Source organism: Eubacteriales bacterium (assembly GCA_041390245.1).
Classification (GTDB): Bacteria; Bacillota; Clostridia; order Christensenellales; family JAWKQI01; genus JAWKQI01.
In genome coordinates this window covers 1-230,686 of sequence record JAWKQI010000001.1, presented here as the reverse complement: position 1 = coordinate 230,686, position 230,686 = coordinate 1, and the positions used below count along the sequence as shown (strand labels likewise).

223 protein-coding genes, 9 tRNA genes, 4 pseudogenes and 1 riboswitch (1 of these 237 cut by a window edge) are annotated in these 230,686 nt (G+C 38.7%); of the genes and pseudogenes, 210 read left to right on the top strand and 26 right to left on the bottom strand.

The window, feature by feature from the left end:
- The 7 genes from R2876_01180 to R2876_01150 form a co-directional block, all read right to left on the bottom strand.
- Window positions 1-221 carry the 5' end (the start) of a helix-hairpin-helix domain-containing protein gene (locus R2876_01180; GenBank protein MEZ4357235.1) on the bottom strand. Its footprint begins 403 nt before the window's first position, so the window shows 221 of its 624 coding nt (coding positions 1-221); the start codon lies at window positions 219-221; the stop codon falls past the left edge of the window.
- Window positions 222-548: 327 nt separating this feature from the next.
- Window positions 549-1,184, bottom strand: coding sequence for an N-acetyltransferase (locus R2876_01175; protein MEZ4357234.1), 636 nt, complete (start codon window positions 1,182-1,184; stop codon window positions 549-551).
- A 269-nt stretch (window positions 1,185-1,453) separates the two neighbouring features.
- Window positions 1,454-1,906 (bottom strand): GNAT family N-acetyltransferase, encoded by a 453-nt coding sequence (locus R2876_01170; protein ID MEZ4357233.1) that lies wholly within the window; start codon window positions 1,904-1,906, stop codon window positions 1,454-1,456.
- Between the two features lie 326 nt (window positions 1,907-2,232).
- A complete protein-coding gene (locus R2876_01165) occupies window positions 2,233-2,610 on the bottom strand; it encodes a hypothetical protein (protein MEZ4357232.1) in 378 nt (125 codons plus the stop codon).
- 67 nt (window positions 2,611-2,677) lie between these two features.
- Window positions 2,678-2,890, bottom strand: a complete 213-nt coding sequence (locus tag R2876_01160) for a helix-turn-helix transcriptional regulator (protein MEZ4357231.1) — start codon at window positions 2,888-2,890, stop codon at window positions 2,678-2,680.
- Window positions 2,891-3,128: 238 nt separating this feature from the next.
- Window positions 3,129-3,215, bottom strand: a tRNA-Leu gene (locus R2876_01155).
- Between the two features lie 31 nt (window positions 3,216-3,246).
- Window positions 3,247-3,331: transfer RNA gene (locus R2876_01150), tRNA-Tyr, on the bottom strand.
- A 257-nt stretch (window positions 3,332-3,588) separates the two neighbouring features.
- Here R2876_01150 and spoIVA point away from each other — a divergent pair.
- The 34 genes from spoIVA (at window position 3,589) to R2876_00980 (ending at window position 33,666) form a co-directional block, all read left to right on the top strand.
- The gene (gene spoIVA / locus R2876_01145) at window positions 3,589-5,067 is read left to right on the top strand and encodes a stage IV sporulation protein A (protein MEZ4357230.1); all 1,479 of its coding nucleotides are present in this window, start codon (window positions 3,589-3,591) and stop codon (window positions 5,065-5,067) included.
- A 140-nt stretch (window positions 5,068-5,207) separates the two neighbouring features.
- Window positions 5,208-5,666 carry a ribosome maturation factor RimP gene (rimP, locus tag R2876_01140; protein ID MEZ4357229.1) on the top strand — a complete coding sequence of 153 codons (459 nt, stop codon included), beginning with the start codon at window positions 5,208-5,210 and terminating at the stop codon, window positions 5,664-5,666.
- Window positions 5,667-5,687: 21 nt separating this feature from the next.
- Entirely contained in the window at window positions 5,688-6,875 is a 1,188-nt protein-coding gene (nusA, locus tag R2876_01135; protein MEZ4357228.1) for a transcription termination factor NusA, read from the top strand.
- Between the two features lie 11 nt (window positions 6,876-6,886).
- Window positions 6,887-7,168, top strand: coding sequence for a YlxR family protein (locus R2876_01130; protein MEZ4357227.1), 282 nt, complete (start codon window positions 6,887-6,889; stop codon window positions 7,166-7,168).
- Window positions 7,161-7,448, top strand: a complete 288-nt coding sequence (locus R2876_01125; protein ID MEZ4357226.1) for a ribosomal L7Ae/L30e/S12e/Gadd45 family protein — start codon at window positions 7,161-7,163, stop codon at window positions 7,446-7,448. Before R2876_01130 ends, R2876_01125 begins: the two co-directional genes overlap by 8 nt.
- Window positions 7,449-7,483: 35 nt before the next feature.
- Window positions 7,484-10,180, top strand: a complete 2,697-nt coding sequence (gene infB, locus R2876_01120; protein MEZ4357225.1) for a translation initiation factor IF-2 — start codon at window positions 7,484-7,486, stop codon at window positions 10,178-10,180.
- 12 nt (window positions 10,181-10,192) lie between these two features.
- Window positions 10,193-10,549, top strand: a complete 357-nt coding sequence (gene rbfA, locus R2876_01115; protein MEZ4357224.1) for a 30S ribosome-binding factor RbfA — start codon at window positions 10,193-10,195, stop codon at window positions 10,547-10,549.
- Window positions 10,546-11,508 (top strand): bifunctional oligoribonuclease/PAP phosphatase NrnA, encoded by a 963-nt coding sequence (locus tag R2876_01110; GenBank protein ID MEZ4357223.1) that lies wholly within the window; start codon window positions 10,546-10,548, stop codon window positions 11,506-11,508. Before rbfA ends, R2876_01110 begins: the two co-directional genes overlap by 4 nt.
- On the top strand, window positions 11,508-12,392 hold the full coding sequence (truB, locus tag R2876_01105) for a tRNA pseudouridine(55) synthase TruB (GenBank protein ID MEZ4357222.1): 885 nt from the start codon (window positions 11,508-11,510) through the stop codon (window positions 12,390-12,392). Before R2876_01110 ends, truB begins: the two co-directional genes overlap by 1 nt.
- The gene (locus R2876_01100) at window positions 12,373-13,302 is read left to right on the top strand and encodes a bifunctional riboflavin kinase/FAD synthetase (protein MEZ4357221.1); all 930 of its coding nucleotides are present in this window, start codon (window positions 12,373-12,375) and stop codon (window positions 13,300-13,302) included. Before truB ends, R2876_01100 begins: the two co-directional genes overlap by 20 nt.
- A gap of 126 nt (window positions 13,303-13,428) precedes the next feature.
- Window positions 13,429-13,692: a 30S ribosomal protein S15 gene (gene rpsO, locus R2876_01095; protein MEZ4357220.1), complete on the top strand. Its 264-nt coding sequence runs from the start codon at window positions 13,429-13,431 to the stop codon at window positions 13,690-13,692.
- An 82-nt stretch (window positions 13,693-13,774) separates the two neighbouring features.
- Window positions 13,775-15,922, top strand: a complete 2,148-nt coding sequence (locus R2876_01090; protein ID MEZ4357219.1) for a polyribonucleotide nucleotidyltransferase — start codon at window positions 13,775-13,777, stop codon at window positions 15,920-15,922.
- 97 nt (window positions 15,923-16,019) lie between these two features.
- The gene (locus R2876_01085; protein MEZ4357218.1) at window positions 16,020-16,643 is read left to right on the top strand and encodes a hypothetical protein; all 624 of its coding nucleotides are present in this window, start codon (window positions 16,020-16,022) and stop codon (window positions 16,641-16,643) included.
- Window positions 16,644-16,664: 21 nt separating this feature from the next.
- Window positions 16,665-17,927, top strand: a complete 1,263-nt coding sequence (locus R2876_01080; protein ID MEZ4357217.1) for a pitrilysin family protein — start codon at window positions 16,665-16,667, stop codon at window positions 17,925-17,927.
- 128 nt (window positions 17,928-18,055) lie between these two features.
- Window positions 18,056-18,916 (top strand): dipicolinate synthase subunit DpsA, encoded by an 861-nt coding sequence (locus R2876_01075; GenBank protein MEZ4357216.1) that lies wholly within the window; start codon window positions 18,056-18,058, stop codon window positions 18,914-18,916.
- Window positions 18,913-19,491, top strand: coding sequence for a dipicolinate synthase subunit B (locus tag R2876_01070; GenBank protein ID MEZ4357215.1), 579 nt, complete (start codon window positions 18,913-18,915; stop codon window positions 19,489-19,491). Before R2876_01075 ends, R2876_01070 begins: the two co-directional genes overlap by 4 nt.
- A gap of 66 nt (window positions 19,492-19,557) precedes the next feature.
- Window positions 19,558-20,283, top strand: coding sequence for an ATP-dependent Clp protease proteolytic subunit (locus tag R2876_01065; protein MEZ4357214.1), 726 nt, complete (start codon window positions 19,558-19,560; stop codon window positions 20,281-20,283).
- On the top strand, window positions 20,280-20,483 hold the full coding sequence (locus tag R2876_01060) for a YlzJ-like family protein (protein ID MEZ4357213.1): 204 nt from the start codon (window positions 20,280-20,282) through the stop codon (window positions 20,481-20,483). The genes R2876_01065 and R2876_01060 overlap by 4 nt, the downstream gene beginning before the upstream one ends.
- A 139-nt stretch (window positions 20,484-20,622) precedes the next feature.
- Window positions 20,623-23,001: a DNA translocase FtsK 4TM domain-containing protein gene (locus R2876_01055; protein MEZ4357212.1), complete on the top strand. Its 2,379-nt coding sequence runs from the start codon at window positions 20,623-20,625 to the stop codon at window positions 22,999-23,001.
- The gene (gene rimO / locus R2876_01050; protein MEZ4357211.1) at window positions 22,998-24,320 is read left to right on the top strand and encodes a 30S ribosomal protein S12 methylthiotransferase RimO; all 1,323 of its coding nucleotides are present in this window, start codon (window positions 22,998-23,000) and stop codon (window positions 24,318-24,320) included. The genes R2876_01055 and rimO overlap by 4 nt, the downstream gene beginning before the upstream one ends.
- Complete coding sequence (gene pgsA / locus R2876_01045; GenBank protein MEZ4357210.1) at window positions 24,317-24,853, top strand: CDP-diacylglycerol--glycerol-3-phosphate 3-phosphatidyltransferase; 537 nt, start codon at window positions 24,317-24,319, stop codon at window positions 24,851-24,853. Before rimO ends, pgsA begins: the two co-directional genes overlap by 4 nt.
- Before the next feature lie 34 nt (window positions 24,854-24,887).
- A complete protein-coding gene (gene recA / locus R2876_01040; GenBank protein ID MEZ4357209.1) occupies window positions 24,888-25,901 on the top strand; it encodes a recombinase RecA in 1,014 nt (337 codons plus the stop codon).
- Window positions 25,902-26,644: 743 nt separating this feature from the next.
- A complete protein-coding gene (locus tag R2876_01035) occupies window positions 26,645-27,199 on the top strand; it encodes a hypothetical protein (GenBank protein MEZ4357208.1) in 555 nt (184 codons plus the stop codon).
- Window positions 27,200-27,991: a TlyA family RNA methyltransferase gene (locus R2876_01030; protein ID MEZ4357207.1), complete on the top strand. Its 792-nt coding sequence runs from the start codon at window positions 27,200-27,202 to the stop codon at window positions 27,989-27,991. It abuts the gene before it with no gap.
- A gap of 107 nt (window positions 27,992-28,098) precedes the next feature.
- Window positions 28,099-28,941, top strand: coding sequence for an NAD(+)/NADH kinase (locus R2876_01025; GenBank protein ID MEZ4357206.1), 843 nt, complete (start codon window positions 28,099-28,101; stop codon window positions 28,939-28,941).
- A gap of 33 nt (window positions 28,942-28,974) precedes the next feature.
- Window positions 28,975-29,418 carry an arginine repressor gene (gene argR, locus R2876_01020; GenBank protein MEZ4357205.1) on the top strand — a complete coding sequence of 148 codons (444 nt, stop codon included), beginning with the start codon at window positions 28,975-28,977 and terminating at the stop codon, window positions 29,416-29,418.
- A 13-nt stretch (window positions 29,419-29,431) separates the two neighbouring features.
- The gene (recN, locus tag R2876_01015) at window positions 29,432-31,117 is read left to right on the top strand and encodes a DNA repair protein RecN (GenBank protein MEZ4357204.1); all 1,686 of its coding nucleotides are present in this window, start codon (window positions 29,432-29,434) and stop codon (window positions 31,115-31,117) included.
- Between the two features lie 88 nt (window positions 31,118-31,205).
- Window positions 31,206-32,150, top strand: coding sequence for a GerMN domain-containing protein (locus tag R2876_01010; protein MEZ4357203.1), 945 nt, complete (start codon window positions 31,206-31,208; stop codon window positions 32,148-32,150).
- 49 nt (window positions 32,151-32,199) lie between these two features.
- Window positions 32,200-32,790, top strand: coding sequence for an XTP/dITP diphosphatase (locus tag R2876_01005; GenBank protein MEZ4357202.1), 591 nt, complete (start codon window positions 32,200-32,202; stop codon window positions 32,788-32,790).
- Window positions 32,790-33,257: a metallophosphoesterase gene (locus R2876_01000; protein ID MEZ4357201.1), complete on the top strand. Its 468-nt coding sequence runs from the start codon at window positions 32,790-32,792 to the stop codon at window positions 33,255-33,257. Before R2876_01005 ends, R2876_01000 begins: the two co-directional genes overlap by 1 nt.
- An 81-nt stretch (window positions 33,258-33,338) precedes the next feature.
- Window positions 33,339-33,415: transfer RNA gene (locus R2876_00995), tRNA-Arg, on the top strand.
- A gap of 5 nt (window positions 33,416-33,420) precedes the next feature.
- A tRNA-His gene (locus R2876_00990) sits at window positions 33,421-33,497 on the top strand.
- Window positions 33,498-33,506: 9 nt separating this feature from the next.
- Window positions 33,507-33,581 (top strand) — tRNA-Gln (locus R2876_00985).
- A 9-nt stretch (window positions 33,582-33,590) separates the two neighbouring features.
- Window positions 33,591-33,666, top strand: a tRNA-Lys gene (locus tag R2876_00980).
- Between the two features lie 119 nt (window positions 33,667-33,785).
- On the opposite strand, the gene R2876_00975 is transcribed toward R2876_00980, so the two are convergent.
- On the bottom strand, window positions 33,786-34,160 hold the full coding sequence (locus R2876_00975) for a hypothetical protein (protein MEZ4357200.1): 375 nt from the start codon (window positions 34,158-34,160) through the stop codon (window positions 33,786-33,788).
- A 154-nt stretch (window positions 34,161-34,314) separates the two neighbouring features.
- On the opposite strand from R2876_00975, the gene R2876_00970 reads away from it, so the two are divergent.
- Window positions 34,315-34,593 carry a DUF5661 family protein gene (locus R2876_00970; protein ID MEZ4357199.1) on the top strand — a complete coding sequence of 93 codons (279 nt, stop codon included), beginning with the start codon at window positions 34,315-34,317 and terminating at the stop codon, window positions 34,591-34,593.
- A gap of 69 nt (window positions 34,594-34,662) precedes the next feature.
- On the opposite strand, the gene R2876_00965 is transcribed toward R2876_00970, so the two are convergent.
- Entirely contained in the window at window positions 34,663-34,860 is a 198-nt protein-coding gene (locus R2876_00965; GenBank protein MEZ4357198.1) for a 4Fe-4S binding protein, read from the bottom strand.
- 156 nt (window positions 34,861-35,016) lie between these two features.
- Between R2876_00965 and R2876_00960 the strand changes: the two genes are divergently transcribed.
- The gene (locus R2876_00960) at window positions 35,017-35,955 is read left to right on the top strand and encodes a cytidylate kinase family protein (protein MEZ4357197.1); all 939 of its coding nucleotides are present in this window, start codon (window positions 35,017-35,019) and stop codon (window positions 35,953-35,955) included.
- Between the two features lie 3 nt (window positions 35,956-35,958).
- On the top strand, window positions 35,959-36,492 hold the full coding sequence (hpt, locus tag R2876_00955; protein ID MEZ4357196.1) for a hypoxanthine phosphoribosyltransferase: 534 nt from the start codon (window positions 35,959-35,961) through the stop codon (window positions 36,490-36,492).
- A gap of 773 nt (window positions 36,493-37,265) precedes the next feature.
- Here hpt and R2876_00950 read toward each other — a convergent pair.
- Genes R2876_00950 through R2876_00940 form a run of 3 tightly spaced genes read right to left on the bottom strand, consistent with a single transcriptional unit; the run spans window position 37,266 to window position 38,095 of the window.
- Window positions 37,266-37,460: a hypothetical protein gene (locus tag R2876_00950; GenBank protein ID MEZ4357195.1), complete on the bottom strand. Its 195-nt coding sequence runs from the start codon at window positions 37,458-37,460 to the stop codon at window positions 37,266-37,268.
- Window positions 37,461-37,498: 38 nt separating this feature from the next.
- On the bottom strand, window positions 37,499-37,885 hold the full coding sequence (locus R2876_00945; GenBank protein ID MEZ4357194.1) for a hypothetical protein: 387 nt from the start codon (window positions 37,883-37,885) through the stop codon (window positions 37,499-37,501).
- 42 nt (window positions 37,886-37,927) lie between these two features.
- A complete protein-coding gene (locus tag R2876_00940) occupies window positions 37,928-38,095 on the bottom strand; it encodes a DUF1540 domain-containing protein (GenBank protein MEZ4357193.1) in 168 nt (55 codons plus the stop codon).
- Between the two features lie 155 nt (window positions 38,096-38,250).
- Between R2876_00940 and R2876_00935 the strand changes: the two genes are divergently transcribed.
- Window positions 38,251-38,325, top strand: a tRNA-Glu gene (locus R2876_00935).
- A gap of 100 nt (window positions 38,326-38,425) precedes the next feature.
- Here R2876_00935 and R2876_00930 read toward each other — a convergent pair.
- Window positions 38,426-38,713, bottom strand: coding sequence for a hypothetical protein (locus R2876_00930; protein MEZ4357192.1), 288 nt, complete (start codon window positions 38,711-38,713; stop codon window positions 38,426-38,428).
- A 312-nt stretch (window positions 38,714-39,025) separates the two neighbouring features.
- Here R2876_00930 and R2876_00925 point away from each other — a divergent pair, with 312 nt between their 5' ends.
- The 17 genes from R2876_00925 to thiI all read left to right on the top strand — a co-directional run bounded on the left by R2876_00925 (window position 39,026) and on the right by thiI (window position 56,506).
- Window positions 39,026-40,624 carry a nucleoside kinase gene (locus R2876_00925; GenBank protein MEZ4357191.1) on the top strand — a complete coding sequence of 533 codons (1,599 nt, stop codon included), beginning with the start codon at window positions 39,026-39,028 and terminating at the stop codon, window positions 40,622-40,624.
- A 96-nt stretch (window positions 40,625-40,720) separates the two neighbouring features.
- Entirely contained in the window at window positions 40,721-40,939 is a 219-nt protein-coding gene (locus R2876_00920) for a hypothetical protein (GenBank protein ID MEZ4357190.1), read from the top strand.
- Between the two features lie 308 nt (window positions 40,940-41,247).
- Window positions 41,248-41,757, top strand: coding sequence for a translation initiation factor IF-3 (gene infC / locus R2876_00915; protein ID MEZ4357189.1), 510 nt, complete (start codon window positions 41,248-41,250; stop codon window positions 41,755-41,757).
- An 18-nt stretch (window positions 41,758-41,775) separates the two neighbouring features.
- Window positions 41,776-41,973 carry a 50S ribosomal protein L35 gene (gene rpmI, locus R2876_00910; GenBank protein MEZ4357188.1) on the top strand — a complete coding sequence of 66 codons (198 nt, stop codon included), beginning with the start codon at window positions 41,776-41,778 and terminating at the stop codon, window positions 41,971-41,973.
- A 24-nt stretch (window positions 41,974-41,997) separates the two neighbouring features.
- The gene (rplT, locus tag R2876_00905) at window positions 41,998-42,354 is read left to right on the top strand and encodes a 50S ribosomal protein L20 (protein ID MEZ4357187.1); all 357 of its coding nucleotides are present in this window, start codon (window positions 41,998-42,000) and stop codon (window positions 42,352-42,354) included.
- A gap of 59 nt (window positions 42,355-42,413) precedes the next feature.
- Window positions 42,414-43,187, top strand: a complete 774-nt coding sequence (locus R2876_00900) for an RNA methyltransferase (protein MEZ4357186.1) — start codon at window positions 42,414-42,416, stop codon at window positions 43,185-43,187.
- A 327-nt stretch (window positions 43,188-43,514) separates the two neighbouring features.
- On the top strand, window positions 43,515-44,534 hold the full coding sequence (gene pheS, locus R2876_00895) for a phenylalanine--tRNA ligase subunit alpha (protein ID MEZ4357185.1): 1,020 nt from the start codon (window positions 43,515-43,517) through the stop codon (window positions 44,532-44,534).
- 22 nt (window positions 44,535-44,556) lie between these two features.
- Window positions 44,557-46,938: a phenylalanine--tRNA ligase subunit beta gene (gene pheT / locus R2876_00890; protein ID MEZ4357184.1), complete on the top strand. Its 2,382-nt coding sequence runs from the start codon at window positions 44,557-44,559 to the stop codon at window positions 46,936-46,938.
- A gap of 73 nt (window positions 46,939-47,011) precedes the next feature.
- Window positions 47,012-47,359 (top strand): cell division protein ZapA, encoded by a 348-nt coding sequence (locus R2876_00885; protein ID MEZ4357183.1) that lies wholly within the window; start codon window positions 47,012-47,014, stop codon window positions 47,357-47,359.
- A 90-nt stretch (window positions 47,360-47,449) separates the two neighbouring features.
- On the top strand, window positions 47,450-49,777 hold the full coding sequence (locus R2876_00880; protein ID MEZ4357182.1) for an endonuclease MutS2: 2,328 nt from the start codon (window positions 47,450-47,452) through the stop codon (window positions 49,775-49,777).
- 13 nt (window positions 49,778-49,790) lie between these two features.
- On the top strand, window positions 49,791-50,252 hold the full coding sequence (locus R2876_00875; protein MEZ4357181.1) for a DUF523 domain-containing protein: 462 nt from the start codon (window positions 49,791-49,793) through the stop codon (window positions 50,250-50,252).
- An 84-nt stretch (window positions 50,253-50,336) separates the two neighbouring features.
- Window positions 50,337-51,023, top strand: coding sequence for a response regulator transcription factor (locus R2876_00870; protein ID MEZ4357180.1), 687 nt, complete (start codon window positions 50,337-50,339; stop codon window positions 51,021-51,023).
- A 59-nt stretch (window positions 51,024-51,082) separates the two neighbouring features.
- A complete protein-coding gene (locus R2876_00865; protein ID MEZ4357179.1) occupies window positions 51,083-52,471 on the top strand; it encodes an ATP-binding protein in 1,389 nt (462 codons plus the stop codon).
- 112 nt (window positions 52,472-52,583) lie between these two features.
- Complete coding sequence (locus tag R2876_00860; GenBank protein MEZ4357178.1) at window positions 52,584-53,945, top strand: trypsin-like peptidase domain-containing protein; 1,362 nt, start codon at window positions 52,584-52,586, stop codon at window positions 53,943-53,945.
- Window positions 53,946-54,189: 244 nt separating this feature from the next.
- Window positions 54,190-54,627: an aminotransferase class V-fold PLP-dependent enzyme gene (locus tag R2876_00855; GenBank protein ID MEZ4357177.1), complete on the top strand. Its 438-nt coding sequence runs from the start codon at window positions 54,190-54,192 to the stop codon at window positions 54,625-54,627.
- The gene (locus tag R2876_00850) at window positions 54,521-55,333 is read left to right on the top strand and encodes an aminotransferase class V-fold PLP-dependent enzyme (GenBank protein ID MEZ4357176.1); all 813 of its coding nucleotides are present in this window, start codon (window positions 54,521-54,523) and stop codon (window positions 55,331-55,333) included. Before R2876_00855 ends, R2876_00850 begins: the two co-directional genes overlap by 107 nt.
- Window positions 55,334-56,506, top strand: coding sequence for a tRNA uracil 4-sulfurtransferase ThiI (gene thiI, locus R2876_00845; GenBank protein MEZ4357175.1), 1,173 nt, complete (start codon window positions 55,334-55,336; stop codon window positions 56,504-56,506). It begins immediately after the preceding gene.
- Here the strand turns inward: thiI and R2876_00840 are convergent.
- The gene (locus R2876_00840; protein ID MEZ4357174.1) at window positions 56,503-58,884 is read right to left on the bottom strand and encodes a PBP1A family penicillin-binding protein; all 2,382 of its coding nucleotides are present in this window, start codon (window positions 58,882-58,884) and stop codon (window positions 56,503-56,505) included. The genes thiI and R2876_00840 overlap by 4 nt on opposite strands.
- Window positions 58,885-59,093: 209 nt before the next feature.
- Between R2876_00840 and R2876_00835 the strand changes: the two genes are divergently transcribed.
- From R2876_00835 to R2876_00735, 21 genes are all read left to right on the top strand, one after another.
- Complete coding sequence (locus R2876_00835; protein MEZ4357173.1) at window positions 59,094-59,396, top strand: anti-sigma factor antagonist; 303 nt, start codon at window positions 59,094-59,096, stop codon at window positions 59,394-59,396.
- Between the two features lie 23 nt (window positions 59,397-59,419).
- Window positions 59,420-59,854 (top strand): anti-sigma F factor, encoded by a 435-nt coding sequence (gene spoIIAB, locus R2876_00830; protein ID MEZ4357172.1) that lies wholly within the window; start codon window positions 59,420-59,422, stop codon window positions 59,852-59,854.
- A complete protein-coding gene (locus R2876_00825; GenBank protein MEZ4357171.1) occupies window positions 59,844-60,575 on the top strand; it encodes a SigB/SigF/SigG family RNA polymerase sigma factor in 732 nt (243 codons plus the stop codon). Before spoIIAB ends, R2876_00825 begins: the two co-directional genes overlap by 11 nt.
- Before the next feature lie 188 nt (window positions 60,576-60,763).
- Entirely contained in the window at window positions 60,764-61,783 is a 1,020-nt protein-coding gene (locus tag R2876_00820; protein MEZ4357170.1) for a rod shape-determining protein, read from the top strand.
- Window positions 61,784-61,914: 131 nt separating this feature from the next.
- Window positions 61,915-62,760, top strand: coding sequence for a rod shape-determining protein MreC (gene mreC / locus R2876_00815; protein MEZ4357169.1), 846 nt, complete (start codon window positions 61,915-61,917; stop codon window positions 62,758-62,760).
- Window positions 62,757-63,302 (top strand): rod shape-determining protein MreD, encoded by a 546-nt coding sequence (gene mreD, locus R2876_00810; protein ID MEZ4357168.1) that lies wholly within the window; start codon window positions 62,757-62,759, stop codon window positions 63,300-63,302. Before mreC ends, mreD begins: the two co-directional genes overlap by 4 nt.
- A gap of 31 nt (window positions 63,303-63,333) precedes the next feature.
- Entirely contained in the window at window positions 63,334-65,862 is a 2,529-nt protein-coding gene (locus R2876_00805; protein MEZ4357167.1) for a penicillin-binding transpeptidase domain-containing protein, read from the top strand.
- 109 nt (window positions 65,863-65,971) lie between these two features.
- Window positions 65,972-66,700 carry a septum site-determining protein MinC gene (gene minC, locus R2876_00800; GenBank protein ID MEZ4357166.1) on the top strand — a complete coding sequence of 243 codons (729 nt, stop codon included), beginning with the start codon at window positions 65,972-65,974 and terminating at the stop codon, window positions 66,698-66,700.
- A gap of 30 nt (window positions 66,701-66,730) precedes the next feature.
- Window positions 66,731-67,525: a septum site-determining protein MinD gene (minD, locus tag R2876_00795; GenBank protein MEZ4357165.1), complete on the top strand. Its 795-nt coding sequence runs from the start codon at window positions 66,731-66,733 to the stop codon at window positions 67,523-67,525.
- Between the two features lie 12 nt (window positions 67,526-67,537).
- Entirely contained in the window at window positions 67,538-67,813 is a 276-nt protein-coding gene (gene minE, locus R2876_00790; GenBank protein MEZ4357164.1) for a cell division topological specificity factor MinE, read from the top strand.
- Window positions 67,814-67,947: 134 nt separating this feature from the next.
- Window positions 67,948-69,108, top strand: a complete 1,161-nt coding sequence (gene rodA / locus R2876_00785) for a rod shape-determining protein RodA (GenBank protein ID MEZ4357163.1) — start codon at window positions 67,948-67,950, stop codon at window positions 69,106-69,108.
- 138 nt (window positions 69,109-69,246) lie between these two features.
- Window positions 69,247-69,939: a M23 family metallopeptidase gene (locus R2876_00780; GenBank protein MEZ4357162.1), complete on the top strand. Its 693-nt coding sequence runs from the start codon at window positions 69,247-69,249 to the stop codon at window positions 69,937-69,939.
- 12 nt (window positions 69,940-69,951) lie between these two features.
- Window positions 69,952-70,827 carry a M50 family metallopeptidase gene (locus tag R2876_00775; GenBank protein ID MEZ4357161.1) on the top strand — a complete coding sequence of 292 codons (876 nt, stop codon included), beginning with the start codon at window positions 69,952-69,954 and terminating at the stop codon, window positions 70,825-70,827.
- Between the two features lie 82 nt (window positions 70,828-70,909).
- Window positions 70,910-72,730 carry a TIGR03960 family B12-binding radical SAM protein gene (locus tag R2876_00770; GenBank protein MEZ4357160.1) on the top strand — a complete coding sequence of 607 codons (1,821 nt, stop codon included), beginning with the start codon at window positions 70,910-70,912 and terminating at the stop codon, window positions 72,728-72,730.
- Complete coding sequence (locus tag R2876_00765; GenBank protein MEZ4357159.1) at window positions 72,727-73,380, top strand: TIGR03936 family radical SAM-associated protein; 654 nt, start codon at window positions 72,727-72,729, stop codon at window positions 73,378-73,380. Before R2876_00770 ends, R2876_00765 begins: the two co-directional genes overlap by 4 nt.
- Before the next feature lie 49 nt (window positions 73,381-73,429).
- On the top strand, window positions 73,430-74,965 hold the full coding sequence (locus R2876_00760; GenBank protein ID MEZ4357158.1) for an Rne/Rng family ribonuclease: 1,536 nt from the start codon (window positions 73,430-73,432) through the stop codon (window positions 74,963-74,965).
- Between the two features lie 124 nt (window positions 74,966-75,089).
- Window positions 75,090-75,425, top strand: coding sequence for a 50S ribosomal protein L21 (rplU, locus tag R2876_00755; protein MEZ4357157.1), 336 nt, complete (start codon window positions 75,090-75,092; stop codon window positions 75,423-75,425).
- Window positions 75,426-75,462: 37 nt separating this feature from the next.
- Window positions 75,463-75,711, top strand: a complete 249-nt coding sequence (gene rpmA, locus R2876_00750; protein ID MEZ4357156.1) for a 50S ribosomal protein L27 — start codon at window positions 75,463-75,465, stop codon at window positions 75,709-75,711.
- 80 nt (window positions 75,712-75,791) lie between these two features.
- Window positions 75,792-76,643 carry a DNA glycosylase gene (locus R2876_00745; GenBank protein ID MEZ4357155.1) on the top strand — a complete coding sequence of 284 codons (852 nt, stop codon included), beginning with the start codon at window positions 75,792-75,794 and terminating at the stop codon, window positions 76,641-76,643.
- A gap of 164 nt (window positions 76,644-76,807) precedes the next feature.
- Window positions 76,808-80,047, top strand: a complete 3,240-nt coding sequence (locus R2876_00740; GenBank protein MEZ4357154.1) for an aminotransferase class I/II-fold pyridoxal phosphate-dependent enzyme — start codon at window positions 76,808-76,810, stop codon at window positions 80,045-80,047.
- A gap of 70 nt (window positions 80,048-80,117) precedes the next feature.
- Window positions 80,118-80,981 (top strand): DegV family protein, encoded by an 864-nt coding sequence (locus tag R2876_00735; GenBank protein ID MEZ4357153.1) that lies wholly within the window; start codon window positions 80,118-80,120, stop codon window positions 80,979-80,981.
- Between the two features lie 29 nt (window positions 80,982-81,010).
- Here R2876_00735 and R2876_00730 read toward each other — a convergent pair whose 3' ends face one another.
- Complete coding sequence (locus R2876_00730) at window positions 81,011-81,931, bottom strand: M14 family zinc carboxypeptidase (protein ID MEZ4357152.1); 921 nt, start codon at window positions 81,929-81,931, stop codon at window positions 81,011-81,013.
- 250 nt (window positions 81,932-82,181) lie between these two features.
- Between R2876_00730 and R2876_00725 the strand changes: the two genes are divergently transcribed.
- From R2876_00725 to R2876_00675, 11 genes are read left to right on the top strand one after another with little or no spacing between them, the layout of a single operon-like run.
- Window positions 82,182-83,474 carry a phenylacetate--CoA ligase gene (locus R2876_00725; protein ID MEZ4357151.1) on the top strand — a complete coding sequence of 431 codons (1,293 nt, stop codon included), beginning with the start codon at window positions 82,182-82,184 and terminating at the stop codon, window positions 83,472-83,474.
- Between the two features lie 15 nt (window positions 83,475-83,489).
- Window positions 83,490-85,193: an indolepyruvate ferredoxin oxidoreductase subunit alpha gene (iorA, locus tag R2876_00720; protein MEZ4357150.1), complete on the top strand. Its 1,704-nt coding sequence runs from the start codon at window positions 83,490-83,492 to the stop codon at window positions 85,191-85,193.
- A gap of 26 nt (window positions 85,194-85,219) precedes the next feature.
- Window positions 85,220-85,807 carry an indolepyruvate oxidoreductase subunit beta gene (locus tag R2876_00715; protein ID MEZ4357149.1) on the top strand — a complete coding sequence of 196 codons (588 nt, stop codon included), beginning with the start codon at window positions 85,220-85,222 and terminating at the stop codon, window positions 85,805-85,807.
- A 1-nt stretch (window position 85,808) separates the two neighbouring features.
- Window positions 85,809-87,107, top strand: coding sequence for a phenylacetate--CoA ligase (locus tag R2876_00710; protein MEZ4357148.1), 1,299 nt, complete (start codon window positions 85,809-85,811; stop codon window positions 87,105-87,107).
- 22 nt (window positions 87,108-87,129) lie between these two features.
- Window positions 87,130-87,564, top strand: a complete 435-nt coding sequence (locus R2876_00705; protein ID MEZ4357147.1) for an ACT domain-containing protein — start codon at window positions 87,130-87,132, stop codon at window positions 87,562-87,564.
- A gap of 17 nt (window positions 87,565-87,581) precedes the next feature.
- Entirely contained in the window at window positions 87,582-88,700 is a 1,119-nt protein-coding gene (gene alr / locus R2876_00700; GenBank protein MEZ4357146.1) for an alanine racemase, read from the top strand.
- Window positions 88,697-89,245, top strand: a complete 549-nt coding sequence (locus R2876_00695; GenBank protein MEZ4357145.1) for a 5-formyltetrahydrofolate cyclo-ligase — start codon at window positions 88,697-88,699, stop codon at window positions 89,243-89,245. Before alr ends, R2876_00695 begins: the two co-directional genes overlap by 4 nt.
- Window positions 89,246-89,257: 12 nt before the next feature.
- A complete protein-coding gene (locus tag R2876_00690) occupies window positions 89,258-89,464 on the top strand; it encodes an RsmD family RNA methyltransferase (protein ID MEZ4357144.1) in 207 nt (68 codons plus the stop codon).
- Window positions 89,434-89,793: an RsmD family RNA methyltransferase gene (locus R2876_00685; protein ID MEZ4357143.1), complete on the top strand. Its 360-nt coding sequence runs from the start codon at window positions 89,434-89,436 to the stop codon at window positions 89,791-89,793. The genes R2876_00690 and R2876_00685 overlap by 31 nt, the downstream gene beginning before the upstream one ends.
- 2 nt (window positions 89,794-89,795) lie before the next feature.
- A complete protein-coding gene (gene coaD / locus R2876_00680) occupies window positions 89,796-90,296 on the top strand; it encodes a pantetheine-phosphate adenylyltransferase (protein MEZ4357142.1) in 501 nt (166 codons plus the stop codon).
- Window positions 90,293-90,772, top strand: coding sequence for an ATPase (locus tag R2876_00675; protein MEZ4357141.1), 480 nt, complete (start codon window positions 90,293-90,295; stop codon window positions 90,770-90,772). Before coaD ends, R2876_00675 begins: the two co-directional genes overlap by 4 nt.
- Here R2876_00675 and R2876_00670 read toward each other — a convergent pair.
- A complete protein-coding gene (locus R2876_00670; GenBank protein MEZ4357140.1) occupies window positions 90,769-91,911 on the bottom strand; it encodes a hypothetical protein in 1,143 nt (380 codons plus the stop codon). The genes R2876_00675 and R2876_00670 overlap by 4 nt on opposite strands.
- A 53-nt stretch (window positions 91,912-91,964) precedes the next feature.
- On the opposite strand from R2876_00670, the gene R2876_00665 reads away from it, so the two are divergent.
- Window positions 91,965-92,759 (top strand): patatin-like phospholipase family protein, encoded by a 795-nt coding sequence (locus R2876_00665; GenBank protein MEZ4357139.1) that lies wholly within the window; start codon window positions 91,965-91,967, stop codon window positions 92,757-92,759.
- Here R2876_00665 and R2876_00660 read toward each other — a convergent pair.
- Window positions 92,756-93,943 (bottom strand): nucleotidyltransferase, encoded by a 1,188-nt coding sequence (locus tag R2876_00660; protein MEZ4357138.1) that lies wholly within the window; start codon window positions 93,941-93,943, stop codon window positions 92,756-92,758. The two genes, R2876_00665 and R2876_00660, sit on opposite strands and share 4 nt — an antisense overlap.
- A gap of 106 nt (window positions 93,944-94,049) precedes the next feature.
- Between R2876_00660 and pta the strand changes: the two genes are divergently transcribed.
- The 17 genes from pta (at window position 94,050) to R2876_00575 (ending at window position 108,837) form a co-directional block, all read left to right on the top strand.
- Entirely contained in the window at window positions 94,050-95,039 is a 990-nt protein-coding gene (gene pta, locus R2876_00655) for a phosphate acetyltransferase (protein ID MEZ4357137.1), read from the top strand.
- Between the two features lie 30 nt (window positions 95,040-95,069).
- Window positions 95,070-96,263: an acetate kinase gene (locus R2876_00650; protein ID MEZ4357136.1), complete on the top strand. Its 1,194-nt coding sequence runs from the start codon at window positions 95,070-95,072 to the stop codon at window positions 96,261-96,263.
- 63 nt (window positions 96,264-96,326) lie between these two features.
- On the top strand, window positions 96,327-96,815 hold the full coding sequence (locus R2876_00645) for a DUF177 domain-containing protein (GenBank protein ID MEZ4357135.1): 489 nt from the start codon (window positions 96,327-96,329) through the stop codon (window positions 96,813-96,815).
- Window positions 96,816-96,835: 20 nt separating this feature from the next.
- Window positions 96,836-97,021 carry a 50S ribosomal protein L32 gene (rpmF, locus tag R2876_00640; protein MEZ4357134.1) on the top strand — a complete coding sequence of 62 codons (186 nt, stop codon included), beginning with the start codon at window positions 96,836-96,838 and terminating at the stop codon, window positions 97,019-97,021.
- 159 nt (window positions 97,022-97,180) lie between these two features.
- Complete coding sequence (gene plsX / locus R2876_00635) at window positions 97,181-98,182, top strand: phosphate acyltransferase PlsX (GenBank protein MEZ4357133.1); 1,002 nt, start codon at window positions 97,181-97,183, stop codon at window positions 98,180-98,182.
- Window positions 98,183-98,213: 31 nt separating this feature from the next.
- On the top strand, window positions 98,214-98,444 hold the full coding sequence (gene acpP / locus R2876_00630) for an acyl carrier protein (GenBank protein MEZ4357132.1): 231 nt from the start codon (window positions 98,214-98,216) through the stop codon (window positions 98,442-98,444).
- A gap of 38 nt (window positions 98,445-98,482) precedes the next feature.
- Window positions 98,483-99,217 carry a ribonuclease III gene (gene rnc / locus R2876_00625; GenBank protein MEZ4357131.1) on the top strand — a complete coding sequence of 245 codons (735 nt, stop codon included), beginning with the start codon at window positions 98,483-98,485 and terminating at the stop codon, window positions 99,215-99,217.
- An 11-nt stretch (window positions 99,218-99,228) separates the two neighbouring features.
- Window positions 99,229-100,470, top strand: a complete 1,242-nt coding sequence (gene glyA, locus R2876_00620) for a serine hydroxymethyltransferase (GenBank protein MEZ4357130.1) — start codon at window positions 99,229-99,231, stop codon at window positions 100,468-100,470.
- 76 nt (window positions 100,471-100,546) lie between these two features.
- Window positions 100,547-101,164: a hypothetical protein gene (locus R2876_00615; GenBank protein MEZ4357129.1), complete on the top strand. Its 618-nt coding sequence runs from the start codon at window positions 100,547-100,549 to the stop codon at window positions 101,162-101,164.
- 29 nt (window positions 101,165-101,193) lie between these two features.
- Window positions 101,194-102,492, top strand: coding sequence for a DUF512 domain-containing protein (locus R2876_00610; GenBank protein ID MEZ4357128.1), 1,299 nt, complete (start codon window positions 101,194-101,196; stop codon window positions 102,490-102,492).
- Window positions 102,493-102,495: 3 nt separating this feature from the next.
- The gene (der, locus tag R2876_00605) at window positions 102,496-103,812 is read left to right on the top strand and encodes a ribosome biogenesis GTPase Der (protein ID MEZ4357127.1); all 1,317 of its coding nucleotides are present in this window, start codon (window positions 102,496-102,498) and stop codon (window positions 103,810-103,812) included.
- A gap of 15 nt (window positions 103,813-103,827) precedes the next feature.
- A complete protein-coding gene (gene plsY / locus R2876_00600) occupies window positions 103,828-104,496 on the top strand; it encodes a glycerol-3-phosphate 1-O-acyltransferase PlsY (GenBank protein ID MEZ4357126.1) in 669 nt (222 codons plus the stop codon).
- Between the two features lie 61 nt (window positions 104,497-104,557).
- Window positions 104,558-104,634: transfer RNA gene (locus tag R2876_00595), tRNA-Arg, on the top strand.
- Between the two features lie 282 nt (window positions 104,635-104,916).
- Window positions 104,917-105,573: a response regulator transcription factor gene (locus tag R2876_00590; GenBank protein MEZ4357125.1), complete on the top strand. Its 657-nt coding sequence runs from the start codon at window positions 104,917-104,919 to the stop codon at window positions 105,571-105,573.
- A complete protein-coding gene (locus tag R2876_00585) occupies window positions 105,573-107,012 on the top strand; it encodes a HAMP domain-containing sensor histidine kinase (GenBank protein MEZ4357124.1) in 1,440 nt (479 codons plus the stop codon). The genes R2876_00590 and R2876_00585 overlap by 1 nt, the downstream gene beginning before the upstream one ends.
- On the top strand, window positions 107,009-107,863 hold the full coding sequence (locus tag R2876_00580) for a hypothetical protein (GenBank protein ID MEZ4357123.1): 855 nt from the start codon (window positions 107,009-107,011) through the stop codon (window positions 107,861-107,863). Before R2876_00585 ends, R2876_00580 begins: the two co-directional genes overlap by 4 nt.
- A 125-nt stretch (window positions 107,864-107,988) precedes the next feature.
- Entirely contained in the window at window positions 107,989-108,837 is an 849-nt protein-coding gene (locus tag R2876_00575) for a M15 family metallopeptidase (GenBank protein MEZ4357122.1), read from the top strand.
- Between the two features lie 23 nt (window positions 108,838-108,860).
- Here the strand turns inward: R2876_00575 and R2876_00570 are convergent, their stop codons facing one another.
- Window positions 108,861-110,543, bottom strand: coding sequence for a hypothetical protein (locus R2876_00570; protein MEZ4357121.1), 1,683 nt, complete (start codon window positions 110,541-110,543; stop codon window positions 108,861-108,863).
- A gap of 235 nt (window positions 110,544-110,778) precedes the next feature.
- Here R2876_00570 and R2876_00565 point away from each other — a divergent pair, with 235 nt between their 5' ends.
- Window positions 110,779-111,528, top strand: a complete 750-nt coding sequence (locus R2876_00565; protein ID MEZ4357120.1) for a hypothetical protein — start codon at window positions 110,779-110,781, stop codon at window positions 111,526-111,528.
- A 15-nt stretch (window positions 111,529-111,543) separates the two neighbouring features.
- On the opposite strand, the gene R2876_00560 is transcribed toward R2876_00565, so the two are convergent.
- Together R2876_00560 and R2876_00555 are read right to left on the bottom strand one after the other, a co-directional pair.
- Window positions 111,544-112,176 carry a LysE family transporter gene (locus R2876_00560; GenBank protein ID MEZ4357119.1) on the bottom strand — a complete coding sequence of 211 codons (633 nt, stop codon included), beginning with the start codon at window positions 112,174-112,176 and terminating at the stop codon, window positions 111,544-111,546.
- Window positions 112,177-112,343: 167 nt separating this feature from the next.
- Window positions 112,344-112,781: an amidase domain-containing protein gene (locus R2876_00555; GenBank protein ID MEZ4357118.1), complete on the bottom strand. Its 438-nt coding sequence runs from the start codon at window positions 112,779-112,781 to the stop codon at window positions 112,344-112,346.
- Between the two features lie 213 nt (window positions 112,782-112,994).
- Window positions 112,995-113,088, top strand: a riboswitch (NiCo riboswitch).
- A gap of 137 nt (window positions 113,089-113,225) precedes the next feature.
- On the opposite strand from R2876_00555, the pseudogene R2876_00550 reads away from it, so the two are divergent.
- From R2876_00550 to rlmD, 19 genes and pseudogenes are all read left to right on the top strand, one after another.
- A pseudogene (locus R2876_00550) lies at window positions 113,226-115,731 on the top strand (cation-translocating P-type ATPase).
- Between the two features lie 55 nt (window positions 115,732-115,786).
- On the top strand, window positions 115,787-116,530 hold the full coding sequence (locus R2876_00545; protein MEZ4357117.1) for an SDR family NAD(P)-dependent oxidoreductase: 744 nt from the start codon (window positions 115,787-115,789) through the stop codon (window positions 116,528-116,530).
- A gap of 304 nt (window positions 116,531-116,834) precedes the next feature.
- Window positions 116,835-118,163, top strand: a complete 1,329-nt coding sequence (locus R2876_00540) for an ammonium transporter (GenBank protein MEZ4357116.1) — start codon at window positions 116,835-116,837, stop codon at window positions 118,161-118,163.
- On the top strand, window positions 118,163-118,504 hold the full coding sequence (locus tag R2876_00535) for a P-II family nitrogen regulator (GenBank protein MEZ4357115.1): 342 nt from the start codon (window positions 118,163-118,165) through the stop codon (window positions 118,502-118,504). The genes R2876_00540 and R2876_00535 overlap by 1 nt, the downstream gene beginning before the upstream one ends.
- Before the next feature lie 469 nt (window positions 118,505-118,973).
- On the top strand, window positions 118,974-119,675 hold the full coding sequence (locus tag R2876_00530; GenBank protein ID MEZ4357114.1) for a response regulator transcription factor: 702 nt from the start codon (window positions 118,974-118,976) through the stop codon (window positions 119,673-119,675).
- Between the two features lie 87 nt (window positions 119,676-119,762).
- Window positions 119,763-120,611 (top strand): alpha/beta hydrolase, encoded by an 849-nt coding sequence (locus R2876_00525; GenBank protein ID MEZ4357113.1) that lies wholly within the window; start codon window positions 119,763-119,765, stop codon window positions 120,609-120,611.
- 164 nt (window positions 120,612-120,775) lie between these two features.
- Window positions 120,776-121,696, top strand: coding sequence for a DMT family transporter (locus R2876_00520; GenBank protein MEZ4357112.1), 921 nt, complete (start codon window positions 120,776-120,778; stop codon window positions 121,694-121,696).
- 225 nt (window positions 121,697-121,921) lie between these two features.
- Window positions 121,922-122,935: a 3-deoxy-7-phosphoheptulonate synthase gene (gene aroF, locus R2876_00515; GenBank protein MEZ4357111.1), complete on the top strand. Its 1,014-nt coding sequence runs from the start codon at window positions 121,922-121,924 to the stop codon at window positions 122,933-122,935.
- Entirely contained in the window at window positions 122,932-123,963 is a 1,032-nt protein-coding gene (gene aroB / locus R2876_00510) for a 3-dehydroquinate synthase (protein ID MEZ4357110.1), read from the top strand. Before aroF ends, aroB begins: the two co-directional genes overlap by 4 nt.
- On the top strand, window positions 123,960-125,204 hold the full coding sequence (aroA, locus tag R2876_00505; GenBank protein ID MEZ4357109.1) for a 3-phosphoshikimate 1-carboxyvinyltransferase: 1,245 nt from the start codon (window positions 123,960-123,962) through the stop codon (window positions 125,202-125,204). Before aroB ends, aroA begins: the two co-directional genes overlap by 4 nt.
- Before the next feature lie 5 nt (window positions 125,205-125,209).
- A complete protein-coding gene (gene aroC, locus R2876_00500) occupies window positions 125,210-126,289 on the top strand; it encodes a chorismate synthase (GenBank protein MEZ4357108.1) in 1,080 nt (359 codons plus the stop codon).
- A 15-nt stretch (window positions 126,290-126,304) separates the two neighbouring features.
- Window positions 126,305-127,402, top strand: a complete 1,098-nt coding sequence (locus R2876_00495; protein ID MEZ4357107.1) for a bifunctional chorismate mutase/prephenate dehydratase — start codon at window positions 126,305-126,307, stop codon at window positions 127,400-127,402.
- 341 nt (window positions 127,403-127,743) lie between these two features.
- The gene (gene rsxC, locus R2876_00490) at window positions 127,744-129,096 is read left to right on the top strand and encodes an electron transport complex subunit RsxC (protein MEZ4357106.1); all 1,353 of its coding nucleotides are present in this window, start codon (window positions 127,744-127,746) and stop codon (window positions 129,094-129,096) included.
- 2 nt (window positions 129,097-129,098) lie between these two features.
- Window positions 129,099-130,022 carry an RnfABCDGE type electron transport complex subunit D gene (locus tag R2876_00485; GenBank protein MEZ4357105.1) on the top strand — a complete coding sequence of 308 codons (924 nt, stop codon included), beginning with the start codon at window positions 129,099-129,101 and terminating at the stop codon, window positions 130,020-130,022.
- Entirely contained in the window at window positions 130,015-130,581 is a 567-nt protein-coding gene (locus R2876_00480; protein ID MEZ4357104.1) for an RnfABCDGE type electron transport complex subunit G, read from the top strand. Before R2876_00485 ends, R2876_00480 begins: the two co-directional genes overlap by 8 nt.
- Window positions 130,581-131,255, top strand: a complete 675-nt coding sequence (locus R2876_00475; protein ID MEZ4357103.1) for an electron transport complex subunit E — start codon at window positions 130,581-130,583, stop codon at window positions 131,253-131,255. The genes R2876_00480 and R2876_00475 overlap by 1 nt, the downstream gene beginning before the upstream one ends.
- Window positions 131,252-131,841, top strand: a pseudogene (locus R2876_00470) (RnfABCDGE type electron transport complex subunit A). The gene R2876_00475 and the pseudogene R2876_00470 overlap by 4 nt, the downstream one beginning before the upstream one ends.
- Before the next feature lie 53 nt (window positions 131,842-131,894).
- Window positions 131,895-132,689, top strand: coding sequence for an RnfABCDGE type electron transport complex subunit B (locus R2876_00465; protein MEZ4357102.1), 795 nt, complete (start codon window positions 131,895-131,897; stop codon window positions 132,687-132,689).
- A gap of 121 nt (window positions 132,690-132,810) precedes the next feature.
- Entirely contained in the window at window positions 132,811-134,178 is a 1,368-nt protein-coding gene (rlmD, locus tag R2876_00460) for a 23S rRNA (uracil(1939)-C(5))-methyltransferase RlmD (GenBank protein MEZ4357101.1), read from the top strand.
- A gap of 292 nt (window positions 134,179-134,470) precedes the next feature.
- On the opposite strand, the gene R2876_00455 is transcribed toward rlmD, so the two are convergent.
- On the bottom strand, window positions 134,471-135,616 hold the full coding sequence (locus R2876_00455) for a hypothetical protein (GenBank protein MEZ4357100.1): 1,146 nt from the start codon (window positions 135,614-135,616) through the stop codon (window positions 134,471-134,473).
- Window positions 135,617-136,114: 498 nt separating this feature from the next.
- Here R2876_00455 and R2876_00450 point away from each other — a divergent pair, with 498 nt between their 5' ends.
- The 14 genes from R2876_00450 (at window position 136,115) to R2876_00385 (ending at window position 151,192) form a co-directional block, all read left to right on the top strand.
- Entirely contained in the window at window positions 136,115-138,718 is a 2,604-nt protein-coding gene (locus tag R2876_00450; protein ID MEZ4357099.1) for a S8 family serine peptidase, read from the top strand.
- A gap of 173 nt (window positions 138,719-138,891) precedes the next feature.
- Window positions 138,892-140,268, top strand: coding sequence for a pyruvate carboxylase subunit B (locus R2876_00445; protein ID MEZ4357098.1), 1,377 nt, complete (start codon window positions 138,892-138,894; stop codon window positions 140,266-140,268).
- 11 nt (window positions 140,269-140,279) lie between these two features.
- The gene (locus tag R2876_00440; protein ID MEZ4357097.1) at window positions 140,280-140,603 is read left to right on the top strand and encodes an OadG family protein; all 324 of its coding nucleotides are present in this window, start codon (window positions 140,280-140,282) and stop codon (window positions 140,601-140,603) included.
- Between the two features lie 11 nt (window positions 140,604-140,614).
- The gene (locus R2876_00435) at window positions 140,615-141,001 is read left to right on the top strand and encodes a biotin/lipoyl-containing protein (protein ID MEZ4357096.1); all 387 of its coding nucleotides are present in this window, start codon (window positions 140,615-140,617) and stop codon (window positions 140,999-141,001) included.
- A gap of 15 nt (window positions 141,002-141,016) precedes the next feature.
- Complete coding sequence (locus tag R2876_00430) at window positions 141,017-142,165, top strand: sodium ion-translocating decarboxylase subunit beta (GenBank protein MEZ4357095.1); 1,149 nt, start codon at window positions 141,017-141,019, stop codon at window positions 142,163-142,165.
- Window positions 142,166-142,333: 168 nt separating this feature from the next.
- Window positions 142,334-142,942 carry a cyclodeaminase/cyclohydrolase family protein gene (locus R2876_00425; GenBank protein ID MEZ4357094.1) on the top strand — a complete coding sequence of 203 codons (609 nt, stop codon included), beginning with the start codon at window positions 142,334-142,336 and terminating at the stop codon, window positions 142,940-142,942.
- Window positions 142,943-142,947: 5 nt separating this feature from the next.
- Window positions 142,948-143,799, top strand: a complete 852-nt coding sequence (locus tag R2876_00420; protein MEZ4357093.1) for a bifunctional 5,10-methylenetetrahydrofolate dehydrogenase/5,10-methenyltetrahydrofolate cyclohydrolase — start codon at window positions 142,948-142,950, stop codon at window positions 143,797-143,799.
- Between the two features lie 288 nt (window positions 143,800-144,087).
- Window positions 144,088-144,765 (top strand): DUF6385 domain-containing protein, encoded by a 678-nt coding sequence (locus R2876_00415; protein ID MEZ4357092.1) that lies wholly within the window; start codon window positions 144,088-144,090, stop codon window positions 144,763-144,765.
- A 92-nt stretch (window positions 144,766-144,857) separates the two neighbouring features.
- Window positions 144,858-145,625: a DUF6385 domain-containing protein gene (locus tag R2876_00410; protein MEZ4357091.1), complete on the top strand. Its 768-nt coding sequence runs from the start codon at window positions 144,858-144,860 to the stop codon at window positions 145,623-145,625.
- Window positions 145,626-145,823: 198 nt separating this feature from the next.
- Window positions 145,824-147,305: a spore germination protein gene (locus R2876_00405; protein MEZ4357090.1), complete on the top strand. Its 1,482-nt coding sequence runs from the start codon at window positions 145,824-145,826 to the stop codon at window positions 147,303-147,305.
- Window positions 147,306-147,324: 19 nt separating this feature from the next.
- Entirely contained in the window at window positions 147,325-148,530 is a 1,206-nt protein-coding gene (locus tag R2876_00400) for a Ger(x)C family spore germination protein (GenBank protein ID MEZ4357089.1), read from the top strand.
- A 3-nt stretch (window positions 148,531-148,533) separates the two neighbouring features.
- Entirely contained in the window at window positions 148,534-149,685 is a 1,152-nt protein-coding gene (locus tag R2876_00395; GenBank protein ID MEZ4357088.1) for an endospore germination permease, read from the top strand.
- Window positions 149,686-149,813: 128 nt separating this feature from the next.
- A complete protein-coding gene (locus tag R2876_00390) occupies window positions 149,814-150,131 on the top strand; it encodes a phage holin family protein (protein ID MEZ4357087.1) in 318 nt (105 codons plus the stop codon).
- Entirely contained in the window at window positions 150,131-151,192 is a 1,062-nt protein-coding gene (locus R2876_00385) for a peptidoglycan-binding protein (protein ID MEZ4357086.1), read from the top strand. Before R2876_00390 ends, R2876_00385 begins: the two co-directional genes overlap by 1 nt.
- A 145-nt stretch (window positions 151,193-151,337) precedes the next feature.
- On the opposite strand, the gene R2876_00380 is transcribed toward R2876_00385, so the two are convergent.
- Window positions 151,338-151,742 (bottom strand): recombinase zinc beta ribbon domain-containing protein, encoded by a 405-nt coding sequence (locus R2876_00380; GenBank protein ID MEZ4357085.1) that lies wholly within the window; start codon window positions 151,740-151,742, stop codon window positions 151,338-151,340.
- Window positions 151,743-151,877: 135 nt separating this feature from the next.
- Here R2876_00380 and R2876_00375 point away from each other — a divergent pair, with 135 nt between their 5' ends.
- From R2876_00375 to R2876_00270, 22 genes are all read left to right on the top strand, one after another.
- A complete protein-coding gene (locus tag R2876_00375; protein ID MEZ4357084.1) occupies window positions 151,878-152,798 on the top strand; it encodes a sugar nucleotide-binding protein in 921 nt (306 codons plus the stop codon).
- Complete coding sequence (locus R2876_00370; protein ID MEZ4357083.1) at window positions 152,795-153,571, top strand: sugar phosphate isomerase/epimerase family protein; 777 nt, start codon at window positions 152,795-152,797, stop codon at window positions 153,569-153,571. The genes R2876_00375 and R2876_00370 overlap by 4 nt, the downstream gene beginning before the upstream one ends.
- Window positions 153,568-154,359, top strand: coding sequence for a glycosyltransferase family 2 protein (locus tag R2876_00365; protein MEZ4357082.1), 792 nt, complete (start codon window positions 153,568-153,570; stop codon window positions 154,357-154,359). Before R2876_00370 ends, R2876_00365 begins: the two co-directional genes overlap by 4 nt.
- A 1,187-nt stretch (window positions 154,360-155,546) precedes the next feature.
- Window positions 155,547-155,867 (top strand): hypothetical protein, encoded by a 321-nt coding sequence (locus tag R2876_00360; protein ID MEZ4357081.1) that lies wholly within the window; start codon window positions 155,547-155,549, stop codon window positions 155,865-155,867.
- A 3-nt stretch (window positions 155,868-155,870) separates the two neighbouring features.
- Window positions 155,871-156,992, top strand: coding sequence for an FAD-dependent oxidoreductase (locus R2876_00355; protein ID MEZ4357080.1), 1,122 nt, complete (start codon window positions 155,871-155,873; stop codon window positions 156,990-156,992).
- Window positions 156,982-157,911 (top strand): glycosyltransferase, encoded by a 930-nt coding sequence (locus R2876_00350; protein ID MEZ4357079.1) that lies wholly within the window; start codon window positions 156,982-156,984, stop codon window positions 157,909-157,911. Before R2876_00355 ends, R2876_00350 begins: the two co-directional genes overlap by 11 nt.
- A 4-nt stretch (window positions 157,912-157,915) precedes the next feature.
- Window positions 157,916-158,254, top strand: a complete 339-nt coding sequence (locus R2876_00345) for an EamA family transporter (protein MEZ4357078.1) — start codon at window positions 157,916-157,918, stop codon at window positions 158,252-158,254.
- Window positions 158,247-158,579 carry an EamA family transporter gene (locus R2876_00340; protein ID MEZ4357077.1) on the top strand — a complete coding sequence of 111 codons (333 nt, stop codon included), beginning with the start codon at window positions 158,247-158,249 and terminating at the stop codon, window positions 158,577-158,579. The genes R2876_00345 and R2876_00340 overlap by 8 nt, the downstream gene beginning before the upstream one ends.
- Before the next feature lie 245 nt (window positions 158,580-158,824).
- Window positions 158,825-159,199 (top strand): IS66 family transposase zinc-finger binding domain-containing protein, encoded by a 375-nt coding sequence (locus tag R2876_00335; protein MEZ4357076.1) that lies wholly within the window; start codon window positions 158,825-158,827, stop codon window positions 159,197-159,199.
- The gene (locus tag R2876_00330; GenBank protein MEZ4357075.1) at window positions 159,180-159,473 is read left to right on the top strand and encodes a hypothetical protein; all 294 of its coding nucleotides are present in this window, start codon (window positions 159,180-159,182) and stop codon (window positions 159,471-159,473) included. Before R2876_00335 ends, R2876_00330 begins: the two co-directional genes overlap by 20 nt.
- A 233-nt stretch (window positions 159,474-159,706) precedes the next feature.
- Window positions 159,707-159,782, top strand: a tRNA-Val gene (locus R2876_00325).
- A 94-nt stretch (window positions 159,783-159,876) separates the two neighbouring features.
- Entirely contained in the window at window positions 159,877-160,824 is a 948-nt protein-coding gene (locus tag R2876_00320) for a glycosyltransferase family 2 protein (GenBank protein ID MEZ4357074.1), read from the top strand.
- Between the two features lie 92 nt (window positions 160,825-160,916).
- Window positions 160,917-161,951: an FAD:protein FMN transferase gene (locus R2876_00315; GenBank protein MEZ4357073.1), complete on the top strand. Its 1,035-nt coding sequence runs from the start codon at window positions 160,917-160,919 to the stop codon at window positions 161,949-161,951.
- Window positions 161,952-161,981: 30 nt separating this feature from the next.
- A complete protein-coding gene (locus R2876_00310; GenBank protein MEZ4357072.1) occupies window positions 161,982-163,097 on the top strand; it encodes a glycosyltransferase in 1,116 nt (371 codons plus the stop codon).
- 253 nt (window positions 163,098-163,350) lie between these two features.
- Window positions 163,351-164,247: a LicD family protein gene (locus tag R2876_00305; GenBank protein MEZ4357071.1), complete on the top strand. Its 897-nt coding sequence runs from the start codon at window positions 163,351-163,353 to the stop codon at window positions 164,245-164,247.
- A gap of 3 nt (window positions 164,248-164,250) precedes the next feature.
- Window positions 164,251-165,141: a LicD family protein gene (locus tag R2876_00300; GenBank protein MEZ4357070.1), complete on the top strand. Its 891-nt coding sequence runs from the start codon at window positions 164,251-164,253 to the stop codon at window positions 165,139-165,141.
- A gap of 30 nt (window positions 165,142-165,171) precedes the next feature.
- Window positions 165,172-165,885 carry a 2-C-methyl-D-erythritol 4-phosphate cytidylyltransferase gene (locus tag R2876_00295; protein MEZ4357069.1) on the top strand — a complete coding sequence of 238 codons (714 nt, stop codon included), beginning with the start codon at window positions 165,172-165,174 and terminating at the stop codon, window positions 165,883-165,885.
- The gene (locus tag R2876_00290) at window positions 165,878-166,891 is read left to right on the top strand and encodes an alcohol dehydrogenase catalytic domain-containing protein (GenBank protein MEZ4357068.1); all 1,014 of its coding nucleotides are present in this window, start codon (window positions 165,878-165,880) and stop codon (window positions 166,889-166,891) included. Before R2876_00295 ends, R2876_00290 begins: the two co-directional genes overlap by 8 nt.
- Before the next feature lie 27 nt (window positions 166,892-166,918).
- Window positions 166,919-167,998 carry a glycosyltransferase gene (locus R2876_00285; GenBank protein ID MEZ4357067.1) on the top strand — a complete coding sequence of 360 codons (1,080 nt, stop codon included), beginning with the start codon at window positions 166,919-166,921 and terminating at the stop codon, window positions 167,996-167,998.
- A gap of 254 nt (window positions 167,999-168,252) precedes the next feature.
- Window positions 168,253-170,919 (top strand): oligosaccharide flippase family protein, encoded by a 2,667-nt coding sequence (locus R2876_00280; GenBank protein MEZ4357066.1) that lies wholly within the window; start codon window positions 168,253-168,255, stop codon window positions 170,917-170,919.
- 1 nt (window position 170,920) lies between these two features.
- Complete coding sequence (locus tag R2876_00275; GenBank protein MEZ4357065.1) at window positions 170,921-172,222, top strand: UDP-glucose/GDP-mannose dehydrogenase family protein; 1,302 nt, start codon at window positions 170,921-170,923, stop codon at window positions 172,220-172,222.
- A 104-nt stretch (window positions 172,223-172,326) separates the two neighbouring features.
- On the top strand, window positions 172,327-173,337 hold the full coding sequence (locus tag R2876_00270) for an NAD(P)H-dependent glycerol-3-phosphate dehydrogenase (protein MEZ4357064.1): 1,011 nt from the start codon (window positions 172,327-172,329) through the stop codon (window positions 173,335-173,337).
- Window positions 173,338-173,341: 4 nt separating this feature from the next.
- Here the strand turns inward: R2876_00270 and R2876_00265 are convergent, their stop codons facing one another.
- From R2876_00265 to R2876_00255, 3 genes are all read right to left on the bottom strand, one after another.
- Window positions 173,342-174,457: a GNAT family N-acetyltransferase gene (locus tag R2876_00265; protein ID MEZ4357063.1), complete on the bottom strand. Its 1,116-nt coding sequence runs from the start codon at window positions 174,455-174,457 to the stop codon at window positions 173,342-173,344.
- A 16-nt stretch (window positions 174,458-174,473) separates the two neighbouring features.
- Entirely contained in the window at window positions 174,474-175,334 is an 861-nt protein-coding gene (locus R2876_00260; protein ID MEZ4357062.1) for a prephenate dehydrogenase, read from the bottom strand.
- Between the two features lie 90 nt (window positions 175,335-175,424).
- Window positions 175,425-177,701, bottom strand: a complete 2,277-nt coding sequence (locus R2876_00255; GenBank protein ID MEZ4357061.1) for a heavy metal translocating P-type ATPase — start codon at window positions 177,699-177,701, stop codon at window positions 175,425-175,427.
- A 374-nt stretch (window positions 177,702-178,075) separates the two neighbouring features.
- Between R2876_00255 and R2876_00250 the strand changes: the two genes are divergently transcribed.
- From R2876_00250 to R2876_00195, 12 genes and pseudogenes are all read left to right on the top strand, one after another.
- Complete coding sequence (locus R2876_00250) at window positions 178,076-179,233, top strand: AI-2E family transporter (protein ID MEZ4357060.1); 1,158 nt, start codon at window positions 178,076-178,078, stop codon at window positions 179,231-179,233.
- Between the two features lie 83 nt (window positions 179,234-179,316).
- Window positions 179,317-180,528 carry a cofactor-independent phosphoglycerate mutase gene (locus R2876_00245; protein MEZ4357059.1) on the top strand — a complete coding sequence of 404 codons (1,212 nt, stop codon included), beginning with the start codon at window positions 179,317-179,319 and terminating at the stop codon, window positions 180,526-180,528.
- A 70-nt stretch (window positions 180,529-180,598) separates the two neighbouring features.
- Complete coding sequence (locus R2876_00240; protein MEZ4357058.1) at window positions 180,599-182,365, top strand: serine hydrolase; 1,767 nt, start codon at window positions 180,599-180,601, stop codon at window positions 182,363-182,365.
- Window positions 182,366-182,491: 126 nt separating this feature from the next.
- A pseudogene (gene typA, locus R2876_00235) lies at window positions 182,492-184,308 on the top strand (translational GTPase TypA).
- Between the two features lie 254 nt (window positions 184,309-184,562).
- Complete coding sequence (locus R2876_00230) at window positions 184,563-184,844, top strand: stage V sporulation protein AA (GenBank protein MEZ4357057.1); 282 nt, start codon at window positions 184,563-184,565, stop codon at window positions 184,842-184,844.
- A gap of 23 nt (window positions 184,845-184,867) precedes the next feature.
- Window positions 184,868-185,140, top strand: a complete 273-nt coding sequence (locus R2876_00225; protein MEZ4357056.1) for a hypothetical protein — start codon at window positions 184,868-184,870, stop codon at window positions 185,138-185,140.
- A gap of 5 nt (window positions 185,141-185,145) precedes the next feature.
- The gene (locus tag R2876_00220; protein MEZ4357055.1) at window positions 185,146-185,556 is read left to right on the top strand and encodes a stage V sporulation protein AB; all 411 of its coding nucleotides are present in this window, start codon (window positions 185,146-185,148) and stop codon (window positions 185,554-185,556) included.
- Window positions 185,557-185,685: 129 nt separating this feature from the next.
- Window positions 185,686-186,144, top strand: a complete 459-nt coding sequence (gene spoVAC, locus R2876_00215) for a stage V sporulation protein AC (GenBank protein ID MEZ4357054.1) — start codon at window positions 185,686-185,688, stop codon at window positions 186,142-186,144.
- Complete coding sequence (spoVAD, locus tag R2876_00210) at window positions 186,145-187,173, top strand: stage V sporulation protein AD (protein ID MEZ4357053.1); 1,029 nt, start codon at window positions 186,145-186,147, stop codon at window positions 187,171-187,173.
- On the top strand, window positions 187,161-187,517 hold the full coding sequence (gene spoVAE, locus R2876_00205) for a stage V sporulation protein AE (GenBank protein MEZ4357052.1): 357 nt from the start codon (window positions 187,161-187,163) through the stop codon (window positions 187,515-187,517). Before spoVAD ends, spoVAE begins: the two co-directional genes overlap by 13 nt.
- A 110-nt stretch (window positions 187,518-187,627) precedes the next feature.
- Window positions 187,628-188,320, top strand: a complete 693-nt coding sequence (locus R2876_00200) for an MgtC/SapB family protein (protein MEZ4357051.1) — start codon at window positions 187,628-187,630, stop codon at window positions 188,318-188,320.
- A gap of 218 nt (window positions 188,321-188,538) precedes the next feature.
- Complete coding sequence (locus tag R2876_00195; GenBank protein ID MEZ4357050.1) at window positions 188,539-189,486, top strand: calcium/sodium antiporter; 948 nt, start codon at window positions 188,539-188,541, stop codon at window positions 189,484-189,486.
- 5 nt (window positions 189,487-189,491) lie between these two features.
- On the opposite strand, the gene R2876_00190 is transcribed toward R2876_00195, so the two are convergent.
- Window positions 189,492-192,362, bottom strand: a complete 2,871-nt coding sequence (locus R2876_00190; GenBank protein ID MEZ4357049.1) for a PBP1A family penicillin-binding protein — start codon at window positions 192,360-192,362, stop codon at window positions 189,492-189,494.
- Window positions 192,363-192,445: 83 nt separating this feature from the next.
- On the opposite strand from R2876_00190, the gene yunB reads away from it, so the two are divergent.
- The 37 genes and pseudogenes from yunB to smc all read left to right on the top strand — a co-directional run.
- The gene (gene yunB, locus R2876_00185) at window positions 192,446-193,099 is read left to right on the top strand and encodes a sporulation protein YunB (protein ID MEZ4357048.1); all 654 of its coding nucleotides are present in this window, start codon (window positions 192,446-192,448) and stop codon (window positions 193,097-193,099) included.
- A gap of 74 nt (window positions 193,100-193,173) precedes the next feature.
- Entirely contained in the window at window positions 193,174-193,902 is a 729-nt protein-coding gene (locus tag R2876_00180) for a YebC/PmpR family DNA-binding transcriptional regulator (GenBank protein ID MEZ4357047.1), read from the top strand.
- Between the two features lie 58 nt (window positions 193,903-193,960).
- Complete coding sequence (locus R2876_00175) at window positions 193,961-194,557, top strand: hypothetical protein (protein ID MEZ4357046.1); 597 nt, start codon at window positions 193,961-193,963, stop codon at window positions 194,555-194,557.
- Between the two features lie 75 nt (window positions 194,558-194,632).
- Window positions 194,633-195,858: pseudogene (locus tag R2876_00170) on the top strand (glutamate-5-semialdehyde dehydrogenase).
- Between the two features lie 55 nt (window positions 195,859-195,913).
- Window positions 195,914-197,152, top strand: coding sequence for a SurA N-terminal domain-containing protein (locus R2876_00165; protein MEZ4357045.1), 1,239 nt, complete (start codon window positions 195,914-195,916; stop codon window positions 197,150-197,152).
- A gap of 102 nt (window positions 197,153-197,254) precedes the next feature.
- The gene (locus tag R2876_00160; GenBank protein MEZ4357044.1) at window positions 197,255-197,515 is read left to right on the top strand and encodes a YlmC/YmxH family sporulation protein; all 261 of its coding nucleotides are present in this window, start codon (window positions 197,255-197,257) and stop codon (window positions 197,513-197,515) included.
- A gap of 32 nt (window positions 197,516-197,547) precedes the next feature.
- On the top strand, window positions 197,548-198,003 hold the full coding sequence (gene nrdR / locus R2876_00155) for a transcriptional regulator NrdR (protein ID MEZ4357043.1): 456 nt from the start codon (window positions 197,548-197,550) through the stop codon (window positions 198,001-198,003).
- Complete coding sequence (pgeF, locus tag R2876_00150; GenBank protein ID MEZ4357042.1) at window positions 198,004-198,828, top strand: peptidoglycan editing factor PgeF; 825 nt, start codon at window positions 198,004-198,006, stop codon at window positions 198,826-198,828. It abuts the gene before it with no gap.
- 99 nt (window positions 198,829-198,927) lie between these two features.
- The gene (locus tag R2876_00145) at window positions 198,928-199,362 is read left to right on the top strand and encodes an Rrf2 family transcriptional regulator (GenBank protein MEZ4357041.1); all 435 of its coding nucleotides are present in this window, start codon (window positions 198,928-198,930) and stop codon (window positions 199,360-199,362) included.
- Window positions 199,363-199,372: 10 nt separating this feature from the next.
- The gene (gene nifS / locus R2876_00140; protein ID MEZ4357040.1) at window positions 199,373-200,533 is read left to right on the top strand and encodes a cysteine desulfurase NifS; all 1,161 of its coding nucleotides are present in this window, start codon (window positions 199,373-199,375) and stop codon (window positions 200,531-200,533) included.
- Window positions 200,534-200,553: 20 nt separating this feature from the next.
- Complete coding sequence (nifU, locus tag R2876_00135) at window positions 200,554-200,928, top strand: Fe-S cluster assembly scaffold protein NifU (protein MEZ4357039.1); 375 nt, start codon at window positions 200,554-200,556, stop codon at window positions 200,926-200,928.
- 80 nt (window positions 200,929-201,008) lie between these two features.
- A complete protein-coding gene (locus R2876_00130; protein ID MEZ4357038.1) occupies window positions 201,009-201,167 on the top strand; it encodes a hypothetical protein in 159 nt (52 codons plus the stop codon).
- A 140-nt stretch (window positions 201,168-201,307) separates the two neighbouring features.
- Complete coding sequence (locus tag R2876_00125; protein MEZ4357037.1) at window positions 201,308-201,574, top strand: IreB family regulatory phosphoprotein; 267 nt, start codon at window positions 201,308-201,310, stop codon at window positions 201,572-201,574.
- Between the two features lie 14 nt (window positions 201,575-201,588).
- Window positions 201,589-202,530, top strand: a complete 942-nt coding sequence (locus R2876_00120) for an aldo/keto reductase (protein ID MEZ4357036.1) — start codon at window positions 201,589-201,591, stop codon at window positions 202,528-202,530.
- A 6-nt stretch (window positions 202,531-202,536) separates the two neighbouring features.
- The gene (ruvX, locus tag R2876_00115) at window positions 202,537-202,953 is read left to right on the top strand and encodes a Holliday junction resolvase RuvX (GenBank protein ID MEZ4357035.1); all 417 of its coding nucleotides are present in this window, start codon (window positions 202,537-202,539) and stop codon (window positions 202,951-202,953) included.
- Between the two features lie 16 nt (window positions 202,954-202,969).
- Window positions 202,970-203,305 carry a DUF1292 domain-containing protein gene (locus R2876_00110; GenBank protein MEZ4357034.1) on the top strand — a complete coding sequence of 112 codons (336 nt, stop codon included), beginning with the start codon at window positions 202,970-202,972 and terminating at the stop codon, window positions 203,303-203,305.
- A 151-nt stretch (window positions 203,306-203,456) separates the two neighbouring features.
- On the top strand, window positions 203,457-204,293 hold the full coding sequence (gene rpsB, locus R2876_00105; GenBank protein MEZ4357033.1) for a 30S ribosomal protein S2: 837 nt from the start codon (window positions 203,457-203,459) through the stop codon (window positions 204,291-204,293).
- 25 nt (window positions 204,294-204,318) lie between these two features.
- The gene (gene tsf, locus R2876_00100; GenBank protein MEZ4357032.1) at window positions 204,319-204,966 is read left to right on the top strand and encodes a translation elongation factor Ts; all 648 of its coding nucleotides are present in this window, start codon (window positions 204,319-204,321) and stop codon (window positions 204,964-204,966) included.
- Between the two features lie 72 nt (window positions 204,967-205,038).
- Complete coding sequence (gene pyrH, locus R2876_00095) at window positions 205,039-205,746, top strand: UMP kinase (protein ID MEZ4357031.1); 708 nt, start codon at window positions 205,039-205,041, stop codon at window positions 205,744-205,746.
- Window positions 205,747-205,801: 55 nt separating this feature from the next.
- Window positions 205,802-206,359 carry a ribosome recycling factor gene (gene frr / locus R2876_00090; GenBank protein ID MEZ4357030.1) on the top strand — a complete coding sequence of 186 codons (558 nt, stop codon included), beginning with the start codon at window positions 205,802-205,804 and terminating at the stop codon, window positions 206,357-206,359.
- Window positions 206,360-206,554 carry a hypothetical protein gene (locus R2876_00085; protein MEZ4357029.1) on the top strand — a complete coding sequence of 65 codons (195 nt, stop codon included), beginning with the start codon at window positions 206,360-206,362 and terminating at the stop codon, window positions 206,552-206,554.
- 51 nt (window positions 206,555-206,605) lie between these two features.
- Window positions 206,606-207,364 carry an isoprenyl transferase gene (locus R2876_00080; protein MEZ4357028.1) on the top strand — a complete coding sequence of 253 codons (759 nt, stop codon included), beginning with the start codon at window positions 206,606-206,608 and terminating at the stop codon, window positions 207,362-207,364.
- 19 nt (window positions 207,365-207,383) lie between these two features.
- Window positions 207,384-208,190, top strand: coding sequence for a phosphatidate cytidylyltransferase (locus R2876_00075; protein ID MEZ4357027.1), 807 nt, complete (start codon window positions 207,384-207,386; stop codon window positions 208,188-208,190).
- 7 nt (window positions 208,191-208,197) lie between these two features.
- Window positions 208,198-209,376 (top strand): 1-deoxy-D-xylulose-5-phosphate reductoisomerase, encoded by a 1,179-nt coding sequence (gene dxr / locus R2876_00070; protein ID MEZ4357026.1) that lies wholly within the window; start codon window positions 208,198-208,200, stop codon window positions 209,374-209,376.
- Window positions 209,377-209,424: 48 nt separating this feature from the next.
- Window positions 209,425-210,441 carry a M50 family metallopeptidase gene (locus R2876_00065; protein ID MEZ4357025.1) on the top strand — a complete coding sequence of 339 codons (1,017 nt, stop codon included), beginning with the start codon at window positions 209,425-209,427 and terminating at the stop codon, window positions 210,439-210,441.
- Between the two features lie 5 nt (window positions 210,442-210,446).
- Window positions 210,447-211,499 (top strand): flavodoxin-dependent (E)-4-hydroxy-3-methylbut-2-enyl-diphosphate synthase, encoded by a 1,053-nt coding sequence (ispG, locus tag R2876_00060; GenBank protein MEZ4357024.1) that lies wholly within the window; start codon window positions 210,447-210,449, stop codon window positions 211,497-211,499.
- A 24-nt stretch (window positions 211,500-211,523) separates the two neighbouring features.
- Window positions 211,524-215,816, top strand: a complete 4,293-nt coding sequence (locus R2876_00055) for a PolC-type DNA polymerase III (GenBank protein ID MEZ4357023.1) — start codon at window positions 211,524-211,526, stop codon at window positions 215,814-215,816.
- A gap of 12 nt (window positions 215,817-215,828) precedes the next feature.
- Window positions 215,829-218,213, top strand: coding sequence for a single-stranded-DNA-specific exonuclease RecJ (recJ, locus tag R2876_00050; protein MEZ4357022.1), 2,385 nt, complete (start codon window positions 215,829-215,831; stop codon window positions 218,211-218,213).
- A gap of 7 nt (window positions 218,214-218,220) precedes the next feature.
- Window positions 218,221-220,374 (top strand): bifunctional (p)ppGpp synthetase/guanosine-3',5'-bis(diphosphate) 3'-pyrophosphohydrolase, encoded by a 2,154-nt coding sequence (locus R2876_00045; protein ID MEZ4357021.1) that lies wholly within the window; start codon window positions 218,221-218,223, stop codon window positions 220,372-220,374.
- A 15-nt stretch (window positions 220,375-220,389) separates the two neighbouring features.
- Window positions 220,390-220,833, top strand: a complete 444-nt coding sequence (dtd, locus tag R2876_00040; GenBank protein MEZ4357020.1) for a D-aminoacyl-tRNA deacylase — start codon at window positions 220,390-220,392, stop codon at window positions 220,831-220,833.
- A 7-nt stretch (window positions 220,834-220,840) separates the two neighbouring features.
- The gene (locus R2876_00035) at window positions 220,841-221,464 is read left to right on the top strand and encodes an MBL fold metallo-hydrolase (GenBank protein MEZ4357019.1); all 624 of its coding nucleotides are present in this window, start codon (window positions 220,841-220,843) and stop codon (window positions 221,462-221,464) included.
- The gene (gene hemZ, locus R2876_00030) at window positions 221,461-222,918 is read left to right on the top strand and encodes a coproporphyrinogen dehydrogenase HemZ (protein ID MEZ4357018.1); all 1,458 of its coding nucleotides are present in this window, start codon (window positions 221,461-221,463) and stop codon (window positions 222,916-222,918) included. Before R2876_00035 ends, hemZ begins: the two co-directional genes overlap by 4 nt.
- A gap of 324 nt (window positions 222,919-223,242) precedes the next feature.
- Window positions 223,243-224,511 (top strand): histidine--tRNA ligase, encoded by a 1,269-nt coding sequence (gene hisS, locus R2876_00025; GenBank protein MEZ4357017.1) that lies wholly within the window; start codon window positions 223,243-223,245, stop codon window positions 224,509-224,511.
- Window positions 224,512-224,526: 15 nt separating this feature from the next.
- Window positions 224,527-226,311, top strand: coding sequence for an aspartate--tRNA ligase (gene aspS / locus R2876_00020; GenBank protein MEZ4357016.1), 1,785 nt, complete (start codon window positions 224,527-224,529; stop codon window positions 226,309-226,311).
- 1 nt (window position 226,312) lies between these two features.
- Window positions 226,313-227,011, top strand: a complete 699-nt coding sequence (locus R2876_00015) for a tRNA threonylcarbamoyladenosine dehydratase (protein MEZ4357015.1) — start codon at window positions 226,313-226,315, stop codon at window positions 227,009-227,011.
- Window positions 227,012-227,058: 47 nt separating this feature from the next.
- Entirely contained in the window at window positions 227,059-227,385 is a 327-nt protein-coding gene (gene trxA / locus R2876_00010) for a thioredoxin (protein MEZ4357014.1), read from the top strand.
- A gap of 86 nt (window positions 227,386-227,471) precedes the next feature.
- Window positions 227,472-230,686 (top strand): chromosome segregation protein SMC (smc, locus tag R2876_00005; GenBank protein MEZ4357013.1); only part of this gene is annotated, 3,215 nt, incomplete at its 3' end.

Here is a 230,686-nt window from a genome sequence, read left to right as displayed (position 1 = left end):
TCCGGTATGCCAGTGTTATCAGCAAAAGCCTTGATTTTTACAGGAGTAGAGAGAAATTTTTTAAGCTGTGCAACCGTCTTAATGCCTTGGCATTCAAATAAAGCAAAATTATTATCAATATCCTGCCATAGTATCCTGCGTCCGGGCAATAGATTTTGCTTTTTCAGCAGCGCTTTATATTCCTGAACGGATAAGCACTCTAAGTCTATATTATATTTCACACTTTTTCTCCTTTTATATTATATGCAAAAAATTTTGGAGTTCAAATTCCTATGTGACTATATGACTAGATAATCAAATTATAGCAGACAAGGGAACGGAATAAAATATATGGAACTAAAAACAGGCCGACATAGATTGTCGGCCTGTTTTGTCATTATGAATACCCGAGGTGTTTTTTAGAGTGGGACGAGTGTTCATAAAGACAAAATTGGAACCCGCATAAAAAAGGTTTTCGGCATCAGGCAAATGAATATTATACCACTATATGCGCTGAACGAACCGACAAATTGGAAGTTGTAGTTTATCCTTATACCGTTAAAGGAAACTCACTGTACAATAGAATGGATGTGAATATAAAATTCTTCCTGACTTGGCTGGTGTCTTTTCTCCAGCCTTTCCAAACCCTCGTCATAGCGCTCAGCTTCTTGTTCGTCTATCTCAAATACAGGACTTTGATAGTAAACCCATTTTCTCCCGTCCAAGACATCCGGCTTGAGTTCTTTTACCATCATTGCCGCAGGATATGTCCCATTTTCAAGACAAACATTGTACTTTTTGCAACTTTTAAAGCCTCGGCTTACGTAATTATTCGGGTTTCCAAATATTACAATCACATCATAACCAAGTGCAGCCGCCCGTTCAAAGGAAAACTCCATTAATTGTTTCCCGTACCCTTTTCTCTGATATTCCGGCAAAATGCAAACCGGACCGAAAGTAAGAATGTCTTTTTCTTCCCCAGACTCATCAATTAGTTTTGTTTTCGTATACATGATATTCCCGATGATCTCATTATCAACCTCGATCACCAGATCCAACTCCGGTAGAAAATCTTTGTGGGATCGCATAACATGAACTAAATAGTGTTCGTTGCACCCCGGAATATATAAATTCCAAAAAGCCTTCCTTGTGATTTCTTCTACTCTCTCGTAATCTGTTTCTTCTTCATTCCTAATCTTAATCATTTTGTTTATTTATAAGCCTCCGATAATTTTGTGCCTTCTATTATGGCTATCTGCTCAATAAATTCCTGTTTATCTATGTTTGCTTCAATTATAACAGAGCGAAAAGCAGAATAATATACGTGTAAACAAAAACAGGCCGACATAGATTGTCGGCCTGTTTTTGTCCTTACGAACACCCGAGGTGTTTTTTAGAGTGGTACGAGTGTTCATAAGGACAAGCTCGGGAAGCCTTATGAAATAAAGGGTTTTTGGCATCAAGCAAATGAATATTACAGTATTTTTCCCATACAGATAGAATCCGACATACATCTGTATGGTCCGTAATTAGGGATTATGCAATAGCCGATAGTTTTGTATAATCTCATTGCCGCAACTAATGGCTCGCCACATTCCAACACAAATTTTTTATAGCCCTGCGCCTTCGCGCTTTGTTCCAGCAATTCCATCATCTTTTTTGAAATACCCTTTCCGCGGTATTCTTGTTTAATGAATACGCGTTTAACCTCCGCTGTTTCGTTATCATAATGCTTAAAACTTGCACAAGCGACAGGCGTATCTTCATAGTATGCCACAATAGCATTATGAATTTCCTCTAAGCGATTATGTGGAATATACTGTAATCGTTTTTCCTCCCCGCCAACCAAATCATTCAGGAATGCATCCAATTCATGGCATAATTGAATAAAGACCGGGTCGAACCCGTTTGTATATTCGTATCTCATATGATTACCTCGTTGAGTACAGTTTATTTACAGTCGATATCAAAGAGATTATAACATATTTATTACTGAATAAGAAAGAGACCCAAACAAAAACAGGCCGACACATCGTCAGCCTGTTTTTGTCCTTACGAACATTCGTTGGTAAACTGCTCGCACATAAATCCGAACCCTCAATATCCGCTTTTCGTCCTCTTTCATTTTGAGAAAGCAGGCTTACTGCTTTCTTAAAATTGGGGTTTCCAAAGGGGGATAAATCCCCTTTTGGCACACGACTTTACGTAACAAAGTGTAGTGTGTTATACCTTCGCTGTCAGCATGGATGTATTTCAATCTTCTTTATCATCTTTCTTATTCACTTTCTTTATTACCGCTACAACTAACGTAGCAAGCAACCCGACAGCGGATACTACAAAAAGTATCATCGCAGAATTGTCGTTGGGGTTTTCCGCAACTTGTGAAGGAGATTGTCCAAATAAGTTAATTGCGGCCATTGCAAGTACTATTGCAAAAATAATCGAAAGAATTAAGGTTATTACGGTTTTACGGTTTTGAGCTTTTGGAGGAAGATATGCGTTAAAAGCAATTAATCTAACAAGATAAATGCTCATACCAGCCATAATGATGACCATGACATTAGCAGGGTAGTTAAGCCACCTGATTCCTGCTCCGTAAAGGCCGCAATCAAATAATAAGGCATAGAACATTAACATAAACATTTGGTTCCCTATACTATTACGTCGTTCCCTTTGCATTTCGTCCAGACCGTTTTTATTATTTTTCATTATCAGCATCCTCCCAAAAAAGTTGGTCAAGCGTTTTCCCAAGTGCTTTGCAGATAGCAATACAAAGTTTTATTGAGGGATTGTAATCGCCTTTTTCAATGGCATTCATTGTTTGACGTGCCACTCCGACGGCTTCCGCAAGGTCTTTTTGTGATATGTCTTTGGCGGCTCGTGCGGATTTTATCCGCAGGTTTTTGCCCATTCCTACCACCCCCTGGAAGCATAGTAACATAATAAAGACGTAATGTCAATTATATAAGACAATAATATTTATATATATGACATATAGGGATGAATAAAAGACTACATTTTGCTTATATGTAGTCTTGAAGTTACGTTATATAGAATCTGCGATTATTCGCATTTTACGGTTATATAACACAAATCCGAACCCTTCGTCAATCGAAAAGACTGGTGAGCGGTTCGGATTATGTTGCGTTTGGTGCGGATAACAGGACTTGAACCTGCACGGGTTTGACCCCACTAGAACCTGAATCTAGCGCGTCTGCCAGTTCCGCCATATCCGCGTTTTAAAAAAGCCGCAAAGCGACTTTTATGTGGTGGAAGGGGGTGGATTCGAACCACCGAAGTCGTCGACGGCAGATTTACAGTCTGCTCCCTTTGGCCACTCGGGAACCCTTCCATGAAAACATTAAGTTGTTACCTTATCAAAATAATAGAACAAAATCTTACTATAATAAGCTTTGTTCACAACGGTATTGTAAACGATGGGGACAGCTATTGTCAAGTGGAAAATAGAAGTTGCCAAAACATTTGCCAACAGAAATTTTATTACTTTATTATTTAAATTTTGGATAAGCGAGGTATTAACTAATAAGGTTATTCATATATTTTAACTGACAAGTGGTTTTATATTAAAAAATGTCTGGAGGTTAGTATATGGAGGCGTACAATATCTACAAGGATATAGCCAAGAGAACTCATGGAGATATTCTTATTGGAATAGTAGGGCCGGTCAGGACGGGAAAATCTACATTTATAAAAAAGTTTATGGACTATTTCGTACTGCCGAATGTAAGCGATATAAATGAAAAAGAGCGTGTAATAGACGAGATGCCGCAGAGTGGCGCCGGCACTATGATAATGACTACCCAGCCAAAATTTGTGCCGAATGAGGCGGTAAACATAGATGTAGGCGAAGACGCTAAGATGAGAGTCAGAATGATAGACTGTGTCGGATATATGGTAGACGGTGCAAGAGGCCACATGGAAGAGGAAGGGCCGAGGATGGTAAGGACGCCATGGTATGACTATGATATACCGTTCGAGGATGCAGCGGAAAAAGGCACGAGAAAAGTAATAAGCGACCATTCGACTATAGGCATAGTCATGACGACAGACGGGACTATAACAGAAATACCGCGTTCAAGCTACGTCAATGCAGAGGAAAGAGTGGTAAACGAGTTAAAAGCGTTAAATAAGCCTTTTATGATAGTTTTAAATTCTGCAAATCCCGAAAGCAACGATGCGCAGAAACTAAGAGATGCATTAAGCGAAAAATACGGTGTCACGGTAATGCTTTTAAGCGTTCTTGATATAGACGAACAGAGCATAAAGGATATATTAAGGGGAATTCTGTTTGAGTTCCCAATAAAACAAGTAAACATAAACTTTCCGGGATGGGCGCAGGCGCTATCCGATGAACATTGGCTTATAAAAGATATGATTTCCAACATTAAAAAGGTATTTGGAGATTTGAAACGGGTACGCGATTACAAAAAGGTCATGTCTGCATTCGATAATGCCGAATATGTAACAGATAATACCATGGGAGAGGTATTCTTAGGCGAAGGCAGGATAAATATCGATCTTGATTTTGATAATGCTCTATTCTACAAGGTTCTAGGGGATGAGTGTGGATATGAAATAAAAGATGATTATCACCTGGTTTCCATGATAAAAGGGCTCACTGCTGCCAAAAAAGAATATGATAAGATGGAGCAGGCGCTTTCAGATGTCCGCCAGTGTGGTTATGGAATCGTTACCCCTTCTCTAGATGAGCTGACACTTGATGAACCGGAAATCATAAAGCAGGGCGGGCGGTATGGAGTCCGTCTTAAGGCGTCTGCGCCAGCATTCCATTTCATACGTGTGGATGTGAAGACAGAGATATCACCGATTATTGGTTCAGAAGAACAAAGCGAGGACATGATCCAGTACTTAGAAAGCGAATTTAAAGACGATCCGGATAAACTCTGGAGCACTAATATATTTGGTAAAACCCTAAACGAGCTGTTTACAGATGGGCTTTCCAGCAAACTAAACAATATGCCTGAAGATGCACAGATAAAGATACAGGATACCTTGCAGAAGATAACAAATGAGGGAAGCGGCGGGCTTATATGCATATTGCTTTAAAAACGCTGAAAAATGGCTTAAAATCAAAAAAAGCTTGAAATAATAATAACTGTATGGTAATATTTATTTGCATATCTACAAGTAGCAAGGAGTGGGGAAACCCACTCCTTATAATTTGACTATTAAATGGAGAAATTTGATTGAGCAAAAAAATTGAAAAAATAGTAGAGGGTATAGCAAAGCCTATAGTTGAGTTAAGTAATTTAGAATATGTGGATTGTGAATACCTTCTTGAAGGCAAGGAAAGGCAGTTAATTATCTATATAGATAGTGAAAACGGAGTAACTTTAGATGATTGCGAGAAGATTTCTCTTAAGGTCGAAGCTGTTTTAGACGAATTAGATCCTATTGAAGAATCATATTGTCTGTGTGTCTCTTCGCCGGGATTGGACAGGCCGCTTAAAACGGAAAGAGACTTTAATAAAAATATCGGCAATGAAGTTGATATACATCTTTATAGGTCAATAGATAAAGTTAAGGATTTTAAAGGAATTCTTACGGGATTTGGCGAAGGGAAAGTGAAAATTAAAACAAAAGGCAAAGAAATCTCATTTGATATTAAAGACGTAGCAGCCATTAAGCTGCATATAGATTTTTAATTTGGAAGGGAAACAGAAAAAATGAATGATAATCTTATAAGCGCGTTTGAGTTGCTTGAAAAGGAAAAAGGTATAAAAAGGGAAGTACTGGTAGATACGATACAGACTGCTTTAATTTCTGCATATAAGAAAAATTACAATACAGAAGGACAAATAAGCGTAGACCTGGATGAAGAGACAGGAGATATCCACGTATATGCAGAAAAAGATGTAGTTGAAGAAGTTGAAAACGAAAACAGCCAAATAAGCCTTGAAGAAGCAAAAAAAGAAAATGAAGCTTATGAAGTTGGAGATTCGTTTAAAATAGAAGTTACACCGAAATCTTTTGGAAGGATAGCTGCGCAGACCGCAAAACAGGTCATAGTACAACGTTTAAGGGAAGCCGAAAGAGACGTGGTATACGAAGAATATGCCGAACGCGTAAATGAGATAGTTACAGGTGTTGTGCAAAAGACAGACAGGTCCGGAGCAATAGTTGAGATAGGCCGTGCTGAGGCACTGCTTCCGGCGCAGGAAATGCTTCCAAACGAGAGGCTCAATATAAACGACAAGGTAAAAGTATTTATATTTGAAGTAAAGCGTGCCGTAAAAGGCCCGCAGATAACAGTATCAAGGACGCATCCGGGGCTGGTCAAGCGCTTGTTTGAAATAGAAGTCCCTGAAATTGCTAAAAATGTCGTCTTAATAAAAAGCATAGCAAGAGAAGCAGGCCAGAGGACAAAGATAGCAGTATATTCCGCAGATGAGCACGTTGATGCAGTTGGTGCATGCGTAGGCCAGAAAAAGACGAGGATTGAGCATATAGTAGAGGAACTTAATGACGAGAAGATAGATATTATACTGTGGAGCGCAGACCCGATGGAGTTTATAGCTAATGCGCTTAGGCCGGCAAAGGTTATAATGGTACAAATTAATGAAACCGAACATGCTGCAAAGGTTATAGTTCCAGACAGCCAATTGTCTCTTGCAATAGGAAGAGACGGGCAAAATGTACGTCTTGCTGCTAAACTTACAGGGTGGAAAATAGATATAAAGAACCAGCAGGCGTTAGAGGAACTTTATAAGAATAAACAGGAAGATGAAGAAGAAACGGAAGAAGAATTAGAAGAGGAATTAGAAGAAATAGAAGAAGAAATAGAAGAAGACGTGGATTTATCTGAAGACGATGTGGAAACAGAGGAAGAAGACGATACAAGCAAAACAGAATAGGTTATATGGTTATGAAGAATAAAAAGATACCAATTCGTATGTGCGTAGCCTGCCGCTCTCCGCTACCAAAAAAGGAAATGCTTAGGATAGTGAAGACAACTGAGGGGTTAAAGCTAGATTTAACAGGCAAAATGCCAGGGCGCGGTGCATACATTTGTTCTGAAATAGAGTGCCTTGAGCGGGCAAAAAAAATAAATGCATTTGAGCATGCGCTTGAAGGTAAATTGACAGAAGAGCTTTTTGCCGAAATAAGAAGAGCAATACTTAGGCGGAGAATTAATTTAGATGTATAATATGCTGGGGCTGGCTTCCCGGGCGGGGAAGTGTGTATTTGGCCAGGAGGCGTTTTTAAATGCGATTCGCGCGAAAAAAATAGCCTTAGCGGTATTATCCGAAGATGCTTCGGATAATACCAAAAAGAAAATAAGGAATGCATGCGAATACTATAATATTAAATTATTGGAGCTTAAAACAGACATGCTTGGGCAAAGCGTTGGAAAACCCGGAGTAAAAGTTGTCGGGATAATAGATAAAATGATGAGTAATGCAATTTTAAATAAAATAAAAGATTAAGGGGAGGATATCGGCGAAGCCGCCGGAAATGGTTGATGAATAACGTAAAGGTTGTTGATTTGAACAAACAAATATCAGTGAAATCTGAGGAACTGCTTGAAAAACTTATATCTTATCAGGCCGAGGTACAAAAAAATCACGCTGTATTAAAGAAATTAGAAGTGGACATGTTAAAGGCGATGCGTGAAGAAAAACAAAATGAGCTTGAAAAGAAAGCTGTAAATATCGATGAAAAATCTGCAGATGCTAAGGCAGAGCAGCCGCATGTAAAAAAAGAGGCGGCTAAGGCAAAAGAAGAGGCAGATCTAGAAGCCAAAGCTCCTAAAAAAGAAGAAAAAATAGCTGCCGGGGTTAAGGCAGGCGATATTAAAGTTGCCAAAAATACGGAAAAACCAACAGCTGCGGAAACAAGCAAGCAAAAAAGCGAACCTCCAAAAAGAACTATTTCAAGCGAAAAAAGCAACCGAAACGAAACAAGAAACAGCACCTTTAACGATAAGAACCTAAATTATAGAAACAATTCCAACGTTAAAAGAAATGAAAACATTAGAACAGAACGTTTTTCTCAAAAGCAGGATAATAGGCAAAGTAGTGACCGCTCTCCACGTCAATTTAATAATAATAGATACGAAAAGAGAGACGGGTTTACCCCGCGTCCGCAAGGGCCAAACAATTATAACAATGCGCGTGGCACTTTCAATAAGGACATGAACAAGGACGATGATTTTAAGGCTCAAGAAAGACGACCGGTTAAAAAAACGCGGCCGACATCCAACGATATTCCGGTTATGGAGGTAAAGAAAAATACCAGCCATTTGTCTAAAAAGCAAACAAATAAAAAGCCAGAAGATGATAATAGGAACAAGAGCAGGAAATCAATTATAAAAGAACGTATATTTGAATACGACGATGAGCGTATGGGTTCAAAGAAATTTAAGCCCAGAAAAGAAAAACAGGTAATAATGCCAGAACCTATAAAGATAGACCATGCTATTATATCAACAGAGATGGTGTCGGTTAAGACTTTGGCGGAGAAAACAGGCAAACCTGCAGCAGAAATAATAAAAAAACTTTTTCTCCTTGGCATAATGTGCACTATAAATTCAGAAATAGAATTTGAGACTGCACAGCTCGTATGTTCGGATTTTGGTATAGATTTAGAGTTGAAACTTGAAAAGACAGCGGAAGACTCGCTGATAGATGAAGACAGGGAAGACAGGCCGGAAGAATTAAAGCGCCGTCCTCCAGTTGTAACTATTATGGGCCATGTAGACCATGGCAAGACTTCGCTTCTGGATGCGATAAGAAGTTCGCGTATAACGGAACAGGAAGCGGGCGGAATAACACAGCACATAGGAGCATACAGGATAAAGGTTAAAGACAACTACATTACGTTTTTAGATACTCCGGGGCACGAAGCCTTTACAGCCATGCGTGCGCGTGGTGCACAGGTAACGGATATTGCGATTTTGGTTGTAGCAGCAGACGATGGTATAATGCCGCAGACTGTTGAAGCGATAAACCATGCCAAGGCTGCCGAAGTACCTATCATAGTTGCTGTAAACAAGATAGATAAGGAAAATGCAAATATAGATCGTGTAAAACAGGAACTGACAGAACATGGCCTGGTTTCTGAGGAGTGGGGAGGAGATACGATAGTCGTACCGGTATCCGCACTGACACACGAAGGGCTAGACAATCTGCTCGATATGATACTTTTGGTAGCAGATGTTCAGGAGCTGACTGCAAATCCGGAGCGTATGGCAAAAGGAACTATAATCGAGGCACGGCTTGACAAAGGAAGAGGCCCTGTTGCTACAGTATTAATACAAAACGGAACGCTTAATATAACTGATACAGTAGTCGCCGGTACTGCATATGGCAGAGTGCGTGCTATGGTCGATGAAAATGGTAAAAATGTAAAATTAGCTTTGCCCTCTCAGCCGGTTGAGGTTATAGGTTTTTCAGAGGTGCCGCAGGCAGGGGATATATTCTATGCTGTTAAACAGTCTCTCTCCCGCCAGGTAGCAGAGGAAAGGCGAGACAGGCAAAAAGCGGATATGCTTAAAAATATTGCAAAGGTATCGCTTGAAGACCTCTTTTCACGCATATCAGAAGGCAGTATAAAGGATCTTAATATAATTGTAAAAGCAGATGTTCAGGGTTCTGCCGAGGCTGTATCGCAGTCTCTTAAAAAGATTTCAAACGACGAAGTCCAGGTGAAGATAATCCACCAGGGCGTTGGTGCGATACAAAAGACGGACGTAATGCTTGCTTCTGCCGCAAATGCGATAATAATAGGTTTTAATGTGCGCCCTGATAACACGGCAAGGGAAACGGCGGAAAAAGAAAACGTAGATATAAGGCTTTATAGAATAATCTATAACGCTATTGAAGACATAGAAAACGCTATGAAGGGAATGCTAAAACCAGTATTTGAAGAAGTTATTACCGGCCATGCGCAAGTAAGGACTTTATTTAAAGTCTCCAATGTAGGTACCATTGCAGGATGTTACGTTACAGATGGTAAAATACAGCGTAACTCAAAGGTAAGGCTGCTTAGGGACAATGTAGTAGTCTACGAAGGGGAAATATCTTCACTTAAGCGTTTTAAAGATGATGTCAAAGAAGCAGTATCCGGCTATGAATGCGGAATAACGCTTAACAATTTTAACGATATAAAAGAAGAAGATGTAATAGAAGCATTTGAAATGCGGGAAATGGCACGTTAGAAAGGGAAATACATGCCAGCAGACAGGATTATAAGAATAGCACAGGAGATGAAAAAGACACTTTCAGTCATAATATCTTCTGAAATAAAGGATCCGCGTATCTCACCGATGACAAGCGTCATGAAGGTGGAACTTACGCGTGACCTTAAGTATGCAAAAGCCTATGTCAGCGTTTATGACAACGATGAAGTAAAGAAGTCTACGATTGAAGCACTAACACATGCGCAAGGATATATAAAGAAGCTTTTAGGCGAGCGCATAGACATGCGCCGTATGCCAAGCATAAAGTTTATATTAGATGATTCAATAGATGCAAGTATTAATATCGCTAAAATCTTAAAGGATATTGGGGTAAGTGAGGAAAAGTGAGCGATCTAAAATATCTGATTAAAATGATAAAAGATGCCGATACAGTATTTTTGGTAACCCATATAAACCCTGATGGCGACGCACTTGGTTCGACTTTTGCACTTTGCTATGCACTTAAATCTATCGGGAAAACAGTTATTTGCGCTTGCGACGGAAATATTACGCAACGTTATCAGACGATTTACAAAGAAGAGCAGGGATTTTTGTTAGAAAAAGTAGGCGAGGGATTTGACTTGGCTATTGCGCTTGATTGCGCTGATAAAGGAAGAATTGGGAGCTTTGCAAGCGCTTTTTACTCAGCCAAAAAGACGGCTAATATAGACCATCATATGACTAACGACAACTTCGCAGATATAAACATTGTAAAGAACGCTTCATCAACGGGAGAAATAATATACGAGCTTTTGACAGAGGCGGATATTAGCATAACAGAAAAGATTGCACAGAATCTATATATTGCAATGGTATCAGACACCGGAAACTTTTCATATTCTAACACTACAAAAAAATGTTTCTTATATACAGCAGAATTGATAGGCAAGTTCGACCATGAAGGCACTGCGAGGTTGTTATTTCATACGAGGACTTACGGCAATACCAAAATAATTGAGCTTGCAATAAGGAATTTAGAACTTTTTTACGATGGTAAAGTTGCGATAATACACTTAAGCAAAAAAGAAATTGCCTCTTGCGGCGCAAATACAGACTATGACGCCATAGTAAGCTATGGCATAGAGATAGATACGGTTATAGCATGTGCGTTTTTACGCGAGCAGGAACCAGGGCTTTACAAGGTAAGTTTAAGGTCTAAAGGCGATGTTGACGTTGCTAAGTTATCTTTGAAGTTTTCCGGAGGCGGGCATAAAAACGCAGCAGGATTTAGTTTGGCTGGTTCGCTTAGCGATGTAAAACAACAGGTGGCATATGAGCTTTCTCTTATTGTAAATAAGGACAGTTGATGAACGGTATCATAAACGTATTAAAGCCTCCGGGCATGTCTTCGTCTGGAGTGGTTGTATTTCTAAAAAGGCTTTTAAACATAAAAAAGATAGGGCACACGGGCACTTTAGATCCTGGAGCTGCAGGGGTTTTGGTTATATGTTTAAATCGTGCTACGCGCCTTTTTGATATTTTCATGGATGAGGAAAAGGAGTATATAGCTGAAATCAAGTTCGGCATATCGACAGACACTCAAGACCTATATGGATATATCACCGGCAGTAGTGAAGCCATAGCAGGCGAAAATCAGCTGCTGGATATCTTGCCTAAATTCACGGGCGAAATAGAACAGATAACGCCGATATATTCGGCGGCAAAGCAGCAAGGGAAACCCCTTTACAGCCTGGCAAGGCAAGGGCTTGATATCAGGGAGAAAAAAAGGCTGGTTACAATAAGCGGTATTGAATATCTAGGCAAGACAGGGCACAATAGATTTTTACTAAGCGTTAAATGCAGCAAAGGTACATATATAAGGACGCTTATCTCAGATATTGGTGAGAAAATCGGTATTCCGTCTGTTATGTCGTTTTTGCTAAGGACAAAGTCCGGTGAGTTTTATTTAGACAAAGCATATACGATTGATGAACTGAAGGGATTAGCATCTGAAAAAAGGATACAGGATGCAGTGATTAAGCCGGAAGATGCTCTTTTAAAGTTTAGGGCGGTAAATGTTACGAAGTCAGAAGCTGCAAAGTTAAAAAACGGCTGTACCATAGTATTTTCGGGATATACCGAAAGCGAACGAGTTAGAGTATTCTGTGATGGCTCGTTTTTGGGGCTTGCTGATGCAGTTGATGGCAATTTGAAGATTATAATCCATTTGGGTGAGGTGGAAGACAATTAAAGTTACAAATGACGTAAAGGATATTGAATGTAGTAAGGTAGCGGTGGCATTAGGGACCTTTGACGGGATGCACATAGGCCACATGGAGCTTATAAAAACACTTAAGGAAAAGGCATGTGAGATAGGGGTAAATACCCTTGTATATACTTTTTCTTCCGTTCCTGCGGAGTATTTTTCAAAAGGTAATATCAGGCTGTTTACCGTAGAACAAAAGTTAAAAGCATTTGAAAACCTTGGGGTAGACTGTGTGCTGCTAAATGAGTTTAATAAAGAATACGCGCAAAAAACGGCAGAACAGTTTTTTAATGAACTGACACATAATTTAAAAATAGGCCTTTTGGTAGCAGGTGAAAATTTTACGTTTGGGCATAAAAAACAAGGCAACTTTGAAATGCTGAAAAAAATGAGCGAAAAAGCGGGTATCCCTATCATCTGTTCAAAGAGCGTTTATTCAGACGGTGAGTTGGTCAGCAGCACGCGTATAAGGAGCCTTATATCTAAAGGAGACGTATTTACTGCGAATAAGCTGCTGATGAATCCTTATTCAATGTCAGGCATCGTCGAAAACGGGCAGAAGCTGGCGACTAGCCTGGGATTTGCAACGGCTAATATTGAACCAACGTTCAAAAAGGTAATGCCGAAATTAGGCGTCTATATAACAACTGTGAACGTCGATTCAAAAGAGTTGCTATCCATTACCAATGTAGGCATAAGGCCAACAGTTGCTAAAAAAGATGAAGTTATTATAGAAACCCATATTTTAAATGCATCTCCGAACCTTTATAAAAAGGAAATAACAGTTTCGTTTATAAAGAATTTAAGGGGAGAAAAAAAGTTTAGTTCTGTAGAAAAATTAAAAAAACAAGTTGAAAGTGATATAATAATAGCAAAACAGTATTTTAAAATTTAATTATTTACAAATACTATTGGTATATGATATTATGTCAGATAGTGTATAAAAAACCGTTTACTGAGTTTTTCGAATCTCCAACGATCTACTCTGTTTACGGGGTTAACGAAAAATGGAGGAAAAATAATGAAAAAGGAAACAAAGAACGAAGTCATCTTAAAGTATGCTACACATGAAGGTGATACTGGTTCACCAGAAGTGCAGATTGCACTTTTAACAGCTAGGATAGAAGAATTAAATGAACACTTTAAAGTGCATAAAAAGGATTTTCACTCAAGAAGAGGATTGTTAAAAATGGTTGGACATAGGAGAAATCTACTCAATTATTTAAAGAAAAAGGATATTGAGAGATACAGAAATATAATTTCCAGCCTGAACTTGAGAAAATAAATTTTTAAATAGAGCGGGGGGGAAAATCCGCTCTATTTATATTGTTAAGATGGATGTTGGTGTTAATGGAGGAAGTAAAGTAATGCAACCTAGAGTATTTGAAATGGACTTGGCGGGGAAAAAGCTGATAGTGGAGACAGGCAGATATGCAGAACAAGCAGGCGGCAGTTGTATTGTACGCTGCGGCGACACTGCGGTAATGGCTAATGCTACTGCATCTGATAAGCCAAGGGAAGGAATAGATTTTTTCCCATTAAGCGTAGATTTTGAAGAGAAAATGTATGCCGTCGGTAAAATACCGGGCGGATTTATAAAAAAAGAGGGAAGGCCTTCTGAAAAGGCGATACTTACATCAAGGCTTATAGACAGGCCGATAAGGCCGCTTTTCCCTAAAGGCTATTATAACGATGTGCAGGTGGTCATAACCACTATGTCTGTAGACAAGGATATCCCGCCGGCGATATTTGGAATGATCGGGTCATCTATTGCTCTTAGCATATCTAATATCCCGTTCTTAGGGCCTACAGGCTCTGTGGCTGTCGGCTATGTAGATGGGGGATACGTAATAAATCCAGATAGCGAACAACGTGCAAAAAGCCTGATAGATTTAACTGTATCGGGTACAAAGGATGCCGTTATGATGGTAGAAGCAGGTGCAAAAGTCGTTTCCGAACAGGTAATGCTGGATGCTATATTGTTTGCACATGAAGAGATCAAGAAGATAGTTGAATTTATTGAAAATATAGCAAATGAAATCGGAAAACAAAAGATAGAGCCTGAACTCTGTCTACCGGACGAAGCTGTTGAGGCGCAGGTACGCGAATACGCAAAAGACAAAGTAATATGGAGCGTAGATACATTTGACAGGCAGGAAAGAGAAGAACGCAGAGAACAGGTCAAAGAAGATGTTGCGGCGCACTTTGAGGAACAATACCCTGATAATCTAAAAGATATTGATTCCGCCATATATTCTATGACTAAAGAAGTTGTAAGGGACAAGATAATCAATAAAGGTATCCGCCCTGACGGAAGAAAGTTTGAGGAAATACGCCCTATTTGGTGTGATACATCACTTTTTGCAAGGACGCATGGAAGTGCGGTCTTTACCCGTGGGCAGACACAGGTAATAAATATTACTACACTTGGGGCTATAGGAGACGGGCAAACGCTTGACGGAATTTCAGAAGAGGACTTTAAACGCTATATGCACCAGTACAATATGCCGCCGTATTCAACAGGCGAGGCAAAGCCTATAAGGAGTGCATCGAGGCGTGAGATCGGGCACGGGGCATTGGCAGAAAGAGCCATAGAACCTATGCTTCCAGACGAGGCAGATTTTCCTTATGCTATAAGGACTGTATCAGAAGTCGTAAGTTCTAACGGGTCTACATCACAGGCAAGCGTATGTGCATCATCATTGTCACTTATGGATGCGGGCGTTCCGATGAAAGCAGCTGTAGCCGGCGTAGCGATGGGGCTTATTAAAGACCAGGAAAATGGTAATATAGCAATCTTGACGGATATACAGGGCCTTGAAGATTTCTTCGGAGATATGGACTTTAAAGTTGCAGGCACGAACGAAGGTATAACTGCTATCCAGATGGATATTAAAATAAAAGGCATAGACAAAGAAATCTTGACACGTGCTCTTGAACAGGCTAGAAAGGGAAGGCTTTTTATACTTGACAAGATGAACGAAGTTTTAGCAAATCCAAGAGAAGAGCTTTCACCTTATGCACCTAAGATAGTACAATTTACCATAAATCCGGATAAGATCCGCGAGGTAATAGGCTCAGGCGGAAAGGTTATAAATAAGATAATCCAGGATACTGGTGTAAAAATAGATATAGAAGACGACGGGCGTGTATCGTTAACGACACCGGACAGCGAAGCTTCTAAGAAGGCAAAAGATATAATTATGGCAATAGCATCTGATATCGAGGTAGGTAACGTTTACGACGGAGTAGTAACTAGAATAATGAACTTTGGTGCATTTGTCGAAGTTGCACCGGGCAAAGAAGGCATGGTACATATTTCAAAACTTGCCAATTACCATGTCAACAACGTAGAGGACTTTGTTAAAGAAGGAGATAAACTTAAGGTTGTCGTAAATGAGATAGACAGGCAGGGTAGGGTAAACTTTTCGGCAAAAGGCTTAAATCCAGAACGCGAAAAAGAAAAAAAGCCAAAGCATAAGGAAAGAGAAGAGCAGCCCGAAAAAGAAAATTAAAATAATCAAGGGAAAAAAGGGGTTTAACCCCCTTTTTTTTAAACTCTAATTGAATAAAAATATACTTGGTGAATAAACTGTAATGAGGTGTTCACATATGAAAGAGTATCAGATAAGTTTTAAAAGATCACTCATTACAAACATAGCCATAGCAGTGATAATAGTATTTGTATGTATAGCTACATTTAGTACAGAGGTGCAGAGCTTTGTCGCAGGGACTCTTAATGCTCCAGTATTTAAGGGGAATTCAAACGGGAGCAACGTCGCGTTGGCGATCTCCGTTTGCAATAAGGACAACATAGATAAAACGCTAGAAGTACTGGATGAAAGCGGAGCAGATGCTAGCATATTTTTATGCCCGGATATATACGAAACGAACATGGACTTGATAAATGAGCTTTTAGCTAAAGGAATACATACCGGGATATACGTATGTGCCGAGCATTCGCTTGGCAATTTAGAACTAAAGGAAGGGGACTATGTGCTTTGCACGCCGTCTTTTAAAAAAGATAATTTAAAAAACGCGTCAAAAGCTATATTTTTAAACGGTACGGTTGATGCAAACAAGATATATTCATACGAAAAAGAGCTTACGCTTAATGAAAATATGATTATAGTGTATAATATAGACGACGGCATATATAGGCTGAAGGCTTTGTTAAATGAAATTACGGATAAAGGTTATAATATTGTAAACGTTAGGGATATTTTAAATGAATAATAATTTATAGGAGATTAACATATGATATTTGAGCACAAGTTAAGTAATGGCATAAGAGTTGTTGCGAAGCAGATGACTTCTTATAAATCGCTTTCAATGGGAGTATGGGTAAAGACCGGCTCTGCATGTGAAACTCAAGAGGAGAACGGCATCTCGCATTTTATAGAGCACATGCTTTTTAAAGGGACAAGCAAGCGAACAGCTAACCAGATCTCGTACGATATAGACAGCATGGGAGGTAGCATAAACGCCTTTACTTCAAAGGAATGCAGTTGTTTTCATATAAAGGTTATGAGTGAAAAATTTGAAGACGCTGTAGATGTTTTGTCCGACATAGTTTTTAATTCGAATATAGGTGAAAATGAGATACAAAGGGAAAGGGCAGTAATTTTAGAAGAGATAAAGATGACTAACGATAATCCGGAAGACTGCGCACATGAAAAACTTTCCGAAACATTTTTTGCGGATAATCCGGTGGCTAAGCCTATTTTGGGGCCGCCTGAAAACGTAAGCAGTTTTAAAAGAGATAACTTTATTTCATACATGGATAAATTTTATTACCCGGCAAATATGGTTATATCTATTGCAGGCAACTTTGAAAAAGAATCAGCCTTTGAAATACTGGAAAGATATTTTGGAGGATATAAAAAAGTTTCGCCGTCTGAGCAAACACAAGACTGTGTATTGTCTAATGAAGCTATAAGATGCTTTGCAACTGTAAAGAAAGACACACAGCAGCTTCATATGTGCCTTTCTTTCCCGGGGTTTACCATGGAAGAAGAAAAGAGATATGCACTTTCTATACTAAATAACGTAATCGGCGGCAGCATGTCTTCTGTTCTATTTCAAAAGGTACGTGAAGAAAAAGGGCTTGTTTACTCTGTATATTCATATATGACAGCTTATACAAAGGCAGGTATGTTTTCCATATATGCAGGTACGTCTCAAGATTATATCCGCGAGGTTACGCAGATAATATCAAGAGAGTTAAACTTGATAAAAGAAAAAGGTATATCTGAGGATCAGTTTAAAAAAAGCAGAGAACAGCTCTGTGGGAATTTTATACTGTCTACAGAAAGTACATCGACCATTATGAACACACTTGGGAGGAACATGCTTTTAAGAGGTATAGTTTTAACAGAAGAAGAAGTACTCGATGCTTTTAAAAAAGTTACTATAGACCAAGTAAATGAGATAATACCATACATAATTGACTTTGATAGGTTAACAAGAGTATACGTTGGGAATGTTTTGCCAGATGAGGAACTTAAAAAGCTTATCTAAGCCTATGAAAAGTATATAAAAGAGTTTAAAAAAGCCGTATTGGTGCGGCTTTTTTATATTTGCTTTTATGTAACCATGCGATTTTTTACTTCATATTATGTGGTATCAGTAATGTATGGAGGAATAAAATGAGGGAGATATTTGTCATAGGCGGGGATAAAAGGCAACTTCTGGCCGCGCAGATCTTAAAGGAGCATGGTTATACGGTAATGATCTACGGCTTTGAAAAACTGCCGGAGGCCATAGGCGATATGAAACCGGCAAGCCTTAGTTTGGAGAATAAAATAGTATTATTGCCGCTCCCATATAAAAATGAGTATGGATACATAAACATGCCGTATTCCGAAAAAATAGTGCACTTAACAGATTTGGCAGAGGAATTAAGTAAATGCAGCTACGTCGTACTTGGAAAAGCGGATAAAGAGGCTATTGAAATATTAAAAGGCTGTGATGTCCCATATTCAGACCTTATGAACGACGAAGCTTTTGTCGTCAAAAATGCCAGGATAACCGCCGAAGCCGCTGTCAACTGCATCCAGGCCCGTTCAGAAAAAGCAATACTTGACCTTGATATTTTAATCAGTGGATACGGTAGGGTGACACGCTGCCTGCTTCCAATTTTAACGAGCATGAGCAGCAAAATAACCGTATGCACAAGAAGCCGTAAAAACGCGGAGTGGGTCTTTACCCACGGCGCAAGGCCAGGCGACAGCAATAATATTAAAGAAGAAGTCAAAAATGCAGACATAATAATAAATACTGCTCCGGCCGTGATTTTCGGTAAAGAAGAGATATTGGCAACCAAGCCGGATGTAATGTACTTTGAACTTGCATCTCCTCCGTACGGAATAGACTTTAATGCAGCTATGATGCTTAAAAGAAAGGTTTATATAGAATCGTCTCTGCCGGGCAGGTATTATCCTGAAAGCGCAGCGCAGGCGGTTTGCGAAGCTTTTTTACGAGCGGTTGAAAGTGGGGATATGGTATGAGTTTAAAAGATAAAAAAATAGGTTTTGCAATGACAGGGTCTTTTTGCACATTCAAGATCTGCCTTGAGGAACTAAAGCGGCTGTGCGAAACAGGGGCACAGGTTATGCCCATACTTTCGTATAACGCTGCGAATACAGACACCAGGTTTATGACAAGTGAGAATTTAAAACAAAAAATTGAGGAAATAACGGGAAAGGCTCCGATATATTCTATAGTTGAAGTAGAGCCAATAGGGCCTAAGAAGCTCCTGGATTTGCTTATAATTGCACCTTGCACAGGAAATACGCTTGCAAAAATAGCTAATTCAATAAGCGACACACCTGTTACTCTTGCTGTAAAATCACATTTAAGGAATGGAGGGCCTATTTTAATAGCAGTATCTACAAATGACGGGCTTGCCGCAAACGCAAAAAATTTGGGGTTGATTTTAAATATGAAAAATATCTATTTTGTTCCATTCATGCAAGACGATTATCAAAAAAAATGCAACTCGCTTATTGCAGATATGGGTCTTATAATCCCGGCGGCATGGAGCGCGCTTAACGGCGAACAGTTACAGCCTTTACTTGTTTGATCGTTTTAGAATAATAAAATAAAATTTACAAAAACTACGTTTAAATAATTTTTAAGGAAACGTTATATGGATGAACAAAAGCAAAACGACAACAGGATAGAGGCTATTAAAGAATTAGGTATGAATTCGCTTACTAAAAGTGAGGAAAGCGACATACATATGATTAATATAATAGGTCAGGTAGAGGGACACACAGAGCTTCCGCCACAGAATAAAACGACAAAGTACGAGCATATTATCCCTCAGCTTATAGCTATAGAGCAAAGCAAAAGCATACGTGGATTTTTAATTATATTAAATACTGCAGGAGGAGACGTAGAAGCCGGGCTTGCAATAGCCGAAATGATAAGCTCTATGACAAAACCGTCTGTATCATTAGTACTTGGGGGAGGGCACAGCATCGGAGTGCCGCTGGCAGTCAGCGCTGATTATTCATTTATAGTGCAAACAGCAAGCATGACCATTCACCCAGTCAAGATGAATGGCATGGTAGTGACTCTGCCACAGACGCTTGAATATTTTAATAAAGTACAGGACAGGATTTTGCATTTTATATGTAAACACTCACATATTGAGTTAAAGCGTTTAAGAGCACTAATGATAAATGCAGGCGACATAGCTAACGAAGCTGGTACGCTCCTGATAGGCAAAGAGGCGGTTAAAGCCGGCATTATAGACAAGGTAGGGGGCCTTAGCGATGCTATTTCAAAGTTAAGGCAGCTGATCGGCGAAAACGATAAAAGAGCCGATGTTTCAAAAGAGAAAAAGTCGGTTTCGGAGGGAAAAAGGTGATACTTTATACGATCTTCGATGTAAAAAAGATAATGGAGAAAAGAGAGGCAAAGGAAAAAACCAGGTATTACTTAAGCAGAGGCGGAGTTTGCCTTGTAGTTGATAAGAGAAACGATAAGTATTATTTAAACCGTATAATAAGTACGAATCCAAACGATTATTTAAACCCCGAGATGCAACCTGGAAAAGTAATTTTTTAAAGGCCAGCTTTATAAAAGGCTGGTCTTTTTTTAGTTTTAACCTTCCATTAATATAGTATAAATTAAAATCTTCTTTTAATATACAAAATTATTATGTATAATATATATGTATATCTATGTGTTTGTTGAGGTGGGACTTTTGGCAGTCAAGAAAACGAACCGTAAAAATATCGGAACTTACAATTTGTCACAAAATGATAAGTCACTTAAAAATGAGTTCATAGGGATTATATTGATAGCGCTGGCTATATTCCTTGCGTTTGCAGTATTTACTTCTGCAGCAGGAAGCGTTGGGGTGCTGTTTAAAAATATAACTATGGGCATATTTGGCATGTTAGGATATCTGTTGCCGCCGGCACTTTTAGTCATCGGGATTTTAAGCATAGCAAAGATAAGAACTTCAAGTGTTGGGCAGGCAATTTCCATTTGCGTACTAATTTTGTCTATTTCTTCGTTTATTCATCTTTTTTACACAGGTGCTATTTCGGTTTCAGACGGGTTTTTGCAATTCGTTTTAAATAGCTATAAAGTTGGAGCAGAAAATATCGTTGGAGGCGGAGTATTCGGCTCGGTGCTTTCATACTTGTCCTATGTATTTTTAGGAAGTGTAGGAAGCTATATTCTCTTCGTTGCGCTTATAATATGTATGATAATGGTCATAACCAGGCTTTCTATCAAAGAAGTCAGCAAAGATATTGCGGATATAAGCACAAATACCGTAAACAAAATAAAAAGCAGCATAGACGATATGAAAAATAAAAAGAAACTTTATATAAATGATGTTGGTTATACAGCTAGATATACTAAAAAAAGCGCGTTATCATCACACGACGATATCTTCTTTGAAGAGGATGAGTTAGATGATGATATGGAGTTTTTCAAGGATACGCCTAAAGACGATGATTTATTAAAAACGTCGGACAGGCTGTTTGAACCGCCTTATGCATCCGGAGCGTACGGAAGGCATGGCAAGCCATATGCCGCAAAAAAAATGGGAACGGGTGCTGCGCATGAAACTGCTCAGGAAGAAGATTATGAGCACTTAGAGGAAGAAAGCAAGAGTTATTCTAGTGCAAAACAGGAATATAAGCGGCCGCCGCTTACATTGCTTGATCCGATAGCAGATAAAAAACATTACGGCGGTTCTTCAAACGAGCAGAAAAAGGGAGCAGCGATACTTGAAAGCACGCTTAATGATTTTGGTATCTCCGCAAAGGTAATTAACATATCACGCGGGCCTGTGATAACAAGATATGAATTGTTGCCGGCGCCGGGAATAAAGGTATCCAGGATCGTAAATCTAGCAGATGATATTGCGCTTAACCTGGCTGCACCACGCGTTAGGATAGAAGCGCCGATACCGGGTAAATCTGCCGTTGGAATAGAAGTGCCAAATAGCAAGACCGACATGGTATATATAAAAGAACTGCTGATGACGAATGAGTTTAAGTATGCACAGTCACCGCTGTTTACAGCGCTAGGAAAGGATTTGGCGGGTAAAGCGATATATGCAGACATTGCAAAGATGCCGCATCTGCTTATTGCCGGCGCCACAGGGTCGGGTAAAAGCGTATGTATTAATACTCTTATAACCAGCCTGCTTTATAAGGCTACACCGGATCAACTAAGATTTATACTTATAGATCCAAAACGTGTAGAGCTAACTCCGTTTAATCAGATACCGCACCTTTTTATCCCTGTTGTGACAGATGCAAAAAAGGCGGCGAGTGCACTTAACTGGGCAGTACAGGAGATGACAGAACGCTACAAGATGCTGGCGGCAGCCGGTGCTAAAGATATAATACGTTATAATACCGTGATGAAAGGCGAAGATGTACCTTCGCTGCCATATGTACTTGTAGTAATAGATGAACTTGCCGATTTAATGATAGCCGCCCAACGTGAAGTTGAAGATGCGATTTGCCGTATAGCACAGCTTGGCCGTGCATGCGGAATTCATTTGGTCATAGCTACACAGCGGCCTTCTGTTGATGTAATTACAGGTGTAATTAAGGCAAATATCCCGTCTAGGATAGCTTTTTCAGTTTCTTCACAGGTAGATTCCAGAACTATTTTAGACATGGCCGGCGCTGAAAAGCTTATGGGTAAAGGTGATATGCTTTACCACCCATTGGGAACGGCTAAGCCGTTAAGGCTACAAGGTGCTTTTATACACGATGGTGAAGTCGACCGCCTGACTGCATTTTTGAGGCAGGGAGGCGAACCTGAATATGATAAACAGGTGCTAAAAGAAGTTGAGTCGGATGATAAACTTAACGGAGGCAGCGGAGAGGTAGACGAACTTTTCAAGCGCGCAGTTGAAATAGGTTTAGAATACGGGCAGGTCTCTACGTCTATGATACAAAGAAGGCTTCGTGTTGGGTATGCACGTGCAGGAAGACTTATAGATGAAATGGAGCAAAGAAACCTAGTAAGCGCTTTTGAAGGCTCCAAGCCCAGAAAGATGCTCATAAGCCGCGAGGAATTTAACGATATATTTGGTGAGGATGTAGGATGAACGATTTAAGCATAGGAGTAATATCGCTGGGATGCTCTAAAAACAGGGTAGACACTGAAAACATGCTATTTCTTATAAAAGAAACAGGTGCAAATATCGTTGAAGATGTAAATGAGGCGGATATAGTAATAATTAATACATGCGGTTTTATCGAAGAAGCCAAACAAGAGTCTATTAATACCATACTTACAGTTTCAAGGCTTAAAAAGAAAAAGTTAAAGGCGCTTATTGTAACGGGCTGCCTTTCGGGCAGGTATAAGGAAGAACTAGCAAAGGAGCTGCCCGAGGTAGACGCTTTTTTAGGTGTTTCAAACTATATGCAGATAGGAGAAGCCATAAAACAGGTTTTAGACAAGAAACGCTTTGTCAGTTTTGAAGATACGGATGATAAACTTGATCATAGTAAAAGAGTCATTACTACTCCTGCTAATTATGCTTATATAAAGATAGCCGAGGGGTGTAATAATTGCTGCAGCTATTGTGCCATACCGATAATAAGAGGTCCGCTTAAGAGCCGTACTATAGAGGATATTGTCAACGAAGCAAAGCAACTTATCAACGATGGCATTAAAGAACTGATTTTAATAGCACAAGATACAACGCGCTACGGGGAAGATATTTATGATAAACCGTGCTTATCTAAGCTTATTCGTGAAATCGCAAAGATAAAGGGCGATTTTTGGATAAGGATTTTATACAGTTATCCTGATAAAATAGACAGAGAGCTTATAGATACAATTATAAGCGAAGAAAAGGTATGCAAGTATTTAGACATACCAGTTCAGCACCTGTGTGATGAAATACTGTTCAAAATGAACCGTAAAGGCAACTTTGATACTATAAAAAACGCTGTAGATTTAATACGTAGGGCATCTGATGATTTCGTAATCAGGACGACACTAATTTCAGGTTTCCCGGGAGAGAGCGAAAGCCAGCATGAAAAAATGCTTCAACGCGTAGAGGAACTTAAGTTCGACAGGCTAGGAGTTTTTGCTTATTCTCAGGAGGAGGGAACTAGGGCGGCAAAGCTTGAAGGGCAATTAGCTAACAGCATAAAGCAGCGGAGAGTAGATGAGATAATGCAATTACAGATAGACATCTCGTATCAAAAGAACCTAAAAAGGGTCGGGAAGACTTATAAAGTCTTAGTTGAGGGAATAAAAGACAACGAAATCTTTTATGGACGTTCGTATGCGGAAGCTCCAGAAGTTGACGGCAAGATTTTCTTCGCCGCTGGAAAAGACGTAAAAATAGGCGAGTTTATAGAAGTTTTAATAACAGCAGCAGAAATTTATGATCTAGTGGGGGCAAAAATATGAACGTACCGAACAAGTTGACATTACTTAGAGTTATTTTAGTGTTTATATTAGTTATAGTTTATTATATAGATACACCGTATTCCGGGCTTTTTTCTGCAATAGTGTTTGTCATTGCATCGCTTACGGATTTATTTGACGGGTATCTGGCAAGAAAACAAGGAATAGTGACTAAGTTCGGGAAACTACTGGACCCTATTGCAGACAAGCTTTTAGTGGGTACGGCAGTGATACTCCTCTGCGGAGATTCAATGATACATCCGATTATAGTGGCTATTCTTATCGGTCGTGAGTTTATTATAGGCGGATACCGGCTTTTAGCCGCGTCTGAAGGCGTTATAATCGCTGCAGATGTGTGGGGCAAGGTTAAGACTATTGTACAAATCGTTGCCGTAAGTTTCTTGTTGGTAAGTATGAGTTTTACGAGTATTTCACTTTTTAAATGGGTTGGAGATGCTTTGATATATGTAAGCGTACTGCTATCAATAATATCCTGTATCAATTATATAGTTAAAAACAGAAGTATCATGATATAGATAAAAATTTAAATTCTGGGGGTATAAATAGGTTATGCAAAAAGAAAAGGCATTAGAAGAAGCTTTACATCAAATAGAAAAGCAGTTTGGCGCAGGTGCAGTCATGAAGCTCGGCGAAGCTGATAAAAATATGTGCGTATCTGTAATATCGACCGGCTGTTTGGAACTCGACATCGCACTTGGGGTAGGCGGCGTACCAAGAGGCCGTATAATTGAGATATACGGCCCAGAATCTTCAGGAAAAACTACGGTGGCGCTTCATGTGGTTGCTGAAGTGCAAAAAGCCGGAGGCGCAGCGGCATTTATAGATGCGGAGCATGCGCTTGACCCTGCATATGCCAAGAGTTTAGGAGTTGACGTAGATAACTTGTACGTTTCTCAGCCGGACACTGGAGAGCAGGGGCTTGAAATAGCAGAGGCACTAATAAGGAGCGGAGCTATCGATGTTTTAGTTGTAGACTCTGTTGCGGCACTAGCACCGAAAGCAGAAATAGACGGTGAAATGGGCGCTTCATATGTTGGGCTTCAGGCAAGGCTTATGTCCCAGGCATTAAGGAAGCTTGCAGGTGTAATAGGAAAGGCAAATACAATTGCTATTTTTATCAATCAGCTAAGGGAAAAGGTCGGCGTTATATATGGAAATCCGGAGACGACTTCCGGAGGACGTGCTCTTAAATTTTACTCTTCGATACGTTTAGACGTAAGAAAAGCAGACGTAATTAAAGATGGGGATGAAATAGTAGGAACTAAGACCAGGATAAAAGTCGTTAAAAATAAAGTTGCGCCTCCGTTTAAAATTGCTGAATTCGATATTTTATACGGCAAAGGGATTTCAAAAGAAAGCAGCGTTATAAATTTTGGTGTTTCTCTTGGCATTTTGGAGAAATCCGGGGCATGGTTTTCATATGAAGGGCAGCGCCTTGGGCAGGGAAGAGATAACGTCCGTAAGTTTTTAGTTGAGAACCCTGAAATCTATGAGGAAATAAAATCCAAAATACTTGCAAATTACGATTTTAATTATAAGCAGATAAATGAAGAAAATGCTTGATTTTCGGCAATAATAGGACATAGTTGCAAAAAAATTATATTTGGTATATAATAATAATACAAATTAATATTGAGGTGGTGCAGTATTCTAGTCGGTACTGCCGGTTTGGAGGGCGGGCCTAAAAATCCGTCAAAGGGCACATCGATGAAGTTTCTGGTGGTGGCTTTTTACGCCCCGTAGAGAGCTGGTGCTGGAAGTTAAGGATGATGGGCAATCTGTAAGGGCATACACGAATTTGACCCAGCCTCCGTGGAGACCTAATATGGTGGCTTAACCGCTACTGTTTAGGATTAAACCTGTGATGCGGCCATAAGCTGTGTACAGTGTAGCCTGCCTTGAGTTTGTACGGTGGATTTTGATTTATGGCTTTTAATATCCCGGCCAGGATATTAAAGCTTATGTAGATGAAACCGTGCTGGCAAAAGAGGCTATAAACCGGAATTGTGCTGTCGAGGAAAGCTCCTAGACTGTGCTATATTTAATGCGATATGTTGGGGATTATAGTGTAAGCTAAACGGCAATCCAGCCGCGTCACTGGTGACAGGACGTTTAAAAATTTAAAGGGAAACCGCTTTCTTGGCGACAGAGAGTATTTTTAAGGGAAAACCTACTGGACCTAAGCTGCAAAGTTTATCCGATATATTACCACCTAAATAATATTTTAACCGCCTTTAGCTCTTTATATGAGTTTAAAAGGCGTTTGTTTATATTATATGGTTTTTTAAAAAAGAGGAGTTGATTTTTTGCCAGGCAACGGAAATGGCGGAAGGCTTAAAACCGTAAAGTTTTGGACATTAAAGATATTTTTCATAACATTGATATTAGCGGCTGCTTTTAGTTTTTTAACTGAGTATTTCATGAACGATCTAAACATAATAGTAGCTGTTTTGCTTGTGCTTTTAGTGCTTTTGATAGGCGTAGCTTTCGATATAATAGGGATTGCTTTTGCAACATGCGATAAAACGCCGTTTGTAGCGATGGCATCCAAAAAAGTGAAGGGCGCAAAAAATGCGCTTATGCTTTTAAAAAACGCTACATCTGTTTCTAACTTCTGTAACGATGTTATAGGGGACATATGCGGTATAGTATCCGGGGCGGCCGGCGCCGCTATCGCAGTTAAGATAATACTGATAAGCCCTACGATACCAAAGTTGCTTTTAGGTATAGCCATAAGTTCGTTTATAGCGGCTATGACAGTTTCTTTAAAATCGGCGGGGAAAAAGTATGCCGTTAATAAAAACAAACAAATAGTTCAAGATATAAGTAAGGTAATAGGAATCTTTAGCAGGGAAAAATAAATGGAGAAAAAGCGTCTGGACGCATATCTTACAGAAAAAAATTATTTTGATTCGCGCGAGAAGGCAAAGGCAAACATAATAGCCGGGAATGTTTTGGTAAACGGAGTTAAAGTATTTAAACCGGGCAGCAGTATTTCAGACGGAGCGGATATTACATTACTTAACACCGAGGAAAGGTTCGCAAGCCGCGGAGGCTTTAAACTTCAAAAAGCCCTGGACGTTTTTAATATAGACGCAAACGGAAAGATAGCCGTTGACGTCGGTGCATCGACAGGAGGTTTCACGGATTGCCTTTTAAAAGCTGGAGCTAAAAAAGTCTATGCTATTGACGTTGGGTACGGGCAGCTAGCATGGCAGCTCAGGAACGATAAAAGAGTCGTTGTTATGGAAAGGCAAAATGCCAGATTTTTAGAAAAGGGCATGTTTTCTGATAGAATAGATATGGCAGTTATGGATACTTCATTTATATCTCTAACTCTTATTTTGCCGGCTGTAAAACGGATAATTGAGGAAAACGCGATTTTGGTGTGCCTTATAAAACCGCAGTTCGAAGCGGGCAGGGCAGACGTTTTAAAAAACGGCGTTGTAAAAGATGCTTCAGTGCACGTCCGGGTCATAAAAAAAATTATAGATTTTGCTGACAGTATAGGGCTTGGAGCAGCGGGGATAGACTACTCGCCGATAAAGGGCCCAAACGGCAACATAGAATATCTGCTATACTTAAAAAACGGAATTTCCGGTACGGAAGTGGATATTGACAGTATCGTAAAGAAAGCACATAGAAATCTTTAATAGATTTTTTATACAAATAAACCTTGCATATTTATTCATTTAATATTATTATATTCTTAAACATATCATTTTTCTGGCATTGAAATCAGATTTGGAGTTAAGCAGTTATGGAGATAGGATTGCATGTTAATACAATTAAAGATGAAAATCTTGTCTTCACTAAGAAAATAGTTAGCATGCTTTTAAACCAAAATGAGAAGGTAAAGCTAAGTAAAGAGCTTTTGCCTCACTTCCCTGGGTTTGAGAAATTAGATTTTGATAATATAGACGTATTACTTATAGGCGGTGGAGACGGGACAATACTTAGAAACGCTAAAAAATGTGCTAAACATAATGTAAAGATTTTAGGCGTTAATTTAGGTACTCTTGGTTTTTTGTCTGAAATAAGCGCAACTGGCGTCAGTGAGGCCGTAAAACACTTGAAAGAGGGCAGTTATTTTGTAGAAGAGCGTATGATGCTTGAAGTCAAGGCCTTTAGCAAAGATGGTAACTTATTAGGAACAGACACAGCCTTAAACGATGTGGTTATATCCAAAAAGAATATTTCAAGAACTATAAATATTACTTATCATGTAAATAATACTTTAGCAGATCACTTCCGCGGCGACGGGCTTATAGTATCAACGCCTACCGGATCTACCGGGTATTCGCTGTCTGCGGGGGGGACGGTTATAAGTCCTAGTATAAAATGTATCATGGCAACACCGATTTGTGCGCACTCGCTTTCTTCAAAAAGGCTGATTGCAGAAGTTAATGATAAAATCAAAGTAAATTTTCGCGCATCAGACGGGGAAACCGTTATTGCCGTTGACGGCCGTGAAAGCTATATTTTAGGCAACGACGATTATGTTGAAATAGGCAAGTCTGAACTTACAGCGGAATTTATACGTTTTAATAAAGGATATTTTTACTCGGTCCTACGTGAAAAATTTGCTTCTTGGAAAGATTAAAGGTTAAAATATATTTTATTTAGGTAACTTACTATGAAATCTGTTAGACAAAGCGCAATTTTAGAAATCATTCAGCAGAATGAAATTGAAACTCAGGATGACTTGGTTAAGTATTTAAACAGCCATGGTTTTAATGTGACCCAGGCTACTGTGTCAAGAGACATAAAAGAACTTAAGCTTATTAAAGTCCTGGCCGATAATGGCGTGTATAAGTACGCAAAAAGTATTGTAAAAAACCATGATAATTTGGATTTTTATATAAACATATTTAAGGATTGTGTGAAAAGCATCGTGAAAGCCGGCAACATGATAGTTGTAAAAACTTTGTCCGGTTCTGCTAACAGCGCAGCCGAACTTATAGACTGCCTGGAAATACCCGAAGTTGCGGGAACTATAGCTGGAGACAATACTATCTTTATTGCCGTAAAGGATGAAAGCTCTATTTCAGATATCATTAAGATGCTTAACAATCTATGAGGTAAAGTAAATTATGTTACTGACGCTCAACATCAAGGATATTGCGTTGATAGACGAACTGATGATCGAATTTTCTCCGGGGATGAACGTTTTGACCGGCGAGACCGGTGCAGGGAAATCGATAATCGTTGATTCGCTTAATCTGGCCTTAGGCGAGAGGGCGGATAAAGACTTGATACGCGCCGGAAGTGAGACGGCTTATGTCGATGCGGTTTTTGATATAAGCGGGAAAATGAAGGAAGAACTTAAAGGCTATGGCATTTCGTCGGATGAGGATATGCTTATTTTTTCGCGCGAAATTTCCAAGAGCGGCAAAAACCTGTGCCGTATAAACGGCAGGCCGGTAACTCTTTCCTTATTGAAGGAAATAAGCGATAAATTGGTAGATATCCACGGACAGCACGAACACCAGTCTCTTTTAAATGAGAAAAACCATCTCGTGTTTTTAGATGATTACGGCGGCAAAGAGCTTTTAGAAGATAAAGAACTGGTGAAAAACGCATATACAGAGTATAGCAAAACGCTTGCCTCCCTTAATAAACTTAAACTAGACGGGGACAGGGAGAGAAAATTAGACGTATTAAAGTACCAGATAGATGAAATAGAAAACGCTAAGCTAAAACCGGAAGAGGAGACAGCACTCTTAGAAGAAAGGGCGCTTCAGAGGAACAGTGAGAATATTTTAAGCGCACTCGAGAAAAGTTATGACGGCCTTTACGGCGGTGTAAATGGTGCAGCATTGACAAACATAAAAGAAGCTGTTTCGGCTATGAAATCAATAGCTTCGTTTTCAGCGGATTACGACCGCCTGGCGCAGAGGTTAAGCGACAGTTATTATAATCTTGAAGAATGCGTATATGACCTTCGGGATCTGAAAAATAGGATTTCTTTTGATGAAAGTAGTATGGAAAGTATAGAAGACCGCCTGGCGCTTATAAATACTCTTAAAAGAAAATACGGCGGCAGTGTTGAAGAGACCCTTAAATTCAAGGAAAAAGCACAGGAAGAATACGATATACTGCTAAACAGCGAGCAGATGATAGAAAATCTTACAAATGAATTGGCGCAAAGAAAGGAAAAGCTTGTTTTACTTCAAAATGAACTTACAAAAAGGAGAAAGAAAGCGGCCGGTGATTTTGAGAAGGACATTATAAACCAATTAAGTGATTTAGGCTTTAACTCCTGTGAATTCAGCGTTACATTTTTAAATGAGGGGAACCTTAAATTAAGTGAAAACGGGCAGGACGAAGTGGAATTTTTTATATCCCTAAATAAGGGACAGCCTTTAAGGCCGCTTAGAAAGATAGCGTCCGGCGGCGAGGTATCTAGAATAATGCTGGCGCTTAAAAATGTACAGGCAGGGGCAGACCAGATAGACAGCTGTGTCTTCGATGAAATAGATACCGGTATCAGCGGGAAAACGGCTAATACGGTCGCTAAAAAGATGGCGAAGATATCTATCGGCCGCCAGGTCATTTGTGTAACGCATCTGCCGCAAATAGCAGTCATGGCGGACAAGCATTTTATAATAACAAAGGAAAATGCAGGAAAAACTGTCAGGACTAATGTCATAAAACTCGATAATGAAAGCCGCATAGAGGAGATAGCAAGGCTGTCCGGCGGGCAAGTATCAAGCGCCTCATTGCTTCACGCACGGGAGATGATTAAAACTGCAGGCGAAATAAAAGGGCAATTATAATATATAAGTTAAGTTATTCATCATATTATCATCTTTTTAATTATATACATTTATCTAGATAGGTATATTTTTAAAAAAGGTGATAGCTATGGATTGTATTATTGAAATAATAAAAAAATGGTGGCTTTTGATAATTGCCGGTATAATTGTGCTTTTGTTGATCTTGACTATGTGCCAGAATCAAACTGATTCTCAAAGTAAGGACAGTGAATCCGGCAATCAAGTAAAAGCGGTTTTATATCTGGAAAACGATTACGGCTATCTGGTGCCGATCGTTAAAAGTGTCGACATTGAAGACGGCGTCTGTGCCGCAGCGTTAAAGAGCTTATCGGATAAAGATACGATAGAGGGGTTAAGCCCTACCTTGTCTGAAAATTCGTTTTTAGGTATAGAACTGGTAGGCGATACTGCTATTGTAAATTTGGATAAGAATGCCTTTGAGGCCGATAACCAGATATCCGAACAAAACAAGGTAAAAGCAGTAGTAAACACATTAACTGAGTTTGGGACTATAAGTAAGGTCAAAATAACATTAAACGGAGAAGAAACAAAAGAGCTTCCATACGGAACGGATATATCTGCTACATTTGAGAGGTTCGATTTAAATGCCGAGAGTGTGGATAGTGAAGTCAACGTGGCTGAAGCAAATAAAATGATACTTTACTTTGAAGACATAGACTTAACGCACATAGTTGAAATAACCAGGTATACCAACGAAGAAATAAACGTTGAAAATGCGATAAACGAGTTGATAGCCGGCCCGGAAAATACTACATCGCTTAAAAACCTGTTCCCGGAGGGAACACGGCTTTTAACGGCGTTTATAGACCAATCTGATACCGTTAATCTCAACTTTTCCTCGGAGTTTTCAGAGATTTCAGAAAGCGAAATGCTTGAACAATGCCTGCTTAAGACTATCGGCTTAACCTGCAGGGAAATAGATGAAATAAAGGATATACGTATATTTGTAGCCGGCACGCCCTATGAAGCGAGCACGAACATAATGTCTATTTATCCAAATGAAATAAAATGATATTTAATGCTTAAAATAATACATATGAAAAAATAACAGGGGAAAATGTATGACGAGGGAAAAACTGATAATAGCTACTAATAACCAGGGAAAAGTAAGGGAAATAAAAGAGATATTTAAAGGGGAGTTTTTAAATATAGTTTCGTTGAAAGACGAAAATCTGGATATAGATGTTGTTGAAGACGGGCAAACTTTCATGGAAAACGCCCTTAAAAAAGCAAACGCCGTATATGAGGCCACGAAGGTGCCGTCTTTAGCAGATGATTCCGGAATATGCGTGGACGCGTTAAATGGTGCGCCGGGTATATTTTCTGCACGGTTTGCAGGAGAGTACGCTACAGACGAAGAAAACAACCAAAAACTTATAGCTTTGATGAAAGACGTGCCGGAAGATAAAAGAGGCGCAAAGTATGTTTGCGCAGTAGTGTTAAAGATAGATGAGGAAACTATAATTACAGCTTATGGTGAACTTAAGGGCAAAATAATATGTGACGCAAGAGGCACGAATGGCTTTGGTTACGATCCGTATTTTTATTTGGAAGAATATGGACAAACTACGGCGCAGATACCACCGGAATTAAAAAACAAGATAAGCCACAGGGGCCGTGCGCTTAAAAACTTAAGGGAAAAACTTTTATAATGAAAAGGCTTCTTATTATGTCCGACACTCACGGACGAAAAGACACGGTAAAAAGGATAATTTTATCTAATAAAGACGTAGACGTCATAATCCATTTAGGAGACGGCGTATCGGATATAAATGATGAAGGGCTTGATAAAAAGCTTATTTTAGTTAAGGGTAATTGCGATATAAGAAGCGATGTGCCAACGGAAAGGACAGTGACGATAGGCAATACTCGCATACTTTTAACGCATGGGCATAGGTACCACGTCAAGTTTTCTATGGACAGGCTTATATACCGTGCGATGGAGGAAGAAGTGAGCGCAGCCTTCTATGGGCACACCCATGTGCCTTGTGAAACTTTTGAATCTGGAATAATATTATTTAACCCCGGAAGCCTATGCAGGCCGCTAAATGGACAGGCAAGCTATTCTATTGCGACGGTAGACAATGGAAGGATATTTATTAAAACTATTTTGATTTAATATAGCAAATCTTTCTTGACAAACACTGCATTTTTAAGATATACTTGTCTTTGCGCGAGAGCTTAAGAGGGACTTGTAAATGCGCCTGTAGCTCAGTAGGATAGAGCAACGGCCTTCTAAGCCGTGTGCCAGGGGTTCGAATCCCTTCAGGCGCGCCAGTATGGTGGGTATAGCTCAGTTGGTTAGAGCGCCAGGTTGTGGCCCTGGAGGTCGTGGGTTCGAATCCCACTATTCACCCCACTAAAATGATGGGGTGTAGCCAAGTGGTAAGGCACGGCACTTTGACTGCCGCATCCGTAGGTTCGAGTCCTGCCACCCCAGCCAATATTGTATGACTCGCTAGCTCAGTCGGTAGAGCACTTGACTTTTAATCAAGGTGTCCGGAGTTCGAATCTCCGGCGGGTCACCAAAAAAACCGCTTAAATAGGCGGTTTTTTATTTTGATTGATTTTCTTTTTATTGTATATTTTTTGGATTTGACTTAATTTTGACTGACTAAATGTTTTTGCTTCTCAGCCCTTATAGCAATTAATCTTCCTGAGTTATTTTGGGCCTGTTTAATTTTTCTGCTAATTCGTTTCTCGAATCTATTAATTTATCCTTTTCAAAAGGAGTCCATCTTAATGCAATTTGGAATCCCAAAACAGCGGCTTGTATTGAGAAGGTTGACTTGCTTTTATCAGAATCGTATAAGACATCTAATTCATCGTTAATATTTTGAATTGTTTCTCTTGCCTTATCTAAGGACATTTTGTTATCTAAATAGTTATCTTCCGCTTCAAGTGCAGCGTTCCCTAACTGATAAGCTTCGGTGCTAATATCGAGGGGTTTACATTGTGTGATTAATATTATTATAAATATAAGTACTACAATGGCTATAATTATTTTTTTTACATTTTTCATTGCTTTTCTCCTATATATTTCCTATTTTACCATTATATCACAAACACTTTAAACTTCCTATTGCTTAACATGGCATAGTAATTGCTGCTTGATGTTTTCTGTATAAAATAGTAAAATTTAAAAAGAATAAATGAGTATAAGGAGTTGATTGTAAATGTCTGAGAAAAAGTATTTTACAGCTGAGCAGGCCCGCGAATTCGGGGAAAAACTGGGTATAGACTGGAAGAAATTTGACGTAGAGCAGTTCCGTATGGGTATGGACGTAGAGCTTGAACATGGAATAAGGGACCCGCATACGAACGTAACTGATAATGAACCGTTGACTACCGCTAAAATAGCGCTAGCCCACTTAAATGAATTCCCGGATTACTATACTCGCCTTGAAAAGATGGAAGATGAGGCGGAGGCTTACTGGGAGAACAAACAAGGTTGAAAAACAGGACTTAAATATATTTACATGCAAAAAAACCGCCATAAAAAGCGGTTTTTTTGCTTATCTATGTTATTTAAGGACGAGGGCACTTTTAGGGCAAAAACGGACACATTTCCCGCATGCTATACATTTTTCGTAGTTAACAGTAGGGGCGCTAAAACCATCTTGCTTTAATGCCCTGGTAGGGCAAACCCTCATAGAGGGGCAAGGATGGTTCTGAGGACATCTTTCTTCTATAACTATCAATTTTTTATTGTTATTTTCCATGTAATAAGTTCTCCTTATTTAGAATTATGAGTGAATTATAACTTAAGCGTTAAATAAAATTCTGTGCGCAAGTTACAGAAGAAGAACTTTTTGATTTAAATTAGATATTAATTTTTAATATTATGATATAATAAATATAAAGTAGGAGAAGTTAATTTGAGTATCATTACAATATCACGGCAGGCCTGCAGTTTTGGAGACGAGGTTGCTGAGGTGCTGTCGCAAAAACTTGGGTTGGAACTGATAGACAGGGAAAAGCTTTTGTCTAAGTTTTTCGACGGTATCTTAACCCCATATGAGCTTAAGATGCTTAGGGAAAGTGCTAAGTTTTATTTAAATGTAAGCAGCAACGGGGAAACGTTTATAGAGCGTTTAAGCCGTTCGCTTCATGAATATGCCAAAACTAATTCGGCAATATTGATAGGGTTTGCTTCTCAGGTTATTTTTAAATGCAATAAGGATGCAATCAATATACGAATTATGGCGCCTCACGATATCCGTATTACGAGGATAAAAAAACAGTATCATGTCTCAGCATCGGAGGCAGAACAAATACTTTTACAAACGGATAAAAAACATAAAAAGTTTGTGTATACCCTTTTTCAAGCGGATTGGACAGACCCGTCTTATTATGACATGATTTTAAACACAGGCGGAGTTTCAGTAGATGAATGTGTTTCATCTATAATCGCTTTATTTAAAGAAAGGGAATTAAGAATAAAGATAGAAAAGGAGCAAGAAGAGAGCAATATTATAAATAACATTTCTGAAGTGCCGATTTTTAAAAACACTTCTGAAAAGGAATTTGCGCAGATTCTTGACATGTATCAAATAGAGTGGAAATATGAACCAAAGACGTTTCCGGTAGAATGGGATGCAGAGGGGAATGTGACTTCGGCATTCAGCCCGGATTTTTATCTGACGAAATTCGATACTTATATAGAGCTTACTACCATGAACCAAAAGTATGTTACAGAAAAGAATAAAAAGATAAAAAGGCTAAACCAGCTATATCCCGGAATAAATATTAAAATAGTTTACAAGAAAGATTTTTATTCGCTTTTAGAACGTTTCAAAATCTGTAAAGGAGAATAATGGATGGATGTTTCAGGATATGAAAAGGTCGTATTCAGCGAGGAAGTTTTAAAAGAGCGCGTTAAATCAATCGGAGAGCAGATAAACAGGGACTATGCAGGCAAAGACCTAATAATGGTAAGCGTTCTAAAAGGTACGTTATATTTTTTTGCCGATCTTACGCGTTTTATAGATATACCAATACAGCTCGATTTTATGGCAATAGGCGTTTATCCGAATTCAACTAATGATACAGGTGTCGTTCGCATAACAAAAGATTTAGATGCAGATATATCCGGAAAAGATGTTTTGATAATAGAGGATATAATAAGGACAGGGTTGACAACTGGTTATCTTGTGCAAAACCTTGAGGCCAGAACACCGGCAAGCGTAAAAGTATGTACTTTATTAGTAAACCCAAAACAGCAGTTGATTAAAGTACCGATAGAATATTACGGGTTTGAGATATCAGACGAGTGGCTGGTAGGCTACGGTATGGACGTTCATGAAAAGTGGCGTAATTTACCATATATAGCTGAGGCAGGGGGCAAGGAATAAAGATTTGGTAAAATAAAAAAAGGCAAATAGAAAGCTCCAACGAACCCTATAAAAGTTTTTAATCTTCCTGGCAACCCTTTTACTGACGAAAGTTTAATCTTATTTTCGAATCATTAGCCTTTTAAATCATCTTGGAAAAGCTTTCACCTTACCTTAACTATTAATTAACCTTTAACCCGCTAATCCGATTCACAATCTGTAAATACTTTCGTACTTATTCGACTGTTCCTTCGCTTTCCACACTTTCGTATGGCGGTCTTCCGTTCCGAGTTACTTCTTCAGTATTCCTTGGAGCTTGTCTAAACTATAACCCATATTTTAACAAGTATCAAACATTATATTTATTTAAAATAATACAAAATATGTCAAAAAAGGGTAAATAAATAAAATATACGACGATAATTATAAATATCAAAATTTTTCACCGTATTTTAGGCAGTTTTAATTTGCTTATAATACGGCAAATGAGCGATACATTAGCTTTGCTGATGAATTCAAAAGTAGAAAAAATATTATAGCATAAAGCAAAATGTACCAGTTTCATATTATAATAACTGTAAATACTAATAACCGAGGTGAGTTTAAATGGCTAAGAGAAAAAATAAGAATGCCTTAAATGACATTCTTAATATGTATCGACCAACTAATACAGATCCTCAGGGTAGCTGGACTGGAGTGCCAAAAGATAAGTATGATATTCCGGTTCAGGACGCGGACGATTTATAAGATCCGTTAATAAAGACGCCACTTATTAAGTGGCGTCTTTAAATACTTTATATCTTGTTTATAAATTCTCTTATACTTTCAAGTTCTTTTTTAAGAGGCATGCCTATTACCTTCTTAAGAGCCTGGTTAAGTTCGCTAAATTGATCTCCGCTTACTTCTATCTGGTCATACTGATGTTCTCTTATATTATTTATACGCCGGTCTAATTCCGCTATTATTTTTTCTTTGATATTGTCACTCATTAATTTTCACCTCTTTTAAACTTAAAAAACTAATCTTTTTATTTTGTAGCAGCTTTAAGTGCCGGCAGTACTGGTATACAAAGAAAAAACCAAAGCGTGCTGTAAAATGGGCATATCTGCCCCAATAAATTAAAACGGCGAGTGGAATAATCCCAAACGTTTTTCTTCATACGGCAGTTAACTACAAAACCGGTCAGAAACTCTGCAAGAGTTATATAATAGCTTCCAAGCAGGCATTTAACGCCAAGCGGTAGAGTTTCATGTGATATGGGGTAAAGAAGGTTTAAGCATATTCCGCCGGCTACACTCATGCTTATGTGTGTTCTTTTCCGCCAAAAGATTTCGATCATGTTATAAACGACAGCCCCTGTTATAAAGAGCGTTAGTGTTTTTAGTATTTTTCTTTTAATCATGTTTTCTTCCATTCAAAAATGCACCGTTGAAGGTACACTTTTTTGCTTTTGATATTACTTGCGTTTAAAAGATTCGCAATTGGTACACTGTACATCTGTTGGGTCGGCTTCGTTGGTGCCTACGTTGATTTTACTAAGTGAGCAAAAGTCTTTCTCATCGCAATGGTATCTGCAATCCAATACAGTGCAGTGGATACTTTTATTGGCTTTATCGTTTGACATAAATTTCACCTCCATTATTTTCAATGTTAGTATTTTCGGCGGGATTTAAAATTATACTAAAAGATACGGATTTAAATTTACTTAAAAATTGCCGCTTAAAAATATGTTGACATAAAAGTTTATTGTTAATATAATAAAAAATGCTTCTATTAAATGCCTCCTTGGTCAAGTGGTTAAGACACCGCCCTCTCACGGCGGTAACAGGGGTTCGAGTCCCCTAGGAGGTGCCAAATTAAACAAAGTAAAAAAAGCTAGCCATTAGGCTAGCTTTTTTTATTGCATGATTTGATAAAAATAAACCCGATGCGTTAATACGCATCGGGTAATACTTTAGCAGCGGCTCCTATAACAACATCTGCAAAACTGTGCTATCAAGATAGCGATGACCAAGATAAATAAAACGACTGCAAGGATTATCAATGCGTCTAATACTGTCGCAAAAATTGCAATAGAAGCTCCCAACACTATACCAAGAGTGAGAGCAAATAATACCGCTATGAAGCACAATACTCTGTTAGAGCATAAGCAAAAACTATAATTTGATGGTGACTGTGACATAGGGCTCTGCGCACTAGACTGCTCATTATTGCTGCAACATGGTTGATTACAATACATCATACATACCTCCTTTCAGATATATGTAGTGTATACATGATATTATATGCATAATTTAGCAATAAGTGTAATGTGCCAGATTAAATTTATCAGGTAAAATTATTACAAAATATTATAAGTGGATACATAATAAGGGCTTATAATCCAGTTTTTTAATTATAATGAAAGAATTTGCCATAGTTTAAAATTTGTAGTTAAAATAACTTATATAAAGATTTTGGTGCCCACAGTTTGTTGACAAGTATTTTAATAAAAAATATAATGTATTGTAAAATCTACTATAATATATTTAAGAGGGTTAATAAGGGGTAAATTATGGGATCTATTGAAACGCGCACATTAATAAAATCTAAAAAAACGATTTTAAGCGGTCTTATCGATAAAAAACCCTATGTGACTTGTGCCTTGGTAAATGGATATTTAACTGAACTGACACAGTCTGTTAGTTTAAAAGATAATATTGAATTTTTGTATGCAGATGAAAATGAGGAAGCTGCACGCGTCTTTTTGCGTGGGCTTTTGCTTTTGGCCGGCCGTGCTGCAAGTGAGATAGGCTCGAGTTTACTGGTTGAATATGTTCTCCCAACAGGTGTTTATTGCCGCCTTTTAAATATGGAAAATTCAAAAGAAAATATAGATAAGGCAAAGAGCCTTATAAGAAAATATATTTCAGATGATACTAAAATCGAAAAGATGTCTTTTACAACTGACGAGGCGATTGAGTTTTTTGAAAAACTAAAAAAAGAAGACAAAGTTCGTCTTTTAAAATATAGGACCGCACGAAATATAACTATATATAAAAGCGGTGATTATGTAGGATACTATTACGGAATAATGGTAGATAAGACTAGCCGCCTAAAAGATTTTGAAATGGAGAACTACGGTAATGGATTTATATTAAGCGGCCCCACGCCATATAAAAATGCCGGGCTTCCATTAATACAACCAAAGCTGGCTGAAGCTTTTAGGATATCGCAGCAATGTGCAGACGTCCTTTCAGCTTCTACGGTTGCCGATTTAAATTATAAAATTGAATCTGGTGATTTTAAAGAGTTCGTTCAAATAAACGAAGCGCTGTTTGAGAGGAGCTTGGTAAAAGTTTCTGAGGAGATAATGAAGAGGGAAAAAGTAAAGATGGTTTTGATATCCGGCCCTTCATCGTCTGGCAAAACTACATCTGCGTACAGGCTAAAAATAGAGTTGAATGCCTGCGGCAAAAAATGCGTTATGCTTTCACTGGATGATTTTTATATAGAACGGGCGAGTAGGGTACCGGATGAAAATGGCAAAATAGATTTTGAATGTTTAGAGGCACTGGATTTAGAGCTTATAAATACACAGTTAAAATTATTGCTGGCAGGGGAAGAGATAGTTTTGCCAAATTACGATTTTACATCCGGTTGCAGGACTTTTAAAAATAAAGTTTGCCTTAAAAAAGGCGATATTTTAATAATAGAAGGAATACACGGTTTAAATAAGAAATTGACAGAAGATATTTCAGACGATTTAAAATATAAGATATTTTTAAGCCCTCTGTTTCCAGTAAATCTGGATAAAGAAAACCCGATTTTTCCAGAAGATATAAGGCTGCTTCGCCGTATGGTGAGAGATAAGCTGTTTCGCGGGCGTGATTTTCTTACAACTCTTGAGAAATGGGACGAAGTACGTGAAGGGGAATATAAACATATTCTCCCTTATATAGAAAATGCCGATAGGATAATTAATACAACGCTTTTATATGAAGCTGCAATTTTAAAGGAATACGTGTATGATGAATTGTCTATGTTAAAGCATCTTGATATAAGGGCGGGTTATTTAAGAAAATTTTTAAATTATTTTAAAACTGAAGATATGGAAGATATAATACCCAGAAATAGCATTATACGTGAATTTATAGGCAGAGGAGTTATATAACAAAAAAATAAAAAAATTTAAATATCCTTTATAAGTTATAAAATAAGTTATAAAAAATTTACTTTTGGCAAAAATAGATCAAGGAGGATATTTAAAATGAAGAAATTCTTAATTTTTGTGGTTTTAATTTTAGTCGTAAGTACTATGTTATTTGCAGCATGCGGCAATGGCACTCCAAACGCTAACGTAACGCCATCACCTACAATCTCTGCGTCACCAATGATGTCGCCATCGACAATGGTATCGCCATCTATGAATCCTTCGGTTTCTCCTGATGTTTCAGTATCACCGGAGATTTCGGCTATAGGACAATAATGGTTTAAGGGATTTATTGATACTAAAATACGCTAAATTAAAATTTAAAAAGAAAAAGGCCTTTATGGGCTTTTTTTCTTGACATATAAAAGAAATAGTGCTATCATATTTTTGCTAATACAAGCAGAGACGCCCATGTTTCTCACCTGCCGGCAAGATAGGCCAGGCATGGTAAATAAGCAAAAACCAACTATTGGTCTACTTGTTTTTAAGAAATAACGGGCATTTAGCCCGCTTTTTTGTTTTTAGCGGGTATTCTTTCAGGAAAGCTATAATTATAAAGCTATAATTATATGGAGGTGTTTTAAATAGCTAACGAATTACTTATCAATGAACAGATAAGAGATAAGGAAGTACGTCTTATCGGAACCCAAGGAGAACAATTAGGCATAATGTCTGCTGCGGAGGCGCAGAAAGCAGCTGATGAAAAAGAGATGGACTTGGTCAAAATCTCACCTAAGGCTAATCCGCCTGTATGCAAGATTATGGACTATGGCAAATATCGTTTTGATCAGGCAAAAAAAGACAGAGAGCTTAAGAAAAAACAAAAGGTAGTAAACATAAAAGAGATGCGTTTATCAGCAACGATAGACACGCATGATCTTGAAGTAAAAGCGAAAAACGTTAAGAAATTTCTTGAATCTGGAGATAAGGTTAAAGTTTTCATTAGATTTAGAGGCAGGCAGTTAAATTATACACAGCAGGGCCAGCTGGTTATGAACACCTTTTTTGATATGGTTTCAGATGCCGGTAATATTGAGAAAAATGCTAAACTTGAAGGAAGAAGTATGTATATGATATTGGCACCAAAGAACTAATTTAAGGAGGCTAGAAAAATGCCAAAGATTAAGACACATAGCGGCGCGAAAAAAAGATTTTCTTTAACTAAAAACGGAAAAGTAAAATGCGCTCAGGCCTATAAAAGCCACATTTTAAACAAAAAAACTACGAAAAGGAAGAGAAACCTGCGTAAAGGCGCCTACATTTCGCCTGCGGATCAGCAAAACGTAAGAGTTTTAATCCCATATAAATAAGCAGGAATTTGGAGGTAAGTACTTATGGCTAGAGTAAAAAGAGCTGTTAACGCAGTAAAAAAGCGTAGAAAAATATTCAAACTGGCGAAAGGATATTTCGGGGCAAAGTCTAAACAGTATAGAAGCGCAAAAGCTGCTGTTATGAAGTCCATGGAATATGCTTATGTCGGCAGAAAACTAAAGAAAAGAGATTTTAGAAAACTTTGGATAGCAAGGATAAACGCTGCTGCCAGGTTAAATGATTTAAGCTATTCAAGGCTTATAGACGGGCTTAAAAAAGCTAATGTTATCATAAACAGAAAGATGCTCGCAGAATTAGCAGTTTCAGATCCTAAAGCATTTGCTAAGATAGCAGATACAGCTAAGAAAAAATTAAAATAATAAAAAGATAAAAAGCCTGCTTTAAAGCGGCTTTTTTGTTAAATAGAAAGGTTTAATTTATGCGGGAAATAAATAGTACGGCAAACCAGACTATAAAAGATATATGCAGCCTAAAAACTTCAAAGGCAAGAGCAGATGTAAGTGCATTTATCGTAGAAGGCGAAAAGTGTGTTTCAGAAGCATTTTTTGTGCCAGATAGAGTCAGAATGCTTATAATCGATATATCATATATTAAAGATTACGAGAATTATATATGCATGTCCGAGCAAAACGGGACAGAGGTACTGGCCGTTGCCGCTCATGTATTTGCAAAGATTTCTAGTGAAAAGACACCGCCTAAAATAGCTGCCGTTATAAAGATTGAAACCATTGATAACGCCCTAAAAGCAAATTTTGCAGTTGCACTGGAAGACGTGCAGGACCCACAGAACGTAGGGGCTATACTTAGAACGGCAGACGCGGCAGGGGCAGATACGCTGATACTGTCTTATAATTGTGCAGACGTATTTTCGCCAAAAGCCGTAAAAGCTTCTATGGGTTCTATATTTCATTTAAATATAGTCAAGGCGGATAATATTGTAAAAGAGATTAGTATGCTAAAGCAAAGAGGGGTTCTCGTTTTAGGTGCACATCCTAGACAGGGGAAGCCCGTTGTATATAAAAAACCGGCTTGCCTGGTCTTTGGTAACGAAGGACACGGCATGAGCGAAGATATGATAGATATCTGCGACAGCCTTATAAATATAAAGATGTATGGGAAGGCAGAAAGCTTAAACGTAGCAGTTGCCGCAGGGATACTTATTTTTGACTCTGCAAGGGCTTTTAACCTTTAAAAAACTTTGTTGCTAATAAAAAAATAATATGTTATTATTATAAAAAATATTTAAAAAGCATAGATGCGGGTGCGCTTTTTTAAGAATTAAATTTAGAAGAGAGCTTGGCCATAGGCTGAAAGCCGGGCAAACCTGAAAAGGCATTTCCCCCGTGAGCTGCATGCTGAAAGTTTAGTAGGCATTGCCGGTTGGTTTTGAACCTGCCGTTATTTAAAACAAGGCTAAAATTATTTAGCGAATTAGGGTGGTACAGCGTATTCCTCGCCCCTTACTATTAGGGTTGAGGAATTTTTTATTTTAAGCTTTTTTATGGAAGGAGAGAATAGTTTGGATAAATTAAGTGAGCTGCTGTTAAAAGCAAAAGAGCTAGTTAATAACGCAAAAAGTGAAAAAGAAGTTGAAGAAGCAAGGCTTAATTTTCTTGGAAAAAGCGGGGAGGTTTCTAAACTTTTACGTGGTATGAAAGATATCGTGCCGGAAGAACGCCCGGCATTTGGCAAGAAAGTCAATGATATAAAAAACAGTATAGAAGCATTGATATCAGATAAGAAAAGCGCATTTACGTTAAGCAATGCTAAAAAGCTTTTAGCAAAAGAAAAAATAGATGTGACACTTCCAGGCCGCGGTGTGAAAAACGGCGCGCTTCACCCGTTAACGCAGGCTTATTTGGAGATAAGGGATATCTTTATGAATATGGGGTTCGACGTATTCGAGGGCCCGGAAATAGAATATGAAAAGTATAATTTCGATATGTTGAATATACCGCCGGACCATCCGGCGCGCGATACGCAGGATACGTTTTATATATCAGACGGAATACTATTAAGGACGCAGACGTCTCCTGTTCAGATAAGGACAATGCTTGACAATAAACCGCCTATAAGGATGATATGCCCGGGCAGAGTTTACAGAAGCGACGACGTAGACGCTACCCATTCGCCGGTATTCAATCAGGTTGAAGGGCTGGTCGTGGATAAAGGTATTTCATTTGCAAATTTAAAGGCGACGATAGACTTATTCTTAAAAGAGCTTTACGGCGAATCGACTAAGACAAAATTCAGGCCAGGGTTTTTCCCATTTACAGAACCTTCTGCCGAAGTAGACGCCACCTGCACACTTTGCCACGGAAAAGGGTGCAGCGCCTGCCGGGGAGCCGGAATAGTTGAGATTTTAGGCTGCGGCATGGTGCATCCAAAGGTACTTGAAAATTGTGGGATAGATTCAAGTGTATATTCCGGGTTTGCTTTTGGGCTTGGGTTAGATCGTATCGCAAATATAAAATACGGCATAACGGACATACGCCTGCTTTACGAAAACGACGTTAGGTTTTTAGAGCAGTTCAAATAAGTTTTAAAGGGAGAATTATATTATGTTAACACCATATAATTGGCTTATGGATTATATAGACGGCGATATAAGCGTTGAAGAACTAAAAGAGAAAATGATATCCAGTGGTAATGCGATAGAAAACATTACTGATTTAGGTGGTGATATAACGAATGTCGTCGTCGGCCAGATAAAAGAGATAAAAAAACATCCTGATGCAGATAAGCTTTTGATATGCTCAGTAGATACAAAAGATATGAAGCACCAGATAGTAACAGGGGCAGACAATGTTTTTGAAGGCGCTAAAGTCCCGGTTGCGCTTCACGGCGCACACCTTCCCAGTGGCATGAAGATAAAGAAAGGTAAATTAAGAGGTGAATTGTCAGAAGGTATGCTTTGTTCAGGTGAGGAGTTAAACCTAACGGAAGAAGATTATCCTGGTGCTTCAAAACACGGCATACTAATACTTAAAGACGATGCGCAAACAGGAGAAGATATAAAAAAGACACTTGGGTTAGACGATGTAGCGTTTGAGTTTGAAGTGGGCGCAAACAGGCCGGATTGCTTAAGTATTTTGGGGCTTGCCAAAGAAGCTGCGGCTGCAACAGGTACAAAGATGAAAATGCCGGATTTAAGCTATAAAGAATCCGGAAGGGGCATCTCAGATTATATAAGCGTTCAGGTAAAAGACCATGAGCTTTGTACAAGATACATCTCACGCGTTGTGAAAAATGTAAAGATCGAGCCGTCGCCTTCTTGGATGCAAAAACGGCTCTTGTCTGCCGGAGTAAGGCCAATAAATAACATTGTAGATATTACTAACTTTGTTATGCTGGAAACGGGCCAACCCATGCATGCGTTTGACCTAAACGACATAGGTGGTAATAAAATAATAGTCCGCTGTGCCGTTAAAGGCGAAAAGATGGTAACGCTCGACGATAAAGAACGTGAATTCAATGATAAAATGCTGCTTATATGTGATGCAAAAAAACCGATAGGTATTGCAGGTATAATGGGCGGCTTAAACTCAGAGATCAAGCCGGATACTAAGACTGTAATATTTGAAAGCGCAAAGTTCGCACATGCTAATATTAGGCAGACGTCTCGTACGCTTGGCTTATCTACAGAATCTTCCATGAGGTTTTCAAAAGGGGTTTCTGCCTATAACTCGGCAGTAGCTATGAAAAGGGCATTGAATTTAGTATGTGCGCTTAATGCCGGCGAAATTGTATCCGGCAAGATAGATATATTAAGCGAAGATGTAAGCGACAAAGAAATAAATATAACTGCTGATAAGATAAACGCTATTTTAGGGTCTAAAATAGCAATAGAGGATATGGCTAAAATACTGAATCGCCTGGATCTAAAGACTGCGATAGACAAAGGTACGCTTAATATTAAAGTCCCGTCTGTCCGCGCAGATATAGAAAGGGACGTTGATATAGCAGAGGAAATAGCCAGGATATATGGATATGATAACATTGAGTCTATAGCGCTTAAAGAAGATGTGAGGCGCGGTAAAATGCCACAAAACACAATGCTTAAAGATGAAATAAAAAAAGCACTTTCAGCAAACGGGTTTTACGAGTGCGTGACTTATTCTTTCGGCTCGCCTGCCACCCAGCAAAAAATACTGGGAGGAGACTATAAAAAACACGAAATACGCCTTTTAAACCCTCTCGGGGAAGACAAGAGTGTGATGAGGCAGACGGGTATAGCAGATATGATGACAGTTATATCGACTAATATAAAGCATAAGGTTGAGAACTTAAGGCTGTTTGAAATAGGTAAGGTATATTTGGCAAATAAAAAGCCTTTAAAAGAGCTGCCGGACGAAAAGGATTATATATGTATAGGTATGACGGATGTGGATTTTTACGACCTAAAAGGAGTTGTTGAAAACATCTCTGATATGGTCGGCGCCAAGGAGCTTACGTTTAAAGCGGGAGCAGGCGAATACTTCCATCAGGGCAGGTCGGCCAAAATATATATAAAAGATGACTACATTGGTGAAATCGGGGAAATAGCTGCTGCTACGGCGGAAAAATTTGATGTAGAGGAACGGGTATATGTGGCGCAGATAGAATTAAAGCAACTTTTTGAACATTATTCAAACGTTAAAAAATATGTTTCATTGCCTAAATTCCCTGAAAGTTTCAGAGATTTGGCATTTGTAGTTAACACAGATATAGAAGCTGCAAAGCTAAGCGATGTAATAGTTAAAAACGGAGGGAAATTCTTGACGCAAGTCAAACTTTTCGATGTTTTCACAGGAAAAAGCATTGGAGAGGATAAAAAGAGCTTGGCGTTCTCTCTGACATTCCGCTCAAATGAAAAGACTTTAAAAGACGAAGACGTTAATAAGTTTATAGAAAAAATCATAAGCGCCGCACAAAGAGATTTGGGAGCTTATATAAGAAAGTAATGTTAAAATTTAGTTGTATAAGCAGCCAATATAAGTTATAATTATTAAATAAAGCCATGGAAGGATGAAATTGATGGAAAAGACGCGCACAACCGTAAATATCGGCGGTCATGAGTACGCAATTGCAGGTATTGAAAGTGAAGAATACATTCACAAAGTTGCAATTTATGTGGACAAAAAGATGAGTGAGATAAAATCTAATACAATAAATCTAAATACCACAATGCTCGCGATTTTAACATCAATAAATGTTGCGGACGATTTGATAAAAACCCAGGAAAAGTACACGATGGCGGCAGCGGAACTGCAAAGCGCACAAGAGGAACTTAAGCGGATGAAGATCGAAAATGCGCTTTTGAAAGAAGAAAAAAAGGAAATGCGTTCCACTCCTGTAAAAAGGACCTTTGATGGGTATAAATAATAAAAACAACGTTTATAAAGTAGAGCAGCTTAAAATATTTTAAGCTGCTCTATGTTTAATAGTAAAAATTAATTTTTCATGGAGAATAAAATGCACCAAAAGGTTTTAAAAACGCTTGAATATAATAAAATAATCGAAATGTTATTGTTAAAAGTAAGGTCTAGTAAAGGCAGAAAAATTGCTCAAGAGCTTACTCCTGAAACGGATATAGATAAAGTAAACCAACTTTTAAATGAGACACAGGAAGCATATGAATGTCTCATTAAAAATACATTCCACCCGATAAGCAGTTTTGCGGATATAGATTCAGAGCTTACCAGGTTAAAAATGGGCGCACCCCTTTCCTGTGCAGAGTTATTAAAGGTTTTGTCTGTGTTAAAAGCATCGGTTAGAGCAAAAAAAGGCGTAACAGGAAAGCTTTTAAAGGCTTTGGCAGATGATCTTTTTATTGCAAGGGACATTATAGATACGATAGAGAACGCAATAATAAGCGACACTGAAGTTGCAGACAGCGCGTCTAGAGATCTTAAAAGCATAAGGCAAAAGATATTAAGGGAAAACGATGCGATAAGAGATAAACTTAATTCCATTATAAAAAATGCGGACACGTCTAAATACTTGCAGGATTCACTTATTACCATTAGGAACGGGAGATATGTAGTTCCGGTTAGAGCAGAGCATAAATCTGCAATAAAGGGCCTGGTACACGACCAGTCTGCTTCCGGGCAGACGCTTTTTATAGAGCCTATTGCCGTACTTGAGGCGAATAACCGTTTAAGGCAGCTAAAGGCAGAAGAAGAGGCGGAAATAGTACGCATACTCCTTGAAATAAGCAAAGAACTTTTTTCACATTTTGAAGAGATAGATAAAACAGTAAAGATTTTAAGCATGCTCGATTTGATATTTGCCAAAGCTCAGTTGGCCATTTCGATGGACGCATTCCGCCCGATCATAAACAGCGAAGGCAAAACGGACATAAGGAGCGGCAGGCACCCGCTTATAGATGCAAAAGAAGTTGTGCCCGTAAGCTTAAAGCTTGGCTATGAATATCGGGGACTTGTTATAACAGGCCCTAATACCGGCGGAAAAACAGTTACTCTTAAATTGACAGGGCTGCTTCAGCTAATGGCGCAAAGCGGGCTTTTTGTCACCGCTAAAGAAGGCTCCATCCTTACTGTCTATAAAAAGATATTTGCAGATATAGGGGACGAGCAGAGCATAGAACAGTCTCTTTCTACGTTTTCTTCACATATAAAAAACATAAAAATGATACTTAGATATGCTAGCGAGGATTCACTTGTATTATTAGACGAACTCGGTGCCGGAACAGACCCGCAGGAAGGCGCGGCACTTGCCTCGGCGATTTTAGAAGAGTTAAGGGATAAAAGGGTATATGTCCTTGCGACAACTCACTTTAGCGAAATAAAGACATTGGCAGCAGAAGACAATTACTTTGAAAATGCAGGGATGGAATTTAATATAGAAACGCTTACGCCCACATTCAGGCTATTTATCGGTGCGTCTGGATTAAGTAATGCATTTTTGATCTCAGAGCGTTTAGGCGTACCTGTAAGGGTGCTTAATAAGGCAAAGGAACATATGTCCCCTGAAAGGCTTAAAGCAGACGAGCTTGTCATCAGAGCGGAAAAGATGTCCAGTGAAACCCAAAAGCTATACGAACAAGCTGAAAAACTTGAAAAAGAAGCTCAAATAAAAATGGATGAAGCGGAAAGAGATTTAAAAAAAGCAAATGAATTGAGCGCAAAGATAATAGAAGAATCGCGTGAACAAGCAAGAGATATTATAAAAGATACCAAAAACGTCTCTGAACAGATAATAGATGAACTGAAAAAATCCGGAAGCAGCATGCGTGAAGTCATGTCTGCAGCTTCTTCGGCAAGGAGCAGTATAAAAGATACTGAGCATAAATTTGAAACCCAAAAGGTTAAAAGAGACCATGTAAAGGATAAAGAATTGCTTTTGCCCGGCACAGAGGTGAAAATATTATCTTTAAACACTAGGGGGACTGTTGTCAACCCACCTGATGAGAAGGGAAATTTGCAGGTGATTTCCGGGATAATTAAGATGAACGTTAATATGGAGGACTTGCAGATAACAGAATTGAAAAAGGAGCAGCAAATATCATCCCGCGTGCAGCTTGAGAAAAAGCCTGTTTCTATGTCTATAGACGTGCGTGGCAAAAACGTGGAAGAGGCTTTGATTGAAGTAGATAAGTATTTAGACGAGGCTTATTTATATGGCCTTAATGAAGTCACTATTATACACGGCAAAGGTACGGGGGTTTTAAGGCAGGGTATACGTGATTATTTAAAGAGAGCAAGTTATGTCGCTTCAATGAGAAACGGGAAATTCGGCGAGGGTGAAATGGGAGTAACTGTCGTTGAAATAAAAAGGTAAAGGGTATAATTTTATGAAAGAACAGCAAAAGAAGAAAGTTATAGCCGTTTCAGCATGCTTGCTTGGTAAAAAGTGCAGGTATAACGGCGGTTCTAAACAAAACGAAGATATGCTAGCATTAAAAGAAACCCACTGTGTAATACCAATATGCCCTGAATGTTTGGGAGGCATGAAAATACCGCGCCCGCCATCTGAGATCTTAGGAGGGGACGGGGATGCGGTGCTGGACGGGCGCGCACGTGTTTTATCTAAGACGGGGGAAGACGTGACAGAGCACTTGATAAGCGGCGCAAAAAAAGCACTTCAAAAATTACAGCGCGAAGGTATTGAAGAAGCGTATTTAAAAGAATCAAGCCCATCCTGTGGCGTAAATTTAATACATGATGGTAGTTTTACAGATAAAAAACTAAAAGGAAGTGGGGTGTTTGGCGCACTTTTAAGGCGAAACGGGATAAAAATCCGGGGTATTGATTAACTTTTTATTAATTTAAGGTAAAAAATTATTGATTTTTGCTAATTAATTATTAAAATTGCTATAATACTAAGCGAGGTGAAATATATGAATAATATACTTGTAGTAGACGACGATATAAATATAAATAAAGTTATAACTTTATATCTTGAGAAAGAAGGGTACAAGGCTTATACGGCGGAAGACGGAAAAGCTGCCCTTAATGTCATCGCAAACCAGAAGATAGACTTAGTTATTCTAGACATCATGATGCCGGTTATGGACGGATGGGATACTTTAAAAGAGATAAGGAAAACAAGCCAGATGCCGGTCATTATGCTATCCGCAAAAGGGGAAACTTTTGACAAGGTCTTGGGATTAGAACTCGGCGCGGACGATTATATAGTCAAGCCGCTTGAACCAAAAGAACTTTTGGCGCGTGTTCGTGCGGTTTTACGAAGGACAAATAACCCGGGTAAGAGTGAGGAAGAAGACCCAACGATAAACTATGAAGACCTAACGATAGATATATCCAATTACAGGGTAGAGTACAAGGAAAATGTCATAGAGATGCCGCCAAAAGAAATAGAGCTTTTATATTTCTTGGCAAGCCACCCAAACAAGGTGTTTACGCGTGAACAGCTGCTGCAGAATGTATGGGACTTTGATTATTTTGGCGATTCGCGTACAGTAGACGTACATATAAAACGCGTGAGAGAAAAAATAGGCGAGGAAAATAAAGGCTGGAATGTTCGTACAGTCTGGGGCGTAGGGTATAAATTTGAGGTGAAATAGTGTTCAAATCCATATTCGCCCGGTTTTTTACAGTATATTTTGTTACAACAACACTTATCTTGCTGCTTTTGACAACCCTTATATCGGAAACGCTTAGATCAAACGATATGAATGAGAAGATGTCTGAGCTAAAATCTGTTGTAGCCGATATCAATTTAGCTTTTGAACAGGATTCTTATTCTATAACAGGCGAAGCTGCTTATTACGATATAATTAAAGAGGCGGCAGAGAAAAATGATGCTGTTATCTGGTTATCTGATACATCTATGAATATAAGGACAATTGTAGATGGTTCGGGCAATATAACAATAACGAATACTCCTATGAACAGCGAGCTTGCGTCTATTGCACAGCAAGTTGGGCAGGGAAATACAATAAGCGCCGTATCTACTCTCGAAAATGTATTTGGTACGTCGGTTATATTGGTTGCGGCTCCGCTTATCATCGAAAACAAGTATGCCGGTGCTATATTTATGTACTCAGAATTAAGAGAACTGGATAAGTCGCTTTCTGCCGTATTTTCACAGATATTTAACTGCGTTTTGTTTTCACTTGCCATATCGATATTTGTGGCATTCATTTTTTCAAGGTATTTTTCAAGGGATATAAGAAAAATAACCACTTCTGCAAACAGGCTTTCAGGCGGTGATTTTTCTACAAGAGTATATATAAAGTCACAGACAGAAATAGGCAATTTAGCTGATACTTTTAACAATATGGCAGGAGAACTGGAACGTCAGGAAAAATTAAAGACTACGTTCGTGGCAGATGTTTCGCACGAACTTAGAACTCCTATGACTTCTATCCAAGGCTTTGTTCAGGGCATAATAGATGGTGCGATATCTAAAGACGACCAGGAAACATATCTAAAAACAGTACTTTCCGAGATAAAGCGTTTAAATTCTCTTATAGCGGATCTGCTAGAAATGTCTAGGTTAGATTCGCCGGAATTAAAGTTGAATATAGAGCATTTTGATATAAACGAACTTTTGAGGCGGAGTATAATAAATTTTGAACAGGCAATAGAAAGCAAAAAGATAAATGTTGAAATAGGTTTCGGCGATAAGCCGAATATGGTACTGGCAGACCCTGATAAAATAGCGCAGGTAGCGACAAATATAATCGATAATGCTGTTAAATTCACTCCTAAAGGAGGGAAAATATCCATAAATGTTAAGAGGAGCGCAGATAAGACTAATGTAATTATATCGGATACCGGGATTGGCATTCCGGAAAATGAACTTCCGTTTATATTTGAGAGGTTTTATAAAGTGGATAAAGCGAGGGCAGAATATAAAGGTACTGGCCTCGGGCTGGCTATAGTAAAGAGGATAATAGAACAGCATGGTGAGAAGATAAGTGTAGACTCCAAAGAAGGCAAAGGCACTAAATTTACGTTCACATTGCCGAATAAAACTACGAACAAGAATGTTTTTGCTTCACATTAAAAATTAAAATGTAATTTACATTTTAAATACAATAATTTAAAAATTATATGGAATAATTAAATCTAGATAATTTTTACAAAAGATTATATAAATCTTTAAAGGAGGATACTATATGAGCGATTTTGATTCAAGGATTCCGGGAGAAAATGATCCTATTGAATCTAATGATGATAATAAAGAAAAATCCTATTCGGCTGAAGAGCCTATGATAAGTTCAAAGGAGCAGTCGGCAGAAGACCAGGGAACCAGTTTTAAAGAACAGCCGTCTGAGCCAGCTTTTAGGCAGGATACGCCAAAGGATACCGTAAAACCTAAAAAGAACCGCGGTATGATAGGCATTATAATTTCCGTATGTCTTGTCTGCCTTATAATAGGGGCGTTGGTAGGTACATATGTGATTATGCCGCTTCTTTTAAACGGGTCAAACTTGACACAAGACAGCGAAAACACTAGCAGCCCTGTAACTTCTGTTGAACTCGGAGGTACGGCACCCGACCTTGAGGATTCTACAGATGTAATTGCTGATATAGTGGAACAAGTCGGGCCTTCTGTAGTGGGGATTACACCGGTTTCAAATGTAGAGACGACTTTCCCGTTTAATTCAGATTCTACAGAGGAGACGAGTTATGGTTCAGGGTTTGTAATTTCAGCAGATGGTTATATTTTAACAAATAACCACGTCGTTGAAGACGGGGACAGCTTTAAGGTATGGACTATGGACGGTACTGAATATGAAGCAAAGCTTATCGGACGTGATACTACCACTGAGATAGCCGTTTTAAAGATAGAAGCAACCGGTTTGACAGTAGCTCCTATCGGAGATTCCGATTCATTGCGAGTTGGAGAAACTGCTATAGCGATAGGGAACCCTTTGGGTAAGTCCCTTGCAGGGACAGTTACTAAAGGTATAATTTCAGCACTTAACCGTGAAGTTTATTATAACGACCGTTATTTTAATATGATACAGACAGATGCCTCGATTAACTTAGGTAACAGCGGCGGCCCGCTTTTAAATACAAACGGAGAAGTGATCGGTGTAAATACTATGAAGAGCGTAATCGCAGGATACGATTCTTATGGTGATGCAGTAGATGCTGAAGGTATAGGATTTGCTATTCCGATAAACGATGCTATCACAATAGCCAGAGAAATAATAGAAGAAGGTGGAATAGAATATCCGGGCATTGGTGTCAATGTCAGTGAAATAAGCGCTAATGATGCTCAAACTTACAACGTTCCGCAGGGCCTTTTAGTTCAGGAAGTTACAAGCGGTTTAACAGCGGAAAAGGCAGGAGTTAAGGTAAATGATATTATAACGGCTGTAGACGGAGTAGAGACAAAGACTTCAGATACGCTTATAAGTGCTATAAAAGCAAAGAGTGTAGGAGATACTGTCACCTTAACTATATACCGTGACGGCATGACTGGGAATATAACCGTTGAAATAGGAGATCTTAATTCGATATCTGATTAGTATGAAAAAATAAAAAAAAGGCGCTTACACCTTGCTTGAAAAAGGGAGTAAGCGCCTTTTTTAATATAAATTTTAATATAAAAAATATTGGCAAAAAATTAGATTAATAAATATAATACAATGTGCGGTAAAATATACTTATGGATAAAAAGAGCAGGTTTTTAATTAAAAAAAATTAAAGGCTGGGCTTTTTAGATGAAAACGCACGGATAATATGATAATATGTGTTGCAAGAGGTTTTTTAATGAGTATATATTTTGACAATGCGGCCACGACAAGACCATACGATTTTACGAGGTTATTTAGAAACTATATAGATAGCGGCTGGTATAATCCATCTTCTATATATAAGCCATCTGTAGATGCGGCAGAAGCTATGAACAACTCCAGGTTGTCAATTGCAAGGGCTTTAAATGCATTTGCTGGCAATATAGTATTTACGTCAGGAGGGACAGAGGCCAATAACACAGCTATATTCGCCTGTGCTGAGGGCAGAAGAAGGCATTTTATAACTACTGAGGTAGAACATTCATCTGGTTACGAGGCGTTTTTAAGGCTTAAGAATAAAGGCATGAATGTCGATTTTATACGCCCGGAGAGAAGATTATACGATAGATTCAAGGGATGTCTTAAATGCTTTAAGAGAGGATACTGCACTTGTCAGTATTATGCATGTCAATAACGAGACCGGTGCTGTAAATGACATATATAATATAAGTAAAATGGTAAAGGCAAGAAATCCGGAAACGTTTTTTCATTCTGACGGAGTCCAGGCTTTTTTAAAAATGCCGATTTACTTGGCAAACGGTGAAGTAGATTTTTATTCTATGAGTGCGCATAAGATAAATGCGCTTAAAGGTACTGGAGCCCTTTATATCAAAAATGCAAATAAGGTAAAACCGTTAATAGTTGGAGGAGGGCAGGAAGGGGCCTTGCGTTCTGGCACTGAAAACACGTTTGGTATAGCGTGTTTTTCTGCGGCCGTTGACGAGCATTTAAGGAACATAGACAAAGAGGCTAAGAGAATTGAATTTATAAGCAAAAAGTTAAAAAGTTCACTTTCCAATATGGAAGACGTCAGTTTAAACAGCCCGCCGGAAGATAAGTGCGTGCCTAATATAATAAACGTATCCGTTTTGGGAGTTCATTCAGAAACGCTGCTGCATGCACTCGAGGCCAGGGGAATATACGTGAGCATGGGTTCCGCATGTTCATCCAGGAAAAACGTAGGCTCAAGAATATTAAAAGCTCAGGGTATATCTGGCGATAGGCTAAGAGGGGCTATTAGGATATCACTTGGCATAAGCAACACTCTTGCTGAGGCGGATATGTTCTTAAATGTACTTGAACAAGAGATTAATACACTTCGGAGGTTTAAAAAGAGATAAATGGGTAAAGTGATACTGATAAGATACGGCGAAATACACTTAAAAGGGCAGAACCGCCCTTATTTTGAGAGGCTTTTGATAAATGAAATCAAAAGGGCGCTTTTAAATATTAAATGCAGTGTAATTAAAGGCGAGGGAAGATTTTACGTTGAGAACATAAAAGAAGAGGACATTTTATTAGCAGTAAGCGCGCTAAAGCGTGTTTTTGGTATACATTCGGTAAGTGTAGCAGTCAAGACAGACAAAGATATGGAAACCATATGTACTAAAGCGCTTGAAGAACTAAAAGAACATATAGGTAAATTCGGAGGCAAAAGCTTTAAGGTGTTTGCCAAACGTTCGGACAAGAGGTATCCTCTTAAATCTTTGGATATTGCGCGTGAAGTAGGAGGGTATCTGCTTGAAAATCTAAAAGACATTCATGTAGATGTCGTAAATCCGCAAATAAGCGTTTATGTTGAAATCAGGGAAAGCGCTTATATATATACCAACATAGAAAAAGGCGCAGAAGGTATGCCGACAGGAAGCAGCGGCAGGGCGGTTTTGCTTTTATCCGGAGGGCTGGATAGCCCGGTCGCAGGATATATGGTTGCAAAGCGCGGAGTTAATTTAAGCGCAGTCTATTTCCATAGTTTTCCGTACACAGGGGAGCAAGTAAAGCAAAAAGTACTGTCTTTAGCGCAGATTCTAAGCTCCTATTTAGGTAGTATAGACGTTCACATAGTATCGTTTACTAAAATACAAACCGAGATACATAAAAAGTGCCCGGAGGATGAAATAACCCTGATAATGCGAAGGTATATGATGAAGATAGCACAGAGTATAGCAAAAAACGAAGGTGCAAAAGCTCTTGTTACCGGCGAAAGCATAGGACAAGTAGCCAGCCAGACGATGGAGAGTTTAAGCGTTACTGATGCCGCTGTCAATATGTGCGTATTTAGGCCGCTAATCGGAATGGACAAAGTTGAAATTATGGACAGGGCAAGGCAGATAGGCACCTATGATACATCTATTCTCCCGTATGAAGACTGCTGTACCGTATTCGTAGCAAAACATCCAAAGACACGCCCTCATTTAAACGACATTTTATCATCGGAAGAAGCTCTTGATGAGCAGGCCTTGATAGAAGAAGCGATTTCATCAATAGAAACTATTCAGGTAAAACCCGTTTAATTAGCCAGAGTCTGCGCATCGCTCGGGAAAGACACTGTATTAGATGGTGAACCGGAAAGAGGCTCTCCATTTGATATTATCTCCCCATGGATAGGAAGTATATAGTAAAGATACGTCTTATTGGGATCGGCAGTGCTGTCTGTTACCCATATCTGCTTAGAAGAATAGTCGTATTCTCCGACAGTGCGCTTGCTACCGGTTTCATCTACACGTATCAGCTGGTATTTGGCAAAAGACTCAGGTGTTGTAAAACTTAGCATAGGTAGCCCTCCCTGAGATATATAAAGCGTTAAATCTGTCGGTGCTTTTGGAATTTTCCAAAGAGAAGAGTAAGAAGTCGGTGCATATCCGGATTTGTAGTATTCAGTCATAGTCTGGCTTTTAGGCGTTAGAGATGAGGCTAAAAGCACTTCTTTGTTCGTATTCAATGCCTTTAAGTCTATATCTGCGGTAACAATACCCGAAGGTATTGTAAATGTCGGAGTATCTTTGCTTTCATAAATATGCGAATAGATACTCTTTACGAGCTTTGCAGGATATGTCCCACCTGTCACAGAAGAATCAAGGTTGTGTTCTTCATCTGTCTTGTCATATCCCATCCAGCAGCCAATTATATATTCACTGTTGTAGCTTACTATCCATGCATCTTTGTTGTAAGATTGCCCGGTATCGCCGGATGTACCAGTTTTGGCAGCGATATCCATGCTTAGTGAAGAAAGCTCTTTTGCAGTTCCGGATGTAACTACGCTCTCTAGCATAGAGGTCATTAAATATGCACTTTCAGCAGACAAAACATTTTTTTTAGTGGATTCATTTTCATAGATAACTTCTCCATCTTTTTCTATTTTTTCGATGCAATAAGGAAGAGAATAATATCCGTTTGAAGCAAAAGGCGCATATGCCGCGCAAAGCTCTAAGACGGATACGCCCTCGGTGAAACCACCGAGCGCCAAGGTCAAGTTATCGTCTCCATCGCTAAACCGTATGCCGACGTTTGAAGCATATGTTTTAGCTGCGTCTATTCCTATGTAATTTAAAAGTTTAACCGCAGGGACGTTTAGGGATTTTGTCACGGCTTCCCGCATGGTTACCCAGCCAGAATATTTGCCCGAGGAATTTTTAGGCGTATATCCTGAAAAGTCCGCTTGTTCATCCAATAAAAACGTCGTTGGTGAATAGTTTAGGTTTTCTATGGCAGGTGCGTATACTAAAACAGGTTTTATGGCGCTTCCCGGCTGCCGCCTTACGTCTACGGCACGATTAAGTATACGCCTACCGCTATATTCCCTGCCGCCCATAATTGCTGATATAGCGCCTGTGTCCGGGTCCATAATGACAACAGCAGCCTGGACTTTTTCACCGTCTTCGGCATTTGCCGGAAAGTTATCGTTTTCAGAAAATGTCTCTTCCAAATAATTCTGAAGCCCTGTATCAAGGCAGGTGTATATCTTATATCCGCCGGTCAGCAGCTCACTTGTAGATATGGAAAGCAGAGATTCTGCCTCTGATAAAACGAGGTCTGTATAATATCCGTGCGGATAAGCTGAAAAATCCTTTTTATTTAAAGTAAGTGTTTCTTCTTCAACGCTATCCGCAGTTTCCTGAGATATAAAATTATTTTCCACCATTAAAGATAAAATAACACTCCGCCTGTTGGCGTTGTTTTCCGCTGCTACATCGGGCGCATAGTGCGTTGGCCCTTTTAGAGTTGCGGCAAGTGCAACTCCTTCAAGCAGCGTCAGTTCAGATGCGTGTTTTGAAAAATACTTAAGGGAAGCGGCCTCTATACCGTAAGCGCCGCCGCCGAAGTATACGTTGTTTAAATAAAGCTCTAAAATTTCGTCTTTAGAATATGCGCTTTCAAGTTCGATAGCCATAAAAGCTTCCTGAAGTTTCCTGTCGAATGTTTTTTCAGTTGAAAGAACAGTGTTTTTTATAAGCTGCTGGGATATGGTGCTTGCACCTTCCTTTAAGCTCATAGATTTTATATCGTTTATAAACGAACCGAATATTCTAATCACGTCGACACCGTTATGTTCATAAAACCGTGCATCTTCAACTGCTAAAAATGCCTTGACAATGTCTTTAGGAATAGTATCCAAAGACACGTTGATACGGTTTTCAGTTGAGTATACAGTCGTTATCTCTTCGCCGCTCGAATCGTAAATAATTGTAGATTGGTCCATTTCGGTAACGTCGCTTGGGTTAAAGTTTTTCCAATCGTCAAGCCCTAAAAAGTAAGAAACAACGAATATTAAACCAAAACAAAACATGCAGAAAAAAGTAAAGAAAACTATTCTGGTTTTTCTAAATCTTTTTTTCTTCTCAACCTTTTTATGATTTTTTTCTATGTAATTTTTTCCTTTTTCTTTACGCATTTTTTACGCCTTTAAATAATCATAAGATCTCATTTTTAAAGTGCCTTTTTATTAAAAAAATATAGCTGTTAAATTTTGCGACATAAAAAAACAAAAGCAGGTAAAATAACCAAAACATTCCTATTTTTTGCTAAAGGTGAAAGTATATAAAAAAAAGAATAAGTTTTTTAATATAACAATGCTTTCACTTAAAAGGGGGGTTTATTTTTATGCTGATAAAAGCAAAAAAGAAAGATGCAACGGCAGAAATCTGGCTGTCGGGAGAACTGGACCATCATAGCGCAGCTGCCGTTAAACGAAGACTTGATGACATTATTTCCTCAGGTGCGACAAAGTTAATTTTAGATTTATCCGGACTTAAGTTTATGGATAGTTCCGGTATAGGAGTGCTGCTTGGACGGTATCAAAGGGTAAAAGCAGCCGGCGGAAGCATAAGCGTTAAAAACGCCAGCAAACAAGTGGACAAGGTGTTTAGGATTGCTGGCCTTTATAAAGTTATCGAAAAGAAATAGGCGAAATAAAGGGGGATAATAATATGAATCAAAAAAACAGCATGGTTTTAAAAATTCCAAGTTTGTCTGAAAACGAAAGCTTCTCGCGTGTGGTGGTCGGTGCATTTGCCGCAAGGCTTAACCCGACTATTGAGGAGATAGCAGATATAAAGACAGCGGTCTCAGAAGCTGTTACGAACTGCATCGTGCACGCGTACAAGGGCAGAGGAGGCTATATTGAGATACGCGCATATATAGACAAAAGAAGCATAACTATTGAAATATCGGATTTAGGACGCGGAATAGAGGATGTAGAACAGGCAAGACAGCCGTTTTTCTCTACGGTAGGAGGAGAGGAACGCTCAGGAATGGGCTTTACCGTTATGGAGACGTTTATGGACAGCGTAAACGTAATATCCGAAGTCGGCAAAGGGACTACCGTTATAATGAGAAAGGATATAGGAGAGGATGCCCAATAAAGAGCTATTAAGCCATGAGCAGACTCTTGAATATATAAAGCAATCCAAAGAAGGGGACGAAAAAGCGACCGCTGAACTTGTTGAAAGAAATTATGCACTGGTTAAAAGTATAGCCAAAAGGTTCTTTGGGCGGGGTATAGAAGCGGAAGATTTGATACAGATAGGCTGTTTGGGGCTTATAAAAGCAATAAAAAATTATGATAGCTCTTTTAACGTAAGATTTTCCACATATGCTGTTCCTATGATTGCGGGAGAGATTAAACGCTTTCTTAGAGATGATGGAATGATAAAGGTCAGCAGGAGCGTTAAAGAAAAGTCTGCAATAGTCTTTTCCGCTAACGATACATTGAAAAAGGAGCTGGGAAGGGACCCTACGGTTGAAGAAATATCATCTAGGACGGGGATATCCGCAGAGGACATAGCCGTAGCAACAGAGGCGGTAAAAGCGCCGCTTTCTATCTACCAGCCTGCATTTGACGAGGATAATTCAAAGACTTTAATTATGGATACAGTAGTTGGAGATATGGGCGAAATGATAGACAGGATAGCTATAAAGGAGATCCTGTCAAGGCTCGAACCACAAGAGAGGAAACTTATTTTCCTGCGCTTCTTTAAGGACAAGACGCAGACGGAAATAGCGGAAATAATTGGTATATCACAGGTGCAGGTTTCAAGGCTTATTACCAAGACATTGAAAAAGATAAAATCCTTTTCCGAATGAATGCATTTATTTGGTTTTTATATTGAAGATATTACTTGGATAATTTTTAAGTATTTATTTATGTCAAAGTAATATCTTTTTTGATAGTAGGCATTGCAATATAAACCCCGCCTGTTTATATAGATGTATAAAATATCATATATATTGGCACAATTGCAATATATATATGATATTAGGAGGATAAAAAGGTGGCAATATTTTCATTGAATGCAGCCTTAGATCTAGGTTCTGTGAGCACTTCTGTCCGTGCGACCCCAGAGGGGGAACTTATTACTCAGCCCTCTTATGTAGCAGTTAGTGCCGATGGGCACGAAATCGTAGCTGTTGGAGAAGAGGCAAAGAGTTTAACCGGCAGGCTGCTCGGCGGCATAGTCGTTAAAAGGCCTATTAAAAATGGCGTAATAACGGATACCGAGCTGGTCGAAGTCATGATCAAATATTTTCTTAAAAACACCCTTAAAACATCCATAACAAAAGGTATATCGAAAATGACAATGGCGATACCATGCGATTCAAACGAACTTGAGAAAGCCGCAATGGAAAGTACAGGTTTTCATGCAGGCGCTAGAGAAGTCTATCTTATTGAAACGCCAATAGCGGCCGCACTTGGCTCCGGAGTGGATATATTTTCTAATTCCGGAGTTTTGGTAGTGGATATAGGCGCGCAAAAAAGCGACATAGGAATGGTATCTTTAGGAGGCCTTGTGTACGGCGGTACGACAAAGGTTGCCGGAGACACATTCAGCGAAGTTATTTTAAATTATATGCGTGATAGCCTTGGAGTAATAGTTGGAGAAAACACTGCCGAACATATAAAGGTAGAAATTGGTGGAGTCAACAGCAGTAAAAACACTAAGATAATCAACGTCCGCGGAAGAAGTATTGAAAACGGAATGCCTATGGAAGTACAAGTCGGTAATTTAGAGATAGTACAGGGCATGAGAAACGTGGCAGATAAACTTTGTACAGACATAAAAGAGGTTATAAGCCAGATACCTCCTGAATTTGCGGCCGATATAATAGATAACGGCATATTATTGACCGGTAAAGGGGCATTGCTAGAGGGTATAGCGGAATTTATATCGGAGAACACAGGGATCAAAACGTGTATATCTGACAATACGGCTGATGCAGTTATAGATGGGCTTTATATGTCGATTGAAAGAATTGGTAAAAAAGGCTTAAGAAGTAATTTCGAAACGGCTTAATATATTTGAAAAAAAACTTAAACATGCTATAATAATTAAAAAGCGTAAAAAGGCTAAATTCTTATTTTTATATACATAAAATTAAAGAGGAAGTTTTAAAACGCAGTTATTATTTCAGGAGAGTTATTTTTTTGAAAGATAGGCCGCTTTTAATAACATTAATCATAGTAATAATACTGCTTGTGCTACTTGTTACTACAGCCAGCGGTAACATATTTGGGTCTAAAAGTGTCATTGGCGGGTTGTTAAAACCGGTCCAAGGATTTTTTTATGATGCTGCAGGATCGGTTGCCGGGTTTTTCTCTAATATATTTAGCGGCACTGAGGACCAAGATGATATAGACGCGCTTAAGCAACAGTTGGAGGAACAAGAAAGCATAATACAGTACTATGATGAAACCTTAAAGGAAAATGAAAGGCTAAAAGACCTTTTAAATTTTGCACAACAAAATGAAAACCTAAGTTATGTGACGGCGAAAGTAATAAGCAAGAGCCCTGGGGCATGGTTTAACAGCTTTACTATCTCAGCAGGTATAGTTGACGGCGTTAAAGAAAACATGGCTGTTATAAATCAAGACGGGCTGATAGGCCGTATAACGGAGGCATATGCTACATGGAGCGTTGTCACCCCTATAATAGACAGCGACAGCAGTGTGGCCGGGTTGGTAGAGCGCACGAGAGATAACGGTATCTTATCGGGAAATATTAATACGGAAGGTACCAATTTGCTGACCATGAGCTATCTGCCTTTTGATACAGATATAATACCGGGCGACGTTGTTATAACGTCTGGGCTAGATGGCATATTCCCAAAAGGCATAATTATAGGTGAAGTTACTGAAGTTGCTACTGGAGAAGAGAATACTGAGAAATCTGCAAGTGTAAAGCCTAAAGTAGATTTTCAGCATATGGAAGAAGTAATGGTAGTAATAAGCAATTTGCAAGATGATTCACAAACGGGGGATACTGAAGAATGAGATACCTTATTCTTGCCCTCATATGCGTAATAAATACTTTGATACTTGGAGCAGCCGGAAATGCATCGATGTTTGGTGCAGCTCCGGATTTGCTTTTAATATGTATAGTTTCGATAGCAATAGCAGAAAAATCTTTATCTGGGATGTGGCTTGGCCTTTCGGGCGGCATATTGCTGGATATTTTATACGGTCCGGCTGTGGGGTTTTATTCTATACCTTATGTGGTAGCAGGGTTTTTAGCTATGATTGCGGTAAGGCGCGTTTCTTATATAGACAATTATATAGTGCCGACAATTATATGCCTTGCGGTTTTCTTGATAAAGGATTTTACTGCGTTTATAACGGCTAATATAGTTGCGATTAATGTATCATACGGCGTTGTATTTATAAAATGCACATTATTAAGTGCACTGTATACTGTTATTTTAATGCCGTTTATACATTTGCTCATGCGGAAGCTTTATTATACCCACTTTCTAAAATCTGTTAAATTCAGTGAATTCAGAGTTGTGGATAAAATGGAAAAGTACCGCAGGAAATAATTATACGTGAAAGGAGGCCTTTTAAACCTAAATGAAATCGATATTTAACTCAAACGTTTTTTCCGGGAAATCTGACAAAAGAATGTTTATATTAACTGCGATTATAGTATTTTTGTTTTTGATATTGGTAATGCAGCTAGTTAACTTGACTATTGTTCAAGGTACCAGCTATTCAGAAAAATCAAAAAATACTTCTATACGTACTATAACGGTTTCGGGGTCAAGGGGCTCCATTCTCGATTCAAGCGGTATAGTTTTAGCTTATGATGAAAAGAGCTATGATGTTGTCTTTAAAAAAGACCAGACAAAGACTTCCTCAGACGATCGTGCATATTATACGGGGATACTGATGAAGACAATAGATATAATAGAGGAAAACAGCGGCACGATAGAGAACGAATTTTCGATAAAAAGAGATGACAACGGCGATTTTTACTTTGATTTTAATACCACAGACGAAACTGTTTTTGAAAAACGTTTAAGCAGCTGGAAAACAAACATGTATTTAACAGGCATGGACGATGCTGAAGAAATTTATAATCAGCTCAGATTAAGGTATCAGATACCTGACGAGCTCTCATACGACGACGCTGTTAAACTTTTATCTATATGGCAGCAGTTACAGTTAAACAATAGTTCCGGGTATCTTTCTATAACCATTGCCAAAGATGTTAATATAAATACCGTATCGGAGTTAAAGGCAAGGAGCGAGGAGCTTGAGGGTGTAGATATATCAGAAGGAACTGTAAGGGTATACCCTAAACAGAGTACAGCGGCCCACATAATAGGATATATGGGCAAAATGCAAGATAATGATACCATTGCGGAAATGCAGGCATTAGGATATTCTTCGGACGATTTAATAGGTATAGCGGGTATAGAATCTACAATGGAGTCTGTTTTGACTGCGAATACTATTGAACGGCAGGGCAAACAGGAAGTCAGTAAACAGTTCTCACAGATAATAAGGACCCTTTCAACATCATCGGCTAAATCTGGCAATAACGTAGTTCTAACAATAGATTTAGGGCTGCAGGAGGCTCTTGAGGAATCACTTGAAAATAATATTGCCGAGATATATAAAAAGCAGCAGGAGGAATACACTGCAAATAAGAGCGATTATGAAGACCAAATGCTTGAAGACGGCCGTACTGATGAAATAAAATTTGCTACAACCGGAGCGGCAGTCGTTATTGATATAAATAGTGGAAAAGTTTTGGCTATGGCGAGTTATCCTTCTTTCGACCTTAATCTGTTTACCAACGGCATATCAGAAGTAGATTATGAGGCTTTAACAGATGAAGATACGACACCGCTGTTTAATAAAGCAGTGTCTTCAAAAGGTACGCCTGGGTCAATCTTCAAGATGGTAACGGCAACGGCCGGATTAATGGAATACGATACGACAGGCATTACCGTAAATACAACGATAAGTGACGGAGGGTATTTCACCGCTGTACTAGGCGAGGATGCCGATACGGCGACAGAAGAGGAAATTAAAAGCTGCCCTTCTTGTTGGGTACGCCCGAATTTTTCAAAGCATAAAGATCAAAACGTTGTTCTTGCTATTAAGAACTCCTGTAACTATTATTTCTTTACGGTGGCGTACAGGCTGGGTATTTCAAACCTTACCAAATGGGCAGATAACTTTGGGCTTACCGAAAAGACCGGCATACAGCTTCCGGCAGAGGCAGTCGGCCAGGTCGGAGGCCAAGAAGTACTTTATGATAATACAAAGGACGCATCAAACCAAAAGACTGCTATACCAATATTGGTTAAAAGGCTTTTGATAAGCGAACTAAAGAATTTTGGGCAAGAGCGTTCGGTAGAATATACAGATGAGGAATTAGATAATGCAGCAGAAGCCTTGCTTAAACTAGCATCTAATGACGAAGAGGAAATGGGGCCTAAGATAAGGACTATTTTAAGTGAGAATTTAGGTATTTCAAAGACCATTTCCAGTTCAAAGGGATGGGATAAGACAGTTGCAAGTATTTTAACAGAACTAATGTGGAATCCAACGAGGACGATACTTACTGGTATCGGCCAAGGAGTTGCGGCTGTTACACCGGTTGGCGTTTCGAGATACGTAGCGGCTATATTGAATGGAGGCACCGTATATGATTTAAGCATTGTTGATAAAATAGCATCTTCCTCGGGTACTGTTTTGGAGGAGATTGAACCGTCTGTATATAAACAGCTGGATATTCCGGAGGAATATTTAGCTGCGATAAAAGAAGGCATGAGGGAGGTTGTGTCTGAAGAAGACCAAGGAACTGCATCCTCTTACTTTAAAAATTATAAGTATATCGATGAAATAGGCGGAAAAACCGGAACTGCGCAGGTTTCTAACATAGACATAGAAAACAACAGTTGGTTCGTTGGATTCACTCCGTATGAAAACCCTGAGATAGTGGTTGTCGTATATGTACCGCATGGTTTGTCCGGTGGCCTTTCTTCACTCGTTGCAAAAGACGTATTTACTTATTATTTAGATGAAAAGGCTCGTACTGCCGAGGTAGATATACCGGATTCTAATACTTTGGTAGGAGATTCTTAAAGGAACAGTATTATAAATCAATAAATTAAAAACACATGTATGGTATTTACATGTGTTTTTTTATAATATATAATTAAAACGACAAATTTAGCAAAAAAGAGGCATTTTTATGAAGAATATAGTCTCATTTAAGGGGATATCATCTGGCTGCTTAGAGATTTTGTGTGACGAGGTAAAATCATATAATGCCATTAAAGAAGCTCTTGTCAAAAGAATAGAGCAAAATGATAATTTTTTTCGGGGCGCAACATCTAAAGTGTTAATAGCCGGACGTAACTTTGAAGAAACTGAAATGCATGAGATAAAAGAGATTTTTCTAAGGAGATTCGGGTTATTAAATGTGGTCTTTAAAGGACCCAGTTCAAAAACTGCCCCAAAACACACAGAGAAGAAAATAAAAGATATCAAAACGGAAAATGACAAAAGGGATTCGGCTGAAAAGAGTAGTAAATCCGGTATAGAACTTGTGTCAAATGATTATTTTGATGCACGCTCTATAATTATCTCGCACACTTTAAGAAATGGACAGCGTGTCGAGTGTGAGGGAGACGTTGTAGTATTAGGAGATGTAAATAACGGCGCTGAAATAGTTGCCGGAGGAAGCATAATAGTAATAGGTGCATTAAGGGGGCTTGCACATGCAGGCGCAACTGGAAGGGCAGGAGTTGTTATAGCAGCAAATAAACTTTGCCCGAAGCAGTTAAGGATAAATGCTAAAATTGCTATTTTCCCAGAAGGTGCTTCTTCTTTAGTACCGGAAATTGCTAAGATAGAGGATGGGAATATAACCATAACAGACGTAAATCAAAAACATTTTCCTATGAAGCAACAACATTAACATTATAGTATTGAGGGGGGAAATATTAAGATGAACAATGTAATCGTAGTAACTTCTGGTAAAGGCGGGGTAGGCAAGACGACCACTTCAGCTAACTTAGGTGCAGGATTGGCAATAGAGGGGAAAAAAGTCGTTTTAGTTGATACGGATATTGGGCTTAGAAATTTAGACGTAGTTTTGGGGCTTGAAAATAGGATTGTGTATGACTTGGTAGATGTTATAGAAGGAACATGCAGATTAAAGCAAGCGCTTATAAAGGACAAGAGGTTTAGCGGCTTGTTTCTTTTGCCGGCAGCTCAGACAAGGGATAAAAATGCCGTCACTCCGGACCAGATGAGAAGTTTAATATCCGATCTTGAAAAGGAGTTTGATTATATATTGATAGACTGTCCTGCCGGCATAGAGCAGGGATTTAAAAACGCTATTGCGGGGGCAAAGTCTGCGATAGTCGTGGCTATGCCCGAGGTGTCTTCTGTTCGCGATGCGGATAGGATAGTCGGCCTTTTGTCTGCGGAAGGCATAGACGACGTATATCTGCTTATAAACCGCATAAGGCAAAGCCTGGTAAACCAGGGGGATATGCTGGGTATTGACGATACTCTTGAAGTGCTCGGATTAGATTTAATAGGTGTGGTGCCAGACGATGAAGAGGTTATTCGTGCGACTAATTTAGGTGAACCGCTTATTAGTGATAAAAAAGCACCTGCAGGACAAGCTTATAAGAACATTACAAAGAGAATTTTAGGTGAAGAAGTTCCGTTTATGGATCTAAATAAAAAGACGTTTTTTGGGAAAATCAAAAATATTTTTGGCAGTAATAGTTAAGGAGGTACCAAGATGGGCTTTTTTGGGAAGAAGAAAAGCAATCAGGTTGCTAAGGAGAGGTTAAAACTAGTTTTAATTCATGACCGTAATGGTACTTCAACTGATAATAATTTTATAAAGAGTTTACAGCGTGATATTATGAAGGTATTGGAAAACTACATAGATATATCGGATGATGATGTAGAGGTAAAGATAACCCGGGAACAAAACGGTTTGGATAGTGATACGACAAAGCTTCTAGTAAATGTTCCCATAAGAAACGTAAAGTGTATGGGTAAAAACAAATAAAGAATAAAAATGCCGTATACGGCATTTTTTATTTACAAAATTATGTTATAAAAAACCATGTTTATAACTTTGTATTAAATTGAGTTTAATGATATAATTAAAAGCAAAATAAAAGATTCTTAACGGAGAAACGTATGAGGTTTCGTTTTATAAATATAAGGTTTTTAAAGCATATAGACTGGGTTACTGTATCGATAGTTTTTGCTATATGTTTATTTGGTTTAGTTGCGATAATAAATGCAACGAGTTCACCGTTTACGGGTGATGAAAGCACATTAAGCGATTATTTAAGCAAACTAAATTTCAGTTACGTAAAGCTTCAGTTGATGTGGGTATTGGTAGGCTTGATAGCCGTTACAATAGTACTTATACCAGATTATTCTGTCATATGCGATTATTCCCGGTGGATATACTGGTTTAATATTGCTTTGCTATTGCTGGTATTCTTAACTACTGAGGTACGTGGGATGCAGGGCTGGTTCAAATTCGGCAGCCGTGGGTTTCAGCCAAGTGAGGTTGCCAAGATATCGCTTATTATAGTTTTGGCAAAAAAAATGAGTGAAAGCACGAGAGGCGGCCATAGGATCGAAAGGATAAAAGATGTTTTTCCGGTGGCACTTTTGTTTGCATTGCCGTTTGGGCTTATAGTTTTACAAAAAGATATCGGGACTGCGTTAGTATTTTTGGTTATATTTTTTGGCATGCTGTTTGTCGGGCGGACAAATTTAAAGATAATAGGAATGATCCTATTGGTAGGAATAATCATGCTACCTCTGGCGTGGCTGGTTATGAACTCTACGCAGAAGGCCCGGATCGTATCCTTTTTAAATCCAGGGGCGGATACTCAAGGGACCGGATATCAGGTCTCCCAGGCTAAGATAGCTATAGGTGCAGGTCAGTTTGCCGGCAAAGGCTTTTTCTCCGCTGGTGCACTGGGGCAATTAAACTACGTGCCAGACAGCCATACAGATTTTATTTTCGGTGTAACTGTTGAGGCAGTTGGGTTTATCGGTGCGTTTTTCTTAATGGGGCTTTATCTTGCTCTGCTTTTAAGAGCGCTATATATTGCGAGCAAAGCAAAGGACGACCAAGGGATGTTTTTGGTGTCAGGGGTAGTTTGTATGCTTCTATTCCATATATTTGAAAATCTAGGGATGAATATGGGCATAATGCCGGTTACGGGTATACCTCTGCCGTTTTTCAGCTATGGAGGCTCTAGCATGCTTGCAAACATGATAGCGGTCGGCTTGATTTTAAACGTCAACGCGAGACGGTTTAGGTGGAGTTTGGCTTAAAAACAGTTAATATATATAAAACTAAGAATGTTTTTGATACTGCATATAAATACCTTTTCAAAGTATTTATATGCGGTATTTTTTTTGCAAAAAAAAAATATAATCTTTTAAGGACTATTGAAGGGAGAATTGTATATTATGCGTGATAAAAGCTCGCTTGATAAAATTGAATTGGCTGGTTTTGAGTCTGTTGAAGAGATAAGAAACTATAGGGGGATACGCTTAAATTATCCCGTTAAAAGTACGGCTAATATAAAAAATGATAAAAATGAGGAGAAAATACGCGGACTTATGCTAAAGACGGCGGTTTTTGCAGTGATTGCTCTTTCCATACTCGTGCTTAGAAGTATAGATACGCCACTTACCAGCGGAGTTATAGCAGGTATAGACAATGCTGATCAAAATACTACGATAGACGAGGATATTGGGAAACTTAAATTCGTGGAAAATACAGAGGGGGATATCTCTGTTTCGACCGATGCCAATGTATTTGTATTTCCCGTGGAAGGCAAAATAACGGCTAAGTTTGGAGAAGATGGAAGTGAAGGCATTTCTATTGAAACTTCTCAGGGAGCAAATGTTATAAACGCGGTCTCTGGAAGCGTATATGCAATTGAGAAAAATGAAGAAGATCTAAATGGAAGTATAGTGACTATGAAAAACGAAGACGGAAGCGAGGCCTCTTATTACGGCGTTTCACCGGCTGTTCAAGAAGGAGATACATTGGATTCGGGAGATTTGATAGGCACTCTTTCCGGTGACGTTTTAAAATTTGAGATCTATGTAAACGGTGAAGCTGTAGATCCACTTTCATATATGGATCAAGGGTGAAAATAATATTAAATGAATACTATAAGAATTGCAGGCGGACGCTTTAAGATAAATATTTTACTTATTTTTGTGATGCTAGGATTGATAGTTTTAGGCATGTGGGATATGCTGATATTTTATATACCGGCATTGATTATCCACGAACTTGCACATATGGTAGCGGCGGGCGCCTGCGGTATTATTATAGATGATGTTGAAATACTTCCTTTCGGATGCACGGCAAAGGTCAAAAGCTTTACGGCACTATCTGCACTAAAGGAAGTATTTACTGCAGCTGCCGGCCCCGCTGTAAACATAGTTTTGGCGGCCGGCATATTTTTTATAGACAAGTATTACGCGCCGCTTTCAATTGCAAGGCAGTTTATAACGGCAAATTTAACCATTGCTGCGATAAATCTGCTGCCGGCACTGCCGCTTGACGGAGGGCATATAGTGCGTGCGCTGCTTGCCCGAAGTATAGGACAGAAAAAGGCAACTAAGATATGCGCTATATTCGGGGTGGTTATTTCCTCCATTATGCTTTTGGGCGGCGTATTTATGGTAATAAAAGGCTACTTTAACCGGACGTTTTTTTTTATGGCTGTTTTTTTACTGTATGCTGCAATCAAAGAGATCAAGAATGTGCCGTATACGGTTATACGGGACATATCTTCTAAAAGAAAGCTTTTATCTACGCAAAAAGCCGTCTTGATGCGCGGTTTTGCGATCATGGACAATAACTATTTAAGAGATGTTTTAAAGGAATTTGATGCAGGGAAATATAACGTGGTTTATATTTTAGACGATGATATGAGGATACTTAAAAGCCTTTCTGAAACCCAGGTTATGGATGCTGTTTTAAAATATGGCTTAGATGTAAAAATAAAGACAATATTAAGTAAAATTTGACGTTTAATTTTTACAAAATTTTTGACTAGGTATTTGTCAATGTGGTAAAATAAGCTGTTAGATAATATTAGGAGCAAATTAATTGGACAACTTTTTTGGTGAACTTTCATTCGGCGTAAAAAATATGTCCCGGTATACCGGAGGAGAGTATAACATGGCCGTAAAGAACGCTGCCGACGTGGATGTGCGTTTTTGCATGTGCTTTCCAGATGTTTATGAAGTTGCCATGTCCAATTTAGGGATAAGCATACTATATCACATTTTAAACAATAGGACAGATGTTTATTGTGAACGCGCCGCCGCACCATGGGTAGACATGGAACAAAGGATGCGAGAGTTAAAAATCCCGCTTTTTTCACTTGAGACGAAAACACCATTAAACGAGTTTAACATACTTGGCTTTAGTATAGGCTATGAAATGTGTTATACAAACATATTGACTATGCTCAATTTATCTTTAATACCCGCACTTTCAAAAGACCGCAAAGATAGTGACCCTATTATAATCGGCGGAGGCGGGGCAGTATATAACCCGGAGCCTGTAGCAGATATTTTCGATGCGTTTTTGATAGGCGAAGGAGAAGAAATAATTAGCGAGTTTGTAGATGAGTATAAGGCAAGCAGGGCTTTAAAAGAGACTAAACTTAAATTTTTAAAGAGAGTTTCAAAGTTAAGAGGGGTTTATGTCCCGTCATTATATGAAGTTGACTACTTAGAAAAAGGCGTGTTGCTAAAACCGACAGGCAATGCTCCAAAGATAGTAAATAAGCGTATAATTGAGGACCTTGACAGTGCGTATTTCCCGACTGCACCGATAGTACCGTTTCAAAGCATAGTCCATGACCGGGCAGTCGTAGAAGTTTTTAGAGGCTGTACAAAAGGGTGCAGATTTTGCCAGGCAGGGTTTATATACCGCCCTGTACGCGAAAAAAAGAGCGATACAGTATTTTGCCAGGCAAAGGAGATAATAAAAAATACAGGGTTTGATGAAGTGTCTCTTTGCTCGCTTTCTTCAGGAGATTATTCTGAAATAGCAAAGCTTTTAACAGACATGATAGAGGAATTTGAAAATAAACGGGTATCGGTTGCACTTCCTTCTCTAAGGGCAGATTCTGAACTTTCCAAGATAGTAAATAAAACTACGAAAGTCAGAAGCACGGGGCTTACATTGGCGCCGGAAGCAGGTACACAGCGCTTAAGAGACATAATCAACAAAAATATAACGGAAGAGGATTTATTATCAAATTTATCAGATGCGTTTGATGCCGGAATCAGCAGCGTTAAACTCTATTTTATGATAGGATTGCCCTTTGAAACTTATGAGGATTTAGACGGCATAGTAAACTTGGTATTAAAAGTAAGGTCTCTTTATTATTCTATGCCGCTTGAAAAAAGGGCCAGGGCACTTAACATACATGTAAGCGTATCCAGCTTTGTGCCAAAACCGCATACTCCATTCCAGTGGGAAGCGCAGGAAGATAAAGAAAGCTTAGTTAAAAAGCAGCTTTATTTAAAAGGCAAGCTTAAAATACGCGGGGTAAAATACAATTACCATGATGCGAACGTAAGTTTTTTAGAGGCGGTCTTTGCAAGAGGAGACAGGCGCCTATCAAAAACGCTTTTGCGTGCATACGAGCTGGGGGCCAGGTTCGACAGCTGGGGAGATTTCTTCGACATGGATTTGTGGGCGAGGGCTTTTGCAGATACGGGAATAGACCCCAAATTTTATGCTAACCGTGTGCGCGATTTAGACGAGCCGCTCCCTTGGGACCATATAAGCTGCGGAGTCAGCAAAGAATACCTGCTTAAGGAACTTTCAAGAGCAAAGTCGGGGTCGACCACCCGCGACTGCCGGGCAGGCTGTGATCTTTGCGGGCTTGAAGGAAAAGGTGTCTGCATATGAGATGGGCTGTAGAATTTTCAAGGGATTTTCCAGCAACGTATGTATCGCATCTGGACCTACAAAGGACAGTTATGAGGGCACTTAAAAGAAGCGGTCTTCCGGTTGCCTATTCTGCCGGATTCAACCCGCACATACTATTATCTTTTGCAACGGCAATGCCGGTTGGTCTGGTCAGCGAATCCGAGTATTTTGAGTTTTCAACTACGGAGGATTTTTCCAAAGAAGAGGTTTTGGCGGCATTAAAAGAAGCTTTCCCAAGCGGTGTCACGCCAAAGTCCGTTGTTAATATGCCGGACAATGCAAAAAAACTAGCGGCTTTGGTTACGCATTCATCGTATATGCTCAAAGCTCCAAGTAACTTTATAGAACAAATGATAGAGTTTATTGAAAAGCCAAGTGTAGTAATAGACGTTTTTAAAAAAGGCAATTTAAAGACTATTGACGTAAAGGACCGTATAATAAGCTTAAACAGGTGTGAAGACGGGATTTGTTTAATGCTTAAAAGCGGGCAGGAAAATAACTTAAACCCAATAGATTTGACAAAGGGACTTTTCAAAACAGATGTAGCTAAGTTTAACATCTTAAGGAAAGGTTTGTATTCTACTGTTAACGGTAAAATATGCCCTTTAATCGATGCAGTTATCGGTTAGAAAAGTTTACCTTTAGTAAATAGATTTATTTTTTAGGAGCTAGTTTAATATGGAGAGAAAGATTATTGCAGATATTAACATGCATGAGTCTCGTATTGCGCTTTTAGAGAACGGAGAAATGGTTGAATTCCAAACTGAGAGGACGCAAAGGGAAAGATTAGTAGGCAATATCTATAAAGGAAAGGTGGCCAATATACTGCCTGGAATGCAGGCGGCTTTTGTGGATATAGGGCTTAATAAAAACGCCTTTCTATACGCCGGAGATATACTAGTAGACAAATCGGATTTCGTATTTCAAAACGACAGGATAATAATATCAAACGATCTTGAAAAGATGGGAATAAGCGACATGCTAAAACAAGGCCAGGATATTATGATCCAGGTTTTAAAGCAGCCGGGAGGCAGCAAGGGTGCACGTGTAACTACGCATATAACTCTTCCGGGCAGAAGGCTGGTTTTAATGCCGACGGTAGACCACGTCGGAGTTTCCAGAAAGATAGAAAATGAAAATGAACGCGAAAGGTTAAAACTGATCGTGGACCGCGTTCGCCCAAAGGGAATGGGTTTGATAGTAAGGACTGCCGCTGAAGGGATGCAGGAAGAGGATTTTATATCTGAAATAAAGTTTTTGGCAAGGCTTTGGGAAAAGATAAAGGAACGGTGTGAAAAGCTCTCTGCTCCCCGGCTTATACATTCTGAAGAAGGTATGGTATTTAGAACAGTTAGGGATATGTTTACACCAGATGTATCTGAATTTGTAATAAATGACAGGGAATACTATGATAAAGTACTTGCACTTACGAGTTTCATAGCGCCCGAGATGAAAAAACGTATAAAGTTTTTTGATGAGCACTATGACATGTTCGAGCATTATGGCATTAATGAAAAGATAGACAAGATTTTACAGAGGAAAGTCTGGCTCAAAAGCGGAGGGTATATAGTAGTAGACGAGACAGAAGCGTTAACATCAATAGATGTAAATACAGGAAAATACGTAGGTGAAAACGATCTGCAAGATACGATACTCAATGTAAATGTAGAGGCAGCAAACGAGATAGCAAAGCAGATACGGTTAAGAGATATAAGCGGCATAATTATAATAGATTTTATAGACATGGAAAAAGAGGAAAATAGAAATATTGTCTTAGATACTTTAAAGGTAGCGCTTAAATTAGACAGGACAAAAACCAGTGTTCTTGGCATAACGCAGCTTGGATTGGTAGAAATGACAAGAAAGAAGGTAAGAAGAAAGCTCTCTATACTGACAAAGAAAGAATGCCCGCTGTGTGGCGGTTCAGGGTTCGTAGATTCAGAGGAAAGCGTTGCTTTAAGGCTTAGGCGGGAAGTTATAAAAAATGTTAACGAGACATCTTTTAACGATTTTATAATAGAGTTACATCCATCTGTATTCGATTTTATCATGGCTAAAAAGAATGAAAACGACGTGTGGCTACCAGTGATACCGGGCAAGAAATTCTTTTTAAAACCGATAAAGACGCTTTTGGTTCATGAAATAAATATATGTGGAATAGCAGAGGATCGTGTAAGGGAAGAGCTTTTAAAAGAGTCTCAGATGTTTAACTAAAGGTTTGTTGACAAAGACATGATCACTATGTTAAAATACGCTTTGAGCCGCACTAAAATGGCTTTTTAAATGTGCAAGCGCACTGCCATTGAGGCGAGACTGGGTTGAGGAGGTAAACGTTTAAGTGTATGCGATTTTTCAAACAGGTGGAAAGCAATATAAAGCAGAACCAGATGGTTTCGTATATGTAGAAAAGATCGAAGCTAAAGCTGGGGAAAAAGTTGAGTTTGACACATTGCTTTTCTGCGATGGAAAAAAAGTTTCTGTTGGAACGCCTATTGTAAAAGATGTTAAGATTAAAGCCGAAGTTGTAAAACAAGGGAAAGGCCAAAAGGTCATAGTATTTAAGCATAAGGCAAAGAAAGATTATAAAAAGAAACAGGGACATAGGCAGCCTTTCACACAGCTTAAGATATTAAGCATCGGTAAGGAAAAAGCTGAAGTTAAGGAAGAAAAGTAATTTTTAGTTTTAGTTAGTTGAAAAGAGGTGTATTTAGATGGCACATAAGAAAGGAATGGGAAGCTCCAAGAACGGTAGAGACAGCCATTCGAAGCGCTTGGGTGTTAAATGCTCAGATGGGCAGGTAGTTAGCGCAGGGAGCATATTAGTAAGACAACGTGGTACAAAGATACATCCTGGTATAAACGTAGGCAAAGGAAGCGATGATACGCTTTATTCAATGGTTGACGGTACTGTCCGTTATGAAAGAAAAGGACGGGACAAAAAACAGGCCAGTGTTTATTAATAGGTTGTATAATTAATTTTGAAGTTAAAAGGTCAAGGTAAATTGGCCTTTTAATTTATCTAAACAAAAGGGTCGGTCTTATGGAAATTTGTTTTGATAAAGACAGAGTTATTTTAAAAGATATAATTTTTTCGCCATGCCAGACTTTGTTTTGCGGGCAGACGTTTAGGTTTGAACAGTTAGGGGAAAAGATAACGGGTGTTGCTCACGGGCGCGTTATAACGATAGAAGAAAAAAAAGACTCGATTATACTGTACCCGGTTTCAAAAGAAGATTTTTATAATATCTGGTTTAATTACTTTGATTTAAATAGGGATTACGAGGAATTAAAACGTGCTTTTTCAACAGACGAAGCGCTGGAGGAAGTTATAAAATATGCCGATGGTATGAGAGTCTTAAATCAAGAACCTTTCGAAACGCTTATTTCGTTCATAATCTCTGCAAATAACAATATAGCCCGTATCTCACGCATTATAAAGGAAGTCTGCCGCCGTTTCGGGCGTGAAATCGATGGGGAGCACTATGCTTTTCCGAAGCCTGAGGAGCTTAAAAAAGCTACGGAAAAAGATTTTTACGAGTGCGGGGCAGGATACAGGGCACCATATTTAGCCAAAACTGTAAAAAGCATTTGCGATGGGTTTGATTTAGAAGGTGTAAAAAGCATGGAGTATTTGGAAGCGAGAAAAAAGTTGAATACGCTGTTTGGCGTAGGTAACAAGGTTGCAGATTGCGTATTGCTTTATTCACTTGGTTTTTCAAACGCTTTTCCGGTAGACGTATGGATGAAACGGGTCTTGTCCAAGACATACGGGGTCTGTTTTACGGATAAACAGCTTTTAAAATTTTTGGAAGACAAATTCGGAGAGAATGCTGGCATAGCGCAGCAATATCTTTTTCACTATGCAAGGAACCATAGAGAATTGTTTATATGAATATGTAAAAATACGGGAAGGAAAAATTTTCTTCCCTATTTATTTGTAAGAAATTAACATATGCTACGTTGTTATAATACCAAAAATATGATATTATGTTATAAATCATATTATAACCATACTGGCATCATTTTTTTATTTTTTATTACGGAGGAATTCTTTAGATGGGAGACTGCGACAAAAAACTTAGCCGCTTAGTTAAGCAGCGTACGATAAGAGACCTTTTTGAAATGATATATAGCACAGAAGATATTGCAGCAGAGTATTTGCTGGATAGTGATGAAATCAAAAAGATCACATATAAAGAGTATAGGGGCATGATTGGCTCCGCTACAAAAAAAATTTTAAATGAGATCGATGGAAAAGGTGAATTCGTAGGCCTTAAGTTAAAAAATTCTCCTGTCTGGCCGGTAGTGTTCTGGTCTATATTAGCGGCAGGGAACAATGTGGTTTTGATAGATTACCGTTCTGATGATACCGCTACGATGCATATTTTAAAGCAAGCCGGCGCTAAGGCAATTATAACGGATGCAGAGGCTAAACTTCCGGGTATAAAAATCATAGATCCGGAAAAGGTTGCTAAACTATCACAGTATGACTATAATTACAGCTTTTCAGATAAATTTGGAGACAGAGTCGCCATTTGCACATCGGGAACCACAGCCACTTCAAAGGTCAATGTCTATGAAGAAAAGACCATTATAAAACAGCTTTCAGCTACAAAAGATATTTTATCAAAGAAAAATGATTTATTAAGCGACGATGATATGAGAAACCTTGCATTTTTGCCGTTCCACCATATTTTCGGGTTTATCGCCGTATTTCTCTGGAGTTCGATATTTTCAAAATGTGTTATTTATATAAAGGATATGACGCCGGAAACAATAATGCACACCTGCCGAAAACTAAAAGTAACGCATATATTTGCGGTACCGCTTTTTTGGAACAATGTGGCGTTTAGTTTATTGAAAAAAGCAAGGCTCGGTGGGCAGGAGACTGTAGACAAACTTGAAAAATATTTGTCAAGAAGCCTGGCATTGCAAAAGAGGCTTGGAAAATACGGCAGGGCAGTTGCTACTAAACTGTTTTTTAGGGAAATACAGTCTAAACTTTTTGGGAGCGACGTAAGGTTCATGATAAGCGGAGGAGGGCATATTTTACCTGAAACGCTAAGGATTGTAAACGGGCTTGGATACCATTTGGTAAACGGTTATGGGATGACAGAAACAGGCATAAATTCTGTTGAGCTGTCAGAGGATATAGGTACAATGCTTGCTGGAAGCGTCGGAGACCCACTCAGCCCAACGCAGTATTCGCTTAAAAACGTTTCCGGAGTAAACGAGCTTTTAGTTAAAGGCGAGTCTATACACTCGGGAAGAATGATAGACGGTAAGTATGAAAAAAGGGATATAACTGAAGAATGTTTTGCAACGGGCGACATGGCTTCGCTAGTTCATGGAAAATATTTTATAGATGGTAGGATAAAAGAAGTTATAGTAAACGAGTCCGGAGAAAACGTATATCCTGATGAGGTTGAAGATGCTTTTATAAGTATAAGCGGAGTGGAGAGCTACTGTGTTACCGGGACCGCAAAAGAAGGGCCTTATGAGGATATCGCGCTTGTAATATACATGGGCGAAAGCCCAAGCGGAGATGATATTAAGCGGGCAATAGACGAGATATATTCTGCAAACGCATATCTTCCTATATATAAAAAGCTGACAAGAGTGGTAATATCTAATGAAGCACTGCCTCTAGCTTCCGGAATAAAGGTAAAACGCCAGGCATTAAGAAATATGCTTGAAGATGGCAAGTTAAAGTGCGTTGAAGTAGATTTAAAAAATAAAGCTATAAAAACCGATATGGTAAATAAGCATGAGGACTTATTAGAACAGATAAAAGACCCTATGTTTGTCGAGATAAAAGAAACTATAAGGAGCATATTTGCAGATGTACTCAGTTTAGAAGTTGCAAATGTCTCTGATAATGCCCATTTTATAGACGACTTGGGTGGAGATTCTCTTTCCAGCTTAAGTGTTATGACCAAGGCAGAAGAAATGTATAACATACCGATAAACGAAAGCGATTATCTTACATGCACATGCGTATATGATTTATCGAAGCTTTTATACAACAGGATAAAAGGCATAGAAGAAGAGGAAGTAAAAGGGCAAAAACAAGAAGTTGAAGCCATTACTAAGTTCGAAGATTCAAAAGAGTACAAGGCTTACTTATTGAGAAGAAAAGAGATAGAAGACTCTGGTATGGCAGACCCGTTCTTTATCCAGCATGAATCGGTTATAAAGGATACCTCTATCGTCAACGGCAAGGAAGTTATAAACTTCGGCGCATATAATTACCTAGGCTTCTCCGGGCATCCCGAGACTGTGGCAGCGGCAAAAGCAGCTATAGACAAATACGGCACTTCTGCCAGCGGATCAAGGCTGATCGGCGGGGAAAAATCCCTCCACCGTAAGCTGGAAAAGAAAATTGCAGAGTGGAAGCATACGGAAGATGCTATTGTATGTGTAGGCGGGCATTCCACGAACGTTACATTTGTAGGTAATTTTTGCAGCGAGAATGACATCATACTATATGATGCGCTTTCTCATAATTCTATTACACAGGGCTGCCAGCTTTCAAAGAGCGATACTAAGGCCTTTCCGCATAACGATCTGTCAGCTTTAGAAAACCTGCTTAAAATGTCCCGCCCCAAATATGAAAAGATTTTAATAATAGTAGAAGGCGTTTATTCAATGGACGGAGACATCGCGCCGATACCTGAGTTTGTTCGCTTAAAGAAAAAGTACGGCGCATTCCTGATGGTAGACGAAGCGCACTCCAGCTGCGTAATAGGTGAAACGGGCAGGGGCGTAGATGAGTATTTTAACCTTGCGCCTGATGACATAGATATAAAAATGGGCACGTTATCTAAAGGCCTCGGGACATGCGGTGGATATCTGGCAGGAAAAAGCTCGCTTATATCGTATCTTAAGTATTCGATGCCGGGGTTCGTATTCTCGGTTGGGTTAAGCCCGGCGCTGGCTGCTGCTTCGCTTAAAGCTATCGAAATTATGATTAAAGATAATTCCAGAGTTAAGTCTCTTCACAAAAATATAAAGACATTTGTAAGAGAGGCGAAGCGCCATAACTTTAACATCTGCCTGGCGGGTGAAAGCGCAATCATACCGGTACTTGTAGGAAGTGATTTAGACGCATATATATTAAGTGAGAAGATGCTTAGCAAAGGTATTTTTGTACCTGCGGCTGTTTATCCTGCAGTACCTAAAAACCAGTCTAGGTTAAGGTTTAATTTAGCAGCAGACCATAAAGAAGACCAGATAGTGTTTGCGCTTAATATGCTTGATAAATTATTTGAGGAATATAATATAAAAAAAATATAGCCGTTTTAAGTTAAGCCTATATGGCTTGGACTCATAGATATCATAATATATTAATTTTGGAGGGGTAGATATGAGAGACTATATAATAGTTACAGATTCAGACACTGAACTGCCGTACGAATATGCAGAAGAAAACAAAATACCGGTATTTTTAATGCCATATACAATTGATAATGACGAGAAGCTTTACGATCTGGGAAAAGACGAAAAAGTGGAAAAGGAGTTCTATAAAAAGCTTCGGGAAGGTGCAACCGCTACAACGTCTACTCGCCCGCCTGTTGACATCGCGAACTTTTATAAAGAACAGCTAGACAAAGGCCTGGATATTTTGTATCTTTGTTTTTCATCCGAGTTATCCGGCCACTATAACTTATCCTGCATGGCGGCAGAAGAGATCTTAGCTGAATATCCTGACGCACGCCTTGAAGTTGTAGACACAAAGAGCATATCAATGCCGGCTGGGCTTATAGTGATGAAAGCAATAGATTTGAAGAATCAAGGCAAAAGCCTTGACGAAGTTTTAAAGTGGGTAGAGGATAACAAAAATAAAGCTACGGCCTGGTTCGCAGTAGATGACCTTGGATTTTTAAAAAGAGGCGGAAGGCTTTCCGGGTCTCAGGCATTTCTAGGGACACTGCTCGATATTAAGCCGATACTTACGATAAATGAGGAAGGCAAAATAGTAAATATAGATAAATTAAACGGTCTTAATAAAGTTAAACGCTATATGGTGGAAAAGGTAGCGGAGTTTCTTGAAAGCCCGGATTCCCCGGTTTATATACTGCATGCAGATTGCGAAGATGTGGCAGCAGATTTAAAGAATAAAATACTTGAAAAGACACAGGCAAAAGACGTACGCATAAAGATGGTCGGGCCGGTTATAGGAAGCCATGCAGGCCCGGGAACACTAGCGGTAGTTTATTTTAGAAAATAAAAAAAGCACTTTTAAAAAGTGCTTTTTTCTTATAAAAATATCGCTTGTTCTGCTAGTAAGAGCCCCAGATAGCGGCATCTAGGCCATATTTGATCATCAAATTTTGCAATGTCTCCTGGAGTACCGCTTGAATTATTCGGGGCTATTTTAATTGAAAGTGCTATTTTTTCAAATTCCTGCCGGAACCAGCTTTCAAAACTTCCGGCATAGGTCTGTGGGTCTTCCTGCGGAGGCATCATTTGATATCCGGTCAACTGTGAGCATTTACGTGCTATGATGCCAGCATTTCTTATCTTGTTTTGAGTTAAAGCATCTGCAAAGTATATTTGCTCGCCTTTTGCATAAAACGAAACCGAAAGGTCGAATTTTTCACGGCGGCACAGTGACATCAAAGCGACTGCCTCGCGCTGGACACCGGGGGCATTTCCCTTATAGCCTTCGAATCCAGGTGAAGGTTGTGATTTAAGTTCGTCCCACAAGCACGGGAAGTGCATACTTAGGTCTACTCCACGTGCGTTTGCCTTCCATTCCTTGATATCATGGCTGCGAAGCATATGAACTATATTAGAATTCGGCTTTATATTTTGTGAAATTTCAAGCCCGTCTGGATTAACCATAGGTATAATGTATATTCTGCACCTATTTAGTATCTCGCGTATATTAAACGGGATAGAGTATGTCGGTTTATCTAAATATGCTAAATATTCATCGCACATTTTCATTAAGTAAGAGCATGTTATATGGTCCCTTGCATGATTTGTGCCGGTAAACAGGAGTTTTTTGTCGCCGGTACCTATCCTTATCATTATGAGACGCCGCCCGTATTCCGAAAAACCGGTGTGAGTAACCGATATGTTTTCACCATATTTTTTAGATAGATTGGCGCAGTCTATTAAAAAATTAAGATAGGAATAAGGCTTAGTTACATTTACAACATTGCTTATATACATTTTAAGTGTCCTCCATTATAAATGTATTTTATATTTACAAAAAAAATGTGTAATTAATAAAAAAACATCTCCGGATAAGTTGTGAAAATATAAAAAATTTTTAAAGTTCAATAACTTTGCTTTTAATTATATTTGTTGTATAATGTCTTATATTGATGCAGTATGGTAGCACGGTTGTGCACTTTTTCTTATAAGTATATATTTTTTTTGCCTGCTGTAATATCTAAGACTGGGAAGGTGCTTAAGGGAAATGATTTGGAACTCTAAAATGGAAACTGCAACGAACGATGAAATAGCCGAGATACAAATGGGGCGTCTTAAAAAAACTGTTGAAAACTGTTATGAAAATGTCCCGCATTACAAAAAGAAATTCGATGAAATAGGTTTAAAACCTTCTCATATAAAGAAACTTAGCGATTTACACAACATTCCGTTTACAGTTAAAGACGATTTAAGGGAGAATTATCCTTTTAATTTTTTCGCATTGCCGGTTAGCAAACTGGCGCGCGTGCATGCTTCTTCGGGCACTACCGGCAAACCTACGGTTGTAGGCTATACAAAAAACGACCTTGATATGTGGTCTGAGGTAGTTGCCAGAATGGTCTGCTGTGCAGGGGCGGAACCGGGAGACGTAGCTCAGATAGCATTTGGATATGGTCTTTTCACCGGGGCGTTCGGCTTGCATTATGGGCTTGAAAAGATAGGCGCTGCAGTTGTACCTATATCCAGCGGCAACACGGAAAGGCAGTTAAATATAATGCAGGATTTTGGGAGTACTATACTTGTATGTACTCCGTCTTATGCCCTTTATATGGCCGAAGTTGCAGAACAAATGGGAATAGATACTTTAAAACTGCCTCTGCGGTTGGGGCTGTTTGGAGGAGAAGGACATACGGATGAGATGCGCCGTGAAATAGAGAAGAGATGGAACATAATAGCAACAGAAAATTACGGGCTAAGTGAAATTATTGGCCCTGGGGTTGCAGGTGAGTGTACATATAAAGACGGAATGCATATAGCAACAGATTGTTTTTTGGTTGAGGTTATAGACCCTAAAACTTTGGAGCCGCTTCCAGCAGGCGAAAAAGGAGAAGTAGTTATAACCTCGCTTGCAAAGGAAGGAATGCCTATCTTAAGATACAGGACGAAGGATATATCCTGGCTTATAGAAGAGCCGTGCAAATGCGGTAGGACATCTACCAGAATGGGAAAGATACAAGGCCGCACAGACGACATGCTCATAATCCGCGGGGTAAACGTATTCCCTTCACAGATAGAAAGCGTACTTGTTGGCATGGACGGTATAGCTCCATATTATGAGATAATCGTCACTAAAGACGGGTATATGGATAAAATAGAGGTTTTGGTTGAAGTTACGGATGCCGGCCTTATAAACAGGTATAACGACCTTGAAAACTTGATAAAGAAAATCAAACACAATATCTTTACGGTACTTAATATAAACGTTGACATAAAGTTAAAAGAACCAGGAACTTTAAAACGTTTCACCGGAAAAGCTTCTCGTGTAACAGATTTAAGATAACGGGAGAAATGGTATATGAAAAAACTAATGCTAGGGAACGAGGCGTATGCCCGCGGCGCATATGAGGCAGGGGTAACTGTAGCTGCAGCATATCCAGGTACGCCAAGCACTGAAATTTTGGAGAGTATAGTCAAGTATGACGAAGTAAAGGCGCAGTGGTCCCCTAATGAAAAGGTTGCGCTTGAAGTAGCTATTGGTGCTTCAATGGGAGGTGCGCGCGCACTTTGCATGATGAAGCATGTAGGTTTAAACGTCGCGGCAGACCCGCTTTTTACAGCGTCTTATACAGGTGTCAACGGAGGGTTGGTAGTAATAGTTGCAGACGACCCAGGAATGCATTCAAGTCAAAATGAGCAGGACAGCCGGTTTTATGCAAGGAGTGCACATCTGCCCATGCTTGAGGCAGCTGACAGTGCCGAAGCAAAGGAATTAATGAAAGCAGCTTATGATATAAGCGAAGAATATGATACGCCGGTTTTGGTGCGTACTCATACGCGTATTTCACACTCACAGAGCCTAGTAAATATAGGCAAGAGAGAGGAAATACCTTTAAAGGAATATAAAAAAGACGTAATGAAATACGTCATGATGCCCGGGATGGCAAAGAAACGCCATATTATAGTTGAAGAAAGAATGAAAAAACTTACCGAGGCTGCCAATAGCCTTGACATAAACACCGTTGAGATGTTATCAGGCGATATAGGCGTGGTCACTTCCGGAATCTGTTACAACTACGTTAAAGAAGCACTCCCAAATGCATCTGTTTTAAAACTGGGCATGGTTTACCCGATAAATATGGATATGGTTAAAGACTTTGCGAAGAAAGTCAAAAAGCTGTATGTAATCGAGGAACTGGAGCCTTTCATTGAAGATCAGCTAAAGGCAAACGGGATCAAGTGCGAAGGAAAAGCTTTGTTTACGGTTCAGGGCGAATATAGCGTAAACAAGATAAAAAAGGCGATATTAAACGAAGATATTTCTCATAAAGAATTACAGGAGCTGCCGCAGCGTCCGCCGGTTTTGTGCCCCGGATGCCCTCATAGGGCGGTTTACTATGTGCTTAACAAGCTAAACATGGTAGCCTGCGGAGATATAGGGTGTTATACGCTAGGCGCATTACCGCCGCTTTTTGGTATAGACAGTTGCGTCTGCATGGGTGCATCTATTGGTATGGCTACAGGCATAGAAAAAGCACGCGGTGAAGAATTTGCTAAAAATACAGTTGCCGTTATAGGTGACAGTACGTTCATACATTCCGGCATTACCGGACTTATCGACATGGTGTATAATGCCAAAGCGTCGACAGTTATAATACTAGACAATTCGACAACTGGAATGACAGGGCATCAGGATCACCCGGGGACAGGCAAAAATGCCAAAGGTGAGGCCGCTCCGAAGCTAGACTTAGTTAAGCTTATTAATGCTATAGGCGTAAACAACGTACGGGTCGTTGACCCATTTGAAATAGAGGATTTGACAAAAGCGATAAAAGAAGAAACAGCTAAAAAGGAAATATCAGTTATAATAGCCAAACGCCCCTGTGAATTGCTTGAAAAAGGAAAGTCAAGGGGAAAGGCTTTAAAGGTAACTGATTGCAGACAATGCGGGCTTTGTTTAAAGCTTGGCTGCCCTGCGATAATAAATACAGACAACGGAGTGGTTATAGACGAAACCTTATGTAACGGTTGCGGGCTGTGTAAAAAAGGTATGTCCTTTTAATGCTATAGGAAAGGCGGTATTGAGTAATGCAGTTGAATATACTGATAGTTGGGGTTGGAGGCCAGGGAACTCTTACTGCAAGCCGTATCCTTGGTAAAGTTGCGGAAATAAAAGAGATGGACGTTAAGCTTTCAGAAGTCCATGGAATGGCACAGCGCGGAGGGAGCGTTGTCACGCACGTACGTATAAGCAGTGATAAAGTGTTCTCGCCTCTTATAGATTTAGGTGGGGCAGATATAATAATAGCGTTTGAAAAGCTTGAAGCGTTAAGGTATATAGAGTATTTGGCACCAAAGGGAAAGATGTTCGTAAACACACAGGAGATTTCCCCTATGCCGGTAATAACCGGAAAAGAAAAGTACCCGGGCGATATCGAAACGAGATTAGAGCAGGCGTGTGGTTGCGTTACATTCGTTCCGGCGGATAAGTTAGCAAAAGAGGCCGGAAATATAAGGGCTGTAAATACCGTTCTTTTAGGGGCGGCGGCTGCATATATGGACATTGAAAAAGATTGTTTTATAGATGCTCTAAAGCAGGTTGTAAAGCCAAAACTAATAGATATGAATATCGATGCTTTTAATATAGGATATGCTTTTAAGGGGGATACAAAGTAATATGTATTGGAATGAGACGTATGAGTGTATGGAAAGGGAAAAACTAAACAAATTGCAGTTTAGTTTGCTCGAAGACACTGTTAAAAGAGTTTACCAGAATGTTCCTATATACAGAAAGAAAATGCAGGAAGCAGGCGTTAAGCCGGAAGACATAAGGTCTTTGGAAGATTTAAAACTGCTTCCGTTTACGACAAAACAGGATTTAAGGGACGGATATCCATATGGGATGTTCGCAGTTGATTTAAGCGAGATAGTAAGGATCCATGCTTCTTCGGGAACGACGGGGAAACCTACCGTTGTCGGATATACGCAAAGTGATTTAGGTTCTTGGTCTGAGATGATGGCAAGGGCACTTACATCTGCCGGAGGGACAAAGAATTCTGTCGTGCAGGTCGCTTTTGGATACGGGCTTTTTACCGGAGGTTTAGGAGCGCATTACGGGGCTGAAAAGATAGGTGCTTCTGTAATCCCTATAAGCGGCGGCAATACCAAACGCCAGATAATGCTTATGAAGGATTTTGGGACGACGCTTATTGCATGCACACCGTCTTATGCGCTGTTTTTGGCAGAGACCATGGAAGAGATGGGCATAGATAAAAGCGAACTTAAACTAAGAAGCGGCATATTCGGCGCAGAACCGTGGACAGAGGAGATGCGCAAACAGATAGAAGACAGGCTTAATATTTTAGCTATTGACATATATGGCTTAAGCGAGGTCACAGGGCCTGGGGTTTCCTGCGAATGCTACTGCAAAAAGGGCATGCATATAAACGAAGATTACTTTATACCGGAGATAATAGACCCGGAGACTTTAGAAGTTTTGCCCTATGGTGAAAAGGGCGAACTGGTAATGACGACTATAAATAAGCAGGGAATACCTTTATTACGATATAGGACCAGGGATATAACCGCACTTAACGCAGATAAGTGCGACTGCGGAAGGACTTTTGTACGTATGTCCAAAGTACTTGGGCGGTCTGACGACATGCTTATAATCCGTGGGGTAAACGTGTTTCCATCGCAGATAGAAAGCGTACTTGTAAATATTGCGGAAGCATCGCCGCATTACCAGATAGTGGTAGACCGTGTTAATGGAAGCGATACTTTAGAAGTTCAGGTAGAGGTTTCAAGCGATATCTTCTTCGACGAAGTACGTAGAATGGAGACGCTTAGAAAACATATAGCAGACGAGCTGCATTCTGTGCTTAATATAAGCGCAGCTGTAACTCTGGTTGAACCGAAAACGATTCAGAGAAGCGAAGGCAAGGCAAAAAGGGTTATAGACAACAGAAAATTCTAGTTATAGCGAGGAGGGAAACAATATGTTGACACAGCAGATTTCAGTGTTTATCGAAAACACAAAGGGCAGGTTAAGCAAAATAACAGGAGTATTGGCAAAAGAAGATATAGACATTATCGCAATATCAATAGCAGATACCACTAATTTTGGTATTTTGCGCTGCATAGTTAACGACCCCAAACGTGCACTTACAGTACTTAAAAATGCAGGATTTACAGCCAATACTACATACGTGCTTGCAGTTGAACTAGACGATAAACCAGGCGGCTTAAACGCCGTATTAGAGCTTTTAAACGATGCTGATATAAGTGTTGAGTATCTTTACTCGTTTGTAAGAAGAGGAACTGATAAAGCGCTCATTTTATTCAAAAGGGTAGACGATAATGATAAGGCGGTAAAAGTTTTAACCGATAATAATATCAATATACTTTCAGATAAGGACGTCTACAATATTTAAGAAGCAGGGTAATTATATTGGCACGAGCTTACGTTGAAGTCGATTTAGACGCTATTAAAAATAATATAAGGGAAATTAAGAACCATCTATCCGAGAATACGCGTATTATGGCTGTGGTAAAGGCAGATGCATATGGCCACGGCTGTATTCCGTGTGCTACGGCAGCAATTGAAGCGGGGGCTAAGTGGCTTGCAGTTGCAACGCCTGAAGAGGGCAAGGTCATCCGTGATGCGGGGATAAAAAACCGTATACTTATACTAGGTGCAATAGAAGACGATGAGATAGATATGTGCATTGATTTAGGCCTTGACCTGTGCGTTTTTTCAAGTGTAGCTATAGAAAAGATAGCTGAAATCGCAAAGAAAAAGGGCAAGGTTTGCCGTATACATATAAAAATAGATACGGGTATGGGCAGGATAGGTATAAGGACAATTGGGGAACTAAAAAGTATCCTTAGTTCGGTAGAAAAACATAAGAATATAGAACTTGCAGGGATATTTTCACATTTCCCGTCTGCCGATACAGCTGCGCACGATGAGACGACAAGGAAACAACTAGATAAGTTTTTGGAGTTTGCAAAGTATGTAAAGGATAGAGGGTTTACACCGCTTCTTCATATATCAAACTCCGCTGCGTGCATAAAGTTTAATGAAGCGCAGCTAGATATGATAAGGCTTGGGATATCGATGTACGGTATTTACCCGTCTCCGGAAATGGAAAATAAAGTGGTAAAGCTTTCTCCTGCTATGAAGGTCTTATCTAAAGTCGTATTTGTAAAAGATATAGACAAAGGGGACACGATAAGTTACGGGCAAACGTTTAAAGCCAGCGCCCCTATGAAAATCGCTACTATAAGCATAGGTTACGGAGACGGCTTTAAAAGGCTTCTATCCGGTAAGGGAAGCGTACTGATACACGGGAAACGCGCTCCGATAGTCGGAAGGGTCTGCATGGACCAGATGATGGTAGATGTAACGGATATAGAAGGCGTAGTTGTCGGAGATGAAGTGGTCTGCCTAGGGAAGCAGGGAGAAGAAGAAATAACGGCAGACGAAATTGCTGAGCTTTGCGATACAATAAGCTATGAAATAGTCCTTTCGTTTTTGCAGATGATGCTTAGGGTTTACTTGACATGAAAATAGAAGCTAGGCAAGGGGCGCTTTGCGTGCGAAACGGCATGACGGAGCAAGAAAGAAAGTATAATTCCAGTGTTATATGCAGAAAAATCAAGGGATTAGACGAATTTAAAAAAGCTAAGACCATAATGGCATATTATCCAACGAATAGCGAAGTAGACATAACCCAAATATTTAACGTGTGTAAAGATATGGACAAACGCATATGCCTACCGGTCGTCCTGGATGGAGACGGGCAAATGGATGTGGCTCTGTATGATGAAAACAGCAGCCTTTTGGCAGACAGGTTTGGAATATTGTATCCGCATGATGCTGAAAAAGTTAAAAAGAGCGATATAGATTTTGTTATAGTACCGATGGTCGCATTCGACGGAAATCTTAACAGGATAGGTTATGGAAGAGGCTATTACGACAGGTTTTTAGCAGGGACGCATGCGTATAAGTTAGGTGTTGCGTTTTCCTGCCAGCAAGTTTCAGAGATAATAAAAGATATTAACGACATAAAGATGGACAAAATAATAACCGAAAAAAACATCTTTTATTAAGGAGAAATTACTATGCGGGTTATTTCTGGCACAGCCAGGAGCATAAGGCTTTTAGCACCGGAAAAAGTAGCGCGGCCTACTACGGACAGAGTCAAAGAAGGCATGTTTAGCGTAATACAGTTTGAAATATCCTCCGCTAGAGTACTGGATTTGTTTTCAGGTTCAGGGGCTCTTGGGATAGAGGCTTTATCAAAGGGGCTAAAAGCTGTACTTTCATAGATGAATGCAGCGAATGTATAGATATAATAAAAAAGAATTTAATTAAGACAAAGCTTTTTCCTTTGGCGATAATAAAAAAAGGCGATGCTATAAGTTTATTAAAGACGGTCAATGGGCCGTTTGATATAATATTTCTAGATCCGCCGTATAAGTCTTTATTATATAAGGAAATAGCAGAAATAATTTTAAAATACCATTTGTTAGCGGAAAATGGTATAATTGTGGTAGAAAGTGACTTTTTTGATGTTTTAGATGGTTTTAATGGGCTTTTTAAGGTAAAACAGAAAAAATATGGGAATATATACGTTACATATTTTAAGGAGAATTAACTTTGGAGAAGATTTGTATTTATCCCGGCAGCTTCGACCCAATAACAAACGGCCATATGGATATAATTGACCGTAGTTCCAAGATATTTGATAAAATAATTGTTGCGGTGCTGATGAATGCGTCTAAAACACCTATGTTTAGTGTGGAAGAACGCATGGACCTTATAAGAAAAAGCACTGAACACCTGCCAAATGTAGAGGTAGACAGTTTCAAGGGGCTTTTAGTTCATTATCTTGAAGAAAAAAACGTCAATATAGTCATACGCGGCCTTCGTGCAGTGTCGGATTTTGAACATGAATTTTCTATGGCGGCATTGAATGCGCATATGTATCCTAAGATAGAAACAATACTCATGATGACGAGGACTGAAAACTCTTTTTTAAGCAGCAGCTTTATTAAAGATATAGCCAGGAATAAAGGAGATATAAAGGATTTTGTCCCTTCGCAGATCGTTTCAGATATTACAAAAAAAATTCAAGAGGAGAGGTTTTCGGGGAAATGAAAGTTTTTGAGTTTATCGAGGAGTTAGAGCAGGAAATAAATATGAGCCCAAATGCTTTTCTGTCTAAAAAGAAAGTAATCGAAGTAGACATAGTTATGGAGATCATACAAGACATAAAAAACTCTCTTCCGGAAAGCATTATAGAGGCAGATGGTACGCTGCAGGAAAAAAGCCGTATATTAAGTGACGCTCAAGAAGAGGCCAGCTCCATAGTAGCGGGGGCAGATTCAAAAGTAACCGAACTGGTTGAAGAACACGAATTAACCCAGCTTGCATATGAAAAAGCCAGAAGTATACTTGAAAGTGCCAAGAAGAATGCAAGAGAAATAAGGCTGGGCGCAAACCAGTATGCAAAAGATGTACTGCAGGATGTGCAAAATTATTTAAACGATTATTTAGACGCAGTAAAAGACGATTCAGCACAGTTAGATGTTAGAAAAACTGTGAAGAAAGAGCCAGAAGTGCATTTAGATTAATATTTTTTCAGCTTTGCTAATAAAGTTGTGCTGCAAAGCAAGAAGAATATAAGGCCTAAATATTGGTAAACGTTTGGTGTATTTGCGCTTAAACTCGATGTTGTGACAGTTAAAGGAATAACCTTTAAGCTTGCAGCCAGAATAAGAGAGGACAAGCAGCCCTGCATGAACTTAGCCGCTATAAAATTTTTAGCACTTAGCTTATACTGAGATATAAAGGCATATGTCTGCATTATTATAGATAAGCCGCCAAAGCCTAAAAGAAAAGCGGATATGTAGGCCATCAATATTTTACTTGAGATCTTGCTTGCCATGTTTACACCAACAGTCATTTCTATACTGCCTGATATTAATGGTTTTATAACTGCCGGATTTATTGAAAATTTGGTGAGCAGAGGAGACAGTATATTAGATACGGTTTCAAAGAATCCTAGGTGGTTTAAAAGGTTAATTAAAACATTAAATAAAATTATAAAACCGCATATAGTTGCAACAGTTATAAGAGAAGTAGTAACGGCGTTTTTTAAAATATTGCCTATAGTTGTCTGCTTTGAAAAGAAATTATTTTTTAGCCGGAAGTTATGAAGGGCTTTTTTTAATTCAGCCCGTATACTATAAACCATTTTCTTTTTGCCAAAGCGGATACGCATTATAACTCCGGTTAGAATCGCTGCAATGTAGTGTGAGAATAAGAGGTACCCCGAAAGGTAAGGCGCATTAAACAGGGATATCGCAACTACGCCGCTTATAAAAAGAGGGCTGGTTATACTTGTAAAGTAAAGTGTTAGTTGCGCTTCGTCACGGGTTAATATGCCTTTATCAAATAGTTCTGCGCTGAGTTTGGCGCCTATTGGATATCCGGATAGCCCGGCAGATAAAAATACGTATCCGGATTCGCCAGGGCATCCGAACAAAAAACCGAAGACAGGGGACAAGATAGCGCCTATAATTGGCACAAAGCCGGTCTGCAGGAGTATGGAGGTTCCTATTAAAAAGGGCAGTATAGAAGGCAGCACGGATTCTATAAAGAGCATCAGTCCGTTGCTCGCGGCATCTATGCTTATTTCGGGAAAGAGTGCCACTAGAAGTAAAAATAAAAATACTGATATAATAAGGATACACTTTGGTATTCTCTGCATAAATTTTCTCCTCGAAGTATATATGTAATTGATATGTTTGATAGGTGTTTGATATGAAGGACAAGATAAAAATAGGTTTAGCATTAGGTGCGGGTGCCGCCCGCGGATTTGCCCATATAGGCGTGATAAAAGCGCTTAATGAAAATAACATACCGATAGATATGGTATCTGGATGTTCCATGGGTGCTTTTATCGGTGCGCTTTATGTTACAGGCAGCGACCTTGACATGCTCGCCAACCTCATATCCATTTACGGTATGAATAAAATACGTGATTTTTCTTTTAATAATAAGCAGGGGATAATAAAAGGCGAAAAAGCTGAAACACTTATTAGGTTACTCACAAAAAATAAGACATTTAAGGAAACGAGCGTACCATTTACATGCGTGGCCGTCAGGTTAAGAGACGGCAAACTTAAGGTGTTTGACAAAGGGAAAATATATGATGCCGTCCGGGCAAGTATTTCAATGCAGGGGATATTTTTGCCAAAAGATATAAACGGGGAGCTTTATGTAGACGGCGCCATAGTCGAAAGAGTGCCGGTCCAGACTGTCAAGAGTATGGGAGCAGATATGGTAATAGGGGTTGATGTTTCGTATAGAGGTGAGGACCAGAAATCTCCTAAAAATGTGATGCAGCTTATGCAGCAGGCTATGAATATAATGAGCTATGAAATCGCCAAGAGCAAGATGTATAAGGCAGACGTTTTGATATTGCCGTCTGTCAGGGAAATAAGCCCGTTTTCAAACAGCCAGGTTGAAGAGTGTGTCGACATTGGATATAAAAGGACACTTGATTCTATAGATGCGATAAAGGAAAAGATTGAGGAGATTAAAAGCAATAGTTAGACTTCGATCAAACGTTCGGTATAGTCGCGGTTAAAAGTTTTGGACTTTAAAAGGTAAAGGTTCGTCGCCAATATATCTAGATCCAAAAATTCATTTTTTATGTTTGAGGCGGAATAGATTATCGGGCAGCTTGCCTTTTTTGATATATATGATAGTAAGTGTTTAGATGCTTTTTTTATGCCCAAAACCTTTATATATTGGGGAGGGCTTTGGTTAAACTTAAGTATTGCTTCTTTGGTTATCCCGATAAGTGCGTTTATGAGTATCCGGTTTATTCGCGTTTTAGTATACCGGCTGCTCTTTATCGCGTTTATAAATTCATCAAGATCATTGGGGTGGGATTTTAGGCTTGAGAAAATTTTATTTTCAAGCCCCTCGGAAACGTCTGGTAAAAGTGCGATGCCCTCTTTATTGAGTTTTATAAGTGAATTAAATATACTTTCTGAGAAATCATTCAAGACGCGTATATTTCCTAAGTCTATCTGCTCTTTTAAAAGTTCGTAACAGGCTTTTGGCACATAACTTAAAATATCAGAATTGGCAAGAATGCCTTTTCTAATTGCAGAAGCACTGGCCAGCTTATCTGAAAGGCTATTTTCATGGTAACCGCTACCTTTGCGCTTAATAGGAAGCGGGGAAAGCGTTGGCGCATATCTTTTTATTGCCTTTAGGTATTCTATTGCCAAGATATTGTTTGGTTTATTGATAGCAGATACCTTGTCACTGTCAAGAGATAGGTACTTTTTAAGCGCCTCGCCCCTTGATTTGACAAAACTATGACCGGCAGACAGGCTTTCCTTTAAATATGCCCTGTAATTTTCCGGTTCGTTTATCAAAACGTCTGCTACTGAAGATAGAAATGTGATGTCCGGCGTCTCGCAGCCAAAAGACAGTGAAGTTGCGCCTATTTCATTTAAAAGTTTAACGCCGGCAGATGCAAAACCCTCCGCACTTTGAAGAGAACCTAGAGCAGACAATTCAAATACGATATCAGCACCGGAAGCAAGGGCGCATTTTGCCCGTGTCCACTTATCGAACATTGCAGGATAGCCGCGCTGAACAAAGCTGGCAGACATTGCAACAGCTACCGCATCCGCGCCGGAACTTTTACGGGCAGCATCCAGATGGTAGGCATGTCCTAAGTGAAAAGGGTCGTATTCTGCTATAATTCCGCATATTTTCATAAAATTCTCTTTTCATTTCAGGTCAATTGATATATAATAATTCATTGGTGAAATAATTATACCAAAACTTTATATAAGTATACATATATAAAAAGGAGTATGCAAGATGGCGTTAAAGGATATTTTAATTGCAAAAGCTAAAAAAGACAAAAAAAGAATTGTTTTAGCAGAAGGCGAAGAAATTAGAACTATTACTGCTGCTAATAAGATAGTTAAGGAAGGTATAGCAGATGTTGTTCTGATTGGGGACGAGAAAGTTATACGTGAAAAAGGCAAGGATTTAAGCAGTGAGGTTAAAATAATTGACCCAAAGACATCGGACAAACTGGATTCTTACGCAAAACTTTTCTACGAGATCAGAAAATCAAAAGGGGTGACTGAGGAACAGGCTAAAAAGCAAGCTCAGGATCCTCTTTATTTTGGTGTACTCATGGTAAAGGCGGGAGAAGCCGATGGAATGGTAGCCGGCGCAGTGCATACTACATCGGATACTATTCGCCCAGCTCTCCAGATAATAAAGACAAGGCCCGGAATAGAATTGGTATCAACCTGCTTCTTAATGGAAGTGCCCAAAAAGGAATTTGGCTTAAACGGTATACTTGTATTTGCAGACTGCGGACTTAACCCTGATCCAAACGCATCTGAGCTTGCTTCGATAGCAAAGACTTCGGCAATGACTGCAAAAGAATTGGTTGATATGGATGCAAAAATAGCGATGCTCTCTTTCTCCACTAAGGGAAGCGCGAAGCACGCTAAAGTAGAAAAGGTGGCCGAAGGAGTTAAGATAGCTAAAGAAAAGTTCCCCGAACTTATGTTAGACGGGGAATTACAGGCAGATGCAGCTTTAATCCCGAAAATAGGAGAAAGCAAAGCTCCCGGAAGCAAAGTTGCAGGGCACGCAAACGTTTTAGTATTCCCGGACCTAGATTCAGGAAACATAGGATACAAGTTAACAGAGCGTTTGGCAGGCGCAACGGCTCTTGGACCAATATGTCAGGGCCTTGCAAAACCGGTTAACGACTTATCACGCGGATGCAACGCAGATGATATCGTATTTGTTACGGCGATTACAGCTGTTCAGGCACAGAGCGTATAAAAATAAGAAAAGGATTAAAGGGGATATAAAATGGATGTATTAGTCATCAATGCGGGCAGTTCATCATTGAAGTACCAGTTAATAGACGCAGATTCAGAAAATGTTCTGGCAAAAGGTATCGTAGAGAGGATAGGCATACCGCATTCTGTTTTAAAGCATACCGCTGAGGGGAAAGAAAAATATATAGTTGAAAAAGAACTAAGTAACCATAGAGTCGCCGTCGAGCTTATGTTAAAAGTATTGCTAGATGATAAATACGGCGTAATAAAAGATTTAAAAGAAATAAGTGCGGTAGGCCATAGAGTACTGCACGGAGGGCCGGATTTTTCCGATTCGCAGATAGTTACAGAACCTGTATTAAAGGCAATTAAAGACAATATTGTCTTAGGGCCGCTTCACAATCCGGCCAACTTGATGGGGATAAAGGCATGCACCGAGGCTATGCCAGGAGTGCCGCAGGTCGCTGTTTTCGATACGGCTTTTGGGCAGACGATGCCTCCTAGAGCTTATCTATATGGGCTTCCGTATGAAGCATATACGAAGCACAAAGTTCGCCGCTATGGATTTCATGGTACTTCCCACCGCTATGTCTCAATGAGTGCTGCAGAATTGATGGGCAACCCTGAGCATTTAAAACTTATAACCTGCCATTTGGGAAACGGCAGCAGCTTATCCGCTGTTAAGGACGGCAAATGTGTGGATACCAGCATGGGATTGACGCCCCTTGAAGGCGTTATCATGGGAACGCGCTGTGGCAGCATAGATCCTGCAATCGTTAAGTACATGATGGAAAGAGAAAATATGACCATCGAAGAGATGGATACATATATGAATAAAAAAAGCGGTGTTTTGGGCCTTTCAGGTATAAGCAGCGATTTTAGAGATTTATCCAGCGCGGCAGAAGAAGGGAATGAACGTGCAAAGATGGCTTTGGAAGCCTTTGCATATTCAGTTAAAAAGTATTTCGGAGCATATTCAGCTGCAATGGGCGGGCTTGATTGCATCGCTTTTACAGCGGGTATCGGCGAAAACGATCCCGAAATGCGCGCAAACATAATGGACGGGCTTGAATTTTTAGGAATCGAACTGGACCCTGAAAAAAATAGCCATCGCGGTGTCAAAATGGAGATCTCAAAGTCAAGCAGCAAAGTAAAAGTTTTCGTTATACCGACTAATGAAGAATTGATGATAGCAAGGGATACGGTTAAGCTTTTATCAAAATAATAAGTTGACAAGCGGGTAAAATAAAAATATAATCTAGTATAACTGGTTTTTTAGAGGTAAAATATGACTGTTGACGTAACGGAATGTTTAAAAAACCCGGGAGAGACTTTTTTACTAGAAGTAGAGTTTCCTCTTCCTGATATTAGTTATAATGGATGCAGTTATCAAGTCGTAGACCTTGTCAGCATCGTTGGGAAGTACGTATATTTAGATGAACGCATAACTCTTGATGCGCGTTTGAAAGCAAAAGTTAAATCAGAATGCGTTAAGTGCTTAGAAGATGCATTTTACGATATAGATGCGGAATTTAAAGAGCGCATATCCAAAACTAACCCGGATGATTTTAAGATAGTAAACAATAATGTCGATTTGTCTGAGATTGCAGAGGAAAACATAATATTTAATTTGCCTGAAAGAATGCTTTGCAAGGAAGACTGTAAAGGCATATGCCCTAAGTGCGGGGCAAACCTTAATAAGAAAACATGTGATTGTAATAAAGAAGGGAAGACGCAGGAAAATGCGTTTGGAGCCTTAAAAGATTTATTTAGTTAAGACAATGGAGGTGTTATAAAATGGCGGTACCAAAAAGAAAGACTTCTAAACAACGTAGAAATAAAAGAAGCGCAAACTGGAAGCTCACTGCTCCCAGCGTGAACGAATGTCCACAGTGTCACAAACCGAAACTGTCTCATAGGGTTTGCAAATTTTGCGGATACTACAATGGCAGGCAGGCTATGAAAGTCGAAGAAGGCAAATAAAAATAAATAATATTTAAGTGGATTATTACTTAAGTGAATTTACATCTCTTTTAAGGGGTGTAAATTCTTTTAAAAATGCGGTTAACCTAAATATGGTTGAAATCGATTGTTTGTTTTATTATAATTATATTAAAGTATAGTTGTGGTTTGGAGAAAAATTTGAATATAATACTGGATGCCTTTGGCGGAGACAATGCTCCTAAGGCAATTGTTGAAGGGGCCGTTCAAGCGGTAAATGCATATAGCGATATCAAAGTTATACTTACCGGAAAAGAAGAGCTTATTAAAGAAGAGCTCGCATTATATAATTACGATAGAAGCAAGATTCAAGTCGTTAATGCTACTCAAGTCATTGATATGGCAGAATCTCCCGTGGAGGCTATAAAGAGAAAAAACGATTCTTCGCTTGTTGTTGGCTTTAACCTGTTAAAAGAGGGGAAAGGCCAGGCATTCATCACGGCAGGGTCGACAGGTGCCACCGTTGCAGGCGCTACTCTGATAGTACGGCGTATCAAAGGGGTGAAACGCCCTGCATTGGCTCCGGTTATGCCCACTACTAAAGGAACCGGCGTATTGCTTATAGACTGCGGAGCTAATGTAGACTGTAAGCCATCTTATCTTGCACAATTTGCGCAAATGGGCAGCATATATATGAGCAAGGCTCAAGGGGTCTTAAACCCTAGGGTTGGCCTTTTAAATAACGGTGCGGAAGAAGAAAAAGGAAATATGCTTACAAAAGAGGCATATGCTATTTTAAAGGGGATGCCGCTGAATTTTGTAGGTAATGTCGAGGCTAGAAACGTAAACAGCGGAGATTATGATGTCGTTGCATGCGATGGCTTTGCAGGGAATATAGCCCTTAAAATGATGGAAGGCGCTGCACAGACTATAACTTCGATGTTAAAAGAAGAACTATATAAAAACTTTAAATCAAAAATCGGTGCACTTTTGGCAAAAGGTGCTTTTCGCCGTTTAAAAAAGAGAATGGATTATACTGAATATGGCGGGGCATTGCTGCTTGGAGTAAATGGGTGTGTTATAAAGGCACACGGAAGTTCTAATGCACGGGCAATAAAAAGTGCAGTAAACCAGGCGCGGGAGTTTATTATTGGGGATTTGGTTAATATTATAAAAGAAGAAATAACCAAAGTAGAGGACTAATTTATTTTTATATTTTTAGGAGGAACAAAAAATGGTATTTGAAAAGGTGCAGAAGATTTTATCTGAACAGCTTGAGATAAGTAAAGATAAGATCACGATGGAATCCAATTTAATTGAAGACTTAAAGGCAGATTCTCTTGACATAGTCGAGTTGATTATGGATTTGGAGCAGGAGTTTGATTTAGAAATTCCAGACGATGACCTTCCTAAGGTAATAAAGGTTGCTGACGTCGTCAAATACATAGAATCAAAACTAGAATAGGAGAAAAAGCCTTCTTTCAGGGGGCTTTTTAATTAGAAATGCTAGGCCAGAAAGCACAAAGGAATAAAAATCCAATAGAGTTAAAAATGCTAGGGAAAAAGAAACGTAGAGATGGAAACTCAATAGAGAATGAAATAGGGTATAATTTTCATAACCCTAACATCTTGACGGAAGCTTTATCACATTCCTCTACCCAAAAACTCTCTAACGAGAGGCTGGAGTTTTTAGGGGATGCTGTTTTAGAGCTTATTATTTCTGAGCATATTTTTAAATATTATAGTTTTGATGAAGGGGATATGTCTCAAAAACGTTCCCTTATTGTAAAAAAAGAATCTTTGTACCAAGCTGCACGTTTAATTAAGCTAAGCAGCTATATGTATTTTGGCAAAAGCGAGCTAATGGCAGGAGGCCCGGAGCGGCCTTCTATTTTAGCAAACGCATTTGAAGCGCTTATTGGGGCCATTTATTTAGACGGGGGATACTTAAGCGCGAAGAAGTTTATATTTAGATTCTTAGGTGAGAAAATAGAAGAAGTCGTTAACCAAAATGTTGTATACGATTATAAAACGAGCATAGCAGATTACTTAAAAAAACAAGGAATAAAAAGATACCGCTATGTTCTATATAAAGAGGAAGGACCTCAGCATGACAAGATGTTTTATGTCTATTTAAGAGCAGACGGGGAAAACATCGGGAGAGGAAAAGGAAAGACTAAAAAACATGCGGAACAGGAAGCAGCGCGCGACGCAATTGAAAACTTAAACGAAAAATAAGGAGAAAAGCGATGTTGGATTTTAACTTTGTAAAACAGACAGACAAAGAGATCTATGAAATAATGATGAAAGAACTGGACCGCCAGCAAAAGCATTTGGAGCTTATCGCATCTGAGAATTTTGTATCCGAAGCGGTAATGCAGGCTATGGGTTCTCACTTTACCAATAAATACGCAGAAGGGTATCCGGGCAAACGTTATTATGGCGGCTGCGAGTTTATGGATGAAGCGGAAAATCTGGCGATTGAACGCGCAAAACTGCTTTTTGGTGCAGAGCATGCAAATGTACAGGCACATTCCGGTGCACAGGCTAACACTGCCGTTTACTTTGCAATGCTAAACTACGGTGATACTATTTTAGGTATGAACTTAAACCACGGTGGCCACTTGACTCATGGTAGCCCTGTAAATATCTCCGGTAAATATTTTAAAATCGTTCCTTATGGGGTAAGAAAAGATACAGAATATATAGATTATGATGAAGTAAGGAGCCTTGCAGTAGCAAATAAACCTAAGATGATAGTTGCAGGTGCAAGTGCATATCCAAGGTATATAGACTTTGCAAAATTCAAGAAAATAGCAGATGAAGTCGGTGCTTATTTGATGGTGGATATGGCACATATAGCAGGATTAGTTGCTGCCGGTGCACACGATAACCCGGTTCCTTATGCTGATTTTGTGACATCTACGACTCATAAGACATTAAGAGGCCCAAGAGGCGGCCTTATACTTTGCCGTGAAGAATATGCAAAGGCGATAGATAAGGCGATTTTCCCGGGAATACAGGGCGGGCCGCTTATGCATACGATAGTTGCCAAGGCAGTATGTTTTAAGGAAGCATTAACAGAAGACTTTGTATTATATCAGCAACAGATCGTAGTTAACGCTGAAATTTTGGCGCATACCTTGATGGAGCATGGCTTTAGGCTAGTTTCAAACGGCACGGATAATCATCTTATGCTGGTAGATACAATGGCATCGGTAAATATGACAGGCAAAGATGCACAGGATATTTTAGGCGAAGTAAATATTACGGTAAATAAAAACACGATTCCTTTTGAGACATTAAGCCCATTCGTAACAAGCGGCGTACGTATAGGAACGCCGGCAGTTACTACACGCGGGCTGGTTGAAGAAGACATGGTCCTAATAGGAAACCTAATCTCCAAACTGTTAAAAGAAGGGAAAAGCGCTGTTCCGGATGTAAAAAAGGCAGTTGTTGACCTTTGCGAGAAGCATCCTCTTTATAAATAATTTTTTCAAATAAATATAAATCAGCCGCATTTTGGGAAAGCTATTTAAAAATAAGCTTAAAAGGTGCGGTTGTTTTATGTATTTATCAATAGTTTTAACAGTTGTATTATTAATACTCACAGTTAGCGGTTGCTTTAATAAAGCATTTTTTAGGGCACGTATAAATAAACTTACTTTTATTATATTTTTAGTGCTATTTGCCATAGCGGTTTTGATGCCCGAAGTCGGAATATACGGGGTTAGCTTAAATTTAGCGATACCTTTGGCTTTTATTTTTATGATAGCAGCGTTAATAAAAAAACCTAAATACGGCATTATGGCGATGTTAAGCGCGATATTATTGGCGGGGATAATATATATGGTAGAGCGTACTCTTGATATAAGCGAGTATTCTATGAACGGGCTTGCATATATAGAGACAGGCATTATACTGATAATAATATCCATTATGTCCAAAGATGCTGTTATTGCAGCTGCAGCCGCATATTTTTGCAGTGTGTCCCTGCTTGCGTTTTATATATTAGAACATGTGCTAATAGGAGATACATATATATACCTAGATATGGACTTAAGCCTGGCCAGAGCTGCGGCAGCCACCGCATCTACTATGATCTTAACTGATATTACACATTCGATTGCTGAATGGTTCAGGAGAAGAAAAGAAGAATTAAAGGTAGTTCACAAGAACGCCTAAAATAAAAAACGGGTTTTGCGGGGGAATTTATGGGGTTTACCGTTTCAAAGGTAAATAGGGAGCTTAAACATTTAATTAAAAGTGGCGACGAGATCCAAAAGATAAATAATGAGGATTTTATCGATTATGTAGATTACGTTTATTTCAGTGCCCAAAAAAACTTAAAAATAGATCTTAAAAGAAACGGAAAACACATTTCAGTAAATATAAACAAAGATGAAGACACTCCTTTAGCTTTAGAATTTAAAGAAAGCCTTTTTGGCAAAAAAAGAGTCTGTTTAAATAACTGTATATTTTGTTTTGTGAGCCAGCTTCCAAAAGGACTGAGAAAAACTCTTTATGTAAAAGATGAGGATTGGAGATATTCCCTTATAATGGGGAATTATATAACGATGTCCTCTATTTCTGATGCAGAGCTTACCCGTATATGTAAACGTGGGGCAAGCCCCCTGTATATATCGGTACATACGATTGATGAGGGGCTTAGGAAAAAGATACTGGGAAATGAAACGGCGCGCCCGATTAAGGAAACGTTGAATATCTTACTTGAAAATAATATTAACTTTCATGCCCAGGTCGTTTTAATGGCCGGAATAAACGACGGGAAAGTTTTAAAGGAGACTATCGGTTATTTATCGTCTCTTGAAAACTGCCTTTCGCTTGCGGTAGTCCCTGTTGGGCTTACAAAGTTTAGAGAAGGGCTTTACCCTATTTCCGTGTTAAATAAAGAATCGGCAGAAAAAGCAATCGACGTTATTAACATAGCTCAAAAGGAAATTTTAAAAAAGCGAGGGACAAGATTTGTCTTCCCTTCGGACGAAATGTATTTAAGGGCAAAATACGTTTTGCCGCAATATGAAGAGTACGAGGATTTTTGCCAGATAGAAAACGGCGTTGGCATGATTCGCCTCTTTGAACGGGAAGTAAAAAACGCAATAGAGGATTTTTCAGATGTAAAACCGATTAAAAGAAAAATTAGTATTGCAACAGGTATGGATTCTTATGATTTTATGGTAGAATGTATAAATAACATAAAATCGGCTTTTGATATAGACGTTTTAATCTATCCTATAAAAAATGATTTTTTTGGAGACAGCATTACGGTTTCCGGCCTTATAACAGGCGGGGATTTAAATAACCAGCTTTTAAATAAGCCGCTTGGCAAGGAGCTTATAATTCCTGACTGCATGCTTCGGGATAGAAAAGATACGTTTTTAGATGATGTTACCGTAGATGAACTTTCTGAAAGCCTTAACGTTAAGGTGTGTCCGGTTAAGGCAGATGGAGAAAGTTTTGTCTTGTCGGTTTTAGGGCAAAAGGAGATATAATCAATGGCGATGCCAATAGTAGCGATTGTCGGGCGTCCGAACGTAGGCAAATCCACATTTTTCAACAGGATAACTGGCAAAAGGATAGCTATAGTTAAGGATACTCCCGGCGTGACAAGGGACCGTATATACGCAGATGCAGAATGGAACGGCATCACTTTTTCTTTGGTAGACACCGGAGGGATAGATTTAAATACCTCGGATGTGATTTTAAAACAGATGAGGGAACAGGTCCAAATTGCTATCGATACTGCAGATGTGATACTGTTTTTTACCGATGCAAAGCAGGGCCTTATACCGGAAGACTATGAAGTTGCCATGATGCTTAGGCATACTAAAAAACCGGTCATCGTCGTAGTTAATAAAGTAGACAATAAAAAAGACGAACAGGAAGTCTATGATTTTTATAGCTTGGGTATAGGCGAAATATTTGGCATATCTTCGGCACAGGGGTTAGGATTGGGGGATCTTTTAGATAAGATAGTGTCTTATTTAAAAGATTTTAAAACTGCTGAGCAGGAAGATATGATAAAAATAGCTATCGTCGGAAAGCCAAATGCGGGGAAGTCATCTTTAGCTAACAGGATAATAGGCGAAAGCAGGTCTATAGTAAGCGACATACCAGGGACGACCAGGGACGCTATAGACTCTTATTTTACGAGAGACGACCAAAAATATATGATAATAGATACAGCTGGGTTGAGGCGTAAATCCAGGATAGAAGATGCTACGATAGAACGTTACAGCGTTATAAGAACTCTGGCAGCGGTTAAAAGGGCAGACGTAGTAATAATAATGATCGACGCGACAGATGGGGTGACAGAACAGGATGTAAAGATAGCCGGATTTGTCGACGACGAAGGCAAGCCTGTAGTTATAGCAGTCAATAAATGGGACTTAATTGATAAGGATACGTACACTGTAAACTCCTTTAATGATAAAATAATGAGTGCGATGCTTTTTATGAAATATGCCCAAATCGTATATATATCCGCTCTTAGCGGACAAAGGGTTGATAAGCTGTTAGATGAAGCATTAAACGCATATAAGAACAGCGCGAAACGTCTGACGACCGGGTTGTTAAACGACTGTATAAATGAAGCGATAACAGTGACACAGCCCCCTTCGGACAAAGGCAGGCGCTTAAAGATTTACTATGCCACGCAAGTTGCCGTTTCACCGCCGTTTTTTGTATTATTTGTTAATGACGAGAAGCTGGTTCATTTTTCTTATAAGAGATATCTTGAAAATTATCTGAGGAAAACCTTTGATTTTAAAGGCACACCGATTAGAATAGCCTTTAGGGAGAAGAACGAATAAGAGGAGGGAATAAAATTGGACAATTTGATTTTTAAACTTATAATATCAGCGATTCAGGCGTACTTACTTGGGTGTATTATATTTTCTTATATCTTAAGCCGTATAATCAATAAAAAGGATATTAGAGAGCTCGGAAGCGGCAATGCCGGGTCTACCAACATGCTCAGGAACTACGGCTTGAAATGGGGCATTTTAGCGCTCGCAGGCGATGTGCTTAAAGGTAGTTTGGCTGTTTTTTTCGGTTATTTGCTCGCTGGAAGGACCGGTATGTACGTTGCGGCAGTATTCGTTATGCTGGGGCATAATTGGCCGGTGTTTCTGCAGTTTAAAGGCGGAAAGGGAATTGCAGTAACTTTAGGCGCTCTTATAGTTATAATGCCCATACACACACTTATAATATTTGCAGCAGCTATAGTAATAATGGTTTTGACCAGAACGGTGTCGATAGGGTCTCTCGCCGGTTCTGTCATTTACGTTATAACGGCATTTGTGTTTTTCCCTTCGGATACTTATCTTCATATAGCTATCATAGTGCTGGCATTGTCTGCATTTTTCTCGCATAGGGAAAATATAAAGCGCATATTAAAAGGGCAGGAATCTAAGATAAAGCTTTCAAAGAATGGCATAATGGAAAAAATAAAAAAAAATAAAGTAAAAGACGACGAACCTGTTTCAGCCAAATAAAATTTTCAGAAATTGCATGGGTTGTTAACCCTTAGCTTTGATGCTATAATATCTTCGGCTTGTACCCGTAGCTCAGTTGGATAGAGCGTAGGACTCCGACTCCTAAGGCCAGAGGTTCGAATCCTCCCGGGTACGCCACCAAAAAAACAGCTTGATCAAGCTGTTTTTTTGGTTATTTGTTTTTTCTTTTTATTTTATAAATTTTTTTGACTAGTTAAAACTTCTAAGATAATAAACATACTCCGAGTTTATAATATTATCTAACCTTTTTAATAATATAATTAACTTCTATTATATTAAATTTCTGTTATAATAATTACATATTGTTACAATTTTTTTTCAAAAATATTAACTTAGACACAACTTGTCCGCATTTTAGAGATAAAATAGGTACAATTCACACATATGGAGGGGTAACATATGACGAAAATATTGATTGTTGAAGATGAACTGCCTATATCCAGCTTGATTCAGATGAAGCTTACACGGCAGGGCTATTTTTGTGAGTGTGCCTACGACGGCAAAATGGCAGCTGATCTTATTGAGAAAAATAATTATGATTTGGTTCTTCTAGATATTATGCTTCCAATTTTTAACGGCTTTGATTTGATGTATTATATTCAGCCGATGAATATTCCTGTTATATTTTTAACGGCAAAGGGAGATGTCCAAGATAAAGTGAAAGGGCTGAAATTAGGAGCCGACGATTATATTGTAAAGCCTTTTGAAATGGTAGAGCTAATGGCCAGGATCGAAGTTGTATTAAGGCGTTACCACAAAGGGAAAGATTTAATTCAGATTGGCGATGTAGTTATTTACGTGGATGCACGGAAAGTAACAAAGCAGGGTGACCCTGTCAAGCTTACGATAAAGGAGTTTGACCTGCTCGTAATTCTCGCACAAAACAAAAATATCGCACTATTTAGAGAGACATTGTTTGAACGCGTATGGGGAATAGAATTTGCATGCGATACGCGTACATTAGATTCCCATATACAGCGTTTGCGCAAAAAACTTGGATGGGAAGGCCGTATAAAAACCATCTATAAGGTCGGTTACCGATTGGATGATACATAATGAAGTTTTTTTTCAAAGTGTTTATTTTAACAACATTAGTGATTGCCATAGTATGCTCTATTGGAAGCTATGCGCTGATATCTACTTCTTTTAATTCGGATGTTAATCGGGAAATCGAAAGGGGTTTGGAGGAATATCAGCTTACACAGTTTGCTTTTGAATCCAGCCTGCTTAGTGCAGAAATGCAATACAGCAATGTCACAGATGAAATGATGGGAAGTATTATCAAACAAACGGCTGCCATGACAAGCGGGCAAAGCCTGGCAGTTTTTAACAGCGCAGGGACAAAGCTTGTGTCCGTTCCGGAAACGCTTTCGGTTTCACTTTCTGTAACTTCTATTGGAGATGATGACCAGCAATATCAGATATCAGATGCATCAGGTGCGTATACTTTGGAAATCGTCGGAAGCTTTGTTTATAACGACCAAAGGCTTTATCTGGCTTTATCCCGCAGTGTAAAAGAAATATTTTCTAAAAAAGAAGAGTTGACACGGTTTTATATATATTTGAATCTGGCTATGATTGCAGTTGGAGCGCTACTTATATCTGCTTTGTCCTTTATATTAACCCGCCCGATAAGGAAGCTAAAGAAGTCGGCAGGTCGTATTGCAGAAGGCAGGTATCATGAGCGGGTCGATGTTAAAACAAAAGATGAGATAGGAGAGCTGGCGACTAGCTTCAATCATATGGCGGCGGCTGTGGAACAAAATATTGCCGATTTAAAGAAATACGCGCAGCAGCAGGAGGATTTCGTCGCGAATTTTTCGCATGAACTGAAAACACCTCTTACATCTATCATTGGATATGCTGATCTCCTGCGCTCTGAAGACTTAGAGCCAAAGGATGTATTTAAAGCGTCTTCCTTCATTTTTAGTGAGGGAAAACGCCTGGAAGCCATGTCGTTAAAGCTGATGGATATGATTGTGTTAGAACGCCAGAATTTCACTTTAAGGCCGATTAATATAAAGCCGCTGTTACGGCATGTTATTAAAGTCGTTGCACCGCTTCTTATTACGGCCGATATAAAAATTGAACTGACTGCAGAAAAACGGATCGTATTTTGCGAACCGGACCTTTTAGTTACGCTGATAATAAATTTAATAGATAACGGGAGGAAAGCTTCTGATGGTGGGGAAATACTGCTATCAGGAAAAACTGTCGGGCAAAAGTATCAGATATCCGTTCGTGATTTTGGCCGGGGTATACCTCCTGAAGAGACTCAAAGAATCACTGAGGCGTTTTATATGGTGGATAAATCTCGTTCGCGTGCACAGCACGGTGCAGGATTGGGGTTATCGATTGCTCAGCGTGTCGCCGAGATCCATGGTTCCAAGTTAAAGGTTAAGAGTGTTTTAAATGAAGGCACAACGGTGTCATTTTTGCTGCCTCTAACGAAAAACAGCCGTCAGGAGTTAGAGAAGAAAGGAGAAGAGGAGTGAAAGGGTTCCTTGCATATAAAAGGTTTCTTATATATATTTTTTGGACTTTAATTGTATTGGTATTTGTATTTATAAGCGTTGCTGTACCTGTGGCCTTATCAAAGGCTCAGGAAAAAGAGACATTAAATAAGGTTTTTACGTTGCAAGCAGATGAGGACACAAATTATCTAAGCCAGGCGGTTTCGTTTGAAGAACGGGTAAATATATTCTGCAACGCAGATATTAATATAAAGAGTACGAGAAGCGCCTACTCATCTGAACTTTCAATAGAAGAAGTAATAAAAAAAATAAATGATTATTTGCCCGATTGGATAGACGAATTCAATTCTGAAATCTACGCAAACCTTGGTTTGCCAACTGTTGCGGCGGATACTTTGTTATCATATGCAATGATCGATGCCGTTTTATATGAGAGCCCCAGCGGCTCTACGAAAATTCCATATTGGCAGGTCACATATCAATGGGAGCCATATTATAATGAAACTGTTACCGTAAAGAACTGGCCGATTTATTTTTTGGAAATTTATTGTGATACGCTAACAGGCAATCCTTACTGCATAAGTTATTATTATTCTTCATTCATACATTTCAGTGAATCTTGCGGGGTATCTGCCTATGCAAAGACCATAGGGCTTGAGGATAAGCTTAAAATAGCGGAAGCAGAACAATACTTTGCAAAAGAAGAAGTCGTATATGATACTAGTGAAAAGAGCAGCGCTACCATTATAAATAATGCTTTGAATTTGTTCTTCCCGCTTGAGGACCAGGGTTTTGGCATCGTAAAATCTATAAATATTTTAGGAGAAAACTGGGATCGTATACAGTTTATACCCAATGATATGGTAGAGTAAATAAAAATAACACAAGTTGTATACATTTCAAGTAAGATTTGATGACATCGGTTTTTTAAGATATAAAAGGCCGGTGTTTTTTAATACGGTCAAAAAAGCAAATTAGACAATATATCTTGTCGGTTTTGAGAAGGACGGAGTGGATTAAAATAAGAAATCTGTTAAAAAGATACCGGCGCAAAAAACGCTGGACCACTAAAAAGAATGTAATATTTAGATTGATTTTCATAATTATATTATTTATTTTAGCCGTCGTGATAGCGATAAAAATTGTATCTGATGAAGCGATAGGATTTGTGAGAACAGATTTAGATAGCCAAGTAGCAGGGGTGACTTCCGAGCAAATAGACACTGATACCCCAGCAGCTTCATTTAATAAAAAAAAGGCAGAAGGCTTTTTGATGCTGGTAAACTGGGAGCATCCGCTTACTTCAGATAAACGCCCGGATGGAATGGTAAAAATGGGGACTGTTTTTGAAAAAGGATTGGTAGCATTAAACGAGCATGCATCTATTAATGAGGTGGCAGGCGAAGCGGCAAATGAAATGTTTAAGGCAGCTAAAGAAGACGGTGTAACTCAATTTATTATTACTAGTGCTTACCGCAGTGTTTCGTATCAGGATACGTTATACCAGGAAAAGTTAAATGAAGATAAAAATTATGGCAGCGACCCTTATACAAACCCGGTTAAAGTTATGCCGGGAAATTGTACTGAGCATGCAACTGGGCTGGCAATTGATATTTTGGCGGAAGATTATAAGGAAGCTGATGATGATTATGATGAAACGGAGCAGGGGAAATGGCTTAAAAATAACGCATATAAGTTTGGGTTTATTCTCCGCTACCCAGAGAATAAGGAACATATTACGGGTGTGATTTATGAACCGTGGCATTATCGGTATGTAGGAGTCGAAGCGGCTAGAGAAATGTATGAAATGGGGCTATGCCTTGAGGAGTATGTATATGTCCCATAACCAGCAAAGAGTTTGAGTATCGTTTAGAAATAGGCAGGGAGCGTTGTTTTTACCCATTTATCTTTATAATATCCAAAATGGCTTTCTACTGTTAAATTCTTAAGATCAAATAAAGAGGTACATCCTTCTATGCGAATATCTTTACCGTCACTGCTTTTTGGATTATCCTCATAATACTCAGGGAACTTTCCGTATGGAGATAAATAGTCTGCCAGGTGTTTGGCGGTTTTATAATTGATGCTGCCGTTTTTAATAAGCTCCTGCCTTACCTGATGGTTTAATTCATCATATCGCCATTGCAGATCATTGACCTTTCCAATAGTTATCAATGCAACCCATGGGTCCATTGCACAAAGCCGCATATGCGGCAGCAAGAAGTGGTTAGTCGTGATAAATACGTCTTGCTGTGTGCGCTGAGGAGCAAAGTAAAAGTTAGAGGGGCAGTTTTTTTCTTCTATCGTACGGTTTATAAATCCATCAGGTAAGAAGGCATCTTTATATAGGCGTATCCAAGGGTTGTATCTTGCTTTATAGTATTCAAAAAGCCCGGCGTTAAATTTAAAATATATGTCTGGGAAAGGCGCACCGTACCAGCGCGTCATTGTACCGTTTTTAAAAGGTGCCGGTTCATGTGACGAAAGGAATTTATCATCTGGCAAATAAGGGCGTAAAGATGCTGGCGGATAGCTTAGGAAATCTATATTGTTTAAAGATGCACCAGCCTCTACGGTACAGGCGGTGTCACTTACTCCGTCTGAAAATACGTAGTTCCACGAAACGCCACGTTTGGCATCTTTAACAACTTCAGCTGAATCAGAGGCGCTGCTGCCATAAAGTATGCTTTCGCGGAGAAGCAGCATTGAGTTTATTCCGACATGGTCTATATCACAATTGGCAGCAGGCGACATGTTAAGCCCTGCGGCCACGCCCTTAATGTTCATGGCGCTTATGCTGCCGATCATTCCGGGGGCAGTTATGCTTACATGAGGGTTTAGAGGCACTTTATCCTGCTTAGATGGGAGGCATATGATATGTGCCAAGTTTTTTTGAAGCACTCCGCCGGAAGCAAACATAAAATCACGGGCAAAGAAATGCCCGCCTGATGCTGCAGCGCCGAATATTGAAAAAGCATTGCACATCATTGCAAGGTGTATATCTTTAGGGGCAAGCTGCGGCACCTGTTTGCGAAGGAAACTGCCGGTATAAACAAGCGCGCATAGCACATCTATTCCTACGTTCATTATGCTTAAACGCGAGAGTGTGACAGGAGTTTTCGGGTTGCTCTTTTTGCAGCCATTTAATATACCGTTAACTTCATCACGTATGTGCTTGGGCTGCGATTCCCACGTACTTCTGGAAATATCATGAATAAACGAGACAAGTAATTTTTGAAGCAATGGAAATACATTTAAAAAATCCAATCCTATGAAGTCAAAGATTATGTTGTCAACGAAATTAACTGACATATCGGAGATTTCTGGTTCCGCAAGCAGCCCCAATAGGTAGCCTCGTTCATAGGGATTTCCTTCGAGATAATAGCTGGTTTTCATTTTGCCTGTATCCCTGTCCGCTGCCGTCATATGTTTAGCCTCTATACCAAGCATGCCTGATTCAGTATATGCCCTTTTCTTTACCTTAAATCCATCGGCTGAAAATGCTTTATATAGCTTAGAAAAATGAGATTCTGTTTGAATACTGTCTTCCATAACTTTGCCTCCGGAGAATTGCCGGCGTTATAGTATTTAAAAATTCTATGATTTAAAACGCCGGCATAATTCTCATTTACTTTTATGTGTGTTGATAAAGATTTATGTTGAAGGCTATTATAAAGGGCAGGCATCTAGCCAGATAGCTTATGGATTTTATTGAATACATCAGCCTTTTACCATATAATGTTGTTGTAATAAGCAAAAGCAAAACAAAAATTTAGAGGTGCAGATAATGGGATTATATTGTACGATATTCGGGCATAAATGGAATGGATGCAAATGTGTTAGGTGTGGTTTTGTGTCGCAACACAGCAATAATCATCATTACGTTCCTGTTGAAGGAAAATGTCAGCTGGTATGCTCAATTTGCGGGAAAAAAGTACCTAGGCAACATAAATGGGTGATTGTAGGGGATAAAGCTAATAAAGAGTGTATTAAATATTGCGAGATTTGCGGAGAGAAAGGCAAGGCCGAACATAAGTGGAATAAATGTATATGCGAACGGTGCGGCGCTATACGAAAAAGTGAGCACGATTTTCACATTTTAGAAGGCGAATGTATTGAGAAATGCTCAATTTGCGGCACGACAAGGCCGATTGCACATAAATGGGCAGGTGATGTCTGCATAAACTGCCATATTAGCAAAAAGACCTATTTTGAACAAAGGGCACTTGAAGCACAGGGCGCAATATACGAAACAACGGGCTGTGATATAGTTGGGGAGATTGAAGACCAAACCTTATTACAAAACATTGCGAATAATGCTAAATTATATCGTGTGCGAAGCGAGGCGTTAAAGCATATTATAAAGCGGGAAATCTTAATATCCATAGCACAGGATAGATCGAAAGACTATGATTTTAGAATTGAAGCTGCAAATAAGATCAAGGATGACGCTGAGAGGAAAAAAGTGCTTGCATCAATAAGCATGTCTCCGGGAGAGCAGTCACAATATGACAGTGAAGTAAAATCAGGGCTTTAGTGCTTAATAGAGGAACTATATTAAACTTTTTATAGCGTTAAATAAAAAACTTCCGCCGAAAAAGACAAGCAAACAACCAAGCATAGCTATTAGTATGCGGTAAGGTTTGTCTTTGATGAATTTACGCGTGGTTCCGATTATTATAGATATCACACCATACCATATAAAATCTGCCATGATATGCCCAATGTAATAAACGACTACGCCCATATAGCCAAGTGTTTCATAAGAGTTGATGACAAAACCTAAACCGATGACAGCCCACCATAAAAGAAAATAAGGGTTGGCGGCACTTATCAGCATCCCGGAAATAAACAGGTTCTTATTACTTGATTTTTCATTATCGAGCTTTACAGACACTTTGTTCTTTATGGAATTAATAATCATGTCGATTCCCATGTATATAAGGAGTATCCCGCCCAATATACCTATTACGATTTGGGCTGTATCGGACTTAAGTACTATGTCTAAGCCTAAAAATATAAGTACAAGCAAAATGAGCTCTAAAAAAGCATGCCCAAGTGTAATTATAAAACCGGAACGCGGGCCAAATGATAAAGACTGTTTGATAGTATAAGTAAGAAGTGAACCAGGCATTATAGCGCCTGAAAAACCGATTGTAAGTGCGGATAAGAATATAAGTATCATATAATAATAACTCTCTATCGAACTTAAAAATCTTTGTTAAACCAAAAACTTTATTAATACTAGCATTTATATATCATAAAGTCAAACTCCGGATTTTTCAGTTGATATCCGTTATATGGTGAAAAATCGTCTGCTTAAAAGGCTTTCTCCAGGTGACGTTTCGTCCGTTAAAAGTGGTGCTGGGATATAAGCGGCTCTTTTGTTATAGAATCAAATCCAGTTATTATTGAAGAATGTACGATATTATCATGGGCATTTTTATATTGGATCAAATCTCCTATGAAGATCTTCCCTTCGATTTTGCTTTCATATTCGTTATTTAAGTCTAGGTAATAAGTATCTGCCTTGATGCCAAAACGTTTTTCCTCTGAACATACGCGTATATACCAGAATAAAGACTGCGCAACACTCCAGCAAACAGAGTTTTTTCCATAGAGGTACCACCAGGGATGTGACCTGTTAAAATCGTTATTTGCTCCGCCGGCGCGTAGGCACTGGGATATAAAGTTCGTACAGTCATCGGCTGAATAATATATATAATTAGGGTTTGGGGTAAGCGCGTAACGAATCGCATAGGCCGCCGCGGCTTCTCTATTGTAGACCATATTTTTAACATCCTTTACTCATATATTTTACTGAAAAGAGAAGTGAGTTTGATAAAAGCCTTAAAAATTGGTATATTATATAATATATTTCATGTTTTTTGATATAATAATGCTATATTTAAGCAAAGTTGATAAAAAAGAAGTTTTGAGTAACACTTGACAGTGTTTTGCACATAAACTATAATATAAAAATCTCTTTGCACTGCATACAATACAGTACAAACTGAGCAGGCGATGGGCTTATGTTAAGTTCGTGGGGCCGGGCCGTAATCAACGGCAGCAAATGTAGCACATTTGCGGGACAGTGGTATGTTTCGTAGATGCGTATTTTTATTTAAAGGTATATACGCCGTTGATATGAAGTGCCATAGAGCTATCTTAAAAAAAGCCAAGAGGCTAATTCGGAGGTAACTTTTATGACAAACAGTAAAATATTTAAAAGGGCTGACTTCAAAAGAAGCCAAAATACTTCAGGAGCAATATGGCAAAAATGAGCTTATCCCACCTAAAAACAAAACTTTTTAAAAAAATCCTTGCATATCATATGTGAACCTATGTTCCTCTTATTGATTATTGCCGCAGTTATATACTTCATTTTAGGAGAACCGCGTGACGGCGCTATAATGCTTGTATTTGTCAGCGCTATCATAGGCGTAGACATAATTCAGGAATGGAAAACCGATAAAACACTAAACGCATTGAAAAATTTATCAGCACCTACGGTCACAGTTTTAAGAGATGGAAAAGAAACGGTGATCGCTAGTTCAGATATAGTTCCCGGGGACTTAGTTACTATTTCCGAGGGAATAAAAATTCCTGCAGACGGTGAAATCGTAAAATTGAGCGACCTTTGCGTAGACGAGTCTTCCTTAACAGGAGAATCAGAAGGCGTGTGGAAAGTAGTATCTGAGGGGAATAATACCCAAGACTACTGGAGACGCGATTATTGTTATGCAGGCACATTGGTAATACAGGGCAGCGCAACCATACTTATAGATAAAATCGGCAAATCAACCGAGTATGGTAAAATCGGCGCAAACGTAGCCTCGGCAGAAGAAAAACAAACTCCGCTTCAAAAGCAAACGGGCAGGCTGGTAAAGCTAAGTGCCGGGATCGCGGCTATATTATTTGCACTTGTAACTACCCTTACTTGGTTTAATATATCGGATCATGCCTTTAATGACAGGATAATTGAAAGTATCCTTTCTGGTATAACTCTTGCAATGGCTATGATACCGGAAGAGTTCCCAGTCATTTTAACTGTATTTCTTTCCATGGGAGCATGGAGGCTTGCAAAAAAGCAATCCCTTGTTCGAAGGTTGCCTTCAGTTGAAACACTTGGTGCAGTGTCTGTGCTTTGCGTAGACAAAACCGGTACGATAACCATGAACAAAATGGCTGTCAGCGAAGTATGGGCAACGGGGTGTGAGAGTAATGACCTATGTGAGGTTATGGGGCTTGCCTGTGAAACAGAAACTTATGACCCTATGGAAAAGGCGATGATAGATTACTGCGAAAGAGTAGGGATTCCAAGGGGGCATATATTCGGCGGAGAACTCATATACGAATATGCTTTCACAAATGAGCTTAAGATGATGGGCCATGTCTGGCGGCACGATGGTGAAGTAATAATCGCGGCCAAGGGTTCTCCGGAACGCATTCAGGGCCTTTGTGATTTAAACGAAGATGAAAAGACAGACCTAAGTATTAAAATTACCGAAATGTCTGAAAAGGGGTTAAGGGTTATTGCAGTTGCAATGGCTAAACTTAAAAGTGATACCCTTGTTCCGGAAAGCCTTACAGATTGTAAATTAAAACTTTGCGGGCTCGTAGGCCTTGCGGATCCACCGAGGCCTTCTGTCAAAAAAGATATTGCCAGGTGCATTAATGCCGGAGTCCGCGTTGTCATGATAACCGGAGACAACGGTATTACTGCATCAAGCATCGCTAAACAGATAGGGATACCGGATAGCGGCAAGATAATAACTGGTGACGAATTGGATGCAATGGATGATGAGGAATTAAGGCAGCGTGTCAAAGACGTTAGCATATTTTCACGCGTTATTCCGGAGCATAAGATGAGGATAGTTAAGGCATTTAAGGAAAACGGCAAGGTAGTTGCAATGACAGGAGACGGGGTTAACGATGCCCCTGCATTAAAACATGCGGATATCGGTATAGCAATGGGCAAGCGCGGGTCAGAAGTTTCCCGCGAGGCGGCTGACCTTATACTTATGGACGACAATTTCACGACCATAGTGGATACGATTCGAGACGGGCGCCGGATTTATGATAACATAAGAAAGGCAATAGGCTATGTATTTACAATACATATACCTATAGCGTTTGCATCTTTATTAGCGCCGCTGCTTCATATAGACCCTAAAGCACTCATGCTACTGCCTTTGCATGTTGTATTATTAGAACTTATAATAGACCCTACTTGTTCGATAGTACTCGAGCGACAGCCGGCAGAAAATGATATAATGAACAGGACCCTAGGAACCCAAAGGAAAATATCTTAAATTCGGGCACTTTACTAAAGAGTATAATACAGGGGATTTTAATATTTTTGGCGTCCTTTGGCACTTATTTTTGGTTTATTTTAAAAGACCCTTCAAATGCAGTGTTGGCCCGCACGATGGGTATCGTTATAATCATGATTGCAAACTTATTTTTGGTGCAGGTAAACAGTTCCGATATAACTTCCATATTTGCGTCTTTAAAGAAACTTTTTAAAGATAAGGTTATATGGATTATAAATGTAGCGACGATTGCGGGAATAGTAATCATACTTTACACTCCGCTCAATACCTTTTTAAAACTTTCGCCGCTTACTTTAGGTGAATTATTGATTGCTTTTGCAATTGCTGCAGTATCGGTTTTGTGGTACGAAGCTGTTAAACTGATTAAAAGGTTTAAATTAAAAAGCAACCATATGAGCAAGTAATTTTTTAAAATGGTTAAAATAAACTAAAGTTTAAAATAGCAAGGAGTGAATTAACGTGGCAAAAAATGCAATTGTTACAGGCGGATCCAGAGGAATCGGGCGGGACATAGTTAAAAGGCTTGCAAAGATGGGTTATAACGTAGTAATTGATTTTGTGAGCGATACCAGCCAAAAGCTTGCCAGTGATTTAGTAAGTGAAATAAAAAGTCAATATGGGGTTGAAGGCGTGGCTGTCCAGGCAGATGTGGCTGAATATAATTCATGCAAAAGAATAGTTGACACGGCAGTAAAAAACTTTGGAAGCAATATAGACGTTTTAGTCAACAATGCCGCTATAAGCAATGGAATTAGCTTTTTAAAACTGACACCGGAACAGTATACGCGGCTTATAAACGTAAATCTTATGGGGTGTATCCACTGTTCCCATTTAGTTATGCCGTATATGGTAAAAGCTAACGAGGGTTGTATAGTAAATATCTCTTCGATAGGCGGGTTAGTTGGAGTGTCAAGCGGAGCGGATTATTCTGCATCAAAAGGCGGCGTAATAGCTATCACAAGGTCATTAGCACTTGAATTTGGGAAATATAATATACGTGTTAACAGCGTTGCTCCTGGTTTTATCTTAACTGATATGCTTAAAAAGGCAGGAGAAGAAGGCATAGAGAAGAAAAGAAAAACAGTACCGCTTAAAGGAATAGGAGAAGTAGGGGACATTTCCCAGTGTGTTGAATACTTGGTTAATGCAAAGTATGTGACAGGGCAGACGATTTCGCCAAATGGTGGAGTAGTTATGCCATAAAAAAGATTTCAAAGGCGTTATAATTTATAATATAGTAAAATAGATAAATAATGTATAAGAAAGTTTTGCAATTCTTAACATAAAATATTTCATTTTAACAGAATATTAATATTAAAACGCCGTATCTTAACAGCATATTAACGCAATTGTATGTTAAAAATAGATTGGGAAAAATAATATATAAAATTTTAATACTTATTTATTCAGCAAAGGGGCTGTATATTTGAAGGTGTATTTTCACTGCAAGTATGCAGCTTTTTTTATTTGTAAAAATAAGTATTAAAGAAAATAAGGGGGAATTATAATGGATGTTCAGATGGCTATTGATACCACGTGGGTATTGTTTACTGGCGCTCTCGTATTCTTTATGAATATTGGGTTTGGATGCGTAGAGGCAGGATTTGCAAGATCTAAAAACACAGTAAACATTCTTTCCAAAAACTTTATTGTTTTTGCAGTCTCTTCATTAGGGTTTTTACTTTTAGGCTGGGGCTTGATGTTTGGCGGAGACAATCCGTTAATAGGAACAAAAGGTTTGTTCATATTAACCGGAAATATAGACGAAAGTGTATATACGCTTGGCGCTAACGTACCTTTTTGGGCAAAGTTCTTCTTCCAGCTTGTATTCTGTGGAACTGCAGCTACAATAGTTTCAGGAGCAGTTGCAGAAAGAGTGAAATATATATCGTTTATAGTATTTTCTTTCCTGCTGACCTTAGTGGTATATCCTATAGTAGGCCATTGGATCTGGGGCGGAGGCTTCCTTGGAGGCTTGGGATTCTTAGATTTTGCCGGTTCGACAGTTGTTCACTCCGTAGGAGGATGGGCTGCTTTGGCAGGTGTTATAGTCTTAGGGCCGCGCTTTGGGAAATATACTAAAGACGGAAAAACAAGACCTATTCAGGGGCACAGTTTGTCTCTTGCAACCATCGGATTATTTGTTCTTTGGTTAGGTTGGTTCGGGTTTAACCCTGGGTCTACAATGTCTATGGCAGATCCATCTGCAGTTGCTCATATTTTCATGACAACAAATACGGCGGCAATCGCTGGTGTCTTGACCTCAACGGCTGCATCGTGGATTTTCTTAGGGAAACCGGATTTAGGCATGACGATAAACGGCTGCCTTGCAGGTTTAGTTGCGATAACGGCAGGATGCGCATATGTAGATGTTTTAAGCTCACTTATAATCGGAGCAATCGCTGGCGTTATAGTAGTATTTGCAGTATTGATGTTTGACAAACTAAGGTTAGATGATCCGGTTGGCGCAACATCTGTTCACTTAGTAAACGGTATATTCGGGACACTTGCTGTAGGTCTTTTTGCAAAAGCGGGTGTAACCAGTTTATCGGCAACCGATGGATTACTCTTTGGTGGCGGAGCATCACTTTTAGGAATACAGACAGTAGGCGTTTTGGCAGTTGCTGCTTTTGTATTCCCAGTATCTCTCCTTATATGGTATGTTATCAAAAAGACTATTGGAATCAGAGTTAAACTTGAGGAAGAAATCGTCGGCCTTGATATTGGCGAGCATGGCAACGTTGCATATCCTGAGTTCATATCCCGTAAGCCAGTATACGCGGCACTTATCAGTGATGATTCCGTAAAAAAAGAAAGTTCAGGAGGTAATATGTAATGAAACATATTAAAGCAATTATTAAGCCCGAAAAGCTTGAAGAAGTCAAGACAGCACTTAAAGATATTGATTGCAATGGACTTATGGTCACCGAAATTGAAGGCCACGGACAACAGGGCGGTATTGTTCAGCAGTGGAGAGGTGAAAAATTTACACTTGATTTACTGCCTAAAATTTCAGTAGACATAGTAGTAAATGATAAAGATGAAGATAAAGCAATTAAGGCTATTCTCGATAGTGCTAAAACAGGAAGCGATAAAGGCGAAGGAAAGATCTTTGTGTACGATGTGGCACGTGTAATCCGTATACGTACAGGAGAAGAAGGCGAAGGAGCCGTTTAATTTATAGCTAGTTATGATAAAAGAGGAGAACGGCTTGAAAAATCGTTCTCCTCTGCTTGTTATATACTATATAAATTGAGAAATTGGGGACCATATATTTAATACATTAAAGAGGTTTTGTTTACCTCAGCATAGCTTGAAAATGAGCATTGCTGTAGATTGACAGATTGTTACATAAATATTATGATGAATAATAAAGTTACAGCAGTAAGCTAATATTATCCGTTAAATATCTTAAAATTATAAAGACTCTTATAAGACATTAGCTGTTAAGGAATAATAAAATTTAAATGACCCTTAAACCGTGATTTTAAATATTCTTGTAAAACCTCTTAAATGGACGAGTTTCAAACTAAGGATTTTTAGTATTTAAAGATTTATAGTATTAAAGAGTCAGCTAATAATTTGAAAATCGTCTAATAAAATTTGCTTTTTAATGTATGGCCTGAAACGAAGAGGAGAAGGAAAAATGACTAATCAAACGTTGATCTTAATCGTTGAAGATGACACCGTTATTAGTAACTTTCTTGCTGATGTCTTAAAGGTAAACAACTATAGTACAATGAAATCTTCTACCGGGAAAGATGCAGTCTTAATAACTACATCGTATTGCCCTGATTTGATATTGCTTGATCTTGGGCTGCCGGATATGGACGGGTTTGATGTTATAAAAAGCATTAGAAAATTTTCAGACGTCCCGATTATAGTTTTATCGGCAAGAGACCATGAGCGTGAAAAGGTAGGGGCACTAGACTTAGGTGCTGATGATTATGTAACTAAGCCCTTTGGAACTGCCGAATTATTAGCAAGGATACGCGTAGAATTAAGGCATAGCGCAAAGATAAAAGAAAATTCTACCGTGGAACCGGAGAAGACAGTTATCAAAGGCCTTGAAATAGATTATAGAAAAAGAGTAGTTAAGATAGAAACCAAAGATGTGCATTTAACGCCTGTTGAATATAAGATACTTTTACTGCTGTCCAGAAATGTAGGAAAAGTTCTTACTCATGACTTCATTATAAAGGAAATATGGGGACCGTATATTAGTGATAACCAGATATTAAGGGTAAATATGGCAAACATACGAAGAAAGATAGAGAAGGACCCGGCACAGCCTAGATATATATTAACAGATGTTGGCGTTGGGTACCGCATGAACGATGAAGCATGAACTAAAACTTTGCTGCTTGGCAATTAAAAATATATTAAAAGGCATTTAGGTTTAAATTTGAGTAACAACACCGGAGGTTCTATTTAAATGCGGCTTAAAAATTTTATGCTGGAACAACTTAAAATACCTGGAATTGCCTATAAGATGGTTAAACAAAATAAAGGTATTTCTACAGATAAATATGAATACGGTGAAGATCCAAAGCAGCATTTTTTATATTTTAAAGCAAAACGGCCTTTTAAAAAACAGTTGATAGTTTATCTTCACGGAGGAGGCTGGAAAAACGGTTCTCCGGAGGAATTTAAATTCATAGGGGATACATTTGCACGAAGGGGATTTCACGTTGTATCACTTGGATACAGGCATGCTCCTAAAAACAAATACCCGGCACAGGCGCAGGATGTAGCCACCGCGTTTAACAAAGCGCTTGAAGTTATGAAGCTAAAAGGCGTTGACACTCAAAATATAGTTTTGGTAGGCTCGTCTGCTGGCGGCCATCTGGCAGGGATACTTGCATACGATAAAGGATTGCAGCAGGAATATGGAATTGATGCAAATAGTATAAAAGGCCTTATTTTACTTGGTTCGCCGATAGCGCTTGATGTCTGCAAAAACAGATCGATAACCGCACTTTTGAATAAGTTATTTAAAGAGGATTACGACAGAAAGACCGCGGACCCGGTTAAGCTGATAGACGGAAGCGAAAAGATTCAGGTCTTATGTATACATTCTAAAAGGGATCCTATTTGTGAATTTGAAAATTCGGTGCTTTTTACGGATAAAGTTAACAGATTTAACCCAGGTTTGGCGGGCTGTATTATTGTAAAGTGTAAGGGCATGTACCATTCAAATTTAGTTGCCGGAATATTTCTTAAAGAAATTTCGTCTTGTAAAATATTAAGGGATTTATTTGGTTGGTTGGATAGGTTGAATTAAAAAATATATAAAATAAAAATTTACGGAATATATCGCTTGTTATTTTTATTTCAGGTGATATTTTTTATTTAAATTTTTATTGATGAGTGAGAATTTATATGATATTATCATATAGTGTTTTTGGCAAATTTTATATTTTTATGTCGTTTTAGGAGATACCGTACTTGAAAAAAAGGCTTGATGCAATGTTGATAATTTTAGCGGGAATTTTATGGGGCGCTACGGGGGTATTTGTGCGTTATTTCGCTTCCATAGGTTTTGGATCACTGCAGATAGTTGCTTTAAGGGTAACTTTTACTGCGGTATTGATGCTTATAGTAGTACTAATATACGACAGAAAACTTTTAAAGATAAGATTAAAAGACAGCTGGTGTTTTTTAGGGACAGGTATCTGCGGCATAATGCTGTTTAACTTCTTTTATTTTAAGACTATTTCACTTACATCCCTGTCTGTTTCAGCAGTTTTACTTTATACTTCTCCGGTAATGGTTATGATCATGTCCATATTTATCTTTAAAGAAAAAATAACAAAAAATAAACTAATAGCATGTGTCATGGCGCTTATCGGATGCATATTGGTAACTGAGGTCATAACGAAAAAACAGGAAGTATCGCTGCTTTCTATAATAACCGGCCTGCTTGCCGCACTTGGTTATTCCCTTTATAGCATTTTCAGCAGGATTGCATATAAAAGAGGGTACCACCCTTTAACCATAGTCCTATATACATTTATAATCACAAGTGTAGGTACACTGGCGATAACAGATATGAGTATCGTAGATAAGTTTTTAAATTTAAACCTAAATTCGATTATAATGTTTGTCTTAATGGGCATTATTATATCTGTATTGCCGTATACCTTCTTTACAATGGGACTTAAGCGCATAGAAGCCAGCAGCGCATCTATAATGGCATCGATAGAACCGGTAGTCGCCACGATTATCGGGGTAATATTTTTAAAAGAGAGCATGTGCTTTATGTCTGCCTTAGGTGTTTTGCTTGTAATTGCATCCATTGTAATACTAAATTTAAAGAACGGCAAAGAGGTTTATGAGATTGATAATCAACCTGTTATTGACAATTAATTTTATACGGTGATATAATTTGATTAAAGATTGGAGACACAAAATGTCAAATATCAAGGTCAATAATTTATTTTGGGGATTTAAAAGCTTTAGCTTTAGCAGCTACGGCTATTTTTACTTTACCAAAATGCCCTTGAAAGCATAGTGTGCCATCGATAACAGAAACAATGATTGCCGCTAAGCTTTTAAGGCTTAGGCGGCTTTTTTAATTTAGGAGAAGACAAAATGATTATTGTAATGAAGCCAAATACAGAGGAAAAGCACTTAAATGATATCGTGCAGGAATTAAGAGACTTAGGTATGCAGGTCCAGATAAATGCCGGAGTAGAGTGTTACGTTCTTGGCGTTATAGGTGATACGGCAAGCCTAGATCGCGATGCACTTTCCATGCGCGAAGGCGTAGACAGGATAATGTCTGTAAGCGAGCCATTTAAAAAGAGTAACCGTAAATTCCATCCGGAAGATACTGTTGTTAAAGTCGGCGACCTATCAATAGGCGGAGGTTCGCTTACTGTCATGGCCGGGCCGTGCTCGGTTGAAAGCAGGGAGCAGATAAACCTAATAGCAGATGCAGTTAAAACATCGGGGGCGCAGTTTATCCGTGGCGGGGCATATAAGCCAAGGACATCTCCTTACTCTTTTCAGGGGTTAAAGCGAGAGGGCTTAAAACTGCTTTGCGAAGTCCGCGAAAGAACGGGAATGCCAATAGTGTCTGAAATAATTTCGCCGAGGCATATAGATATGTTCGAGGAATATGTAGATATAATACAGATTGGCGCGCGCAACATGCAAAATTTTGACCTGTTAAAGGAAATAGGCAAAACAAGAAAACCGATATTACTGAAAAGGGGAATGTCTTCTACTATACAAGAATGGCTTATGTCGGCGGAATATGTAATGTCGAGGGGCAATTCAAATGTCATACTATGTGAACGCGGCATAAGGACGTTTGAGACGTATACGAGAAACACGCTTGATTTAAGCGCTATCGTTGCGGTTAAAAAGTTAAGCCACTTGCCGATAATAGTAGACCCTTCTCACGCCACAGGCAGGAGGGACATGATAGAGCCTATGGCATTGGCTGCTGTCGCTGCCGGAGCAGACGGAATTGAAGTAGAAGTCCATAACAACCCGGCAAAAGCTTTGTCTGACGGGCCGCAATCCTTAACTCCGGAGGAATTTGATAAAATGATGGTAAAAGTGAAAAAAATGGCTGAACTGGTTGGTAAAATACTATGAGCAAGGTAAGTGTCAAAGCGGTAAACGGGAACTATGACATACTTATAGGCAAAGACCTGATTTATGCGCTGGGTAAAATCGTATTAGAACTTGGCTTTAAAAAGGCGGCAATAGTTACAGATAATACCGTAGATTCTTTATATGGCAGCGCTGTTGAAAAATCCCTTTCAAACAGTAACGTTTCATACGCTAAAATAGTAATACCTGCCGGGGAACAAAGCAAATCAGAAAAAGAACTTTTTAATATATACAACGGCCTTGTCGACAACGGCATAAACAGGAACGATTTGATAATAGCCGTTGGCGGAGGCGTTGTAGGCGATATCGCAGGTTTTGCTGCTTCGACATATATGCGTGGCATAGCCTTCATGCAAATACCGACTACGCTGCTGGCCCAGGTAGACAGCTCTGTTGGAGGAAAAGTGGCGATAGATTTGCCGACAGGTAAAAACTTAGTCGGCTCATTTTATCAGCCTGTTTTAGTTGTAGCGGATATGGACACGCTGGATACTCTTGATACACGCCAACGTTCAGCCGGAATGTCAGAGGTATTAAAATATGCGTGTATAGCAGATGAAAAGCTTATCAGGATAATAGAATCAAAAGACATGGAGCGCATAGTCAAGAGATGCTGTGAGATAAAAGCAGATTATGTAAATGAAGACCCGTTCGATAAAGGCCGCCGTACGGAACTCAATTTTGGGCATACGATAGGGCACGCAATAGAGGTCCTGTCCGATTACAGCCTGCTGCACGGCGAGGCTGTGGCCATAGGCATGTATGCTATGGCACGTGCGGGAGAAAAGCTTAATATAACTCAAGAGGGAACATCGGCTGAGATTTTAAGGATGTTAAAATATTTAGGGCTAAAATTTGAACTTGAGTTTGATGCAAAAGATGTTGTCGCTTTAATGACAAGGGATAAAAAGGTGACATCCGATGGAATAAACGTAGTAATGCTTGAAAAAATAGGCAAGGCGGTAATCGTAAAACTAAGACCGGAAAAGATATTGGAGGCTCTTAAATGAGTACCATTCGCATAAGCGGGAGCTTAAAAGGTGATATATTAGCGATGCCTTCTAAGAGCGTAACACACAGGGCAATAATCTGTGCGGCTCTTTCGCAGGGAAAAAGCCGTATAAGCAACGTAGAGCTTTCAAATGACATTAAGGCTACCATTAACTGCATAGAAAAATTAGGCCTTGCTGCATTTGAATATATAGATTCTACACTGTATGTTAGCAGTGAAAAGCCGGATATTAAGGAAAACGTTTTGCTTAACTGCGGTGAATCGGGTTCTACACTTAGGTTTATGCTGCCGTTAGCCCCTCTTTTTTCAAGAAACGCGGAATTTATTGGGGAAGGGCGGCTTATGTCACGCCCGATAGAACCGCTTAAAACTGCACTTAAAAAAAATGGGTTGAATTTTTTAAATAATAAAGTCAACGGAGAATTGAAAAACGGAAATTTTGATATAGCCGGAGATATATCTTCCCAGTTTATATCGGGTCTGCTTTTTGCACTTCCGCTTTTAAAAGGGGACAGCATAATAAATTTAACAAGCAAGTTACAGTCTAAGCCGTATGTAGAGCTGACTATGTATGTACAGAAAAAGTTTGGAGTAACAAGCGGGTTTATTGACAACGATACCATCAAAGTTACGGGAGGACAAAAATACACTCCCTGTGATATGGAAATAGAGGGAGACTACTCCCACGCTGCATTTTTTGCAGTTGCAGGAGCCATTGGGGGCGGTGTTGCAATATCAGGGCTCTTAGCTGATTCAATGCAAGGCGACAAAGAGATATTTGATATTTTAAAGAGAATGGGCGCCAGTGTCGAATACGGAAACAGATATATCAAAGTAAATAAAAGCGTTTTAAATGGGATTACGATAGATGCAGGAAACATACCGGATTTAGTCCCGGTTTTGGCAGTAGCAGGAGCAGCGGCAAACGGGCAGACGCAGATACTAAATGCGGGGCGGCTCAGGATCAAGGAAAGCGACAGGCTGTCTGCAATAAGCACCGAACTTAAAAAATTAGGCGCAGATATTGTTGAGACTGAGGACGGGCTTACTATAAATGGGGGAAAGACTCTTGCCGGCAGCGAAGTTTTCGCGCATAATGATCATAGGATAGCGATGTCTTTAGCTGTTGCATGCGCTATAACAAAAGGAGAAATTTTACTTTCCGGGAGCGAGAGCGTAAAAAAATCTGCTGTTAACTTTTGGAAAGAATTTGAGAGCTTGGGAGGGAAAATATCTTGAGCAGTATGTGGGGCAACAAATTTAAAATAAGTATTTTTGGAGAGTCACACGGTGAAGGCGTAGGCGTTATAGTAGACGGGCTGCCTGCCGGGCTTAAATTGAGCGAGGAAAACATCTTGCGGGATATGCGCCGCCGTGCGCCAGGTAGTATTGCCGGTTCTACGAAACGCAGTGAAAGTGACGTTCCGCATATATTAAGCGGATATTATGACGGGTTTACAACAGGAAGCCCGCTTGCCGCATACATTAAAAATGCCGATCAGCATTCTAATGACTATGCGGATTTAGAGGGCAGACCCCGCCCTTCGCATGCTGATTATACGGCATGGGTTAAATACGGCGGCTTCGCGGACATGCGGGGCGGCGGGCATTTTTCCGGCAGGTTAACTGCACCTCTTGTGTTTGCAGGGTCTGTTGCCCGGGCTTATCTGGAAGAAAACGGCATTTATGTCGGTTCTCACATACTTAGGGTAGGAGAAGTTGAAGATAAGGGCTTTGATACGCTTAATTTAAACGAAGAAGTTTTAAAGTCACTTTACCGAAAGGATTTTCCTACAATAGACGAAGATGCAGCTAAAAAAATGAAGGAGCAGATAGATAATGCCAGAAACAGCAAGAATTCTGTCGGCGGTATAGTAGAAATAGGCTGTGTAAACCTGCCGGCCGGTATAGGCGAGCCGATATTTGACGGGCTTGAGCCTAAAATAGCGAGCATATTGTTTGCTGTCCCGGCAGTAAAGGGAATTGAGTTTGGCCTAGGGTTTAAGTTGTCTTCTATGCATGGGTCTGATGCTAATGACCAGATGTGTATAAGCGGTGAGGAAGTATCCTTTAAAAGTAATAACAACGGTGGAATATTAGGCGGAATATCTTCAGGGGCACCCCTAATAGTTCGTGCGGCCTTTAAACCGACGCCGTCTATTTCAGCTCCGCAGAGCACAGTGGATTTAGTTGACATGAAAGATATAAAGATAGAAATTAAAGGCAGGCACGATTCCTGTATCGCTGTCAGGGGTGCTGCAGCAGCCGAAGCGGCAGTTTTAATTGCAATAGCTGATGCGGTTATGGAAAGTGAAATTTTTTAAGAAAAGGGAAGATAAATGGCTGATATTTCAAAACTCAGAGAAAAAATAGATGCAATAGACTGCGAACTTATAAAACTTTTTAAAGAGCGAATGAATGTATCCAACGATATAGCGGAGTATAAAAGGGAGCATGGCTTGCCGGTTTACGATGGGAAACGCGAACAGGAAGTTATTAAGGACAGGGTATTGAGTGCTCCAAAAGAATACTCGGTTTATGTAGAACAGCTTATGCGCCTGATAGTGGATCTATCTAAACATCTGCAAAACGGAAGCGGAGATAATGAAAAAATAAAATTTGATGTAAGTGGTAAAGTTGCTTTTCAGGGGATCAGAGGGGCATATTCAGAAGAAGCGTTAATAGGTTTTTTTGAAGATAATGTTAAGACGAAGCCTGTAGCTGAGTTTGAAGATGTCTTCATAAGCGTGTTAAAAGGCGAAACGCAATACGGAATAATACCTGTTGAGAATTCGGCATCCGGAAGTGTAATACAAAGTTACGACCTTTTAAATAAATACGATGTATATGTAGTAGGAGAATATATACTTCCAATACGCCATGCACTTCTTGGCATACCGGGGGCAGACTTAAGTTTAATAAAAGAAGTATTTTCGCACGAACAGGGGCTAATGCAGTGCAGCGACTTTTTATCAGAACACAAAGAGTGGATAAAAACGCCAAAAAGCAATACTGCCATAAGTGCAAAATATGTGGCAGATTTAAAAGATAAGAGCAAAGCTGCGATAGCAAGCCGGTATGCAGGGAAAATATACGGGCTTAGTGTTTTAAAAGATAACATATCAAATACGTTAAATAACGTTACCAGATTTTTTATAATAGGGGCAAAGGCAAATGAAAAAGGTTTTAATAAGGCAAGTATACTTTTTTCGCTGAAACATGAAACTGGGTCCTTGGCTAAAGCGCTTACTTTGATTGCCGCCAAGGGCTATAATTTAACAAAAATAGAGAGCCGCCCCATTTTAGGGCAAAATTGGCATTACAGGTTTTATGTAGATTTAGAAGGCAATCTTGCAAAATTATCTACCTCGATCAAAGAGATGGAAGAGTACTGCACAGACATAAAAGTGCTTGGCGTTTACTCTAAAATGCGCTAATGCATAGCGTTATAATCAAATCTTAAGAGTAATATATTTTTATCAAAGGTTGAAAGATTATTTTAGAAAAATTCAAAAAGTTTTAAAAAGTATTTACATTCATAAACCGTGGGTATATACTAAAATCGTGACATTTGTCGGATGCTGTCACGTGTTTTAACTTGAAAAGTTATAATTCAAAGCATAACAAAAACTTAACATAATACTTAAGTAAAACAGTCCTGTTGTTGACAATAGCGGTAAAGCTGTTTTTTATTGCTGTTTTAAAGTTAGTTTTTATGCTGTTAATAAATCGGAAACCGATATTATTTGATAAATTAAAAATATTGTCTGGAGGATATATGGAAAAGAAAAAAATAACCATTCCTAATGCAACGCTGCACCGACAAAAAGGCGGTATAAATGTACCGCATTATAAGAATACAGTTTGCTGCGAGACCATTGAAATGCCTTCTCCGGATCGTGTTACAATGCCTGTCCGTCAGCATATAGGGGCTCCGTGTGAGCCTGTTGTTGCAAAAGGTGATTTGGTCAAAGTTGGGCAAAAGATTGCAGATTCCAGTGCATTTGTATCTACCCCTATTCATGCAAGCGTATCAGGTAAGGTCGTTGCTATTGAAGACGTAATGATGCCTGGTTCAGGTAATGTGCCTTCAATTATAATAGAATCAGATGGTAAGATGGAAGTTTTCGAAGGCGTGAAGCCGATACCCATACCAAAAACCATTAAAGAATTATGCCAGGCGATAAGGGAATCCGGGCTTGTAGGCCTTGGCGGAGCTGGTTTCCCTGCCCATGTCAAGCTGCTTCCACAGGAAGGTAAACGTATTGATACGCTTATAATAAACTTTGCGGAATGCGAACCATACGTATGTTCGGACTATAGGCTTTCTATTGAAGAGACTAAGGATATATTCGAAGGTATAGATATTTTGCAAAGCCTGCTTCATATTCCAAACGTTTATATCTGTGTAGAAGACAACAAACCTGAGGCCATCAAAGCGCTCCAGGCTGCAGCTAAAGATGAAAAATTCGTTTCAGCAAGAGACGTGCGTTTAGCAGTGCTTACTTCCAAGTACCCGAAAGGCGCTGAAAAAGTATTGATAAATATCGTTACAGGCCGCCAGGTCCCGACAGGGAAGCTGCCATCTGATGTCGGTGCTCTTGTTATGAACTTATCTAGCATAGCATTTATAGCGAAGTACTTTAAAACGGGAATGCCGCTTATATCAAAAAGGATTACAGTAGACGGTTCAGCACTTAAGAACCCAAGTATCCTTAAAGTCCCGATAGGTACTAAGATAAAGGATGTAATTGAATTTTGCGGCGGTTACAGCAAAACCGCTTATAAACTACTTATGGGCGGGCCTATGATGGGTGTCGCTCTTTATACAGATGATATTCCGCTCTTAAAGCAAAATAATGCTATTTTGGTTTTGGCGGAGGATAACAGCATAAAAGTAGCCGAACCGTCTTCCTGCATCAGATGTGGAAGGTGTGTCAAGGCATGTCCCATGTCCTTAGTTCCGGCTGCAGTTTCTGCTCATTATGAAAATAAAGATTTTGAGGCTTTGCGGTCATTTAACGTTAATACATGTATCGAGTGCGGTTCATGTTCCTATGTTTGTCCCGCTAAGCGCCCGTTGGTTCAAACGATGCGGCTCGCAAAAGCAATATTGAAGGGGGGCAAATAAGAATGGGCGAATCATTATTAACGGTCACGTCTTCACCGCATATTACTTCTAAAGTTACTACGCAGCGCATTATGCTGGACGTTATCATAGCACTCATACCTGCATTTATTGCTTCTATAATTATATTTGGAATAGATGCAGCGATAGTTACCATAACATGTGTAGCATCCTGTCTGCTTGCAGAATACATCTCACGTAAAGTGATGAAAAGGAACAACACGATTTCAGACCTTTCTGCTATTGTAACAGGTATGCTGCTTGCCTTTAACATGCCGGTAACCATACCTCTTTGGATAGCAGTTATCGGTTCAGTCGTTGCCATAGTTGTTGTAAAACAAATGTTCGGAGGCATCGGAAAAAACATTGCAAACCCTGCATTGGTGGCAAGGATAGTGCTTTTAGTTTCTTTTCCGTATTATATGAGCTTGTTTTCAGTACAAGTTATAGGCTCTGATGCAATTTCATCGGCGACTCCGTTAGTGGTAGGCCCTGACGGCGGTGTTTCACTTATGAATTTATTTTTAGGTACACATATCGGATGCTTAGGAGAAACATCCGTAGTTGCCCTTTTAATTGGCGGTATATATTTAGTTATAAGAAGGGTTATCTCCCCGATTATTCCGTTAGTATACGTAGGTACGGTTGCCATTTGCTATGTAATAGCAGGCATGGACACTCTTTACTACGTAATGGCAGGTGGGCTTATGTTAGGTGCCATATTTATGGCGACGGATTATACCACTTCGCCTACTACGAATTGGGGTAAGGTGATATTTGCCGTTGGGTGCGGGCTTTTAACCTTTTTGATAAGGCAATATGCTTCGCTGCCGGAAGGTGTTTCTTATTCGATAGTTATAATGAATTTGCTTGTGGCGTTAATAGATAAAGTAACTATGCCAAAGCCGTTTGGAGGTAAAAATGTTTAAGGATATTTTAAAGCCTACCATAATACTGATTCTTATCTGCGTATTTGTAACCGCAGCTTTGGCTGGAACAAAAATTATAACCCAGGATAAAATAGATGCACAGGAAAGGCTTGCAAGCGAAGAAGCACAAAAAGAGGCATTGCCCGGGTTTGCAACCGTAACAGAAGAGACAGCTAATATCGATGGAGAAGATGTCGTTTATAACATAGCTAAGGATTCTTCCGGCGATATAATAGGGTATATATTTGTGACAGAGTACAAAGGTTATGGCGGAGCCGTAAGCGTTATGACAGGTATTGATACCAATGGTACCATAACCGGAAGTGTGATTTTAAGTGAAAATGAAACTCCTGGGCTCGGTAAAAGGGCATATGAAGAGAGTTTCATAGGTCAGTTTGCAGATAAAAATGTTGAATCCTTTACTTTGGTAAAGGTTCCTTCTGATAAAGATGATGAAATTACAGCTATAACAGGTGCAACGATAACTTCAAGAGCCGTCACCACTGCTGTAAACGAGGCATTATCATTATTTGCTGAAATAACCGGAGGTGGAAAATAATGTTTAAGGAGCTAACCAAAGGTATCATTAAAGAAAATCCGGTACTCAGATTGGTAATCGGGACTTGTCCTACATTGGCTGTAAGTACAATGGTAGTCAACGGTATAGGAATGGGAATTGCCGCTACTATCGTTCTTGTATGCTCTAATGTTTTAATATCACTGCTTAGAAACGTTATCCCAGGCAAGCTTAGAATACCGGCATTTATTACGATAATAGCAGGGTTCGTGTCTATAGTGCAGCTGTTGGTAAAAGCTTATGCACCTGCCATAGATGAAGCACTTGGAATTTTCTTGCCTTTGATAGTTGTAAATTGTATAATACTTGGCCGTGCAGAAGCATTTGCAAGTAAAAACCCTCCTCTAGCAAGCTTTTTAGATGGCTTGGGAATGGGAATAGGGTTTACTGCTGCGCTTATTGCAATGGGAATAATACGTGAGCTTTTAGGGAACGGAACATTGCTTGGCATACCAATACTATCTGGAGTTATAGACCCTATGATAGTGTTTATATTACCTCCGGGTGGATTCTTTGTTTTCGGATTATTGATTGCATTAGTCAACAAGTTGTCTAAAGATGATAAAAAAGAATTTTCATGTGGCGGATGCCCGGGATGCAGCATGTTATCTAATGGCGGATGCTCAAAAGCCGCTGGGAAGGATGAAGTAAAATGACAAGTTTTTTAATAATATTAGTAAGTGTTATACTTGTAGATAACTTTGTATTAAGCCAATTTCTTGGGATTTGTCCGTTCCTCGGTGTATCCAATAAAATTAAGACGGCTACAGGAATGAGCTTGGCTGTAATATTCGTTATGGTCCTGGCTACTGCCGCGACTTGGCCAATCAAGACTTTTTACTTGACAGTAACGGGCTTAGTTATTTAACAACTCTGGTATTTATCTTAGTTATAGCTGGCTTGGTACAGTTTGTAGAAATAGTTTTAAAGAAATATATCCCTTCACTGTATAGTGCCCTTGGTATATATCTGCCGCTTATCACAACAAACTGTGCAGTACTAGGTGTAACACTCTTAAACTTTGAAAACTCCTATACTTATGCAGAAGCTTTGGTAAACAGTTTAGGAGCAGGAATCGGGTTCTTTATTGCACTTATGATTTTCTCAGGCGTTCGTATGCGCATGGAAGAAAGCGCAATACCCAAAAGTTTACGTGGCCTTCCGATAACGCTTATTGCCGCTGCTATAGTGTCATTGTCGTTTTTAGGGTTTAAGGGGCTTACAGAGGGTTTGTTTGGTTGATAATTAAGGATTTTTGAATTTAGACGTTTATTTATAAAAGGAGTGTATTGATTATGGAACTCTTGTTGCCAGTAATAATCGTATTTGGCGTGAGCCTTGTATTCGGGTTATTACTTTGTATAGCATCCGTTGTAATGGCTGTTAAAACTGACAAAAGAGAAGCATTAGTACTAGAAATATTGCCAGGAGCAAATTGCGGTGGATGTGGATATGCAGGATGTGCGGATTATGCCAGGTGTATCGTACATGAAGATGCGCCTATTAATAAATGTACTGCTGTTAGCCAGGAAGTTATAGATGCCATTGCAGAGATATTGGGAAAAGAATCGGTAAAATTAGAACCTCAGTTCGCAGTGCCAATGTGTTTAGGTTCAAACGAACTTGCAAAAAATAAGTATAATTATCAGGGCATAAATAGCTGCAGCGCCGCCTTTAACTTTGTTTCAGGCCAAAAAGCGTGTGCTTATGGATGCCTCGGGTTTGGCGACTGCGTGGAAGCCTGCCAATTTAATGCGATAAAGATAATAGACGGGGTGGCACGTGTCGATAAGACCTTGTGTACAGGCTGCGGCGCATGCGTTGCAAAATGCCCTAAGCGTATAATTAAGTTGGTGCCGAAATCTTCAACGACATATGTAATGTGTAGCAGCATATCGATGGGAAAAGCGGTTATGCCTGTATGCGAAGTAGGGTGTATCGGATGTAAAAGATGTGAAAAGGCATGTCCTTCTTCTGCAATAACGGTTGAAAATAATTTGGCTAAAATTGATTATTCTAAGTGCACTAATTGCGGAGAATGTGCTTTAGTTTGCCCACGGCATTGTATTATATTTGCAGGGGATAAATAAGTTTATTTAAAAGTTCAGCTTTGAAGCTGGACTTTTTTTATGTTTAAAATTAATTGACAAAAAACATATGGTTGTAGCAAAATTATATAGAAAATTAAATTATTCTATAAAAAGGTGAAAGATGTCTATTAAGAAAAACGATATTTTTAAAATTGAAATAAAAAGTATGACAACAGAGGGAAGTGGAGTCGGCCGGATAGGCGAAATGGCTGTTTTTGTGCCTAATTCCGCGATAGGAGACATCTTGGACATCAAGATATTAAAGGTAAAGAAAAATTATGCCTTTGGCAAAATCATAGATATACTTACTCCATCAAAAGACAGGATCGAGGCCGATTGTGCAAACTATATGCAGTGCGGCGGGTGCACTTTTAGGCATATAAGCTATGAAGCAGAGCTTAAGTTAAAACAGCAGCGCGTTTTAGACTCGCTTCAAAGGATAGGCGGGTTTAAAGATATAGTAATAGATGAAATCGTTGCAGCCGAGCATCCTGACAGGTATAGGAACAAGGCGCAGATCCCTGTCTCACGGGATCTAGATGGTAAACTTACTTTAGGTTTTTTTGCGTATCATAGCCATAGGATAATAGATTTTAGCGGCTGTTTTCTTCAACCGAAAATTTTTGAGAACGTTATCAATGCTTTTAAAGATTGGGAAAAGGAAGCAAAGCAAAAAATTTACGATGAAAGCACCAATAGCCCGGGAATACGGCATTTATATATACGTATGGGCAAAGCTACCGGTGAAGTTATGGTTTGTATCGTAACCACAGGTGAGCAAATCAAGAAAGAAGACTCACTGGTTAAAATGCTTAAGGATTGTGTCCCTAACTTAAAAAGCGTAGTAATAAACACAAATAATAAAAACACGAATGTTATATTAGGAGACAAATGCCGCACTATATGGGGAGATGGATATATAACAGATGAATTATGCGGTTTAAAGTTTAAAATTTCACCTATTTCATTTTATCAGGTGAACCATGAGCAGACTGAAAAGCTCTATACTCTGGTGGCAAATTATGCTAAACCAACGAAAAAAGATGTAGTATTAGATCTGTATTGCGGTATAGGCACCATAGGTTTAACGCTTGCAAAATACGTGAAAGAATTGATAGGTGTCGAGGTTGAGGAGCAGGCAGTTTTAAACGCAAGAGAAAATGCACTGATAAACGGGATAAATAATGCACAATTTATCTGCGCAGATGCGGCTAAAGCGGCAAAGATGCTTTCTGAACGCGGTGAACGCCCGAGTATAGTGATATTAGACCCTCCGCGCAAGGGTTGCGATTTAGAACTTATTAAAACAGTAAAAAATATTTCCCCCGAAAAAGTAGTATACGTATCCTGTGACCCGGCGACACTGGCAAGGGACTTAAAAGAGTTTTGTAGTATAGGGTATGAGATTAAAAAAGTTACACCGGTGGATATGTTCCCGAGAACTGCAAATGTTGAGACGATAGTATTGATGTCAAGGGTAGATAAGTAAAGCATGATGCGGCTGGTATGAAGCAGAGTATGTCCAGAGTGAGCCGGTGCATTGACAACGGTCACATGGAGGGGTTCTGGGATATATTAAAATGTGAGCTGCACTATCCATTTTGAGGATTACGATTCTCTAGCAAGTGCGATTGAGGAATACATACACTTTTACAACTACCTACGCCGCCAACACAAGTTGGATTGCCTGCCTCCCATGGCTTTTCGTAGACAATTGGAGTCGGTAGCATAAAAAACTGGAACCCATTTCTGAATTCCAGTACATAATATTTTTTGTTTATTTACCTGTCTACTTGAAATCTCCTGTAACTGCATACAAAACAGGCACACAAAACAATCAGCAGAATTATCATTATAATCAAAATTATGATGTTATTCGAGCCATTATTTATACAGACGGGTCCATTTTGTACATTTGGATCATCAATTGTAGTTATAGTAGACAGATCAATGCCAGTGATTTCTCCTGTTACATTTGACTCTACAATCTTAATGTTGTATAGCGCCTCGCTTGCCAGATTAAGATTTTGAATGAAGGGGCCAGCTGCATTATTTGTTATATTAGAATGCAGAATATTGATGTTATTCGTGCTGTCACCTCTCAAAACAACTGTACCGACATCCACTAAGTTCGAATTTAATATACTATTATTGATAGTTACAGAACCTGTATTAGTAATTACGCCTGAACCTTGCCCGCTACGAACTGCGTAGCCTTCTACATCAAATTTGCAGCTGTCAATCACTAAATCTCCGTCTCCATAGAAATTTACTCCTCCACTGGAATTGCTTAAGATACAATTTTGAATAAATGCATAACCTGATACAGCCTTTAACTGTGCAAGGCTGTGCATATCAGCAGCAGTACAATTCATTATTGAAATGTTTTTTATACCAGCAGTCACACTTTGCACTGCTACAGTTGTATCAAAAACACCTTTAAAACTACAACCGTTAATGGTGACATTATGCGTATAGCAGTACCCGACTCTTGGTGGGATCAAATTAAAGTAAATACAGTTTGCAGGAGTTCCTGAAGTTAAATCAAACGAAAAACCTTGTATTAACAAAGTTTCTGGACTGTTAAGATTTCCATTTCCATCAATCGTAATTGTATTTGTAAATACAACAGATGCCCCAGACTGTGGTCGTAAAACTACATTTTTGTTTGGTTGCTGCAAAATATTAAGTGGATCAGAAACCGTTCCTTCTGCTATTTCAATAGTAAAATTACTTCCAGCCGTTAGCGTAACCGCATCTACTGCCGCTTGTACAGATGGATAAGTGCCACTTAGCACTCCATCAACTGTAAGTGTTGCGACAGGAGATGCCGCAAATGCTATAACAGGAGATGCCGCAAATGCTATAATTGGAAGAAAACATAAGCACATAATTAATATAAAAATGTTAATAATTTTTTGTTTCATAATTGCCCTCTAATTTTATTTATTTCAATTTATTATATGCTGCTTAAGTCTGTCGTGGAAGCGAAAATATAAGGATTGAATTAGGAAATTCAAATTAAATGGAAAATTAGGCTTAAAATATGAAACAAAGCATGCTATGGGAGTTGTTCAAGTTTATTCTGATGTTTGCCTTGATATTAATAAGCCAAATATTTTTGATTTAAGTTATTTAGAGAACTTTTTATAGGTTTAAAGTATATTTATAGCACCCAGATTTTAAGGGCGCTATTTTTATTTATACATTAATAATTGTATAAATATGTAACACTGACCCTAATAAATGTTATTTAACTTACGAATCCTTATGACACAAGGATTTTTATTTTGCAAAATTATACGTATTATGCATTTATTTGTAAGAATTTGTAACATTTTAGTGCTATAAAGGGTTTACAATAGTAAAACACGTTATAAATATTTGCGAACCTCTTGTAAAATCCTTAAAAGGGGAGGTAGTTTATGTTTAAAAGAAAATTGCTTTTGATTGTTCTTTCTGTATTTGTGTTAACAGCAGTTATTTTGGGAACAACGAAAGCGCAAGCAGCATCCAATCCATTTTATGAATCAGATCAAATTTATCAAGACACGGTTGAAAATTCTGTTGAGGAATCGCCTGCTAGCAGTTTGAAAAATGAAGACGAAGCAAGCGAATCCACTGAAGATGAGGTCGCCGGTAGTAAAAAATATGTGGTTAAATTCAAACCGGGCGTATCTTTGAGCCAAATATACAACTTAATTAATAGTTATGATTACGAGGTAGTTGGCAGCAGCGAAAATAAGTTATTTGGCATCACTACTGACGATATAGAAACTCTTAAGAGTTTACTTGATGGCTATGTCAGATATATAGAGGAAGATATCGAAATTGAGTTATCTGGGGCCGACGTAAAGCCAAAGCCCATATCTCAAGACGAAGTTACTGCACCTTTAACTCCAAACGACCCGCTTTACTCAAGCCAGTGGTATCTAGAGGCAATAAACGCAACTAATGTCTGGAACTATAATAAGGGCAAAGATACAACTTATGTCGCAGTTATAGATTCTGGAATTGACAGGACACAGCAAGATTTAATGAATGCAAATATTTGTAACGGTGTAGACATTGTCTTAGGAGGGTCCTGTACTTCTGATTACAGCGGGCATGGGACAAACGTAATAGGGATAATCGCTGCCTCGCTAAATAACGGCACAGGTATTTCAGGTATAAGCCCAAATATTTCGATAGTGCCTATCCGCGTCGTAAATGCAGATGGAAGTGCAACCGTATTGGACGTTGCCGAGGCGATTTATTTAGCTGTGGATAACGGCTGTAAGGTGATAAACTTAAGCTTGGGAGGCGGACATGCCAGTGTCGTTGAGGATGCAATAGACTATGCATATTCTTCGGGATGCATAATCGTTGCGGCCGCCGGTAATGAAGGGGAAGCAATGTTCAGGTATCCGGCTTCTTATATAGGCGTAATAAGCGTAGGGTCTATAGACGAGTCGCTTACCATATCTGATTTTTCAAATTACAACAATTCCATAGACGTTGTAGCCCCGGGGGAAAGCATTATGACAACGGACGATTATGATTTTACCGGGCAAAATTACAGCAGGCATAACGGCACTTCTTTTTCAGCACCATGTGTATCAGCGCTGGCGGCGCTTGCAGTTAGTTACGATGAAGATTTATCTCCTGATGAGTTTACTAACTTGTTAAGGAGGACAAGCACAGACCTAGGTAGCCAAGGCTATGATATTTATTATGGTTATGGTTTGATAAACGCAGATAAGTTATTACAGGAGCTATATAATAGCGACGCCGATCTTAATGATATAAAAGTTGATAGCGGAACTCTATCGCCCGCATTCAGCCCTTATGTAACGGAATATGACTTGTCTCTCCCTGAAGACCACGGCAGCTTTACTATAACGCCGGAACTTATAAACGAAAATGCAGCATTTAAAGTTGACGGGCAGGAAGTTACAAGCCAAACCTATAATTTAAATAACGGTGAAGAACTTAATATAAATATAGAAGTAACGGCGCAAAGCGGAGAGAATACTAAGGAATATATAATTCATGTAAACCAGAGCGGAACACCGAACTACTCCATCACATTTAATTCTTTGGGTAGTACTGTTTATTCAGCAACAGTTAAAAGCAACTCTACAGTATCCCTGCCATCTGCACCTACAAGATCAGGATATGCCTTTGGAGGCTGGTACAAAGACTCAGGGTATAAAACTGCATGGAACTTTTCATCTGACGTAGTTACATCCGATACAATATTGTATGCAAAATGGATACCTCAAGCCCAATATTCCATTTCAACGTCTGTCAATAAAAGCACATACGGATATTCATATGGTACTGGAAAATATTATATAGGATCAGATGTAACACTAAAAGCCGTTCCTAAATCAGGATACCGTTTTGTAAGGTGGGTTGAGGGTACGGAAAAAGTCTCGTCAAGCGCTATTTATACTTTTACTGCTTCAAAAAACACAACGCTTAAAGCGGAGTTTGCATCTATAAGCACTCCAAGTATGAAATCAGTTTATTCAAACGGATATAATACTTTAAACATCACTTGGAAATCAGTATCAGGTGCTACGGGGTACGAAATTTACAGGGCTTATTCTAGAAAAGGGACATACAAGAAGGTTGGAGAAACAACTGAAACGAGTTTTACTCAATCGAGTTTAACAACCGGAAAGTATTACTACTATAAAGTTAAGGCATACTGTGTGGCCGGCTCCACTAAGACATATAGCAAGATTTCATCTTATAAATATGCAAAACCTGTACCAACAGTTCCTTCTATAAACGGTGCACGGCTTTCATCTACAAGCATTAGAATTTCAGGGTCTTCGGTTAGCGGGGCAACCAAATACGAGATATACCGGTCAACTACTTCAAGAGGATATTATAGAAGAGTGGCGGTTGTAAGTTCTATTGACTATATTAATACGCGCCTTTCTAAGAACAAGACTTACTATTATAAGGTGAGAGCATACCGCCTAGTAGGTAGAACTAAGGTATATGGAGCCTTTTCATCGCCAATACGAGTGCGTTGAGATATTAAAAATAAAGGGGTAGAATAGCCCCTTTATTTTTTGTAAAATTTTAAAATAATTTATAAAGTCCCCCTTTATTTTTTCCCTTAATTTTATTATAATATATATTTAATTATGTGATTTTCAAACTTAAGATTTTAATATATTGAAATTTAGTAAAAGGAGTTTAAGACATGAAAGTAAACATCACTGAAACAGTTTTAAGAGATGCTAACCAGTCGCTTATCGCAACTAGAATGTCGTTTTCCGATTTTGAGGGTATACTTGAAACCATGGATAAAGCGGGCTATTATTCACTTGAGTGTTGGGGTGGCGCAACATTTGATTCCTGTTTGAGATATTTAAATGAAGACCCGTGGGAACGTCTTAGGAAAATAAGGGCAAAAGTCAAGAATACCAAATTACAAATGCTTTTAAGAGGCCAGAATATTCTTGGTTATAAACACTATCCAGACGATGTATTGAAGGGCTTTATTGCCCATGCAGTGGACGATGGTATGGATATATTCAGGATTTTTGACGCCCTAAATGATTTTAGAAATATTGAAGTTTCTATAAATGAGACTAAAAAGCGAAAAGCACATGCACAAGGCACAATAAGTTATACAACAAGCCCAATTCATAGTTTAGAAAAATATGCAGCTATGGGCACTCAGTTAGAAGACATGGGAGTCGATTCTATATGTATTAAGGATATGGCTGGGATAATGGGCCCAAAGGAGGCATATGACCTCGTTAAGGCTTTGGCGGAAAGCGTAAAAGTCCCGATAATCCTCCATACACATTCAACGACAGGGCTAGCGCCAATGACTTATTTAAAAGCCATTGAAGCAGGTTGTACGGGGATAGACTGTGCTATCTCATCATTTTCGGGAGGTACGTCCCAGCCTTCCACCGAAACGATGGATTATGCACTTAAACAGTTAGGATATGAGACCGGATTAAATGAAAAGATCTTAAAAAATATAAACGATTTTTTCAAGCCGATCAAACAAAGATACATTGAGTCTGGTGTTTTGAATACATTTGTCATGGGTACAGATACCGATGCGCTTAACTATCAGGTGCCCGGCGGCATGCTTTCTAATTTAATAGCACAGTTAAAGGCACAAAACTCACTTGACCGTCTTGAGGAAGTTTTAGCTGAAATACCAAATGTCAGGAAAGACTTAGGTTATCCCCCTCTCGTTACGCCAATGAGCCAGATGGTGGGGGTACAGGCGGTTGTAAACGTCCTTCAGGGCGAAAGGTATAAGTCAGTTTCCAAAGAAGTTAAATCTTATCTTCGCGGCGAATATGGAAGAGCCCCGGGTGAGATCGATAAGGCCTTGTTAAAAAAGGTTTTAGGCGACGATAAACCTATTAAAGTCAGGTTTGCCGATACTTTGGAGCCGGAGTTTACAAAAACAAAAAAACAGCTTGGAAGTTTGGCAAAAAATGATGAAGACGTCCTTTCATATATCGCTTTTCCGCAGATCGCAGAAAAGTTCTTTAAAGACAGAGAGGATTCAAAAGCAGTTAAAGTCAAATATTCTATTGTCAAGAAGTAAGGAGGATATATATGTCTTTAATAAGCAGCTTACAAGTCGATGCATTTGGGATAGCAGTCGTATTTATGGTATTGATATCGCTTAGTTTGATAATCAAGCTTTTTTCAAAGTTGTTGTCGGTTTTCAGTTCTGAAAAAGAGGCTGATAAAACTACAAAAGCGGAGGAAGCGACTGTAAATAACACCGGTGAAACTGTAGCTCGGTATGCTGCCGGCGAACTTAAATTAATAGATGTAGACGAGAAAACAGCGGCTTTGATCATGGCTATTGTCAGTGATGAGTCTAAAATTCCGTTATCTGAACTTAATTTTAAAAGCATACGGCTAGTTAAATAGGAGGAAAAACAATGAGATATGTTGTAACTATAAATGATAAAAATTATGAGGTTGAAGTTGAAAAAGGCGAGGCCAGCATTGTTAAGACAGATAAAATACAAGCCCCACCTGTAGTTTCAAAAACGGATGATACAGCTTTTACGGCAAAAACGGTACAAGAAACTCCAAAGGTTACAGTTTCAGATGGCGAAAAGATCACTGCGCCAATGCCGGGAACAATTTTACAGATAAAGAAGAACAGTGGAGATAAAGTAAGCAGAGGTGAGATACTGTTTATTCTGGAAGCAATGAAAATGGAAAATGAGATACTTGCACCAAAAGACGGTGTAATAACACAAGTAATAGCGGTAAAAGGATCCAATGTCAATACCGGAGACGTACTTGCAGTAATAGGTTGATAAGGAGGAAATGATATGTCGATATCTTTAACCGATGCATTGCAAAAAATTTTTACAGAATCCGGTTTTGCAACTATTACATGGCAGCAGGGAGTTATGCTGATAATTGCCTGCGTACTTATATACCTTGCCATAGTAAAGAAATATGAACCATTATTGCTCTTGCCTATTGCGTTTGGAATGCTTCTTGCAAACCTCCCGCTAGCGGGGCTTATGGATGCGCCTGCCAATGGCTCTGAAGAGCCGGGAGGGCTTTTATACTACCTTTATTACGGCGTAAAAAAAGGAATATATCCATCCCTTATATTTTTAGGCATAGGTGCAATGACAGATTTTGGGCCTTTACTGGCGCGGCCTTCTAGTTTGATACTTGGAGCAGCCGCACAGTTTGGCATATACATTGCTTTTTCACTGGCTGTTACACTCGGTTTCACGCCGAGCGAGGCGGCTTCTATCGGAATTATCGGAGGTGCAGACGGACCTACCGCCATTTATATAACAACAAGGCTTGCACCGGATTTGCTTCCGGCTGTTGCTATAGCCGCATATTCATATATGGCGCTTATACCGCTTATTCAGCCACCTATAATGCGGTTTTTGACTACGAAAAAAGAGCGGGAAACAGAGATGGTACAGCTTAGAAAAGTAAGTAAAATAGAAAAGATTGCTTTTCCGATAGTTGTTTCTGTACTCTGCATTTTGCTGCTTCCTTCCGTAGCGCCTTTAATAGGTATGTTCATGCTTGGCAATTTGTTTAGGGAATCCGGAGTAGTTGAAAGGCTTTCAGATACTGTGCAGAATGCACTTATCAATACTGTTACCATATTCCTTGGCGTAACAGTTGGCGCGACAGCCAACGCAGAGCGATTTTTACGCCCGGAGACTCTTATGATAATCGGCCTTGGGCTGTTAGCTTTTACATTCAGCACAATAGGTGGTGTACTGATAGGAAAAATTATGTATTTATTGACAGGTGGCAAAGTAAACCCGTTAATAGGTTCGGCTGGCGTGTCTGCAGTACCTATGGCAGCAAGGGTATCCCAGACTGAAGGACAAAGGGCAAGGCCTGGTAACTATCTCTTGATGCACGCAATGGGGCCGAACGTAGCAGGAGTAATAGGCTCGGCAGTTGCTGCAGGCGTTTTCTTAGCATTATTTGGCTAAACTATGATAAAGTAATTTAAAAGGCAGTTTCACTGCCTTTTATTTATAGCTTTTAAAGAGCCTGTGGATAAACACTTATTATCAGGTTAAATTAAGTTTAATCTGTACAAATCCTTTATATCGAGATATCATATTAATATAATTAAAAAATCTAACTGGAGGTATAACGTGAAAGAGCCTATAAATGTATTCATTGAAAAGCTTTCATCTAAAGAACCAACACCTGGTGGCGGGGGCGCTAGTGCTTTGATCGGTGCAATAGGTGTTGCATTATGCTCTATGGTGGCTAATTTGACATCTGGGAAAAAGAAATACGAGGCTTTTAAAGGTGACGTTGATAAAATTATAACTAGAACAACGTCATCAATCGAAAAACTCTTATCGTTAATACAAGAAGATGCTGAGGCTTTTAAACCGCTTGCTGAAGCATATTCTATACCTAAAGATGAACCTGGCAGGGATATAATATTAGAGCAGGCCTTAAATACCGCATGCTCGGTTCCTCTGAAAATTTTAGATGAGATTACAAGCATCCTCGACATTATCGAAGAGCTACCTGATAAAGGGACAAAGCTTGCCATTAGTGATGTCGGAGTAGCTGCATGTGCATGCCGGGCTGCATTGGAGGGCGCCGTATTTAACGTTTATATAAATACAAAGCTTATGAAAGACAAAGCAGCCGCAAGCAAAATAAACGGCGATGCAGGCAAGTTGGTTAGCGATGGAGTTGCCAGATGTAAAAAAGTTTATGAGCGCATACTGAATGAATTGAGGTGACATAAATGGAACTAAGGGGAATGCCTGTAGTAAACGCACTTAACGATAAGCTTAAACAGGATATTTTGAGCCTCTCAAAGCAAGGGGTAGTGCCAACGCTGGCCATAGTAAGAGTTGGAGAAAAAGCAGACGATTTAGCTTATGAAAGGAGCGCCACAAAGAGATTTTCATCTGTGGGCGCAGCCATTAAAATCGTTGAGCTTCCTTTAGATGTTACTCAGCAGCAGCTTGAAGACACGATAATTAAGTTAAATGAGGACAAAAGCGTTAACGGTATAATGGTCTTTAGGCCGATTGCCAAACATTTAGATGAAAATAGGATAAAGCAGATAATTTCACTTGAAAAAGACGTAGACTGTATGAGCTTTTTAGGCTGCGCAGGCGTATTCATTGGCGACAAAAACATTTATCCGCCATGTACGCCAAAAGCTGTAGTCGAACTGATAGATTATTACGGTATAGATGTATGTGGTAAGAAAGTTGTTATAGTAGGAAGAAGCCTTGTAGTAGGAAAACCGCTTGCTATGCTTTTGATATCAAAAAATGCTACGGTGACGATCTGCCATACTAAAACGCTAGATTTGCCGAGTGAATGTAAAAGGGCAGATATATTAATAGCGGCGGCAGGGCAGGCAAAAATGATAACAAGTGATTATGTTAAAGAAGGACAAATAGTAATTGACGTTGGCATAAATATGCTCGGAGACAGTATGTGTGGTGATGTCGATTACGAAAACGTCTCTAAGATTGTAGAATCGGTGACACCGGTACCTGGTGGAATCGGTACGGTAACTACCTCGGTGCTATTAAAGCATACGGTAGAAAGTACACTAAAAAGCCTTAAAAACAAAGCTTGACGATAAATCTAAAAAACACCAGCTATTTGTTGGTGTTTTTTTATTATATTTAACTTTATCAAGTATAATGATACTTTCATATAATGTAGTGTAGTACAAATGTCCCTGTATTTCGTAAACGTTTTAAAAGCAGTAAGGCATATAAGTTATACGATTATGGGCTTTTGTAATGACTTAAGGATAAAAATATTATGAAAGTGGTAGTTTATTATGCATACTTTAAAAATAAACCCAGTTGAAGTTAGGAGTGTGTCAAAATGTTGTAAAAAGGGGCATCCAAATTGCATTATGGTCGGTAAGTGTTATGACGACCAGATAATTTCTTCATATATGACATTCCCAGGCATTGTTTTAAAGGAGAATGAGTTTTTAGATAAAGCACTTCTTAAGATGTACTGTAAAAGGGCTTGCGGAGTAAATAAATGCATCAATATAAATATCGATAAAGACGATATTAAGATGCCGGTAATAGATACGGGCTTCTATGAATGGGATGTAACGGAACTGATAAAGACAAATATATCAGATCACTTTAGGCTATGCGCATATACCAACGATGAAATAAAAAGATGCGGGTTGAAAGAATTTGAAGCTTTAAATCCAAATATGAAACCTCAAATAACTTTATTTATAGGCAGCAAGTCAGAACATGAAAAACATGTAACTAACATTGTTAAAGAATATATTTCAACAAACAGCCAGCAGCATTCGGAGTGGATAGAATGTACTTCGTTAAAGAATTACTATTACTTCATTAAAAACCAAGGACATGGTAGTGTAGAAATATTTAGTGAGATAAGTCCGGACAGAACTCTTTTTACTCCGGATTCGGGAACAATGCTAGTAGGGCCGCATGAGACGTTTTACCTTCAACCAATAAGAGCCAGCCGCTTTGTGCGGCTGGCATTTAAAAATCATATTTTTATTAGCGCAACTCCTATTAAAGTTTGGTTTCAAGGGATATGAAAGAATAAATTTATTATCAGTTTATAGTTTATTAGCATATATGTATGAATGAATAACCCAATAAAGAAAAGGAAGTGATTTGTATGCCAGGAATGCCCATATTTCAAGAATCTCCTAGCCAATTAAAAAGTCAGGTATACGTCTATGATACTGATACGGAAGACATTGTAGCTCTAACAGTTGATAGCACAGGAAGTATTTCAGTTACAGGCGAAGTAGGATTGGCCTCCGGTACGGAAGTAGCATTAGCGGCAGGGTCTGAGGTTGCATTGGCAGCAGGAACCGATATAGACACAGTTTCAACAGTAACTACGTTAGGAACTGTAACAAATGATGTAAAGGTGGTAAACGGCACTACAGGGTTGACTGTAGGGTTGGCATCCGGTAGTGAAGTAGCATTGGCTTCTGGAACAGAAGTAGGATTGGCCTCCGGAGCGCAAGTCGCATTAGCGGCAGGATCCGAGGTTGCATTGGCAGCCAGCAGTAATATTATAGGTAAAGTTGAAAATGAACTCGTTTTCACAAATGTAGACTCTTTTGGGGGCGCAACGCCATTAACCAGCAAAACAGTAGCAACTTTAGCAACTGTAGAGTCAGATGCACAGGATATATCACAGGAATCCTCTTACAACTGGTTCATACAAAACGAGGGGACTCTTGTAACACAAACTATTACGTTGATAGTAGAGATTAGCCCGGATGGAACTAATTGGATAAGTGATACAGGTACAATAATATCACTTGCAAATGGTGTTGGGAAAATGATAACGGTTACAAATTTCTTAAAATATGCGCGCTTCGTTATAACCGGTGGGGCAGCTGATACGTCAGTTATTTCTTGCTTCCAGGCACAGCATTAATCTTAAACCATTGATCCGAACTGAACTTATCAGTTCGGAATTACTTAAAAAATATTTTTTAAACCTATCAAATAAAACCAATTTTTAAAAATTAAGACATAGCCTTTTAAAGGCTGTAAACTTCTTTAACTCATAGCTTAAAGAATATAATTTTTTATTATTGGAAATAACTATATCAAATAATTTTTAATAATTTGGGTGGTTAATATTTTCAATTTTAAAAGTAAAAAAAGACAAAATGAAAACGAATCAAAAAATGATGAAAGAAAACAACCTATCCCGTTACGTATATCAGTATGCGAAAAGCTGGTCAAGGATATCTTTGGGAATAGTTCAGATATTGTAATACAATCATTTAATACGGTAAAAGAACCTGCCATGATCATATATGTAGACGGGCTGGTAAACAAGGACTTAATAGATAGAGATATTTTAAAACCGTTAAAGGCCAATGACTTTACAGGTGATGTCAGCTTATCAATCAAGGCTGTTTATACTGAGGCCCATGATATAGATACATTTGTAAATTGTGTTATGGACGCTCAGGTAGCCGTTTTTTATGAGAATAGTAAAAAAGTCTATATAGTTGAATTCAGAGGGTGGGATAAGCGAGGCGTATCGGAACCCGATGCAGAAAATGTCATACGCGGCCCTAAAGAAGGCTTTAACGAAAGTATAAGAACGAATACTGCGTTACTGAGAAGAAAAATCAAAACGCCTAAGTTGATACTTGAAAGCTTGATTTTAGGCAAACAAAGCAAAACATCTATTGTACTTGCATACATAGAAGGTATAGTCAATGAGGAAGTTTTAAAGGAACTAAAAAAACGTATTTCAAAGATAAATACGGACATAATTTTAGAATCCGGAAACATTGAGCAATATATTGACGAACATAATTTTTTGCCGATATCCAGCATTGGAATAACCCAAAAACCAGATGTAGCGGCTATGAGGATAGCGGAAGGAAGAGTCGCTATTTTATGTGATGGTACACCACATGTTTTAACTGTACCTGAATTATTCATAGAAAATATACATACAGCTGAGGATTATTATTTTAGAAGTGTATATTCAACAATCATAAGGATACTAAGAGTAATAGCAATGTTTATTTCAGTAATGCTTCCTGGATTGGCCGTAGCTATTATTACATATAACGAAGAAATGATACCTTCAGTATTTCTAACTAGTATAATAACTGCAACTCAAAAAACTCCAATGCCGGTCTTTGCAGAGGTTTTTTTGCTTTCGCTAATGTTTGAACTGCTAAGGGAGGCAGGTACCAGGATGCCTAAGTCCGTTGGCTCGGCAATAACGATAGTGGGTTCCCTGATAATAGGAGAGGCGGCAGTAAGTGCCGGTATTGTCAGCGCACCGATAGTAATTATAGTTGCTTTAACTGCAGTTACCAGTTTCATGATACCAAATTTGCTTGAATTTATATTGATATATAGGACGTTTTACTGGCTGCTCGGTACAACTATGGGGCTTATAGGTATAGGAGCTGGGTTTTTTATAATGATGACGCAGTTAATATCGACGGATTCATTTGGCATACCTATTCTTTCTTCATTTTCTAAAAATGAGCTTAAAGATAGCGTTCTAAAACTTCCATTTAAATCTCTAAGATATAGGCCTACCTCTATTGCTAAAAATAATATTAAAAGAAGAGGATAATAAATTGGCAAATCCCAGTTTGAAAAAATGGTTTTTAGTATTGTGTTACACATTGGTAATACTTATATTTTCTGGATGTTGGAGCAATACGGAGCCTAAAGAACTAGAAATTTCTGAAAGCGTTCTTTACGATATAACAGACAGCGGAAAATATAAAATTACAGTTGAGGTTAAAGATACTACTCTTCAAACGCAAGGCAGCAGTGAGGGGGAATCTATTAACATAACATCCGGAGAAGGAGATACGATACCGGAAGCTATAAGAGACAGATCCAAGAATATGGAAAAAAGATTATTCGGAGCGCAAAATAAAGTGCGGTTTTATTCCGATGAGTTTTATAGAGTAGCAGATCTGTCCTCTGTTTTGGATAGCACAGCCAGAGACAACTTAACTTATGAAACGCCGTTCATGGTAATTATAAAAAGCAAGGATCCGGATCTTTTATACACCGCTGACACCGGATTATCAGGAAGTGTTGGCGAGTATATAGACAATTTAAGCAAAACGCAGCAGGAATATAGTGCGGGGTCTGTTTTTGTTACAACTTTAGATGTTATAAAGGATTATTACAGCGAGGGCATCCAGCCCGTTATGGGTGTTGTTGAGATCGTTGCCGATGACGAAGATACTCAAAAATTAAGCACTAACCTAAGCCAAGCCGCTCAAAGCAGCTCAAGCAGCAAATTCAAGATAAAGTATGAAGGGCTTGCCGCATTTAAGGATGAAAAGCTTGTAGGATACCTGGACAAATTGGAAACGGCATCTTTTAACATGCTGACCAATAACATTAAATCAACTTATACTTCTACACTAGTAGAGGATAACGTAGTAAGCTTAAAACTCCAAAATTGTAAAAGTGATATTAAGACAAGCATCAAAAACGGCGAAGTTACTATTGACTTAACAATAGATGTCGATTTGAATATCGCAGGGGTAAGCGGCACTTTAGATGTAAATGAAAAAGCAGCTATAAAAAAAGTTGAACAAAACTTCAATAAGCAAACAGAAATTGAATTGATGTCTGTAATCAATAAGGCACAAGATGAATTTTCAAGTGATATATTCGGGTTTGGCAACTACGTACATAGTCAGCACCCTGAAAAGTGGAAAGAAATTAAAGCTAACTGGGACGATTGCTTTTCTAAAGCTAAGGTTAATATTGAGATTACATCCTCAGTTATCCACTTAGGCGAAATAAAAGGTACGATGAGTACGGAGGATTGATTTATGTCAAAAAAGCCAGTTATAACTTCCTTACAATTACTAATGATGGCGGTTGGCAGCGCGCTTGTATTTCCATATACTTTTATGCCAATTTTAGATTCGCAGCCAGGCAATCAGGATGTGTGGATTGTATTATTTTTGGGCTTTGTATATGTTTTGATAATAAATGCCCCGATGTTATACTTAATGAATAAATTTAGAGGCATAAGCATAAATGATACATTTGATATCACCTTCGGGAAAGCTTTGGGAAAAATTGCGATAATTCCATTTGTATTGTTCTTCTTATATTGTTATATAGCATGCATAGTGATAATAGCCATGTTTATAAACATCTATTTGTTTCCGGATACACCTACATGGGGGTTGCTTATATATGTGGTCGTCCCGGTTATTTACGCATCTTATAAGGGTGCAGGGACAATCGGCCGGCTTGCCTTTTTTTTAGTACCGTTCACTATAATTACGATAGTATTATTTTTTATATTTGGATTTAAATTAATGGACTTTAATGTTCTGCAGCCGATATTGGCAGATTCTACATTTCTTCAATTAAATTGGGGCGCATTTTTAACAGCAGCAAGATATTCTGAAATACTTATATTTTTTGTTTTTTCTTATTATCTTACTGAAAAGTCGAGCATTAATAAAACGTATGCATCGGCTTTGACTGTATTTGCGGTTTGTTTTTTTTTGATGCTTCTACCTACAATATTGGTCTTAGGTGTCGAATACGCAAAACATTCGTGGAACCCATATTATTCATTTACCAGCCAAATCGAAGCGCTTGGCTTTTTAGAAAGAATGCAGTCTATAAATATATTGGCATGGTTCCCTATATCTTTGCTTAAATTAACGATGTATAATTATATGGCAAGTACTGTATTTGCAGATTTAGTAAAAGTAAAATCACATAGATATTTTGTAGCGCCGCTGGCCATAGTAGGGGCGATAATATCACTTCTACCGATAATCAATAACGAAAATACAGTTAGTTTATTACAATCAGATCAAGTTTTCCCATGGGTGATTTTCCCCGTAACGTTTATAATACCATTAATATCCCTAATAGTATATCTTATCAGAAGAAAGAAAATAAATACGATTATCAAACAAAGGACTGAACCTAAAGAACTTACTTCAAATAATAATTAAATATACTGAAAAAGGCTTGTTTAAGGCCTTTTTATTTTTAAAAATCAGGTGAGTATCCAAAAAAACTTATGCGACATATAGTGAGTAGGGGCGCATTGTCTTTAGATCAGTTGCGGAGGTTTAAATGTATGGATTTTATGGATTTAATTGTAAATAAGGGAATAGCTGTCGCAGCAGGCCTTTATATTATAGGCGTATTTTTAAAAAAAGCTGTTTTTATTCCAGATTGGTTGATTCCATTTATCTTACTGGCACTTGGTATCTTGGCGTCCTGCTTTACGATTGAAGGCGGGTTTACGGTGCCAAATATATTACAAGGTATATTTGCAACCGGCTTAGCAGTACTAGGGAACCAGGCATATAAACAAATATCAACGAGGGATCCGGGAGATGCTTTCGTTGAGACGTACGGAGGCAATGACCCAGATGAGGAAGGTGAATTGTAATGCTTTTAAAATTAGGCAGTAAAGGTAAAGATGTTAAGAAATATAAAGATATCCTTGTTGCACTAGGGTATCTATTTGCTTCAACGCATGATTATTTTGGAAACGACACCGATAAAGCTGTTAGAAACTTTCAAAAGAAAAACAAGGACAAGAATGGAAAAGCCCTTGTAGTAGATGGCATAATCGGAAGTAAGACGTCTTGGGCACTTGATACAGCATACAGTGCATATCTTGAAAAAAACCAAACAGAAAAATCTGAATATTATGGTAGTAAAGGTCAAGCGGTAAAGGATTGGCAAACAAAATTAAATTCCCTTGGGATAACTGACTATAACGGTAATAAGCTGGCTGTAGACGGTATATGGGGAGATAAGACAGAATCCGCTTATCAAAAGTACCTTAAGATGAATATTCAAAATATAATTGATAAAAACGTTTATTCATTCCTTGATGGAGATATGGTAGACGCTTTAAATGCGTCTTTGCAGGATGAAGACGCAAAAGCCGTAAGTATTGTTAAAGAAGCTTTAAAGTGGGTATTTCCGTATGGGCTATATGTATACGGTGCAAATTTATACAAGCCGGATCTGTCAGTTCAGGTACCAACTCCTGAATATGTAGATACAAGAGCAAATGCTGCACCAGCATATTTCACAGACGGACGCAAAGAGCAGATAAAAAAATGGTACGCAGAGGCGGTAAGCAAGGGCCGGTATATAGGCTGTGCGGACTGCTCGGGATTTGCTGTTGGAATTATGCGTAAACTTGGCTATGTTAAGGCTTCATTCGATTCTACAGCGCACATGATGTATAATTCGCACTGCAACTCGATAAAAAAGGCGGATCTTCGCCCGGGTGATTTTGTATTTACAAAAAATACTTCCGGGAATATACCGCATATGGGTATTTATATCGGTGCAGGATATACCATCGAAGCTGTGGGTAGCGCATATGGAGTTCAGATTTCCGGCCTTGATAAGCACGTAGTAATAGATAAGATGACAAATAAATCGGTTACCAGGACGGCATGGACGGTATTTGGCAGAAGTAAGTATATTTGATAGTATAGAAAATAAAGTACGCTCCTTAGAAGGTGCGTCTTAGGGATTTGAAATCTCAGAAAAAATCGGCATAGTTTGGTATGTATGTACCGGCTATGCCGATTTTTCTTGTTCTACAGTGGATTGAGTTATCAACGGTGTAAATTCACCTATGCAGTTCCACACGAATCTGATGCGAGCTACACCCACCCTTGACTTTTCGGTAGGTGGCGCACACAAAGTGCTCCTTATCATGCTCCCAGCCACGATGCCGTACCTGATACAACTTGGCTTCGCAGTCAGCGCAGAAAAGCATTCCGGAGAGCGCGGGCATCTCGCCCATCGGCGTAATCCTGCATCTGCCATCACGGATCTTCTGTACCACCTCGAAAACCGACTCCGTAATAATCGCTTCATGGGTATTCTCGAAAATCTGCCATTCTGATGGGTCGTTTTTCAGTTGCTTTTTCTGCTTATAGGACTTACGATAGGTCTTGAAAGCATTGATGATGCCGGTCGCTGTGCCCTTACTAAGCACGGTATCGGCGTTTACTTTGACATAGAAAAACATTAAAAGCCCTATCCTCTTTACAAGTTGGGACGAATCGTTTAAGATGTAATTGTTGGTAGTTGTTAGTCTATCATTTGTATGATTATTACTACTTAACACTATATTTGTCAATGCAGATTCTTAAAGGGGTAACAAATGGAAATCTTAGTTGGACACACAGGCTTTGTGGGTTCAAATCTTGCGAGGAAGCGTACTTTCAGCAATATATATAATTCAAAAAATATTCAAGATGCATTTGGTACAAAACCGGATTTACTTGTATATTCAGGAGTCCCCGCGGAAATGTTTCTTGCAAACAACGACCCCGAAGCAGACAGAGTCGTAACGGAAAACGCCGCGGCAAACATACGAAAAATCAATCCAAAGAGGTTGGTTTTGATTTCTACAATTGCTGTACTGGACAATCCGGTGGGGACGTATGAAGACACTGAGATTGACGCCGGCAAACTGACAGCTTATGGGCTAAACAGGCTTAACCTTGAAAGGCTTGCTGCCGACGCAGTTGAAAACTGCCATATTATCCGACTGCCTGCGCTTTTCGGCAAAGGAATAAAAAAGAATTTTATATACGATATGATAAACTTCTTTCCAGCACTTTTAAACGAAACGAAGTACTCAGAGTTTTCGGCTAAAGAGTCGACTGTAGCAGATAGTTACATCTTGCAAAGCAACGGTTTTTATAAATTGAATGTTACCGATGATAACAAATCAGAATTAAAAGCCGCATTTGAAAGGCTTAATTTTTCGGCGCTGAACTTTACTGACAGCCGTTCAAAATATCAGTTTTATAATCTCGCAAACTTATGGTCGCATATAGAAATCGTTATCAAGCACGAAATTCCGCTTCTGCACACTGCAACAGAACCTATTTCCGCTGCAGATCTGTATGCGTTTGTTTTTGGTAAACCGTTCAATAATGAGCTTACTGAAACTCCGTTTGATTATGATTATCGTAGCAAATACGCGGAATTGTTTGATGGAGAAAACGGATATATTTCATCGAAAGAAAAGATGCTCGCAGAAGTAAAAAAATTTATAAGAGAGCTTATCAAATGAAACTATCTTGTTCTAATATAGCATGGGGTGCAGAAAATGACGCAGAAATGTATGCGTTTTTAAAGGAGCATGGATTTTATGGCCTGGAAATAGCCCCGACGCGAATATTTCCTGAAAATCCTTACGAACATGTACATGAAGCCGAGGTTTTTCGCAATTATTTACACAATGAATACGGATTGTCTGTTCCTTCAATGCAATCGATATGGTACGGGCGAACGGAAAACATTTTTGCTTCCGACGAAGAACGCTCTGCGCTTATTGAGTATACAAAGAAAGCAATTTTATTTGCAAAGGCTGTCGATTGCGGCAATCTGGTTTTTGGTTGTCCGAAAAACAGAAACATCCCTTCTGAAGACCTTCGCTATATTGCATTAGACTTTTTCAATGAAATAGGCACTTTTGCCACAGAGCACGGTACTGTAATCGCTATTGAACCGAATCCTCCAATCTACAATACTAACTTTATTAATACAACCAAAGAAGCTTATGATATTTGCCGGAAAATCAATAATAATGGAATAAGAGTAAATGTTGACACAGGAACCATTATTGCCAATAATGAAAGTATTGACTTAATAGCGGAAAATATTGACATGGTTAATCATATCCACATTTCCGAACCTATGCTTGTTCCTCTGGAGAAAAGAGAATTGCACAAGGAACTGGCAAGGCTCAAATACGACAACTGGATTTCTATTGAAATAAAAAATTCCGGCAACTTGGACGATATAAAGAAAGCCGTCGGATACATTAGAGAGGTAATGGTTTGATATACGAAAACATAAGCGGTGTTCCACGGTTTGAGGCTTTTGAATACAGCGAAATGAAGACTAAATACTGTATTTTGATTCCTATAATCAATGAACTCGGCAGGATTGAAAAGGAACTTGAAACAGCCCGTAATCACGGCGTTGACAAGCTCTGCGATATTATTATCTGCGACGGCGGTTCAACGGATGGTTGTACGGAAACAGAAAACTTAATATCACTTGGTGTAAACACGCTTCTTGTAAAGCAGGACACAGGCAAGCAGGGCGCGCAGCTTCGCATGGGATTCTGGTGGGCGCTTGAGCGGGGCTATGAAGGTTTTATTACAATAGATGGTAACAATAAAGACAGCATTGAAGATGTGCCGAGATTTGTCGAAAAGCTTGACGAAGGATATGATTTTGTTCAAGGCTCACGGTTTATCAAAGGTGGCAGAGCCATTAATACTCCGCTGTCGAGATATATTGCAGTTAGACTAATACATGCCCCTGTAATTTCGATAACTGCGAAGAAACACTTTACTGATACGACAAACGCATATCGCGCTCATTCCAAGAAATATATAACACATCCGCAGGTTCAACCGTTCAGGGATGTTTTTCAGACATATGAGCTACTTGCATATTTGTCTGTTAGAGCTAGTCAGTTGGGACTGAAATCGTGCGAAGTGCCTGTGACGAGAGCGTATCCAAAAGGAGAAAAGACGCCGACAAAGATTAAAGGATTTAAGGAAAACAGTAAATTGCTGAACATATTGTTTGATAATGCGAGAGAGAGATATAATATATGAATGTCACAAAACACTCAAAGATAATATATATATTATTAGTTTCTTTTTTCTTTTTAATGTTTTTTTCACACACTACAAGCCCGCTATTTGTTAATTTGGGACAAGATAGCTCTGTTTTCACTATGATGGGGCAATCTATTTTGAAAGGGTTTGTACCATACCGTGATCTATTCGAGAACAAGGGTCCGTTACTTTATTTTATAGAAGCAGCGGGTCAGGTTTTATTTAAGGGCGGTGTGGGAGCACTAATAATACAATATGTCTTTATGTGTTCAACAATTATTTGTTTGTACAAAATAATCCGCAAATTATCGAAGAGTAGATACATAACTGTTTTATTACCTTTAGTTTATCTTGTTATTTAACCTTATGTTAAAGGCGGAACTTACGAAGAATTTACAAATCCCTTTACGGCTATAGGACTGCTGACGGTCTTAAATTTACCCTCAAAGAAAAACACAAGTATTTATGCGTTGATTTTAGGGATTTGTACTGCCAGCATTGTTTTCATCAGAATAAACGATATTCTCGGTTTAATTGTTATTGATTGTTATTTTCTATATCAGAGTGCCAAAAATAAAGAAACCATATTCCGTATAGCTAAAAGTGTTTTATATTTTATTGCCGGAATGTTAATAATAACAATTCCGATAATTATTTATTATTTATGTAATAATGCTTTTTATGATATGCTTTATGGCTATATATTAACAAATTTAAATTATGTATCTTCCGGTGTAGTTGCATTAATCGTGCGTCTCAAACTTTTTTGTTAACTGGTTTGGATTGTTATCGATAATTCTGTTTGCACTTACTTAATGATTTATAAATTGAATAAAACAAAAGGCAATATAGAGTTTTATGTTTTCAACATATTTTTTTCTGGAATAACCGTATTATCTTTATATACTTCATCATCAGGTTACTTTCACTATTTAATAATTAATGCGATCCCCTTTGCAATTAACGTAGCGATACTGCTGGATTATTTTGAAAGAGAGCATAAAATTTTTGAGAGATTATCTGAAAAAAGTGTAAAAAAGAAGGTGTTATGCGTATTACTTGCAGTAATGGTATTAGGTTATAGTTATTCAATTTACACTCTAAGAATAATATCCAGCAATGTTAGCACATATGTTTTTTTTAGAAATGCGTCTAAGGAATATATTATACAGGAACATGAATTAATGCAGTATATTCCAAGTGAAGACAAAAACAGCGTATATTGTATTGGCGTTGGCTCTTCGTACTATTTGAGAAACAGTATTCTTCCGGCATACAGGCAATTTTTGTTGGAGACATATATCAATATTAATCCGGCTGAAGCTATTATGTTTGAGGAATACTTAATCAATAATCCAATTAAATGGCTAATCACGAAAGGTCCTATTGACCAGCATACACTGCTAACTTCGGACACAATTTCTTTTATTAAAAATAACTATATTATCGTTACAGCAGACTCGGAAGGTCGTATGCTGTATAATTATGTAGGAAACGGAAGTTAAAGAATGAAAAGAATAATTATAGGTGCTGGTTTATATGGGTTATATTCGGCACTGTATTGCGCTAATCAAGGAGATTCCGTCCTTGTTTTAGAGTGCGAGAGCGAAGCATTTTCGCGGGCTACATATGTTAATCAGGCAAGGGTGCATATGGGCTATCACTATCCGCGCTCTCTGTCAACTGCGGTGAAGTCCAGAGGCTATTTTGACAGGTTTAACGAAGATTACGACTACTGTGTCAATAAATCATTTGATAAGGTGTACGCAACAAGCTCAAATTTCAGTTGGACAAACGCCGAGCAGTTCAGAAAATTTTGTGAGAGTTCGGATATCCGATGCGATGAGCTTCCCGTAAGCCGGTATTTTAAAGAAGGTATGTGCGACGGTGCTTTTATGACTACTGAGTACACGTATGATGCTCAGCAGTTGAAAAGCAGGCTGATCCAGGAATTATCTGGGTATAAGAATGTTGAGATAAAGTATTCCTCAATCATTAAATCAATTAAGAATGAAGGCGAAGCCTATGTCATTGCACTTGACAACGGGGAAGAGTTTTCGAGTGGATTCGTATTAAACGCTACATATGCAAGCGTTAACCAGATACATAAAATGCTTGGGTTTGAACCATTCAAGATAAAATATGAGCTTTGTGAGATTATACTTTGTAAAGTCTCAGATTCATTGAAAAATGTCGGTATTACCGTAATGGACGGACCGTTCTTCTCAATTATGCCGTTTGGAAATACTGGATTACATTCGCTCACAAGCGTGACATTTACTCCGCACATGACAAGTTATGAATCAACGCCTGTCTTTGACTGCCAGAAGCGAAGTGACGGTTATTGTTCACCAGATAGACTTGGCAACTGTAATACCTGTCCTGCAAAGCCGCAAAGCGCATGGCCGTATATGTCCAGTCTTGCTAGAAAATATCTTAGAGGCGAATTTGAGTTTGAATATGTTGAGTCCTTGTTTTCGATGAAACCTATTTTAATGGCATCGGAAGTTGACGATTCACGACCGACAATTATAAGGAAATTCAATGACTCGCCGACATTTGTCAGCGTGCTGTCCGGGAAAATTAATACAGTTTATGATTTGGATGAGGTATTAAGCGATGATATATAAAGAGAAAACATTTGTTTCAGCGGTATTCTATGTACATAATGAGGAAAGCCGGATTGAAAAGTTTTTGAGCTGTATTACGGATGTACTTCGCAATAATTTTGAAAAGTACGAGCTTATCTGTGTCAATGACTGCTGTACAGATAAAACTGTAAGCATTATCAAAAACTATTTTAAAGGTGAGCATAGTGATACGGTTTCAATTGTGAATTTGAGCTATTATCAAGGCATCGAAAAAGCGATGAACGCTGGTGTTGACATTGCAATTGGTGACTTTGTATTTGAATTTGATAGTACCCATGTCGATTACAATCAGGATATGATTATGGAATTATACCATAACTGTCTGAGTGGTTATGACATAGTATCAGCAAGCAACTGCAAGCTTTCACTTGGTTCCAAACTCTTCTACTCGATGTTTAATAAAAATGCAAATCTTCAATATGAATTAAGCACAGAAACGTTCCGCATTTTATCAAGACGGGCTATTAACAGAGTTGCTTCAATGAGTAAAACCATTCCTTACAGGAAGGCGGTTTACGCAAATTGCGGATTGAAAACAAATACAATCTGCTATATCGGCACCGATAAAAGCAAACATAGTAATGGCAGCACGCAACAACGTTTGAGTACAGCTGTTGATACGATGATACTTTATACCGATTTTGCCTTTAAAATAACATTTATTTTTTCGATGATAATGATGGCGGCTACGTTAGGTGTTGCTGTATATGCACTGGTTGTTTTCTTCTTGAAACAACCGGTAGCCGGTTTCACGACAATAATGCTTGTTATGACGGGTTCGTTCTTTGTGCTGTTTGCTTTACTGGCAGGAGTGTTTAAGTATCTTTCAGTTATTGTATCTATTGTTTTCAGTAAACAAAAATATGTATTCGAATCTATAGAGAAATTATCGCGGTAAAAGTATGATTAAATCACTGAAAAAGAATAGAAAAGGCATTTTGCTGATGCTGTTATCATCGTTATGCGTATGCTTCGGTCAGTTATTTTGGAAGCTATCGACTGACGGTTCGCTGTTTTTTCTGTTTACAGGTTTTGTGCTATATGCCGTGGGCGCATTAGTGATGATTATTGCGTATCGGTACGGAAAACTCTCGGTTTTACAACCCATGTTAAGCATGAATTACGTTTTGAGTATATTAATCGGTGTCTTTATACTCCAAGAACTCATTTCTTTAAAAAAAGTCATTGGTATAGTAATTATTGTAGCCGGTGTCGTCTTAATTGGTGGCAGCGATGAATAATACTTTGATTTATTTTGTTGTGATAGCAATGACGTTAATCGGTTCCGTTGCTGCGGTGCTTTTGAAACGCACAGAAGGTGCAAAAACCTTGATTGCACTTATATCAAGCAAATATTTGTACCTTGGTGGAGCACTATATTTTATTACGGCACTTATGAACATTTACGCTTTGCGGTATTTGCCATATACAACAGTCTTGCCTCTGACCTCGATAACATATATTTGGACGATGATATTTGCGCGAATTTGTTTTAAAGAAAGAATTGGCATTCGAAAAATATGTGGTCTATCGCTTATTATTATTGGTGCAATATTGATTTTTTGAACTCTACTTATATTTCTTTTCAACCTATACTGTGTGACGAAATAGAGTAACTATTGAAATATAGCAAACAAATATAACAGAACTTCAAGATAAAATTGATAGGCTTAATATACAACTCAATAATCTGACAGAACTGCTGGTAAAAAACCGTTGCAGCATGTTCGGTCAGTCCAGTGAGCAGAGCTAATATATAGAGGGAATGGAACAATACGGCCTATTCAACGAGGCAGAGAAGGAAAGTAAAGATGGCACCTAAACCTGATGAGAGGACTCTGATACCGCCCCATGAGAGGAAGAAGAAACGGTCAAAGGAAAAGCTGACGGAAGGACTGCCCAACTACCAAGTCTTATGTGACCTGCCGGAAAACGAACAAAGCTGCCTCAAGTGCGGGAACAAGATGGTATATATCGGGAAGGAAAAGATAAGGAGCGAGCTGCTGCTTATCCCACCGCAGATGGCAGTGCTGAACTATTACCAGCTAAGCTATAAGTGCGTTACCTGTGAGAAGGAAACTGGAGAAACATATATATTAAAGGGAGATTGTTCCTCAGCCTGTTATGAAGAAGAGCTTGGCTTCGGCTGCCACAGTGGCATATGTGATGCAGGAAAAGTACTTTAACGGAGTGCCGCTTTTCCGTCAAGAGAAATATTGGAAGAGCAAAGGTATTGCTTCCGGAATGAATTATATCCACATCGGACCAGATGGCATTTTGTCTTCTGGTGAAGCTAATATACAAGGAACCGCTGTCAAAATGACTTTTTCAACAGACTATCTTAAAAGTAGCCGAGAAATAATCCAAAGCATTGCCAGCCGTGGAAAAGCTGAAGCAAGAACAATCCGTAATGCATTTAAGAAAGCATCGCGCCCTTCTGAAGGACTCATTTTAGAATAATAACAAAAGACCACACTAAAGGTTTCATCCTTCGGTGTAGTCTTTACTGTTTTGGCTTCGCTTGAAGAGTGTCGGTCAAAAATTTACTTGTTTCCGTAAATCCCTTTGACGAACGCCCTTTAGGGGCGTATTTTATTTTGCTTATTATTAGCAGACATAATTAAAAACCTTGAAAAAGGCTTTGCCGCATTGTATTATTAAAAAGTGAAAGTTAAACTAAAAAGATTTTTAATGGAGGCATAGCTCAGCCGGGAGAGCACTTGCTTCACACGCAAGGGGTCGCTGGTTCAAGTCCAGTTGTCTCCACCATTAAACTGATATCGTACTACATTTTTTATAAAGCACGGTATTTTGATTTTTTTTATATTTTAGCAGAAATTTTGAAAGGTGGAAGGATATAAGTATGGATCCTAAAGTAAGCGTAATTGTTCCAATATACAATGTAGAACAACATCTTAAAAAATGTATAGACAGTATAATTGGGCAAACATATACCAATCTAGAAATTATTTTAGTAGACGATGGATCGCCGGACAATTGTCCAGCTATATGTGACGAATATAAGGGAAAAGATAACAGAATAAAAGTAATACATAAAGAGAACGGTGGAATATCCGATGCGAGAAATGCGGGGATTAAAGAGGCGACGGGGAAATATATAGCTTTTGTAGATAGCGATGATTGGTTAGATTATGATTTGCTTAATGATTGGGTTAAATGTGCTGAAAGAAACAACGCAGATGCAGTATGCTATAATCCTGATATTAAAAATGAAAGAGTTATCAAAAAAGATATTTTAATAAATTATTTTTTGGACGGCAGAGTGTCAGTATGGTCTAAACTTTGGCATATAAAGCTTTTTGAAGGATTTTCTTTTATAAAAGGCGCCGTATCTGAAGACGTTATTGCCTCATATACGTTGTTAAAAGATTGTGAAGTTATGGCCGAAATCCCAAGACAGAATGGTTATAATTATAATGTTAATATCGGAAGTATTTCAAGGAGCGTATTTAAAAATGGTGATTACGATGCGGTGAATTTCACATCGCAGGTAGCTGATGATGTTTATGCACATTTTCCTGATGCTTATAAATTTGCCTGTTTACATATATATAAGGCAATGTTTAATGTTATAAATAAAGCTTTTTTATACGGGCTTGATGAAAATGTAGACCCATCTATATTTAATGTAAGAAAAAAAGAGTATATTAAAACAATAAGGCGAAATCTTTTTAGTATTTTAAAATATAAATATTTTTCTAAAAATGACAAGAAACAAATTATAGTATTATGTATATCGGAAAAGTTGTTTAGATTTTTAAAACGGAAATATAAAAAACTTAGGGCTTAATGGCTTACATTAAAGTGTAAGCTTTTCTTTTAATAAAAAATAGTGTATATTTAAAAAATAAATTTACATTAAAAATGTTTTATGGAGCGGACATGAAAAAGTTAAGGCAAAAGGCCATGTTAGCAGTATCTGTAATAATTCTGGCTACTGTTATATCAGGTTGCAATGCAACTGAAAAGAAACAGGAAAAACAAATTTTCGCTATGGATACGGTCATGACTTTAACTGCCTATGGTGAAAATGCCAAAGAAGCGCTCGATGAAAGTATTATACAGATAAACCAACTGGAAAGTCTTTTATCAGCAACTAAAGAGGGAAGCGATATATATAATATAAACAATAATGCAGGTGAGTATGTAGAAGTTTCAGACGATACGCTTGAACAGATTAGGGCATCTATGCAAACCTCTCAAAGAACGGTTGGAGAATATGATATATCCGTTTACCCATTGGTTAAACTCTGGGGGTTTGACACGAAGGATTATAAAGTACCTGATGCTAAAGAGATATCTGCTGCAACTAAAAACGTAAATTATGAAAACATTGAGATAAGCGGTAATTCAGTTAAGATACAAAAAGGGATGGCAATAGACTTAGGTTCTATTGCAAAAGGGTATACGTCTGAAAAGATAATCGAATTGTTCTTAAGCTTAGGAGTAAAGTCTGCTATTATATCTTTAGGTGGCAATGTACAGGTATTAGGTACCAAACCAGATGGTGAGGACTGGAAAATAGGGATACAGGACCCGCTTTTAAGCGACGGTATACTTGGCACTCTTTCCGTTTCGGACACGGCAGTAGTGACATCCGGCGGTTATCAGCGCTATTTCGAGGAGGATGGGAAGACATACCACCATATTATAGACCCGTCGACAGGCTACCCGTCGGACAGTGGTTTACTATCTGTTACTATAGTATGCAGCAACGGCATGATGGCAGACGAGCTATCCACAGCGCTGTTTGTACTTGGGTTAGACGGTGCTGTAGATTATTGGAAAACTTACGGCGGTTTTGAAGCTGTTTTTGTGACTGACGAGAACAAAATCTACGTGACTTCAGGGCTAAAAGATATATTTAACCCATATAGCACACAGACAAATTATACATATGAATTTATAGAAAATTAGACATTCAAGGTTATTTTACGGAGAAGATTTATGAAATTAGTATTTTTTATAACAACTTTACTTGGCGGTGGTGCTGAAAAGGTTTTGTCAGATTTAGTTGTAAATTTAGATAAATCAAAATACGATATTACGGTAATAACGTTATTTAACAAGGGCGTATATATTGATAAAATTAAAGATAAAGTTAAATATCGTTATGTTTTCAATATAAAAGGTCCAAAGATACTAGATAAGATTAAATACAAATTAGGCATTAGCTATTTTAGATATTTTTCGCCAAAGTTTCTTTGGATGTTTTGCGTCCATAGGAAATATGATGTTGAAGTTGCCTTTATGGAAGGAATAAGCACTAAAATTATTTCAGGGTCAATTAATTCAAAATCTAAAAAATTAGCTTGGATACATACAGACTTTAATATCAATTCCGAGTCTAATGCGCAATTTCACAATTTCAAAGATCAGTTTAAGTCTTATTCAAAGTTTGACAAAATAATTTGCGTTTCTAACAGAACAAAAGAGGCATTTGAAGAAAGATTTAAGATACCAGTTCAAGTCCAATACAATATTTTAAACGAGCATGAAATAATTGCAAAATCTCAAGAACAACCAGATGAGAAAGGCCTATTTGATAAGTTTACGGTGATTTCTGTTGGGCGTTTAACGCAGGAAAAAGGTTTTGACCGATTAATGCATGTTCATAAAAAAATGATTAAAGAAGGCTTTGATTATAATCTGCTCATAGTAGGAGAGGGAGCCGAAAAAATTTTACTAGAAAAGATTATAGATGAAAACGGCTTAAACGATAGTGTTAAATTATTAGGATTTAAAACTAACCCTTATAAATATATGGCAAGATCTGATTTGTTTGTTTGTTCGTCATTTGTAGAAGGTTTTAGCACGGCCGCTACAGAAGCAATTATACTTGGTATTCCGGTTCTGACGACAGATTGTTCCGGTATGCACGACCTGCTTGGTGATTCTGAGTATGGATTAATTACTGAAAATACTGAAGAAGCTTTATATGAAGGGTTAAAAAGTCTCCTTGAGGACAAGAACAAATATATAAATTATAAAAACAAAGCTAAAGAACGTTCGAAGTTTTTTACATTGAGCAAGAGGATAGAAGAAATTGAAAAACTCTTTTAAGCAGTAAATGATATTATTTTTTATGTGGGTTTAATGGTAATGCCGATTATTGGGTGCTTACGGCGGTTTTAAAGCGATTTTTGGGATTTATGGATTGATAAAGGTTAAATTTGAATTGTTTACAGTAAATTTACCATTCAGTTTATTGCATTTAAAAGCGCACAATGATATACTTTCTAATGTCAAAATGAGCTATTTTAGTTTATATATGTCTAAATTAATGTAAAAAAAACATAGGCAGAAATGTATAATCGTGGACGAGATTTTTGAAATAAGAAAAATAACTACAGAACAAATAAAAGCATTACAGAATAAATCCTTGGAGATACTTCTTTACTTTAAGGATTTTTGTGAAAAACATAATTTGCTGTTTTATCTCTGCGGAGGATGCTGCATCGGTGCTGTGCGTCATGGCGGATTTATACCGTGGGATGACGACGTCGATGTTTTTATGCCGCGTGCAGATTATGAAAGGCTTTATTTACTATGGGACAAAGAGGCGGATACTGAAAGATACTCTATTTGCAGAACTACAAAGGACGTAAATTATCACAGCCTCGTAACCATGATAAAAGATAATAATACGGCTTTTATAAACAGGCATAGTTGCAATTTGGATATTAATCACGGGCTCATGCTGGACGTTATACCGATTGATGGCTATCCATCTTCTGTGTTAGCAAGGAAAAAGCAGGCCTTAAATGCCATGGCTTATTCGATTTTTAATGCGCAGAGGCTGCCTGACCATCAGGGAAAATTTATAAGGGCCATTTCTAAAATAATATTGGCAGTAGTTAGGTCACCCAGGCTTAAGTATTGGATATGGAGCCGTGCAGAGAAGAAAATGACAAAGCATGATATTAAAGATTGCGATTATATAACCGAATTATGCTCTGGATATAGATATTTAAAGAAAAAATATGATAAAAGTATATTTAAAAAGGCGATCTTAAAAGAATTCGAAGGCTTTATGTTGCCTATACCAGCGGGGTATGACAAATATTTAAAGACAGCGTTTGGAGATTATACGCAGCTTCCGCCAGAAGAAGACCGTACTCCAAAACACGATACGGTTTATATAAATTTAAACGAAAGTTATAAAAAATATAAAGGAATTTACTACTTAGTTGATCCAAAGAGGAGAAACTGAAAGATGGGGCAAAATAAAGAGGGGAATGAAGAAATAGCAAATATCCGTGACCTGCAGCTAAAATCCTTGGAGATACTTCTTTACTTTAAGGCTTTTTGTGAAAGTAATGGCCTGCGGTTTTTTTTGTGTGGAGGATGCTGCATCGGTGCGGTACGACATAAGGGATTTATACCATGGGATGACGATGTAGACGTTTTTATGCCGCGTGCAGACTATGAAAAGTTAGGCGGATTATGGGAGAAATATGCAGATAAAAATAGGTATTCTTACTGCCGTACTAATGAAGATAACTCCTATGAAACTATGCTTACACAAATAGCTGATAATAATACTACTTTTATAAAGAAGAACCTTTGCGATTATGATATAAACCATGGGATTAAATTAGAAATAGTACCGCTAGACGCAAGCCCAAACTCAAAGCTTAAAAGAAAGTTCCAGATACTTAGGGCAATAGAGTTTTGCCTTTTTAACAGGCAGGTAGTTCCGGAAAATAAAGGTAAGGCTGCTAAAATACTCGGTTTTCTTTTACTTAAAATATTTCGTTCTCCAAAGGCTAGATATAAACTTTGGAAGTCTGCTGAGAGCAAGATGACTAAGTATCCATTAAACGGTGAGACGAAGTACTTAACAGAACTTTGTGTTACGTATAAGTATTTAAAAAATCAGTATCCAAAAGAGATATTTAAAGAGGAAGTACTTATGGAGTTTGAAGGGCATGAGATGCCAGTCCCGATAGGGTATGACACGTATTTAAAAATAGCATTTGGGGATTATATGAAATTACCGCCGGAAGAAGAACGTGCCCCGAAACATGAGGCAGTTTATATAGATTTAAATAACAGTTATACAAAGTATAAGGGTATATACTATTGTACTAATGATAAAAACTAAAGTAAATTAATAGATATGCGAGGTGTTTTTATGGTATTCGGTGCAATTTTAGCTGGGGGAGTAGGCGCAAGGATGAATATCTCCTCTATGCCGAAACAATTTTTAATGCTTGGAGAAAAACCTATAATAATACATACACTAGAAAAGATGCTGCTCTCAAATAAGATAGATAAAGTATTTGTAGGGGTCCATTCAAATTGGATCAGCCATACTGAAAATATCTTAAAAAAATATATCGTAGATACATCTAGAGTGCATGTAGTAAAGGGCGGAAAAGACAGAAACGGTACTATAATGAACATAATAGGCGGAATAGAAGAGAAGTATGGCGCAAGCGATAAACACATAATAGTCACGCATGATGCGGTACGTCCGTTTGTTACCATACGCATATTAGAAGAAAATATAGAGATGGCTACTAAATATGGAGCATGTGATACAGTAATAAAATCTACGGATACGATAGTAGAGTCTAAAGATGGTAAAAATATATCCGATATACCCGACCGTTCAATACTATATCAGGGGCAGACTCCCCAAAGCTTCAACGTAGCGCTTCTAAAAAGGCTTTATCAGGATTTAAATGACCAGGAAAGAAAAACGTTAACAGATGCATGCAAGATATGTGTTATAAACAACATACCGGTTGCTTTGGTTAAGGGAGAAACTTTAAATGTTAAAATAACTACAACGGCAGATTATAGGGTAGCCCAGGCCATCGTAGGAGGCAAAATAATTGATTAATTATATTTACCAACTGGTAAGCCCAAGATCCATTATGGTATCATATAATGAAATAGACACTAAAAATAAGGTTGTTATAAGGCCGGAATATATGTCTATATGCCATGCCGACCAAAGGTATTACCTAGGTGAAAGGGATGTAAGTATACTAAGCAAAAAACTGCCTATGGCGCTTATACATGAAGCATGCGGCAGGGTAGTTATGGATTTGACTAATACGTTTAGTGTAGGCCAGCATGTAGTTATGGTACCTAATGTTCCAGGCAGCAATAAACCGATGATATACGAAAACTACAACAGCGGTTCATTTTTTCTGTCAAGCGGATACGATGGGTTTATGCGTGAAGTAGTAGATCTGCCGGTAGACAGGGTAATTCCATACGAAGGAATAAAACCATATATAGCTGCGACTACAGAGTTTATGAGCGTGGCAGTCCATGCTGTAAACAGGCTTAAAGCTGTTTCGCATTGCAACAGGGAACATATAGCTATATGGGGCAGCGGAAGCCTTGCATATGCTGTGTCTTGTATATTAAAAGCGCTGATGCCTGAAAGCAAGATTACAGTGATCGGAAGGGAACGTAATAAATTAGAGATGTTTTCGTTTGTCGAAAGGACATATTTAACTGAAAATATTCCAGATAGTTTTACCTGCGACCATGCCTTTGAATGCGCTGGCGGGGAAGGGAGCTATTTTGCTATAGAGGATATAATAAGGTATATAAACCCTCAGGGCACAGCTATTTTGATGGGAGTAAGTGAAAATAAAGTTGCAATAAACACGCGGAGGGTGCTTGAAAAAGGCATTATGATGCTTGGATGCAGCCGCTCGGGATATGAAGATTTTAAAAAGGCTATAGAGATTATGAAAGATAAAAAGGTGCAAAATCTTCTTGAACTTATAATTTATGAGGACGAGCCTGTCTTTACGATAGAAGATATAACTAGGGTGTTCGCAACCGATGCAAACACTCCGTTTAAAACGGTATTCGCTTGGAAAATGTAGAACATTTTTTGCTGGGAAGGGATTTATATGCCAAAGATATCTTTAGTTATGCCTGTATATAATGGCGAGAAATATATTCGTCAATCTGTTGCTGCCATACTTAACCAAACATTAAAAGATTTTGAACTTATTTTAGTTGACGATGGATCGAAGGATTTAAGCGGTAATATATGTGACGAGTACGCGAAAAATGATGTGCGTATAAAGGTTATACATAAGGAAAACGGCGGGGCAGGAAGTGCACGTAATGCCGGTATTAAGATCGCAGCAGGCAAGTATCTATCTTTTCCAGACTGCGACGATTGGGTAGACAGCGACATGTATGAAATCATGTATCAGGCAGCTGAAATAAATAACGTCGACGTGGTTTTGTGTGGCGCTTACTTCCATATGGCCGATGGCAAAAAGGAACAGACTATTTGCAAAAAATATTTAGCAGATGTTTTTTGCGATAAAAAAGCTTTAAGGCGTGAGTTTTTCAATTCATATAAATACCAAAATAAAAATTTCGGTTTTTGGTTTGGGCCTTGGAACAAGCTTTATAAAACGGAAGTTATAAAAAGGCACGAGCTTGAATTTTCAAATATGAGAAGGGCACAGGATGCTTATTTTAATGCAGATTTTTTCGATGTAGCTTCTAGCGCAGCGGTTATTGACAAGTGCCTTTATCATTACAGGGCAAACAACTTGGATATTAGGGCGAGAAAATATTCAAGCGACATGTTTAAAAATCAGCTTATTTTATCTAATAAATTTTTAGATATCGCAAAAGGCTGGGATGTACTCGACAAAAATGTAGAACAGATTTTAAAAATAAGGCTCTTATATCTTGTGGCAGAGCTTATTGAAAATCTTTATAGCCCTAATTGCCCGCTTGATAAAAATGAAAAATTAAACTATATAAATGATATCTTAAAGAACAAAACCGTTAACGATGCACTTGAAGCCTGTGATAGCCTTTCTAGAAAATATATAAGAAAAGTTATTCGCCTTTTGAAAAAAAATAATATAAAAGGGGCGCTTAGGGTTGTTAAGACTAAAATAATATTAAAAGAACACTTAAGGCCTGTTTTTAACTTTATTAAAATATTGTTTTTAAAAAGATAAGGTTAGGGTTTATAATAAGTAGATAAATGGATACTAACACAAATATAATTAAAAAAATTGGCGACACTTCAATTAATAACATTATATATTTCAAGGTGATTACCGTAGTCTTTCTTTTGCTGCGCCTGTCTCCGATGATTTCCGATGTTATAAGCCCTTGGTTTAAGTTTTTTTTAATATTTGGCTCAATATTTTTAATATATGATTTATTTACGAAAAGGGTTTTTCTAAAGAACCGATATTCCTTACTGATTTTGGCTTTTCTTCTTTTATATGCTATTACAATAATTTTAAATTTTGACAGTAATCTTAAAGATAATTTAAAAGACTATCCGTATATTTTTCTGTTCTTGATTTTGCTGTATGGATATGATGTATCTAAAACAAGAGAAAAGTTTAGAAAAGAAATAAAGATCCTTTCAAATGCAATAATAATAATAACGTTTTTACTATCATTTGTATGTCTTATTACATATATAATCCAAGTTACTATTACGTATCAATCAATTATAACAAAAGATTACTCATACATAGGCATCTATTTAAACAGGCTGTGGGGAATATACAACCCTAACACAGGCGGTACATTGTGTTTACTTTCAATAGCTTTGTCTATATTATGCATGTTTATTTTAAGAAAAAAGGAATTTATCTCACTTTACATAATCAATATTTTACTTCAATACTCTAATCTGGTTTTAAACCAAAGCAGAGCATCTTTCATTGGCCTGACAGTATTTGCCTTCCTAATAGTATTTTTTGGCATTAAAAAGGGCGTTAAAAAGCTTCGCGAAACAAACATGAAGAATGTTTTATTACGGGCAGCTGCAGGAGGTTTAACTGTTCTGATTATTATACTGTCTTTTAATCCGGCAAGCATCTTATTATCCTACCTGCCCAAAATATATAATCCAGATGTTACAGAACAAAGCAGTGAAGATGAAAATTTTGCAGACACTGCACCCGAGGCATCTTTAAGATCGAATAATGGGCTGGCCCTTCTTTCGTATAAGACCCTTAATGACAATGATACCAAAGAGTATACGTCACAAAACTCTTTTCCTACAACTGATGTGCAAATCAGAAGGGGAGATATGCGCGACAGCACGTCTGGACGAATCGATTTATGGAAAGCAGGGTTAAAGGCATTTTTAAAAGCACCTATATTCGGGAGCACGCGGGCAGGGCTGTTTGACGCGGTCTCTCCATATTTAGACGAAGGATTTTATTCTACGATTGAGATAGGTGGAGTTCATAATATATATCTAACGGTACTTATTTCATCAGGTATAGTTGGATTTTTAGTTTTAGGTGTTTTTGTAATTTTAAGCATGATAAAGATGTTAAAGCTTGCCGGCAATGCGGATGCACCTAATAAAGACTGGTATATGCCTTTTATAGTAATAGTCGCTATGCTGGTATCCATTTTTGTAGTAGAGTTTTTTGAAGCGCGTATACTTTACTTTATAGGTGCTTTTGCCGCAATTTTTTGGATATATTATGGCTTCTCTATGTACTACGTAGATAAAGACAAGCAAGATAATGGAGAGAATCCTAAAAAAGATAACTTTTTTGCTAAAATTGAAAGAAAGATTACTAAAATTATAAAAAGAGGAAAAGAAAACCCGGAAAAAAGCAAGCTTATTAAGCGGCTTCTTGGAAACTCGGGTTGGCTTATGACTCAAAAAGTTTATTCTTTACTGATAACATTCGTGGTAGGTGCATTGGCCGCAAGGTATTTAGGCCCGTCTAATTACGGGCTTATCGGATATGGCGAATCTGTCGTACTTTTATTTACTGCCGTATGTACTCTTGGTATGGAACATATTATAGTAAACGATTTGGTAGCTAATAAAGAAGCCACAGGAGAAATTTTAGGCTCGGCGCTTATTATGCGTCTGGTTACCTCGTTTATGTCAATAGGTATAATCACTTTGTTTGTGATGGTTTTAAACCCCGGTAATACCCTGTTGTTATGGATTACGGGGGTACAGTCATTGGCTTTGGTATTTCAGATGTATGAAGTGCTGGATTATTGGTTCCAGTCCCGTCTTTTATCTAAATACTCCGTGATAGGCGGAATGATAGCAAGCACTGTTGTCGCTGCATGGCGTATCGTATTGCTCATAATCGGTGCATCTGTCGGTTGGTTCGCAATGTCTTATACTATACAGGCGCTGGTATGTGGAGTTGTCGTATGGGTATTATTCAATGCTAAGTCTGATATAAAGTTAAAGGCAACGTGGGATATGATGAAGAAGATATTATCAAGGAGCTATCACTTTATAATATCCGGTATAGCTATTATGATATATCTTCAGACAGACAAGATAATGATAGGAAGCATGCTTGGCGATACTGCTACAGGGTATTACGTAGCAGCATCTAAGATAGCGAATCTGTGGTATTTTATACCTGTAGCTATAATAAACTCTGCGCGGCCTGTTATATTGGAGGTTAAGCTTAGTAACTACGCGGGATATATTAAACGTTTTCAAATGCTTTTACTTGCTTTGACAGGGCTGGGCGTTATAGTCGCACTGGGCTTTACGTTATTTGGTGAACAAGCGATTTCAATTATATACGGTAAAGATTACCTGCCGGGTGCCGCATCGCTTTATACCTGTATCTGGGCGACTATATTCTCGGTTATAGGGCTTTCCAGAAACATATGGCTGATGGCAGAGGGGCTTTATAAGTATACGAAATATTTTACAATATGCGGAGCCATCGTAAACGTAGGATTCAATGCTATTATGATACCATATATCGGTATAATAGGCGCAGCAATAGGAACTTTATTGACAGAGGTAACAGTATCGCTTATAATGCCGCTGTTCTTTAAAAAGACGCGCGTCTTTGATAAAATTTTCTTTTCGTCGTTTAATTTATTATTAAATCATAAAAGGATTGGGGAATAGTATGAAAATCACGATTGCCGGAACTGGTTACGTAGGCTTGGTTACGGGCGCTGTTTTAGCACATATAGGGCATGACGTAACTTGCATTGACACCGATAAGAAAAAGATAGATTTGATGAAAAAAGGTGTTACGCCTATTTATGAGCCAAAACTAAGTAAGCTTCTTACAGATAGCAAAGACAGGATCACCTTTACGGTAAATGAGGATTTGGCGTACGGGGATGCCGAGGCAATTTTTATAGCGGTAGGTACGCCGGAAAAGCCTGATGGATCCGCAGACCTTAAATACGTATACGAGGTGTCAAAGCAAATAGCGCTTAAAGCCAAAAAGGATTTAATAGTTGTTATAAAGTCTACGGTCCCTATCGGCGCAAGCGATGCTATAAAAGATTTTATTTTAAAAAACGTAAATGAAGGTATAAATATAACCGTTGCCTCCAACCCTGAGTTTTTATCTCAAGGGTCCGCTGTTGATGATATGCTTAATTCAAGCAGAATAGTAATAGGTGCAAAAAGTAAGGATACTCTAAATAAAGTCAAAGAAATATTTGCCCCTTTAAACAGGCCTTTTGTATTGACGGACACTCGTAGTGCCGAGATGATAAAGTATGCTTCTAATAACTTTTTGGCCTTAAAGATTTCTTTTATAAATGAAATAGCAAATCTTTGTGAGGCATTGGGCGCAGATATTGATGACGTTGCCCGGGGAATGGGTTTAGACTCACGTATCGGAGAAAAGTTTTTAAAAGCAGGTATAGGATACGGCGGGTCATGCTTTCCTAAGGATACCAAGGCACTTCATTGGCTGTCTAACTGCTATGGATATGAGATAAAGACCATAAAAGCAGCAATTAAGATAAACGAAAAGCAAAAACTGAAATTGATTGAAAAAGCGCACAGATATTATGATAGCCTGAATGGTTTAACGGTTGCGATTCTCGGCCTTACATTTAAACCGGGCACAGACGATCTGAGGGAAGCACCCTCTCTTGCCAATGTACCAAAGCTATTGGAAGAAGGGGCGCATATACGGGCATATGACCCTGTTGCAATAGATAAATTCAAAAGGATATACCCGCAGGTAGATTATTTTAAAAGCATTGAAGAAACGTTAAAAGGTGCAGACATATGTTTTATATTTACAGAGTGGCCGGAAATAAAAAATATGGATACAGGGCTGTTTGAAAGCGCGATGAAAAAGCCAATAGTCTTAGACGGAAGAAATTGTTTGGGTATAAACAGGGGAGAAAATGCAGGTTTTATTTACGATCCTATTGGCAAACCAGCTTTTAATAAAGTTTAAATATAACTTTCATTATTTTTAATTAACGTTTATAATGTAATAACTAATATAATTTTTTAGTGCTATAATTTGGCAAATGTTTTAACAGTAAGGATTTTAAGGCTATGAGATTATTCGGCAAAAAAATAGCGATTTTAGGGACTGGCGCATGGGGCACTGCGCTTGCTATGTGTGCAGTTCATTCGCACCATAAAGTAACGATGTGGTCTACGTTCCCGCAAGAAATTGATTATATGTTAAATAATGGTGAAAACAAAGTACTTCCCGGAGTAAAAGTTCCAGAAGAAATAAAGTTTTCAAAAGACCTAACCTTTGTTGAAGATGCGGACATTTGTATTATGGCCGTGCCTTCTTTTGCAGTATCGGACTTAGCCTCTAAAATTGCCGAATATTCATCGGAAGACTGTACCATTGTAAATATTGCAAAGGGTTTTGAACCCAAGACTTTTGACAGGTTGTCTCTTGGAATTAAAAAGTGTTTGCCGCATAATAAACTGGTCGTACTATCCGGCCCATCGCATGCAGAAGAAGTTGCCCGGGCAGTGCCTACCGCACTTGTTTCTGCTTCTGAAGATATAAAAGCGGCAAGGATGATCCAGGATTGTTTAAGCAGCGAGATATTGAGGATATATACGAGTACAGATGTCGCCGGGGTGGAACTTGGAGGAGCTGTTAAAAACATCATTGCTCTTGCCGTCGGCATATGCGACGGTATGCAGACGGGGGATAATACCAAAGCGGCACTGATGACGAGGGGCTTAAAGGAAATAGCTGATTTAGGCATTGCTATGGGGGCAAAAAAGGAGACTTTCGCAGGCCTTACCGGGCTAGGCGACCTGATAGTAACCTGCACCAGCATGCACAGCAGAAATAGGCGCGCAGGCATAAAAATAGGGCAGGGCGTGCCCGTTGAAGAGGCTATAAAACAATCCGGTACCGTTGAAGGATATTATGCTACAAAGATAGCGCGAGACCTTTCAAAAAAATACGACATTGAGATGCCGATAACAGATGCGTGTTATAGGGTATGCTATAAGGGATTAAAACCGGAAGCGGGGCTTAAGGAACTGATGTTTAGGCCCAAAAAGAAGGAAATAGAGGATACATGGATTTAATCTCCTAGTATTCATCCACTATAAAACATTTCTTAATCGGCAACAAGCCGTCTAATTCATCTAAGACATTTAAATCAAGAACGCTGACAAGATTTTTTTCATGCAATTCTTTTAAAGATATATATCCGTTTAGCCATTGGCATAAGTGCTCTGCATTGATAGTCAGCTGAGCTTCTTTTTCAGTTGGGCAGCCGGAAAAATCGAACGTGCCGTTATTTGACAATACATTTTTATCTTTTATCAAAACCGTAAAATCTTTTGTGCCGCAAATACTGGATAATAAAGAAGGCGCATTTGCAACTCCGCAAGAAGCCTGCGGCTTGATTTCGAAATTTGCATTTTTAATTTCTATTTTAACGTCCGGAGGCGTCTTTATATGAAGTTTTTTCCCGTAAGCTTTGGACATAAGGCCATATACCATGGGATTGACAGCTTCAGGTGAAGTGAAGACAAATTCCTCGGCATGGAGTAATTTTGGCGTATCATAGTAAATGCAGTACCCTTTTAAAATGTCGTCTTTTATATAAGCTATGCACTTAGCGCTGTCCGCAAGGTAATCTCCAAGTTTAAACCTAAAGTCTGCATAAGAACGGGATACTATTCCAGAATACTGTTTTGAAAAAAGTGAATAGCAGGAGTATATAGAGCTTATTCCAGAAGTTAAATCAGTGTCTTTTATTGAATCCGGCATTTTGGTTTTAGTTGTTCTATCAATTGTAAGATGGCCGGAATTGGTTGCAGGGAGGTGGCCGAGAGATATATAAGTCGGCGTGTATTCCGGCGTTAAATTAGTTAAAACGATGCCCATTGAGCTTATATAGTTCATGTAATACCTGAATACCTTACCCATATAGCCCTGGCCCCTAAAATCCGGGTGGGTACCGACGCCGGCAATGATTACGGAGTCTATTATTTTGTCGCGTATGTTCAAATGGACCGGAAGCGAATGAAGTGCACAGAGTACCTTGCCTTCTTCTTCTATTAAAACGCAGTATCTTGGTATAAACCTGTTTTTAAAAAACCAGCTTATAAAACTGTCTGAGTCTGTATTGAAGCATAGCCGCCAGAGGTCTTTTAAGCTTTTTTTATCTTTAAATGTAGCAATTCGCGGATCGTTCATATAAATCCTCCGAAAGTCACTTTTGTTTTAAGTGGTTTTCTTTTATTATACGGCCCTGTTTTAGCAAGGATTTAAGGGTGGTGTAATCTTTTTTGGAAATAGCGTCCCTATACTCTGTTAAATGCGATATTATGGTATTTAGTTCATATAATAACGGCTTTTCATTCAGCATGAAAAGATCTGTCCACATGTCTTCATTCAGTTTTGCAACGCGTGTTAAGTCCTGAAAGCTGTTGGCACTAAAACCGTACTCATCTTTAAGAGTTGGGCTTTTAACATAAGAACTGGAAACTATATGCGCAAGCTGAGAGGTGTAGGCTATTATCTCATCGTGCTTTTCGGGTGTTGATAATACTATTTCACCGAATTTTATGTCTACGGCCAATTTCTTTACCGTTTTAATCTTATCTTCTAAAGTTAATTTACTCGGGGTTATTATAAAACTGCCGCCGTTAAAGAGTGTATCCGTAGATGCGCCGAAACCAGAGTTTTCATTGCCGGCCATAGGATGGGTTCCTACAAAAGCAATCCCATTGTCGTAAAGGGGTTTGTCAACACTGTTGATTATTATCTCTTTTACGCCGCAAACATCCATAACTATGCTACCCGGCTTAAAATCCTTTATATGATTTAATATAAAATCGATAGTTTCTTTGGGATGAAGGCAGATTATATTAAGGTCGCATTTCTTAAGCCCGTCTGATGTTATTTCACCATCGATCACATTTTCATTTAATGCCAAAGATATAGCTTTTTTATCTACATCCAGACCCAAACATATGTGATCCGTATGTGCTTTTATCGCCCGGCAAAATGAGCCGCCGATAAGGCCAAGCCCGACAACCGAGATTTGCATTTTTTCTTTTAAATTATTCATTTTATTGCTTCCTAAATAAAAAAATGTATAGATGAATTTTACCATATAGTGTTTATACAGTAAAGAAATGCATTTAAATCAGGGTTAAAATCAGCTTTTGTCAAGTTTTAAAAGCTTTAACCTGAGTGCATTCGTTACAACTGTAACAGAGCTTAAGCTCATTGCCGCCGCAGCGAACATCGGGCTTAACTGTATCCCGAAGAATGGAATCAAGATCCCTGCAGCCAAAGGTATGCCGATTACATTATAGAAAAACGCCCAAAACAAGTTTTCACGTATATTTCTGATTACGCCCCGGCTTAAACGTATAGCGCGGACCGCATCCATTAGGTCACTTTTCATTAAAATTATATCTGCAGATTCTATTGCGATGTCAGAACCTGCTCCAATCGCTATCCCTATGTCGGCACGCGTCAAAGCAGGAGAGTCGTTAATTCCGTCGCCGATCATTATAACTGTTTTACCGGTGCTTTGCAGCTCACGTATCTTGCTTTCTTTATCCTGCGGAAAAACATCTGATATTACGTCTTTTAAACCCAGCTTTTCTTTTATGGCAAGTGCGGTATTTTTATTGTCTCCTGTCATCATTATTATATCAAGGCCCATTTCTTTAAATTTATCTATGGCCTTTTGGCTCGTAGGCTTTATCGTGTCGGCAACTGCTATTATGCCGATTATTTTTTTGTCTTTAGCAAAAAACAGCGGAGTCTTGCCTTGAGATGATAAGCTGTCAGCTATCTCCTGTATAGAGTAAGAGTCTATACCATGTTCCTTCATAAGGCGCATATTGCCTGCTAGAAATGCGCCGTCTTTTATTTTTGCACTTATACCCATGCCAGGTACAGAATTAAACGAGGAGACGTTTATAAGGTTTAAAGACTTATTTTTTGCCTCTGTTATTATAGCTTCGGCCAGCGGGTGTTCAGAAGGGTTTTCAAGGGAGGCCGCTATAGTTAAAAGTTCGTCTTTTGATATAGAATCGTCAAGCGTTATTATATCTGTGACTTCTGGGTGGCCTATAGTGATAGTGCCCGTTTTATCAAGGACGACCGTATCGGCTTTATGGGTGATTTCAAGCGATACGGCAGATTTTATCAAGATCCCGTCTTCAGCGCCGCGCCCCGTGCCTACCATTATGGCAACGGGGGTAGCAAGCCCCAATGCACATGGGCAGGATATAACCAAAACGGCTATGCCGATCGAAAGAGCAAAGGAAAACGGATATCCTAAAATAAGCCAGACTACTGCCGCAATTACGGCAATGGTTATAACGACGGGAACGAATATTCCGCTTACCTTGTCTGCTAAACGTGAGATAGGCGCCTTGGAGGAAGCGGCCTCTTCTATTAAACGGACTATTTGTGAAATAGTAGTATCTTCTCCTACTTTTTCAGCTTTAAATTTAAAGCTCCCGGATTTGTTTATAGTGGCGGAAATAACTTTGTCGCCAGCCTGTTTTTCAACCGGTATGCTCTCACCGGTTATTGCAGATTCATCTACAGAAGAGGAGCCTTCAATGATAACGCCGTCTACAGGGATGCTTTGTCCTGGGCGGATCAAGACTATATCGCCGACCAAAAGGTCCTCAATGGGGATTTCGGATTCAATTCCATTACGTATAACGGTTGCTGTTTTAGGAGACAAGTTTAAAAGCTTGGTTATTGCCGCGCCTGTCTTGCCTTTTGCGCGGGATTCTAAATACTTACCCAACGTTATCAACGTAAGTATCGTACATGCGGATTCAAAATATAAGTCCATTACATAGGAGTTGATATGCTCTATGTTATTAATTGAAAAACCATAGCTTATCTGAAATATCGAGTAAATTCCGTAAAGAACTGCAGCGGCAGAACCTATAGCGATAAGCGTGTCCATTGTAGGCGCTCTTTTAATTAGCTGTTTTATCCCCGTTATATAATATCTGCGGTTTATAAATACTATGGGTAAAGTGAGTAAAAACTGGGTGAATGCAAGAGTGAATGCATTTTCATAGCCATGAAAAAACTGCGGCAGCGGAAGCCCTACCATATGGCCCATGGAAATATAAAATAGCGGTATCAGGAAAATAAGCGAGGTTATAAATCTATTTTTCATAGATTTGATTTCATCGTCTTCGTTTATATCTGCATTTTTTGCAACTGATTTATCGGAAGCCGGCTTTACAGCGTTTGCGGAGTACCCTGCATTTACTACGGCAGCCACGATTTCTTTTTCAGATAATTTATCAGTATCATAAGATACGTTCATACTGTTGGAAAGTAAATTGACGGATACGTCTTTTACTCCTTCAAGATTATGTACGGACTTTTCAACATGAGCGGCACATGCAGAACAACTCATGCCGTTTACGTCAAATTTCTGTTTCATAAAAATGCTCCTTAAAAATAATATAGTAATTATAATTTATTTTAGAAAAGTATTCAATAAACGCTAGTAGCATAGGTAAAAATGAATAAAATAATACAAGCTGTTTTTGAATAATTTTAAGTTTTAAATTGTAAGATTTAATATGGTTTATAAATATTGGAGTAATATGTTTTTAGGTGGAGTATCAATTAAAATTATTTGTATTTTATTTATATCGGTTATTACATTAGCCGCTTTAGCTGTACTTTTTTTCATGAGGGGAAAGAGATAATTTTCATATAACTAAAGAACATCCTTATAAATTTAATGCTTAAGGGCAGAATAAATAATGATATAAAACAGATGACCATAAGCAAATTCAAAGGAGAAAATATGTGAGAATCGACAAAAACAAAACCTACGCGTCTATGGCATATTATCTTTTTCTTGCAATTATTTCGAGTGCGGCAGTTATACTTTTGTTTTTGAACTTAAAATACGTATTTCAAACTATAAGTGTCTTAGTCAGGGTTTTATCACCACTTATAATAGGCTTTGTGCTGGCCTATCTGTTAAATAGGCCGGTCAAGTTCACCGAAAAGGTTCTAACACCTTTTTTTAAAAAATGTAAGACAAATAAACCAAGGCGTGTAGTATCTATTATTATAACGTATGTTTTTATACTAACCATTGTGGTATTAATAGCTATAATTGTCTTTCCTCAGCTTGTGGAAAGTTTTTATACATTGTTCGAATCCTTGCCGCAGTATTTCTCTGCTTTGCAAAATTGGGTGATTAATATCCTTGGGAAATTTAATATAGATACTTCAAGCGTCCAGTCTTTTGTCATGCCATGGCAGGATGTAGTAGCTAATCTCGGCAAAACGATAGAGACATATATCCCGCAGGTATTTGAGATATCTATTCAATTCGCAGTTGCTATCGGGAACCTGCTCCTTGGAATATTATTCTCGATTTATCTTTTAGACAGCAAAGAAAAACTTTTAAGACAAATAAAAAAAGTTATATATGCTGTTTTAAATGAGGAGAGAGGAGAAGGTTTTATTTCCTTTTTTGAACAGAGCAATAAAACATTTTCCAATTTCATATCAGGTAAAATACTTGAATCTTTCTTATTTACCGTTGCCTCATTTGTGATAATGACTATTATGGGCTTACCGTATGCTTTACTTATAAGCGTAATAGTCGGTATTTTAAATATAATACCTTTTATTGGGCCTTTTATCGGTGCCGCTATCGGGGTTTTAATAATCTTTATAGTAAACCCGACACAGGCTTTATGGTTCCTTATAATGATAATCATATTGCAGCAGATAGACGGAAGCATTTTAGGCCCAAAGATACTTGGCGATTCAACAGGGCTGTCTGCTTTTTGGGTATTAGTTGCCATTATACTTGGCGGCGGGCTTTTCGGCTTCTGGGGAATGGTCGTAAGCGTACCTGTGTTTGCCGTTATTTATTCCGGAATTGCTTCTCTTATAAACGACAAAATAAATGGTAAAATAGGCAGGAAAAGCGAAAAAAGTGATTAAATATCCGATTTGCTTGCTTGTTGTAAGGTAAATAGATTGATGCTATACTAAATAAAAAACAGATTTTAGCAAAGCAGGTAGATATGAAGTATATAGTGATATTGGGAGACGGGATGGCAGATTACCCTATTGAAGAACTCGGAGGTAAAACGCCACTTCAAATAGCAAAAAAGCCTAACATGGATTTTATTGCGCAGCATGGCATGACGGGGCTTGTTAAGACCATTCCAGACGGGCTAAAGCCGGGTAGCGATACGGCCAACCTTTCTGTTCTGGGTTACGACCCAAAGGTATATTATTCTGGCAGATCGCCGCTCGAAGCCGTAAGCATGGGCATAACATTAAATGACAATGATGTCACATATAGATGCAACCTCGTCAACCTATCGGCAGAAGATAATTTTTATGAATCTACTATGATAGATTACAGTTCGGATGAGATTACAACAGAAGAATCCAAAGTATTGATAGATTATCTTAATAAAAATTTAAAATGTGAGGGGTTTAACCTTTACGCCGGCATAAGCTACAGGCATTGCCTTGTTTTAAGGGATGCCGCAACAGGAGCAGATTTAACGCCTCCGCATGACATTTCTAAGAAAAAAATTAAAGAGTATCTGCCTAAAGGGCAAAACAGCGAACTGCTGCTTGATTTAATGAAACGCTCATATAAACTCTTAAAAGATCATCCTATCAACAAAGCAAGGGAGGAAAGAGGCTTAAAAGCAGCCAACTCGATGTGGTTTTGGGGTGAAGGGACAAAGCCGAAGCTCCCGCCGTTTAGTGAAAAGTTTAAACTTAGAGGTGCTGTAGTGTCTGCCGTTGACTTGATTAAAGGCATAGGCATATGTGCAGGCATGAAGAGCATAGACGTGGAAGGTGCAACGGGGACTATAAATACAAATTTTTCAGGTAAAGCTAAGGCCGTAATAGATATATTGAACGAAGGGTACGATTTTGTGTATGTGCATATAGAAGCACCGGACGAATGCGGACACAGAAATGAGCTTAATGAAAAAATCAAGGCTATTTCACTTATAGATGAAAAAATCATAGGGCCTATTATTAAATCGCTTAATGATAAAAAAGAGGATTATGCAATAATGGTGCTGCCAGATCACCCAACGCCGCTTAGCATAAATACGCATACGTCGGATCCTGTGCCGTTTGCCATATACAAAAGCAGTAAAAAACTAAACGGTGCCGCAGATGCATATGATGAAAAAAGCGCTGCGAAAACCGGAATATTTATAGACCCTGGCCATAAATTATTGGATTTCTTTTTTAACTGTTAAATTAAGTTACAAACCTTTTAAACATGGTAATAAGTTAAATTTAAAATTTGTTATAACGCGGGGGCAAATCATGGACGTTATCATGCAGGTTAAAACGGTAGACTTACTGATAAAATTTATAACCGGAAATTTTAATAAAATAAGTGCGTACGATTATTTCCCAACCAAGGGGAAATTTTATCCGCGCAAAGAAAGTGATAATTTCCCGCGTGCTACTCCCGAATCCCAGGGAATTGATTCAAATGACATAACCGGGTTTTTAAATTCGATTGAGAAAAAAAAGATAAGCATCAATAATTTTGTCATGCTGCGCCATGGCAAAATCGTAGCGGAAGGCAGTTTTGCCCCTTATAAAAAAGAATACCCGCAGATGCTTTTTTCTATGAGCAAAAGTGTCGTTTCAACTGCTATAGGCATGCTTATAGATGAGGGAGCCCTTTCATTAGATGAAAAGATATATGATATTTTCAAAGAAGATGCCCCGCCTGTAACGGTTATATGGCAGAGGAAAATAACCGTCAGGCATTTGCTGACCATGACATCAGGCATACATTTTAATGAGGCCGGTTCTGTTACAGACAAGGATTGGGTAAAAGCATATCTGGCTCATATACCGGTGAGCAGGCCGGGAAAAGAATTTTACTATAACAGCATGAATACGTATATGCTGTCTGCTATTGTCAAAAAAAAGACAGGTAAAAATGTATCTGAATACTTAACCAAGAAATTATTTGAGCCTTTAAATATCAAAGATTTTACATGGGAGAAAAGCCCCAAGGGTATAGAAAAAGGCGGCTGGGGATTATCGTTAAATGTACTTGATATAGCAAAGATAGGGCAGTTATACTTGCAAAACGGGCAGTGGGACGTCAATGGAAAACAAACCAGGCTCATTTCAGAAGAGTGGATAAGGGAAGCTACTTCAAACCATATAGATTCGGATAAAGAAGTAGTTAAAGACGGATACGGTTATTCTATATGGGGCGGGCCGACTATTGGAAGCTATCAGTTTAACGGCGCGTTCGGGCAGCATATGGTTATATCGCCTAAAAGGGATATGGTGATAGCATTAACATCCGGAAGTCAGACTATGTTTACACAAGGCAAGGCATCTGATTTAATAAAGGAATTTTTAGGAAAAAGCAGTTTTGCACCTGGCATAGAGTCAATACCCGAAAACAAAGAGGCGTATGCAAAGTTAAAAGATACGATTTCAAAATTAAGGGCTGTTAAATTTAAAGATGTTAAAACGCAAGGCGAAAAGAAGCCTGAAAGAGAAATATTTAGGGCAGCGAAAACAAAATACGATGACAAGGCCTTTTCTCTGTCCGAGACGAGGGGCGGCATACTTCCGTTAGTCTTACAGTCTTTAAATATCAATTTTTCAAAAGGCGTTTCGGCAGCTAAGTTTTCTTTTAAAAGAGATTCATGCTTCATACAGTTAAACGAAGGCAAAGACATAAACGTAATAAAAATAGGCCTAAACGAAAAAATTAATTACAGCGACGTTTCAATAAACGGAGAAGTATATACGATCGGTACGATAGGAAAGTGGTTTGAAGAGAATGAGGAAGTAGTTTTAAAAGTATTTTGCTTTTTTATCGAGACGCCGAGTGTTAGAATATTTAAGTTTATATTTAAAGGTGACAAATTGAAAATAAGGTTTAATGAAAGGCCCTCTGTATTGGGCAGCGTCAATATGTTGCTTGAGCTTTTGGAAGGACCGGACAGCCTTTATAAAAAAGTAATGAACGAAGCTATAAGCAGAAAACAATTGCGAAAAAGGGTTATAGGCCTTGTTATGCCTGAGGCTGAAGGTACTTTGATACAGGATTGAATATTAAAAAGAGTTTGTATAAAGTGCTTTAAAAGGGCAACAAATATATGTTGGCCTTTTTTTATATTTTACTTGTATTATATACCGGACATGGTGTATAATTTTTGAGTTTAAAGGAGAATTGACGTGATTAGAGAAAATTTAAGAAATATGGCTATTATAGCCCATGTTGACCATGGGAAGACAACTCTTGTAGATGAAATGCTGAAACAAGGTGGTATGATAAGGGAAAATCAAGTAGTCCAGGAAAGAGTTATGGACTCTAACGACTTAGAACGCGAAAGAGGAATAACGATACTTGCCAAGAATACGGCTACTGTTTATAACGGTATAAAAATAAATATAGTGGATACTCCCGGACACGCAGATTTCGGCGGCGAAGTAGAGCGTGTTTTAAAGATGGTAAATGGAGTTTTGCTTTTAGTAGATGCTTTTGAAGGCCCGATGCCGCAGACCAGATTTGTGCTTCAAAAGGCCCTTGAATTAAACCACAGGGTAATTGTTGTCATAAATAAGATGGACAGACCAGACGCCCGTCCCGAAGATATAGAAAATGAGGTTTTAGAGCTGCTTTTAGAGCTGGATGCATCTGAAGAACAATTAGACAGCCCGATAATCTACTGTTCCGGAAGAAACGGTACGGCATCCTTAAAACCTGATGAAGAAGGCATGAACCTAGTCCCGTTGTTTGAAACGATAGTTAATTACATACCAGCGCCGGATGTCGATATTGAGGCGCCGCTACAAATACTTGTATCGTCTATAGACCACAGTGATTATGTAGGCAGGATAGCGGTTGGCAGGATAGAACGCGGAACGATAAAGCAAGGGCAGGAAGTAGTGCTCTGCGATTATCACAAGGATGATTTAAACCAGCGCTCAAAAGTTACTGCGATATACCAGTTTGACGGGCTTAAAAAAGTCCCGGCAGAACAGGCGATCGCCGGAGATATAATAGCTTTTTCTGGTGTTGAAAATGTAGATATAGGCAACACGGTCTGCGACCCCTCCATGGTTGAGCCGATACCATTTGTGAAAATATCGAAACCGACCGTAGAGATGACATTTTCTGTAAACGACAGCCCATTTGCAGGCAGAGAAGGTAAATTCGTTACGTCCAGGCACTTAAGGGACAGGCTTTTAAAGGAACTGCATAAAGACGTTTCGCTAAAAGTGGAGGAAACGCAAAGCCCGGATTCTTTCAGGGTTTTAGGCCGCGGAGAAATGCACCTTTCTATTCTTATAGAAACTATGCGAAGAGAGGGATATGAGTTTCAGGTAAGCACGCCAAAAGCGGTTAATAAAACTATAAACGGTAAACTTTGTGAACCTATGGAAAACCTGATAATAGATGTCCCTTCCGAACACGTTGGAAACGTTATGGAGAAACTGGGAACTCGAAAAGCAGAACTTGTACAGATGACAAGGCAAGAAGAACGCATGAGGCTTGAATTTATTATCCCGGCAAGAGGCTTGTTTGGATATAGAAGCGAATTTTTGACAGATACAAAAGGCGAAGGCATCATGAATATGATATTTAACGGTTATGAGCCGTTTAAAGGCGAGATCCCAAAGAGAAATTATGGTTCGTTAATTGCATTTGAAACAGGGAAGCGGTTCCTTATGGGCTTTTTAATGCACAGGACAGGGGGATACTTTTTATAGGCGCAGGGGTACAGGTTTACGGCGGTATGGTCGTTGGATATTCGCCCAAAAGTGAAGACCTAGTTGTTAATGTTTGCAAGAAAAAGCACGTGACTAATATGCGTGCATCAGGTAGCGATGAGGCACTTAGGCTGACTACGCCTAAGCAGCTAAGCTTAGAAGAGACACTTGAGTTTATTCAGGATGACGAACTGGTAGAGGTTACTCCAAAATCTATTCGTATAAGGAAAAAGATACTGGACCATTCGCTAAGGATGCGTGCAAATATAAAAAAATAACGATAATTAAAAATAAAGTTTAAAAAAGGCCTAAATACTTTTATTAAAAGTGTTTAGGTTTTTTTATTTAAGAATTTCAGATAATACTTTTTTGAGAAAAGGAAATAATAAAAAGTGTTAGAGGTGATGTTATGAGAAAAGTTATTTTAATAACGCTTTTATTAACGGTTATAGCGCTCATTTGTATAACTATTTTCGGAGGAATTTTTTCGGGAGATTCTTATACTAATTACCTGTTGGTGTAAGGCGAAAACATGTATGAAATCATCTATATTGCACTTAACAAAGAGGCAAGGGTAAAGTCAAATAAAATTAATATTTTTGAAGTCTGCGATATCTATGCAGCAACGGACAAGAAAAGCGCTCTTAATAAAATCACTTTTCCGGTAGACGAAGATGTATGCATTGTTTCTGCGATAGACGTCATTGAAAAGATATCGAACGTATTTCCAAATGTGCTTATACAAAATACCGGCTCGACTACGGACTGCGTAATAAAAAGCAAGTTAAAAGAAATAGTTTCATTGTGGCTTTAAAGGTGTTTTTGTTAAGTGTAATCATGTTATTCGGTGCAGCTATAGGGATAATAAGCTTTAACGAAGATGTAAATATGAAGGATACGCACGATAAGATATACACTTTTTTCACAGGCGAAAAAAGCAGCGATACTGTGTTATTAAGCGTGCCATATGCTATCGGGATTGCCGGTGGATTTTTGGCAGTGCTTAAGATAACAAAATCTAAGAAAGGCAAGTATCCTGGTTTGCTTGAACTCAATAACATGCAGGTTAAAGATGATATAGATAAGTATAACGTTGATAAGAAAGAGTAGATAAGATGGGGACTTTTTTGTCAATTTTAGCTGTGTTTGCCGGCGGAGTGATAGTTGGGAGCTCTCTTGCGGCTTTTTATCTTGCACTGAATATATTTTTGATATTAAGCCCTGAGATAAAAGGATCGTACAAATTTTATGCAGCGGCTTCAGTGCTAGGCACAATACTTGCATCTATTATATATTTTTCTGACATGAGTTTAAATTTATCACCTTTGTTAGCTATAATACCCGGGCTTGCGTTTGGTGCATTTACGGGGATATTGATAGCCTGCATAACTGAAATGTTAAACGTTATTCGGTTACTAGACGAATCTGAGATGGGAAAACTGGGAGTAGTGATTATTATAATTTCCGTAATGGCGGGAAAACTTGCAGGATCGCTTGTATTCTGGATAGGAAATTTATTTAGATAGGAGGAACCATGGATTATCAAAAGATACCGATAGATGATTTGACTCAGCAAAACAGTATGGTTGAGAAAGAAGAACCTGTTAAATTTGCGAAAGAAAATAAAGATATAAAAGAATAAGAGGAAAGACATAATGGATATTACAAAAAAAATAGACGAAAAAGAGTACGACCAATATGTAAAAGAAAAACAGCCTAAAAGCAAGCTGATTTCAGAATGCGCAAGAGCTTTTTGGGTTGGAGGGCTTATCTGCACTATTGGGCAGCTTATCAGCAATTTTGCTAAGGATATAATTAACTTAAGCAAAGACACTGCTTCTGCCTTTACTGCAGTAGTTCTTATTTTTTTAGGGGCACTTTTTACCGGCCTAGGCATCTACGATGTTATAGGTAAATATGCAGGAGCCGGTTCAATTGTACCTATTACAGGTTTTGCCAATTCGATAGTTTCACCTGCACTTGAGTTTAAAAGGGAAGGTTTTGTCTTAGGTGTTGGCGCCAAGATGTTCAATATAGCGGGGCCGGTGCTGGTATATGGGATATCCGCATCTGTGTTTGCCGGGATAATGTACCTTATATTCGGAGGTGCATAAATGGGAAGGATTGGAGAAAGAACGCTCACATTTAAAAAAGCTCCCTATATACGTGGCAATGGTGGTGTTGCCGGAAAAGATGAAAAGGAAGGGCCTATAGGAGCATATTTTAATACATATTTTAACGATGATCTGTGGGGCGAAAAGAGCTGGGAACTAACAGAAAGAAAGATGTTCATAAGGGCAGTTGAAAATGCAGTTACATCCGCAGGGCTTACTTTAGATGACATACAGATATTATTTGGAGGGGATTTATTAAACCAGATAATATCTGCAGGGTTTGCGGCAAGGACACTGAGGGCACCGTTTATAGGCTTGTATGGAGCCTGTTCTACAATGTCGGAATCGCTTTTAGTAGGTGCAATGGCGGTAGACGGCGGATATGCTGATAACGTTGTATGCGCAACCAGCAGCCACTTTGCAACTGCGGAAAGGCAGTTTAGGTATCCGCTGGAATTAGGTACGCCCAAAACGCCTACATCACAGCATACGGCAACTGCGGCAGGGGCAACAGTCCTATCAAGCACTGGACAGGCAGATGACGCGAGAATAACATGCGCGACTCCGGGGAGGGTCATAGATTTAAAAATCTCAGATGCAAATAACATGGGCGCAGCAATGGCACCTGCGGCAGTAGAAACACTGGTTACACACTTGGAGGATACTAAAAGGGCTCCAAATTACTATGATCTTATAATTACAGGCGACTTAGGAACATTTGGAAGCAAATTATTGGTTGAATACACTGCAAAGGAAAATGTAGATGTAAAAGCCGTCTATACAGATTGCGGAGTAGAGCTATATAAAGGAGTTAAAGACATGTATTGCGGAGGAAGCGGCTGCGGCTGCAGCGCTCTTATGTTTAATTGCTATTATTTAAAGAAATTTAAAGATAAGAAGATAAACAGGATACTTTTAATTGCAACAGGTGCCTTGCATTCACCGACGACGAGCATGCAAGGGGAAAGCATACCTTGTATTGCACATGCTGTGGCTATTGAAAGAGGTGAAATCATATGGAATATTTAAAGGCATTTTTAGTTGGCGGTATTATATGTGTTATAGGACAGATAATACTGTCTAAAACAAATATAAGCCCTGCCCGTATTTTGGTGATTTTCGTTACTGCAGGAGTCTTGCTTACACTTATCGGAATATACGAGCCTTTGGTAGACTGGGGTGGTGCAGGAGCAACTGTGCCGCTTACAGGGTTTGGATATTCTCTTGCTAAAGGAGTTAGAGAGGCCGTATCAAATGATGGGATAATCGGGATTTTTACGGGCGGAGTCACTGCTACTGCGGGCGGTATAACTGCTGCAATATTATTTGGATATTTAGTTGCCGTGATATTTAAACCTAAGACAAAAAAATAAATGCTAGTTAAAGAATATTTATTTAATTAATATTTCTGCTGTACCAATTAATTGGTACAGCAGATTTTTTGTGTTATAATATAAAAAAAATCACAGAGGAGATAGGCAAAATGGATTCTTTCTTGTCTGGTATCGGTTTTGTAGGTACAGATGTTGTAGTTGTGTTAGTCAGGGTTGTGCTGGCCGCATTTTGCGGAGGCATGTTAGGAATAGAGAGGACAAGGAAACGGCGCGCAGCAGGAGTTAGGACTTATATGCTAATAAGTGTAGGTGCTGCAGTAGTCATGATAACCGGAGAATACCTGACAAATACGTATAATTTATCAGATCCGGCAAGGCTTGGGGCACAGGTGATAAGCGGCATTGGTTTCATTGGTGCCGGCACGATAATAATGACAGGTTATCACGAAGTAAAAGGCATTACCACGGCTGCAGGGCTATGGGCTTCGGCTTGTATCGGGCTTGCTATTGGCGCAGGATTTTATTTGATAGCAATTATTGCAACCGGCTTGCTTTTAGTGATTATGATATTTGGCGGAAAATTGCAGTTTAGATATATGCTGCGTTCAAAACGATTAAGAATATTTGTGTTGTTTGAAAATTTAGAATATCTACCGGACTTTTTAATTGAGGCACGTAAAAATGGTATTATAATACACGATTGCGAGCATCTTAATAAATCTAGCGATGTAAATATAGGGAGTATGTTTTCCGTTGAACTTACAAAAAATATAACTCATAAACAGGTAATCGAGCTGCTTGGTAAAACAAATGGAGTTAAATACATCGAGGAGCTGAATTAAACATAACATGATATTGTTTACAAAATAAGACAAGTAGTGTATTATATACGTATTCTCAAAATCTCGTGAGGGAGTAATTGGCATACCGTATAAGGTATGTGTCAAGTCAACATACTGGCTTTTTAGCCTGGCTTGCCTTAAATAATGAGACTCATGTATAGTTGTTTTTATTAAGCTATACTTGAGCCTTTTTTAATATTTAAAACAAGGGAGAAAATATGGAAACTTTTATTATAGTAGCGCTGTTTATTTTAGGCGTTGCCTTAACTATCAAAGGCGGTGACTATTTTATAGATGCCGCAAGCTGGATATCAGAGGCACTAAATATACCTAAGTTTATTGTAGGGGCTACTATAGTAAGTGTGGCCACCACTTTGCCGGAACTGATAGTATCGGTTCTAGCCGCAACGGAAGGTAAAGTTGATATGGCTGTTGGAAATGCAGTCGGGTCCGTTACTGTTAATGTAGGGCTTGTAATGGGCATTTCGATATTGTGCATGCCGATCGCCATTAAACGTTCTAAATTTGCATTTAAAGGGATTTTGATGATACTATCCTGCGCCTTGCTGTTTTTGTTTTCATATAACGGACAGCTTGGTATAATGCCCAGCGTTTTGCTCCTTGCGATGTTTTGCGTATTTGTAATTGAAAACATAAAAGACTCCAAACGCTCTATGCTTTTGAATATAGAAAAAAAGAAAAAATTTGAGAACAAAGAAGCTTTTGTAAATATATTAAAATTTATATTTGGAGTTTTAGGGATAGTTATAGGTGCGAGGCTTCTAGTAGACAACGGAAGTGAAATAGCACGGCTTTTAAACGTGCCTGAAAGCATAATAGGCGCAACTGTAATAGCAATAGGAACATCTCTCCCGGAGCTTGTGACCACTATTGCAGCCCTTGCTAAAAAGCATGCAACGTTATCGATCGGAAACATAGTTGGGGCCAATATTATTGATTTAACGGTAATACTGCCGGTATGCACACTGATTTCCGGCAAAGCCCTGCCCATTTCTAATCAGGCGGCATCACTTGATCTGCCTGTATGTTTAGGCGTAATACTGATTGCAACACTGCCGACACTTATGACACAAAAGTTTAAGCGCTATCAGGGTGTTTTAATAATATTTGCATATCTTATATATCTTACAGTTCTTTGTGCCTGATATTTTTATGGGAAATAAGATTTAACAGTTGAATTTAATAAGTTGGTAAGGCTGGTTATTTCAGCTTCTGTTGCAGTGCTCGATGACAGAAGCGTGTTTAACTGGTTTATGATTCCCATTATTTCATCGTATTGTTCAACCGTATGTGGATTTGCGTTAAGCTTGTTATTTGCATTGGTAATAGCAGACCGTGCCGCAGTTTTTGCCGTTTTCAAAGACGTTGCGGCTGTGTGCACATCGCAGAACAGGCTTGAGTAAAGGCTGTTATCATAAGTAAACTGGCTTATGTCAAACGTATCCGAATAAACGCTGTCGGGCAGGACTATGCTTCCGTTGGTGCCGGGCCAAAGCGATAATGCCGAAGTAGAGTCAGCAAAAACTAGCGCTTTTTTAACCAGCTTTTCATCAGGGCAAAATGGTGTAGCTATCAGCCCGGAATCCGTACAGAAATTAAATTCATAATGCCAGTCGCACTCTTCCGTAGGAACTGAATCTTTATCGAATATATCTGTAACTGGCGTTCTTCCAAGTATATCTTCATAGCACGCATCGGTAGCTAATTTCCCGGAAACAGAACACACAGTAGCTGTCACAATCTGATCTGAAACTTCTGAAAAATCTATAATTTCTTTATTCGTGAGGCCCTCATGTAATTTAGACATAAAAGATTGCCAAAGCGGGGCAGCTGTAGAACTGGCTGAGATCCTGCTGGAAAGCGGCTCATAATCGTCGTGGCCTATATATACAGAGGCGGAATAATAAGGCGTATATCCGGAGAAGGATACGCCGCGGTTATCTTGATTAGTACCGGTTTTACCGGCAACAGTCATGCCGGCGATTTTGGCTCTTGTTCCGGTACCTTCACTGACTGCATCTTCCAGCATATCAGTTAGCAGATATGCGGTGGTCTTCTTAAACACTTGGCGCGTAACACGTATGGAATCCGCATCTAAAATTACATTTCCGTCCCTGTCTACCACTTTTGTGAAAGTGAGCGGCTGCATATATAATCCGCCGTTTGCGATACAGCCGTAAGCAACGGCCATTTCAAGTGTCGTAATGCCCGAAGTTCCAAGGGCAAGCCCTGGCCCGTCTGAAATTATATTATCCGGATCTACTCCTAAACTTTCAAGGTAATTAGTTGAGGTGTTTATGCCTACGTCCTCCATCAGTATACGAGCAGTAGCCGCGTTTAGAGAGTGTACAATGGCCGTCCTGAAAGTAACGGGACCATATGTGCTTTTATTTGTGGCAGGATATCCTGTAGCAGTATTCCATCCGGGGATTGCAACAGGTACATTTGCAACTATAGAAGCAGGGGAATATCCTATATCTATGGCAGGGCCGTATACGGATATAGGCTTGATGGCGGACCCGACGGGCATGTTAGACTGGTATGCGCGATTGAGTGCCTTTAGATATGTAGGCTCATCACGCCCTCCAATTATAGCCTTTATTTCGCCTGTATGATAGTCAAAAACTACGGCAGAAGATTGAGGCTGAACAGTCTCTATAGTGGTACCGGAAGAGTCTGTTTCTAATTTGACTGAATTCTCTGAATCTGCCATTGCAGGATAATTATAGGTTGAAAGAGTTTCCTGAACAGTATCCTGCATTTCAGTATCTAGAGTGGTATATATTTTATATCCGCCCGTTCTAAGTTCAGTTTCTATCTTTGAACGGTTAGCTTCGGTATCTTCTAAATTTTGAGCGATGAGCATATTGTCTATAACGTCGTTTATCATGTAATCGATGAAATAAGCGTATGGGTAAACAGAGCTGGTGTTATAGGTGGATTCTTCAACAACGTTTAATTCATCTCTAAGTGCTGCCTCATACTCTTCTTTTGTTATGTAGTTGGCAGTATACATATTCTTAAGAACGGTGTCTATGCGTTCGTTTAAAGCAGTTGGATCTTGGGTTACATAATAAACCCGGCGGGGGTTATACTTTGTCGGAGCCTGTGCCATAGCTGCAAGACAAGCCATCTCCCTTAATGAGAGTTCATCTAAATCTTTGCCGAAATAATCTGTCGCGGCGGCTTTTATGCCATATATTGTACCACCTAAAGGAATGGTATTTAAGTAAGCTTCTAGAATTTGGTCTTTAGAGTATACTGATTCAAGCTGTATAGCTAAATACGCCTCCTGAATCTTTCTTTTATAGGTCTGTTCAGAAGATAAAATGCTGTTTTTTATTAATTGCTGGGTAATTGTGCTCCCGCCTTGAGTGCTGGAGCTTGTAAAGTTATTTACAAATGAACCCAGTATTCTTTTTACATCGATCCCGGAATGATATTCGAATCTGATATCTTCAATCGCGATGTAGGCTTCCTGAAGTTTTTCAGGTATCTCTGAAAGAGAAGCCCAATCCCTGTTTTCAAGGCCCGAAAATGTCGTGACTAAAGTGCCGCCCTGATCATAAATATATGAGTTGACAGCTTGGTCTTGTATATCTGCTACGTCTAGCGTAGGGGTTGTCTCCATGTATCCCTTAGCAAGGCCGAGCACACTTCCAAAAGCACAAAAGCCCGTTATTATTAAGAGGACAAAAAGTATCCTTATAGTATTTATAGTTACGCTAAGCGCAAAGTTTTTTTCCTTTTCAGGAGGGGTAAAGTAAACTTCGTATCTGCTTATAATAGACTTAAAAAAGCCTCTGGATTTACGGGCAGCTTTTTTAAAATTATTGCCTCCGCCGGAAAATACCGAGGTTTCATTCAAATCAGTATCGGTGTCTATATTATTAGTGCCTTCAGGCGGATTTTTCTTGGATTTAAAAAGCCTTGAAAAAAGCTCTTTAAGACTATCCGATATATTAAAAAACGTTATTTTAAGACCCATTATAGCTCCTGATTTCATAAAATACAGTCCCATTATATCACAAAAAAATTTTTTTTATATTTTTTATTAGTAAGACGCAAAAAATTTACATATTGTTTTATCGGGAGGAGAAAATTATGCCGTTTAATTTTCGCATTAGGATAAACAAAAAAATAATAATAACCTTGATCTTGATTTCCGTAATAGTGCTTTTATATATTATAGACGCCTCGGTTAAACCCGGCATATTTGCATTGACGGAGACAAAGCTTAAGAGCCTGGCCGTTAACGCGATGAACGAATCCATTAAAGATATAACGAAAGATTTAGAGTATTCGGATTTTATAAATATAGAAAAAGACAATGAAGGACAGATAAATCTTATACTTGCAAATTCAGTTAAAATGAATGAAGTTTCTTCCAGCATAGCTCTTGATACACAGCAGCGTATTGAGGAGCTTGGTACCCAGGGGATTGACTTGCCTATAGGAAGTATTTTAGGAGGGTCTTTCTTTTCCGGAAGAGGGCCTAATATAAATATAAAATTTGAACCTATAGGAGTGGCAACCTCTAAATTTTATTCGGATTTTGAATCTGCTGGTATCAACCAGACGAGGCATTGTATCTATATAGACGTAGAGACGACTTTTAAAATAATAGTTGGCAACAGCAGCCAGGAAGTCAGTACTAAAAGCGAGATGCTGATTTTAGAAACTATTATAGTAGGTAAAGTACCGGAAACGTATTTACAGGCTGATCGCGATGAGCTTATGAACTTGATCCCGCAGTAAAATATATATGCGGATTGCTAAGGATTGCCTACTATGATATAATTTTTAAAGATTTTAATTAAGAGGTGGATTTTATGTCCGGACATTCAAAGTGGGCAAATATTAAACGCAGAAAAGAAGGCGTAGACGCTAAGCGCGGAAAGATATTTACTAAAATAGGCAGGGAAATAGCAGTTGCAGTTAAAGAAGGCGGAAGCAACCCGGATGCCAATTCGAAGTTAAAAGATGTTATTGCAAAAGCCAAAGCCAATAACATGCCAAACGATACGATAGCACGCTCAATAAGCAAAGCTGCCGGAGAATTAGGCAAAATTAATTACGAAGATGTAATATACGAAGGATACGGAGTAAGCGGAGTTGCAGTTATAGTGGAGGTTTTAACCGATAACAGGAACAGGACGGCAAGCGATGTAAGGCATATATTTGATAAATGCGGCGGTTCGCTTGGGGCAACAGGCTGCGTTTCGTGGATGTTTGAAAAAAAAGGCATCATGCTTGTTGAAAAAGATCCTTCTGTTGATGAAGAAAGCCTCATGATGACGGCACTAGACGCAGGCATTAACGATTTTGACGGAGACGATGATTTTTACGAGCTGACTGTCAGCCCGGAAGATTTTTCTAAAGTGCGGCAAACACTTGAGGAAAATGGCGTTAGCTTTTATTCGGCAGAAGTTACTTTAGTGCCGAATAACACGATATCGATTGACGAAGAATCAGCTGATAAAATACAGAATATGCTTGATATGTTTGAAGATAACGATGATGTGCAAAATGTGTATCATAACGCAGAAGGGCTGATTTAAGAATAGCAAAAAAACATTTGGCAAAAATAATCCCAAAGAGAAATCGGAGGGATTTTTTATGTCCTTATTTAATAAGACAAAAACTAAATGGAAAGTGCTTTTTTTTGTTGTATTTGGTGCTTTTTGCATCGGCATACTGCTTTCTACGTCTAGCTCATCTGATAAAAACAATGCTTCTGATGATGATTCGCTTTCGGTAGGAGTTAACTCTGTTCGTATTTCAGAAAATTGTGTCTGTCAATATGAGTATTATTATACTGCATGCGGGCATAGCATATATGATTCAAAAGACGTAGACAAAAGCTGGGTAGGGCTTACAGAATCTGAATTAAACGAAGTCTTAGGCGAGGGAGAAATAGAGAGTTTTTCTTCCAGCCTTGTAAAAATAAAGTATACGTTCAGGTGCTACTGCGAAAACCATTATATTTTAAAAGAAGAAGACGGAGAGCTATGTGTGTATAATACACAAAGCGGCAGTGATGAGCAGGTGTTGTTAATGGCATTCAAACCGATCGACAGGGAGCTGACCGTTGAAGAAAAAGAGGCGCTTAAAGAAGGAAAGGTCTTTAACAGCATTGAGGATATCATTTCTTATATAGATGCAAACGAAGATAATTTACAAATTGAAGGGGAAGAAAATGATACCGGTGATTGATAATCAAAACCAAAACATTTATAATGTATAAAAAGAAGTCCAAGCCGGGGGTTTATTATGGATTTTATACGTGAAATGGCTTTTAATGCAAAAACAGCTTCTAGAAAGCTTTCAGTATTTGGCGAAAAGCAGAAAAACAATATATTGTTTGCGATGGCCGATGCACTTCAAAAAGAAAAAGAATACATACTTAAAGAAAATGAAGTAGATATAAAAAGGGCTAAAGAAAAGGGCATAAGCAAAGCTATGACAGACAGGCTGCTGCTAACCGGAGCCCGTATAGACGATATGGCGGCCGGCCTCAGGAAGCTCGCTCAGTTAAGCGACCCTGTCGGCGAAGTTACAAGGATGTGGAAGAGGCCAAACGGTTTAACCATCGGCCGGGTACGCGTGCCACTGGGAGTTATCGGGATAATATACGAGGCGAGGCCAAACGTTACGTCTGATGCCATAGGCCTTTGTGTTAAAACGGGTAATGCGGTGATTTTAAGAGGAGGATCTGAAGCCATATCTTCTAATTGTGCGGTTTCAGACGTTATGATCAAAGCGGCAGAGGCTGCAGGGCTTCCTAAAGGTGCTGTTTGCCTGATAAAAGATACGTCAAGAGAATGTGCGACATATATGATGAAGTTAAACGGGCTGATAGACGTACTTATTCCACGCGGAGGGGCAGGGCTTATTAAGTCCGTTGTTAAAAACGCCACTGTACCTGTCATAGAGACGGGCACAGGAAACTGCCACGCCTTCGTAGATGAGTTTGCGGATTTTAAAATGGCATCCGATATAGTTGTAAACGGGAAAGTAAGCCGCCCATCGGTTTGCAATGCCCTTGAATCGCTTTTAGTACATATAAATATAGCAAGTGAATTTTTACCAATAGTAATAAAAGCTCTTAAAGATAACGGCGTAGAAGTGCGGGGCTGCGAAGTCACAAGGTCTATCGTGGGGGATATAAAAGCAGCTACAGAAGAAGATTATTATACTGAGTACCTAGATTATATAATTTCCGTTAAAGTAGTTAACAGCATTGAAGAAGCTATCGATCATATTAACGAACACGGCACTATGCATTCCGAATGCATAATAACTAAGGATTTTGCAAATGCCAGAAAGTTTCAAAATGAGGTCGATGCGGCTGCAGTCTATGTAAATGCATCTACAAGGTTTACAGATGGTGAGGAATTGGTTTTGGCGCGGAAATAGGCATAAGTACACAAAAGCTTCATGCCAGAGGGCCAATGGGATTAAATGAACTAACTACTTATAAATATATAATTGACGGAGACGGCCAAATAAGATAGTTTACTTTAACAAAGTTTCTTTTTAAAATTTTTAGAATCGGGGAAGTCTTAATAAATGTATAAAAAAATAATATCTTTTTTATTATGTTTGGCATTTGCCTTTTTTTTGACGTCTTGTTCAGATGACGAAAATTTGGTGGTAGCGAAAGTCAACGGTGAATCTATATATTATAGTGAATACCAAAAGAGCCTGTCAGATTATTTGTATAATAATTATGGCATGATAGAATCCAGGATGGATGATTCTTTTGGCGAAGAAAATTCAAATAAGATACGTGAAATGATAGTTGATGAACTCATTAGCCAAAAGCTACTTAAAAAGCAGGCTAAGGAATTAGGGCTTACTAAATTTACATCTGAACAAAAAAGCACTATAGAGAAAAACAGAGAAGATTTTTTAGCCGATTTAAAAGAACAATGTGAATCGGAAGTTCAGAAGAGCAATGAGAAAAAAGACATAACGATGTCTAAAGAAGAATTTGATGAGGCTGTTTTAGAAAAATATAACAAGTATGTAGAAAATAAAGGCTATACTCAGGAGTATTTATATAATTACTACTGGGACGAGCTTACTTTAAGCGTGCTTAGGGAATATGTTTTCGATGGGCTTACGGTAACGGATACTGAGGTTGAAGATTACTATAACGAAGAGCTGGCTAACCAGCAGAGCATTGCGCAGGAAAGCAACATTACTGCACTCGATAATTATTTTTCCAATGCTTATGATATAAACCTTTATATTCCGGAAGGGATAAACCGGGTAAAGCATGTATATATCGCATTGCCGGATGATATTTTAAGCCAGACGACGACTTCCAGCACAGATGAAACAAAAGCTTTGCTAGCAGAAGAGCTTGCTAAAATAAAGCCGGAAGCGCAGGAAGTGTTAAACCTTTTAAAACAAGGCAAGGATTTTGACGAAGTTATTGATGAATACGGTGATGATGAAGATATGCTTGATGAAGATGTTAAGGAAAACGGCTATGAAATATCTCTCGTTTCTTCAGATAAGCCAACTGAGCTTCAAATAGCAGCAAATAAACTTAAAAATCCAGGCGATATATCCGAGTTGATTGAAACCAAGTACGGTTATTATATACTTAAGCTGGTGAGAAAGACATCTGCCGGCCCAGTTGATTTTAAAACAGTTAAAGACGATATTAAGACTTTAATAGAAAACAGCAAAAAAGCTGAACTTTGGGATAACAATTTAGAAGAATTAAAAAGCAAAGCTGAAATTGAAAAATTTACAGATAATTATATACCACCTACAACAGAAGAACTTATGCAATAGCATAAAAAACTGACTCTTGCCTAACAGTCGTTTTGCTTTGTTATGTGTTAACGTTTTTTAATAAATCATATAATAAAGCAAAAAGGTTTGAGTGATATATAAATGACTAGATATTCAAAGTTAAGGCAAAAAGAAGTTGTAAACTGTATAGACGGTAAGCGCCTTGGTTTTATATGTGATCTTTTGATTGACCAGTGCGATGGGAAAATATGTGCCATAGTTGTCCCAGGACCGTGTAAATTCAGTTTTTTTTCAAGAGGGGACAGGGATTATGTCATACCATATAAAAATATACGGAAAATTGGAGAAGATGTTATACTCGTAGAGCTTGACATTAACTGCATACCGCATTATTCTGAATAGTATAGACAATCAATTCAAATTGGGGTAATTTTATGAAGTGCATGTATTGTGGATGTACAGAGAGCAAAGTTATAGATTCAAGGCCCACAGATGAAGATGCAGCTATCAGAAGAAGAAGGGAATGTTTAAACTGCGGAAAGAGGTTTACTACCTACGAGAAGATAGATAATGTTCCTTTGCTTGTTGTGAAAAAAGACGGAAGCCGTGAAACATTTGATACTAACAAGATCAAAAAAGGCATTATACGTGCATGCGAAAAACGCCCCGTATCCGTTAAAGAAATAGACGACCGTGTCGAGGCAATCGAAAAGAAAATATTCAACTCTCTAAAACAAGAAATACCCTCATCTGAAATAGGTGAAATGGTTATGCAGGAATTAAAAGATTTAGACGAAGTTGCATATGTCCGTTTTGCATCTGTTTATCGCCAATTCAAAGATTTACATACATTCTTAGAAGAACTAAATAAACTTTTAGCGGAGAGGTAAATGGAACATCATGGCATTATTAATGGCTTTGAATCTGCTGACTTAAATGGAGTAAAGATTTTTCAAAGCACACTTTTTAAACAAACAGGTTTGGTAAAGCATGTCTTTACGGGCCGAAAAGGCGGAGTCAGTTCTGGGAGTTTTGATTCGCTTAATTTTAGTTTCAAACGTGAAAACAATCATGATAATGTTTTAAGCAATTATAACATCTTGGCAGATTTACTCGATCTTGACACACAGTCTTTCGTTTTGGTAAACGGAGATCATACTTCAAGGGTAGTTTATGTGGATGAAGACGTTAAAGGCATGGGCATATCCCGCGAAAATTTGATGAGCGTTTCAGATGGAATGACTACGGATAAACAGGATTTAGTTTTAACTTCCACACATGCAGACTGTGTACCCGTTTATTTTTTAGACCCGACAAAACCTGCGATATCGATAACGCATGCCGGCTGGAGAGGGACTTATGCGCATATAGTCTTAAAGACCATAGACATGATGCAGGAAAAGTATGCTTCAAACCCAGAGGATATTTTAGTGGCCGTTGGGCCCTGTATAGGCAAATGCTGCTTTAAAGTAGGGGCAGACGTAGCCGATATGTTTAAAAATGAATTCGGGGAAGATGTGATTTCATTAAAAGAAGGCAATAAATACGTAGATTTGATATCTTGTATCGTAGATGATTTAATAGATTTTGGTATTTTAGAAGAGCATATAAATGTCGCAAATATGTGTACATGCTGTAAAGAAGAGGACTTTTTCTCGCACAGGAGAGATAACGGCATTACAGGCACAATGCTTGCGGCGATATCGTTAGTATAAATTTTTAAAATAGTAATAAAATATACTTGACAAAAACAGTCTGAATTGATAACATTAAATCAATTCAGACTGTTTTAGCATGAATTGGAGGGAAATAGATTGATTATATCTACAAAAGGTAGATATGGGTTAAGAGCTGTTTTTGAAGTGGCTATCAACCAAACTGAAAAACCTGTAAGTTTAAAAACTATAGCCGATAAACAGGAACTAAGCGTTTTATACTTAGAAAAGCTATTTTCGAAACTCAAAAATAAAAAGATTATAAAGAGCGTAAGGGGCGCACAGGGCGGCTATCTTCTAAATAAAAGCCCGGATAAAATCTCTGTCGGAGAAGTAATCCGTGCACTTGAAGGGCCTCTTACCCCTGCAAATTGCGTTGTTGGCACAAAAGAATGTTTAAATATTGAAAGCTGTGTCATGCATAGCGTATGGCAGAAGATTTACGATGGGATAAACGATATAGCAGATTCTATAACTCTTCAAGATATGTTAGACGAATGGAACAATAAGAATAAAACGACAGTTAAATGTTAGGGAGAAAAAAATGAAAAGGCATATTTATTTAGATAATGCAGCAACGACAAAAGTCAGAAAAGAAGTTATAGACGCTATGATACCTTATTTTAGCGACATATATGGAAATGCATCTAGTCAGCATCAGTTTGGAAGAAAAGCTAAAGATGCGCTCGAAGTGGCAAGGGCCAGTATCGCAGGGAAAATAAACGCCGACCCAAAGGAGATATTCTTTACTTCCGGCGGCTCTGAAAGCGACAACTGGGCCATAAAAGGCGCAGCTAAGGCTCTTAAAAATAAAGGCAAGCACCTAATAACTACATCTGTTGAGCATCATGCGGTTTTAGACAGTTTTAAATCCCTTGAAAAGCAGGGGTTTGAAGTTACATATTTGCCGGTTGACTGCGACGGGCAGGTAAGCGTTACAGACGTTTCAAATGCGATAAGAAAAGATACGGTATTGATAAGCATCATGACTGCGAACAATGAGATAGGAACAATTATGCCGATTGCAGAAATAGGTAAACTCGCAAAAGAAAAAGGCATACTTTTCCATACAGACGCAGTACAGGCTATGGGCGTGCTTGATATTGATGTCAATGCAATGGATATAGACATGCTCTCTGCTTCGGCTCATAAATTTCACGGGCCTAAGGGTGTGGGCTTTTTATACATACGCCGCGGCGTTAAATTGGTTAAATTGATAGACGGAGGAGCGCAGGAGAGGAACCGCAGAGCAGGGACTGAAAACATACCGGGAATAGTGGGCATGGCAAAAGCCTTAGAGCTTATGATAGAAGAGCGGGAGTTTCAAAACAAAAGGCTTGCTTCTATGAGGGACAGGATGATAAAAGGGCTGCTTGAAATACCAGACAGTAAATTAAACGGGCATATTACAAACAGGCTGCCGGGTAATGTAAATGTTTCATTTGACGGAATTGAGGGAGAAGCGCTTTTAGTCTCGCTGGATATGCAAGGAATTGCAGCCTCTTCAGGTTCTGCCTGTATGTCCGGGTTATTTGAACCGTCTTATGTACTTATGGCTTTAGGCAGCGGAGAAGAAAGTTCAAGAAGTTCTATTAGATATACAATTGGAAGCGATAATACAGATGATGAGATAGACTATGCAGTTAAACTGACTAAAGAAACAGTTGAAAAGCTAAGGACTATATCACCATTTTATAAAAAATAGTTTTAAAAAGGAGAAAAAATATGTATTCAGAAACAGTAATGGAGCATTTTAAAAACCCAAGGAACGTTGGAGAAATTAAAGATGCAGATGCTGTAAGCGAAGTAGGGAGCAAACAGTGTGGGGATACAATGGTAATATACCTAAAAGTTGAGAACGATATAATAAAAGACATAAAATTCAAGACCTACGGATGCTGCGCTGCTATTGCATCTTCAAGCATAGCGACTGAAATGGTAAAAGGCAAATCATTAGATGAGGCCGAAAAACTGACTAAAGCTATGATAATAGAAAAATTAGGTGGCCTGCCGGAACCGAAGATACATTGTTCGCTTCTTGCAGAAGACGCGATCCACGCCGCTATAAAGGAATACCGCGAAAAACATAAAAACGTTTAATAAATAAATTTATTTAAAATAATTTTTATTTTTCTGCACAAAATATTACCGTTAATAAATAATGGAAGGAGAGTGCAGTTTTGAGAAGTGGTATAATGATAGGAATGGCGGCAGGGATTATGATAGGTTCTGTCGTAGCGGCAGTTACGCTACCATATTTTCAGCCGGAAATAAACAAAATTGTAAGCAGAGGCAAACAAGCAATTACCAATAAGATGGATGAGCTTACGAGGAACTAAAAAGTTTGTAAAAAACCCGGGCAAGGCTTCCGGGTTTTTAAATATTTACACAAAAATTTTACACGTTTATTATATAACTCTAATTGTAAATATAGTGAAATAATAGTATAATAAAAATAATTAATACTTAGGAGGGAAATATGTCTAATTTTGATAGGACGATGCAATTTTCTATTGATAATAAAGATGACGAAAACGAGACAAAAAGAATCATACGGCTTGCATGTGAGAGCATGTTGGAAAAGGGATATGATCCTGTCAGCCAATTCATAGGATATATAATCTCCGGTGATCCAACTTACATAACGAGCTATCAGAATGCACGCACCATTGTAAAAAGAGTCGACAGGGATGATTTGTTAGAAGAATTTGTACGCTATTATATCGATAGTTTAATAAGCAAGTAAGTGTTGATTTTAAATTGAAGTACCGCTATTTAAAAAGTATTAACAAAGATGTTTCAAGGCTTTGCTTTGGAACGCTGACAATTAGTCCAATGCAAAAAGACTTTGATATTAAAAAGGGTGCTGATTTGCTTAATATGGCATGCGACTTGGGTGTCAATTTTTTCGATACTGCCGAGATATACGGAACTTATAAATTTATAAAACGTGCTTTGGCAAAAAAAGACGTAGTGATTGCTACTAAGTCTTATGCTTATGATAAAAAGACCGCAGAAAAAAGCTTGATAAAATATTTAAAAGAATCAGGGCGAGATCGTGCGGAATTTTTTTTGCTACATGAGCAGGAAAGTGTACATACTTTAAGAGGCCATGCTGAGGCAATTGAATATTTCCTTACGATGAAACAAAAAGGGTTAATAGGTGCATTTGGTATTTCCACACACTATATAGCAGGGGTAAAAGCAGCAACAAAACTGAACGAAATAAGCGTTATACATCCGCTTGTAAACATCTCAGGCATAGGGATTGCAGACGGCAGCAGGGATGAAATGATTGAAGCTATCAAAACGGCGCATGAAGCAGGCAAGGACATCTATGCAATGAAGCCGCTCGGCGGCGGGCACCTTATTCAAAACACGAGGGAATCTTTTGATTATCTTTTGGGTAAGGATTTTATAGACTCTATAGCTGTCGGAGTCCAGTCTTATGAGGAGCTAAGGTATAACTGTGATTATTTCAGCGGTATTTTGCCTTCTGAAGAACTTTCTAAAAATCTGTCTACCAAGAAGAGGCAGATTCTGATACAAGACTGGTGCGAGGGCTGCGGCAAGTGTGTAAAAGCCTGCAAGAGCAAAGCACTTTATATAAAAGACGGGAAAGCAGCCGTCTTTCAAGACAAATGCGTTTTTTGCGCTTATTGTGCGAGGGTGTGCCCGCAATTTTCAATTAAGGTGATATAAAAATATATGAAACGAATAATTTGTTTAGATATAGGGGAAAAAAGGATAGGGATAGCATTGAGCGACCCGCTTTTTATAACAGCCCAGGGCGTTGAAACTTACGAGAGGAAAAATACTTCTGCAGATATTGAATATTTGGTAAATAAAGCAAAAACATTAGGTGCAGATGTATTTTTGGTAGGTTTGCCGCTTAATATGAACGGCAGTTTTGGCCCGCAGGCGGAAAAGATAAAGTCTTTTGCCGAAAAAATAAAAAAGGCAAGTAAAATGGAATTAAAATATTTCGATGAAAGGCTTACTACAAAAGAAGCGGAAAAAGTCCTTATAGCTGCTGACTTAAGCCGTGCAAAACGAAGAAAAGTTATAGATAAAATGGCGGCAGTAGTCATATTGCAAAGCTATCTTGATACAATAAGTATTTAATAAAAGGAGTTTTAACATGGAAACAAAAAATACTAACACAGGCGAAGAAGACAACATAGTAGAGCTGATTGATGAAGACGGCAACAACTTAAAGATGGAGCATGTGCTGACATTTGAACATGAAGATAAGGTTTACGTTGCATTTGTCCCTATAGACGACAACGAAAAAGAAGAAGAGGAAGAAGTAGTTTTAATGCGCCTAGACGAAGATGAAAACGGAGAGGAACTATTTACTCCAATAGAAGACGACGATGAAATGGAGAGTGCATGGGAGGCGTTTTTAAACATCTATTATTCTGGTGAAGATTATGAAGACGACGATGAAGACAGTGAAGAGGAAGAAGAAGAGTAAGAAAAAGTTTTAACTTAATCTTGCCAAAAGCAAATCCTTATGATAAAATATTTTTTTGTAAAACGCACCTTTGCGGATTCGCATTTTCGTGCCAGTTTGGTTGAATGCGTAAATGAAGCTTAGGGAGGAAAAACGAGGAGGAATTTTTATAATGTCAGTAATTTCAATGAAACAGCTTCTTGAAGCTGGTGTACACTTCGGCCATCAGACACGCAGATGGAACCCAAAGATGAAGAGATACATTTTCACAGAGAGAAATGGTATCTATATCATTGATTTGCAAAAAACAGTTAAAAAAGTAGAAAAAGCATATTATTTTATTCGGGACATAGTTGCAGACAATAAAACTGTGCTTTTTGTTGGTACAAAAAAACAGGCGCAGGAGTCTGTTGAAACAGAAGCAAAACGTTGTGAGATGTTCTATGTAAGCCAAAGATGGCTGGGTGGAATGCTTACAAATTTTAAAACAATACGTACTCGTGTAGACCGCTTAAATAAAATTGAAGATATGGAAACAAGCGGAGAAATAAACCTCTTGCCTAAAAAAGAAATTATTAAGTTGATGCACGAGAAAGAAAAGCTTTTGAAGAATGTCGGCGGGATCCGCAATATGAAAGATCTGCCGGGAGTTATGTTTGTTGTAGACCCGAAAAAAGAACATATTGCAATACTTGAGGCAAAAGCGCTCGGTATTCCTGTAGTGGCAATAGTCGATACGAACTGTGATCCTGATGAAGTAGACGTTGTAATACCTGGTAATGACGATGCTATCCGTGCTGTTAAGCTTATAGTTGAGAAAATGGCGGATGCATGTATAGAGGCAAAACAAGGCGAACAATTTGATGCAGGGGAACCTTCTGAAGAAACATCTGAAGAAAAAAGCACTGATGAAGAATCTAAAGAAGAAGCTAAAGAAGAAGCTAAAGAAGAGCCAGTTGTTTCAGAAGAAGAATTTACGGAGCAGGATGCTGCGAAAGATGAGGAATAATAACTTAGTTTTGGAGGAGATATAGATGGTATCTGCAAATGATGTAAAAACATTAAGAGAGAGAACCGGCGCCGGAATGATGGATTGCAAAAAAGCGCTGGTAGAAGTTAACGGTGATATAGAAAAGGCAATAGAATTTTTACGTGAAAAAGGCCTTGCTGCTGCTGCTAAAAAGTCAGGCAGAATAGCTGCCGAAGGTATTGTTGATTCATATATACATTTAGGCGGGAAAATAGGCGTATTGGTTGAAGTCAACTGTGAAACGGATTTCGTTGCCAAGACTGACGAATTCAAAGCGCTAGTACGTGATATAGCGATGCAAATTGCGGCTTCTAAGCCTGCTTATATTTCAAGTGACGAAGTACCTGCCGATGAGATAGAAAAAGAAAAGACAATACTTAGAGCGCAGGCATTGAACGAAGGCAAGCCTGAAAAGATAGTGGATAAAATGGTAGAAGGCCGTATCAGCAAGTATTATTCACAGGTTTGTTTATTAGAACAGGAATTTGTTAAAGATACAGATAAGAAAGTTAAAGATTTAATAATTGAAAAGACTGCAAAAATAGGCGAGAAGATAAGCGTCCGCAGATTCACGCGCTATGAGATGGGCGAAGGCTTGCAAAAAAGGGAAGACGATTTTGTAAGCGAAGTCATGAAGCAGTCTGGTATGTAAGTGAGCTTAAGAGAGAACACTGTTCAAAAGTGTTCTCTTTTTTTGTAATTAATATTTGTGAGGTATTTTAATATGAGTACACAGTGCAAAAGGGTAATATTAAAAATAAGCGGAGGAGCTCTTGCAGGGGAATCTGGCAAAGGCTTTGATTTCGAAGTTATCAATAAGGTCGCCGGCCAATTAATTGAGATAGCAGCGCTTGGAATAGAAGTCGGCATAGTAGTTGGCGGGGGCAATATTTGGCGCGGCAGGTTCGGAGAAAAAATGGACAGGACTACTGCCGATTATATGGGCATGCTAGCAACAGTCATAAATGCGCTTGCCTTGCAGGATGCGCTCGAAAATAAGGGCATGCAGACCAGAGTCTTAACTGCAATAGAGATGAGGCAGATAGCAGAACCCTATATTAGGAGAAGGGCCGTCCGGCATTTTGAAAAGGGCAGGATAGTTATATTTGCCTGCGGGACCGGCAACCCGTATTTTTCAACTGATACAGCTGCGGCGCTGCGTGCTGCCGAAATGGAAGTGGATATGCTGCTTTTAGCAAAAAATATAGACGGGGTATATTCTAACGACCCAAGCAAAGATAAAAATGCTATCAAGTACGATAAAATAACTTATTTAGAAGTCATAGCAAAAGGATTGACGGTAATGGATACAACGGCTATAACACTTTGTATGGACAATAAGATACCTATAGTAGTATTTGGATTAGATGAACCGGATGGAATAAAGAGAGCTGTTCTTGGAGAAAGTATAGGAACTAAAATTAATGTATAGAAAAATACTTATTTATGTTATATAATATCAATAATCACTTCGATGGAGGTTCGCTATGGAACACATTGTACTGACTAATGCTAAAGAGAAGATGGAAAAATCCATTGCTATATTTGAAAAAGAATTAGCCCACATACGCGCTGGCAGAGCAAACCCACGCTTACTGGATAGTGTAAAAGTAGATTATTACGGCACGCCGACGCCTATAAACCAGGTCGGCAATATATCTTCCCCCGAACCAAGGCTGCTTGTTATTTCGCCTTGGGATTCATCATTGATCGTTGAAATAGAAAAGGCTATTATGCGCTCGGACATTGGTATAAATCCATCAAACGACGGGAAAGTTATACGCCTTGTTTTTCCGGAATTAACTCAGGAAAGAAGAAAAGAGCTTGTAAAAGTCTTAAAGAAAAAAGGTGAGGAAACCAAAGTAGCCGTGCGCTCTATCAGGAGAGATGCAAACGAGCTTCTTAAAAAAGAACAGAAAGATTCTGAAATAACTGAGGATGATTTGAAAGAACTTGAAGAAGACGTGCAAAAAGAAACAGACAAATTCATCAAATCGATAGATAAGATGATGGATTCAAAAGAAACAGAGATCATGGAAGTTTAAATGAAAAATGTCTTAGGGCTTTTTCAGGAAGAGGCCGTGTGTTTATTAGAAAAAGAAAATAAAAAGGTTGTTGTAGTTATATACGAAAACAGGCGGGAGATGCCGGATTATAAAAATCGGGTTATAAGGCAGCGCAGAAAAGCAGATGATAGTATAGAGCTTGTTGTAAGTTCGTTTAAAATAGATTCTTTCTAACAATCCCAAGCAGAGTTGCTTTGGGATTATTTAAAAGCACTGGAGGATTTTTTGAGAATATTTAAGAAAAAGGCGGCTGGCATTAATAGTTTAATGCAGGAACTTGATCATAAAAATTTACCCGAACATGTTGCAATTATAATGGACGGAAACGGTAGATGGGCACAGAAAAGGAAACTTCCAAGGTCTGTCGGGCATCGCGCCGGTGTTGAAAATGTACGTACTGTAATAAGGCTTAGTTCTGATTTAGGAATTAAAGCACTTACACTTTTTGCATTTTCAACAGAAAACTGGAAAAGGCCACAAGACGAAGTTAATGTTTTAATGGACCTTTTAGTTGAATATATAAAAAAAGAGCTTAATGAATTAAACAGAAAAAATACGCGTATAAAAACATTAGGCGATTTAAATAAAATGCCTAAAAAAGTAGCTGATGAAATAGACCGCGCAAAGGAAACCACTAAAAACAATACAGGCCTTATAGTCAATATGGCGCTGAATTACGGATCGAGGCAAGAGATGGTGAGTGCGGTTAAAAAAATAGCTTCAAAAGCCATGTCTGGTGAAATATCCATAGATGAGATAGATGAAAATACTATCTTAAAAAACCTTTATACAGCAGACCTGCCTGAGCCTGATCTTATAATTCGAACGAGCGGTGAAAACAGGCTGAGCAATTTTTTATTGTATCAGGCAGCATATTCGGAATTTATCTTTACAAAAACATTGTGGCCGGATTTTAATGAAAAGGAATATTTAAAAGCACTTATTGAATTTGAACAACGCCAAAGAAGATTTGGCGCGATTTAGCCTATAGGAGGATACTTTTATGTGGCAAAGGACATTGTTTTCCATTCCTGCATTTTTGCTGTTGATCTTTGCAGCATGGATACTCGATTGGTTTATAATAATCTCAATTGCTTTGCTTGCATTGATATCAGAGTATGAAATGATAAATACGATAAAGCAGACAGGAAGAGATGTATACGAAGTACAGCTTTATATCTTTACCGTGCTTTTAATTCCGTCATATCTTTTTCTTGGCCTCTTTGGAGCTTTGTTTTTAAGCATGATATTTGTAATGCTTTTATTAATACAGATGATGTTTGACGGAAAAGACAAGATTTTAAAATCGGCTAATTCTTTGTTTATATTTATATATCCTCAGTTTTTCTATCTTTTTCTAATAGCGCTGGTAACGTCTGGCAGCATAACATTAATGAGATTAAAGCTTTTAATAACGTTTTGTGCGGCTATAACATCTGATAGTTTTGCTCTGTTCATAGGGAAGCTGTTTGGGAAACACAAGCTTTGCCCAAATATAAGCCCTAAAAAGACGATAGAAGGCGCAATAGGAGGTATTATAAGCGGGTATATAGTAGTTATGATATTGGGTTATATAGCAAATAAATATTTTAACGCCAATGTTTCATACATCCATTTTATAATACTGGGGGCAATTCTTCCGGCAATTTCACAAGTTGGGGACTTAGTAGCCTCTGCGTTTAAAAGGGAGTGCAAGGTTAAAGATTTCGGGACTATAATGCCGGGCCATGGCGGAATTATGGATAGGCTAGATAGTTCGCTCTTTATAAGCCCCGTAGTTTATTTCTACTTTTTCTTTTTTATTGGGTGAGGTTTAAATGGCAAAAAAAATTGCAGTGCTCGGTGCCACCGGAACTTTAGGGAAGCTGGCGCTTGAAGTAATAAGAAAAAATGATGATAAATTTAAGGCAACTGTTTTAACTGCCAACAAAAACGTTGAATTAGTGGCAAAACAGGCAAAGGAATTTAAACCGGAAGTAGTCTGCTTAACCGGTGTTAAAGAAAACTCTGAAATTAAAGCTATGTTTGAAAAAGGGACAACACTGCTTTTTGGCGAAGATAGCTTAAGGGAGGTTTGCGAAAAAAGCCTTTGCGACATGGCGTTTATCGCGGTTGTAGGGATCTGCGGCCTGCCGGCTTTGGTAAGGTGCATTCAAAACGATATAAGTATTGCCCTTGCAAATAAAGAATCCTTTGTATGTGGCGGAAAAGTTATCCGTTCAATGATAGATAAAAATAAAGCAAACGTAATTCCTGTAGACAGTGAACTTTCTGCGATATTTCAATGCCTTTGCAGCAAATATGATACAAAGGATTTAAAACGCATAATACTAACGGCCTCCGGAGGGCCTTTTCGCACTTTTAAAAAAGCCAGGATATATAATGCAACTGTCAGCGAAGCGCTTAACCATCCTAACTGGAGCATGGGTAAAAAGATAACGGTAGACAGCGCAACGATGATGAATAAAGGCCTTGAAGTCATGGAGACAAGGTGGCTGTTTAACGTAGAACCTGAAAAGATAGAGGTTATAATCCACCCGCAAAGCATAATCCATTCGATGGTAGAATATATAAATGCTTCCGTTATGGCACAGATGTCTGCTACAAGCATGACGCTGCCCATACAATATGCGTTTAGCTATCCTGACAGGCTAGGAGCACAGGTTGAGAGTTTGGATTTTAAGAAGTTAGGTTCCTTGTCATTTGAAGCGCCAGATTTTAACCGTTTCCCAAGCATCAAACTTGCTTACGATGCGCTTGACGCAGGAACTGCGGCGTGCGTAGCGCTTAATGCGGCAAACGAAGTAGCTGTAGAGATGTTTTTACAAGGAAAGATACCATTGGGTAAAATATATGAACTTACAAATGAAAGCACAGAAAAATTTGCGGCTAAAACGTGTGACAGCATAGAAGATATTAGTTATATAGATAGTTTAGCACGAAAATTCATTGAAAATACATATGGCAGTAATACTTTGAAGAATTATAGATTTTAAAATAGAGTATAATGAACATATAAAGTTAAGAAACATGGAGGAAGTATATTGACTGTTTTAAATATCTTATTAGCTCTTTTGCTTTTAACATTATTGGTTGTTGTACATGAATATGGGCACTATATTGTAGGCAGGATATTCGGATTTACAATTTTAGAATTTGCGGTAGGCATGGGGCCAAAGATTGTCAGCTGGGAGAAAAAAGGGATACTTTATTCTATCCGTGCTTTTCCAATAGGCGGCTTTAACAAATTTTACGGTGAAGATGAAGACTTAGATGATGAAAAGACTTTTAATAAGCATCCGGTAGGGCACCGGGCACTCGTAATAGCTGCCGGGCCTATTATGAACATATTATTTGCATTTATTTTAGCCATTATAATACTCTGCACCTTCGGAGACGTAGTTCCGGTCGTAAAAGGGGTAACTGCCGGAGGCCCTGCAGAGGAAGCAGGAGTCATGCCTGATGATGAAATAATTGCCATAAACGGCAACAAAATAGATTTTGGAATGGAATTTGATATGGCTGTTGAAAACTTGGGGGACCAGGTTACCCTTACTGTATTACGCGACGGCGAAGAGATAGACCTTGTGATGAATACGGTTTTCGATGAAAGCCAGGACAAGAATATAATCGGGATTTCCGTTATAGGAGAAGGAAAGACTTTTTCGATTTTAGAAGGATTTGCCTTAAGTTTTAAATGGCTGTTTTTGATAATCAAACAGATGATTATAGCTTTAGGCCTGTTGATTTTCAAGGGGCAGGGGTTAAGCGATACGGCAGGGCCTGTCGGGACCATTGTTCTTATAAGTAATTATATAAAGTACGGAACGGAAACCATATTACGTTTGGCTGCACTGTTAAGCATAAACTTAGGCATAATCAACCTGCTGCCGTTCCCTGCGCTAGACGGAGGAAGGCTTGTATTTTTAGGTATAGAAAAAATACGCAAAAAGCCATTACCAAACAATATTGAAGGATATGCAAATTTTGTAGGATTTGTTATCCTGATAGTTTTAATATTATTGCTTACGTATAAAGATATTTTAGGGGTTATTGAATAAGGGAAATGAGCGAAAGGAAAAAGACAAAAGTTGTTAAAATCGGAAACACCGCTATCGGTGGGGGAAATCTGGTTTTAATACAGTCCATGACTGATACAGATACAAGAGATGTTGAAAAGACTTTGCAGCAGATATCTAAACTATGCGATGCTGGATGCGAGATAGTTAGAGTTGCAGTGTTCGATGAAGAATGCGTTAAGTCTTTAAGAAAAATAAAAGACGTGATAACCATACCGCTTGTTGCGGATATACACTTTGATTATAAACTTGCAGTTGCGGCTGTTGAAAACGGCGCTGATAAGATAAGGATAAACCCGGGTAACATAGGAAACGAGCAAAACATAAAAAAAGTGGTAGACGCTGCCAAGCTTGCCGGCGCTGCTATTCGGGTTGGCGTAAATTCCGGGTCTGTTGAAAAAGAAATCGAAGATAAATACGGCAACGGGGCTGAGGCTCTTGCAAAAAGTGCTATTCAAAACGTCCGGATAATAGAAAAGTTCGGGTTTGACAGTATTGTCGTGTCTCTTAAATCTTCTGACGTTTCAGAGTGCATAAAAGCATATGAAATTTTTAGTGCGAAAAGCGATTATCCGCTGCACATAGGCGTTACCGAAGCAGGAGACTATGAATCTTCCATAGTCAAATCGTCTATGGCGTTAGGCAGCCTGCTTATAAATGGAATCGGAGATACTATAAGGGTTTCTATAACAGGGGACCCGGTTTTGGAAATAGGCGCGGCAAAGAGTATATTGCAATACGCAGGAGTAAGAAAATTCGGTATAGATATAGTATCGTGCCCTACATGTGGGCGTTGCCGCATACCGCTAAAGGATATTGTAAAAGAAGTAAAAGCCGGGTTAAAAGGCGTGGACAAGCCGATTAAAGTGGCCGTCATGGGCTGTATAGTAAACGGCCCGGGAGAAGCCAAACATGCCGACGTAGGCATAGCCGGAGGAGACGGGCGAGGCGCTATATTTGCACACGGAGAACTTATTAAAACGGTAGACGAGAACCGTTTGGTGGAGGAACTTTTAGATTATATAAAAACACATTTTTAGGGTTTTAAGCAGGGGGAAACGACATTGCAGGGGTCTGATATAGTAAAGCTTAGAGACAAAATTGACACCGCATTTAAAGCTAAGCAAGGTGAAGCATTATGTACCATTCAAAAAACAGCCTTTAAAAAGGCTCAAAACTGCCTTATGCTTTTTTTAGTTTGCGAAAAAATATCCCCTTTGATTTATTTCGATATAAAAAATATATTAGAAGAGAATATAAAAGGTAAATGTTCTTTTAGCGTGTCTATTTCAGCGCCGGAAGGTGAAGAAGGCAAAGCTTTTGTTTTAAAGGAAATCGCAAGGATAAAGCTTCCGTTTATATACCCGTTTATAAAAGATTCGTTGATAGAAGAAAAAGACTCAGGTATTTTGATAAAAGTGGCATATGAATGTGCAGTTGATATAATAGGCGCTTCTAAGTTTGCTTCGTATACTGAAGAATACTATTCTTCGCTGGGTAAAGCGCCAAAGGCTGTAAAAGTGCTTTTCGACGGGCAAATTCCAAAGTATACAAAAGAAGATTTAAAGCAAGTAAATGAAGAAAAAGAAACTGTAGCCGCTGAAAAAGCACCGGCTGAAGAATTTAAGCCGTTAAAGGCAAAAGAATTAAAGCCGGCGAAGACAGAAAAAAAATTTAACCCAATAAAACTTGATAAGAAAAGCGAAGTTATATGCGGCAAAAAAATAGTTGCAGTTCCAATAAAGGTATATGAAATAACAGATATGTCCGGAAACGTTACTGTATCCGGGAAAATGATATATAACGAAACTATTGAATTAAAAGACGGAAAGCGTGCTATATTCAAATTTGGCATATATGATAAAACTTCGACCATAAATTGTACGTATTTTACTACCAGGGAAAGGCTGAACCAAATAAAGGATCTCCTTAAAACTGACAACTACTATTTAGTACAAGGCCAGGCAAGATACGATACTTATAATAAAGAGACATGTATAGGAGTAAGCAATATAAATAAGTCAGAATTTTTGGGCAGAGTAGACAATGCAGGTGAAAAACGCGTGGAGCTTCACCTTCATACTATGATGAGCGCCCAGGATGCGACTATCAAGACAAAGGATGCAGTTAATTGCGCAGTTAATTGGGGTATGAACGCAATAGCGATAACAGACCATGGCGTTGTACAGTCTTTCCCCGATGCTGAAAATGCGGCCAATGGCAAAATAAAGATAATCTACGGAATGGAAGGGTATCTGTTTGACGATACAAAAGAGATATTTTCTGGCAAAAACGAGTTGGGATTTGATTCGGAATACGTCGTATTTGATATAGAGACAACTGGAACTAACTATAACGAAGACGCTATAACAGAAATAGGTGCAGTACGGGTGAAAGACGGAGAGATTTTAGATACGTTTTCCTCTTTCGTAAACCCCAAAAGGCCTATACCGCCGTTTATTGTGTCTTTAACAGGTATCACGGATGAAATGGTTAAGGATGCACCCGAAGATGCAGAAGTTTTATCGGAATTTAAAAAGTTCGTGGGAGATGCTTGTTTAGTAGCGCATAATTCTGATTTCGATTCGGGTTTTGTGTTTAATCACGGTGCAAAATACGGGATAAATTTTGATAATGACGTCCTAGACACTCTGCCGCTATCTAGAAAGTTATATCGTGAGCTCAACTCACATTCCCTGAATAAAGTAGCCGAATATCTAGACATACCGTTAAAACACCACAGGGCGTTAAACGATGCGGAATGTACTGCAAAGATACTATTAAATATGTTCGCAAGGCTAGAGGAAATAGGCCTTACCAACGTAGGCGCATTAAACGAACTTAAGTTCGGAGATGACAAGTCAAAAGGCACACATGTAAATCACGTTATAATACTTTGCAAAAATAAGGAAGGGCTAAAAAATCTATATAAACTGGTTTCAGAGTCACATCTTGATTATTTTTACAGGAGGCCGCGTATACCAAAATCCCACTTAAAGAAAATGAGGAAAGGGCTTATAATCGGTTCTGCATGTGAACAAGGCGAGCTGTTTCGGGCGGCCCTAAACGGTGCGGATAAAAAGACCATGCATTCCTTAGCTGAATTTTACGATTATTATGAGCTGCAGCCCAAGGGAAATAACATGTTTTTGCTGCGGAACGGTACATTAAAAAATGAAAAAGAATTAGAAGACATCTATTTTAAAATATACGAACTCGGCAAGAAGTATAAAAAGCCTGTAGTAGCAACTTCTGATGCGCATTTTTTAAATCCAGAAGACGAAGTTTTCCGCCGTATAATAATGGATAAACGCGGTTTTGAAGATGCAGATATCCAGCCACCGCTTTATTTAAGGAGGACGCAGGAAATGCTAGATGACTTTTCATTCATGGGTGAAGAAGTAGCAAAGGAAATAGTAGTAAGCAATACTCAAAAAATCGCCGGGCAAGTTGAAAGCTTTAACCTGCTGCCAAAAGAGCCGGCAATGCCAAAAATCGCCGGCGCAGAGGATTTTATAAAGGATCTGGCATATAAGACTGTTAAAAGCATTTACGGGGAAGATTTACCGGACATAGTTGCAAAGAGGCTTGATAGAGAGCTTCATTCTATAATAACCAATGGATTTGCGGTGCTTTATTATATCGCGCATAAGCTGGTTAAAAAATCTTTAGACGACGGGTACCTTGTAGGCTCAAGAGGTTCTGTAGGGTCCTCTTTTGCAGCTTTTGCGATGGGCATAACCGAGGTAAACCCGCTGCAGCCTCATTACATTTGCCGTAACTGCAAGCACTCAGATTTTGATATAGATATAGAAAAATACGAATGCGGTAAAGACCTCCCGCATAAAAAATGTCCAATTTGCGGGAACGACTACGATACAGACGGGTTCAATATACCGTTTGAAGTCTTTCTTGGCATCAATGCAGATAAAGTACCTGATATAGATTTAAACTTTTCCGGCGATTACCAGCCGGTTGCGCATAAATTCACAGAAGAGCTGTTTGGAGAAAAGTATATTTACCGTGCAGGCACTATAAGCGCTGTAATGGATAAGATAGCATACGGTTACGTAAGAGACTACATGGAAGCCAAAGGAGAAAATTATTCAAGCGCAGAAATAAAGAGGTTGATAAACGGCATAAGCGGCACAAAAAAAACCACGGGGCAGCACCCGGGCGGTTTGGTGGTTGTCCCGCAGGATAAGGAGATATATGATTTTACGCCTGTCCAGCGCCCGGCAAACGACGTGACCTCGGATACGACGACTACGCATCTGGATTTTAATTCCCTTCACGATACATTGGTAAAGCTGGATATTCTAGGGCATGACGACCCGACCATGCTTAAAATGCTGAAAGACTTAACGGGTATAAAGCCAAAATCGATACCTTTAAACGATGAAGCGACTATGAGTATATTTAGCAGTACGGACGCTTTGGATGTTGTTCCGGAGCAAATTTTAGGCTGTAAAACCGGTTCTATAGCCATACCAGAATTTGGCACCAGGTTTGTCCGCCAGATGCTTTGCGATACGATGCCGAAAACGATGAGCGAACTTATACGTATAAGCGGCCTTTCGCATGGAACGGATGTATGGCTGAATAACGCACATGACCTTATACTGAATAAAGTTGCAACGCTTTCAAACGTCATATGCACCAGGGACGATATAATGAATTACCTCGTATCCTGCGGCGTTGAGCCAAGGACCGCCTTCTTTACGATGGAAAACGTAAGAAAGGGCAAGGGACTGACCGATGAACAAGAGCAGGCAATGAGGGAAAAAAACGTGCCCAATTGGTTTATAGATTCCTGTAAAAAGATAAAATACATGTTTCCAAAGGCGCATGCTTCTGCATACGTTATAATGGCATTTAGAATAGCTTATTATAAAGTCCATTGTAAACGGGAGTTTTATGCTGCGTATTTTACCGTGCGAGCAGACAACTTTTCGGCGGATATGATATCCGGCGGAGAAAACGGGGTAATAGCAAAGATAAGAAGGCTTGAAAATATGGGCAATTTAAACGCCATGCAAAAATCCCAGTTAACTATACTCGAAGTTATTCAGGAGTTATATGAAAGGGGCCTTGGGTTTTTGCCTGTAGATTTAAAGAAATCAAAGGCAAAGGAATTTATTATAGAAGGAGACTATCTGCGCCTTCCGTTTATAAGCATTGAAAACTTAGGCGAGAACGCTGCCAATAACATAATCAAGGCCAGGGAAGAAGCAGAGTTTATCTCAATTGAGGATTTAAGGCAACGCGCGAAGATGACAAGCGCGTCTATTGAAAAAATGCACAAATACGGCTGCCTTATAGATATGCCGGAGGAAAACCAGCTAAGCTTTTTTTAAAGAGGAAAATTAATGCTTTTCAAGAAAAAATATGATCTTACAATTAAAGAACTAAAAAAAGCAGATAAACTTGCAAAAGACCTTGAACTTGAAAGCGCAACTGCAAGGTTACTGGTTTCGCGCGGGATCAATACGATATTAAAAGCTGAGGACTTTTTCTCATACAAAGAGGCGTTTTATGATCCGATGCTATTAAAGGGCATGGATAAATGCGTTGAAGCGATAAAAGACGCTGTTGATTTAGGAAAGAAGATAACGATCTATTGCGACTACGATGCAGACGGTACGACGGCAGGGGCCCAAATGTACCTTTGCCTTTCAAGCAAAGGCGCAAAAGCAGACATATATACTCCCCATAGGACAGACGAAGGGTATGGCCTAAACGAAAACGCCATTGAAAAGATACTCTTGAACGGCACTGAGCTTTTAGTTATGCTGGATTGCGGCATAAAAGATGCAAAACAAGTAAACGCAGCAACGAAAGCGGGTATAAAGACCGTTATAATAGACCATCATGAGTGCCCGGATACATTGCCTGATGCTGTTGCTATAGTAAACCCAAAGCAAAAGGGATGTGATTACCCGTTTAAAGAATTATGTGGGTCCGGGCTTGCATTTAAAACAATACATGCGCTTTATGGCTTAGATGAAGCTGAAAAGTATATAGATTTGGCGGCTGTCGGCACTATCGGGGACATAGTACCTCTCATATCTGAAAACAGGGTTATCGTAAAGACAGGGCTTAAAAAGCTAAACGCAAACCCTCTTCCGGGGCTTTTATGTTTGATAAAAGAAGCCGGCCTTACTTTGGGCAAGGTAACGGAAGAAAATGTTGCATTTGGCGTTGTTTCCAGAATAAATGCTGCAAGCAGAATGGATTCTGCTTTTGCCGCGCTTAACCTGCTGATTGCGGAACAAGAAGACGAATTTACGCATCAAGCAGCAAAGCAGCTTTGCCTGTTAAACAAGAAAAGGCAGGATACTGAGAAGTATATTGAACAGCGTATAGAGAAGATATTATCAGGTATACCTATTGATGAAAAAGCTATATTAGTGATTTGGGACAAAAGTTTTGCCGTTGGTGTCGTAGGGATCGCCGCTTCTTATATTGCAGAAAAGTATAATATGCCTGTAATTGTCTTCGGCTATGCAAACGGAATGTATACCGGGTCTGCCAGAAGCGTGAACGGGATAAACATACACGATGCTCTTTTAAGCGTAAAAGATATTTTGGTTAGGTTCGGCGGGCATGCGGCTGCGGCCGGAATGACGGTAAAGCAGGAAGACATAGAGCTTTTTGAACAGCGGATAAATGAGTATCTGCTTGAAAAGACAAAAGGTTTAAAGGTACAAAAGAGCATTTTATATGATGAAGAATTATCGCCAAGTGACATGAATCAGAAATTGCTTTTGGAACTTAACATGCTAAGACCTTTTGGCTGCGGGAACGAACAGCCATTATTCCTTATGAAAAATGTAGACGTATCAAAATACGAGTTTATCGGAAAGGGAGTAAAAGAACATTTAAGAATGGTTCTATCAAAAGATGATATTAACATCAATGCGATTAATTTTGGTTTTAAAAAGCTTTATGATATCGTTCCAAGATGTATAGACATAGTTTTCCAGCCGGAAGTAAACAGTTTTGACAACCAGCTGCAGCTTATTGTACGCGCAATCAAATCTAACTGTGATGAAAATACGGTAAAAGACTTGATAGATGAAGATTTAAACATTCTAAACGAACTTTTTATAAAAGAAATCTGCAGCTTTAATAAAAAAGGATACGAAACTTTTGAGCAAGCGCTTACTCAATTAGATAAATCGGATACAGGCACGCTTATTATAGCTAACACTAAAGAAGCGTTTAGCTGGATAATGGATAACGAAGCATTCAAAGAAAGGATAAAAGAAGGGAAAGTATCCTTAAACGTATATCGGGATTATAACGGTACGGTAAATACCATAACATTTAAAAACAGGATCGGGAGCATAAACGTTTCTAAGTTTAAAAATGTGTTTGCAATAGGCACAAGCGGGGCAAACGATGTAAAAAACATTTTTCCAGATGATTTAAAGGAGAAATATGTTAAAAGAGCTAAAGACTCTTTTATGGACAGGGATGAACTCTTAAAGGTATACATCGCCCTTAAAAGGATTAAACCGGATAACGGCAAGCCGATATTGATTGCAGAGACTTTTTTAAAAGCGCTTAATATAACTATCGATAAGCTTTTCTTCGCGTTAAGCGTTTTTGCAGAACTATCGTTGATACAAATCAAAATAGATGATAGAATATATGTTAATTTAAAAAGCGGAGCAAAAAGCCATGAGAAAAGCAACTTAAAGGACAGCGCTGTTTTCAACGCTTTTTACGATATAGCAAACGACATTTGAAAAGGTGATTTTAGTGAAAGACATTTTAAAGGAAGTTAAAAAGAATTATCCTTCTGCGGATACGGAAAAAATAAAAACTGCTTTAGAGTTTGCAAAAAAAGCTCATAGCGGGCAAAACCGTCTGTCCGGAGAACCTTATTTTAGCCATCCGTATGAAGTAGCTATCATACTGGCAGAGCTTGGTATGGATGAGACTACTATTATTGCTTCGCTTTTACATGATGTCGTTGAAGATACAGACGTTACTACTGATATGATACGGGCAAGATTCGGTAGTGAAGTCGCAGTTTTGGTAGACAGCGTCACTAAGATGAATGTGCTCGATTATAGATCGCGTGAGGAAAGAGAAGCAGAGTCTATCAGAAAAATGGTCCTTGCCATGGCAAACGACATACGCGTTATTTTGATAAAACTTGCAGACAGGCTGCATAATATGAGGACGCTGCAATTTCAGCCGGAAGAAAAGCAGCATGAAAAGGCAAAGGAAACGCTTGAAATATATGCACCTATTGCAAACCGACTTGGTATCAGCAGCATACAGTGGGAACTAGAAGACCTGTCGTTTAAATATATAGAACCGGAGATATATGCAGACTTAAAGCAAAGGCTTGCACGCACCCGTGCCGAGCGCGAGGATGAAATTAAGCAGGTCATAGAACAGGTGCAAAAAGGCCTTGTCCCTGTAAATATAAAGGCGGAGATAGCAGGCCGCCCGAAACATATATACAGCATCTATTCTAAGATGCAGGAAAAAAATAAGACATTTGATGAAATTTACGATATAACCGCAATAAGGATCATCGTAAACAGCGTTAAAGACTGTTACGGTGTTCTTGGAATAGTACATACGCTTTGGAAACCGATACCCGGCCGGTTTAAGGATTATATTGCGGTGCCTAAGCAAAACATGTATCAGTCCCTTCATACTACACTGCTAGGTGCCAACGGGCAGCCTTTCGAAGTGCAGATAAGAACTTATGAAATGCATAAAATAGCTGAATATGGTATCGCAGCGCACTGGCAGTATAAGGAGAAGGAAAAAAAGACTAAAACAGATGATAAATTAGTCTGGATAAGGGAAATATTAGAGTGGCAGAAAGATTTAAAGGATTCTAAGGAATTTGTAGAATACTTAAAACTGGATATTTTCCAGGAGGATGTATTTGTATTTACACCGAAAGGTAAAGTCAAAGATTTCCCAAAGGGCTCAACTCCTATAGATTTTGCATACGCTATACACAGCGAAATCGGCGACAAGTGTGTCGGCGCAAAGGTAAACGGTAAGATAGTCACCCTAGATTATAAATTAAAGACAGGGGATATAGTTGAGATAATAACATCTCAGACTTCAAAAGGCCCCAGCCGCGATTGGCTTAAATTTATAAAAACCAACTCGGCACGAAGCAAAATAAGAAACTATTTTAAGCGTGAATCTAAGGACGAAAACATAGCCAAGGGCCGAGAAATGCTCGAAAAAGAAGCCAAAAGATATGGGTTTGACCTGCAAAAACTGCTTCAGCCAGATTTTATAAGCAATATTTTTAAAAAGTTTACTTTGAAATCTATAGACGATATGTATGCTGCCGTGGGTTTCGGTGGCATAAGCACCGGGCAGATAATTAACAGGTTTATAGAAGAAATAAAAAAGACTAATAAAGAAGAAATACCTTTAGAGGAAATACAGCTTAAAAAAGATACTCAAAACAGGCGTAAAAGCGGCGTTACCGTTAAAGGATACGGGCAGATGGTCATACGTTTTGCCAAATGCTGCAACCCTGTTCCGGGCGACGATATAATAGGTTATATCACACGCGGCCGCGGTGTTTCTGTTCATAGAAAGGACTGTACGAATATAAACGATATAGATTTTGAAAAAGGCAGGTTAATAGAAGTCAGCTGGCTTGAGGATGAAAATTACAGCTATGAAGTTGAAATAGAAGTTGTTGCCGCCGATAGGAAAGGGCTTATTGCAGATATAACTTCTAAGATAAATGACCTTAATTTATCATTATCTGGCATAAACGCAAGGAGCATGAAAAACCATATGGCCTCCATTAAGTTAACAGTAGAGATAAAGAGCAAAGAGCATTTGGATGGGCTTATAAACAAACTTAAAAATATAGAAAGCGTCAAAGAGGTTTTTAGGATTGGAAGCCACTAGAAAAGAGGCTTATATATGAGGGCAGTACTGCAAAGGGTAAAAAATGCGGCAGTTAATATAGACGGGAAGTTATGCGGCAGCATAGGCGGCGGTTTGCTGGTTCTTTTAGGAGTTGAAGAAGGAGATAAGGAAAGCGACGCCGATTATATAGTGGACAAGTGTATCAACCTTCGTATATTTGAAGACGGCGATGGCAAGATGAATCTGTCTGTCTTAGATGTAGGCGGAGATATTATGGTGGTATCTCAGTTTACACTTTTAGCGGATTTAAAAAAAGGCAGAAGGCCAAGTTTCATTGATGCGGCAAAACCTGAGAAGGCAAACGAGCTATACGAACTGGCTGTCGGTAAATTTATTAAAAGCGGACTTAAAGTATCTACCGGGTGTTTTCAGGCCAACATGGAAATTTCATTGATCAATAAAGGACCAGTTACAATAATTTTGGATAGCAGAAGGTAATCAAAAGATGGAAGTAGTATCTATAAAGACTTTGAGCATGGATGAAAATATCTATATAGTTATAAATGAAAAAAATTCAAAAGCTTTACTTATAGACCCGGGAGACAATTCTGAGACAATTTTAAAGACACTCAACGAAAGAAATGTAACGCTTGATGCAATACTTCTAACACACGGCCATTTCGACCATATAGGGGCGCTCAGCAAAGTGAAAAAAGCTACAGGTGCCCCGGTTTACATACATAAAAACGATGCCGATATGTTATCAGATGCTATTAAAAACCTGTCATTAATTTGTTTTGGCTATAACCTTACTACAGTTCAGGCAGATAAACTGTTAAACGGCGGTGAAGTACTTGACTTGGCAGGGCTTAGCATTAAAGTATTAAACACCCCGGGGCATACTCCCGGCTGCGTGTCTTATATAATAGAGGACGCTATTTTTACCGGAGACACGCTGTTTTATAGGAATATAGGCAATACTTCTTTTCCGCACAGTGACGAGGGCCAGATAAGACACTCGGTAAAGGTGGTTTTAGGAGGGCTTCAAAAAGATTACATAGTCTATCCCGGCCACGGCCCAAAAACCACTCTTAAAGATGAAAAACTAAATAATGTGTTTTTTGTATGACAGAGATATTTTTAAAAACCAACACCCCTGAATTTTTCAATGAATTAAGTGATGAAATAAGGATATTTATTCCCGGAGCCACAGTAAAAAGGGTAGATGAAATAACCGGCGGCCTTTTGGTATGCGCAGAGATAGAGGAGACTGATATTACCTTTAATGCGCATAGCGCTTTGTTTGTCGATAGTATTATAAGCAAAACTTTTAATCACGGCACGAAAAAAGAACCGGGCGGGGCGATTTTTAATAAACGGCAGAAAAAGCATACTCTAAAAATATGTGTTTTCAGGCTTTTAAAAGAATATTTTAAAATTTCGCCGCCGTGGGGGTCTCTAACAGGCATAAGGCCTACCAAGTTTTTCAGGGATATATCATCTGTAAAGGGAAAAGCCTTTGCAAAGAATGCGTTTTTAAACGACTACGATGTAAGGGAAGACAAAGTGCGTTTGACTCAAGACACAATAAATAGCCAAAAAAATATACTTGAAAGCATAAAAGAAAATGATATAGATGTATATGTTGGTATCCCGTTTTGCCCTTCCAGATGCGCTTATTGTTCTTTCGCATCTAATGACATTAAGAAGTTTTCAAAGTACGTAGACGATTATATTGAAAAGCTGATTATTGAAATTAACAGTATGAAGGATATCAATGCTGCCGTACGTTCAATATACATAGGCGGAGGAACGCCAAGCGCTTTAGATGAGAAACATTTCTCAGCTCTTTTAGATGCGCTCTTGAATGTTTTCACTCCGAACATGGAATTTTGCGTAGAGGCAGGAAGGCCGGATTCTATTACCAGAGAAAAGCTAAAGTTAATGAAAGATGCAAATGTTTTAAGGATAAGCATAAATCCGCAGACGCTAAACGAACTAACTCTTGCAAAGATAGGCAGGGCACATACGATAAAGCAGTTTTTTGACAGCTATGAATTGGCTAAAGGCATGGGCTTTGACAATATAAATGTAGACATAATAGTCGGCCTGCCCGGTGAAACTGAATCAGATATTATAAAAACACTTGATGGTATAATGAAACTAAATCCGGAAAACCTGACTGTGCATACCCTTGCGATAAAACGCGCATCTAAATTTAATTTAAGCGGCGAATATAGTTTCACTGATGGAAGTATAGTTGAAAACATGGTAAATGTCTGCCAGAAAAAGGCATATGAGAATGGTTTTAAGCCATACTATCTGTATCGCCAAAAACACATGATGGGAAATCTGGAAAACGTAGGTTTTTCAAAAGATGGTAAAGAATGTGTTTATAATATAGACATAATGGAAGAGGCAGTCTCTATTATTGCATTTGGTGCGGGAGCAATATCAAAACGCGTATTTGATAAAGGGAACAGGATAGAGCGCGCAGTCAATGTCTCTGATCTTAAAAACTATTTGGAAAGAACCGATGAAATGATTGAAAGAAAAAGGGATTTATTCAAATGCCTGCTCTAAATTAAGATAATTCCATAAGTTGACACAGGTTTTTAAAAAAGATATAATATTTATGAAAAAAACGATGATAAAACAGGGAAAATATTATAACATGTGTTAAAGGGAGTGCAAGTTATAACTGGGAGCTTGAACCGCATGAATTTTTCTAACAGTTTGGAGTTTTATGGCCAAAAGCCATGACGTAAAGCCGTGCGTTATGCGGTAAAAGTGCTCTTTTTATTAAAAGAGAATTCGGGTGGTACCGCGGGTAAGTTAAAACCTCGTCCCTAGTTTAGTTGGGCAAGGTTTTTTATTTTATATAAATATTAAGAGAGGGAAAAAATGATGCTTACAAAAGCGCCGAAAGGTACTAAAGATCTGCTTCCGCAGGATAGTTACAAGTGGCAGTTTATAGAAAAGACTATACGTGAGGTCTGCGCCGCTTTTGCATTTAAAGAGATAAGGACGCCTGTATTTGAACATACAGAGCTTTTTGCACGCGGTGTCGGTGATACTACAGATATAGTCCAGAAGGAAATGTATACGTTCTTGGATAAGGGCGGGCGTTCTATTACATTGAAACCGGAAGGTACGGCAGGAGTAGCAAGAAGCTTTATAGAAAACAGCTTGTATGCAGATGCTCAGCCGACAAAGCTATACTATCTTTCAACCCCTGTATTTAGATATGAAAACCCGCAGGCAGGGAGGCTTAGGGAGCATCACCAGTTTGGCGTTGAGGTGTTTGGCGCGGCGGAGGCTTCTATAGATGCTGAAATTATCAGCATAGCACTTACGCTTTTTAAAAAGCTTGGCATTAAAGGTCTTAAACTTAACATAAACAGCATAGGGTGTTCAAAATGCAGACCTGATTATAATCAAAAACTAAAGGAATATTTTAATAGCAATAAAGGCAACCTTTGTAAAACATGCAGGGAGAGGCTGAATAAAAACCCGTTGAGGATTTTAGATTGCAAAGAAGAATCCTGTGCGCCGGTAATTAAAAACGCTCCTGTTATATTAGAGTGTTTATGTGAGGAGTGCCAAAACCACTTTGAAATGCTTAAGGGTTATCTTGAGTCTCTTGGCATTTCATACAGCGTTAACCCTTATATAGTGAGAGGGCTTGATTATTATGAAAAGACGGTATTTGAGATAATATCTACCGATATAGGTGCACAAGGCACGGTATGCGGCGGTGGAAGATACGACGGGCTTATTGAGCAGCTTGGCGGGCCGAAAACGCCAGGAATAGGTTTTGGGCTTGGGATAGAGAGGCTTTTGATAGTCATGGAATCCCAGGGAATTGCATTTTTTGGCGGCGACTTTGCCGATGTATATATATGCACTCAGGGAGACGAGGCCAAACTTAGCGGGTTTAAGATGGCACAGGAACTTAGAGATAAAGGCATCAGCACGGAAACCGACCATATGGGCAGGAGCATGAAAGCACAGTTTAAGTATGCAAACAAGATAGGCGCTAAATATGTAATAGTAATAGGCGGCGATGAACTTAAAAAAGGCGTAGTTAAATTGCGCGATATGAAAGAAGGAAATGAAAGAGAGATAAACTCTCATAATATAATAAAAGAATTATCAAAAATTTTTAATTTTTAGCAGGAGAAAAAACATATGAGCGAGCAGATGGGCAGTTTAAAAAGAACAGGCTATACAACGGACTTTACAGCCAAAGACATAGGGAAAAAAGTAGTTTTAATGGGTTGGGTGCAAACCAGGCGTGATTTAGGCGGGCTTATTTTTGTAGACCTTCGCGACAGAACAGGGATAATGCAGTCGGTTTTCGATGAAAGCGTTTTCAAAGGCAACTTTAAAGATGTAGAGAGTATTAGAAGCGAATTCGTGCTGGCGGTTACCGGGGAAATAGTCAAACGTTCTGAAGATACTATCAACCCTAAAATTAAAACAGGATATATAGAAGTCAAAGCTACGGATTTAAAAATACTTTCCAAGTCTGAAGTGCTTCCTTTTGAAATAGATGATGATATAAAGGTTAAGGAAGAATTAAGATTAACGCATAGATACCTGGATTTGCGCCGCCCTAAGATGCAGGCCAATATGGTGCTAAGGCATAATATAGCCATGTGCGCAAGAAACTATTATAACGAAAATGGATTTTTAGAGATAGAAACGCCGATACTTACAAAAAGCACACCTGAAGGCGCAAGAGACTACTTAGTCCCAAGCCGTGTGCAGCCGGGCAAGTTTTTTGCATTACCGCAGTCCCCTCAGCTTTTAAAACAGCTGTTGATGGTATCTGGGTATGATAAATACATGCAGATAGCTAAATGCTTTAGAGACGAGGACCTGCGTTCAGACAGGCAGCCGGAATTCACCCAGATAGATTTGGAGATGTCCTTTGTAGACGTAGATGATGTTATAGCTGTAAACGAGGGATTTTTAAAGAAACTTTTTAATGAGATAATGGGAATTGGGATAAAGACGCCCCTAAGGCGTTTGACTTATAAAGAAGCAATGGACCGTTTCGGTTCTGATAAACCGGATACAAGGTTTGGTCTAGAATTAACCGATGTTAGCGACTTGGTTGTAAATACGGATTTTAAGGTCTTTGCCTCCATAGTCCAAAAAGGTGGAAGCGTCCGCGCTATAAACGTTAAGGGCAGCGCAGATAAATTTGCAAGAAGGGAAATAGATTCTCTTGTCGAATACGTAAAAATATACGGTGCAAAGGGAATGGCATGGATATCCATGAAGGAAGATGAGATCCAATCGCCAATCGTAAAGTTCTTTACAAAAGAGCAATTAGATGCACTTCTAAAACGTTTGGATGCGCAGAAGGGAGATATAATCTTCTTTGTCGGCGACAAGGATAAGATAGTATTTGATTCTTTAGGGCACCTTCGTTTGAAACTGGCAGAAAAACTTGATTTGATAGATGAAAATGTATTTGATCTTCTGTGGATAACTGAATTCCCGCAGTTTGAATATAGCGAAGAAGAAAAACGATTTGCAGCTAAACACCATCCATTTACCAGCCCGATGGACGAAGACCTTGATTTAATAGAGACGGATCCGGAAAAAGTCCGCGCTAAAGCGTATGATATAGTACTTAACGGCAATGAGATAGGCGGCGGCAGCATAAGGATACACAGCCAGGAGCTGCAGGAGAGAATGTTTGCCGCGCTTGGCTTTACAAAAGAATCTGCATGGGAGAACTTTGGTTTTCTGCTGGAGGCATTCAAGTATGGCACACCTCCGCATGGCGGATTGGCTTTTGGATTAGACCGCCTTGTGATGCTTTTAAGCAAAAGCCCGTCTATACGCGACGTTATAGCATTTCCAAAGGTGCAGACGTCCTCCTGTTTGATGACAAAGGCACCTTCACAGGTAAGTAAGAAACAATTAAAAGAGTTAAAAATAAAAACAGAAGAAAAATAATATGGATAGGTTTTTAAGGGAGATCCTTGCCATAGGAGAAGAAAACTTTGAAAAGATAAATAAAGCAAAAGTTGCTGTCATAGGCCTTGGCGGCGTCGGCTCTTTTGCTGCGGAAGCTCTGGCAAGGGCAGGAGTATCAAATATCGTGCTTGTTGACGGCGATAAAGTGGATATTACAAATATAAACCGACAGTTAATAGCACTTACTTCAACGCTTTTTAAATACAAAGCATCTGTCTTTAAGGACCGTATTTTGGATATAAACCCAGATGCTAAAGTAACTCAAATATGCGAGTTTTTATCTAAGGACAACTTGATAGATTATATAACTAAAGATATAAACTATGTTATTGATGCAATAGACATGATATCAGTTAAAATAGATATAATATGCCACTGTAAAGCTAACGGCATACCGGTAGTCTCTTCTATGGGCACAGGCAACAAGCTACACCCGGAGCTCTTTAAAGTTTCAGACATTTACAGTACGAAGAAAGACCCTATAGCACGGGTTTTAAGAAGAGAGCTAAAAAAAAGAGGGGTTGACAGTTTAAAAGTAGTTTATTCTGATGAGGATACGGCCGGAAGAGGCATAATCAGTGAAAAAGGGTCTAATAAGACCGGAAGTATTTCATTTGTACCGGGAGTTGCCGGAATGATACTGGCTTCCCAGGTTATACTGGATATCATAGATTCATAAAAGTTTGGCTTTTTGAAAATAAAAAATTATGAAAAGGAGTGAAAACTATGAGCGAAAAAGTTATGCATGTCTCTCAGGAAGATTTTGACAAAGAAGTTTTAAAACAATCAGGTCCGGTATTGGTCGATTTCTGGGCAGATTGGTGCGGACCTTGCCGAATGCTTGCACCGACAATAGATGCCGTTGCAGATGAAATGGCGGATAAAGTTAAAGTATGTAAAGTTAATGTAGACAGTGCTCATGACCTTGCAAAAAAATATGGGATCATGACAATACCTACAGTAATTGTATTTAAAAATGGAGAAGAAAAAGAAAGAAGTGTAGGGCTTGTAAATAAGTCTGCTATAATTACATTGTTACAGAAATATATTTGAATTTGTTAATAAAAATGTAGTATAATAAACTGACCTAGGAAATTTCCCGGGCCAGTTTATTATACTAATGAAAGATGGATGAAACCTTGTATTTAAAACGAATCGAACTTACAGGATTTAAATCATTTCCAGACAAATATGAGATAATAATGGACAATAAAATCACCGGGATCGTTGGGCCTAACGGGTCTGGGAAAAGCAACATCTGCGATGCTATCCTTTGGGTACTAGGCGAACAAAACGCCAGGAACCTGAGGGGATCTAAGATGGAGGACATCATATTTAACGGTACACAGACTAGGAAGCAAAAGTCTTATTGTGAAGTTGTACTTATATTCGACAATATGGACGGGCGCTTAATGGCGGATTATTCTGAAATACAGATATCGAGGAAAATGTATCGTTCCGGAGAAAGCGAATATTCATTGAATGGTACATCCTGCAGGCTTAAAGATATATTAAACTTATTCCGCGATACCGGTATAGGCAGAGAAGGCTACTCTATAGTAGGCCAGGGAAAAATCGATGAAATTTTAAATGAGAAGGCAGTCAGCAGAAGAAAAGTCTTTGAAGAAGCGGCAGGCGTCATGAAATACCGCGTTTCTAAAGAAGAGACAGAAAGAAAGCTGTTAAGAACGGAAGAGAATTTAATACGTGTAAACGACGTTATAGAAGAATTATCAATTCACTTAGAACCTATTAAAATACAATGCGAAAATGCAAAAAAATACTTAGCACTTAAAGAAGAAGAAAAAACCTTAGAAATTAATTTGTTTTTAAAAGAATATGAGAATGGAAATGACCGTATTGAAAGGCTAAAAAAAGAAGTAAGTGGCATAGAAGACGAAACCAACGAGATGTCGCTTAATTTAGGTGTCACTAAAGATTCCTATGAAAATGCAGTGCTTAACCTTACCGACATAGATGAAAGGATTTCCGAGTTAAACGAAAAGATATCTTCCTTTAAAGCAAAAGAAGAAAATTTAACCGGTAAGGTATTGCTCTTTACAGAGAAAAAAGAAAATATAAACAGCCAGATAAACCGGTTAAATCTAGAAATTCAAAAGAATGTTTCAAATATAGCTGATGTTACTCAGGGGATAAAAGACGAATACCTTGCCATAAGTGAAATTGAAGAAAAATTAAATGATCTTAGCTTAAACATAGAGGAATTAAATTCAAAAATCAATAACTTAAGAGAAAATAACGGTGGTATAGATGCTGAGCTGGTGAAAACTGAGATAATAAAACTTATGAATCAATTGTCCGAAGTAAAAAGTGCTCTTGCTGCGGACGATGCGAAGAAAAACGCGATTGATACAAGGAACGAAGAATTAAAAAAGGCATTAGATTCAGTGAGTAACCAGCTTATTCAAACGCAAAAACTGACAGACGAACAAAATGAGGAAAAAATTAAAATCCAAACACAAAAAACTGATATTGTAAAGCAGCTTGAAAATGTATTAAGTGATATAAAAAAAGAAGAGGATACGATCGCACGCGCAAAACAGGAATTGTCTGAAAAACTTAGGAAACTAGACCAGTTATCCTCTCAAATCAAAATGTTAAAAGACCTAAACGATAGTTTCGAAGGGTATCATGAAAGCGTAAAATCGCTTTTAAAAGCTGCCGAATCCAGAAATGATATATCAGAAAAAATCATATCCAGTGTCGTCTCTGCTATAAAAGTAGATGAAGAATACGAAATAGCGATTGAGACAGCTCTTGGGGCGGCTGCCCAGAATATAGTCGTTAAAGATGAATACGGCGCTAAATATTTAATAGAGTTTTTAAGAAAAAACAATATGGGGAGAGTATCTTTTCTCCCGTTAAAAACTCTTAAAGCAAGATATCTATCATCAGAAGAAAGGCGCTTTTTAAAAGACGATGGAGTTATAGGCATTGCAAGCGAGCTTATAGAAATAAAAGAAGAATCTAAGGTAGCCATAGACTTTTTGCTGGCGAGGACTGTTTTAGTTAAAGACATCGATTCCGCAATTTCAGTTATGAAGCGGTGCGGGTCATTCCGGGCTGTGACATTAAAAGGAGATGTCTTTAATCCAAGCGGTGTTATCACCGGAGGGAGCGTACATAAAAAGACATTCAACCTATTGTCTCGCGAGAGGATCCTTACTGAAACTCAAAAGACATATGGCTCTTTATACGATGAAACCCAAAGTTTAAATTTAAATATCAGAACCAGCGAAATAGCTCTTACAGGCAGAAAACAAAAACGCTCTGAATTGCTTGATTCAAACCACGCTTATGAAGTGAAATTATCTGCTATGGAGCAAAAAGCTGAGTCTTTGTTTTCAAAACTTGAAGATTTAGGAAAAGACTCTGAGCGTATTTCATCTGAAATATCTGAAAATGAAGATACAAAGCTAAAGATCAATTCTTCCATTGAAAAAGGTAGCATAAAGCGCAATGCAGTTCAAAAGCTGATAGGAGATAAAGAAGAAAGCTTAAAATCCCTTGAAAAAATATCTGCGCAGGCCGAATTTGAGCTGGATAAATTAAAAGAAGAGCTTAATTTATTTAAAGTGCAGGAATCATCTCTTAAAACGGACAAGCAAGCCAGGGAAACGGCTGTTTTAAGGCTGAAATCGCAGATTAAAGATTTAGAAAACGAAAATAAGAACAAGGCAGATGAAATAGAAAAATTTAAAGAAAACCTTAATGAGGCCGGTAATCTTATATTTGGGGCCGAGGAAGAGTTAAAAGAGGTTAAAATATCTTCCGGTAAAGCAAATGAAGAATTTAATAGCGCCCTATCAATTAAAGAAAAATTAAATGAAGATATAAAATCCCAAATTGATAAAAGAACAGGTATAGAAGACAGGTTAAACGATATTTCTGATAGGAAAAATAAAGCTGAAGTTTCGATAGCGAGGACAGAAACAAATTTAGAGAATGCGCAGAACCGAATTTGGGACGAATATATGCTGACTTATGCAAATGCTCTTGAATTTAAACAGGACATTAATATTTCAGAATCTCAAAGGCGGTTAAGCTCTATAAAAGAAGAAATATGCGAGATGGGTCCGATAAACCCTAATGCGCCAAAAGACTATGCACGTTCTTCTGAAAGGTACGAATTTTTAAAAGAACAGTCAGCTGATTTATCACGTGCAAAGGAAGACTTAAACAAGGTTATCTGTGAGCTTGTTAAATACATGGAGGAAAACTTTAGAGATCGGTTTAAGATAATAAACGAATATTTTAAAGAATCTTTTTCAGCCCTGTTTAACGGAGGGCATGCAGAACTCATTTTATTGGATGAGGGCAATATCATGGAGTG

Bases quoted from the DNA above. Each gene is read 5' to 3' on its own strand.
- yunB (MEZ4357048.1), top strand. From the start codon at position 192,446: ATGCCGTTTAATTTTCGCATTAGGATAAACAAAAAAATAATAATAACC.
- mreD (MEZ4357168.1), top strand. From the start codon at position 62,757: ATGAGATACCTTATTCTTGCCCTCATATGCGTAATAAATACTTTGATA.
- R2876_00410 (MEZ4357091.1), top strand. From the start codon at position 144,858: ATGCCCATATTTCAAGAATCTCCTAGCCAATTAAAAAGTCAGGTATAC.
- spoIVA (MEZ4357230.1), top strand. From the start codon at position 3,589: ATGGAGGCGTACAATATCTACAAGGATATAGCCAAGAGAACTCATGGA.
- R2876_00355 (MEZ4357080.1), top strand. From the start codon at position 155,871: ATGAAAAGAATAATTATAGGTGCTGGTTTATATGGGTTATATTCGGCA.
- R2876_00415 (MEZ4357092.1), top strand. From the start codon at position 144,088: ATGGTCGGTAAGTGTTATGACGACCAGATAATTTCTTCATATATGACA.
- R2876_01030 (MEZ4357207.1), top strand. From the start codon at position 27,200: ATGGAGAAAAAGCGTCTGGACGCATATCTTACAGAAAAAAATTATTTT.
- rimO (MEZ4357211.1), top strand. From the start codon at position 22,998: ATGAACGATTTAAGCATAGGAGTAATATCGCTGGGATGCTCTAAAAAC.
- R2876_00540 (MEZ4357116.1), top strand. From the start codon at position 116,835: ATGGATGTTCAGATGGCTATTGATACCACGTGGGTATTGTTTACTGGC.
- R2876_00440 (MEZ4357097.1), top strand. From the start codon at position 140,280: ATGTCTTTAATAAGCAGCTTACAAGTCGATGCATTTGGGATAGCAGTC.
- R2876_00165 (MEZ4357045.1), top strand. From the start codon at position 195,914: ATGTATAAAAAAATAATATCTTTTTTATTATGTTTGGCATTTGCCTTT.
- R2876_00230 (MEZ4357057.1), top strand. From the start codon at position 184,563: ATGTATGAAATCATCTATATTGCACTTAACAAAGAGGCAAGGGTAAAG.
- R2876_00740 (MEZ4357154.1), top strand. From the start codon at position 76,808: ATGGGAGACTGCGACAAAAAACTTAGCCGCTTAGTTAAGCAGCGTACG.
- R2876_00085 (MEZ4357029.1), top strand. From the start codon at position 206,360: ATGAAAAATGTCTTAGGGCTTTTTCAGGAAGAGGCCGTGTGTTTATTA.
- rpmA (MEZ4357156.1), top strand. From the start codon at position 75,463: ATGGCACATAAGAAAGGAATGGGAAGCTCCAAGAACGGTAGAGACAGC.
- R2876_00780 (MEZ4357162.1), top strand. From the start codon at position 69,247: ATGCGTGATAAAAGCTCGCTTGATAAAATTGAATTGGCTGGTTTTGAG.
- R2876_00450 (MEZ4357099.1), top strand. From the start codon at position 136,115: ATGTTTAAAAGAAAATTGCTTTTGATTGTTCTTTCTGTATTTGTGTTA.
- spoVAE (MEZ4357052.1), top strand. From the start codon at position 187,161: ATGGAATATTTAAAGGCATTTTTAGTTGGCGGTATTATATGTGTTATA.
- R2876_00525 (MEZ4357113.1), top strand. From the start codon at position 119,763: ATGCGGCTTAAAAATTTTATGCTGGAACAACTTAAAATACCTGGAATT.
- R2876_01160 (MEZ4357231.1), bottom strand. From the start codon at position 2,890: ATGGGCAAAAACCTGCGGATAAAATCCGCACGAGCCGCCAAAGACATA.
- R2876_01075 (MEZ4357216.1), top strand. From the start codon at position 18,056: ATGAGGGAGATATTTGTCATAGGCGGGGATAAAAGGCAACTTCTGGCC.
- R2876_00775 (MEZ4357161.1), top strand. From the start codon at position 69,952: ATGAATACTATAAGAATTGCAGGCGGACGCTTTAAGATAAATATTTTA.
- R2876_01090 (MEZ4357219.1), top strand. From the start codon at position 13,775: ATGCAACCTAGAGTATTTGAAATGGACTTGGCGGGGAAAAAGCTGATA.
- R2876_00125 (MEZ4357037.1), top strand. From the start codon at position 201,308: ATGTCTAATTTTGATAGGACGATGCAATTTTCTATTGATAATAAAGAT.
- R2876_00480 (MEZ4357104.1), top strand. From the start codon at position 130,015: ATGTTTAAGGATATTTTAAAGCCTACCATAATACTGATTCTTATCTGC.
- R2876_00710 (MEZ4357148.1), top strand. From the start codon at position 85,809: ATGTATTGGAATGAGACGTATGAGTGTATGGAAAGGGAAAAACTAAAC.
- R2876_00340 (MEZ4357077.1), top strand. From the start codon at position 158,247: ATGAATAATACTTTGATTTATTTTGTTGTGATAGCAATGACGTTAATC.
- R2876_00715 (MEZ4357149.1), top strand. From the start codon at position 85,220: ATGCAGTTGAATATACTGATAGTTGGGGTTGGAGGCCAGGGAACTCTT.
- spoIIAB (MEZ4357172.1), top strand. From the start codon at position 59,420: ATGAATCAAAAAAACAGCATGGTTTTAAAAATTCCAAGTTTGTCTGAA.
- R2876_00255 (MEZ4357061.1), bottom strand. From the start codon at position 177,701: ATGAAACAGAAATTTGACGTAAACGGCATGAGTTGTTCTGCATGTGCC.
- R2876_00860 (MEZ4357178.1), top strand. From the start codon at position 52,584: ATGAGCGATTTTGATTCAAGGATTCCGGGAGAAAATGATCCTATTGAA.
- acpP (MEZ4357132.1), top strand. From the start codon at position 98,214: ATGGTATTTGAAAAGGTGCAGAAGATTTTATCTGAACAGCTTGAGATA.
- R2876_00320 (MEZ4357074.1), top strand. From the start codon at position 159,877: ATGGATCCTAAAGTAAGCGTAATTGTTCCAATATACAATGTAGAACAA.
- R2876_00285 (MEZ4357067.1), top strand. From the start codon at position 166,919: ATGCCAAAGATATCTTTAGTTATGCCTGTATATAATGGCGAGAAATAT.
- minE (MEZ4357164.1), top strand. From the start codon at position 67,538: ATGGGCTTTTTTGGGAAGAAGAAAAGCAATCAGGTTGCTAAGGAGAGG.
- R2876_00370 (MEZ4357083.1), top strand. From the start codon at position 152,795: ATGAAACTATCTTGTTCTAATATAGCATGGGGTGCAGAAAATGACGCA.
- R2876_00345 (MEZ4357078.1), top strand. From the start codon at position 157,916: ATGATTAAATCACTGAAAAAGAATAGAAAAGGCATTTTGCTGATGCTG.
- R2876_00190 (MEZ4357049.1), bottom strand. From the start codon at position 192,362: ATGGGACTGTATTTTATGAAATCAGGAGCTATAATGGGTCTTAAAATA.
- R2876_00350 (MEZ4357079.1), top strand. From the start codon at position 156,982: ATGATATATAAAGAGAAAACATTTGTTTCAGCGGTATTCTATGTACAT.
- R2876_00840 (MEZ4357174.1), bottom strand. From the start codon at position 58,884: ATGCGTAAAGAAAAAGGAAAAAATTACATAGAAAAAAATCATAAAAAG.
- R2876_00265 (MEZ4357063.1), bottom strand. From the start codon at position 174,457: ATGAACGATCCGCGAATTGCTACATTTAAAGATAAAAAAAGCTTAAAA.
- R2876_00160 (MEZ4357044.1), top strand. From the start codon at position 197,255: ATGACTAGATATTCAAAGTTAAGGCAAAAAGAAGTTGTAAACTGTATA.
- R2876_01005 (MEZ4357202.1), top strand. From the start codon at position 32,200: ATGACGAGGGAAAAACTGATAATAGCTACTAATAACCAGGGAAAAGTA.
- nifU (MEZ4357039.1), top strand. From the start codon at position 200,554: ATGTATTCAGAAACAGTAATGGAGCATTTTAAAAACCCAAGGAACGTT.
- R2876_01080 (MEZ4357217.1), top strand. From the start codon at position 16,665: ATGATATTTGAGCACAAGTTAAGTAATGGCATAAGAGTTGTTGCGAAG.
- nifS (MEZ4357040.1), top strand. From the start codon at position 199,373: ATGAAAAGGCATATTTATTTAGATAATGCAGCAACGACAAAAGTCAGA.
- rplT (MEZ4357187.1), top strand. From the start codon at position 41,998: ATGGCTAGAGTAAAAAGAGCTGTTAACGCAGTAAAAAAGCGTAGAAAA.
- rpmI (MEZ4357188.1), top strand. From the start codon at position 41,776: ATGCCAAAGATTAAGACACATAGCGGCGCGAAAAAAAGATTTTCTTTA.
- R2876_00385 (MEZ4357086.1), top strand. From the start codon at position 150,131: ATGCTTTTAAAATTAGGCAGTAAAGGTAAAGATGTTAAGAAATATAAA.
- R2876_00730 (MEZ4357152.1), bottom strand. From the start codon at position 81,931: ATGTATATAAGCAATGTTGTAAATGTAACTAAGCCTTATTCCTATCTT.
- R2876_00535 (MEZ4357115.1), top strand. From the start codon at position 118,163: ATGAAACATATTAAAGCAATTATTAAGCCCGAAAAGCTTGAAGAAGTC.
- R2876_00200 (MEZ4357051.1), top strand. From the start codon at position 187,628: ATGGATTCTTTCTTGTCTGGTATCGGTTTTGTAGGTACAGATGTTGTA.
- trxA (MEZ4357014.1), top strand. From the start codon at position 227,059: ATGAGCGAAAAAGTTATGCATGTCTCTCAGGAAGATTTTGACAAAGAA.
- recJ (MEZ4357022.1), top strand. From the start codon at position 215,829: ATGCTTTTCAAGAAAAAATATGATCTTACAATTAAAGAACTAAAAAAA.
- rnc (MEZ4357131.1), top strand. From the start codon at position 98,483: ATGCTAGGCCAGAAAGCACAAAGGAATAAAAATCCAATAGAGTTAAAA.
- R2876_00725 (MEZ4357151.1), top strand. From the start codon at position 82,182: ATGATTTGGAACTCTAAAATGGAAACTGCAACGAACGATGAAATAGCC.
- R2876_00075 (MEZ4357027.1), top strand. From the start codon at position 207,384: ATGTGGCAAAGGACATTGTTTTCCATTCCTGCATTTTTGCTGTTGATC.
- R2876_00555 (MEZ4357118.1), bottom strand. From the start codon at position 112,781: ATGGTCTACAATAGAGAAGCCGCGGCGGCCTATGCGATTCGTTACGCG.
- R2876_00665 (MEZ4357139.1), top strand. From the start codon at position 91,965: ATGAAGGACAAGATAAAAATAGGTTTAGCATTAGGTGCGGGTGCCGCC.
- R2876_00180 (MEZ4357047.1), top strand. From the start codon at position 193,174: ATGTCCGGACATTCAAAGTGGGCAAATATTAAACGCAGAAAAGAAGGC.
- aroF (MEZ4357111.1), top strand. From the start codon at position 121,922: ATGATTATTGTAATGAAGCCAAATACAGAGGAAAAGCACTTAAATGAT.
- R2876_00760 (MEZ4357158.1), top strand. From the start codon at position 73,430: ATGGAGAGAAAGATTATTGCAGATATTAACATGCATGAGTCTCGTATT.
- R2876_00875 (MEZ4357181.1), top strand. From the start codon at position 49,791: ATGAAAGAACAGCAAAAGAAGAAAGTTATAGCCGTTTCAGCATGCTTG.
- recN (MEZ4357204.1), top strand. From the start codon at position 29,432: ATGTTACTGACGCTCAACATCAAGGATATTGCGTTGATAGACGAACTG.
- rpsO (MEZ4357220.1), top strand. From the start codon at position 13,429: ATGAAAAAGGAAACAAAGAACGAAGTCATCTTAAAGTATGCTACACAT.
- R2876_00950 (MEZ4357195.1), bottom strand. From the start codon at position 37,460: ATGAGTGACAATATCAAAGAAAAAATAATAGCGGAATTAGACCGGCGT.
- R2876_00850 (MEZ4357176.1), top strand. From the start codon at position 54,521: ATGTCGATTTTATACGCCCGGAGAGAAGATTATACGATAGATTCAAGG.
- ruvX (MEZ4357035.1), top strand. From the start codon at position 202,537: ATGAAACGAATAATTTGTTTAGATATAGGGGAAAAAAGGATAGGGATA.
- R2876_00745 (MEZ4357155.1), top strand. From the start codon at position 75,792: ATGGAAATTTGTTTTGATAAAGACAGAGTTATTTTAAAAGATATAATT.
- pgeF (MEZ4357042.1), top strand. From the start codon at position 198,004: ATGGAACATCATGGCATTATTAATGGCTTTGAATCTGCTGACTTAAAT.
- R2876_00335 (MEZ4357076.1), top strand. From the start codon at position 158,825: ATGGCACCTAAACCTGATGAGAGGACTCTGATACCGCCCCATGAGAGG.
- R2876_00260 (MEZ4357062.1), bottom strand. From the start codon at position 175,334: ATGAATAATTTAAAAGAAAAAATGCAAATCTCGGTTGTCGGGCTTGGC.
- iorA (MEZ4357150.1), top strand. From the start codon at position 83,490: ATGAAAAAACTAATGCTAGGGAACGAGGCGTATGCCCGCGGCGCATAT.
- R2876_00650 (MEZ4357136.1), top strand. From the start codon at position 95,070: ATGGATGTATTAGTCATCAATGCGGGCAGTTCATCATTGAAGTACCAG.
- R2876_00430 (MEZ4357095.1), top strand. From the start codon at position 141,017: ATGTCGATATCTTTAACCGATGCATTGCAAAAAATTTTTACAGAATCC.
- nrdR (MEZ4357043.1), top strand. From the start codon at position 197,548: ATGAAGTGCATGTATTGTGGATGTACAGAGAGCAAAGTTATAGATTCA.
- R2876_00805 (MEZ4357167.1), top strand. From the start codon at position 63,334: ATGAAATCGATATTTAACTCAAACGTTTTTTCCGGGAAATCTGACAAA.
- tsf (MEZ4357032.1), top strand. From the start codon at position 204,319: ATGGTATCTGCAAATGATGTAAAAACATTAAGAGAGAGAACCGGCGCC.
- R2876_00885 (MEZ4357183.1), top strand. From the start codon at position 47,012: ATGGAAAAGACGCGCACAACCGTAAATATCGGCGGTCATGAGTACGCA.
- R2876_01125 (MEZ4357226.1), top strand. From the start codon at position 7,161: ATGTATAATATGCTGGGGCTGGCTTCCCGGGCGGGGAAGTGTGTATTT.
- R2876_00900 (MEZ4357186.1), top strand. From the start codon at position 42,414: ATGCGGGAAATAAATAGTACGGCAAACCAGACTATAAAAGATATATGC.
- R2876_01025 (MEZ4357206.1), top strand. From the start codon at position 28,099: ATGGAGATAGGATTGCATGTTAATACAATTAAAGATGAAAATCTTGTC.
- R2876_00175 (MEZ4357046.1), top strand. From the start codon at position 193,961: ATGTCCTTATTTAATAAGACAAAAACTAAATGGAAAGTGCTTTTTTTT.
- hemZ (MEZ4357018.1), top strand. From the start codon at position 221,461: ATGACAGAGATATTTTTAAAAACCAACACCCCTGAATTTTTCAATGAA.
- spoVAC (MEZ4357054.1), top strand. From the start codon at position 185,686: ATGGATATTACAAAAAAAATAGACGAAAAAGAGTACGACCAATATGTA.
- R2876_00705 (MEZ4357147.1), top strand. From the start codon at position 87,130: ATGTTGACACAGCAGATTTCAGTGTTTATCGAAAACACAAAGGGCAGG.
- R2876_00975 (MEZ4357200.1), bottom strand. From the start codon at position 34,160: ATGAAAAATGTAAAAAAAATAATTATAGCCATTGTAGTACTTATATTT.
- rpsB (MEZ4357033.1), top strand. From the start codon at position 203,457: ATGTCAGTAATTTCAATGAAACAGCTTCTTGAAGCTGGTGTACACTTC.
- R2876_01130 (MEZ4357227.1), top strand. From the start codon at position 6,887: ATGAAGAATAAAAAGATACCAATTCGTATGTGCGTAGCCTGCCGCTCT.
- der (MEZ4357127.1), top strand. From the start codon at position 102,496: ATGGCGATGCCAATAGTAGCGATTGTCGGGCGTCCGAACGTAGGCAAA.
- R2876_00270 (MEZ4357064.1), top strand. From the start codon at position 172,327: ATGAGATTATTCGGCAAAAAAATAGCGATTTTAGGGACTGGCGCATGG.
- pheT (MEZ4357184.1), top strand. From the start codon at position 44,557: ATGTTAACACCATATAATTGGCTTATGGATTATATAGACGGCGATATA.
- glyA (MEZ4357130.1), top strand. From the start codon at position 99,229: ATGTTGGATTTTAACTTTGTAAAACAGACAGACAAAGAGATCTATGAA.
- pta (MEZ4357137.1), top strand. From the start codon at position 94,050: ATGGCGTTAAAGGATATTTTAATTGCAAAAGCTAAAAAAGACAAAAAA.
- R2876_01065 (MEZ4357214.1), top strand. From the start codon at position 19,558: ATGGATGAACAAAAGCAAAACGACAACAGGATAGAGGCTATTAAAGAA.
- hpt (MEZ4357196.1), top strand. From the start codon at position 35,959: ATGGATGTTTCAGGATATGAAAAGGTCGTATTCAGCGAGGAAGTTTTA.
- R2876_00295 (MEZ4357069.1), top strand. From the start codon at position 165,172: ATGGTATTCGGTGCAATTTTAGCTGGGGGAGTAGGCGCAAGGATGAAT.
- R2876_00570 (MEZ4357121.1), bottom strand. From the start codon at position 110,543: ATGGAAGACAGTATTCAAACAGAATCTCATTTTTCTAAGCTATATAAA.
- rlmD (MEZ4357101.1), top strand. From the start codon at position 132,811: ATGTCTATTAAGAAAAACGATATTTTTAAAATTGAAATAAAAAGTATG.
- R2876_00855 (MEZ4357177.1), top strand. From the start codon at position 54,190: ATGAGTATATATTTTGACAATGCGGCCACGACAAGACCATACGATTTT.
- R2876_00240 (MEZ4357058.1), top strand. From the start codon at position 180,599: ATGGACGTTATCATGCAGGTTAAAACGGTAGACTTACTGATAAAATTT.
- pyrH (MEZ4357031.1), top strand. From the start codon at position 205,039: ATGAGTACACAGTGCAAAAGGGTAATATTAAAAATAAGCGGAGGAGCT.
- aspS (MEZ4357016.1), top strand. From the start codon at position 224,527: ATGAGCGAGCAGATGGGCAGTTTAAAAAGAACAGGCTATACAACGGAC.
- R2876_00245 (MEZ4357059.1), top strand. From the start codon at position 179,317: ATGAAGTATATAGTGATATTGGGAGACGGGATGGCAGATTACCCTATT.
- R2876_00765 (MEZ4357159.1), top strand. From the start codon at position 72,727: ATGAGATGGGCTGTAGAATTTTCAAGGGATTTTCCAGCAACGTATGTA.
- R2876_00835 (MEZ4357173.1), top strand. From the start codon at position 59,094: ATGCTGATAAAAGCAAAAAAGAAAGATGCAACGGCAGAAATCTGGCTG.
- R2876_00675 (MEZ4357141.1), top strand. From the start codon at position 90,293: ATGAAAGTTTTTGAGTTTATCGAGGAGTTAGAGCAGGAAATAAATATG.
- R2876_00485 (MEZ4357105.1), top strand. From the start codon at position 129,099: ATGGGCGAATCATTATTAACGGTCACGTCTTCACCGCATATTACTTCT.
- R2876_00925 (MEZ4357191.1), top strand. From the start codon at position 39,026: ATGGGATCTATTGAAACGCGCACATTAATAAAATCTAAAAAAACGATT.
- R2876_00395 (MEZ4357088.1), top strand. From the start codon at position 148,534: ATGTCAAAAAAGCCAGTTATAACTTCCTTACAATTACTAATGATGGCG.
- R2876_00615 (MEZ4357129.1), top strand. From the start codon at position 100,547: ATGTATTTATCAATAGTTTTAACAGTTGTATTATTAATACTCACAGTT.
- R2876_01170 (MEZ4357233.1), bottom strand. From the start codon at position 1,906: ATGAGATACGAATATACAAACGGGTTCGACCCGGTCTTTATTCAATTA.
- R2876_01070 (MEZ4357215.1), top strand. From the start codon at position 18,913: ATGAGTTTAAAAGATAAAAAAATAGGTTTTGCAATGACAGGGTCTTTT.
- R2876_00660 (MEZ4357138.1), bottom strand. From the start codon at position 93,943: ATGAAAATATGCGGAATTATAGCAGAATACGACCCTTTTCACTTAGGA.
- R2876_00225 (MEZ4357056.1), top strand. From the start codon at position 184,868: ATGTTATTCGGTGCAGCTATAGGGATAATAAGCTTTAACGAAGATGTA.
- R2876_00420 (MEZ4357093.1), top strand. From the start codon at position 142,948: ATGGAACTAAGGGGAATGCCTGTAGTAAACGCACTTAACGATAAGCTT.
- frr (MEZ4357030.1), top strand. From the start codon at position 205,802: ATGGAACACATTGTACTGACTAATGCTAAAGAGAAGATGGAAAAATCC.
- R2876_00930 (MEZ4357192.1), bottom strand. From the start codon at position 38,713: ATGATGTATTGTAATCAACCATGTTGCAGCAATAATGAGCAGTCTAGT.
- R2876_00360 (MEZ4357081.1), top strand. From the start codon at position 155,547: ATGCAGTATATTCCAAGTGAAGACAAAAACAGCGTATATTGTATTGGC.
- hisS (MEZ4357017.1), top strand. From the start codon at position 223,243: ATGCTTACAAAAGCGCCGAAAGGTACTAAAGATCTGCTTCCGCAGGAT.
- R2876_00530 (MEZ4357114.1), top strand. From the start codon at position 118,974: ATGACTAATCAAACGTTGATCTTAATCGTTGAAGATGACACCGTTATT.
- R2876_00300 (MEZ4357070.1), top strand. From the start codon at position 164,251: ATGGGGCAAAATAAAGAGGGGAATGAAGAAATAGCAAATATCCGTGAC.
- R2876_00195 (MEZ4357050.1), top strand. From the start codon at position 188,539: ATGGAAACTTTTATTATAGTAGCGCTGTTTATTTTAGGCGTTGCCTTA.
- aroA (MEZ4357109.1), top strand. From the start codon at position 123,960: ATGAGTACCATTCGCATAAGCGGGAGCTTAAAAGGTGATATATTAGCG.
- argR (MEZ4357205.1), top strand. From the start codon at position 28,975: ATGAAATCTGTTAGACAAAGCGCAATTTTAGAAATCATTCAGCAGAAT.
- dxr (MEZ4357026.1), top strand. From the start codon at position 208,198: ATGGCAAAAAAAATTGCAGTGCTCGGTGCCACCGGAACTTTAGGGAAG.
- R2876_00445 (MEZ4357098.1), top strand. From the start codon at position 138,892: ATGAAAGTAAACATCACTGAAACAGTTTTAAGAGATGCTAACCAGTCG.
- R2876_00690 (MEZ4357144.1), top strand. From the start codon at position 89,258: ATGCGGGTTATTTCTGGCACAGCCAGGAGCATAAGGCTTTTAGCACCG.
- R2876_00110 (MEZ4357034.1), top strand. From the start codon at position 202,970: ATGGAAACAAAAAATACTAACACAGGCGAAGAAGACAACATAGTAGAG.
- R2876_00585 (MEZ4357124.1), top strand. From the start codon at position 105,573: ATGAAGTTTTTTTTCAAAGTGTTTATTTTAACAACATTAGTGATTGCC.
- R2876_00380 (MEZ4357085.1), bottom strand. From the start codon at position 151,742: ATGTTTTTCTATGTCAAAGTAAACGCCGATACCGTGCTTAGTAAGGGC.
- rsxC (MEZ4357106.1), top strand. From the start codon at position 127,744: ATGGAAAAGAAAAAAATAACCATTCCTAATGCAACGCTGCACCGACAA.
- R2876_00475 (MEZ4357103.1), top strand. From the start codon at position 130,581: ATGTTTAAGGAGCTAACCAAAGGTATCATTAAAGAAAATCCGGTACTC.
- infB (MEZ4357225.1), top strand. From the start codon at position 7,484: ATGAATAACGTAAAGGTTGTTGATTTGAACAAACAAATATCAGTGAAA.
- R2876_00880 (MEZ4357182.1), top strand. From the start codon at position 47,450: ATGCACCAAAAGGTTTTAAAAACGCTTGAATATAATAAAATAATCGAA.
- R2876_00275 (MEZ4357065.1), top strand. From the start codon at position 170,921: ATGAAAATCACGATTGCCGGAACTGGTTACGTAGGCTTGGTTACGGGC.
- R2876_00390 (MEZ4357087.1), top strand. From the start codon at position 149,814: ATGGATTTTATGGATTTAATTGTAAATAAGGGAATAGCTGTCGCAGCA.
- R2876_00965 (MEZ4357198.1), bottom strand. From the start codon at position 34,860: ATGGAAAATAACAATAAAAAATTGATAGTTATAGAAGAAAGATGTCCT.
- minC (MEZ4357166.1), top strand. From the start codon at position 65,972: ATGAAGAATATAGTCTCATTTAAGGGGATATCATCTGGCTGCTTAGAG.
- R2876_00435 (MEZ4357096.1), top strand. From the start codon at position 140,615: ATGAGATATGTTGTAACTATAAATGATAAAAATTATGAGGTTGAAGTT.
- R2876_00610 (MEZ4357128.1), top strand. From the start codon at position 101,194: ATGGGGTTTACCGTTTCAAAGGTAAATAGGGAGCTTAAACATTTAATT.
- R2876_00315 (MEZ4357073.1), top strand. From the start codon at position 160,917: ATGAAAAAGTTAAGGCAAAAGGCCATGTTAGCAGTATCTGTAATAATT.
- pgsA (MEZ4357210.1), top strand. From the start codon at position 24,317: ATGAACGTACCGAACAAGTTGACATTACTTAGAGTTATTTTAGTGTTT.
- aroC (MEZ4357108.1), top strand. From the start codon at position 125,210: ATGTGGGGCAACAAATTTAAAATAAGTATTTTTGGAGAGTCACACGGT.
- R2876_00825 (MEZ4357171.1), top strand. From the start codon at position 59,844: ATGCCCAATAAAGAGCTATTAAGCCATGAGCAGACTCTTGAATATATA.
- R2876_01175 (MEZ4357234.1), bottom strand. From the start codon at position 1,184: ATGATTAAGATTAGGAATGAAGAAGAAACAGATTACGAGAGAGTAGAA.
- R2876_00695 (MEZ4357145.1), top strand. From the start codon at position 88,697: ATGAAAATAGAAGCTAGGCAAGGGGCGCTTTGCGTGCGAAACGGCATG.
- R2876_00330 (MEZ4357075.1), top strand. From the start codon at position 159,180: ATGCAGGAAAAGTACTTTAACGGAGTGCCGCTTTTCCGTCAAGAGAAA.
- R2876_00455 (MEZ4357100.1), bottom strand. From the start codon at position 135,616: ATGAAACAAAAAATTATTAACATTTTTATATTAATTATGTGCTTATGT.
- R2876_01085 (MEZ4357218.1), top strand. From the start codon at position 16,020: ATGAAAGAGTATCAGATAAGTTTTAAAAGATCACTCATTACAAACATA.
- R2876_00670 (MEZ4357140.1), bottom strand. From the start codon at position 91,911: ATGCAGAGAATACCAAAGTGTATCCTTATTATATCAGTATTTTTATTT.
- R2876_00560 (MEZ4357119.1), bottom strand. From the start codon at position 112,176: ATGATACTTATATTCTTATCCGCACTTACAATCGGTTTTTCAGGCGCT.
- dtd (MEZ4357020.1), top strand. From the start codon at position 220,390: ATGAGGGCAGTACTGCAAAGGGTAAAAAATGCGGCAGTTAATATAGAC.
- R2876_00645 (MEZ4357135.1), top strand. From the start codon at position 96,327: ATGACTGTTGACGTAACGGAATGTTTAAAAAACCCGGGAGAGACTTTT.
- R2876_00940 (MEZ4357193.1), bottom strand. From the start codon at position 38,095: ATGTCAAACGATAAAGCCAATAAAAGTATCCACTGCACTGTATTGGAT.
- R2876_00035 (MEZ4357019.1), top strand. From the start codon at position 220,841: ATGGAAGTAGTATCTATAAAGACTTTGAGCATGGATGAAAATATCTAT.
- R2876_01165 (MEZ4357232.1), bottom strand. From the start codon at position 2,610: ATGTTCTATGCCTTATTATTTGATTGCGGCCTTTACGGAGCAGGAATC.
- R2876_00565 (MEZ4357120.1), top strand. From the start codon at position 110,779: ATGGGATTATATTGTACGATATTCGGGCATAAATGGAATGGATGCAAA.
- thiI (MEZ4357175.1), top strand. From the start codon at position 55,334: ATGGGTAAAGTGATACTGATAAGATACGGCGAAATACACTTAAAAGGG.
- R2876_00465 (MEZ4357102.1), top strand. From the start codon at position 131,895: ATGGAACTCTTGTTGCCAGTAATAATCGTATTTGGCGTGAGCCTTGTA.
- truB (MEZ4357222.1), top strand. From the start codon at position 11,508: ATGAACGGTATCATAAACGTATTAAAGCCTCCGGGCATGTCTTCGTCT.
- R2876_01000 (MEZ4357201.1), top strand. From the start codon at position 32,790: ATGAAAAGGCTTCTTATTATGTCCGACACTCACGGACGAAAAGACACG.
- R2876_00945 (MEZ4357194.1), bottom strand. From the start codon at position 37,885: ATGGAAGAAAACATGATTAAAAGAAAAATACTAAAAACACTAACGCTC.
- ispG (MEZ4357024.1), top strand. From the start codon at position 210,447: ATGAGCGAAAGGAAAAAGACAAAAGTTGTTAAAATCGGAAACACCGCT.
- R2876_01010 (MEZ4357203.1), top strand. From the start codon at position 31,206: ATGGATTGTATTATTGAAATAATAAAAAAATGGTGGCTTTTGATAATT.
- rodA (MEZ4357163.1), top strand. From the start codon at position 67,948: ATGAGGTTTCGTTTTATAAATATAAGGTTTTTAAAGCATATAGACTGG.
- R2876_00870 (MEZ4357180.1), top strand. From the start codon at position 50,337: ATGAATAATATACTTGTAGTAGACGACGATATAAATATAAATAAAGTT.
- rpmF (MEZ4357134.1), top strand. From the start codon at position 96,836: ATGGCGGTACCAAAAAGAAAGACTTCTAAACAACGTAGAAATAAAAGA.
- spoVAD (MEZ4357053.1), top strand. From the start codon at position 186,145: ATGGGAAGGATTGGAGAAAGAACGCTCACATTTAAAAAAGCTCCCTAT.
- rbfA (MEZ4357224.1), top strand. From the start codon at position 10,193: ATGCCAGCAGACAGGATTATAAGAATAGCACAGGAGATGAAAAAGACA.
- R2876_00590 (MEZ4357125.1), top strand. From the start codon at position 104,917: ATGACGAAAATATTGATTGTTGAAGATGAACTGCCTATATCCAGCTTG.
- nusA (MEZ4357228.1), top strand. From the start codon at position 5,688: ATGAATGATAATCTTATAAGCGCGTTTGAGTTGCTTGAAAAGGAAAAA.
- R2876_00920 (MEZ4357190.1), top strand. From the start codon at position 40,721: ATGAAGAAATTCTTAATTTTTGTGGTTTTAATTTTAGTCGTAAGTACT.
- minD (MEZ4357165.1), top strand. From the start codon at position 66,731: ATGAACAATGTAATCGTAGTAACTTCTGGTAAAGGCGGGGTAGGCAAG.
- recA (MEZ4357209.1), top strand. From the start codon at position 24,888: ATGCAAAAAGAAAAGGCATTAGAAGAAGCTTTACATCAAATAGAAAAG.
- R2876_00015 (MEZ4357015.1), top strand. From the start codon at position 226,313: ATGGATAGGTTTTTAAGGGAGATCCTTGCCATAGGAGAAGAAAACTTT.
- R2876_00970 (MEZ4357199.1), top strand. From the start codon at position 34,315: ATGTCTGAGAAAAAGTATTTTACAGCTGAGCAGGCCCGCGAATTCGGG.
- R2876_00310 (MEZ4357072.1), top strand. From the start codon at position 161,982: ATGAAATTAGTATTTTTTATAACAACTTTACTTGGCGGTGGTGCTGAA.
- R2876_00375 (MEZ4357084.1), top strand. From the start codon at position 151,878: ATGGAAATCTTAGTTGGACACACAGGCTTTGTGGGTTCAAATCTTGCG.
- R2876_00735 (MEZ4357153.1), top strand. From the start codon at position 80,118: ATGAGAGACTATATAATAGTTACAGATTCAGACACTGAACTGCCGTAC.
- R2876_00495 (MEZ4357107.1), top strand. From the start codon at position 126,305: ATGGCTGATATTTCAAAACTCAGAGAAAAAATAGATGCAATAGACTGC.
- aroB (MEZ4357110.1), top strand. From the start codon at position 122,932: ATGAGCAAGGTAAGTGTCAAAGCGGTAAACGGGAACTATGACATACTT.
- R2876_00220 (MEZ4357055.1), top strand. From the start codon at position 185,146: ATGGGGACTTTTTTGTCAATTTTAGCTGTGTTTGCCGGCGGAGTGATA.